This is a genomic window from Aromatoleum anaerobium, assembly GCF_012910705.2.
In the GTDB taxonomy this organism is placed as follows: Bacteria; Pseudomonadota; Gammaproteobacteria; order Burkholderiales; family Rhodocyclaceae; genus Aromatoleum; species Aromatoleum anaerobium.
Window position 1 is genome coordinate 115,344 of sequence record NZ_WTVG02000036.1, and the last position, 201,260, is coordinate 316,603.

Annotated in this window: 195 protein-coding genes, 3 tRNA genes, 2 pseudogenes and 1 riboswitch (1 of these 201 only partly in view); of the genes and pseudogenes, 78 read left to right on the forward strand and 122 right to left on the reverse strand. The window is 64.6% G+C overall.

Annotated elements, in window-relative coordinates; all coding sequences use genetic code 11:
- Together GO606_RS04985 and rsgA are read left to right on the forward strand one after the other, a co-directional pair.
- Positions 1-467 carry the 3' end of a M48 family metallopeptidase gene (locus tag GO606_RS04985; RefSeq protein ID WP_169117258.1) on the forward strand. Its footprint begins 790 nt before the window's first position, so the window shows 467 of its 1,257 coding nt (coding positions 791-1,257); its start codon lies off the left edge, out of view; the stop codon is at positions 465-467.
- 15 nt (positions 468-482) lie between these two features.
- Positions 483-1,433, forward strand: a complete 951-nt coding sequence (rsgA, locus tag GO606_RS04990) for a ribosome small subunit-dependent GTPase A (protein WP_246979378.1) — start codon at positions 483-485, stop codon at positions 1,431-1,433.
- Positions 1,434-1,732: 299 nt separating this feature from the next.
- On the opposite strand, the gene GO606_RS04995 is transcribed toward rsgA, so the two are convergent.
- From GO606_RS04995 to GO606_RS05010, 4 genes are all read right to left on the reverse strand, one after another.
- Positions 1,733-1,900: a group II intron maturase-specific domain-containing protein gene (locus GO606_RS04995; protein ID WP_246979381.1), complete on the reverse strand. Its 168-nt coding sequence runs from the start codon at positions 1,898-1,900 to the stop codon at positions 1,733-1,735.
- The gene (locus GO606_RS05000; protein WP_211166488.1) at positions 1,897-2,382 is read right to left on the reverse strand and encodes a reverse transcriptase family protein; all 486 of its coding nucleotides are present in this window, start codon (positions 2,380-2,382) and stop codon (positions 1,897-1,899) included. Before GO606_RS05000 ends, GO606_RS04995 begins: the two co-directional genes overlap by 4 nt.
- 428 nt (positions 2,383-2,810) lie before the next feature.
- Positions 2,811-3,992 carry an acetyl-CoA C-acyltransferase family protein gene (locus tag GO606_RS05005; RefSeq protein ID WP_169117259.1) on the reverse strand — a complete coding sequence of 394 codons (1,182 nt, stop codon included), beginning with the start codon at positions 3,990-3,992 and terminating at the stop codon, positions 2,811-2,813.
- Between the two features lie 22 nt (positions 3,993-4,014).
- A complete protein-coding gene (locus GO606_RS05010) occupies positions 4,015-4,941 on the reverse strand; it encodes a CobD/CbiB family protein (protein ID WP_169117260.1) in 927 nt (308 codons plus the stop codon).
- A 293-nt stretch (positions 4,942-5,234) separates the two neighbouring features.
- Between GO606_RS05010 and GO606_RS05015 the strand changes: the two genes are divergently transcribed.
- The gene (locus GO606_RS05015) at positions 5,235-5,831 is read left to right on the forward strand and encodes a Tll0287-like domain-containing protein (RefSeq protein ID WP_246979383.1); all 597 of its coding nucleotides are present in this window, start codon (positions 5,235-5,237) and stop codon (positions 5,829-5,831) included.
- Positions 5,832-5,868: 37 nt separating this feature from the next.
- Here GO606_RS05015 and GO606_RS05020 read toward each other — a convergent pair whose 3' ends face one another.
- The 16 genes from GO606_RS05020 to GO606_RS05095 form a co-directional block, all read right to left on the reverse strand.
- On the reverse strand, positions 5,869-7,800 hold the full coding sequence (locus GO606_RS05020; RefSeq protein ID WP_169120576.1) for an ATP-dependent metallopeptidase FtsH/Yme1/Tma family protein: 1,932 nt from the start codon (positions 7,798-7,800) through the stop codon (positions 5,869-5,871).
- Positions 7,801-8,206: 406 nt separating this feature from the next.
- The gene (locus tag GO606_RS05025; RefSeq protein WP_169120578.1) at positions 8,207-8,449 is read right to left on the reverse strand and encodes a thioredoxin family protein; all 243 of its coding nucleotides are present in this window, start codon (positions 8,447-8,449) and stop codon (positions 8,207-8,209) included.
- A 2-nt stretch (positions 8,450-8,451) separates the two neighbouring features.
- Positions 8,452-9,924, reverse strand: a complete 1,473-nt coding sequence (locus GO606_RS05030) for a permease (protein ID WP_169120580.1) — start codon at positions 9,922-9,924, stop codon at positions 8,452-8,454.
- A gap of 79 nt (positions 9,925-10,003) precedes the next feature.
- A complete protein-coding gene (locus GO606_RS05035; protein WP_169120584.1) occupies positions 10,004-11,038 on the reverse strand; it encodes a U32 family peptidase in 1,035 nt (344 codons plus the stop codon).
- A 19-nt stretch (positions 11,039-11,057) separates the two neighbouring features.
- Positions 11,058-12,029, reverse strand: coding sequence for a hypothetical protein (locus tag GO606_RS05040; protein WP_246979385.1), 972 nt, complete (start codon positions 12,027-12,029; stop codon positions 11,058-11,060).
- A complete protein-coding gene (qhpE, locus tag GO606_RS05045; protein ID WP_169119815.1) occupies positions 11,977-12,705 on the reverse strand; it encodes a subtilisin-like serine protease QhpE in 729 nt (242 codons plus the stop codon). Before qhpE ends, GO606_RS05040 begins: the two co-directional genes overlap by 53 nt.
- Positions 12,702-14,420, reverse strand: a complete 1,719-nt coding sequence (locus GO606_RS05050; RefSeq protein ID WP_169119814.1) for an ABC transporter ATP-binding protein — start codon at positions 14,418-14,420, stop codon at positions 12,702-12,704. The genes qhpE and GO606_RS05050 overlap by 4 nt, the downstream gene beginning before the upstream one ends.
- Positions 14,421-14,433: 13 nt before the next feature.
- A complete protein-coding gene (gene peaD / locus GO606_RS05055; protein ID WP_169119813.1) occupies positions 14,434-15,507 on the reverse strand; it encodes a quinohemoprotein amine dehydrogenase subunit beta in 1,074 nt (357 codons plus the stop codon).
- Positions 15,508-15,512: 5 nt separating this feature from the next.
- The gene (qhpC, locus tag GO606_RS05060; protein ID WP_169119812.1) at positions 15,513-15,833 is read right to left on the reverse strand and encodes a quinohemoprotein amine dehydrogenase subunit gamma; all 321 of its coding nucleotides are present in this window, start codon (positions 15,831-15,833) and stop codon (positions 15,513-15,515) included.
- A complete protein-coding gene (gene peaB / locus GO606_RS05065) occupies positions 15,830-17,263 on the reverse strand; it encodes a quinohemoprotein amine dehydrogenase maturation protein (protein ID WP_169119811.1) in 1,434 nt (477 codons plus the stop codon). Before peaB ends, qhpC begins: the two co-directional genes overlap by 4 nt.
- A 12-nt stretch (positions 17,264-17,275) precedes the next feature.
- A complete protein-coding gene (gene peaA, locus GO606_RS05070; protein ID WP_246979387.1) occupies positions 17,276-18,910 on the reverse strand; it encodes a quinohemoprotein amine dehydrogenase subunit alpha in 1,635 nt (544 codons plus the stop codon).
- Positions 18,911-18,992: 82 nt separating this feature from the next.
- Complete coding sequence (locus GO606_RS05075) at positions 18,993-19,475, reverse strand: tellurite resistance TerB family protein (RefSeq protein ID WP_169119809.1); 483 nt, start codon at positions 19,473-19,475, stop codon at positions 18,993-18,995.
- Positions 19,476-19,516: 41 nt separating this feature from the next.
- Entirely contained in the window at positions 19,517-20,503 is a 987-nt protein-coding gene (locus GO606_RS05080; protein WP_211166765.1) for a WD40/YVTN/BNR-like repeat-containing protein, read from the reverse strand.
- Positions 20,504-20,507: 4 nt separating this feature from the next.
- On the reverse strand, positions 20,508-22,871 hold the full coding sequence (locus GO606_RS05085) for an efflux RND transporter permease subunit (RefSeq protein ID WP_169119807.1): 2,364 nt from the start codon (positions 22,869-22,871) through the stop codon (positions 20,508-20,510).
- 58 nt (positions 22,872-22,929) lie between these two features.
- Positions 22,930-24,711: a DUF1302 domain-containing protein gene (locus GO606_RS05090; RefSeq protein ID WP_169119806.1), complete on the reverse strand. Its 1,782-nt coding sequence runs from the start codon at positions 24,709-24,711 to the stop codon at positions 22,930-22,932.
- Between the two features lie 27 nt (positions 24,712-24,738).
- Positions 24,739-26,118 carry a DUF1329 domain-containing protein gene (locus tag GO606_RS05095; protein WP_169119805.1) on the reverse strand — a complete coding sequence of 460 codons (1,380 nt, stop codon included), beginning with the start codon at positions 26,116-26,118 and terminating at the stop codon, positions 24,739-24,741.
- A gap of 345 nt (positions 26,119-26,463) precedes the next feature.
- Between GO606_RS05095 and GO606_RS05100 the strand changes: the two genes are divergently transcribed.
- A complete protein-coding gene (locus tag GO606_RS05100; protein ID WP_169119804.1) occupies positions 26,464-27,513 on the forward strand; it encodes a helix-turn-helix domain-containing protein in 1,050 nt (349 codons plus the stop codon).
- Between the two features lie 62 nt (positions 27,514-27,575).
- Here the strand turns inward: GO606_RS05100 and GO606_RS05105 are convergent, their stop codons facing one another.
- Together GO606_RS05105 and GO606_RS05110 are read right to left on the reverse strand one after the other, a co-directional pair.
- Positions 27,576-29,594 carry a methyl-accepting chemotaxis protein gene (locus GO606_RS05105; protein WP_169119803.1) on the reverse strand — a complete coding sequence of 673 codons (2,019 nt, stop codon included), beginning with the start codon at positions 29,592-29,594 and terminating at the stop codon, positions 27,576-27,578.
- 157 nt (positions 29,595-29,751) lie between these two features.
- Positions 29,752-30,966 (reverse strand): RNA-guided endonuclease InsQ/TnpB family protein, encoded by a 1,215-nt coding sequence (locus tag GO606_RS05110; RefSeq protein ID WP_169119802.1) that lies wholly within the window; start codon positions 30,964-30,966, stop codon positions 29,752-29,754.
- Positions 30,967-31,159: 193 nt separating this feature from the next.
- Positions 31,160-31,299: riboswitch (cobalamin riboswitch) on the forward strand.
- Positions 31,300-31,917: 618 nt separating this feature from the next.
- Between GO606_RS05110 and GO606_RS05115 the strand changes: the two genes are divergently transcribed.
- On the forward strand, positions 31,918-32,202 hold the full coding sequence (locus tag GO606_RS05115; RefSeq protein ID WP_169119034.1) for an energy transducer TonB: 285 nt from the start codon (positions 31,918-31,920) through the stop codon (positions 32,200-32,202).
- Between the two features lie 31 nt (positions 32,203-32,233).
- On the opposite strand, the gene GO606_RS05120 is transcribed toward GO606_RS05115, so the two are convergent.
- A complete protein-coding gene (locus GO606_RS05120; protein WP_169119028.1) occupies positions 32,234-32,443 on the reverse strand; it encodes a heavy-metal-associated domain-containing protein in 210 nt (69 codons plus the stop codon).
- Positions 32,444-32,468: 25 nt separating this feature from the next.
- Entirely contained in the window at positions 32,469-34,880 is a 2,412-nt protein-coding gene (locus GO606_RS05125) for a heavy metal translocating P-type ATPase (RefSeq protein WP_169119027.1), read from the reverse strand.
- A gap of 109 nt (positions 34,881-34,989) precedes the next feature.
- Here GO606_RS05125 and GO606_RS05130 point away from each other — a divergent pair, with 109 nt between their 5' ends.
- A complete protein-coding gene (locus GO606_RS05130) occupies positions 34,990-35,394 on the forward strand; it encodes a MerR family DNA-binding protein (protein WP_169119026.1) in 405 nt (134 codons plus the stop codon).
- Between the two features lie 40 nt (positions 35,395-35,434).
- Here GO606_RS05130 and GO606_RS05135 read toward each other — a convergent pair whose 3' ends face one another.
- Entirely contained in the window at positions 35,435-36,145 is a 711-nt protein-coding gene (locus GO606_RS05135; RefSeq protein WP_169119025.1) for a sulfite exporter TauE/SafE family protein, read from the reverse strand.
- 100 nt (positions 36,146-36,245) lie between these two features.
- Positions 36,246-37,637, reverse strand: coding sequence for an oxygen-independent coproporphyrinogen III oxidase (hemN, locus tag GO606_RS05140; protein WP_169119024.1), 1,392 nt, complete (start codon positions 37,635-37,637; stop codon positions 36,246-36,248).
- Positions 37,638-37,762: 125 nt separating this feature from the next.
- Here hemN and fnr point away from each other — a divergent pair, with 125 nt between their 5' ends.
- Positions 37,763-38,503: a fumarate/nitrate reduction transcriptional regulator Fnr gene (fnr, locus tag GO606_RS05145; RefSeq protein WP_169119033.1), complete on the forward strand. Its 741-nt coding sequence runs from the start codon at positions 37,763-37,765 to the stop codon at positions 38,501-38,503.
- Positions 38,504-38,509: 6 nt separating this feature from the next.
- On the opposite strand, the gene GO606_RS05150 is transcribed toward fnr, so the two are convergent.
- The 3 genes from GO606_RS05150 to GO606_RS05160 are packed head-to-tail and all read right to left on the reverse strand — an operon-like array spanning position 38,510 to position 40,686.
- On the reverse strand, positions 38,510-39,061 hold the full coding sequence (locus GO606_RS05150) for a hemerythrin domain-containing protein (protein WP_169119023.1): 552 nt from the start codon (positions 39,059-39,061) through the stop codon (positions 38,510-38,512).
- Positions 39,061-39,456, reverse strand: a complete 396-nt coding sequence (locus tag GO606_RS05155; RefSeq protein WP_169119022.1) for a SirB2 family protein — start codon at positions 39,454-39,456, stop codon at positions 39,061-39,063. The genes GO606_RS05150 and GO606_RS05155 overlap by 1 nt, the downstream gene beginning before the upstream one ends.
- Before the next feature lie 6 nt (positions 39,457-39,462).
- On the reverse strand, positions 39,463-40,686 hold the full coding sequence (locus tag GO606_RS05160; protein WP_169119021.1) for an NnrS family protein: 1,224 nt from the start codon (positions 40,684-40,686) through the stop codon (positions 39,463-39,465).
- Between the two features lie 107 nt (positions 40,687-40,793).
- Here GO606_RS05160 and GO606_RS05165 point away from each other — a divergent pair, with 107 nt between their 5' ends.
- Entirely contained in the window at positions 40,794-41,483 is a 690-nt protein-coding gene (locus tag GO606_RS05165) for a Crp/Fnr family transcriptional regulator (protein ID WP_169119020.1), read from the forward strand.
- A 136-nt stretch (positions 41,484-41,619) separates the two neighbouring features.
- On the opposite strand, the gene GO606_RS05170 is transcribed toward GO606_RS05165, so the two are convergent.
- Together GO606_RS05170 and GO606_RS05175 are read right to left on the reverse strand one after the other, a co-directional pair.
- On the reverse strand, positions 41,620-43,377 hold the full coding sequence (locus GO606_RS05170; protein ID WP_425532190.1) for a PHA/PHB synthase family protein: 1,758 nt from the start codon (positions 43,375-43,377) through the stop codon (positions 41,620-41,622).
- Positions 43,378-43,440: 63 nt separating this feature from the next.
- Positions 43,441-44,850: an MBL fold metallo-hydrolase RNA specificity domain-containing protein gene (locus GO606_RS05175; RefSeq protein ID WP_169119019.1), complete on the reverse strand. Its 1,410-nt coding sequence runs from the start codon at positions 44,848-44,850 to the stop codon at positions 43,441-43,443.
- 146 nt (positions 44,851-44,996) lie between these two features.
- Between GO606_RS05175 and GO606_RS05180 the strand changes: the two genes are divergently transcribed.
- On the forward strand, positions 44,997-45,440 hold the full coding sequence (locus GO606_RS05180; RefSeq protein ID WP_169119018.1) for a universal stress protein: 444 nt from the start codon (positions 44,997-44,999) through the stop codon (positions 45,438-45,440).
- Between the two features lie 50 nt (positions 45,441-45,490).
- On the opposite strand, the gene GO606_RS05185 is transcribed toward GO606_RS05180, so the two are convergent.
- The 10 genes from GO606_RS05185 to GO606_RS05230 all read right to left on the reverse strand — a co-directional run bounded on the left by GO606_RS05185 (position 45,491) and on the right by GO606_RS05230 (position 55,020).
- Positions 45,491-45,730, reverse strand: a complete 240-nt coding sequence (locus GO606_RS05185; RefSeq protein WP_169119017.1) for a hypothetical protein — start codon at positions 45,728-45,730, stop codon at positions 45,491-45,493.
- A gap of 23 nt (positions 45,731-45,753) precedes the next feature.
- A complete protein-coding gene (locus GO606_RS05190; RefSeq protein WP_169119016.1) occupies positions 45,754-46,266 on the reverse strand; it encodes a FixH family protein in 513 nt (170 codons plus the stop codon).
- Between the two features lie 14 nt (positions 46,267-46,280).
- Positions 46,281-47,711 (reverse strand): cytochrome c oxidase accessory protein CcoG, encoded by a 1,431-nt coding sequence (gene ccoG, locus GO606_RS05195; RefSeq protein ID WP_169119015.1) that lies wholly within the window; start codon positions 47,709-47,711, stop codon positions 46,281-46,283.
- 83 nt (positions 47,712-47,794) lie between these two features.
- Positions 47,795-48,697, reverse strand: a complete 903-nt coding sequence (gene ccoP / locus GO606_RS05200) for a cytochrome-c oxidase, cbb3-type subunit III (RefSeq protein ID WP_169119014.1) — start codon at positions 48,695-48,697, stop codon at positions 47,795-47,797.
- A gap of 3 nt (positions 48,698-48,700) precedes the next feature.
- Entirely contained in the window at positions 48,701-48,880 is a 180-nt protein-coding gene (locus GO606_RS05205; protein WP_011238721.1) for a CcoQ/FixQ family Cbb3-type cytochrome c oxidase assembly chaperone, read from the reverse strand.
- Positions 48,881-48,897: 17 nt separating this feature from the next.
- Positions 48,898-49,536 carry a cytochrome-c oxidase, cbb3-type subunit II gene (ccoO, locus tag GO606_RS05210; RefSeq protein ID WP_011238720.1) on the reverse strand — a complete coding sequence of 213 codons (639 nt, stop codon included), beginning with the start codon at positions 49,534-49,536 and terminating at the stop codon, positions 48,898-48,900.
- A 15-nt stretch (positions 49,537-49,551) separates the two neighbouring features.
- Positions 49,552-50,976, reverse strand: a complete 1,425-nt coding sequence (gene ccoN / locus GO606_RS05215; RefSeq protein WP_169119013.1) for a cytochrome-c oxidase, cbb3-type subunit I — start codon at positions 50,974-50,976, stop codon at positions 49,552-49,554.
- Positions 50,977-51,413: 437 nt separating this feature from the next.
- Complete coding sequence (gene ccoS, locus GO606_RS05220) at positions 51,414-51,611, reverse strand: cbb3-type cytochrome oxidase assembly protein CcoS (RefSeq protein WP_169119012.1); 198 nt, start codon at positions 51,609-51,611, stop codon at positions 51,414-51,416.
- Complete coding sequence (locus tag GO606_RS05225; RefSeq protein WP_169119011.1) at positions 51,611-54,100, reverse strand: heavy metal translocating P-type ATPase; 2,490 nt, start codon at positions 54,098-54,100, stop codon at positions 51,611-51,613. Before GO606_RS05225 ends, ccoS begins: the two co-directional genes overlap by 1 nt.
- Positions 54,101-54,252: 152 nt before the next feature.
- Positions 54,253-55,020 carry a 3-hydroxyacyl-CoA dehydrogenase gene (locus tag GO606_RS05230; RefSeq protein WP_169119010.1) on the reverse strand — a complete coding sequence of 256 codons (768 nt, stop codon included), beginning with the start codon at positions 55,018-55,020 and terminating at the stop codon, positions 54,253-54,255.
- A 199-nt stretch (positions 55,021-55,219) separates the two neighbouring features.
- Here GO606_RS05230 and GO606_RS05235 point away from each other — a divergent pair, with 199 nt between their 5' ends.
- Positions 55,220-55,528: a nucleotidyltransferase family protein gene (locus tag GO606_RS05235; RefSeq protein WP_085938679.1), complete on the forward strand. Its 309-nt coding sequence runs from the start codon at positions 55,220-55,222 to the stop codon at positions 55,526-55,528.
- Positions 55,518-55,859: a HepT-like ribonuclease domain-containing protein gene (locus tag GO606_RS05240; protein ID WP_169119009.1), complete on the forward strand. Its 342-nt coding sequence runs from the start codon at positions 55,518-55,520 to the stop codon at positions 55,857-55,859. Before GO606_RS05235 ends, GO606_RS05240 begins: the two co-directional genes overlap by 11 nt.
- Before the next feature lie 50 nt (positions 55,860-55,909).
- Here GO606_RS05240 and GO606_RS05245 read toward each other — a convergent pair whose 3' ends face one another.
- Entirely contained in the window at positions 55,910-56,518 is a 609-nt protein-coding gene (locus GO606_RS05245; protein WP_425532187.1) for a CoA pyrophosphatase, read from the reverse strand.
- Positions 56,519-56,844: 326 nt separating this feature from the next.
- Positions 56,845-57,891, reverse strand: coding sequence for a sensor histidine kinase (locus GO606_RS05250; RefSeq protein ID WP_169119008.1), 1,047 nt, complete (start codon positions 57,889-57,891; stop codon positions 56,845-56,847).
- Between the two features lie 175 nt (positions 57,892-58,066).
- Between GO606_RS05250 and GO606_RS05255 the strand changes: the two genes are divergently transcribed.
- The 7 genes from GO606_RS05255 to GO606_RS05290 all read left to right on the forward strand — a co-directional run bounded on the left by GO606_RS05255 (position 58,067) and on the right by GO606_RS05290 (position 64,851).
- The gene (locus tag GO606_RS05255; RefSeq protein ID WP_211166686.1) at positions 58,067-58,597 is read left to right on the forward strand and encodes a GspH/FimT family pseudopilin; all 531 of its coding nucleotides are present in this window, start codon (positions 58,067-58,069) and stop codon (positions 58,595-58,597) included.
- Positions 58,594-59,067 carry a type IV pilus modification protein PilV gene (gene pilV, locus GO606_RS05260; RefSeq protein WP_169119006.1) on the forward strand — a complete coding sequence of 158 codons (474 nt, stop codon included), beginning with the start codon at positions 58,594-58,596 and terminating at the stop codon, positions 59,065-59,067. The genes GO606_RS05255 and pilV overlap by 4 nt, the downstream gene beginning before the upstream one ends.
- Positions 59,052-60,035, forward strand: coding sequence for a PilW family protein (locus tag GO606_RS05265; RefSeq protein ID WP_169119030.1), 984 nt, complete (start codon positions 59,052-59,054; stop codon positions 60,033-60,035). The genes pilV and GO606_RS05265 overlap by 16 nt, the downstream gene beginning before the upstream one ends.
- Complete coding sequence (locus GO606_RS05270) at positions 60,032-60,625, forward strand: pilus assembly PilX family protein (protein ID WP_169119005.1); 594 nt, start codon at positions 60,032-60,034, stop codon at positions 60,623-60,625. Before GO606_RS05265 ends, GO606_RS05270 begins: the two co-directional genes overlap by 4 nt.
- Positions 60,626-60,639: 14 nt before the next feature.
- Positions 60,640-63,930, forward strand: coding sequence for a pilus assembly protein (locus GO606_RS05275; protein ID WP_169119004.1), 3,291 nt, complete (start codon positions 60,640-60,642; stop codon positions 63,928-63,930).
- A gap of 18 nt (positions 63,931-63,948) precedes the next feature.
- Positions 63,949-64,290: a hypothetical protein gene (locus tag GO606_RS05280; protein WP_169119003.1), complete on the forward strand. Its 342-nt coding sequence runs from the start codon at positions 63,949-63,951 to the stop codon at positions 64,288-64,290.
- Between the two features lie 138 nt (positions 64,291-64,428).
- Positions 64,429-64,851, forward strand: a complete 423-nt coding sequence (locus tag GO606_RS05290) for a type IV pilin protein (RefSeq protein WP_169119002.1) — start codon at positions 64,429-64,431, stop codon at positions 64,849-64,851.
- 47 nt (positions 64,852-64,898) lie between these two features.
- Here GO606_RS05290 and GO606_RS05295 read toward each other — a convergent pair whose 3' ends face one another.
- From GO606_RS05295 to GO606_RS05340, 10 genes are all read right to left on the reverse strand, one after another.
- Positions 64,899-65,510 (reverse strand): GspH/FimT family pseudopilin, encoded by a 612-nt coding sequence (locus GO606_RS05295; protein WP_169119029.1) that lies wholly within the window; start codon positions 65,508-65,510, stop codon positions 64,899-64,901.
- 215 nt (positions 65,511-65,725) lie between these two features.
- Positions 65,726-66,016, reverse strand: a complete 291-nt coding sequence (locus GO606_RS05300) for a hypothetical protein (protein WP_169119001.1) — start codon at positions 66,014-66,016, stop codon at positions 65,726-65,728.
- Positions 66,017-66,219: 203 nt separating this feature from the next.
- Positions 66,220-67,764 (reverse strand): cytochrome B6, encoded by a 1,545-nt coding sequence (locus GO606_RS05305; RefSeq protein ID WP_246979388.1) that lies wholly within the window; start codon positions 67,762-67,764, stop codon positions 66,220-66,222.
- A gap of 253 nt (positions 67,765-68,017) precedes the next feature.
- Positions 68,018-68,218 (reverse strand): putative motility protein, encoded by a 201-nt coding sequence (locus GO606_RS05310; RefSeq protein ID WP_169119470.1) that lies wholly within the window; start codon positions 68,216-68,218, stop codon positions 68,018-68,020.
- An 11-nt stretch (positions 68,219-68,229) separates the two neighbouring features.
- Complete coding sequence (locus GO606_RS05315; protein ID WP_053422177.1) at positions 68,230-68,715, reverse strand: YajQ family cyclic di-GMP-binding protein; 486 nt, start codon at positions 68,713-68,715, stop codon at positions 68,230-68,232.
- A 13-nt stretch (positions 68,716-68,728) separates the two neighbouring features.
- Positions 68,729-69,052 carry a pyrimidine/purine nucleoside phosphorylase gene (ppnP, locus tag GO606_RS05320; RefSeq protein WP_169119469.1) on the reverse strand — a complete coding sequence of 108 codons (324 nt, stop codon included), beginning with the start codon at positions 69,050-69,052 and terminating at the stop codon, positions 68,729-68,731.
- 13 nt (positions 69,053-69,065) lie between these two features.
- Positions 69,066-69,296 carry a DUF2788 domain-containing protein gene (locus GO606_RS05325; RefSeq protein WP_169119468.1) on the reverse strand — a complete coding sequence of 77 codons (231 nt, stop codon included), beginning with the start codon at positions 69,294-69,296 and terminating at the stop codon, positions 69,066-69,068.
- A gap of 12 nt (positions 69,297-69,308) precedes the next feature.
- Positions 69,309-70,538, reverse strand: coding sequence for an argininosuccinate synthase (locus GO606_RS05330; protein WP_169119467.1), 1,230 nt, complete (start codon positions 70,536-70,538; stop codon positions 69,309-69,311).
- An 83-nt stretch (positions 70,539-70,621) separates the two neighbouring features.
- Positions 70,622-71,545 (reverse strand): ornithine carbamoyltransferase, encoded by a 924-nt coding sequence (gene argF / locus GO606_RS05335; RefSeq protein ID WP_169119466.1) that lies wholly within the window; start codon positions 71,543-71,545, stop codon positions 70,622-70,624.
- 11 nt (positions 71,546-71,556) lie between these two features.
- On the reverse strand, positions 71,557-72,726 hold the full coding sequence (locus GO606_RS05340) for an aspartate aminotransferase family protein (protein ID WP_169119465.1): 1,170 nt from the start codon (positions 72,724-72,726) through the stop codon (positions 71,557-71,559).
- On the opposite strand from GO606_RS05340, the gene GO606_RS05345 reads away from it, so the two are divergent.
- Positions 72,725-73,000, forward strand: a complete 276-nt coding sequence (locus tag GO606_RS05345; RefSeq protein WP_169119464.1) for a hypothetical protein — start codon at positions 72,725-72,727, stop codon at positions 72,998-73,000. The genes GO606_RS05340 and GO606_RS05345 overlap by 2 nt on opposite strands.
- Positions 73,001-73,028: 28 nt before the next feature.
- The gene (locus GO606_RS05350) at positions 73,029-73,325 is read left to right on the forward strand and encodes a DUF3579 domain-containing protein (RefSeq protein ID WP_169119463.1); all 297 of its coding nucleotides are present in this window, start codon (positions 73,029-73,031) and stop codon (positions 73,323-73,325) included.
- A 135-nt stretch (positions 73,326-73,460) separates the two neighbouring features.
- Here GO606_RS05350 and rpsT read toward each other — a convergent pair whose 3' ends face one another.
- Positions 73,461-73,727, reverse strand: a complete 267-nt coding sequence (rpsT, locus tag GO606_RS05355; protein ID WP_053422183.1) for a 30S ribosomal protein S20 — start codon at positions 73,725-73,727, stop codon at positions 73,461-73,463.
- A gap of 117 nt (positions 73,728-73,844) precedes the next feature.
- Here rpsT and murJ point away from each other — a divergent pair, with 117 nt between their 5' ends.
- The gene (gene murJ / locus GO606_RS05360) at positions 73,845-75,380 is read left to right on the forward strand and encodes a murein biosynthesis integral membrane protein MurJ (RefSeq protein WP_169119462.1); all 1,536 of its coding nucleotides are present in this window, start codon (positions 73,845-73,847) and stop codon (positions 75,378-75,380) included.
- A 104-nt stretch (positions 75,381-75,484) separates the two neighbouring features.
- Positions 75,485-76,120, forward strand: a complete 636-nt coding sequence (locus tag GO606_RS05365; protein WP_169119461.1) for a YbhB/YbcL family Raf kinase inhibitor-like protein — start codon at positions 75,485-75,487, stop codon at positions 76,118-76,120.
- A 25-nt stretch (positions 76,121-76,145) separates the two neighbouring features.
- On the opposite strand, the gene GO606_RS05370 is transcribed toward GO606_RS05365, so the two are convergent.
- The 7 genes from GO606_RS05370 to GO606_RS05400 all read right to left on the reverse strand — a co-directional run bounded on the left by GO606_RS05370 (position 76,146) and on the right by GO606_RS05400 (position 81,265).
- The gene (locus GO606_RS05370; RefSeq protein WP_169119460.1) at positions 76,146-77,402 is read right to left on the reverse strand and encodes a 6-phosphofructokinase; all 1,257 of its coding nucleotides are present in this window, start codon (positions 77,400-77,402) and stop codon (positions 76,146-76,148) included.
- A gap of 78 nt (positions 77,403-77,480) precedes the next feature.
- A complete protein-coding gene (gene adk, locus GO606_RS05375) occupies positions 77,481-78,134 on the reverse strand; it encodes an adenylate kinase (protein ID WP_169119459.1) in 654 nt (217 codons plus the stop codon).
- Between the two features lie 79 nt (positions 78,135-78,213).
- Positions 78,214-78,990 (reverse strand): 3-deoxy-manno-octulosonate cytidylyltransferase, encoded by a 777-nt coding sequence (kdsB, locus tag GO606_RS05380; protein WP_169119458.1) that lies wholly within the window; start codon positions 78,988-78,990, stop codon positions 78,214-78,216.
- The gene (locus tag GO606_RS05385) at positions 78,990-79,184 is read right to left on the reverse strand and encodes a Trm112 family protein (protein WP_053422189.1); all 195 of its coding nucleotides are present in this window, start codon (positions 79,182-79,184) and stop codon (positions 78,990-78,992) included. The genes kdsB and GO606_RS05385 overlap by 1 nt, the downstream gene beginning before the upstream one ends.
- Positions 79,165-80,175 carry a tetraacyldisaccharide 4'-kinase gene (gene lpxK / locus GO606_RS05390; protein WP_169119457.1) on the reverse strand — a complete coding sequence of 337 codons (1,011 nt, stop codon included), beginning with the start codon at positions 80,173-80,175 and terminating at the stop codon, positions 79,165-79,167. The genes GO606_RS05385 and lpxK overlap by 20 nt, the downstream gene beginning before the upstream one ends.
- A gap of 50 nt (positions 80,176-80,225) precedes the next feature.
- Entirely contained in the window at positions 80,226-80,648 is a 423-nt protein-coding gene (locus tag GO606_RS05395; protein ID WP_169119456.1) for an ExbD/TolR family protein, read from the reverse strand.
- An 8-nt stretch (positions 80,649-80,656) separates the two neighbouring features.
- Complete coding sequence (locus tag GO606_RS05400) at positions 80,657-81,265, reverse strand: MotA/TolQ/ExbB proton channel family protein (RefSeq protein ID WP_169119455.1); 609 nt, start codon at positions 81,263-81,265, stop codon at positions 80,657-80,659.
- A gap of 290 nt (positions 81,266-81,555) precedes the next feature.
- Here GO606_RS05400 and xseA point away from each other — a divergent pair, with 290 nt between their 5' ends.
- Together xseA and GO606_RS05410 are read left to right on the forward strand one after the other, a co-directional pair.
- On the forward strand, positions 81,556-82,932 hold the full coding sequence (gene xseA / locus GO606_RS05405; RefSeq protein WP_211166727.1) for an exodeoxyribonuclease VII large subunit: 1,377 nt from the start codon (positions 81,556-81,558) through the stop codon (positions 82,930-82,932).
- Positions 82,933-83,065: 133 nt separating this feature from the next.
- Positions 83,066-83,653: a superoxide dismutase gene (locus GO606_RS05410; RefSeq protein ID WP_169119454.1), complete on the forward strand. Its 588-nt coding sequence runs from the start codon at positions 83,066-83,068 to the stop codon at positions 83,651-83,653.
- 102 nt (positions 83,654-83,755) lie between these two features.
- Here GO606_RS05410 and gstA read toward each other — a convergent pair whose 3' ends face one another.
- Positions 83,756-84,364 (reverse strand): glutathione transferase GstA, encoded by a 609-nt coding sequence (gene gstA / locus GO606_RS05415; protein WP_169119453.1) that lies wholly within the window; start codon positions 84,362-84,364, stop codon positions 83,756-83,758.
- Positions 84,365-84,551: 187 nt separating this feature from the next.
- Here gstA and GO606_RS05420 point away from each other — a divergent pair, with 187 nt between their 5' ends.
- The 8 genes from GO606_RS05420 to GO606_RS05455 all read left to right on the forward strand — a co-directional run bounded on the left by GO606_RS05420 (position 84,552) and on the right by GO606_RS05455 (position 90,723).
- Entirely contained in the window at positions 84,552-86,327 is a 1,776-nt protein-coding gene (locus GO606_RS05420) for a PHA/PHB synthase family protein (RefSeq protein WP_169119473.1), read from the forward strand.
- A gap of 54 nt (positions 86,328-86,381) precedes the next feature.
- Entirely contained in the window at positions 86,382-86,852 is a 471-nt protein-coding gene (locus GO606_RS05425) for a hypothetical protein (RefSeq protein ID WP_169119452.1), read from the forward strand.
- Between the two features lie 20 nt (positions 86,853-86,872).
- Positions 86,873-88,195, forward strand: a complete 1,323-nt coding sequence (locus GO606_RS05430; protein WP_425532191.1) for a tyrosine-type recombinase/integrase — start codon at positions 86,873-86,875, stop codon at positions 88,193-88,195.
- 25 nt (positions 88,196-88,220) lie between these two features.
- Positions 88,221-88,499, forward strand: a complete 279-nt coding sequence (locus tag GO606_RS05435) for a type II toxin-antitoxin system RelE/ParE family toxin (protein ID WP_168954390.1) — start codon at positions 88,221-88,223, stop codon at positions 88,497-88,499.
- 10 nt (positions 88,500-88,509) lie between these two features.
- Positions 88,510-88,794 (forward strand): HigA family addiction module antitoxin, encoded by a 285-nt coding sequence (locus GO606_RS05440; protein WP_168954391.1) that lies wholly within the window; start codon positions 88,510-88,512, stop codon positions 88,792-88,794.
- 101 nt (positions 88,795-88,895) lie between these two features.
- On the forward strand, positions 88,896-89,948 hold the full coding sequence (locus GO606_RS05445) for a hypothetical protein (RefSeq protein ID WP_169119451.1): 1,053 nt from the start codon (positions 88,896-88,898) through the stop codon (positions 89,946-89,948).
- Between the two features lie 119 nt (positions 89,949-90,067).
- Entirely contained in the window at positions 90,068-90,289 is a 222-nt protein-coding gene (locus tag GO606_RS05450; RefSeq protein ID WP_211166726.1) for a DNA-binding protein, read from the forward strand.
- Positions 90,286-90,723 (forward strand): Rha family transcriptional regulator, encoded by a 438-nt coding sequence (locus tag GO606_RS05455; protein WP_169119450.1) that lies wholly within the window; start codon positions 90,286-90,288, stop codon positions 90,721-90,723. Before GO606_RS05450 ends, GO606_RS05455 begins: the two co-directional genes overlap by 4 nt.
- Here GO606_RS05455 and GO606_RS05460 read toward each other — a convergent pair.
- Both GO606_RS05460 and GO606_RS05465 read right to left on the reverse strand, forming a co-directional pair.
- Positions 90,659-91,456, reverse strand: a complete 798-nt coding sequence (locus GO606_RS05460) for a hypothetical protein (RefSeq protein ID WP_169119449.1) — start codon at positions 91,454-91,456, stop codon at positions 90,659-90,661. The two genes, GO606_RS05455 and GO606_RS05460, sit on opposite strands and share 65 nt — an antisense overlap.
- A 559-nt stretch (positions 91,457-92,015) precedes the next feature.
- Positions 92,016-93,138, reverse strand: a pseudogene (locus GO606_RS05465) (IS630 family transposase).
- A 366-nt stretch (positions 93,139-93,504) separates the two neighbouring features.
- On the opposite strand from GO606_RS05465, the gene GO606_RS05470 reads away from it, so the two are divergent.
- From GO606_RS05470 to GO606_RS05520, 11 genes are all read left to right on the forward strand, one after another.
- Positions 93,505-93,681 (forward strand): hypothetical protein, encoded by a 177-nt coding sequence (locus GO606_RS05470; protein ID WP_246979389.1) that lies wholly within the window; start codon positions 93,505-93,507, stop codon positions 93,679-93,681.
- A 144-nt stretch (positions 93,682-93,825) separates the two neighbouring features.
- A complete protein-coding gene (locus tag GO606_RS05475) occupies positions 93,826-94,893 on the forward strand; it encodes an IS630 family transposase (RefSeq protein WP_169200649.1) in 1,068 nt (355 codons plus the stop codon).
- Positions 94,894-95,191: 298 nt separating this feature from the next.
- On the forward strand, positions 95,192-96,553 hold the full coding sequence (locus tag GO606_RS05480; protein ID WP_211166761.1) for a tyrosine-type recombinase/integrase: 1,362 nt from the start codon (positions 95,192-95,194) through the stop codon (positions 96,551-96,553).
- Positions 96,550-97,068: a hypothetical protein gene (locus GO606_RS05485; RefSeq protein ID WP_169119764.1), complete on the forward strand. Its 519-nt coding sequence runs from the start codon at positions 96,550-96,552 to the stop codon at positions 97,066-97,068. Before GO606_RS05480 ends, GO606_RS05485 begins: the two co-directional genes overlap by 4 nt.
- 102 nt (positions 97,069-97,170) lie before the next feature.
- Complete coding sequence (locus GO606_RS05490) at positions 97,171-97,389, forward strand: helix-turn-helix domain-containing protein (protein WP_169119763.1); 219 nt, start codon at positions 97,171-97,173, stop codon at positions 97,387-97,389.
- Positions 97,386-98,351, forward strand: a complete 966-nt coding sequence (locus tag GO606_RS05495) for a hypothetical protein (RefSeq protein ID WP_169119762.1) — start codon at positions 97,386-97,388, stop codon at positions 98,349-98,351. The genes GO606_RS05490 and GO606_RS05495 overlap by 4 nt, the downstream gene beginning before the upstream one ends.
- 68 nt (positions 98,352-98,419) lie before the next feature.
- Entirely contained in the window at positions 98,420-98,575 is a 156-nt protein-coding gene (locus GO606_RS05500; protein ID WP_169119761.1) for a hypothetical protein, read from the forward strand.
- A complete protein-coding gene (locus GO606_RS05505; protein ID WP_169119760.1) occupies positions 98,572-100,542 on the forward strand; it encodes a hypothetical protein in 1,971 nt (656 codons plus the stop codon). Before GO606_RS05500 ends, GO606_RS05505 begins: the two co-directional genes overlap by 4 nt.
- Positions 100,543-100,546: 4 nt before the next feature.
- Positions 100,547-101,542, forward strand: a complete 996-nt coding sequence (locus GO606_RS05510; protein ID WP_169119759.1) for a DUF5906 domain-containing protein — start codon at positions 100,547-100,549, stop codon at positions 101,540-101,542.
- 926 nt (positions 101,543-102,468) lie between these two features.
- Complete coding sequence (locus tag GO606_RS05515) at positions 102,469-102,822, forward strand: hypothetical protein (RefSeq protein WP_169119758.1); 354 nt, start codon at positions 102,469-102,471, stop codon at positions 102,820-102,822.
- A gap of 46 nt (positions 102,823-102,868) precedes the next feature.
- Entirely contained in the window at positions 102,869-103,147 is a 279-nt protein-coding gene (locus GO606_RS05520) for a MerR family transcriptional regulator (protein ID WP_169119757.1), read from the forward strand.
- A gap of 47 nt (positions 103,148-103,194) precedes the next feature.
- Here GO606_RS05520 and GO606_RS05525 read toward each other — a convergent pair whose 3' ends face one another.
- The gene (locus GO606_RS05525) at positions 103,195-103,605 is read right to left on the reverse strand and encodes a type II toxin-antitoxin system HicB family antitoxin (RefSeq protein ID WP_169119756.1); all 411 of its coding nucleotides are present in this window, start codon (positions 103,603-103,605) and stop codon (positions 103,195-103,197) included.
- A 12-nt stretch (positions 103,606-103,617) separates the two neighbouring features.
- Positions 103,618-103,800 carry a type II toxin-antitoxin system HicA family toxin gene (locus tag GO606_RS05530; protein WP_169119755.1) on the reverse strand — a complete coding sequence of 61 codons (183 nt, stop codon included), beginning with the start codon at positions 103,798-103,800 and terminating at the stop codon, positions 103,618-103,620.
- A 237-nt stretch (positions 103,801-104,037) separates the two neighbouring features.
- Here GO606_RS05530 and GO606_RS05535 point away from each other — a divergent pair, with 237 nt between their 5' ends.
- The 6 genes from GO606_RS05535 to GO606_RS05560 are packed head-to-tail and all read left to right on the forward strand — an operon-like array spanning position 104,038 to position 114,787.
- Positions 104,038-104,262 carry a helix-turn-helix transcriptional regulator gene (locus GO606_RS05535; RefSeq protein WP_169119754.1) on the forward strand — a complete coding sequence of 75 codons (225 nt, stop codon included), beginning with the start codon at positions 104,038-104,040 and terminating at the stop codon, positions 104,260-104,262.
- The gene (locus tag GO606_RS05540; protein WP_169119753.1) at positions 104,259-104,633 is read left to right on the forward strand and encodes a hypothetical protein; all 375 of its coding nucleotides are present in this window, start codon (positions 104,259-104,261) and stop codon (positions 104,631-104,633) included. Before GO606_RS05535 ends, GO606_RS05540 begins: the two co-directional genes overlap by 4 nt.
- A 3-nt stretch (positions 104,634-104,636) precedes the next feature.
- Positions 104,637-104,822, forward strand: a complete 186-nt coding sequence (locus tag GO606_RS05545; RefSeq protein ID WP_169119752.1) for a hypothetical protein — start codon at positions 104,637-104,639, stop codon at positions 104,820-104,822.
- Positions 104,809-106,029 carry a hypothetical protein gene (locus tag GO606_RS05550; RefSeq protein WP_169119751.1) on the forward strand — a complete coding sequence of 407 codons (1,221 nt, stop codon included), beginning with the start codon at positions 104,809-104,811 and terminating at the stop codon, positions 106,027-106,029. The genes GO606_RS05545 and GO606_RS05550 overlap by 14 nt, the downstream gene beginning before the upstream one ends.
- Before the next feature lie 8 nt (positions 106,030-106,037).
- Positions 106,038-114,416 (forward strand): ADP-ribosyltransferase-containing protein, encoded by an 8,379-nt coding sequence (locus GO606_RS05555; protein ID WP_169119750.1) that lies wholly within the window; start codon positions 106,038-106,040, stop codon positions 114,414-114,416.
- A 2-nt stretch (positions 114,417-114,418) separates the two neighbouring features.
- Positions 114,419-114,787 (forward strand): hypothetical protein, encoded by a 369-nt coding sequence (locus tag GO606_RS05560; RefSeq protein ID WP_169119749.1) that lies wholly within the window; start codon positions 114,419-114,421, stop codon positions 114,785-114,787.
- Between the two features lie 157 nt (positions 114,788-114,944).
- Here GO606_RS05560 and GO606_RS05565 read toward each other — a convergent pair whose 3' ends face one another.
- From GO606_RS05565 to GO606_RS05590, 6 genes are all read right to left on the reverse strand, one after another.
- A complete protein-coding gene (locus GO606_RS05565) occupies positions 114,945-115,790 on the reverse strand; it encodes a reverse transcriptase domain-containing protein (RefSeq protein WP_246979390.1) in 846 nt (281 codons plus the stop codon).
- Positions 115,791-115,880: 90 nt separating this feature from the next.
- Entirely contained in the window at positions 115,881-117,101 is a 1,221-nt protein-coding gene (locus GO606_RS05570) for an IS110 family RNA-guided transposase (protein ID WP_246979205.1), read from the reverse strand.
- Between the two features lie 142 nt (positions 117,102-117,243).
- Positions 117,244-117,852: a reverse transcriptase domain-containing protein gene (locus GO606_RS05575; protein WP_169200636.1), complete on the reverse strand. Its 609-nt coding sequence runs from the start codon at positions 117,850-117,852 to the stop codon at positions 117,244-117,246.
- A gap of 445 nt (positions 117,853-118,297) precedes the next feature.
- Positions 118,298-118,795, reverse strand: a complete 498-nt coding sequence (locus GO606_RS05580) for a hypothetical protein (protein ID WP_169117828.1) — start codon at positions 118,793-118,795, stop codon at positions 118,298-118,300.
- 429 nt (positions 118,796-119,224) lie between these two features.
- Positions 119,225-119,300: transfer RNA gene (locus GO606_RS05585), tRNA-Thr, on the reverse strand.
- Positions 119,301-119,424: 124 nt separating this feature from the next.
- Positions 119,425-120,324 carry a LysR family transcriptional regulator gene (locus GO606_RS05590; protein ID WP_169117827.1) on the reverse strand — a complete coding sequence of 300 codons (900 nt, stop codon included), beginning with the start codon at positions 120,322-120,324 and terminating at the stop codon, positions 119,425-119,427.
- 174 nt (positions 120,325-120,498) lie between these two features.
- Here GO606_RS05590 and GO606_RS05595 point away from each other — a divergent pair, with 174 nt between their 5' ends.
- Genes GO606_RS05595 through GO606_RS05615 form a run of 5 tightly spaced genes read left to right on the forward strand, consistent with a single transcriptional unit; the run spans position 120,499 to position 125,558 of the window.
- Positions 120,499-121,206 (forward strand): haloacid dehalogenase type II, encoded by a 708-nt coding sequence (locus tag GO606_RS05595; RefSeq protein ID WP_169117826.1) that lies wholly within the window; start codon positions 120,499-120,501, stop codon positions 121,204-121,206.
- Positions 121,207-121,216: 10 nt separating this feature from the next.
- Positions 121,217-121,993, forward strand: a complete 777-nt coding sequence (locus tag GO606_RS05600) for a sulfite exporter TauE/SafE family protein (protein ID WP_169117825.1) — start codon at positions 121,217-121,219, stop codon at positions 121,991-121,993.
- A 12-nt stretch (positions 121,994-122,005) separates the two neighbouring features.
- Complete coding sequence (locus tag GO606_RS05605) at positions 122,006-124,183, forward strand: malate synthase G (RefSeq protein ID WP_169117824.1); 2,178 nt, start codon at positions 122,006-122,008, stop codon at positions 124,181-124,183.
- A 7-nt stretch (positions 124,184-124,190) separates the two neighbouring features.
- The gene (locus GO606_RS05610; protein WP_169117823.1) at positions 124,191-124,709 is read left to right on the forward strand and encodes a DUF2946 family protein; all 519 of its coding nucleotides are present in this window, start codon (positions 124,191-124,193) and stop codon (positions 124,707-124,709) included.
- 51 nt (positions 124,710-124,760) lie between these two features.
- The gene (locus tag GO606_RS05615; RefSeq protein WP_169117822.1) at positions 124,761-125,558 is read left to right on the forward strand and encodes a Mut7-C RNAse domain-containing protein; all 798 of its coding nucleotides are present in this window, start codon (positions 124,761-124,763) and stop codon (positions 125,556-125,558) included.
- Between the two features lie 23 nt (positions 125,559-125,581).
- On the opposite strand, the gene GO606_RS05620 is transcribed toward GO606_RS05615, so the two are convergent.
- On the reverse strand, positions 125,582-126,007 hold the full coding sequence (locus GO606_RS05620) for an acyl-CoA thioesterase (RefSeq protein ID WP_011236286.1): 426 nt from the start codon (positions 126,005-126,007) through the stop codon (positions 125,582-125,584).
- Between the two features lie 165 nt (positions 126,008-126,172).
- Here GO606_RS05620 and GO606_RS05625 point away from each other — a divergent pair, with 165 nt between their 5' ends.
- From GO606_RS05625 to GO606_RS05645, 5 genes are all read left to right on the forward strand, one after another.
- The gene (locus tag GO606_RS05625) at positions 126,173-126,532 is read left to right on the forward strand and encodes a CidA/LrgA family protein (protein ID WP_169117821.1); all 360 of its coding nucleotides are present in this window, start codon (positions 126,173-126,175) and stop codon (positions 126,530-126,532) included.
- Entirely contained in the window at positions 126,529-127,260 is a 732-nt protein-coding gene (locus GO606_RS05630) for an LrgB family protein (protein WP_169117820.1), read from the forward strand. The genes GO606_RS05625 and GO606_RS05630 overlap by 4 nt, the downstream gene beginning before the upstream one ends.
- 89 nt (positions 127,261-127,349) lie before the next feature.
- Complete coding sequence (locus GO606_RS05635) at positions 127,350-128,975, forward strand: MFS transporter (RefSeq protein ID WP_169117819.1); 1,626 nt, start codon at positions 127,350-127,352, stop codon at positions 128,973-128,975.
- 83 nt (positions 128,976-129,058) lie between these two features.
- Positions 129,059-131,110 carry an elongation factor G gene (gene fusA, locus GO606_RS05640; RefSeq protein WP_169117818.1) on the forward strand — a complete coding sequence of 684 codons (2,052 nt, stop codon included), beginning with the start codon at positions 129,059-129,061 and terminating at the stop codon, positions 131,108-131,110.
- Positions 131,111-131,216: 106 nt separating this feature from the next.
- Positions 131,217-131,477 carry a DUF4212 domain-containing protein gene (locus GO606_RS05645; RefSeq protein WP_169117817.1) on the forward strand — a complete coding sequence of 87 codons (261 nt, stop codon included), beginning with the start codon at positions 131,217-131,219 and terminating at the stop codon, positions 131,475-131,477.
- A gap of 85 nt (positions 131,478-131,562) precedes the next feature.
- Here the strand turns inward: GO606_RS05645 and icd are convergent, their stop codons facing one another.
- Both icd and GO606_RS05655 read right to left on the reverse strand, forming a co-directional pair.
- Complete coding sequence (icd, locus tag GO606_RS05650) at positions 131,563-132,807, reverse strand: NADP-dependent isocitrate dehydrogenase (protein ID WP_169117816.1); 1,245 nt, start codon at positions 132,805-132,807, stop codon at positions 131,563-131,565.
- A gap of 228 nt (positions 132,808-133,035) precedes the next feature.
- On the reverse strand, positions 133,036-135,273 hold the full coding sequence (locus GO606_RS05655; protein ID WP_169117815.1) for an NADP-dependent isocitrate dehydrogenase: 2,238 nt from the start codon (positions 135,271-135,273) through the stop codon (positions 133,036-133,038).
- Between the two features lie 328 nt (positions 135,274-135,601).
- On the opposite strand from GO606_RS05655, the gene aceK reads away from it, so the two are divergent.
- Positions 135,602-137,377 carry a bifunctional isocitrate dehydrogenase kinase/phosphatase gene (gene aceK / locus GO606_RS05660; RefSeq protein WP_169117814.1) on the forward strand — a complete coding sequence of 592 codons (1,776 nt, stop codon included), beginning with the start codon at positions 135,602-135,604 and terminating at the stop codon, positions 137,375-137,377.
- Positions 137,378-137,389: 12 nt separating this feature from the next.
- Here aceK and GO606_RS05665 read toward each other — a convergent pair whose 3' ends face one another.
- The 3 genes from GO606_RS05665 to coaBC form a co-directional block, all read right to left on the reverse strand.
- Positions 137,390-137,824: an NUDIX hydrolase gene (locus GO606_RS05665; protein WP_169117813.1), complete on the reverse strand. Its 435-nt coding sequence runs from the start codon at positions 137,822-137,824 to the stop codon at positions 137,390-137,392.
- A complete protein-coding gene (dut, locus tag GO606_RS05670) occupies positions 137,825-138,274 on the reverse strand; it encodes a dUTP diphosphatase (protein ID WP_053419785.1) in 450 nt (149 codons plus the stop codon).
- Between the two features lie 121 nt (positions 138,275-138,395).
- Positions 138,396-139,607 carry a bifunctional phosphopantothenoylcysteine decarboxylase/phosphopantothenate--cysteine ligase CoaBC gene (coaBC, locus tag GO606_RS05675; protein WP_169117812.1) on the reverse strand — a complete coding sequence of 404 codons (1,212 nt, stop codon included), beginning with the start codon at positions 139,605-139,607 and terminating at the stop codon, positions 138,396-138,398.
- Between the two features lie 47 nt (positions 139,608-139,654).
- On the opposite strand from coaBC, the gene radC reads away from it, so the two are divergent.
- The 6 genes from radC (at position 139,655) to GO606_RS05705 (ending at position 144,435) form a co-directional block, all read left to right on the forward strand.
- Positions 139,655-140,332: a RadC family protein gene (gene radC / locus GO606_RS05680; RefSeq protein WP_169117811.1), complete on the forward strand. Its 678-nt coding sequence runs from the start codon at positions 139,655-139,657 to the stop codon at positions 140,330-140,332.
- A gap of 205 nt (positions 140,333-140,537) precedes the next feature.
- Positions 140,538-140,849: a 50S ribosomal protein L21 gene (gene rplU / locus GO606_RS05685; protein ID WP_053419788.1), complete on the forward strand. Its 312-nt coding sequence runs from the start codon at positions 140,538-140,540 to the stop codon at positions 140,847-140,849.
- Between the two features lie 18 nt (positions 140,850-140,867).
- Positions 140,868-141,131: a 50S ribosomal protein L27 gene (gene rpmA / locus GO606_RS05690; protein WP_011236299.1), complete on the forward strand. Its 264-nt coding sequence runs from the start codon at positions 140,868-140,870 to the stop codon at positions 141,129-141,131.
- 79 nt (positions 141,132-141,210) lie between these two features.
- Positions 141,211-142,428 (forward strand): Obg family GTPase CgtA, encoded by a 1,218-nt coding sequence (gene cgtA / locus GO606_RS05695; RefSeq protein WP_169117810.1) that lies wholly within the window; start codon positions 141,211-141,213, stop codon positions 142,426-142,428.
- A gap of 18 nt (positions 142,429-142,446) precedes the next feature.
- Complete coding sequence (gene proB, locus GO606_RS05700) at positions 142,447-143,562, forward strand: glutamate 5-kinase (protein WP_169117809.1); 1,116 nt, start codon at positions 142,447-142,449, stop codon at positions 143,560-143,562.
- 36 nt (positions 143,563-143,598) lie between these two features.
- Entirely contained in the window at positions 143,599-144,435 is an 837-nt protein-coding gene (locus tag GO606_RS05705) for an HDOD domain-containing protein (protein WP_281503913.1), read from the forward strand.
- Between the two features lie 66 nt (positions 144,436-144,501).
- Here the strand turns inward: GO606_RS05705 and GO606_RS05710 are convergent, their stop codons facing one another.
- On the reverse strand, positions 144,502-145,275 hold the full coding sequence (locus GO606_RS05710; RefSeq protein WP_169117807.1) for a PEP-CTERM/exosortase system-associated acyltransferase: 774 nt from the start codon (positions 145,273-145,275) through the stop codon (positions 144,502-144,504).
- 386 nt (positions 145,276-145,661) lie between these two features.
- Between GO606_RS05710 and GO606_RS05715 the strand changes: the two genes are divergently transcribed.
- Entirely contained in the window at positions 145,662-148,454 is a 2,793-nt protein-coding gene (locus GO606_RS05715; protein WP_169117806.1) for an AMP-binding protein, read from the forward strand.
- Between the two features lie 175 nt (positions 148,455-148,629).
- Here GO606_RS05715 and puuE read toward each other — a convergent pair whose 3' ends face one another.
- From puuE to GO606_RS05735, 4 genes are all read right to left on the reverse strand, one after another.
- Positions 148,630-149,583 (reverse strand): allantoinase PuuE, encoded by a 954-nt coding sequence (puuE, locus tag GO606_RS05720; protein ID WP_425532188.1) that lies wholly within the window; start codon positions 149,581-149,583, stop codon positions 148,630-148,632.
- Positions 149,584-149,646: 63 nt separating this feature from the next.
- Complete coding sequence (locus GO606_RS05725; RefSeq protein WP_169117805.1) at positions 149,647-151,050, reverse strand: NCS1 family transporter; 1,404 nt, start codon at positions 151,048-151,050, stop codon at positions 149,647-149,649.
- Positions 151,051-151,156: 106 nt separating this feature from the next.
- Positions 151,157-151,888, reverse strand: coding sequence for an aspartate/glutamate racemase family protein (locus GO606_RS05730; RefSeq protein ID WP_169117804.1), 732 nt, complete (start codon positions 151,886-151,888; stop codon positions 151,157-151,159).
- Positions 151,889-151,931: 43 nt separating this feature from the next.
- Positions 151,932-152,687, reverse strand: a complete 756-nt coding sequence (locus tag GO606_RS05735) for a GntR family transcriptional regulator (protein WP_169117803.1) — start codon at positions 152,685-152,687, stop codon at positions 151,932-151,934.
- Positions 152,688-153,120: 433 nt separating this feature from the next.
- Here GO606_RS05735 and alc point away from each other — a divergent pair, with 433 nt between their 5' ends.
- From alc to GO606_RS05755, 4 genes and pseudogenes are all read left to right on the forward strand, one after another.
- Positions 153,121-154,158 (forward strand): allantoicase, encoded by a 1,038-nt coding sequence (gene alc, locus GO606_RS05740; protein WP_169117802.1) that lies wholly within the window; start codon positions 153,121-153,123, stop codon positions 154,156-154,158.
- Positions 154,155-154,691 carry an ureidoglycolate lyase gene (locus GO606_RS05745; protein WP_169117801.1) on the forward strand — a complete coding sequence of 179 codons (537 nt, stop codon included), beginning with the start codon at positions 154,155-154,157 and terminating at the stop codon, positions 154,689-154,691. Before alc ends, GO606_RS05745 begins: the two co-directional genes overlap by 4 nt.
- 149 nt (positions 154,692-154,840) lie before the next feature.
- Positions 154,841-155,032, forward strand: a pseudogene (locus tag GO606_RS21985) (NAD-binding protein); the annotation flags it as partial.
- On the forward strand, positions 154,980-155,219 hold the full coding sequence (locus GO606_RS05755) for a pyruvate kinase alpha/beta domain-containing protein (protein ID WP_246979394.1): 240 nt from the start codon (positions 154,980-154,982) through the stop codon (positions 155,217-155,219). The pseudogene GO606_RS21985 and the gene GO606_RS05755, both read left to right, overlap by 53 nt.
- 81 nt (positions 155,220-155,300) lie before the next feature.
- Here GO606_RS05755 and GO606_RS05760 read toward each other — a convergent pair.
- The 10 genes from GO606_RS05760 to GO606_RS05805 form a co-directional block, all read right to left on the reverse strand.
- Positions 155,301-155,377, reverse strand: a tRNA-Pro gene (locus GO606_RS05760).
- A 48-nt stretch (positions 155,378-155,425) separates the two neighbouring features.
- Complete coding sequence (locus tag GO606_RS05765) at positions 155,426-155,809, reverse strand: MerR family transcriptional regulator (protein WP_169117800.1); 384 nt, start codon at positions 155,807-155,809, stop codon at positions 155,426-155,428.
- Positions 155,790-156,101, reverse strand: coding sequence for an integration host factor subunit alpha (locus tag GO606_RS05770; protein WP_011236311.1), 312 nt, complete (start codon positions 156,099-156,101; stop codon positions 155,790-155,792). Before GO606_RS05770 ends, GO606_RS05765 begins: the two co-directional genes overlap by 20 nt.
- 4 nt (positions 156,102-156,105) lie before the next feature.
- Complete coding sequence (gene pheT, locus GO606_RS05775) at positions 156,106-158,484, reverse strand: phenylalanine--tRNA ligase subunit beta (RefSeq protein ID WP_169117799.1); 2,379 nt, start codon at positions 158,482-158,484, stop codon at positions 156,106-156,108.
- 7 nt (positions 158,485-158,491) lie between these two features.
- On the reverse strand, positions 158,492-159,523 hold the full coding sequence (locus GO606_RS05780; protein ID WP_169117798.1) for a phenylalanine--tRNA ligase subunit alpha: 1,032 nt from the start codon (positions 159,521-159,523) through the stop codon (positions 158,492-158,494).
- A 65-nt stretch (positions 159,524-159,588) separates the two neighbouring features.
- Entirely contained in the window at positions 159,589-159,948 is a 360-nt protein-coding gene (rplT, locus tag GO606_RS05785) for a 50S ribosomal protein L20 (protein ID WP_011236314.1), read from the reverse strand.
- A gap of 12 nt (positions 159,949-159,960) precedes the next feature.
- Positions 159,961-160,158: a 50S ribosomal protein L35 gene (rpmI, locus tag GO606_RS05790; protein WP_011236315.1), complete on the reverse strand. Its 198-nt coding sequence runs from the start codon at positions 160,156-160,158 to the stop codon at positions 159,961-159,963.
- Positions 160,159-160,299: 141 nt separating this feature from the next.
- Positions 160,300-160,821: a translation initiation factor IF-3 gene (infC, locus tag GO606_RS05795; protein WP_011236316.1), complete on the reverse strand. Its 522-nt coding sequence runs from the start codon at positions 160,819-160,821 to the stop codon at positions 160,300-160,302.
- 29 nt (positions 160,822-160,850) lie between these two features.
- Entirely contained in the window at positions 160,851-162,767 is a 1,917-nt protein-coding gene (gene thrS, locus GO606_RS05800; protein WP_169117797.1) for a threonine--tRNA ligase, read from the reverse strand.
- A 154-nt stretch (positions 162,768-162,921) separates the two neighbouring features.
- Positions 162,922-162,998, reverse strand: a tRNA-Val gene (locus GO606_RS05805).
- A 222-nt stretch (positions 162,999-163,220) separates the two neighbouring features.
- Here GO606_RS05805 and msrA point away from each other — a divergent pair.
- The gene (gene msrA, locus GO606_RS05810; protein ID WP_169117796.1) at positions 163,221-163,880 is read left to right on the forward strand and encodes a peptide-methionine (S)-S-oxide reductase MsrA; all 660 of its coding nucleotides are present in this window, start codon (positions 163,221-163,223) and stop codon (positions 163,878-163,880) included.
- Positions 163,877-164,368 carry a peptide-methionine (R)-S-oxide reductase MsrB gene (gene msrB / locus GO606_RS05815; protein WP_169117795.1) on the forward strand — a complete coding sequence of 164 codons (492 nt, stop codon included), beginning with the start codon at positions 163,877-163,879 and terminating at the stop codon, positions 164,366-164,368. Before msrA ends, msrB begins: the two co-directional genes overlap by 4 nt.
- A 32-nt stretch (positions 164,369-164,400) precedes the next feature.
- Here the strand turns inward: msrB and GO606_RS05820 are convergent, their stop codons facing one another.
- The 11 genes from GO606_RS05820 to GO606_RS05870 form a co-directional block, all read right to left on the reverse strand.
- Complete coding sequence (locus GO606_RS05820; protein WP_169117794.1) at positions 164,401-166,005, reverse strand: nitrite reductase; 1,605 nt, start codon at positions 166,003-166,005, stop codon at positions 164,401-164,403.
- Positions 166,006-166,022: 17 nt separating this feature from the next.
- Positions 166,023-167,228 (reverse strand): heme d1 biosynthesis radical SAM protein NirJ, encoded by a 1,206-nt coding sequence (gene nirJ, locus GO606_RS05825; RefSeq protein ID WP_169117793.1) that lies wholly within the window; start codon positions 167,226-167,228, stop codon positions 166,023-166,025.
- Positions 167,229-167,409: 181 nt separating this feature from the next.
- Positions 167,410-167,727, reverse strand: a complete 318-nt coding sequence (locus tag GO606_RS05830; protein WP_169117832.1) for a plastocyanin/azurin family copper-binding protein — start codon at positions 167,725-167,727, stop codon at positions 167,410-167,412.
- 46 nt (positions 167,728-167,773) lie between these two features.
- Positions 167,774-168,652 carry an ethylbenzene dehydrogenase-related protein gene (locus GO606_RS05835; RefSeq protein WP_169117792.1) on the reverse strand — a complete coding sequence of 293 codons (879 nt, stop codon included), beginning with the start codon at positions 168,650-168,652 and terminating at the stop codon, positions 167,774-167,776.
- Between the two features lie 46 nt (positions 168,653-168,698).
- Positions 168,699-169,262, reverse strand: a complete 564-nt coding sequence (locus GO606_RS05840; RefSeq protein ID WP_169117791.1) for a NapC/NirT family cytochrome c — start codon at positions 169,260-169,262, stop codon at positions 168,699-168,701.
- Between the two features lie 113 nt (positions 169,263-169,375).
- A complete protein-coding gene (locus tag GO606_RS05845; RefSeq protein ID WP_211166556.1) occupies positions 169,376-171,040 on the reverse strand; it encodes a nitrite reductase in 1,665 nt (554 codons plus the stop codon).
- A 266-nt stretch (positions 171,041-171,306) separates the two neighbouring features.
- Positions 171,307-171,891: a siroheme decarboxylase subunit beta gene (ahbB, locus tag GO606_RS05850; RefSeq protein WP_169117789.1), complete on the reverse strand. Its 585-nt coding sequence runs from the start codon at positions 171,889-171,891 to the stop codon at positions 171,307-171,309.
- Entirely contained in the window at positions 171,891-172,370 is a 480-nt protein-coding gene (locus GO606_RS05855; RefSeq protein ID WP_169117788.1) for an Lrp/AsnC family transcriptional regulator, read from the reverse strand. Before GO606_RS05855 ends, ahbB (GO606_RS05850) begins: the two co-directional genes overlap by 1 nt.
- Positions 172,367-173,404, reverse strand: coding sequence for a siroheme decarboxylase subunit beta (ahbB, locus tag GO606_RS05860; RefSeq protein WP_169117787.1), 1,038 nt, complete (start codon positions 173,402-173,404; stop codon positions 172,367-172,369). The genes GO606_RS05855 and ahbB (GO606_RS05860) overlap by 4 nt, the downstream gene beginning before the upstream one ends.
- Positions 173,405-173,431: 27 nt before the next feature.
- Entirely contained in the window at positions 173,432-174,625 is a 1,194-nt protein-coding gene (locus GO606_RS05865) for a cytochrome D1 domain-containing protein (protein ID WP_169117786.1), read from the reverse strand.
- A gap of 47 nt (positions 174,626-174,672) precedes the next feature.
- Positions 174,673-175,044, reverse strand: a complete 372-nt coding sequence (locus GO606_RS05870; protein WP_425532189.1) for a c-type cytochrome — start codon at positions 175,042-175,044, stop codon at positions 174,673-174,675.
- A 238-nt stretch (positions 175,045-175,282) separates the two neighbouring features.
- Here GO606_RS05870 and cobA point away from each other — a divergent pair, with 238 nt between their 5' ends.
- A complete protein-coding gene (gene cobA / locus GO606_RS05875; protein WP_169117785.1) occupies positions 175,283-176,113 on the forward strand; it encodes a uroporphyrinogen-III C-methyltransferase in 831 nt (276 codons plus the stop codon).
- A gap of 66 nt (positions 176,114-176,179) precedes the next feature.
- The gene (locus GO606_RS05880; protein ID WP_169117784.1) at positions 176,180-177,913 is read left to right on the forward strand and encodes a nitrite reductase; all 1,734 of its coding nucleotides are present in this window, start codon (positions 176,180-176,182) and stop codon (positions 177,911-177,913) included.
- An 80-nt stretch (positions 177,914-177,993) separates the two neighbouring features.
- Here the strand turns inward: GO606_RS05880 and GO606_RS05885 are convergent, their stop codons facing one another.
- The 18 genes from GO606_RS05885 to GO606_RS05970 form a co-directional block, all read right to left on the reverse strand.
- Positions 177,994-178,236: a GlsB/YeaQ/YmgE family stress response membrane protein gene (locus GO606_RS05885; protein WP_169117783.1), complete on the reverse strand. Its 243-nt coding sequence runs from the start codon at positions 178,234-178,236 to the stop codon at positions 177,994-177,996.
- Positions 178,237-178,255: 19 nt separating this feature from the next.
- Complete coding sequence (locus GO606_RS05890; RefSeq protein WP_211166554.1) at positions 178,256-179,044, reverse strand: 3'-5' exonuclease; 789 nt, start codon at positions 179,042-179,044, stop codon at positions 178,256-178,258.
- Complete coding sequence (locus GO606_RS05895; RefSeq protein WP_169117830.1) at positions 179,044-179,457, reverse strand: DUF1318 domain-containing protein; 414 nt, start codon at positions 179,455-179,457, stop codon at positions 179,044-179,046. Before GO606_RS05895 ends, GO606_RS05890 begins: the two co-directional genes overlap by 1 nt.
- Before the next feature lie 41 nt (positions 179,458-179,498).
- The gene (locus GO606_RS05900; RefSeq protein WP_169117781.1) at positions 179,499-179,690 is read right to left on the reverse strand and encodes a hypothetical protein; all 192 of its coding nucleotides are present in this window, start codon (positions 179,688-179,690) and stop codon (positions 179,499-179,501) included.
- 45 nt (positions 179,691-179,735) lie between these two features.
- Positions 179,736-181,712 carry a translocation/assembly module TamB domain-containing protein gene (locus GO606_RS05905; protein WP_169117780.1) on the reverse strand — a complete coding sequence of 659 codons (1,977 nt, stop codon included), beginning with the start codon at positions 181,710-181,712 and terminating at the stop codon, positions 179,736-179,738.
- A gap of 19 nt (positions 181,713-181,731) precedes the next feature.
- On the reverse strand, positions 181,732-182,622 hold the full coding sequence (cysM, locus tag GO606_RS05910) for a cysteine synthase CysM (RefSeq protein WP_169117779.1): 891 nt from the start codon (positions 182,620-182,622) through the stop codon (positions 181,732-181,734).
- A gap of 111 nt (positions 182,623-182,733) precedes the next feature.
- The gene (locus GO606_RS05915) at positions 182,734-184,056 is read right to left on the reverse strand and encodes a UDP-glucose dehydrogenase family protein (RefSeq protein ID WP_169117778.1); all 1,323 of its coding nucleotides are present in this window, start codon (positions 184,054-184,056) and stop codon (positions 182,734-182,736) included.
- A gap of 75 nt (positions 184,057-184,131) precedes the next feature.
- Positions 184,132-185,307, reverse strand: coding sequence for a lipopolysaccharide assembly protein LapB (lapB, locus tag GO606_RS05920; protein WP_169117777.1), 1,176 nt, complete (start codon positions 185,305-185,307; stop codon positions 184,132-184,134).
- Between the two features lie 3 nt (positions 185,308-185,310).
- Positions 185,311-185,619, reverse strand: coding sequence for a LapA family protein (locus GO606_RS05925; protein WP_169117776.1), 309 nt, complete (start codon positions 185,617-185,619; stop codon positions 185,311-185,313).
- A gap of 92 nt (positions 185,620-185,711) precedes the next feature.
- Complete coding sequence (locus GO606_RS05930) at positions 185,712-185,996, reverse strand: integration host factor subunit beta (protein WP_011236339.1); 285 nt, start codon at positions 185,994-185,996, stop codon at positions 185,712-185,714.
- Between the two features lie 12 nt (positions 185,997-186,008).
- Positions 186,009-187,718, reverse strand: coding sequence for a 30S ribosomal protein S1 (gene rpsA, locus GO606_RS05935; RefSeq protein ID WP_169117775.1), 1,710 nt, complete (start codon positions 187,716-187,718; stop codon positions 186,009-186,011).
- A 102-nt stretch (positions 187,719-187,820) separates the two neighbouring features.
- Positions 187,821-189,755: a bifunctional 3-phosphoshikimate 1-carboxyvinyltransferase/cytidylate kinase gene (locus tag GO606_RS05940; RefSeq protein ID WP_169117829.1), complete on the reverse strand. Its 1,935-nt coding sequence runs from the start codon at positions 189,753-189,755 to the stop codon at positions 187,821-187,823.
- A 2-nt stretch (positions 189,756-189,757) separates the two neighbouring features.
- Positions 189,758-190,660: a prephenate dehydrogenase gene (locus GO606_RS05945; RefSeq protein WP_169117774.1), complete on the reverse strand. Its 903-nt coding sequence runs from the start codon at positions 190,658-190,660 to the stop codon at positions 189,758-189,760.
- A 19-nt stretch (positions 190,661-190,679) separates the two neighbouring features.
- The gene (gene hisC, locus GO606_RS05950) at positions 190,680-191,777 is read right to left on the reverse strand and encodes a histidinol-phosphate transaminase (RefSeq protein ID WP_169117773.1); all 1,098 of its coding nucleotides are present in this window, start codon (positions 191,775-191,777) and stop codon (positions 190,680-190,682) included.
- Positions 191,778-191,808: 31 nt separating this feature from the next.
- Positions 191,809-192,873, reverse strand: a complete 1,065-nt coding sequence (gene pheA, locus GO606_RS05955; protein ID WP_169117772.1) for a prephenate dehydratase — start codon at positions 192,871-192,873, stop codon at positions 191,809-191,811.
- A 24-nt stretch (positions 192,874-192,897) separates the two neighbouring features.
- Entirely contained in the window at positions 192,898-193,998 is a 1,101-nt protein-coding gene (serC, locus tag GO606_RS05960) for a 3-phosphoserine/phosphohydroxythreonine transaminase (protein WP_169117771.1), read from the reverse strand.
- Between the two features lie 25 nt (positions 193,999-194,023).
- Entirely contained in the window at positions 194,024-196,654 is a 2,631-nt protein-coding gene (gene gyrA, locus GO606_RS05965; protein WP_169117770.1) for a DNA gyrase subunit A, read from the reverse strand.
- Positions 196,655-196,754: 100 nt separating this feature from the next.
- A complete protein-coding gene (locus tag GO606_RS05970) occupies positions 196,755-197,906 on the reverse strand; it encodes an ISAs1 family transposase (RefSeq protein WP_246979353.1) in 1,152 nt (383 codons plus the stop codon).
- 263 nt (positions 197,907-198,169) lie between these two features.
- On the opposite strand from GO606_RS05970, the gene GO606_RS05975 reads away from it, so the two are divergent.
- The 3 genes from GO606_RS05975 (at position 198,170) to ubiG (ending at position 201,125) form a co-directional block, all read left to right on the forward strand.
- Positions 198,170-199,489, forward strand: a complete 1,320-nt coding sequence (locus GO606_RS05975) for a TRZ/ATZ family hydrolase (RefSeq protein WP_169120792.1) — start codon at positions 198,170-198,172, stop codon at positions 199,487-199,489.
- A 103-nt stretch (positions 199,490-199,592) separates the two neighbouring features.
- Positions 199,593-200,309 carry an OmpA family protein gene (locus tag GO606_RS05980; protein WP_169120794.1) on the forward strand — a complete coding sequence of 239 codons (717 nt, stop codon included), beginning with the start codon at positions 199,593-199,595 and terminating at the stop codon, positions 200,307-200,309.
- A gap of 114 nt (positions 200,310-200,423) precedes the next feature.
- On the forward strand, positions 200,424-201,125 hold the full coding sequence (gene ubiG, locus GO606_RS05985) for a bifunctional 2-polyprenyl-6-hydroxyphenol methylase/3-demethylubiquinol 3-O-methyltransferase UbiG (RefSeq protein WP_169120796.1): 702 nt from the start codon (positions 200,424-200,426) through the stop codon (positions 201,123-201,125).
- Positions 201,126-201,260 lie beyond the last annotated feature (135 nt).

The following is a 201,260-nucleotide window of genomic DNA, read 5'->3' on the forward strand; positions in this document are numbered from 1 at the left end:
CGCTGCTCGACAAACTCAGCCCCGCGGAGGTCGAGGCCGTTCTCGCGCATGAGCTCGGACACTTCCATCACCGGCACATCTGGAAGCGGCTCGCGGTGATCGCGGCCACGAGCCTCGCGCTGCTCTGGCTGCTCGCCTGGCTGATGGAACAGTCCTGGTTCTTCGCCGGGCTCGGCATCGACGACGGGGCCGGCAGCACCGCCGTCGCCCTGGCGCTGTTCGCGCTCGTGCTGCCGGTGTTCGCGTTTCCGTTCGGACCGCTGATGAGCCACTGGTCGCGGGTGCACGAGTTCCAGGCCGACGCGTACGCGGCCCGGCAAGCGAGCGCGGCCGATCTCGCCGCGGCGCTGGTCAAGCTGTATCGCGACAACGCCTCGACGCTGACGCCCGATCCGCTGTATTCACGCTTTTTCGATTCCCACCCACCCGCGTCGCTGCGGGTTTCGCGCCTGCGCGTGGGTAGCTGAGCCTTGCGAACCCAATTGACCGCATCCCATTCGCACGACAGCGGCGCAAGCCTGAACGGCGTCATCACCGCCGCGTTCGGCCGTCACTATGAAGTTGATCTCGCCGGACATCACGCTGCAAGCGCTTCCGATCCGGCCCAGCCGCGGCTGAAGTGTTATCCGCGCGGCAAGAAAAGCGTCTTTGCGTGCGGCGACGAAGTCGAGGTCAGCCCTACCGGCGGCGGACAGGGTGTCATCAACCGCTTGCACCCGCGCCGTAACCTGTTGTGGCGTTCGGACGCGTTCCGCGAAAAGCTCATCGCCGCGAACCTCACGCAGGTCGTGGTCGTCGTCGCGACCGAACCGGGTTTCTCGGACCTGTTGATCTCGCGCTGCATCGCCGCCGCGGAAAGCCAGCAGATCAGCACCCTGATCGTGCTGAACAAGGCCGACCTGCGCGATCAGTTGCCGGCCGCCCGGCGAATCCTCGCGCCGTTCGAGAAACTGGACTTCCGCATCGTCGAACTCAGTGCGCGCGAAGGCGCCGGGCCGCTGCGCCCTTTCCTCGCTGGCGAACGGAGCATCCTGGTGGGTCAGTCCGGCATGGGCAAATCGACGCTGACGAACGCCCTGATACCCGAGGCGCGGGCGGCGACGCGGGAGATTTCGGAAGCGCTGAACAGCGGCAAGCACACGACGACGTTCGCGCGCCTCTATGCGCTCGACGGAGGCTGGCTGATCGACAGCCCCGGCCTGCAGGCCTTCGGCCTCGCGCACCTGACCGCCGATGAACTGGCGGCAAGCTTCGTCGAGTTCGCGCCGCACCTCGGAAAATGCCGCTTCCGCGACTGCCTGCACGAGTCCGAACCGGGCTGCGCGCTGCGGGCGGCGATTGCAGCGGGCACGATCGATGCGCGACGCTTCGAGCATTTTCGCGTCATCCGCGAAGAGATCACCCACGCAAAACGGCAAACGCAGGGCTGGTGATTCATTCCGCCATCGCTTGGTTTGTGCGGAATTACAGGATCGGGATAGGGGCGGCCAGAGTACCTGACCGTTCCCCTCCCACACCACCCGGCATGCGGGTCCGCACCGGGCGGTTCGAGCAGTTGAGGTCATGAGAGCCGGGGTACGCCGAGCCGGTCGAAGTAGGCAATCGGCATCACACGATTGAGCGCGAGGCGGCTGTTATGCCACCATCGGCGACTGTTTGCGGCGATCCGCTGAGCGTCCGTCTTCGAGGCGCCCAGCGCCAACAACTCCCGATACATCGTTGTCCCCCGACGTCAGTGCTTGAGCTGCAGCGCACGCAGCCGATGACGTAACCACTCGTCGAGTTCGCGGAACACCTTGGGCGTCTGCGCAAGCTGGAAGTATGTCTTCCAGCCCGGCATGTAAGTCCGCAGTCGTTCGGCGACCTCCGGCAGGCTGCGCCCGCCCGAGCGTCGCGTCATTTCTCGGATGCGTTGCTTGAAGGTTTCCAAAGCCTTTCTTGCGACGGCGCATTTGATTCGATCACCCGCACTGCGCCACAGCTCGTAGCCCAGAAACTTGCGATCGTCGGTATCCCCAACTCACGCACCCCGCTACCGGGCTTCGGGATCTGGACGCGCCGCACGGCTTGAGGCCGGTAACTGCCGTCCAGTAACGCTTCCCGAAGCCGGGGCCAGTGCGTCTTCAGGTACGCCGCCGTCTCGGCGATCGACAACCCATCCACCCCGGCACTGCCGCGATTGGCTTTGACGCGTTTCCACGCCAGCACCATGTTCTCTCTCGCGAGCGCCTGCGCGAGCAGGTCGTCTCGCCCTGAGCCTTCGGTTTCATGCCGCGCCGGACGTGCTTCATCACGCATCGCTTCGGGTCTGGCTTCACCTCGCCCTCCCGCGTTGCGCCCCGGTTGCCCGGGCTTCTGATGCACTGCACTTCCGAGCGACATGGCCTTCGGCCCTCCTACTCGTTCGGCCCTTCGCCCCGTACCGGCAGCTAATACGGCCTTTGCTGACTTCTCGCTCCGGCTTGTCACCGTCGGCCTTTCAGCCACAAGGCGAGATCTCCCCAGGTAAGAACGCACTCCTTCGCTGCACAACCGCCGGATCTACGCCACTTCGCCTTGATCACGAGAGCTTCGCGGTTTTCGGCCCGCTCGCCCTGCTCGGCAGCGCCTTTTATCCGATTCTTGTCCATCGGCTCGCAGCTTCGATCCACGCTTCCTTCCCACACTCGGTCGCCCTCATGCAGTTGCGCTTCACTTCGTTCGCTGTGATCAACTTACGGCGGGACTTGCACCCGCAAGAGTGCGCCCATGCTGGGCGCACCGAAAAAAACCCCGCCGCAGCGGGGTTTCGTACCGGTCGCGAGACGCGGTCAGACGCGTTCCCAGATCGTCGTGATGCCCTGGCCGCCGCCGATGCACATCGTCGCCATGCCGTAGCGGCCATTGACGCGGATCAGCTCGTGCAGCAGCTTGGTGATGATCACCCCGCCGGTCGCACCGACCGGATGGCCGAGCGCGATCGCGCCGCCGTTCGGGTTGGTCTTCTTCGGGTCGAGATCGAGGCCCCGATTGACAGCGATCGACTGAGCGGCAAACGCTTCGTTCGATTCGATCACGTCGATCTTGTCCAGCGTCAGCCCGGCACGCTGCAGCGCGAGCTTCGAAGCGGGGATCGGGCCTTCACCCATCACGTCGTTCGGCACGCCGGCGATCGCGTAAGCGACCAGGCGCGCGATCGGCTTGTGGCCTGCGGCCGCAGCCTTGCCCGCCTCGGCCAGCACCAGGAAGCTCGCTGCGTCGTTGATGCCCGAAGCGTTGCCGGCGGTCACCGAGCCGTCCTTCTTGAAGGCCGGCTTCATCTTCGCCAGCGCTTCCATCGTCGTCATGCGCGGATGCTCGTCGGTGTCGAACACGACCGGTCCCTTGCGCGTCTCGAACGTGATGGGCACGATCTGGCTCTTGAAACGACCATCGGCGATCGCCGCCGCGGCACGGTTCTGCGATTCCAGCGCGAACGCGTCCTGCTCCTCGCGGCTGATGTTCCACTTCGTCGTCAGGTTTTCTGCGGTCACACCCATGTGTCCAACACCGAACGGATCGGTCAGGACTGCAACCATCGCGTCGATCGACTTGGTGTCTCCCATGCGCGCGCCACTGCGCAGCGCCGGCAGCAGGTACGCGCCGCGCGACATCACTTCGACGCCGCCGCCGATCGCGAAATCCGCGTCGCCGAGCATGATTGCCTGGGCCGAATTGACGATTGCCTGCTGCGCCGATCCGCACAGGCGGTTGACCGCGAAGGCGACCGAATCCATCGACATGCCGCCCTGGATCGTCGCCAGGCGCGCGACGTAAGCGTAGCGCGACTCGGTCGGAATGCAGTTGCCGACCGCGGCGAAGCTGATCTGCTTCGGGTCCACGCCGGAGCGGGCAATCGCTTCCTTGACGACCACAGCGCCGAGTTCAGCCGGTTCCATGTCCTTCAGCGAACCGCCGAAACCGCCGACCGCCGAACGTACCGCACTCAAAACCACTACTTCACGATTCGCCATCTCAGTGCTCCCTCCTCAAAAATCAACGACCAACCCAACCGGCTATCACAACCAAAGCGAGCATTAACAAGCAAAGCACCAACGCCCGCCATACCAGCCCCACGGTACTCTGCATGTAGTCGGCATCGGCTTCCGCGCCGACGCCCATTTCCGGCCGCTCGACGATCTCGCCGGATTCGTGAACGGGCATGCCGAGGCGCACTCCCAGCGCTCCCGCACCCGCGGCAATCAGTATACCGGACGCCCTTTCGCCCCAGAGCATCGCCTGGGTGCGCCAGCAGAACACCGCGTCCTCGAAGTCGCCCACGACCGAAAACGACGCTGCGGTCAGGCGTGCCGGCAGCCAGTCGATAACCTCGAACGCCTTTCTCGCGAAGCGGCCGAACTCGCCGAATTCGGCATCGCGGCGCTGCCCCCATTCCTCGGCGAGGAAGCGCGCCAGGCGGTAGAAAATCGCGCCCGTCGGCCCCGGCAGGACGATGAACCAGAACACGACACCGAAAACGTTGCGGTGCGCCGCGACAAGAGCTTTCTCGATTGCGAGCCGCGCAACCTCGCTCGAACTCGCCTCGGGATACTGTCCGCCGCGCCATTCGCCGAGGAGTATGCGGGCGCGGGCAGGCTCTTCCATGCGCAGCGCGAGGTGGATGTCGGTGAAGTAATGGCTCTCCTGGCGAAAACCCATCGTCAGATACAGCACGGCGACATTGAACGCGAACGCGAGCGCCGGGTGGATCAGCCACAGCAGGACGAAAACCAGTCCGCCTCCCAGGACCGCGAGAAGCATCAGCAACCACCACGCGATCGTTCCGTTCCGCGCCCGGCCGTCGTTGAAGCGGTCAACGAATACGCAGGAAAACCGTCTGAGGGGATCCAGAACAACCTGCCGGACCGGCAGCGGGCGCATCTGCTCGATAAGCAATGCAACGATCAGCGAGAAAAGCGTCATTCAGGTGGGGGTCGGGGTAAAAAAGCCTGCAAACCATTCATTTTTGGCCAAGATACCACAAAAGGCCCGGCATATTGTGCACCACGGAATAGCCATGGCGGTGCATCGTGGATGGTTGGCGGGGCGCTTTCCGGCATCCGAGCTGATTTGCGGAACGGTGCCGAACGGTGCTTTATCCCATGCGGACCGTCAGGGTCGCTGCCGGACATGAAGTATCGTCGTGCCGATCGCGCCAAAAGGAAATCGCGCGTAATATTAGCGTTCTCTTTTATACGACAACCAAGGAGACTCCGATGAAGCTCATGCCCGCCCTCAAGTGCATCCCCACCCCCGTGGCTGTCGCGCTCGGCTGTGCCTGCCTGTCGTTTTCCGCACTCGCTGCCGACGACGCAAGGATCACGGAAGCGCGCGCAGCGGCGTCCACACTGCCGCCGAGGCTGCTGGCCGCGCTGAACGAGAAAATCGCCGAGGTGGGTCCCGAAGGGGCGATCCCGGTGTGCAAGGACATGGCGCCGGCAATGGCGAAAGAAGTCGCGGCGAGCACCGGGTGGCAGCTCAAGCGCGTGAGCCTGAAGCCGCGCAACGCACAGCGCGCCACGCCGGACGCGTGGGAAAAAACCGCGCTGGAAGAATTCGACCGCCGCGCCGCCGCGGGCGAGAACCCCGCGACGCTCGAGAAAGGGGAAGTGGTCGAGACCGCCGGCGGGCCCGTCTATCGCTACGCGAAGGCCCTGCCGACCCAGGCGCTATGCCTGAGCTGCCACGGCCCGCGCGACCAGCTCAAGCCCGAAGTCAGGGCCGTTATCGACGAGCATTATCCCGACGACCGCGCTACCGGCTACAAGGAAGGGGACATCCGCGGCGCGATCGTCGCGACGAAGCGTCTCTGACGCTGCCACAACACAGCGCCGGCTCCGGAACCGCCTTTTACACCGGCGCCGGAGCCGTTTCCATCGCGACACGCAGTGCCGCCGCGTCGTTCGCCGCGTCGGCATGGAAATCATGCACTGGCAGCATCTCGCGCAGCAACGCGCCGGAAACCGTATCGTCCTTCAGCAGCGCCACGGTTACAGCGTGCAGCACATGGCGATGGCGTTCGAGCGTCTCGCGGCATGCACGCTGGGCCGCCTCGAGCATCGCCCGCGCTTCGCCGAGCGCCCTCTCCTGGATATGCGGCCCGACCAGGGCTTCGGGCACGCCGGCGAGGCTCAGCAGACCGAAATGGCTTGAAAACCCCATCGAGCTGACCATTTCGATCGCCAGTTCCGAGGCCCGCTTGAGGTCATCGGCCGCGCCCGACGTCGTGTTGCCGTAGCTCATCAGTTCGGCCTCACGGCCGGCCAGCAGCATCGACAGCCGCGCCTTCAGTTCGCGCTCGCCGTACAGCGGCACTTCGTCCTCGCGGCTGACGAAGGTCACGCCGAGCGCTTGGCCGCGCGGTTCGATGCTGATGCGCTCGACGCGGCCCGCTTTCAACGCGTGGGCGACCAGCGCGTGGCCTGCCTCGTGCACCGCAATGCGCTCGCGGTGCGTTTCGGTGAACGCGGCTTTCAGGCTCGAGACTTCGCCGCCGAGCTGGTGCGTTTCGAGCGCGCGATGCAGGTGAGCCTGGGTCACCGAGGCACTTTCCGACTCCGCCGCCAGCACCGTCGCGCGATTGACGACGTTGGTGATGTCGGCGTGCGACAAGCCGCTGCTCGCGCGGGCGAGCGCCTCCGCGTCGATCCGCCCGGGCTCGGCCCTGACGCGTGCGAGACACAGTTCGAACAGTTCGCGGCGATCGTGCACGGTGGGCAGGTTGACGCGCGCAACGAGGTCGAAACGACCGGGGCGGCGCAGCGCGTCGTCGACGTTGCCGACGTGGTTCGTCGCACCGATGACGATGATGTTGTCGGACGTCGAGAAACCGTCCATCTCGACGAGCAGCTTGTTGATGATGCGATTCTCTTCGGACTGCCCGCCCTCGACTTTCGCACCGCTCGCGCGCTTGCCGATGCCGTCGAACTCGTCGATGAAAATGATGCAGGGCGCATTCTTGCGGGCGATCGCGAAGAGCTCGCGGACCTTCGCAATGCCCTGGCCGTAGAACATGCTCGAAAAATGCGAACCATCGACGGCGATGAAATTGGCCTTGCATTCGCCGGCGAGGGCGCGTGCCAGCAACGTCTTGCCGGTTCCCGGCGGGCCTTCGAGAAGCACGCCGCGCGGCGGCTTCGCCCCGAGCGCGAGATATTTCTGCGGGTCGCGCATGAAGGCAGTCACCTGCTGAAGCGAGGTCTTCGCATCCGACGCGCCGACCACGTCGGCGAAACTCGTCTGCGGCTTCTCGGCAAGCCTGGCCTTCGCGCCACCGCCCATTGCACCTTGCCGCAACAGATAGATGCCGAGCACCACCATCGCGGCGACCGTCAACAGCGTGAAGAGCCGTTCGAGCACGCTGCCCGTGCTGGCGACGATGCGTTCACCGACCGTGCGCGGGTCGACGCTGATGCGGGTCAGCGCGAAACCCTGCTCCCGGCTCGCAGTTTCAAGGCCGGCCAGCAGTCCTTCCTCGCCCGCGACGAGCTCGGTGCTGAATTGCTCGCCGCTGCGGGTCGTCGCGAGCACGCGCTGGCCATCGACCCCGATCGCGGCGATCTCGCCCTGTCGAAGCTTGTCCGCGAAGACCGAGGCGTCGAGCGGGTGATCCAGCCACAGGCGGGGGCCGGACTCGAACTGGCGAGCGAGTTCAGTCTTGCCGGCCGCGCCCGGCGCGTGGCTGTGGTAATCGAACGCGACCCAGCCGGCGACGACGGCGATAAAGACGGCAACGGAAAAAAGGATTTGGACCCAGCGGGGCCAGGCAGAGAAGAGCTTCATCGACGATCCGGGAGTCAGCCCCGAATAGGACCGTCGGAGGGTCCGGGCAGGGCCTGCTATGTGGCGGCGCAAACCGCCGGGTTCAGCTTCGAGTGCAGCGCGCGGTTGTGACCGTCCCGCTGCACCCTCGATCATTGCTACCGCACAGGCAGTATATTTTTGTGCGGTGAAGCATTCTTTCCCAGCAGCCATCCGCGAGCAACTTTCGCGCGCCCGGCCAGCACGATGACGTTCGCGCAGGGGACTTTGTGCGGCGGCTCCGGCCGCCAGACTTCAGCCGGCATTACGCCTACGCGTTATGCAGTCTGTTTCGCGACACTAAACAGGCAGCGAAACACATCGTTACATAATCGGCCATCCGACGGCTAATCGCCCGGATCGCTCGAGAGCCGCCGTCCCTCTGTGCTCAACTGCTCGTCCTGATCCACTCGGCGATCGTCGCCGCAGCCGGAATCCGGCCGGACGAAACGAGCTTTTCATTGATGACGAGGCCCGGCGTCTGGATGACGTCGTAGTCGATGATCGTGGCCATGTCGGTGATCTTGACGATGTCCGCTTCGACGCCGAGCGACGTGACCGCCTGTCGCGCGACCTCCTCCAGCTTGCGGCAATTCGCGCAGCCGGGCCCCAGAACCTTGATGGTGATCATGATCAGACTCCCCCGAGAGCTTTGGCTTTGGTATTGCGGCTCATGAAATTGACCGACGTCACGAGCAAGCCGATAAACGCCGCGAGCCACAGCGTGATGATCAGCAGCGGCATTCCGTCGATCCACGCGCCGTAGGTCAGGCCGGCCGCGGCACTGAACAGCGCAACGAGGCCGACATAGACCGCGGTTTTCTTCCTGCCGAGGATCGCCGAGATGATCAGGATGCTCTGCAGCGACAATTCGGGATCGGACATCAGGTACGCAAGCAGCGGCCCGCGATGCATGCCGAGATCGAGGAACATCTTCGCGATGGGAACTTCGACGAGCGTCGGGAAGTACATGAACACGCCGAAGGCGACGCCTGCGAGGTTGCCGGAAAGCGAATTGCTGCCGGCGATCGCTTCGATCCATTCCGGGCGGATCAGCACGCGGATGACGCCGACGAGGAAGACGCCGATCACCAGCAACGGGAAGATCTGCTTGACGAAGCGCCACGACTCCCACAGCCAGTCCTGAATGTTTTCCGCTGCGAGCCGGCGCGAGCCGAGGTGATACAGGACGGCGAGTGCAGCCGCCACGCCGAAGAACTTGCCGGTCAGGCCGATGCGCAGGCCCTCCGGGGTCGCCTGCAGCGACAGCGCCGCAAACAGCAGGGTCACGCCGATCAGCGCGAGGCTCGTCCGTGTCCAGGCGGTGATGCCGTCCTGGATGTTTTCGAAGCCCCGCCACGCGGCGAAACCGATCGCAGCGAGCAGCGCGATCAGCACGACGCCCTGCACCGACACCCCTTCTTCGCCTCTGGCCGCATCGTAGGGCACGAGGCGATCGAGCGCAGCCTGCCAGCCGGCGGCGTTCGTCGCGGGAAGATCGAACGAAACCGCCGTACCCGTCAGGACGCTCAGCTTGAGCGTGCCTGCCAGCAGCAGCGCAATCCAGACGAGCAGGAACAGCAGGGCTGCGCGTTGCATGCCCGCCGCCCGTTGCGCCGAAAACAGCGTGTCGGTCGCCTTGTCGTGCGCGGCGTCGTCGGCACGGAAGACGAGCGCCATGATCAGCCCGATGCCGATGCCGAACGTCAGCGACAGGATGAAGCGGGCCGCTGCGAGATCGGGGCCGATGATGCCGCCCGTATAGACCAGGGCGAGGATGTTCGCCGCCGGGGCAAAGAACAGGAACGTGATCGCAGGGCCGAGGCCGGCACCTTTCCGGTAGATCCCCGCAAACAGCGGAACGATCGTGCACGAACAGACCGCCAGCAGCGAGCCCGCCGCAGCCGCGGCGGGATACGACACGGCCTTGCTCGAATTGCGTCCGAGAAAGCGCGTGATCGTTTCCTTCGGGATCAGCGCCGCCATCGCGCCGGCGATGAAAAAGGCCGGCAGCAGGCAAAGAAGCACGTGGGCCGCGAGATACGCCGCGAGATTGCCGAGCCCGCCATAAAGCAGCGGGACAAAGGCAGCGGAAAGGGCATCCATGAAACCTCCCGGAGGAGACGGTCACGATGTAAGGAGTATGCCGGAAAAGGCTGATGCCGGAGGCGATCCGGCCGCGACTTCAGGCGGGTTGTGCGTGAACGGGGATCTCCGGCCGGCTGCGCTTCTCCGGGTAATAGCACATGTAACCGCTCGCGCAGTGGCTCGGCGCGTCGCGCAGTCCGACCGCGCATTCGCGGACTTTCGGCTCCGGTTCGCCGTCCTCGATACGGCGCAATACCTCATGGACGAGTTCGACGCTCTTCACCTTGCGTTCGCTCGCCCCTTCGCGCCCGGCGATCTTCACCGAATGCACGCCCGCCGCGTGCATCGCCGGCATCGCGCACAGGCCGCACGGGCCCCACGGGTAGCCGTTCGGCGCAACCGAAAAACCGTTGCCGAAGCGATACCACAGCCAGCGCTTGTAGTCCTGGTCGTTCTTTTCCAGCCGCCGCAGCGCCCGTTCCGCAGGCGCTTCGCCGCTCGCGGCGCGGTATTCGAACTGGTAGTTGTCGATGCAGATCGGGCCGCCCTTGTTCATCGGCAGATGCACGGTATGGCACGTGCCCTCCTCGAACACGCAGCCGTCGTTGAGGACGAAGGCTTCGATGTCGAGTTCGGGGAGTTCGGTCGCGATCGCGGAGATTTCCGCAACGGTGACGTCGCGCGGCAGGATGATGCGGCGCGCGCCGAGCTGCGCGAAAAAGCGCGCCGATTCGACGTTGCGGCAGGTGGCCACCGAACTGACGTGGATCGGGAGCTCCGGCACGTTCGCCGCGAGCGAGGCGATCAGCGAGATGTCGGCGACGATCGCGGCGTTGCCGCCGATGCTGCGAAAGCGCGCGCCGATTTCGGTCAGCGCGTCCAGATGCTGCTCGCCGTATTGCTGCGCGTTGAGGACGAGGAACACTTCGGCATCGAGCGTGTGCGCCTTGTCGATGACGCGTTCGAGGTCGGCATAGCCGTTGAGGTTGCCGAATACGCGGCGATTGACGCCCGAGGTGTTGAAGCGCCGGACCCAGTCCGGCGGCACGACGCCGCAATAGAGCTCGCGCGCGCCGGCCCGCACCAGCGGTTCGACTTCGGCAGGCGTGCTGATCGGGGCGGTGATTTTCATGCGTGGGGGTTGTTTCACTCTAGGCTCCCGACAGGACAATACGGCTGACCCAGCCCTTCGCTACCGCCTCGGCGATTGCCGCGGTCATGCCCGGCGCGTGCCGGTAATACATCGTGTTGCCGCGCTGCGACGTCTCCAGCTCACGCGTGCCGGGGCGCGCCCCGACTTCGGAGAAGCCGAGGCATTCGCGGCGGCACCGGTGGCCGGGCGAGAATTTTTCCGGCACATCAAGCGCGAGCGAACCGAGCTTGCAGATGCGACCTTTGGCGATGTAGCCGTAGGGCGCGCGCACGCCGACCGGGAAGTCGATGCCGGCATACATGTCGGCTGCGCCGAACGGCGGGAAGTCGAGTTCCAGGCGGCCGATGCCCAAATTGTCGAGGATCTCGCGGAACGGACCGGCGCGCAGGCCGTTCGGGTACATGCGCGCCCACGTCGCGGACGGCAGCCGCGGGTCCTTCAGCATCTTCCCGAGCAGCCGCCCGGCGACCGGCCGCAGACCCGGGAATTCGCGCTGCACGACGCGCGCGACGCCCCAGTCGTTGACGGTCACTTCGGCGCCCGCGGGCAGGCGCGCGAGCGCGGCGCGAAGCGGCTCGAACAGGCTGTCGCAGGCGATCGGCGTGACGAGGCCGAACGTGACTCCCCAGCGCTCGCAGAGGGCCACGGCGCGATCGATCGCCTCGATGCTCGGCAGCAGGTGCTCGCAGAACTCGCTGCCGAGGAAGAAATGCGTCGGCTCGGCGTCGTCGGGCAGCGTGACGCACTGTCGGGCGTCGCCGAGCCGTTCGAGATAGTCGTCGCGCGTGACACGCTCCTGGCGCGCGAACGCGGCCAGCTCACGCTCGTCGACGAGCGCAAAGCCAAGCTCGATCGGGCCAGCCGGAGGTTTTGGCGGAATGGAAAGGTCGGGGTGGGGGTCGGGGTCGGGGTCGGTGTCATGAATCGGTCTCCGCGATTCTTCTGTTTTCGCGCCCCTGCCAGGTGGCAAAGGCCGCGAGGTGGTCGACGAGCCCGCGAAGGCCCGCGTCGGGGTGCTGCATGAGGTGATGCGCGACGATGCCGGTAAAGCGCGCCGCGGCCATGCTCGCGCCGCCCGGGGCTCCGCCGGGCGCGTCGGGACAGGTTCCCCACGCGGCGCCGGCTACGCTCGCCGGGTCAAGCCGCGACCATTGACCGGGAGCGCAGCGCGCATCACCGCTCACCGCGAGCACGCCGGGGTAACGCGCCGGATAGACCGGCGCGCCGCGCGCCGGCGCTGCGGCGACGAGCACCACGCCCTGCCCCACGGCCCGCTCGCAGGCTTCGCGCAGCACGCGGCGGTCGTCGGCAAGGCCGAGGCTCAGGTTGACGACCCGGGCCCCTTCGGCGACGCACCAGTCGATCGCGGCGGCGACGAGGCGCGGCGTCGCGGGTCGGGTAGCGGTGGCGACGCGGGCGTCGAGCAGGCAGGCGGCCGGCGCCGCATCGAGGACCAGCGCGGCGACGCATTCACCGTGCGGCAGCGCACGTCCGTGCGGCGCTTCGCAGCGCACGACCCCATCGGACTCGGCGCCATCGGACTCGGCGCCATCGAAGTCGCCGCTGGCGAACTGCGCCGCGGCGTGCAGCGCCGCCGGCGGCACGCGCTCGAAACCGCCATCGACGACGCCGACGCGCAGTTTCATACGGCCCTCAGCAGCGGCGCCAGCGGTCGCGCCGGCGGCTGCTCGACGAGCGCGCCGTCACGCAGCTCGACGACGCCGTCGAGCTCTCCGACGGATGCGAGGTTGTGCGTGATGACGATGCGGGTACGCCCGGCGAACACGCGGTCGACCGCCATGACGATCGCTTGGGCGACCGGCAGATCGAGCCCGGAGGTTGTCTCGTCGAGGATCAGCACCGCCGGGTCCTGCAGGATCGCGCGGGCGAGCGCGATGCGCAGTCGTTCGCCGCGGGACAGCGCCGACGCCGACGCGCCGACTGCCTTGTCGAGGCCGCCGGCGTGGGCGAAGCGGGCGAGACCGGCGAGATCGAGCGCGCGCAGCAGCGCCGGCTCGTCGGCATCCGGCGCGACGAAGCGCAGGTTGTCGCGCACGCTGCCGGGCATCAGCACCGGGTCCTGGTCGACGACGACGACGCGCCGGCGCAGTTCGGCGAGATCGAGCCGGTCGAGCCGCACCCCGTCGAGCAGGATGTGGCCGGCGCCCGGATCGTAATGACGCTGCAGCAGGTCGATCAGCGTCGATTTGCCGGCCCCGGACGCGCCGATCAGCGCGAGCTTGCGGCCGGCCGGAATGTCGAGCGACGCGCCGTCGAGCACGCGCGCCTCGCCGTAGCCGAAACGCACGTCGACGAGTCGGAGGTCGCCGCGCACCGGCTGCGCGAGCGCGACCGGCTGCGCCGGCGACGTGACCGTCGGCAATTCAGCGGCCAGTTCGCGGATGCGCTGCAGGCTGACTTTCGCCCGCTGCCAGCCCATGAAAACGCCCGCCGCGGTCTGCAGCGGACCGGCCGCACGGGTTGTGTAGGCGATGAACGCGACGACGACGCCGACCGTCAGCTCGCCCGCCGCCGCGAGGCTGCCGCCGACCGCGAACACCAGCAGCACGCCGAGCCCGGACAGGATGCGCTGCACGCCCCCGGCGCCGAGCGAGGCGACCTGCGAGCGGCGCAGCGCCGCGAAATAATCGCCGTGATGCGCGCGCAGCTCCGCCTCCTGCCGCGCGCCGGCATTCGTCGCCTGGATGAACTTCATTGCGCGCAGCGATTCGACGAAAAAACTCGACATCGCCGCGCTCTGCTGCCGCACCGCCTGCGCGCTGCGTTCGAGCCACGGCCGCGACCCGAGCAGCGCCGCGACATGCAGCGGCACCAGCGCGAACACCAGCGCCGTCAGCAGCGGGCTCAGCGACAGCATCAGCGCCAGCGCGACGACCAGCGAGAACGCCGCGTTGAGGAGACCCATCGGCGCGTCGATCGCAAAACGCTGCACCTCGGCGACATCGCCGTCGAGCCGCGACAGGATCTCGCCGCCGCGGGTGCGCGCGTAGTACGTCGGCGCCAGCGTCTGGAGGTGGCGGTAGATCTGCTCGCGCAGGCCGAACAGCACGTGCGCGGACAGCTTCAGATACGCGAGCCGGGAAACGGCCTCGACCGCGACGCCGGCGACAAGCAGCGCGAGGAACACGCCGCACAACTGCAGCACCACGTCCATGCGCCCGCCGACGATGCCGTCGTCGACGAGGCGCTGCGTGAGATATGGCGGCAGCAACGCGGCCCCCGACGCGAGGAAGGACAGCACGACGATGCCCGCTGCCGCGCCCGCGCGCCCGCGCACCGTCGGCCACGCCCACGCGAGCGCCTGCAGCGGCAGCGACCCCTTTTTCCGCAGCGCGATCACGCGGCGGCACTCCTCAGCGCTTCACGACCCGCAGCCATCCGATCGACTGGTCCGCGCCGCCCGGCATCATGATCTCGCCGGTCTTCTCCAGCGTCTCGGCGTCGTGGATGACGATCTTGTCGAGCGCCCCGCCGAGATAGACCTCCTTGCCGTCGCCCGAGATGTTGACCGCGTAGAACGTCTGCTCGAGGTCGACGCGCTTGATCAGCTTGCCGGTTTCGGTATCGACTTTCGACAGCTGGTTCATGACGAGGAAAGCCTCGTTGCGGGCGGCCGGATTGACCACCGACGAGAACATCGCCGTCTGCGCGTTCTCGAACTCGACCGTCTTCAGCGTCTCGGTGTCGAGGTCGAACACCGCGATGCCGGCCTTGAACGCCTCGGCGGAATCGGGCGCGGCATCGGTCTTGGCGACGAAGTACGGAGTGCTCAGCGCGCGCGCCTGCTCGAACGTTCCCCACATCGCCAGGACGTCCGGCTCACCGAGGCCGGGACGGTCCCAGTGGCGGATCGGGAAAGTCTTCTCGATCGTCCCGCTGCGCGTGTTGAACAGATACATGTCCCAGCCGAGCGCGAGCAGGTGATCCTTGTTGCCGGTCGGCGCGAGGAGGCTGATGCGGCGCGGCGCCGGGAACGTGCGGCGCGGTTTCGCGCCCACCCCGTCGGCGGTATCGAACACTGCGATGTAGGTGTCCTCGACCTTGTATTCCGAGCGTCCGAGCACGACCGGCGCCTGGTGCACGTACAGCTCGCGCCCGTCCTCGCTGACGGCGGCGGCAAAAAAGCCCTTGATGCGCTTGCCGGGACTCGAGAAATCGGCGCGGAACACCTGCTTGCCGCTGTCGAGGTCGATGCCGACGACGCTTTCCATGCGGTTGGTCAGCACATAGGCGACCTTGCCGTCCTTCGGCACGGTGATCGTGCCGGGCACGCCGTCGCCGGGGATCGTGATCGAACGCACGACTTCGCGTTTGGCCGGATCGATGACATGCAGGGTGTTCGGCCGCGTCACCGTCAGCAGGTATTCCGCGGCGATCGCGGACGCCGACGCCGCGACACAGCACAGCGCAACGAGCAGTTTCTTCATGATGCTCAATCTCCCGGGAACAGGGTCTGCAGCTCGCGCCAGTCGCGCAGCGCCGAGTTCTTGCCGTCGGTCCAGTCGCGCGCGGAGTTCAGGCCGTCGGCGAGCTGCGCCGGCCACCAGCACGGATCGGTGCAGCCGTAGAGATCCGCCTCCATCGGCTGGCACAGGCTCGCCAGTCCGCCGAACGCGTCGATTTCCCAGCCCGGATCGAAAGTCGTCGTGCAGCCGACGACGCTGCTCATCAGCTGCACTTCCTCGCCGTGGCCTTCCTGCACGGCGTGTTCGAGCAGCTGTGCCTTGTGGTTGAGGGCTCGCAAGCGTTTCATTGTCTGGCACTCCTTTGTCCGTTGGAGGCGTTGAAATACGCCGGATTGGCGATCGCAATCTCGCCGAAGGCTTCGAGGCCGAACGCGATCCAGGCGCGGATCTGCTCGCAGTACTCGAATGTCGGCAGGAACGGGTCGCCGTAGCGGGAATACGATTCGTGGTAGCAGCCGCCGGCGCACAGGCTGCGCGCAGGGCACGTGCGGCACGCAGCATGCGGGTTCTGCGCGGCGCTGACGAAACCGGACAGCGACTCGCGCGCGATGCCGCTCGTCACGTCGCCGAACCCCGAGAAGTCGGAGTCGGAGCCGGTGAAGCGGTGGCACAACGAGATCTTGCCGGTCGTGCCGACCGCGAGCAGGCCGACACCGGCGCCGCACGGCAGCACCTTGCGCGTCCCCATCCACAGGTCGGTCATCAACTGGTGCATGTTGCCGAAGCCGTGGCGCCGGCCGCGCTTGGCTTCGCTGACGTATTCGCGGCCGAGCGCCTGCATCGCCGCGAACACTTCGTCAAGCTCCTGCGGCGACAGCCCGACCGGGGAATCCGGCCCCGCTGTCGCCGGCGCGAAGCCGACCTCGAAGAAGCCGAGCTCGTCGTGCAGGTGCCGGTAAATGCCGGCGACGTCCACGTTGCCCGACGCGAGCGTGACGCGGGCGCCGACCGGGCGCGACTTGTAGCGTTGGAGCAGGCGCTGCACGCGCATCGCGACCGTCTTGTAGGTGCCGCCGCCGGCGATCGTGCGGCGATGCCGGTCGTGCTGCGCTTCGCCGCCGTCGATGCTGACGGTGATGCCGAAGCGGTGCGCGTCAAGGAAATCGATGACATCGTCGGTGAGCAGCGTCGCGTTGGTCGTCAGCGAGAACTCGACGTCCTTGCCAGCGGCCGCGCCCTTCTCTTCGGCGTATTCGACGAGGTCGCGGATCACCGCGATGCGCGTCAGCGGCTCGCCGCCGAAGAACACCACTGCGACGCGCTCGTTCTCGCTCGCTTCGGCAAGCAGCAGGTCGATCGAGCGCGTGCCGGTCTGGTAGTCCATCACCGACGAGTTCTTCGGCGAAGTCAGGTCCTCGCGGTAGCAGTAGCTGCAGCCGAGGTTGCAGCCGGTCGTCAGCGTCAGCACGAGCGTCTTCAGCGGCGAGCGCTCGACCAGCCGCGGCGGGATCTCGTAGTGCTTCGGCTGCGGCGCGACGATCCCCAGCTCGATGAAGTCGCTGAGACTGTCGCACAGCTCGCCCGGCGAATAGCGCCCGTCAAAGCGCGCCTGGATGTCCTCGGCGGCGACTGCGGGCGTCGACTCGAACAGTCCGAGCAGGTCGGTCGCGGCCGGATCGAGCTCGAAGATCGACGTCGTCGGCACGTGCAGCAGGACATGCCGGCCGCCGGAGCGGATCGAACGATAGTTGTGGGCCTGCACCTGTAATGTCGTCACGGGATGTCTCCTTCAGCGCAGCGGTGTCGGGTTCCAGCGCTGCGCAACCACCATCAGCTGGCCCTTGCCGTTCAGCGTCTGGTCGCCGTCGGCAACCGTCGCGATGACGGACAGGTTGCCGACGTTGTTGATGCCGCCGCGTCGCAGCGGATTGGGACCACCGAACGACGGCACGAACTGGCCGTGCGGCGCCATGTGACCGGCGTAGCGCGCGTCCTCGTCGTGGCGCGCCCGGTCGTCGAACGGCTCGGTCGACCACGTCGCGGGGACGCTGCCGAGGCGGATGTCGTCGTCGGTGCCCGGTTTGCCGTCCGCGCCGTTGAGGAAGGCGATGGCGTCGAACTGCGCGCTCATCGGCGCGACAGTGCCGCCGCCGAGCCGCGCGACCGCGAACGCAGGCTCGACGCGCACTGTGTCGAAGCGACGGAACACCGCCACGGTCTGCGCCGACTCGCGGCCGCCGACCACGACCTTGCGCACTCCTTCGGGCGCATCGACCGCGACGCGGACGCGCACCTTCAGCTCGCCGGGCGACTTGCCGAGCCATTCGACGACTTCGATGCCGGGACCGAGGTCGACTTTCGCATCGAGCGCGACGCCGGCGAGCGTCACGTCGGTCGTCGCCCCGTTGCGCAGCATCCGCGGCGTGACCGCGACGAGCTCGTTCTTCACCGCGTCGTCGGCGCGCACCGCTTCGAAGCGGGCCCCGATCTCGTCGGCGCCCTTGAGGAACCAACGTCCCGACATGCGCGAACCATCCGGGCTCAGCGCGAAGATCGAGCGCGTGTCCTCGTTGCCGAGCTTCGCCGAGCCGCGCCATTCATAGCCGGTGTAGACGATCGCGTCGCCCTGCCCGCGCACCGTGTTGCCGGGGCCAAAGCGCAGCTCGTAGCTCACTTCGTAGCGATCCGGCCCGGCGGCCCGGGCTTTCATCGTGCCGGTGTACGCCCCCCAGCCCGGGCGCTCGCCGGCGACGACCCAGCTCCCCGTCGCGGGGCGGTGCTTCGCGCTGCGCCATTCGCGCCAGGCCGGCGTGTCCTTCGGATACAGCGCCGCCAGCCGCGCCGGCAACTGGTCGCGGGCGATCTCCCACCAGTTGCGGTCGCGGCCCATCGCCGAGTATTCCGCGCTCGGGAACTGGCCCAGGTGCGTGTGCATCAGCTTGCGCCATTCGCCCTCGTCGCGCCGCTGCAGCGCGACGCGTCCATAGCTGTGGCAACGGCCGCACATCTGCGCCATCTCCTCGTCGGGTGCGGTGTCCTGCATGTTCGGCCGGCGCTCGGTGAGGGGACGGTAGGGCGCACTCTCCGACGGCGCGAGGCCCTGCCGGTCGGCGAGGTACTTGACGATCGTCTGCCGCTCGCCGGGCGTCAGTTCGACCTTGTGCCAGATGCCCATGCGCACGACCGTCATGTCCCAGCCTTCCGGGCTCTTGCGCATCTCGGAGATGCGCGTCAGCTTGCCGTTGTCCAGGTGACAGGCGCCGCACTTCGCCTCGATCAGCCGCTGTGCCGCGGCGTCACCGTTCGCCGCGTGCGCCGCACCAGCCATGCCCATTGCGACGGCCAGCACGCCGGCGATCCTTGCACCACACTGCATCGCGTCGCGAATCCCGTCGCGAACCCCTTCGCGAAACGCCTCGCTCATTTGCGCCTTCACATCGTCCTCCGTTTCCACCCGTGTGGTTCTTCGTGTTGAGGAATGCTCATCGTTGCGCCTTTCGTCCCTGTCAGTTTCCGCCGGCGCCATCGTCGAGCAGCCCGGCGCGGGCCACCGCGGCGGCTCGCGCCGCATCCGCGGCTTCCGGCCCGATCTCGAGCTGCTTCGCGAGCCGGTTCATCAGGCGGTCCTCCAGCCCGACGAGATCCCCGTCGGCGTAGGCCACCTCCCATAACATCGTCAACACCTCCTGGCGCTCGGCCGCGTCGAAGCCCGCGCGCACCGCTTCGCCGAACTCCCAGTCGTCGAGCACCTCGGCGAACCGTTCATCGGCGACGGCCACGAGCTGGCGTGCGACGTCCTCCGTCAAGCCGAAATGCTCGTGCAGCAGGCGTCCGACGGCCGCGTGTTCCCGCTCGGTGGCGCGGTGGTCGATGTACATCGCTTCGAGCAGCAGGACCGCGACGGCAATATGGCGTCGTTCGAACGGACCGGTTTCCAGCCCTTCGGGCTGGAGCTCGCCGGACAGCAGCGCCATCAGTTTTGTCAGCATGCGGAGGTCTCCACGGAATGTCCTGAATCCTGAATTCTGAGTCAGCGCGCCGACACGAGCCGCTCGACGCCGAGTTGTCCGGCCACGACGACGCCACCGCCGGCCGGGGCTGTCATCACTGCGGCGAGGTTCTGCCGGTCGGGTCGGATTTCCAGCTGCAGCGGGCCGCTGGCGTTGCCGCGCAGCACCACCCCGCCCGCCCCGACGACGATCACGCCGCCATCCGCGGTCGTCATGCCCGCGGTCAGCGACTGGTCGGTGCCGGTATCACGTGCCTGCCAGGTGTCGCCGCCATCCCGGCTCGTGATGACCTTGCCGCTCATGCCGAGCAGCACGACTTCGCCCCCGCTGCGCTCGAATCCGCTCCACAGCGAGCCCGAGACGCCAGTGTCGAGCTTGGTCCAGCTCGCGCCGCGATCGGTCGAGCGGAACGCCAGGCCACTTTCGGCCGCGATGAACAGCGTGCCGTCACGCACCGAGAACACATGGTTGAGGTGCAGATCGGCATCGTGGCCGCTACCCACCGCCATCGGCGCCCAGCTGCGGCCGCCGTCGGTGGTGCGGAACGCCGCGCCGTAGGCACCCGTCGCGTAACCGCGCTGGGCGTCGAGGAAATGCACCGACAGCAACACCGGGCGCTCGTCGAGCACCTCAAGCAGTTTCCAGCTCGCACCGCCGTCGTCGCTGCCGAGGATCACGCCGCCGTGGCCGACTGCCCAGCCGTGGCGTTCGTCGACGAAATGCACGGCGGTGAGCAGCGCACTGACCGGCCCTTCGGCCTGCTGCCACGTGCTGCCGTCGTCGGTCGAGCGCACGACCATGCCGTAGTCGCCGACCGCGACGAGCGCGTTGCCGGCGCGTGCGATGCCGGTCAGCGGCACCTTCGCCGCGAGCCTTGCCTTCATCGCCGGGACGGCCGTCGTGATGCTTTCCGGAGCAGCGGGAGCGGCCACGCAGGCGAGCGCGCCCATCGCCAGGCCCAGCGCCACGATGCCGCGCGCGAATCGGTTCGATCTTTTCACGGGCATCTCCTCAGTGAGCCATCAGCGGCGCGCGAACCGGGCCACGGCGCGGGATCAGCATGTCGATCGTGACTGCCAGCGCCGGCAGCAGGGTGATCGCCATGATCATGTTCATCATGAACATGAAGGTCAGCAGCATCCCCATGTCGGCCTGGAACTTGAGTGCCGAGAACGACCACGTCGCGACGCCGATCGACAGCGTCACCGCGGTGAATACCGTCGCCACGCCGATCTCGCGCAGCGCCTGCTTGAACGCCGTGACAATGTCGTCGCCATGCGCCAGATGCATCTGCAGGCGGTTGTAGATGTAGAACGCGTAGTCGACGCCGATCCCGACTGCCAGCACCATCACCGGCAAGGTCGCCACCGTGAGCCCGATGTCGAGCTCCTTCATGAACCAGTAGCCGAGGAAGGTCGCCAGCGTGAGCGGCACGCAGCACGCGACCATCGCGCGCCAGTCGCGATACACCGCGAACACCAGCACGAGGATCGTCGCATACACGTAGAGCATCATCGGCAGTTCCGAATGCTCGACGACTTCGTTCGTCGCCGCCTGCACGCCGGCGTTGCCGCTCGCCAGCCGCACGGTCACGCCGTCGAACGGCTGCATCTCGCGGAAATGCTTCACCGCGGCGACGACCTCCTTGATCGTCGAGGCCTTGTGGTCGGCGAGGTAGAGATTCACCGGCAACAGCGTGCAGTCGGCGTTGAAGAGCCGCATGCCTTCAGGCACCTGGCGCACCGCTTCGCCAAGCGTCAGTTCCTCGCGCGGCAGCGCGGCCCACTTCGGGTTGCCCTCGTTCACCCCGGACGCCGCGAGCTTCGTCATGCTCGGCAGCGACTGCGCCGACAGCACGCCGGGCACGTTCGCGAGATACCACGTCAACCGGTCGACATAGCTCATGACGTCGTGGCGGTAGCACCCGTCCGCAGGCGATTCGACGACCACCGTCAGCAAGTCGAGACCGAGCCCGTAGCGCCCGACGACCGCTTCGACGTCCTGGTTGTAGCGCGAATCGTCGTGCAGTTCCGGTGCGCCCGGCAGCACGTGGCCGACGTGGCGGCCCTGGCTCTGCCACACCGCGATGCCCATCAGCACCAGGCACACCAGCGTGCCGATCGCGGCGTTCCTCGGGTTCGCGATATGCACGCCGAGCGACGACATCATGCGGTTGCGCATCGCCTCGACCTTGCCTGCACGCAGCACGAAAGCGTCGTCGAAGCGGAAATAGCTCGCGACCACCGGCAGCATGATCAGGTTCGTGACGATCTTGTACGCGACGCCGACCGAGGCGGTGATCGCGAGCTCGCGGATCATCGGGATCGGCACCAGCACCAGTGTGGCGAAGCCGACAAAGGCGGTGATCAGCGCGAGCGTGCCGGGCACCAGCAGGCCGGTGAAGCTGCGGCTCGCGGCGGTGTAGCCGTCCGCGCCGTTGATGACTTCCTTGGCGATGTAATTGACCTGCTGGATGCCGTGCGACACGCCGATCGCGAAGACGAGGAACGGCACCAGGATCGCGAGCGGATCGAGCCCGAAGCCGAGCAGCGTGATCGTGCCGAACTGCCACACCACCGACACCAGCGAGCACACCAGCGGCAGGAAGGTCAGCAGCAGCGAGCGGGTGTACCAGTAGACCGCCGCGGCAGTGAGCAGGAACGCGAGCGCGAAGAACTCGATGACGCTGGTCGCCCCTTCCGAGATGTCTCCCATCTGCTTGGCGAAGCCGATGATGCGGATGCGGATGTCGTCGTCGCTGAAGGTGTCGCGGATTTCGCGCTCGAGGCGCTCGCTGAACTCCTGGTAATTGAGCCGTTCACCGGTCTGCGGATCGGGATCGGCCAGCTCGGCGACGACCATCGCGGACGACGAATCGTTCGCGACGAGGCTGCCGACGAAGCCGCCGACGATCGTACGCTCGCGGATCGCCGCGATGTTGTCGTCGGTCAGGGCCTTGACGGTCACGTCGCCGCCGATCACGTCCTCGGCGCGCATGCCCTCCTCGGTGATCTGCACCGCCCGCGCGTTCGGCGTCCACAGCGACGTCACCGTGCGGCGGTCGACGCCTTTCATGAAGAACACCGCCTGCGTGACGTCGTGGAGTTTCGTCAGCGCCTTCTCGTTCCAGATGTCGCCGTTCTTCGCCTCGACGGTGACGATGATGCGGTTCGCGCCGAACAGCACGTCGCGATACTGGTTGAAAGTCTGGATGTATTCGTGGTCCTGCGGCAGCTGCTTGTCGAAGCCGGCGCTCATCTCGAGGCGGGAAGCGAACACCGCCATCACCACGGTGAAGCCAAGCAGCGCGAGCAGGATGGTCAGGCGGTGCCGGAAGCACGCCTGCTGCAATGCACGCACCAGTGTCTCGATCATGTTGGGTATCCGTCAGGCCGGCACGGCGGAAAGGTTCCGCCGTGCCGGCACTCTCTGGTCAGAACGAACGCGAAATGCTCGCGGACAGGAAGTCGCGGTCGCGCATCAGGTTGTTCGCGCCGCCGCCGGAGAAGTTGACCCACTGGATCGCACCCTTCCAGTTGTCGCGGTAGTTCGCGAACAGCGACAGCGTCAGCGCCTTGCGGCCCTCGACGAACGGCAGGCCGTTCGGGGTCGTGCCATTGACGTCGTGGTACCAGTCGATCTGCGGTGTCAGCGTGACGCCGGTGCCCCAGGCGTTCGGGTAGTTCAGCGCGGCCTCGACGACGTAGCCCCACGAGGTCTTGTCCGGCAACGAATAGTCGGGCAGGAAGTACGGCGTCACACCGCTGCGGTCGAGGCCCGGGTAATGCGCGACCGCGGCCTCGGCGAGGATGAAGCCGTCGACCGCGCCGAGCGCCTTCGCGATGCCGCCGAGCGGGTCGTTGTGCGAGAAGGTGTAGAAGCCGGTGAGGTGGAACTGGTATTTCTCTTCCTCGACGAAACCGGGGTGGCTGCCGTTCTCGAAGCTGCTGAACTTGCCCGCGAATGGCACCGTCGGGTCGACGCCGACGCTGTCGTCGGGCCGGTACGACAATTCGGCGCCGACGGCGATGTTCATCAGCTTGGTGTTCGCCGAGATCGCGTACAGGTCCTTGTCCTCGCCGTATGCGAGGAAATAGCCCGTGACGGCGCCTTCCGGACTGCCGGTGAAGCCGAGGAACGGCAGCTTGTCGTGGTAGCGCTGGTACGTGAATGCGAACTCGGTGTCGATCTCCTCGGCGTTGTAGCGGAAATTCACGCCGTACTGGCCGCTCTTCTTCGGCTCGTCCTGGCCGAGATAGGGAACTGCCAGACCTTCGGCGATGAGATCGGCGTCGGGGAGGCCGGGATCGTCACCGCAGCGCCCGTTCGGCAGCCCTGCACAGGCTCCTACGCCGGCAAAGTCCTCGATGATGCTCGTCGGCACGTACGCGATGCGCCGCCCCTTGCCGAGCACGTCGACTGTCGAGAAGAACGTGCCGGACGGGTCGAACTTGAAGCCGTTCCAGCGCCACTGGTAGTACCCCTCGACGCCGAGCTGCTCGGTCAGGTCCATCGAAGCCGAAATCATCTGCGCCGGGATGAAGATTTCCTTCAGCTGCGTGCCGGGCACGTGGAACTTCTGCAGGTCGATCGCGTTGATCTGATTCACGCCGCCGACGATGAAGATGTCCTCGCCCCACGAGATCACCTGGTTGCCGACTTTCACCTTGCCGCGACGGTCGCCGAGGCTGAACGTCTTCGCGACCCACAGGTCGAGCAGCGTCGCGTCGTCGGTCGCCTCGCTCGCGACGTCGGTGCGCTGCGTGTCGTCGGCTTTCCAGTCGTGGAACCAGTTCACCCGCGCGAGCGCGCTCCAGCCACCGGGGTACTTCAGCGACAGGTCGTGCGTGCCTTTCAGCGCCGCGGAAACGATGTCCCCCTTGTCGTAGTTCAGGTTGCCATCGTCAAACTGGGTGTAGTTGAAGTCGGCGTTCGCGTAGCCCGTGCCGGCGTCGAGGTTATAGACGCGCGACAGTGCATTGTCCGTGCCGTTGTTGCAGCCGCCGCTGTCGTTGCTGATTATCGAGCAGCTCGGCGATTCGAGCCGGCTCGCGACGCCGAACGAAACCGTGCTGTCGAGGCTCCCCGACAGCCCTTCCTCGGAACCGAAGCGGAACGCCTGGCTCTCCGGCGCCCAGCAGGCCGCCGCTACCGACACGGCCAGGATCGACGGCGCGAACGCGCCCCGACGATGCGAAATCGTCTTTGTTTTCATTGATTTTCTCCCTCGAGTGGGCGGCGGTCAGCGTTCGCCGCGGCGACGCATTTCGTCCTGCGTGAAGTTCGCGGCGGTGACCCGGCCGTCCTTCGCGGCAGTCAGGTCGAGCACCTCGCCTTCCGCAGTCCAGTTGTCGACGACGTAGCGGCGCGCGACGAGGTCGTACATCTGCGTCTCGTAGGTGATGCACGCACCGACATCCGGCGCCGCCCACAGGCTGCCTTCCTGCACGCGCCACAGGTTGCCCTTGGCGTCGTACATATCGACCTGCAGCAGGGCCCACGAATCCTCGTCGAAGTGGAACACGCGCTTCGCGAACGAATGACGCTTGTCCGGCTTCACCGTCGCCTCGACGACCCACACGCGGTGCGGCTCGTAGCGCATGAGGTCGCGTTTGACATACTCCTGGCCGAGCATGTCCTTGAATTTCTGAGATTTGTCGATCAGCTTGTACGAGTTGTACGGGACCAGCATCTCCTTCTTCCCGACCAGCTTGTAGTCATAGCGGTCGAGCGCGCCGGTGAACATGTTGATCTGATCGACGAAATACAGGTTGTCGAAGCCGGCGACCTGGTTGTCGTAGGCGAAGGTCGGCGAACGGCGCACGCGGCGCTGGCCGGGGAAATAGATCCAGGCGTCCTGCGGCTTGTCGATATACGAGTGGATCAGGTAGCCCTCGCCGGCGCGCGACGGCGGCGTCAGCACGTCATACAGCAGCTTCGATTCGATGCCGGCGACGTCCGCCGGACCCGTCACCTTCGGGTCGTTGAACGGATACATCTCGTACGCCCACTGCTTGTTCTCGACGTAGGAACCGTCCTTCTCGGGCATCAAGGCCGCGATCTGCGCGCGCCGGCCGAGCCCCGTGTAGCGCAGCTTGAAGTTCCACATCGCTTCGGCGCCGGTCTTCGGAATCGGGAACGGAATGCCGGCGCCGAACACCTGTTCGAGCTGCCAGCCGTCGCCGCCGAGCTTCGCGGCCGTCGCGTTCTTCTTCGTCTGCTCCGCGACGAAATCCGGCACCGGACAGCTGCGGCGGCTCGGATACACGTCCATCCGGTAGCCCTTGTAGGCCTTGATCAGCGCAAGCTGCCCGGCCGACAGCTTGTCGGCGTATTTGTCGACGTTCGCAGCATCGATCGAATAGAGCGGCTTGTCATCCTTGAATGGGTCGAGGTGACCCGGCTTCCAGCCCGCGGGCACTTTCGTCATGCCGCCGGTCCAGGCGGGAATCGAGCCGTCCTTGTTGGCCGCGGCTTCGGCGCCGACCGGCGTCAGGTTCTTGCCGAGTGCGGCAGCCTCCGCGTCGGTGGCCGCTGCCCGCACCACCGAGCTGCCGACAAGGGCCGCCACGGCGAGACAGATAAGGCCCAGGCGGGGTGGTTTGATGGTCGTTCTGGTCACGTTCGTCTCCTCGCTTTTTGTATGTGTTGCCGGTGCTTCTGCTGCCTTCACGTTCTCGATGACGTGTTGTCCTGCTGGCTTGGCGGATTGTATGAACGGCCCTTCAGCGAGCGTTATCCGAAATCGGCAAACGCAAATTCCCTTGCTCAGCTGCCCTGCCCGGAGCCGGAACGGGCGGGTGACCTGCACGACCGGCGACGAACCCCAGCCCCGCTCCGGGCAACTCTCACAAATCGCGATACACGAAACAACGGAAAACGCTTGTTCGCCGTGTGGATTTGGGATTAGTCTGAAAAATATAAAGAAAACATCATCAGAACACTTTCCGGTCAGGAGACAGACCGAATGGAAGCTCTTGCAATGACGGCGGAAAGCGACGACCCGGCGCTCGCCGGCGACGACGCCTTTTCCGCCGTCCAGCTCGACACGCGCGACGCCGACGACCACGCATCCTGCCTTCAGCACTGGCGGCAGCGCTACGACCAGCTGTCGGCGGGTGCATTCGCCGGCAAGTTCGAGGAGTTCTGGTTCGGCAACGTCCAGGTCTTTCGCGAACGCACGAATCAGGTCGTGCACGAAATCGGCAGCGCGTGGGAAGGTTCGCGCACGGTGGGCGTGCCGGTCGCGCTGGACGGCACCGGCTGGTACTGCGGCGAAGCCTGCGGGCTGGATTCGCTGATCACGCTGCGCGGCGGCGACGATCTCGACTACCGCACCCCGCGCGTGCACGACGTCGTCGCGGTCACGACCGACACCCAGGCGTTCAGCGACTACGCGGCACAGGTCGAACACCGCGACATCGAAGCCGAAATCGGCAACCGCCGGGTCATCGCCGCGACGCCCGAACAGGCCACGACACTCCGATCCTTTCTGCTGACGGTGATCTCCAGCCTCGAAGCGACGCCGGAACTGCTCCGGCACCCACAGATGCGCAAGGGCCTCGAGCAGGCGATCTACGCGAGCCTCCTCGCGGCCATCAGCGGTGCGCCGGACGCCGCGCGGGCGCCTACGCCGGGACGCGGCCGGCAACTCATCGTCGATCGCGCGCGCGAATACATGAGCGCCCACATCGACGAGCCGATCACGGTCGCGGACCTGTGCACCGAGCTCGAGGTCTCACGGCGCACGCTGCAATACAGCTTCCAGGACATCCTCAACCTGAACCCCGTCAGCTTCCTGCGCGCCCTGCGCCTGAACGGCGTGCGCCGTGCGCTGAAGAATGCGGAGCACGGCCATGCCGCAGTCGCCGACATTGCCGCGCAGTGGGGTTTCTGGCACCTGTCGCACTTCGCGGCGGACTATCGCACGATGTTCGGCGAACTTCCGTCGGAGACGCTGCGCAGCACCGGTTCCAGTGCGAACCGGGCGAGCTGCGCCCTGGGCGGCACTGCTTAAGGTTCCGGCGATCGTCCGCTCCACGCCTGCGCCCATCGCCCGTGACGGGGCCAGCGATCACGTCATGACACCCTGAAGCGCCTCACATCCTGCAGCAGGTTTTCGGCGAGGCTCTCGAGCCGGTCCGCGGTGTGATGGCTTTCTGCTGCGGTGGCCGAGTTCTCGTCGGCCATCCGGGCGATGGTCTCGACATTCTTCGCGATCTCCGTCGACGCGGCGCTCTGCTCGCGCAGCGCGTCCGAAATCTCGCCCACGGTGTCGACGACGCGGCGCGCCGCATCGCGCAGATGCGCCATTGCCTCGCCGGCCCGCTGCGCGCGCTCGACGCCGGCATTCACCTGGCTCACGCCTTGGTGCATGCGCTGCACCGACTCGCGCGCACCGGCCTGGATCGACTGGACCATGCCGGCGATTTCCTGCGTCGACTGTGTCGTGCGCTCCGCGAGCTTGCGCACCTCGTCGGCAACGACCGCGAAGCCGCGCCCCTGCTCGCCCGCTCGGGCGGCCTCGATCGCGGCATTCAGCGCCAGCAGGTTCGTCTGGTCGGCAATCTCCTTGATGACATCGACGATGGCCGAAATCCGCTCGGAGCTGCGGCCGAGATTCTCGATCGTGCGCGCCGAAGACCCGACCGTCTCGGCGATATCGCCGATCTCGCGGACCACCTCCGCGACGATCTCGCCGCTTTCGCGCGACAGCTTGCCGGACTCCTGCGCGAGCTCGTTGGCGGCGCCGGCGTTGGTCGAGATGTGCTCGATGCCGACGGTCATCTGCTCGACCGCCGCAGCCATGCTCGACGCCGCTTCGCTCTGGCTCGCCGACGCGCGGTCGATCTGCTGCGACGACTCGACCATCCCCCTCGCGGTATCCGCAACGTGCCCGGAATTGCTCTGGATGTTCGAGATCAGCTTGCGCATCTCGACCGCCATATCGTTGAAACTGCTGGCGACCAGACACAACTCGTCGCGGGCCTTGAGCTCGATCCGGGTCGTCAGATCGCCCGCGGCGAAGTGGCGGCTGCCCTCGGCGAGGCGACGCACACTGCCCATGACTGACAGGTACGCGCCGACCGAGAAATAGGCGACGAGGGCAAGCCCCGCCAGCAGAACCGCGAGGTTGAAGTAAAGCATGCGCTGCGCTTCGGCGATCCGCTGGCGCAGCAGCTCGTCGAGCGTCGGCAGGAGGATCTCGTGCATCTGCGCATAGCCGACGCCGATCGTTTCCGTCGCCATCTCGTAAAACCGCTCCGCGGGCATGCTCGACGCATTGCCGCCGACGATGTCCGCCACGACGGCCTGGGTGCGGTCGAGCTTCTCTTTCAGTGCATCCCGTGTCGCATCGAGCTTCGGCTTGAGGTCCGGGCGACTCACCGTGATCTTGCCGATGTTCGATTCGAGATCGCGCATCGCGACGCTCACGTCGCCGGAGATCACGCCGATGTCGACGCGCGCCGCGTCGTCGGCGTCGCCCCGCGCGAGCACCCCTGCCCCCTTGGCGCGCAGCTGGCCCGTGCGCTCGAGCAGGTAAGGCATCCGGACGACCGCGGTGGACATCAGGTAGAAGCTTTCCTGCTCGGGGTCGAACGTCAGTCCGTATTCGTCCGCGAGCGAGATCTGGAACGCCAGCAACCGGCCGATCATCGCGGTATGCACAGTGACGCTTTGGGACTGCGTCCAGCTCAGGCCCTCGCTCGTGATCAGCTTCCACTGGCTCTGGACGGATTGCCATTCTCCAGAGCGGCGGTCGGTCTCCGGCAGCGCTTCCTCTAGCGCCACTATCGCCCGATTCACCTCGTCCTCTTTCGCCGCCCGCCGGGCACCCATCGCCGAAGCGCCCCCGAGCAGCGAGGAAGACAGGCCGCGATGTTGCTGCATCAGCTCGACGGCTTTCGACAAGTGCCGCGACAGGCTCGATGCGACAAGCTCACGACGGGTGCGTTCGGCTGTCTCGTTGAGTTCGTTGGCGAGCGTCAGCATCAGGCTCGCGAAGGCAACAAGGATGATGACTCCGAGCAAGCCGAATTTAAACGGATAGCTCAGGCGATTCATCATCGCTTCAGCGGGCGCAAATAATGTCTTCACGATTTCGTTCCTGGATGTTCGCCCGACCTCACGGCACGCAGGCAAACGACAAAGTATAGGACGCCGGCGCCTGCACGTGATCTGATTGACATCCTCCCCCACCTCTCGCTAACGCTCGCCGGCCTTGAGGCCGGAAAGGAGGGGGATTCCTACGGCGCTATACGCTGAACTGTATAGTCGCTTCGGTGGGTTCTTGGCCCGACGCCCTGACTTCAGGCGAAGTATCTGCACAAGCTAACCGGGCGTGTCCCGCCCTTAGCACATTGATCGCGCCGACCACATCGGCGTTCTCCTCGAAACCGCATTCGACGCACAGAAACCGCGCCTGCGTCTGGCGGTTGTCCGCCGATACATGGCCGCAGCACGGACAAGTGCGACTGGTGTTGCGTGGCGGCACGGCGATGAGGTGTCCGCCGTTCCACGCCGGCTTGTAGTCCAGTTGTCGTCGGAACTCGGCCCAGCCTTGATCGAGGATGGCTTTGTTCAGGCCGGATTTGGCCCGAACCTGTTTTCCCGGTTGCTCGCTACTGCCTGCTGCCGACCTGGACATGTTCCGTACCTGCAAATCCTCGATACACACCATCGCGTGGTTTTGGCTGATCGTGGTCGTGGCTTTGTGCAGGAAGTCGCGGCGGGCGTTGCCGATGCGGGAATGGATACGCTGGACGCGGACTTTCGCCTTCTTCCAGTTGTTGCTGAACTTGGTCTTGCGGCTCATCACCCGCTGCGCGCGACGCAAAGCGGTTTCGTGTCGCTTGAAGCTGTGGAGCGGCGCGTAGAACGTGCCGTCCGACAGCGTGGCGAAGCGGGCAATGCCCATGTCGATGCCGACCGCGCCGTCATGTGGCAGTTGGGTTTCAACGTCGCGGCGCGTCTGAATGCTGACGAACCATTTGCCGCCGCTCAGGCTGACCGTGACGTTGCGCAGCTCGCCCAGCGCTTCCCGACTGTTGCGGTAACGCAGCCAGCCCAGTTTGGGCAGAAAAATGCGGCCGTTGGCCTGATCGAGCTTGATCTGTTTCGGGTCGGGATAGCGGAAGCTGTCGCGCTGCCCCTTGCGCTTGAAGCGCGGGAAGTCGGCCCGTTTCTCGAAGAAGTTCTTGTAGGCTTTTTCGAGGTCTTTGAGGGCGTGTTGCAACGGATGGACGGGCGCATCCTTCAGCCAGAATGTCTCCAAGCTGTTGCGCCACGCCGTCAGATGCTTCGCCATCGCGACATAGCCGATGAACTTGCCGCCGGCCTCGTAGTTCTCTTTCTGCAACGCCAGCGCCTTGTTGAACACGAACCGGCACGAGCCTGCGAAGCGGCGCATCTGGTGCTGCTGCTCGCCGGTCGGCATCAGCTCGAATTTGAAGGCTTGGAGACGTTGCATGCGAAAAGACTATCTCAAAACTCCACCGCCGCAAAGGACGCCTGCGGCGTCCGCGCTATCCTTCCCCGGCCTGAAGGGCGAGGTTTGCCGCGCAACTGATCTGAATCAAGCAGCACCGCACGAAGGGCATCCGAACGAAGTCCGCCCGCCGCCGGCGCAAGCGCCCGGAGGGAAAACAGCCGGCGGAGGCGATATAATCGGACCGCTCGAAGGTGCCGCGACGATCGATGTCGCGGAGAATCGGGAAGCAGGTGAAATTCCTGCGCTGCCCCCGCAACGGTAGATGCGCGCCTTGCGCAAAGCCCGGAGACCGGCCTTCCTGATGGTGACTGCGTTGCGGGCCGGCCGCGCAGCACGCGCCTTGTGCCCGTGCCAGCCCCGCATTCGACAACCTTTGCGCGGGATTCAATGGGCTCACCAGGTTCTCAATTCCCCCGGTCCGGCAGCCGTACAGCCCGGCAGCGGTTCTCGTCGGTCCACTGGGGACCGCTGGCTTTCGTCGCCGGCGCCCATGCGGCCGGACTGCTCGCGCTGTCGGGTCTCGGCGGCCCCGCGCCGGCACAGGTTCCACCCGCTGCGCCGGCGACCCTCAGCGTGCGCCTGATTGCCCCGCCAGCGCCGGTAATGCCCACAGCGGTGATGCCCCCGTCCGTGATGCCTGCCCCCGTCGCTGCGCCGCCTGCGAAGGTCACGCCGCCCAGCCCAATCGCAAAACCGGCCATACGCTCCACGCCCGGCACACCGCCACCCAAGGCGACGCCGCCCCGCCCGGCTACGGAAATCGTCCCGCCCGCAGAGGCATCGCCACGTCACGACAACGTCCCTCCCGACAACCCGCCCCGGCCCGTCGCGCAGGCAACGCCATCGTCCACGCACCCGGGCAGCGCAGCGGTCCCCGGCATCCCATCCGCGGCAACCACCCCACCCGCCCCGCCACCGACGACCGTTGCCTTGATTCCGGCGAGCTTCGACGCCGCCTATCTGCATAATCCGGCGCCCACCTACCCGCGCGCGTCACGGCGACGCGGCGACGAAGGGAAAGTCGTGCTCAGGGTGCATGTACTCGGGGACGGGAGCGCGGACGCGGTGGAAGTGGCGGAAAGCAGCGGTCATTCGCGCCTGGACGACGCCGCGCGCGAGGCCGTGCGCAACTGGCGTTTCACGCCTGCCCAGCGGGGGGAGGCGCGGGTCGACAGCTGGCTGCGGGTTCCGATCGTGTTCCGTCTCGACGATTGAGCGCGCCAGCAGTGCCGCGCCAGCAGTGCCATTATGCCGGCGCGTCGAAACCGGCATCCTCGACCGCCTCGCGCAGTTGCTGCTCGGAAACCGTTGCCGGGTCGTACTGCACGCGCGCCTGCGCGGATTCCAGCGACACATCTGCATCCGTGACGCCGGGGAGCGACTTCAGCGCCGCCGTGACGCTGCGCACGCACCCGCCACAGCTCATTCCTTCGACCCTGATTACCGTTTCAACCATCACGAATTCTCCTGTCCACACAAAATCACCGTCCTGGCCGCCAGCGCTTGAGCAACAACGAATTAGTGACGACCGACACCGAACTCATTGCCATCGCCGCGCCCGCGATCACCGGATTGAGCAATCCGAACGCTGCGAGCGGGATGCCGAGTATGTTGTAGATGAACGCGAAAAAGAGATTCTGCCGGATCTTCGACAAGGTCGCGCGCGACAGATCGATCGCGTCGGCGACACCGTGCAGGCTGTTCCTCACCAGCGTGATGTCGGCTGCTTCGACCGCAACGTCCGCCCCGACCCCGATCGCGAACGACACCTCCGCCGCGGCGAGCGCCGGCGCATCGTTGATGCCGTCGCCGGCCATCCCGACCCGTTCGCCGCCTTGCGCGAAAGCCTGTACCACGGCCGCCTTGTCTGCCGGCATCACGCCCGCCTGCCACTCGTCGACGCCGGTTTCGCGAGCGATCGCGGCCGCCGTGGCGACGTGATCGCCGGTCAGCATCACGACCCGCAGGCCGCGCGCCTTCAAGCGCGCCACGGCGCTCGCCGAATCCTGCCGCACGCGATCGGCGACCGCGATCACGCCTGCGCACCGGCCGTCGACTGCGACCGCGACCATCGTCTTGCCGGCCGCTGCGAGGCTCTCCCAGGAGACGCCCGACATGTCGATGCCGCGCTCGGCGAGGAAAGCGGGAGTACCGAGCACGACGTCCCGTCCATCGACCCGGCCCGACAGTCCCTTGCCCGGCTCGGCGACGCTGTCCCCGGCCGACGCAATCGAGACGCCCGTCGCGCGCGCCTCGGCGACGACCGCCGCAGCGATCGGGTGCGCGCTGGCCTGCTCCAGTGCCGCGGCAATCCCGAGCAGGCCGGCGCGGTCCCAGCCGTCGGCCGGCACGACGTCGCTGACTGCCGGCGTACCTTCGGTCAGCGTGCCCGTCTTGTCGACCACCAGCACGCGGATTTTCTCGGCGAGTTCGAGCGCTTCGGCGTTCTTTACCAGCATGCCCGCGCGCGCGCCCTGCCCGGTCCCGACCATGATCGCGGTCGGCGTCGCGAGCCCCAGCGCGCACGGACATGCGATCACGAGCACGGCGACCGCGCTGATCAGCGCCTGCGCAAAGTCCCCGCCGAGCCACCACCATGAGACGAACGTGACGACGGCAATGCCGACCACCACCGGCACGAACACAGCCGCGATGCGGTCCGCGAGGCGCTGCACGGGCGCCTTCGAGCCCTGCGCCTGCTCGACCATGCGGATGATGCCGGCGAGCAACGTGTGGGCGCCGACGCCCGTCGCCCGGCAGCGCAACACCCCTTCGCCGTTGAGCGTCGCGGCGAACACCTTGTCACCGGGCCGCTTGTCGATCGGCATGCTCTCGCCGGTCAGCATCGCCTCGTTGAGTGCCGACGCTCCGGAGACGACTTCGCCATCGACCGGCACGGCATCTCCCGGCCGCACGACGAACAGATCAGCCGGCTTCAGGCTGTCGACCGGGACTGCAACCAGAACCCCGTCCCGCTCGACATGCGCGACCCGGGGCTGCAGGCGCAGCAGCGCATCGAGCGCAGCGGTGGTGCGTGCCTTTGCGCGCGCCTCCAGCAGCTTGCCGAGCAATATCAGGGTGATGATCATCGCGGACGCTTCGTAATACACGTGCAGATCGTGGCGGCCGAACAGCGTGACGATGGCGCTGTAGCTCCAGGCCATGCTCGTGCCAAGCACGACCAGCACGTCCATGTTCGCGCCGCCGCCTCGCAGCGAGGACCAGGCACCGCGGTAAAAACGCGCCCCGATCCAGAACTGCACCGGCGTCGCGAGCATCAATTGCAACCAGCGCGGCAGGAACTCGTGGTGCGCGTCGGCGGCCCAGCCCCCACCGAACATCGCAGGCATCTGGGCAGCGAGCGGCAGCGTCAGCAGCGCAGCAATCCAGAAGCGGCGCAGCTCGGCCTTCCACGCCGCGGCCTGCCGCAAACGCGCCTGCTCCCGGTCCGCAAGCCCGGTTTCCGTCGCAGCAAAACCGGCACGCTGCACGGCATCCTTCAGCGCTTCGATCGTGACCAGACCGGGCTGGTAACGCACGGTGGCGCGCTCGGTCGCGAAATTCACCACCGCCTCGGCGCCCGGCAGACGGTTGAGGACTTTTTCGAGCCGCGTGGCGCACGCCGCGCAGGTCATGCCCGAAATCGCCAGTTCCAGCGTCGCCGCCGGAACATCGAAACTCGCCTTGCGGATCGCCGCGACGACCTCCGCGGGGCCGGCCTCGGCGCCGGAGAAGTTGACGCGCGCTTTCTCGGCTGCGAGATTCACATTCGCGCTGACCCCCGGCAGGCGGTTCAGCACTTTCTCGATGCGGGCGGCGCAGGCAGCGCAAGTCATGCCCGAGACCGGCAGTTCGATTACAGCGTTGCGCGGATCCATCACGGGATTGTTCATTGGTCGACTCTGCAAAACACCGAAGGTCAGCGGTCCGCGGAAACGATGTTGCGGGCCGCAGCTGTCAGTGGCAGTCTAGACCCTGTACCAAAGTACGGAGTCAACTCCTATGAGCAGCGAAATCACAATCGGCACGCTGGCACGTTCTGCCGGCGTCGGCGTCGAGACCGTGCGCTACTACCAGCGTCGCGGCCTGCTGGCGACGGCAGGCACGAAGAAAGGGGCGTTTCGCGTCTATGGCGACTCGGAGCTCGCGCGCCTGCGTTTCATCCGCCGCGCCCAGGCGCTGGGTTTCAAGCTCGATGAAATCGCCAGCCTGCTCGCCCTCGACGAGGAAACCGACCGCGAAAGTGCCCGGGCCCTGGCAAGGGCGAAGATTGCGGATGTTGAAGAGCGCATTCGGCAACTTCAGAGCGTGCATTCCGCGTTGCAGGAGCTCGTCAGCTGCTGCGAGCACACGGAAGCACCGGCACCGTGTCCGATCCTGCGCACCCTCGGCGGCGAGGCTAATTGACAAAGTGGCATACGGAGAAAGGTTCGCTTGATGGCTGCATTCAGACTTCGCAGACCACCCCGCTCCACAGCTTGCCCCCGAGCGTCGGCGCGTTGAACAGCCCGAATACTCCGAACCCGAGCACCAGCAGACCGGCGGCGAAGCGAACCTTGCCGTTGCGCGTGACATCCCTGAACCGCTTGAAGAGCATTCCTGCCAGCATCAGGTTCGGCAGCGTCCCGAGCCCGAAGGCCAGCATCAGTCCGGCACCCCGCCCCGCCGAGCCGGTGACGAGCGCAGTGGTCAGCACGCTATAGACGAGACCGCACGGCAGGAACCCCCACAACAGGCCAAGCGGCAGGGCCTGAGCCGCCGAACGTGCCGGCAGGAAGCGCCGCGTCAGGGGCTGGACCCGCCGCCACAGCCGCAGTCCGACCCGCTCCACCGGGGTCAATAGACGCGTGAACCCGGTCAGGTACAAGCCGAGCGCGATGAGCATCAGGTTCGCCAGCACGTAGAGGCCGAGCTGGACCGGCAGCACGTCGTTGAACAGCAGCCCGACCGTGCCGAGCGCGCCGAGCACTGCGCCCAGCAGGGTGTAGGTGGCGATGCGGCCGAGATTGTAGGCGAGGTGGATCGGCCACTGCCGACGCGTGTCGCCCGGCATGCGCACCGAGGTCATCGCCCCGACGATCCCCCCGCACATGCTTACGCAATGAGTTCCGCCAAGCAGGCCGATGAGGAAAACTGCGATATAACCGGTTTCAGGCATCAGGTAGCGTCGAATACAAGCGAACGCGACGCGGTACCGCGTCGCAGAAAACGCTTCTATTCTAACACTCCCCCGTCGCCGGGCTCCGGCCGAGGCGCGGTCAGATCACCTTGGAGTAGCGAGCGCGCTCCCGATCGGCCCGCAGATACCGGTCGAACACCATCGCGATGCCCCGCACCAGAAGACGGCCTGCCGGCATGACGCTGATCCACTTGTCGGTAACCTCGACAAGCCCGGCCTCTTCCATTGCGCGCAGGTCCTGCAATTCTTCGGCGAAATATTCGTTGAACTTGACCAAGTGCGCGATTTCGATCGAATCGATCGAAAGCTCGAAATGACACATCAGCGCCTGGATGATCGAGCGGCGCAGCAGATCGTCGGCGGTCAGCTCGATGCCGCGCAGCACCGGCAGTTCGTCGCGATCGAGCGCGTCGTAATACTCGTCGAGCGACTTGTAGTTTTGCGAATATACCGGTCCGATCTTGCCGATCGCGGAGACGCCGAACGCGAGCAGGTCGCATTCGGCCTGCGTCGAATAGCCCTGGAAGTTCCGATGCAGCCGGCCCTGGCGCTGCGCGACGGTCAACTCGTCGTCGGGCTTCGCGAAGTGATCCATGCCGATATACACGTAGCCCGCGTCGGTCAGCCGGCGGATCGCCAGTTGCAGGATCTGCAGCTTCGCGTCCGAAGTGGGCATATCGACGACGGTGATGCGCCGTTGCGGCTTGAACAGACCCGGCAGATGCGCATAGCTGTAAAGCGAAATGCGGTCCGGGGACAGCGCAAGGACCTGTTCGAGCGTGCGGTTGAAGCTGATGATGTTCTGCTTCGGCAGCCCGTAGATCAGATCCAGGCTGATCGACTTGAAGCCGGTCGACCGGGCCGAGTCGATGACCAGCCTGGTTTCGTCGAAACTCTGCACGCGATTGACCGCGACCTGGACGTCCTCGTTGAAGTCCTGCACGCCGACGCTCATGCGGTTGAAACCCAGGTCGGCAAGCAGCTTGACCGTTTCGAAGTCGACTTTGCGCGGGTCCACTTCGATCGAGTATTCGCCGTTCGGCACCAGAGTGAAGCGCGAGCGGACCGAATCCATCAGCTGGCGCAACTCGTCGTGCGAAAGAAAAGTCGGCGTTCCTCCTCCGAGGTGCAACTGGGTGACCTGGTGGCTGCCGCCCAGCGCCTCGGCCTGCATCCCGATTTCTTTATCCAGATATTTCAGATACTTGGCGGAACGAGCATGATCTTTCGTGATGATCTTGTTACACGCGCAGTAGTAGCAAATCGTGTTACAAAATGGGATGTGGAAGTATAATGAAAGAGGTTTGCTTACCCCGCCCACCGCACGCTGGGCAAGCCAGTCCCGGAGGGCGCGGTCATCGAAGGCTTCGACGAAGCGATCGGCGGTCGGATAGGACGTATAGCGCGGCCCGTTGATATCAAAGCGGCGGATCAGCTGCGGGTCGAATACAAGATCGTTCTGGCTGGTCATGGTTGTATCGCTCGGGTGCGTTTCGTACGATCGCAAAAAGCAGCGCCGTGGGGGTTGACGTGGATCAACGGACTTCCTTGGCAATCGCAAGTCGGACTTGAACAGAGGGCATTATTATCGTGCAAATGAAGGCCACGGTGCCAATTACGGTAGCCAGTCTGAAAGTCGCGTGTTCCCAGTGCAACCTCGTCGAGCTGTGTCTGCCGTTCGGCATGTCGGAAAACGAGATCGACCGCCTCGACGAACTCGTCGGAGCGCGTCGCAAGATCAAGCGCCAGCATCACCTCTATCGTGCGGGCGACCCTTTCGAGGCGATCTACGCGATCCGGGCGGGTTCGTTCAAGACGGACGTGCTGCTTGAAGACGGACGCGAGCAGGTCACCGGTTTCCAGATGACCGGCGAGATGCTCGGGCTTGACGGCATCAGCACGGAATTGCACTCGTGCAACGCGATCGCGCTCGAGGATAGCGAAGTGTGCGTGATCGCTTACGGCAAGCTCGAAGAGCTGTCGCGCGTCGTCGAAGGTTTGCAGCATCAGTTCCACAAGGTGATGAGCCGCGAGATCGTGCGTGACCACGGCGTCATGACGCTGCTCGGTTCGATGCGCGCCGAAGAACGCTTGGCGGCGTTCCTGCTGAACATGTCGCAGCGATTCACCGCGCGCGGCTTTTCTGCGGCGGAATTCCACCTGCGGATGACGCGCGAGGAAATCGGCTCGTACCTGGGGCTGAAGCTGGAGACCGTGTCGCGGGCGTTCTCGAAGTTCCAGGAAGAGGGACTGATCGCTGTCCAGCAGAAGCACATCCGCATTCTCAATATCGGCGGCCTGAAAAAGCTGATCCAGCACCCGTCGCCGCGGGCCTGAGCTGCATCAGGAACCGCGCGACGGCGCATCCTGCCGCCGTCGCGCAGTCATCGTGGCTGTCAGGGCGGCAATGTCCTGCTCCGTCAACAACTCGCGCGCATAGGGCAGCAGTTCGCCCTCTTCGCGCTCCATGTGGCGCCGGTAACGAGCGGTGAATTGCTCGACCTCGGCGGCCGACAGCTCCGCCGGCTCGCCCCGCGAGATCGGATCGAGCTTCGCCCGGATTGCCGCCCACGCAGCGAACATTTCCTGGTGGTCCGCCAGGATCCAGTCGATCAGCTCGTACAGCGCTTCCCGGCGCCCGCCATCAACGCGCGCGCGCAAGACCGGGAACAGATCATCTTCCTCGTCGAGATGGTGATTCACGGCCGCGAGGTCGAAGTAACGCATCACGTTGACCGCCGCCTGTTGTGCCTGCCGGTCGGCGCCATGCTCGGGCAGCCACGCCGCGAGGCGCGACAGCGTCGCGAGCTGCGCCTGCAGACGTCCGTGGCAAGCTTCGAGCATTTCGAGCGGCGTCTCCAGGCCGGGAGCAACGGGTATCAGGGAATCAGCCATCAGAAAGCTCCGGTAAGAACAAGAAAGCCGGCCGCGTTCTTCGTCAACGCGACCGACACGATCCATGAAAAGACGAGCAATGCGCAGGCCAGCGCGAAGACGCGTATGCGCATCGTCGGGCCGCGGCGCAGCGCAACGTAACCGAGCACGACGTAGACGACCAGCCCGATCACCTTCGCCGTGACCCACGGGGCAACGAACGGGTACTGCGCGCTCAGCGCGGCGAGCGTGATCGCGCTGGCGAGAAATACGGTATCGACCACGTGCGGCAGAACGCGGGTCGCGCGATGATCGAGCAGCGGGCTGCGCCGCATCATCCAGATCCCCTGCAGCAGGAATCCCGACCCGCTCAACATGGCACACAGGATGTGCAGGTGTTTGATCGCAGCGTACACCGCACTTCACCCCGGCCGGCCGTCACTGCGCGGACGCAGATAAACAGGCAGATAGCGGGTTCCCCACAAGCCGAACACGCCTATCCAGCCCAGCGCCGCCGCGAGCATCACGCCGCTCGACCAGGAAGGCGGCACCAGTTCGCCGGCCACGCGCACGACCACGACGAGTTCGAGCCCGAGGAACAGCGACCACGTCAGCTTGTCCGCCACGAGCTTGCCCCCCGAATGTCCCAAGGTCACTCGCGACACCATGCCCAGCAGCACCGAGCCGAAGAATCCGACGCCCAGCGCGTGCAGCGGCGCGAGGCCGAGCCACGCGTGGCCGAACAGCGCAGCGACGCCTTGCAGCGTCGAGAGCAGGAAAGCGATCCCGAGCCACGCGAAACCGATGTGCAGCATCCCCAGCAGCGGCACGCGCAACGCCGGGACCAGGCGCCATTGCACCGACAGCCAGAGGGCAGTCGCCGCCGCCGGTGCATCGACGATCCAGGTCATTGCGCCGAACCCCGCCATCGTCAGCGCGCCGTGGATGACACTCGCCCCCAGCACGATGCCGAGCGCCCAGCGCGGACGGACAACCACGTAATCCTTGACGATGTTGCTGGAAAAAAACGGAATCATGCGGTGACAGACCGTAAAGAACACCGGCAGCAGGCACCACCACACACCGAGGCTGATCGCGACGCGCGCCCAGACGCCGTCACCGGTGATCGCAAAAACGAACCAGGCGAGCACTCCGAAGCCACCCGCCGCGAGCGCAGTGGTCACAAGTCGGGCGTGCAGCGAATCGGGATTGTCGTTGAACGCCACGCCCCACAGCACCCGCAGAACACCGCCCCAGCCGGCCAGCACCAGCAGCAGGCCGGCCGCAAGCAGGCCGGGAATCCACAATCCGAGGGTGGCAACTGCCCACCCGGCAACGAGCAGGCGCCACGGCAGCAGCCAGGCTGCCGCGGGCACATCCTGCGCGCCCTGCCAGCGCGGCATCGCGGTGAGGAGAAAACCGAACATGAACAACGGAAACACGCCGGCGAGGACCAGCAACGCGTGCATCCAGCCCGGCGGAAGCGTCCACGGCAGCGGCGCCACCGCGCCGACGCGGCCCGCGAGCTCGACTGCCCACAGCACGAAGGCCACGAGCAACATCACGCCACCGGAAAAGAACATCGTCCGATGCGGCGCTGCAAAGAGAATCGGCGGCGCGGGCGCGGCCTTGGTTTGAGTCTGCATGGTGCTGCGTTCCTTCAATGATCCCTGCGCGGGCCGCTGCGGCCGGGAATTCCGGGGGCAAGGGTCCGACACGGTAGAATGTCCAGTTGTTTCCGCTGGAGGCCAAGATGCCCAACCCCATTGCCGACATCCCCACCCTGCTGCGTCAGATTTCATTCTTCAGCGAACTTTCCGCCGACGACATCGACCGGGTTGCCCGCTACACCCGGGAACGCACGCTGGAAAAAGGTGAAGTCCTGTTTCAGCGCGGCGACCCGGTCCATGGTTTCTTTTTCGTCGTTTCCGGGCAGGTGAAACTCGCGGTTTCGTCGGCCCAGGGCAACGAGAAGGTTGTCGAGATCATCAGCCCGATGCACAGCTTCGGCGAAGCGGTGATGTTCCTGAACCGCCCGTATCCCGTTTTCGCCGAAGGACTCGTGCCCACCCGCCTCCTGCACATCGGGCAAGCGGTCGTCTCGGATCTGATCGACCAGGACTCCAGCTTCGCGCGCAAATTGCTGGCGGGCATGGCCATCCGGTTGCACAGCATGATCCAGGACGTCGAAATCTATTCGTTACGCTCGAGCACCCAGCGCGTGATCGGTTATCTGCTGCAGCAGGTCGAGCAGGACGGCGCCACCGGCGCTCGCGACATCCAGCTGCCGACCAGCAAGCAGGTCATTGCCTCGCGTCTGAACCTGACTCCCGAAACGCTTTCGCGAATTTTCCACGACCTCGTCAATGCAGGACTGATCACCGTCCACGGCAAACATATCGCACTGCACGATCCGGCCGGCCTCGCCCATTACCAGGGCTGATCGCAAGAGCTGGTGGGCTGGCAGGCCCGAAGCATTCTCCCCAGCGCCCGGAGTGCTCACCTTGACTCGGGTCAATTGCATAAAGAAGCCTGCGAAGAGGCCGTGACAACCGGAAAAACCGCGCCGCGAATGCTGCTCAACGCTCCAGGACATAGATTCCGGGCGCATCCGCGAGCCGGGGATATGCATCCGATGCGGCCGCCCGCGCATCGACCAGTTCTCCGCACCGCGGCGTGAGCCAGCTCATCCAGTCGGTCCACCAGCTGCCGGCCTCTTCCGCGGCTTTCGCGTACCACGCTTCCGCGGTGTCGGATCGGTGCGCGTCGGCGACACGGTACTTGCGCTTCGGCGGAGTCACGGGGGGATTGACGATGCCGAGGATGTGCCCCGAACTCGACAACACATAGCGCTTCGGTCCGGTGACGAAGTTGTTCACGCGATAGGCCTCGTGCCACGGCGCGATGTGGTCGTCCTCGGCGGCGACGGCGTACAGCGGCTGCGTGATGCGGGCGAGATCGATGGGCTCGCCCGCGATGGCCAGCGCATCCGGCTCGATCAGCCGGTTGTGCAGGTAGAGTTCGCGCAAATACCATGAGTGCATCGCGCACGGCATCCGCGTCGTATCCATGTTCCAGTACAGCACGTCGAACGGCGGCGGCGCCTCGCCATACAGCCAGCCGTGGACGACGTAGTGCCAGACGAGACTGTTGGAACGCAGCAGGCGAAAAGCGGAAGCCATCTCCTTGCCGTCGAGAAACCCCTTGCGCGCCATGCTGGCGGTCAGATAGCGAATGCTTCCCTCATCGATGAAGACTTCGATGTCGCCGGGTTTGCGGAAATCCACGAGCGTCGTCAGCAACGTCCAGTCCGCCACCGGGACGTCTTCCGGCTGGAAACGCCGATTGGCCCACGCCATGTACATCGACAGCGCCGTCCCGCCGATGCAGTAGCCCACGGCATGCACCCGCGCGGCGCCGGTAAAGCGACGGGCCGTCTCGACAATCGCGTGAACGCCGTCCTGCAGGTAACGATCGAACCCCACATCGCGCATTCCGGCGTCCGGGTTCTTCCAGCTGGTGATGAACACGTCCAGCCCCTGGTCCAGGAGGAAGCGGATCATGCTTTTCCTCGGCACCAGATCGAGAATGTAGAACTTGTTGATCCAGGGCGTGACGATCACGACCGGCTCCGCGTGCACTTTGGCCCGGGTCGGCGCGTAATGGATGATTTCCAGCAGATCGTTGCGGAAGATGACCGCGCCTGGCGTCGTTGCGAGGTTCCTGCCGACCTCGAAATCGTGCGGGTCGGTCATGCGCACGTCGCCCGCCTGCAGATCGCCGAGAAAAATGCCGTATCCGCGCAAGAGGCTCGCGCCGCGGGTCTGCATGGCCTTGCGCATCGCGACGGGGTTCGTCCAATAGAAGTTCGTCGGCGCAGCCGCATTGATCCACTGGCGCCACCAAAATGCCGCCCTGCGACGCTCCTTGCCGGACATTCCGGGAGTGTTGTACAGCATGTCCTGCATGTGGTGGGTAACTGCCAAATACCACTCCTTGACCAGATCCCAGGACGCCATATCCGTCCATACCGGGTCGGCAAAGCGTTCGTCGTCGATGTTCGGGCTGATTGGATCGGGATTCGTCAGCCCCACGGCGCGGCGCCACGAGTGCTCCTGCAGACGCCAAAGATCGGAGGACAGGCTGGCGATCCTTTCCGCAAGTTCCTGCGGATGCGCAAACCAGGCGAGTTGTGCATGCACGATCGGCGCCGCGACGCCGAGGGGATCGACGGTGCCCTCGACGTGCTCGTGGATCTCGCGCAGCGTCCGCCGCACTGCCTGCGGCGGCGTGAGCGGACTGGAGGGCTTTCCGTTTCTTGCTGTATTCACGATCATCATCCCGTCGTCTTGGGGGGCGAATCGCTGCGTGCTGCAATCGCCCCGCCGAAAGGGTCCTGCTCAATCGAGCGCGTAGACTTGCCCCGCTGCAGGAATCGTAATCCCGGGCCAGTGCAGCCGCGCGGCGAGCGCATCGGCAAACGCCGACGCGGCTTCCTGCTCGCCGTGAACAACGAACGTCCGACGCGGCGCCTCTTCGATGTGCGCGAGCCACTCCAGCAGCCCCGGCTGGTCTGCATGAGCCGAGAGTCCTCCGATGGTATGAACCTGCGCATGCACTGCGATGGGTTCACCGAACAGCGTGATCGTGCGGGCCCCGTCGACCAGCCGGCGGCCCAGCGTCCCTGCCGCCTGAAAGCCGCAGATCACGATGCTGCACTCGCTGCGGCCGACGTTGTACTTGAGGTGATGACGAATACGCCCGGCTTCGCACATGCCGCTTGCCGAGATGATGACCAGCCCTGAGGACTGTGCGTTCAATGCGATCGAGTCCTCGACGTCCTGCACGAAGCGCACGCTGATCCTTTCCGGATGGGCGCGAATCCAGGCGAGCAGGGACCGGGTTTCCTCGTCCCACAGCTCATCGTACCGCAGCGTCAGCTCCGTCACGGCCGATGCCATCGGCGAATCGACCACGACCTCGAGGCGCGGGATCTTCCCCGCCCTGGCAAGATCGGCAAGAACAAAGATCACCTCCTGCGTCCGCCCTACGGCAAAGGCAGGAATGATCACGTTGCCGCGCCTTTGCTCCAGGGTGTCGCGCAGGACGTGGACGAGTTCCGCCTCGGTAGCCTCGATCGGACGATGAGCACGATTGCCATACGTCGATTCGATGCACAGATAATCCGCCCTCGGGATCTTCACCGGATCCCGCAGCACCGGTCGCATCGGTCGCCCCAGGTCGCCGCTGAAAACCAGCCTGCGCGACGTCCCGCCCGTTTCGATATCGATTTCGATGATCGCCGAACCCAGGATGTGCCCGGCATCGCGGAACCGGCAGCGCACGCCGGGATGCGGAACGACCTCTTCATCGTAGGGAACCTTGCGCAGGCTCGCGAGGCTCTCGAGCGCCTGGTTAACCGTGTAGAGCGGCGCTGCCGACCAGCCGTGCCGCACGTTCTTCCGCCGGTTGTTGCGGACCGCCCACTCCGCCTCCTTCTCCTGTATGTGCGCCGAATCGAGCAGCATCACGCCGAGAAGGTCGACGGTGGCGGCGGTAGCATAGATTTTTCCCCGGTAACCGAGCGAAACCAGTCGCGGCACGAGCCCTGAATGATCGAGGTGGGCGTGGGTCAAGACAACGAAATCGACCTCACGAAGATCGAAATCGAGCGCCTGCAGGTTCTTTCGCATCGCATCGCGGCCACCCTGGAACATGCCGCAATCCACGAGGAACAGGCCACCCTCGTGGCGTACCTTCGCGCACGACCCGGTAACTTCGCCGGCGGCGCCCAAAAATGTCAGATCCATAGCCCCTCCCGCATTGCGGGTAGCTTGTTCTCATATCCCTTCGCGCTGGTTGACCTGGGTCAATCGTCCGCTGCTGCCCGCATCGCGCCATTGCCCCCGAGCTGGCTATAATCAACCGTCCATTCAAAAACCGAGGGAGCAGCGCGATGTTCAAGCACATTCTCGTCCCCACCGACGGCTCGCCGCTGTCGGAAGGCACTGTCGCACGTGCGGTTTCGTTCGCCAAGGATGCCGGCGCCCGGATCACCTTCTTTTATGCGCAGCCCGATTTTCCGATGCCGATCTATGGCGAAGGCGCACTGATCGATCCGACCACGCCGGAGCAGTTCGCGAAATCGGCTGAAGAGGAAGCGAGGAAGATCCTCGGCAAGGCCAAAGCGCTGGCAGACAGCGAAGGTGTCGCTGCCGACACCGACACGATCGTGAACGAAGTGCCGTACGAAGCGGTCATCGACGCGGCCAAGCGGCACGGCTGCGACCTGATCTTCATGGCTTCACATGGTCGGCGGGGAATTGCCGGCCTGCTGCTGGGTAGCGAGACACAGAAAGTGCTTACGCACAGCAATATTCCCGTACTGGTGTATCGCTGAGATTGACGACCGGCATGCGAGGCCTGCGAGGCGGGTCTCGCTGCAGTGAGCTAGGGCTGCGGCCGGTTGAGCTCTTCCGGGCTGCGCTGGAGAAACAGCGTCGCCAGGCTGGAGGCAGCACAGACGATCCAGAAACCGAAAAACCCGATCGAATAAGTGGCGGTCAGCGAATATTCGACGGGTTCGCCAAGAAAATACAGGGTCTTGGGATCGACAACCGTAAAGAAGACCGCCTCGGCAATGCCCGCGACAAGAAACGAAGGCCACAGGACCTGGATCCATTTCAGCACTTGACACCCCCTTCACCAGTCAGTTACGAATCCGCGGGGACTATCCGGATCTCCGCACCCGTCGGCACGAGGATGGTTTCACTGAGTCGCCACGTCTGCGCCTCATCCTCGAGCTGAATCAGCCACCGACCCGTCGATAGCGGCGCGACAGCACCGGTGAACACCCCGTCGCGTCCTTTGAGCAGGAGCTTCTGATCCTGCCCGGCGCGCGTCGGATGCGCGATCGTCAGCACCATCGTCGGGGGCAAGACGATTCCCTGCGCGGCGCCCAACCGAACATTGACCTCCTCCGCGCGAAGCCGGAAATCGGCGACGAGGCCCATTTCGCGTGCGCGGACCGAGCGCCCGATGGTTTTTTCGATTGTCTTGCCCTGCTGGTAGTAATCGTCCACCACCAGCCCGTCCCAGCTGGTGATCGCCAGCCACAAGGTCACCGCGCCCGCAATGACGGCGGTCGCCGGGATTGCGATCAGGAACCACGGCCAGCCCTGCTGGTACCACGGCTGAATGTCTTTCGTCAGGGCTGCTGTGCGCATTCGATTGATCCCTCTTAGCGAGGCAAATGGAAAGTCGTGTCTTCCTGCACCGACACGGACGGATCACCGCTCATGCCGACGTCGAAGACGATTTCGTGCGAACCCGGCGCGCCCGATTCAGGCGGCACCCGCACATGCACCGTCACGGATTCGGTCGACGCCGGAGCGATGCTCACCTGCCGGACACCGTCGATGCGAATCCCGTCGAGACCCGACACCGCGATGTCGAACACGCGGGGAGTCTCGAGCATGTTCATGATCTGCAACTGGTAGACATTCTCGATCAGGCCGCCTTCGACCTCGCGCGCCAGCGTCGCCCGATCGCGGATCACGTCCACCCGCAGGTCCGAACGCGTCGCCAGGCCCCACAGCAGCGCGATGCAAACGGACGTCAGGATTGCGCTATAGATCAACGTCCTCGGTCGCAACACATGCGCGATGATTTCCTTTCGTCCCCAGTGCTGCTTGAGCGCATTGTCGGTGGAATAACGGATCAGCCCGCGCGGATAGCCCATCCGGTCCATCACCTGGTCGCAGCCGTCGATACACGCCGCGCAACCGATGCATTCGTACTGCAAGCCCTGCCGGATGTCGATCCCGGTCGGGCACACCTGGACACAGATCCCGCAATCGACGCAGTCACCCAACCCGGCCGAGCGCGGTGCGACGCCCTTCCTGCGCGAACCGCGCGGCTCGCCGCGTTCCTGGTCATAGGTGACGACGAGCGTATCGGGGTCGAACATCACGCTCTGAAAGCGCGCATACGGGCACATGTACAGACAGACCTGCTCGCGCATCACTCCGGCAAAAAGATAGGTGAAGCCGCCGTAGAACAGGATCCAGAATATTTCCCAGGGTCCGAAACTCAGCATCTTCGCCGCCTGGAGCAACTCGTCGAGCGGCGTGAAATACGCCACCAGCGTGAAACCGGTCCACAGCGACAGAAGAATCCATGCGCCGTACTTTGCCGAGCGGATCGCGAGCTTTCGCGCCCCCATCGGCGCGCTGTCCAGTTTCTTGCGCTTGAGATGATCCCCTTCGATCTTCTCCTCGATCCACATGAATATTTCGGTGTAGACAGTCTGCGGACACGCGTACCCGCACCACAGCCGCCCGGCAATCGCGGTGAAGAAGAACAGCGCAAAAGCGGAGATGATCAGCAGGATCGCGAGGTAGAACACGTCCTGCGGCCAGAACACCCAGCCGAAGATGTAGAACTTGCGCTCGGTCAGGTGGAACAGCACTGCCTGTCGATCGTTCCACGTGAGCCAGGGCAGGCCGTAATAGAGGATCTGCGTAAACCACACCAGGACCCAGCGCCAGGTCGCAAAGCGGCCGCTCACCGAACGCACGTGGAGCTTCTTCCGCGCAGCATAGAGTTCGTCGGACTCGGCCGACTTGTCGCGCGGGGAAGGGAACTTCCGAAGGGGTATCGGGGCGGTCATATATCGCTATATCCGTAAGTTCTAATTTGGCGGGCTTGAATTCCCCGGGTCGCCCCCGGGGAATGACTGCTGCCCGAAACGGTTTACTGCGCCGGCTTGTTCGAGAGGCCGTACACGTACGCCGTCAGCAGGTGCACTTTCGCCTCGCCGAGGAATTCGCCGAATCCCGGCATCCGGTTCATCCGGCCCTTCGTGACCGTTTCCATGATCGTCGCCTCCGAAGACCCATAAAGCCAGGCGTCATCGGAAAGATCAGGAGCGCCCATCGCCGGCATCCCTTTCGCTTCGGCTCCGTGGCATGCCACGCAGTTCTGCTGGAACAGCTCTGCACCGCGCTGCGCACGCAGCGAGTCGTGCGCGAGGCCGGACAGCGAGCGCACGTAGTTCGCGACATCCTTCACCCCGTCGGCACCGAGCGTCGGACCGAGAGGGGGCATCACGCCGATCCGCCCGTTGGTGATGGTGGCCTTGATCGTCTCGGGATCGCCGCCCCAATGCCAGGCCTTGTCGGTGAGGTTCGGGAAGCCTTTCGCACCGCGCGCATCCGAGCCGTGGCACTGCGCGCAGTAGGTCACGAACAGCCGCTGCCCCATCCCCCGGGCCTCGGGGTCCGCGGCCACTCCCGCCACGTCCATGCCCTGGTACTTGGCGAAGATCGGCGCATAGCGCTCCTCCGCCTTCCGGGTCTCCGTTTCGTACTGCCCGACCGACGCCCAGCCGAGCACGCCCTTGGTGTTGCCGAATCCCGGATACAGGATCAGGTAGACCACCGCGAAAACCAGCGTCAGCCAGAACAGATACAACCACCAGCGCGGCAGCGGGTTGTTGTATTCGGCGAGGTTCTCGTCCCAGACGTGGCCGTGCAACTCGACCGGACCGGTCTCACGCTTGTTGTTCGACATCAGCACGAACAGGCAGAACAGCAGGCTCAGGGCCACCAGGCCCATCACATACATGTTCCAGAAGCCGCTAACAAAGTCAGCCATTTTTCATCCTTCCTTGGCTTGCCGGGCAGCATGTGGCACCGGCGCATCATCGTCGGTGAAGGGAAGCAGCGCCGCTTCATCGAATCCGGCCCGGGCACGCTTGCTGTAAGCCCAGAAACAGATACCCAGGAAGCAGGCCATGCCGAGTACGGTGATGAGGGATCGCAAATCGTTGATATCCACGGCGCTTCTCCTGCTCGTCACTTGAAGTTCGAAAGCGCGGTACCCAGCCCCTGCAGGTACGCGATCAGCGCTTCCATCTCGGTCTTGCCTTCGAGCGCTGCCCGGGCCCCCGCGATTTCCTCATCGGAATACGGATGGCCGAGGGTGCGCAGCACCTGCATCTTCTGCTCGATGTCGTCCGCCTCGACCGGGCGTTCGAGCCACGAGAACGCAGGCATGTTCGATTCCGGCACGACATCGCGCGGATTGTTTAGATGCACCCGGTGCCACTCGTCCGAGTAGCGACCGCCGACGCGCTGCAGGTCGGGGCCGGTCCGCTTCGAGCCCCACTGGAACGGCCGGTCATAGATGAATTCGCCGGCGACCGAGTAGTGGCCGTAGCGTTCGGTCTCGGCGCGGAACGGGCGAATCATCTGCGAGTGGCAGTTGTAGCAGCCTTCGCGGACGTAGATGTCGCGCCCGACGAGCCGGACCGGATCGTACGGCTTGACGTTCAGCGGGTTGCCCTGGCGATCGATCGGCATCGTCGTCGACTTCTGGAAGAACAGCGGGACGATCTCGACGAGACCACCGACGCTCACCGTCAGCAGCGTGAGCACGATCAGCCAGCCAACGCTGCGCTCGATGAAATCGTGATTCGATTTGGATTTGGCCATGTCACGTTTCTCCGATCAGGCGTGCGCAGCGGCGGGAAGCACGACGGGAGCGTCGTACGCGCGGTGGCCGGCCATCGTTTTGACCATGTTGTAGAACATGATGAGCATGCCGGTCAGGAAGAGCACTCCCCCTGCCAGGCGAATCGACCAGAACGGGTAGCTCGCCTTGACGCTCTCGACGAACGAGTACGTAAGGGTGCCGTCCGGATTCGTCGCGCGCCACATCAGCCCCTGCATCACGCCGGCAATCCACATCGACGCGATATACAGCACGATGCCGATCGTCGCGATCCAGAAGTGGGCATTGATCAGGCCCGTCGAATACATCTCGGTCCGGCCGTACATGCGCGGCAGGAGGTAATACATCGAGCCGATCGAGATCATCGCGACCCAGCCGAGCGCGCCCGAATGGACGTGACCGACAGTCCAGTCCGTGTAGTGCGACAGCGCGTTCACCGTCTTGATCGACATCATCGGGCCTTCGAAGGTCGACATGCCATAGAACGACAACGCGGTGATCAGGAACTTCAGGATCGGGTCGGTGCGCAGTTTGTGCCACGCGCCGGACAACGTCATGATGCCGTTGATCATGCCGCCCCACGACGGCGCCAGCAGGATCAGCGAGAACACCATGCCGACCGACTGGGTCCAGTCGGGCAGCGCGGTGTAGTGCAGATGGTGCGGGCCCGCCCACATGTAGGTGAAGATCAGCGCCCAGAAGTGCACCACCGACAGGCGGTACGAATACACCGGGCGCTCGGCCTGCTTCGGCACGAAGTAATACATCATGCCGAGGAAGCCGGCGGTCAGGAAGAAGCCCACCGCGTTGTGGCCGTACCACCACTGCACCATCGCGTCCTGCACGCCGGCGTACGCCGAATAGGACTTGGTGAGCGTCACCGGAAGCGCTGCGCTATTGACGATATGCAGCAGCGCGACGGTCAGGATGAACGCGCCGAAGAACCAGTTCGCGACGTAGATATGCGAGGTCTTGCGCTTGGCGATGGTGCCGAAGAACACGATCGCGTAGGACACCCACACCACCGCGATCAGGATGTCGATCGGCCATTCGAGCTCGGCGTACTCCTTGCTGCTCGTGATGCCGAGCGGCAGCGTGACCGCGGCCAGCACGATGACCAGTTGCCAGCCCCAGAACGTGAAAGCCGCGAGACCCGGCGCGAACAGCGTGGTATGACAGGTGCGCTGGACGACGAAATATGACGTCGCAAACAAGGCGCAGCCGCCGAACGCGAAAATCACCGCGTTTGTGTGAAGCGGACGCAACCTGCCGAAGTGGAACCATTCCCCGACGTTGAGTTCCGGCCATACAAGCTGTGCCGCAATGATCACGCCGACCAGCATGCCCACGATTCCCCACACCACTGTCATGATGGAGAACTGGCGCACGACTTTGTAGTTGTAAGTCGCTTGCGATTGCATGTAACTGCCCCCCTGATGAAAAACCTTTGCGTCCGGTCTGCAATCATCCACGCGCTAGCAGCCCGGACGAACACGTTGATGCACAACACCGCTGACCGGCCGTTGACTTAGGTCAACATTATATTGCACCGCGCAATCGGGCGGAAGCACATGAGGCATCAATCGCGCAAAAAACCATGTTGGTAACATGGTGAAAATCGCAGGCAAAAAAAAGGGTGCGTATCGAACGCACCCCCAACCCCAACAGAGAGACATGAATACCAGTTGCCGGAATGCCGCCCGAAACTTCGCGGCGACACCCGTGAAAACCATGGGAAAAGTATGCCCATCTCGCCCGGATGAAGTTTTGACCAGGGTCAACAAAGAGTGCCCCCGGCAGCGCTGCGATGTGCCCCGACTCACTTCGCCGACTCACTTCGCCGACTCACTTCGCCGACTTACTTCGGCGGCTCGCAGTCGGTGCCGTCCGGCTGCTTCTCGGCAGGCGGCGGGGCGTCGCGGTCGTCCATCAGCACCCGGTACGCCGGACCTTCCATATCGTCGTACTGCCCTGACTTGAGCGACCACCAGAAGATCACGCCGATCACGAAAACCAGCACGACCGAGAGCGGGATCAGGATGTAAAGGCTTTCCATCAGCGAACCCGGCTGCGCGGTTGGCGCTGCAGGCGCAGCGCGTTGAGAACGACGAGCAGCGAGCTTCCGGCCATGCCGATGCCCGCCATCCAGGGCGTGACGAGGCCCGCCATCGCAAGCGGCACCGAAGTGAAGTTGTACGCGAACGACCACCACAGGTTCTGCCGGATGATCCGCAACGTGCGGCGCGAAAGATCGAGCCCGCACCCCAACCCCGCGAGGCTCTCGCTCAACAGCACGATGTCGGCTTCGTTGCGGGCGAGCTCGGTGCCGCCGCCCATCGCCACCGACACGTGGGCCTGGGCAAGCACCGGAGCATCATTCACGCCGTCGCCGACCATCGCCACCACTGCCCCGGGAGCACGCTGCAACCTCGCCAGGAACTGCTGCTTGCCCTGCGGCGTCAGCGCGCCGTGCGCGTCGTCGATGCCGAGACCATGCGCGACCGCATCGACCGCGCCGGGCGAATCGCCGCTCAGCACCGTCAGGCGCACTTTCTCTGCGCGAAGCTTCGCCGTCAGCTGCGCGGCTTCCTCGCGGGGCACGTCCGCGAGGCGGAACAGCGCGAGCCATTCGCCCGTCCTGCCGAGCGCGATCATCGACCCGCCCCGCGCCTCGAACTCCGCGCAGCGCGCCGATTCAGGGATGCCCAGTTGCGCAGCGACGTATGCCGCCCGCCCGATCGCATGGCGCACGCCCTCGATCCGCCCCGCGATGCCTTGCCCGGTTTGCGCGACGACCTCCTCGACCGCGGGCAGAACGGCGTCTTCTGCCGCGCGGCGCAGTCCCTCGGCGACCGCATGCTCGGAGTCGCGCTCGAGCGCCGCCGCCAACGTGCGCAATTCGGCTTCACCAAGGTCGCCGAGCGGCAGAACTTCCTCGAGGCTCATCCGCCCCCGCGTCAGCGTGCCGGTCTTGTCGAAGACGAAGTGGTTCGCGCGCCCGAGCGTCTCGATCGCATGCCCGCGCGTCACCAGCACGCCCATTCGGGCCAGCGCGTCGGTCGCCACCGTCAGCGCCGTCGGCGTCGCCAGCGACAGCGCACAAGGACACGCGACCACCAGCACCGACACGAACACCCACAGCGCCCGTTCCGGCTCGATGAAGTACCACGCGAGACCCGTCGCGAACGCAAGCGCGAGCAGCGCGACGATGAACACGGCCGCAAAGCGGTCCGACTGCTGCGCGATGCGGGGCTTTTCGCTCGCGCCGCGCTCCATCAGGCGGCGGATCGCCGCGAGGCGGGTCGAGTCCCCGACCTGCTCGACGCGCACCGTCAGCGGGCTCGAAATGTTGATGCTGCCGCCGGTGACCGGACTCCCGGCAGACTTCGGCACCGGCAGGCTCTCGCCGGTCAAGAGCGCCTCGTTCGCCTCGCTGCGCCCGTCGACGACGACGCCGTCGGCGGGCATCACTTCACCGGGACGCACCCGCACGAAGTTGCCCGGCACCAGCTGCGACACCGGCACGCGCTCACCCTCCGGCGCCGGCCAGCCGGGCAGGCACTCGGCAAACGCCGGCAGCACCTTGCCAAGTTCCTCGACGCCACGCACCGCTTTCTGGCGCGCCACCATCTCCAGATAGCGCCCGCACAACAGGAAGAACACGAACATCGTCACCGAGTCGAAATACACTTCCCCGCTCCCGGCGAGCGTCGCCCAGACGCTCGCCGCGAAGGCGCTGCCAACTCCAAGCGCCACCGGCACGTCCATGCCCAGGCGGCGCAACTTCAGATCGCGCAGCGCCCGCCGGAAAAACGGCGCCGCGGAATACAGCACGACCGGAAGCGTCAACAGCAGGCTCGCCCAGCGCATCAGCTGCGCGATGTCCGGCGCGAGGTCGCCCTCCGGGGCGATGTACGCCGGGAAGGCGTACATCATCACCTGCATCATGCCGAAGCCGGCGACGAAGACGCGCCACAGCATCGAGCGGCGCTCGCGCTTGCCGATCTGCTCCGAGCGCTCGGCGTCGTACGGATACGCGCGGTAGCCGATCGCCTGGATCGCGGAGAGGATCCCGGACAGCTTGATGCGCCGCTCGTCCCAGCGCACCCGCGCCCGCCGCGTCGCATAGTTGACCTCGACCAGCGAAACACCCGGCTGGCGCGCGACATGCTGTTCGTTCAGCCACACGCACGCGGCGCAGGTGATGCCTTCGAGGATCAGCGCCGCCTCGCGCTCATGCTCGCCGATCGGCTGCACGAAGGTTTTCTGGAAATCGGGATGATCGAACAGCCCGAGTTCCTGCAGTTCGGCCGGCAGCGCCTCCTTCTGCGGCTCGGGCATCGCGTCGCGATGGCGATAGTAATCAGTGAGTCCGTTCGCGACGATCGACCCGGCGACAGCCTCACAGCCGACGCAGCACATGCGCCGCGACGCGCCGTCGATCGTCACGTAGTGGTGCGTGTCGGGCGGGACCGGCAGGCCGCAGTGATAGCAGTCCTGCTCAGGCAACGATGCTCGGACAGACTCGATTTCGGAAGCGCTCATCAGGGAAACACCGAGGGCGGCGAGTGGGCGGCCCCACCCGTCCGTTCAGGCATCGAAACGTCTTTTAGCACAGTTGACGTCCCGCCGCTATTGCAGTGCAGCAAAACTTGCGGCACGCCAGCCCCCGAAGAGCCGCAATCGTCCGCTTCAGTTTATTTCGCCGTCATGCGAATCGCGCCGTCGAGGCGGATCGTCTCGCCGTTGAGGTAGGCGTTCTCGATGATGTGGCGCACCAGCGCCGCGTATTCCGCAGGCCGTCCCATGCGCGACGGGAACGGCACCGTCTTGCCGAGGGAATCCTGCACTTCCTGCGGCATGCCCATCAGCATCGGCGTCTCCATGATCCCCGGCGCGATCGTCATCACCCGCACGCCGAAGCGTGCCAGTTCGCGCGCCACCGGCAACGTCAGCCCGACGACGCCCGCCTTCGACGCCGCATACGCGGCCTGACCGATCTGGCCGTCATAAGCCGCGACCGACGCGGTGCTGACGATCACGCCCCGCTCGCCTTCGTCGTTCGGCGCCGCCTTCGTCATCACGTCCGCCGCCAGGCGCATCATGTTGAAGCTGCCGATGAGGTTGACGGTGATCGTGCGCGCGAACGACTCGAGCCGATGCGGTCCCTCGCGACCGACGACTTTTTCGGCCGGAGCGATGCCGGCGCAATTGACCAGCCCGTGCAGTGCGCCGAAGCCGGACACCGCGCGATCGATCGCCGCTTTCGCGCTCGCCTCGTCGGTCACATCGGTCGCGACGAACGCAGCAGCGGCGCCCAGCTCCGCCGCCAGCGCCTCGCCCGCGTCACGATTCACGTCGGCCAGCACCACCTTGCCTCCGGCGCCGACCAGCATCCGCGCAGTCGCCGCCCCCAGTCCCGATCCGCCCCCGGTGACGACGAACACGCCATTTTCGATCTTCATTGCGAGACTCTCCGTGAATGCCGCCCGACGCGGGCGTACGAGGGCGCAACATAATGTCCGTTGACGTCAACGTCAACTGGCAAGCCGATACCGATGGATTTTCCACCCCTTCCCACGCAGCAGTTCGTCTATCGCGCCAGCGACTGACGCGCATAGGCTAAACTTCATTCGATCCCGACGCCCCCCCATGGAGACGACAGTGATTGCTCTCGTCGAGTCACAACGCGCACGAATCGCCGAACTTTGCCGATCGCTCGGGGTTCAGCGCTTGGATCTTTTCGGCTCAGGGGTTCGCGGCGACTATTCGCCGTCCAGCAGCGATCTCGACTTCCTGGTTGAGTTCAACGATAGTCCCCCTGCCAAGTACGCTGAGGCGTGGCTTACCCTGCACGAAGAACTGGAACTGCTGTTCGGGCGCCCGATCGATCTCGTCACGAGCAGCGCGATGACCAACCCTTATTTCCGGGATCGTGTCCTGCAGACGCGAGAAACGGTCTATGCACCCTGATTCGCCCAAGTATCTCTGGGACGTGCAAAACGCTGCGGCGCTCATAGAGCGGTTCGTATCGGGCAGATCTTACGAGGACTACGTCAGCGACCCGATGCTCAAGTCCGCAGTCGAGAGGCAACTCGAAATCATCGGAGAAGCGCTCAATGCGCTTTCGCGCCGTGACCCGGCAACAGCGAAAGTCATCCCCGATCTCGCGCGCATCGTGTCGTTTCGAAACGTGCTGATCCATGGCTATGCGTCAGTCGACGACAAGCTCGTATGGGGCGTCGTCGAAGCGAAACTATCTACCCTCCGCCATACGATCACCGACCTCTTGGCCCCTTCCTGATCTGAACCGCCACCCCCCGGCAACGGGGCGTCGATTCACGCAGTCCCCGTTCACGATCCGCCCAGGAACCGGTACAGCGACACCAGGATTCCCGCCGTCGCACCCCAGATGAAATACCCTTCGTACGGCATCGCGTAATACTGTCGCATCCGGCCCTGGTACTCCATCGTGTGGCGCTCGTGGTTCGCCGGATCGAGGAAATGCGCCAGCGGCACCTCGAACGCTTCGGCAACTTCGAACGTGTCGAGCTTCAGCTCGAACGGCGGATGCACGAGCCCGACCACCGGCGTGATCCTGAAGCCGGTCCCGGTGAAGTACTCGGGCAGCTCGCCGAGCAGCTCGATGCGTTCCGGATCGAGACCGGTCTCCTCCTCCGTCTCGCGCAACGCCGTCATCACCGCCGAGACGTCCGCCTTCTCGACCCGCCCGCCGGGAAAGCTGATCTGCCCCGGATGATGGTGCAGATGATCGGTGCGGCGCGTCAGCAGCACCGCGAGCCGTTCCGGGCGCAGGACCACCGGCACCAGCACCGCGGCCGGCCGGAACTCGCCCCGGTGGGAGCCGTCTTCGCGCACCGGCGCCATCTGCGGCGCATCGACAAACCGGCGCCGCAGCCCCTCGGCATCGAACGCCGCTTCCATGAGCCTCTTTTCGATCACTCGTCTTACCTTTTGAGAAAACCCGGCCCCCCAAGTTTTCTTGTCCCCTCGGGGGGCGGAAACGGCAAAGCCGCCTCCTGGAGGGCTCAGTAACGCTTGCGCAGCACGAGCCGGCCGCTCTCCCGCTGCATGTCCATGCGGCCCGGAAAGCGACTCCAACGGCTGATCGTGTCGTGAACGAGGACATCCCCGGCAAGCACAAGGTTACGGCCGGAACTCCGGCCGCTCCGCGCCCACATTCTCCTCACATTGGACACCGAATCCAGTATGGCGGACAAGCAAGCCCAAGGGTCGGCCCTGAATACTCATACCGGACTCCTCTTGTCTCATGCGCCCGGATTACTGGGGGAGCGGCCGGGGTGACATTCGGTGAGCGGCAATCTCACCCGCACGACAAACTGGGCGTCCTTCTCGAACGTGCGCAATTGCGCCTCGGAATCGAAGTGCAAGTCGAGACGTTCGCGGATGTTGGCGAGCGCGATGCGGTTGCCGGCGGAAGCCTCCGCGGCCGAATCGTGAATCGAGTTGCGGACCTCGATGCACAACATCCTGTCCCGCGCACCTATGCTGACCAAGACATCGCCGCCCGCCGCCGCAGGCTCGACTCCATGGCGCACCGCATTCTCGAGCAAGGGCTGCAGTAACAGAATCGGCACCGACGCATCAAGGGGCGCGCCCGCGCAATCCCATTTCACCCGTAGGCGCTCGGCGAGCCGCAACTGCTCGATCTCTAGATACGAACGCGCGAGACGGATCTCGTCCGCGAGCGGCACGAGCGAACGGGGTTCCGCCAGCAGTACGCGGAACAGATCGGATATGTCGAGCAGGACCGCTTCGGCCTGCCGTGCATCCTGCCGCACCAGCGACAAAACCGTATTGATGCTGTTGAAAAGGAAATGCGGCCGGATGCGTGATTGAAGCGCCATCAGGCGAGCTTCAGCCAGCGCCGGTGACAAGACACGCTGGCGCCAGTTGAAGTACCCGAGAATCAAACCGGCGAGCAACGCAGCCAGCACTGCCGCCTTCACGGCACTTTCCGGGGACCCCGCACCCACCAGGGTTCGCATGCCGACATCGAATCCTGCGGCAACCAGCGACACCAGTCCCGTCACCAAGACGACGCCCCGGGGATACGGAGCTTTTGCAAGCCACGGAGACAGGACGAATAGCGCCAGAACCGTGGCAAGAACCGCCGCCTCGAATATGAAACCCCAGTTCGCCGCCTCGGGCAGGACGAAAAACCCTTCCGGCGAGTGAGCAACCAGCGAACCGAGATTTGCAACCTCGGCGATGACGAGGATGCGGAGCATGACACCGAGGTTGCGAAAGTCGGGGAGAGTGATTTGCGGCTGCGGCCGCCCACTGTCGATCATGGGGTCATCCTACAAGAAACCGCCCTCCCCCCCCGGCTCGACCATTCGTAAGCGGAAAATACGCGCTCGTCGGCGGTGCCGGCACCATCGGCAGACCTTTCGCTATGCTGGGTCGAGGCACAGTCTCGGCATCAGCCGGTGCCCCGTACAACTCACCAGCACAAACGGAAACCTCGTGGCCTCCGCACACCTCAATGCCCGGTATCCGGTTCGAGGATTCACCCTGATCGAACTGATGGTCGCCATTGCCATATTGGGGATCGTTCTCGGCCTGGGGATGCCCGCGTTCAACTCCGCAATACAGAACAATCGCGCCACCTCGGCCACCAACGATCTAGTCACCGCCCTTCAACTGGCCCGCTCCGAAGCCGTCAAGCGCCGGCAGGACATCGTGGTTTGCCGGCGTAATGGGGACGGTGACGCGTGCGCGAATGGAACCGATTGGGCGGTCGGCTGGCTGGTGCAAGGCCCCCAGGAGCAAGACGACGGAACTGTCGTTCAAATTACTATTCAGGTATGGGATCCACCTCATGGGAGGGCGATCCTAACCGGCCCCAACGCGGGCATTACGTTTCAGCAGAACGGTCAGGCCAGCAGAGAGGTTGACTTTTCGGTGGTTTTCAAGGACTGCAGCGGTAATGAAAAGCGCACAATCAACGTAAAGACCACCGGTCGCGTTTCGACCACGAGGACGGCCTGCCCATGAAAGCGCCTTCCATCGTCCCGTTGGCAACGCGCGCGGTTGCCCGTGTTTGCGCGCCGCAGCGCGGCGCCACGCTTATCGAGGTACTGGTCGCGGTGGTAGTGCTTTCGATCGGCCTGCTCGGGCTCGCCGGCCTGCAAATGACCAGCCTCCAGAGCAACCACAGCGCCTACATGCGATCGCAGGCGAGTCTGCTCGCGTACGATCTTAGCGATCGCATGCGGGCGAATTGTGAAGGCGTACGCGGCGACGCCTACGCCGATGGAAGCAGTGGAGATCGCGCCGACTGGGATGCGAGCGTCGTCCAGCTTCTGGGGCCGGGCGCTCAGGGAACACTCGAATTGAACGGCCAGGACGCGACGATCGCCATCCAATGGAACGACAACCGGGGACACATCAAGACAGGCGGGGATAGCACCAGCGACAGCACCAAGACCTTCGCTTATCGGACAGAACCATGCGCAGACCGCTGACGAGCCGGCAACAGCAAGGCCTTACGATCGTCGAATTAATGATCAGCCTGACGTTGAGCCTGCTCCTGCTCGGTGGGGTATTGCAGGTCTTTATTGGCAGCAAGCAGGCTTACCGCACCAACGAAGCGCTGTCGCGAATGCAGGAAAGCGGACGCTTCGCGATCGAATTTCTCTCTAGGGATTTGCGCATGACGGGATATCAGGGCTGCGCCAACCTGGAGACGATGGTTCCGAACATCATTGCCGACCCCCCTGTCGTATTTACGAGTGGCACCGCATTGCAGGGTGCGAATAATGTGGCCGCTGGCACGATCGTAGGAGGACGAAGTGTCGCCGCCGGCACCGACACTGTCACCATGCGTTTTGCCGACCCTGCCGACGCCCAACTGAGAGGCAACCTGACCGCTGACAACGCAAACATCCAGGTAACAAGTAATCCTTCGAACTGGAAAGCTGGTGACGTATTGTTCATTACCGATTGTGAAACCGCAGACATATTCCGCGCTACAAACGTGTCAAACGGAAACGTCACGATAGCGCATGCGCAAAACAGCAATACCAGCAACAGGCTTTCGAAGGCTTATGGCGAGGATGCAATCGTGATGTCCTTCAGGGACTATACCTATTACGTTTCCGACACCGGCCGCCTCACTCCGACCGGCCATCCCATCCTGTCCCTCTACCGCGATGCGGAAGAACTCGTAGAGGGAGTCCGCAGCATGCAGGTGCTTTACGGCGTGGATCCCGACGACGACCTCGATGCCGACAACTACGTCACAGCAAACGCCGTCACCGACTGGGCCAGCGTGGTAGCCGCCCGTGTATGCGTCGTCGCCGAAAGCGTCGAGACCAACGTCGCCACCGAAGCGATCACAGTGCCCTGCAATGGTGTGAATGTCGCCATCCCGAACAACCGCCTTGGCCAGATCTTTACGACCACGATCGGCCTGCGCAACCGGCTTCAATGATCATGACCCACCCACTCAGTCCTCCCGTACCCGTTCCTCGTCAGCGTGGCGTGGTGCTCGTCATCTCCCTAATCATGCTCCTGCTGCTCACGATGCTGGGTGTAAGCGGCATGCGGGGCACCACTCTGGAAGAGCGCATGGCGGGCAACATGCGCGACCAAAACCTTGCTTTCCAGGCCGCCGAGGCAGCACTGCGGGCAGGCGAAGCTGCGATGGCCCGGTACGCTGAACGCCCGACGCCAGCCGGATACCCTTGCGCGGACGGAGCACAATGCAGTGTCTACAGCAAGATCGCCCCTGCTTCGCTGGACCTCGCCACCGTAAGCCACTGCTGGTGGACCGGCGGCGACTCATGCGCCGACAATAACGCGATCGAATATACGCCTTTGGCCGACACGGATATCCCTTGGGCTACCAACCCCCGCTACGTGATCGAAGAATACGGATCCATCAAAGACACGTTGAGAGTGGGCCACGGACACACCCCAGGCAGGGATATTTATCGCGTCACCGCCCGCGGAACCGGGCAGACAGACGACGCCGAGGCTCGCCTGCAAACCACCTACGTCCCCGAGCAGCGTTTCGACTGAGAGAACAGAATATCGTGAAGAACCATTCCGTCGCTCGTATCGTTGTCGGCATGTTGAGCTTCGGGAGTTTGATTCCGGGCGCAGCCCTGTCCTCTCCCCTTGCCCTGTCGGAAGCCCCGCTCACGGTATCCACTTCGGTTCAACCGAACGTCATGCTCATGCTCGACAATTCTGGCTCGATGCAGAACATCGTGCCGGACACGCCCTACAACCCAAATACGACGTATCTGGCCAGTTGCCCGAGCGAAAATCGTGTCTCGGCAAGCACCCAGCTAGAAACCCGCATCGTCGATGGGAGTCCCCGCATACGCATCGGCAGTGACAATTACAGATTCGGTATCGCCGCTGGAAGGCGCTGCTTTGCAAGCAATACAGACTACATGGCAAAGCTTTATGCCGATGGCTCCAATGGGGGAAGCACCAGCAGCTATCTTCCGGCGCAATACACGGGAAATTATCTCAACTGGTACTTCGATACCGCCAACGACCCCACCGGCTGTTCCAATACATGGTCATCCGGGAGGAAGCCATGTTCACAAAGCCGAATGATGATTGCAAAGAAAGCCGGGAAGAACCTGATCGATACGATGAGTGCCGGAATGCGGGTCGGGCTATCCTCATATAACAGCGGTGATGGAGGCAGTTTGAAGGAGGTCGTCGGCAATCTGACCACATCGAAAAAGACGACCCTCAAGAGCAAAATCGACGGCCTGGCCGCTTCGGGTGCCACCCCCCTGGCCGAAACGCTTTCCGACATCGGACGGTACTTCGCGACGGGCTACACCGGAGCCCTCACCCTGCATCCGGGACGCCCCAACCAGAGTACAGCGACTGTCTCGCAGGTGTTCAACAATCACAGTTTCGAGAACGACAGCGACCAGAGCATTGTGGCGCCAATCGAGTATTCATGCCAGAAGAGCTTCGCCGTGCTTCTTACCGACGGCCGGCCGCAGCAGGACCAGGACATCAGTACGTATCTGAGGGATTATGACGGGGACTGCGCTGGCGCAAGTCCGCCCTGTCAAACCCATGACCGGAAGCCAGATCAGGAGTACGAGTCGGCCGGCAGCGACTATCTCGACGATGTCGCCCAGGCACTCTACGAAATGGACTTGCGCCCCGATCTGGACGATCCGCCCGGGGCCAAAAACAACATCCGCACACATCTGATCAGCTTCGCCGACGATCAGGCGATCAACGACCCGCTGATGCAGAGCACCGCAACCCAGGGCGGGGGAAAATTTTTGGTAGCCGGCAATGAGGCGGAACTTGCCACCGCGTTCCAGGCTGCTCTCGCCTCGATTCTCGAACAATCCGGCTCCTCGTCTTCTGCCACCGCCAATGCGGGTTTCATCGGTGCTGACACGAAGGTCTACCAAGCCCGGTTCAACAGTGGGGACTGGAGCGGACAATTGCTGGCCTTTGCGATCGAGGATGATTACGCAAAAGCCAACTATGGTCGTGTGTTGACCAGTGGTTCCGGACCGGGCGGGGCGCTGTGGGATGCGGGATCGAAGCTCCCTGCGTGGTCTTCCCGCAATATCTTCACGGTGAAGAATGGCGACGGAATCCCTTTCCGGTGGAGCGAACTCAGCACGGCCGCAGAGCCGAGTACCGAAGGAAATCAGCAGGGCGCGCTCGGCAGCAGTGCCGTGCTCGAGTACCTTCGGGGCAACGATGCTCTGGAGCTGCGGAACGGCGGTACTTTCCGGAACCGGACGGTCAAACTCGGAGACATTGTCAACTCCGCCCCCGTGTTTGTCGGTGCACCCCGTTTCCGCTACCCGGACAGTCTGGAGAGCGCCGCCTATTCGACCTTTGTGACCAACAAGAAAAACCGCACCAAAATGATCTACGTGGGCGCCAACGACGGAATGCTCCACGGCTTCAATGCCGACACCGGCATCGAACAAATGGCCTACGTTCCCGGCCCTGTGTACGGCCGATTGAGCGAGCTCCCCTCCACCACTTACAGCCATCGCTACTACGTCGATGGATCGCCCACCGTGATCGATGCATTTATTGGCAGCGCATGGAAATCCGTGCTCGTCGGCGGACTCAACAGGGGAGGACAAGGAATCTACGCCCTGGACGTGACCGATCCCGCAAGTTTCAGCGAGACAGCAGCGAATGCGGCAAAACTCGTACTGTGGGAATTCACGCATCTGAATGACGCCGACCTTGGCTACACATACAGTCGTCCGGCCATTGTGCGGTTGAAGACCGGCAAGTGGGCTGCCGTATTCGGCAACGGTTACAACAACACGGAAGCCGACGGACGGGCGAGCATAACCGGCAACGCAGTGCTTTTCATCGTTGACCTTGAAACCGGGGCCCTCCTCCGCAAGATCGATACCGCAGTCGGCACCGCCCAGGACCCCAAGGGAACCGGCCGTCCCAACGGGCTTGCGACCGTGGCGCCGGCGGACGTCGACGGCGATCACATCATCGAGGCAATTTATGCCGGCGATTTCTTCGGCAATCTCTGGAAATTCGACCTCAGTAGCGACACCGCCGCCAAGTGGGACGTGGCATTCAAGCAGGGCAGCACCCCGAAGCCGCTGTTCACGGCCTGCGCCGCGAACGCCTGCACGACGGGGTCGAGTTCAAATCGTCAGCCGATTACTGTTCGTCCTGAAATCGGCAAACACCCCACGGGTTCTGGCGTGATCGTCTATTTCGGTACCGGACAATACCTGGAGACCGGTGATAACAATGGCGCAGCGGGGGGCAAGCAAACCTTCTACGCCATCTCGGACAAAGATGCCACCACCGTGGGCGGCCGCTCCAGTCTGGCTCAGCAGAGCATCCTCCAGGAGGGGGCTTATCGGGTCACCACGAAGAATGCGGTGGACTGGGAAACAAAGGGGGGGTGGTTCATCGATCTGCTGCCGCCGTCGAACACATTGCAGGGCGAGCGACAGGTCACTGACCCGTTATTGCGCAACAACCGCATCATCTTCACGACTGTCATACCTGCAAACGATCCCTGCATCCCCGGTGGCCCGAGTTGGTTAATGGAGTTCGATGCCGGCAGCGGATCGCGCCTTGCCTACTCACCGTTCGACGTGAATGCCGACAGTAAATTCTCGACGGGCGATTTCTTGTCTATCTCCGACACGCAGAAGGCTCCCCCTTCCGGAATGAAGCTTGATGGCGGTGCCGCTGCTACGCCGAGCGTCATGGCCGGCAAGGGCGGGCAGGAACGGAAGTACATTTCCAATTCCGCGGGTCTCGAGACGATTATCGAGAACTCGGGCCCGTGGGACACGGGCCGCCAGACCTGGCGCCAACTCGGCCGTTGAATCGGCAAAGGATCTGCCGTGACGACCAAATCGCTGAATTGCCTGGTTACAGCCCTTCTGGTGTCCGTCCTCGTCTGGCATCAGCCCAATGCCCATGGCGCCTCACATGCGCCCCACGGGAAAGAGGAGACCAGCACTTCAGGGGGCCGTATCCGCAGTATTCATCCGTCAGCCTCGAAGATAGTCATCGGCAACACCGAATATGCGTTGTCGCGTTCTGTTCGTGTCTCAGGCCTTGGACCGGCTCCCGTCGGCCCCGAGCGATTGGCGCGGGGCCTGCTGGTGCGCGTCACATTCCATACACCACCAGATGGCGAACAGACACCAATTATCATTGCGATCCATGTGCTTGCCGAATAATTGCTGCGGTACGTGATGCTCGGTGACTCTCACCGGCAGGACGAAAAACCACCAAGACAATCGCCTACCCTTGTCTCGCGACAAAATTTTTCAGGAAACGGGGGAGTATGCCCCCGCGACATCAAACGGATCCCTTCCATGCATTCAACAATCCGCGGCATCACCCTGATCGAACTGATGATAGTCGTCGCGATCGTCGCAATTCTCGCCTCGGTCGGCTATCCATCCTATCAGGACCATGTACGCAAGGCTCGACGCGCCGATGCGCAGACTGCGTTACTCGAATTGGCTCAGTTCATGGAGCGCTATTACACGACGAACGGAACTTATGTCTTTGACGATGACGACAACCTCCCGTTTGGTGAAGCTCCCAAGGAGGGCGCGACGAAATACTACAATCTGGATTTCAGCGACGACACGGTAACTGCAACCACTTATACCCTTGAAGCCGTCCCGAAAGGCCTAATGACCGGAGACCCCTGCGGCTCCCTCAGGATCACAAATACAGGCGCAAAATCCCGCACCGGCACGGCCGATGAATCGCTCTGCTGGCGCCGTTGAAGCCGCTCGATACGCCTCCCGCACGGGGCTTGCCGGCAGGGTTTCTGTCAGCTGGAACGCCAGTCGCAACTGGCAACACGGACGACCCTCGGCCGTCCGCTTGCACTAATCACGATCTGCCGCGCCGCGCCCCCGTCACAGAACGTTATGGTCCCCATCTGCAAGGCGCCTCCCAACCTGCGGGAGGCGCCGGAGGAAACATAAGAAACATAGTCCCGCACCGGCGTGTTACCGGTGATGACCGGACCGCCGTTCCAGCCATCACCAACCAGCAGGATGCTCTCCCCCTCCTCGCGTTCTCCGTTGGCACTGCGGTCTTCGAACACGATCCAGCCGCCATGCCAACCTGTGTTCGGCTTGCAATCGATCAAGCCTGAGCTGGTACAGATCGTCACTCGGCTTCCTCGCTTGATCGCTTCGGACCGCGCATAAAGGATCGCTCCGAGCAATTCGTTGGCGGCGGCAGTCAGGCGGTTTTCACGCATGAGAGTCGCGAAGGAGGGCACGGCAACACCAGCCAGCACCATCGCAACCGTCAGCACCGCAAGCAACTCGATTAACGAGAATCCATCGAGTCCTCGCTGCCGCGGAGATACAAGCCCGTGACTTTCCAGGCAGAAGTCCCGGCTGATCCTGCATGAACCCCGATCTCGCGTCATGGTTTCCACCGCGGCGGTCAAACAATGCGATGAATTCTAATGTCATTTTCTTGAACTTCCAAATAGCATTTTATGAGGCCTGAAAAAAGGCCGTACCCCTGCTGCAACATGACTGTCGGCAGCCCGGCCGGCAGAGCCGACCTACATTCACCATGATCGCCGTGCCGATTGGACAGTCGCCCTACTGGAACAGGTTCTTGCTCACCCGCTCCCCATCAAAAATCCATCAATTTACTGAGTCGCCGCAACTCATCCTCGAATCCCGGCGGCAGGTCGGGTTCGGGGCCGGCGGCCACGGGGCTTTCGAGATCGATCACCGGTTCCGCCGAAGGCGACTCCTGCACTCGTCTGATAGTAGCGGCGGCGGGTGCGGCAGATGCTTCCGTCCCCGATTTCACTCTCGCGATCAGCTGATCGTGCCTCAGGACTTTTTCGGCGTTCTCTCTCAGCGACCGCTTGTTGTCGTCGTGCTTCCTGCGCGTGATTCTGTTCAGGATTCCAATCACTCTTCAACGTCCCTTTGCTTGTGTATCGGAGCCTCGATCGGGCGGTGGTGCTGTCGATGAAGGGGCACAGTCTACTCGACGAGCGGCTGCGATGACCCCCGGAGGGTGAGACCGTCGCCGATCACGCCGCGGCCTCGCAGCCCCGCGTCGAGGGAGGAACGGGGCATCCTCGTGAAGCGCGCCACACCATCCCGCCCTTTTCCCTACAGCTGCCGCATGAACGCGACCAGGTCGGCCTTCTCCTGCCCGTTCAGCTTCAGCGCCAGCACGAGGTTGAAGAATTCGACCGTGTCCTCGAGCGTGAGGCAGCGCCCGTCGTGCATGTACGGCGGGCTGTCCTTGATGCCGCGCAGCGTGAACGTCTTCATCGGTCCGTCGCCCGGTTCGTTGAGGAAGCGTTCCAGGTGCAGGTCGTGCATCTGGTGGTCGAGGTAGGCCGGCGGCTCATGGCAGCCCGCGCAGCGGCCTTTGCCGAAAAAGATCGCCTCGCCGCGCAGCTCCTGCTCGGTCGCCTTGGCCGGGTCCAGCCGCCCTTCGACGTTGAGCTTGGGCGTCGGCGGAAAGTCGAGCATGTTTTGCAGCTGCGCCATGTGGCTGACGTGGATGCGGTCGAAGATCGTGAACCCTTTTTTCATCGCGTGGATCGGGTCGCCGTTGAAGTAGGCGGTGCGGAATTCGAACTCGGTGAAATCCTCGACGGACCGCAGGCTGCGCTTGGAGCCGTGGATCTGCTGGTTGAACAGCCCGCGCAGGCTGACTGTATCGAGGCGGAAGCGCCGTTCCTGCGGGCGGTCGTCCGGGTTCAGGTGGAACTGCCCGGTGGTGTGGCCGTTGACGTGGCAGTCGAAACAGGCGACCCCCAGGCTCGGCTGCGCGCTCTTGCGGTCGTCGGTCGCGTTGAACTCCTCCTGCGGGAAAGGCGTGACCAGGAGGCGCAGTCCGTCGAGCTGGACGGGCGTCAGGATGCCCTTGAACAGACGGTGGAAGTTGTTGATCGACACCACTTCGCCGCGCGACACGTCGCCGAGCTCCGGCCGGTTCTGCAGGAAAATCGCCGGCGGGAATTCCGGCAGGAAAGCTTCGGGGAGGTCGAACTCGACGTCGAAGCGCTCCAGCCGCGGGAACATGTCGATCTGCATCTGCGGAAACACCTGGCCGCCCGTGGCCTGCTTCGGATGAGGCAGCGACGGATAGGGGAAGAGGCCGCGCTCGCGGATCTGCTCCGGCGGCATTTCGGCGAGGGCATCCCAGTCCACGCCTCGCGCAAGACGCGCGGTCGGGCCGACCGGCAACGGCTTGCCGCGCGACATCCGCGCTTCCGGGTCGAGGCGCGGCGTCAGGTCGTAGCGGCTCGCCAGCAGCCCGCGCTGAGTCTGCATGACTTTTGCGCGGGCGGCGACGTCGGCACGCATCGTCTCCTCGAAAGTCTGCATCGGCTCCTTGGCGTTCAGGGGATCGCGGGCGAAATCGAAGCCCAGCACGCGGCCATTGTCGGGCTGGTTGCGGAAAGCCGGGGACAGCGGCGCTCCGTCCGGCGGGTTGAACACGTTCGACCGGTCATGTTCGGACAGGGCGCTGCTCGGGGCGGGTGACGGGGACTTGTCGCGGGGTTTGCACTTCGGCCGCTGCATCGCGGGGGCCGCGGCGGGGCGGTCGGGGCTGTCCTGGGCATGACTCGGTGCTCCACCCGCCAAGAGGGCGGCGACCACAACACTTGCACCGATAACCGGGCTACGTCGTCTGTTCATCGATCTCTCCTTTGGCTTTCCCCGGAAGCTTTGCACGCGCCCCCCCCGACCGGCTGTCCGAGGCCAAAGCCGGTCACCAGATCGAACACTAGACGCTGAACAGCAGGATTGTTATGACGAACAGGACGTACATCGACTACCAGAAACGGGTAGTGGACGTCGAAAACGCGTTCTTTGGGAGGATTTGCGGGGGAGTTTTCGGAGAATCGCCCGCCGCTTCGGCGCCGGATCGCTCGCGCCGCGACGCGCGAAGTCAGACGAAGATGTCGATCGAGCCGCCGACGGTTGCGCCGGAAACGGGCGCGACCGCGGCTTGAGGGAGCGCCTGAAGGAGCTGCGCGGCCTGGGACTGCTGCAGGTCCATCGCTTTCCTGAGGACGAGCAGCGAGGCCTGCGCCTGGACGCTGGCCGCGCTGTTCGCGGAAGCGGCAGCGGCGATCGCGGCGACGTTCATCAGCGGCGCCGTCAGTCGCGGAAGTTGCCGAACTGCAGCGGGAAGTCGGTGATCTCCTTCTTCACCAGCGCGATCGCTTCCTGCAGGATGTCGCGCTTGGCGCCCGAGACGCGGATCGCTTCGCCCTGGATCGCGGCCTGGACCTTGAGCTTGCTGTCTTTGAGCAGCTTGACGATCTTCTTCGCGAGGTCCTGCTCGACGCCGACGCGGACCTTGAGTTCCTGCTTGAGCTTGTTGCCGCCGATCTTCTGCAGGTCGCCATATTCGAGACAGCGCACATCGATTTTCTTCGCTGTCATTTCGGGCAGCAGGATCTGGCGCATCTGGTCGATCTGGAAGTCGCTGTCGCCGAACAGCGTCAGCACTTTTTCGCCCTGCTCGACCCGCGCGTCGCTGCCTTTGAAGTCGTAGCGGCCGCTGATCTTGCGATTGGCGACGTCGACCGCGTTCTTCAGCGAAGGCAGGTCGACTTCGGACATGATGTCGAAGGATGGCATGGCTCGACTCCGGTCAGCCGAAGTGGCAGACGTAGTGGTACGGTTCGCCGGCGACTTCGATGTCGAAGCTGGAATTGGCCGGCACCTTGAAGGACTCGCCGGCGCCGTACCCCTTCCACTCAGACTCGCCTTTCAGGCGCACGCGGCAGCTTCCGGCGACCCCTTCCATGATCTCCGGCGCGCCGGTGTTGAACGTCAGCGTCGCCGGCAGGATCACGCCGACGGACTTCTTCGTGCCGTCGGCCAGCACGATGCCGTGGCTCACGCATTTGCCGTCGAAATAGACGCTGGCCTTGGTGGCGACCGTGACGCCGTCGAACTTGTCGGTGAGGCTCATGATTGCTGCTTTCCTATTCGATGCCGAGAAATCTCTGGATGAAACTCTTCGCAACGAAGCCGACAAAACCCAGCCCGAGCGCGAGGAACAGCCACACGGTGCCGTATCTGCCGGCTTTCGATTGCTTCGCGAGGTTGCCGATGATGAACAGCATGTAGAGGATCAGCGCAGTCAGCAGGATCTTGAGCGACCAGTCCTCGAACTCCGCGATCGTCAGTCCGAAGATGACTGCGTCGCCGTCCATCGATCGGCCTCCTTAGCCGCGCTTCGTCTTCGCGTTCGCCGCGATGCGCATGCGCAGTGCGTTGAGGCGGATGAAGCCGTGCGCGTCCTTCTGGTTGTAGGCGCCCTGGTCGTCCTCGAATGTCGCAATCGTCGGGTCGAACAGCGAATCGGTCTTCGAGTCGCGCCCCGTTACGATGACGTTGCCCTTGTAGAGCTTGACGCGTACCCAGCCGTTGACCGATTCCTGCGTGTTGTCGATCAGCGCCTGCAGCGCGCGACGCTCCGGGCTCCACCAGTAGCCGTTGTAGATCAGGCTGGCGTAGCGCGGCATCAGGTCGTCCTTGAGATGCGCGACTTCGCGGTCGAGCGTCACGGACTCGATCGCGCGGTGTGCACGCAGCAGGATCGTGCCGCCCGGCGTCTCGTAGCAGCCGCGGCTCTTCATGCCGACATAGCGGTTCTCGACGAGGTCGAGGCGACCGATGCCGTGCTTGCCGCCGAGCTCGTTGAGCTTCGCGAGCAGTTCGTGCGCCTTCATGCGCGTGCCGTTGATCGCGACGAGGTCGCCGCGCTCGAATTCGAGGTCGACGTATTCGGCGGCATCCGGCGCCGCTTCCGGCGACACGGTCCAGCGCCACATCGACTCCTCGGCTTCCGCAGCCGGATTCTCGAGGTGGCGGCCTTCGAACGAGATGTGCAGCAGGTTCGCGTCCATCGAATACGGCGAGCCGCCCTGCTTGTGCTTCATCTCGATCGGGATGCCGTGCTTCTCGGCGTAAGCGAGCAGCTTTTCACGCGACAGCAGGTCCCATTCGCGCCACGGTGCGATGACCTTCACGCCCGGCATCAGCGCGTAGTAGCCGAGCTCGAAGCGGACCTGGTCGTTGCCCTTGCCGGTCGCGCCGTGCGACACCGCGTCGGCGCCGGTCGCGCGTGCGATCTCGATCTGGCGCTTGGCGATCAGCGGGCGGGCGATCGACGTGCCGAGCAGGTATTCGCCTTCATAGACGGTGTTGCAGCGGAACATCGGGAAGACGAAGTCGCGCACGAACTCTTCGCGCAGGTCATCGATGAAGATGTTGTCGGGCTTGATGCCGAACTTCAGCGCTTTCTGGCGCGCAGGCTCGAGCTCTTCGCCCTGGCCGAGGTCGGCCGTGAACGTCACCACTTCGCACTGATAGGTATCCTGCAGCCACTTCAGGATGACCGAGGTATCCAGCCCGCCCGAATAGGCAAGCACCGCTTTCTTGACGTCGCTCATGTCGATTTCCGCTTTTTCCGATTTCCGCTCAACAGACGGGCCGCAGCCTTGTGGTCCGTGGCCCGGACTTGCAAAGGCGCCGGCTAGTCTTCGACTTTGCCGAGCACCAGGTACTCCATCAGGGCCTTCTGCACGTGCAGGCGATTCTCCGCTTCGTCCCACACGACCGACTGCGGACCGTCGATGACATCCGCGGTGACCTCCTCACCGCGGTGGGCGGGCAGACAGTGCATGAACACCGCATCGGCGCGAGCCGCCGCCATCATTTCGGCGTCGACGCACCAGTCGGCGAAATCCTTCATCCGCTCGTCGTTTTCCGCCTCGAAGCCCATCGACGTCCACACGTCGGTGGTGACGAGGTCGGCACCCTTGCACGCCTCCATCGGGTCGGCGAACTGCTCGAAATGACCGGTGCCGTACAGTCCGGCCCGTTCCGGCTCGACTTCGTAGCCGGGCGGCGTCGACACGTGGACGTTGAAATCGAGCAGCTCGGCGGCCTGCAGCCAGGTGTTGCACATGTTGTTCGAATCACCGACCCAGGCGACCGTCTTGCCCTGGATCGAGCCGCGGTGCTCGATGAAGGTGTAGATGTCGGCGAGGATCTGGCACGGGTGGTATTCGTTCGTCAGTCCGTTGATGACCGGGACGCGCGAATGCGCGGCGAAGCGCTCGATGATGTCCTGCTCGAAGGTGCGGATCATCACGACATCGCTCATGCGCGAGATCACCTGCGCCGCGTCTTCGACCGGCTCGCCGCGACCCAGCTGCGAGTCGCGCGTGTTGAGGTAGATCGCCGAGCCGCCGAGCTGCTGCATGCCGGCCTCGAACGACAGCCGCGTGCGCGTGCTCGCCTTCTCGAAGATCATCACCAGCGTGCGGTCGAACAGCGGGTGATACGGTTCGTAGCGCTTGAACTTGTCCTTGATCCAGCGCGTGCGGTCGAACACGTGCCGGTAGTCGTCGCGCGTGAAATCCTTGAACTGCAGGTAATGCCTGGGTTTGGTCATCGCGCCTCCTCTCATTCGAGATGCTTGCGCACCAGCGGCGCGAGACGCGACACCAGCTCCTGGGCATTGGCCTCGGTGAACACCAGCGCCGGCAGCAGGCGGATCACCCGGTCGGCGGTGACGTTGATCAGCAGGCCGGCATCGAGCGCCTGGCGGACCAGGTCGCCGCAGGGACGATCGAGCTCGATGCCGATCATCAGCCCGCGCCCGCGGATATCGACGACGCCGGAAAGCCCTGCGAGCGCTTCCTGCAAGCCGACGCGGATCGCTTCGCCGACCTTGACGGCATTGGCCATCAGCCCGTCGTCCTCGATCGTCGCGAGCGTCTCGAGGCCCGCGGCGCAGGCGAGCGGATTGCCGCCGAAAGTCGAGCCGTGATTGCCTGGTCCGAACAGGCCGGCGGCGAGTCCGGTGGTGACGCACGCGCCGATCGGCACGCCGGAACCCAAGCCCTTCGCGAGCGTCATCACGTCAGGGGCCACGCCGCCCTGCTGGAAACCGAACCAGCGTCCGGTGCGTCCCATGCCGCACTGGACTTCGTCGCAAATCAGCAACCAGCCGCGCTCGTCACAGAGCGCGCGCAGGTCGCGCTGGAAGGTTTCGTCGGCGATATTGACGCCGCCCTCGCCCTGGATCATTTCGAGCATGACCGCAACGATGTTGTGATTGTGCTCGCCGACCGTGCGGATCGCGCCGATGTCCTTGTACGGCACGCGCAGGAAACCGGACACCAGCGGCTCGAAGCCGGCCTGCGTCTTGCGGTTGCCGGTCGCCGACAACGTCGCCAGCGTGCGCCCGTGGAACGCGTTTTCCATGACGACGATCGCCGGCTGGTCGATGCCTTTCCGGTGTCCGTGGAAACGCGCGAGCTTGATCGCGGCCTCGTTGGCCTCGCAGCCGGAGTTGCAGAAGAACACTTCGTCCATGCCCGACACCGCGGCGAGCCGGTCGGAGAGTTCTTCCTGCAGCGGGATGCGGTAGATGTTCGACGTATGCAGCACTTTCGCCGCCTGGCCGGCGATCGCCCGCACCAGACGCGGGTGATTGTGACCGAGCGTCGACACGGCGATCCCGGACAGGCCGTCCAGATAACGCTTGCCCGTCTCATCGAAGAGCCAGACCCCTTCGCCGTGCGTGAATGCGACCGGCAATCTGGCGTAGGTATTCATGAGATGCGACATGGAGGACCCCGATCAGGATGAAGCAGAAATGCACACGGCGGCACTGGCCGCCGTGAATAATCGAAGGGTCGATGTTAAGCGAAAAAGGCGCGCCTTGTACAGATTGCAAGCCCCGATGCAAACCCCCGGCGCGTGTCGCCTCACCGCCTCACCGCACCCACATCATGAAACCGTCAGCCACGACATGAAATCGCAAAGCCGGTTTTCTGCTAGAATCCGCCGCGTCTTTCGCGGTCCTCACAACACCGGCTCGAGCCGGGACGCCGCCTTCTGAAATTCCCTCAGCCGCCGGGTTGCGCTACATGAGCCAATTGATCGAAAGCTTTGTCATCATCGGAGTCACGCGAGAGGGAAAGACTTTCCGCCCGAGCGACTGGGCAGACCGCCTGTGCGGAATCATGTCTGCTTTCGGCGCGGATCATCGCATGATGTATTCGCCCTACGTCCGCCCGGGTTGCACGCTCAAGGGGCACAAGGCGGTGCTGGTCGATGCCAGGCTGTACGAGATCGAGCCTCTGGCCTACAAGTTCCTGACCAACTTTGCCAAAGACAACGACCTGGTCGTGGACCGGATCGACGACGACCAGATGAAGATCTGATTCCCCGCGCAGCCCTGCCTTTTTCGGCCCGACGCAGAAACGGGCGTTGAACCTTCTCAGCGACGGACGCGACGCGGGAAATGAAAACGGCGACCCGAAGTCGCCGTTTTCATTTACTGCCAGCCGGTGTGAAGCTCAGGCGGCCATCGCCTTGATCGCGGCCGACAGGCGGCTCTTGTGGCGAGCAGCCTTGTTCTTGTGGATGATCTTCTTGTCCGCGATGCTGTCGATAGTGCTCATCGAGGTGCGGAACGTGGCTTGCGCCGCCGCCTTGTCGCCACCCACGACGGCCTTTTGCACAGCCTTGATCGCGGTACGCAGACGAGAACGCAGGCTGCCGTTGTGAGCGCGGGCCACGACCGCCTGACGGGCGCGCTTGCGGGCTTGTGCCGAATTGGCCATAGATGTTCTTCCGTTGGTTGGTTCTTGAAAACGCGCGAGTCTACCGATTCGGGCTGTCCGATGCAAGTGCGCCGCGGGCCTTCAGCCGCTATCATCCCCCCCTTTTGGCTACCCGAGATGAATCTGCTGCGCGCCCTCGCCACCGTAAGCGGCATGACCCTGTTGTCGCGCATCCTGGGTTTCGTGCGCGATTTCGTCATCGCCCGGGCATTCGGCGCCGGGATCGCGACCGACGCTTTTTTCGTCGCGTTCCGGCTGCCGAACCTGCTGCGGCGCATGTTCGCCGAAGGGGCGTTCTCGCAGGCCTTCGTGCCGATCCTCGCCGAATACCGGAACCGCCAGGGGCCCGACGAAGCACACCGGCTCGTCAATCGCGTCGCCACGGCGCTCGGGCTCGCCGTGACCGCGGTGTCGGTGCTCGGCATTCTCGCGTCGCCGTGGATTATCCAGGTCACGGCGCCCGGGTTTGCGGCGAATCCGGACAAGTTCGCGCTGACCGTCGAGCTGACGCGCATCACGTTCCCGTACATCCTGTTCATGTCGCTCGTCGCGCTCGCCGGCGGCGTGCTCAACACCTGGAGCCACTTCGCGATTCCGGCTTTCACGCCGGTGCTGCTGAACCTGTCGTTCATCGGCATGGCGCTGTTCGCGGCGCCGTACTTCGACCCGCCGGTGCTCGCGCTCGGCTGGGCGGTGTTCATCGGCGGCGTGCTGCAGCTGATGTTGCAGCTGCGGCCGCTCGCGCGCGTCGGGCTGCTGCCGCGCTTCGACCTCAAGCTGTCGGACCCGGGCGTACGCCGCATCGCGAAGCTGATGGGGCCGGCGATGCTCGGCGTTTCGGTGAGCCAGGTGTCGCTGATCATCAACACCGTCTTCGCGTCGTTTCTCCCCAGCGGCAGCGTGTCATGGCTATATTACGCGGACCGCCTGATGGAATTCCCCGCCGGACTGCTCGGCGCAGCGCTCGGGACGATCCTGCTGCCGAGCCTGTCGAAGCTGCATGCCGACGAACAGCCCGAAGCTTTTTCGTCGCTGCTCGACTGGGGCCTGCGGCTGACGCTGATGCTGACGCTGCCGGCCGCGCTGGCGCTGGCGCTGCTCGCGGTGCCGCTGATCTCGACGCTGTTCCAGCACGGCGCGTTCACCCCCGCCGACGTGATGCAGACCCGTCTCGCGCTGATCGCGTACAGCGTCGGGCTTGCCGGGCTCATCCTCGTGAAGATCCTCGCACCGGGCTTCTATGCGCGCCAGGACATCCGCACACCGGTGAAGATCGCGCTGCTGACGCTCGCGGCGACGCAGCTGATGAACCTCGCGTTCATCGTGCCGCTGCAGCACGCGGGGCTCGCGCTGTCGATCGGCCTCGCGTCGCTGCTCAACGCGGGGCTGCTGTATCGCGGACTGAGGCGGCGCGACGTGTACCGGCCGCAGCCGGCGTGGGGCCGGTTCTGGCTGCGGCTCGCGGGCGGGCTGGTGGTGCTCGGCGCCGTGTTGTGGTTCGGCCGTGGCGACGACGCGTGGTGGCTCACGGAAGGCGGGCTGGCGCGCGTGCTGCGGCTGTCGGCGGTCGTCGCCGCCGGCATGGTGGCGTATTTCGCGACGCTTTTGGCACTCGGCTTTCGCCTGCGCGATTTTCGCCGCCGCGCTGCGTGAGGCCTGCGTGAGGCCAATGCCGGTCTGGAGGCGGGACGCCGATCACCCCATCGCGCTCTACAATGAATCCATCCCGATTTTCTCCACCGAAGGAGCCCATGGGCATGAAACTCATCAGCCACAGCTTCACCGACAACGCCACGATTCCCGGGGAACTCGCATTCTGCATTCCCGCGGCTGCCGGGCACGTGTGCCTCGGCAGCAACCTCAACCCGCACCTGGCCTGGACCAGCATCCCGTCCGGAACCCGCTCGTTCGCGCTGATCTGCCACGACCCCGATGTGCCGGGCAAGGGCGACGACGTCAATCAGGAAGGACGCGTCGTGCCGGCAAGTCTGCCGCGCGTGGACTTCTTCCACTGGGTGCTGGTGGATCTTCCCGCGGAGCTGCGCGAAATCGCCGCCGGCAGCTTCTCGGCGGCCGTCACGGCGGGCGGGAAACCCGGGCCGCAAGCGCCGCACGGGCGGCACGGGATCAACGATTACACCGTGTGGTGCGCCGGCGACGAGTCGATGCGCGGCGACTACTACGGTTACGACGGCCCCTGTCCGCCGTGGAACGACGAGTTGGTGCACCATTACGTCTTCACGCTCTATGCGCTGGACGTCGAATGCATCGCACTCGAAGGCCGCTTCGGCGGCGCCGAAGTGCGCAACGCGCTTGCGGGCCATGTGCTGGCCGAGGCGAAGCTGACCGGCCTCTACAGCCTGAATCCCGCGCTGGAGCGCCGCGCGGGGTGAGGCAGGCGGGCGTGGCGAGCGCGCGTCACGGGCGATACGGGACGAGGATGCGCGGCACGCCAGCCAGCGCGAAACGCGGGTAATCCGGCAGGCCGCCGGCGAAACACGCCGGCACTTCCCCTTCGATCAGCGGGCGCAGGTACGCCCGCGCGGCGTCGGTGACGTGCAGCCCGTCGGCGCGAATGAAGGCCGCAGGCACCTGGCGTTCGAGGTTCGCGATCGCCGCCACCGCGACCGGCGCGACGTCCCAGCGGTACGGGGCGTCGGCGAGACGGCGGATCGCGGCCATCACACCATCGCGCCCCGCCAGCGCGTACTCCACCGCCGCCTGCCCGACCGCGCGGGCCTGCGCATGGTCCGTCGCCGACACCAGGTGGCCGGCCGCGCGCTGCAGGTAGTCCGGGATCGCCCAGTGATGCTTGTAGCCGAGGCGCGCGTGGATCAGGCGCGCGATGCACTGCCCGGCGCCGCCGAGCTGGACATGCCCTTTCGCATCCTCGTCCTGCTCCATCAACAACGTGCCGTCGGCGCGGCGGATGCCTTCGGAGACGGTGATCGCGCAGTATCCCAGACGCGACACGGTGGAGCGGACCGCCGCGAGGAAAGCTTCCTCGTCGAACGGCACCTCGGGAATCAGGATCACATGCGGCGGCTCGTCGTCGTTGCACGCGGCAAGCGCGGTCGCCGCAGCGAGCCAGCCGGCGTTGCGCCCCATGACCTCCATGACGAAGGCACGCCCGACGGGGCTTGTCATCGCCGCCAGATCGAGCCCGGCTTCGAGCATCGAGGTCGCCGCGTATTTCGCCGCGGAGCCGAATCCGGGCGAACAGTCGGTGCCTTCGAGGTCGTTGTCGACGGTCTTCGGCACCCCGACGCAGACCAGCGGATAGCTGCGCTCGGCGGCCGCGCGCGATACTTTCGCGACCGTATCCATCGAGCCGTTGCCGCCGTTGTAGAGGAAATAACCGATGTCGTGAGCCGCGAACACCGCAAACAGGCGGTCATACTGGTCGCGGTTCGCCTCCGGCGGATCGAGGTCGAAGCGGCACGAGCCGAACGCGCCCCCCGGCGTGCCGGCGAGGCGGCGCAGATCGGCGGCCGACAGCGCCGCAGTGTCGATCAGGTCTTCGTCGAGCGCGCCAAGAATGCCGTGACGCGCAGCGAGCACCCGCCCGACCGCATCGGCGCGGGCGCGAGCGGCTTCGATGACGCTTGCCGCAGTCGCGTTGATGACCGCGGTCACGCCGCCGGACTGGGCATAGAGCAGGTTGGCTTTGTTCATCACGGTCCGGAAACGCAAACGCGGCGAGGGACGGGAAAAATTCCCGCCGCTCGCCGCGCCATGCGGGAAAACTCCGATTTACTTCAGCGCCGCGAATGCCCGCGCGGTGATTTCGTCCACCGCGCCGAGACCGCTGATCTTGCGCACTTTCGGCGCGCCCGGCTGGCCCGACGCGGCCCACTTCGAGTAGTACTCGACGAGCGGCTTGGTCTGGGAATGATAGACCTCGAGGCGCTTCGCCACCGTCTCCTCGCGGTCGTCGTCACGCTGGACCAGATCCTCGCCGGTGACGTCGTCCTTGCCGGCGACTTTCGGCGGATTGTACTTGACATGGTAGGTGCGCCCTGACGGCAGATGCGCGCGCCGCCCGCTCATACGCTCGATGATCTCGCTGTCGGGCACGTCGATTTCGAGGACGAAGTCGATCGGCACGCCGGCTTCCTTCATCGCGTCGGCCTGCGGGATCGTCCGCGGGAAGCCGTCGAACATGTAGCCGGACTTGCAGTCGTCTTCCTTCAGGCGGTCCTTCACGAGGCCGATGATGATGTCGTCGGACACCAGGCCGCCCGCATCCATGACTTTCTTCGCCTCGATGCCCAGCGGCGTGCCGGCCTTGACGGCGGCGCGCAGCATGTCACCCGTGGAAATCTGCGGAATGCCGAACTTCTCCTTGATGAAGTTCGCCTGCGTACCCTTCCCCGCACCCGGCGGTCCCAACAGAATCAGACGCATACACCTCTCTCCCAGTCAGGCGGCCGATGCTGCCGGCCGCGTCGTTATGCAAAAAAAGAACTGCCAAAAGCCGCGGAACTTAACCGACTCGTTCGTGCCGGTCAAACGCCGCCCGCACGCGCTCGAGGTCTTCGGGCGTATCGACGCCCGCTGCCGGCGCGACCGCGACGGGCATCACCCGGATCCGGTGTCCGTGCCACAGCGCGCGCAACTGTTCGAGCGCTTCCCATTGCTCGAGCGGCGACGGGGCGAGGCTCGCGTAGCAGCGCAGGAACGCGACGCGGTACGCGTACAAGCCGACGTGGCGCAGCACCGGCAGGCCGGCGGGAATCGCGTCGCGGGCAGTGGCGAACGCATCGCGCGCCCACGGGATCGGCGCGCGCGAAAAATACAGCGCGTGCTCTTGCGCGTCGCAGACGACCTTGACGACATTCGGGTTGAAGAACTCGGCCGCGGCGTGCAGCGGGTGCGCGGCCGTCGCGATCGCCGCGACCGGGTCGTCCGCGAGCGCCTGCGCGACCGCGGCGATCAGCTTCGGCTCGATCAGCGGTTCGTCGCCCTGGACGTTGACGACGATGTCGTCGGCTTTCCAGCCCAGCGCGTCGACGACTTCGGCGAGCCGGTCGGTGCCGCTCGGGTGGTCTTCGCGCGTCATCAGCGCATCGCCGCCGGCCGCCCTGACCGCGTCGAACACCGCCGGGTGATCGGTCGCGACCCACACCGAGGCGGCGCCGGCGCGGCGCGCCTGCTCGAGCACGCGCACGACCATCGGCTTGCCGGCGATGTCGGCGAGCGGCTTGCCCGGGAGCCGCGTCGACGCGTGGCGCGCCGGAATAACGACGTGGAACGCAGCCATCAGCGGCGCCGCAAGGCGTCGACTTCTTCGGCGCCGAGCTGGCGCGCTTCCTCTTCGAGCATCACCGGGATGCCGTCGCGGACCGGGAAGCCGAGGCGGTCGGCCTTGCACACCAGTTCCTGCTTGTCCTTGACGAAGTCGAGAGGGCCCTTGCAGATCGGGCACACGAGGATTTCAAGCAGTCGGGCGTCCATGCGTCAGTTTCTCCAGGATACGTTCGGCGGCGCCCGCGGCGATATGCGCTTTCACCGGGAACTCCCAAGTGTCGGCGGACGCGAAAGACGCGCATTTTACCGCATCCTTGCTGGTGAGGATTTTCGGCTCGCCGGGGGCGAAATCGAGGTCCGCGGCGGTGAAGGGATGATGATCTGGAAACGGGTGCGGCACGACATCGAGCCCCATCCCGGCCAACTGGGCGAAGAAACGCTCTGGACGGCCGATGCCGGCGAGAGCGTGCACGCGCCTGCCGCGAAACGCTTCGGCATTGCAGCATGCGCTGCCGTCAAGCCGGCGGAATTCGCCGCCTTCGAGATGCATCGCAAAGACCGGACGCCCGTCGAGAAGCGACGACAGCGCGGGCGACATTGCGCCATGGGCGACGATCATATCCACGTCGCCCAGCCGGCCCGGCCCCTCGCGCAGCGGCCCCGCCGGCAGCAGCCAGCGGTTGCCAAGCGTGCGCTCATCGACGACCGCGATCTCGACGTCGCGCGCGAGCGGGTAATGCTGCAAGCCGTCGTCGGCGACAATCACGTCACATTCGGGGTGTGCCTGCAGCAGTGCGAACGCCACGGCCGGTCGGTCGGCGCCGACGGCGACCGGACATGCGGTGAGCCGCGCGAGCAGCACCGGCTCGTCGCCGAATTGCCGGGCGTCCCCGTGTGGCGGCACGATCACGACGCCGGCGACTTCGCTGCCATAGCCGCGGCTGACGATGCCCGGCGTAAAGCCCGCCTCCCGCAGCCGGGCGACGAGCCATTCGACGACCGGCGTCTTGCCGCTGCCCCCCACCGCGATGTTGCCGACGACGACGACCGGCACCGGAAGGCGTACCGCGCGCCGGATCCGGAGCTTGAACAACTGGCGACGCGCTGTTGCAAGCAGCAGGAACAGGCCCGACAACGGCAGCAGCAGCACGGCCGCGAGCGAGCGGGTCTGCCAGAACGCCGGCGCGTTGCGCGGCATGGGTCAGAACGACCGCGCCGGTCCCTGACGGGAAGAGGCAGGGGCCGGCGTCATTGGGGCGGCGCCTGGACCGCGAACGTGATGCGCGACAGGCCCGCCCGCTGCGCCGCCTGCATCGCGTTGATGACGCTTTGATGGGCGGCTTTCGCGTCGGCGTTGATGACGACGACCGGCTGATCCTTTCCGGCTGGAACCGCCCGCCCCAGCGCCGCCGCAATCGCCTCGATACCCTTGCCTCCGACCGGCTGCCGGTTCACGAGGATGTCGCCGGTGGCGCTCACCGCGAGGTCGATCTCGTCGGGCAACGTCTCGGCCGGCTGCGCTTCACCGGTCGGCAAGTTGATCTCGAGGCCCGAGACTTTCGAAAACGTCGTCGTCAGCACGAGGAAGATGATCAGGACGAGCATGATGTCGATGAGCGGGATCAGGTTGATCTCCGGCTCTTCCTGGCGTCGGCCGCGCTGGAAGTTCATGTGCTTTCTCAGGCGCGACGCTCGCCGTGCACGACTTCGACGAGCCTGATCGCCTGCTGCTCCATCTCGATGACGAAACTGTCGACGAGGGCGCGGAAATGACGCCAGAAGATCGTCGCCGGGATCGCGATGATCAGGCCCAGGCCGGTGGAGTTGAGCGCGGTCGAGATGCCCTGCGCGAGCTGCTGCGGGTTCGTGCCGGCAGCGCTTTGCGACGCGAAGATGTCGATCATGCCGACGATGGTGCCGAAAAGCCCCATCAGCGGGCTGATCGCGGCGATCGTGCCGAGGGTCGTCAGGAACCGTTCGAGCTCGTGCGCGACCAAGCGGCCGCTTTCCTCGATCGCTTCCTTCATGACCTCGCGCGAGCTGTTGACGTTGCGCAATCCGGCGGCGAGGACTTTCCCGAGCGGCGAATGGGCCGCGATGCGGTTCGTCATTTCACCCGATACGCCTTTCTGGCGCAGATCCGCGAGCACCTTGTCGAGCAGGCCGGGAGGGGCGATCCTGGAGCGACGCAGCGTCACGAGGCGCTCGATGATGAGTGTCACGGCGATCACCGATGCCAGCAACAGCGGCCAGATCGGCCAGCCCGAGGCCTGTATGAGCGCGAACACGTGAGAAGACTCCCCCTTTGCAAAGGCGGAACTCTAGCGTTCGCATGCCTGCAGGGCAAGCTCGGACGCCCCCCGAAGAATCCACAAAAGCTGTGGATAAGTATGTGGATTTTTCGCGGATAGCGTCCCGAAACTCTGTCGCCTCAAGCCAATGGCCACTTCGATCAAAAAATGGGCAACTAAAACTTCCTTTATTATCAATATGTTGAAAATACAACCTTGAATCGAAAGGGTTTTCCGGATCGGGATTGACAAGGCGCCGGGCTTGTGGATTCCGCTACAATCCGCGCATGCAAACCGAGCTCCCGCATGGCGACGGGGATCCGCGCCCTCTCCCTTCGGCTGGCCACGTGCTGAGCGTCGCCGAACTCAACCGGCTCGCGCGCCAGACGCTCGAATCCCGTTTTCCGCTGCTGTGGGTCGGCGGCGAACTGTCCAACCTGACCCGCGCGCCTTCGGGCCACCTGTACTTCACGCTGAAAGACGCGCAGGCGCAGGTTCGCTGCACGATGTGGCGCAATCGCGCGCAATTGCTGCCGTTCCGGCCGGAAAACGGCATGCGCGTCGAAGCCCGCGCGCTGGTGACGCTGTATGAAGTGCGCGGCGACTTCCAGCTCGGCATCGAAGCGCTTCGGCAAGCCGGGGTCGGCAATCTTTTCGAAGCCTTCGTGCGCCTGAAGGACAGGCTCGCCGGCGAAGGACTGTTCGATGCCGCCTTGAAGCGCGCGCTGCCGCGCTACCCGCGACGCCTCGGCGTCGTCACGTCGCCGGCAGCGGCCGCGTGGCACGACGTTCTCGCGACGCTGCGACGACGCGCGCCGCACCTGGAAGTCGTGCTGTACCCGGCTCCGGTGCAGGGAGAGGCGGCTCGAACGCGACTGGCCGAGGCGGTGCGCGTTGCCTCGGGGCGCGCCGCAATGGATGGCATCGACCTGTTGCTGCTCGTGCGTGGTGGCGGCGGCATCGAGGATCTGTGGGCGTTCAACGACGAGAACCTCGCCCGGGCGATCCGCACGTGCCCGGTGCCGGTGGTCAGCGGAATCGGACACGAGACCGACTTCACGATCGCCGACTTTGCTGCCGACCTGCGCGCGGCAACCCCAACCGGCGCGGCCGAACTCGCGAGCGCGGGCTACCACGAAGCCTGTGCGCGCATCACTTCGCTCGGCCGGACGCTTTCGGCGGCGCTGCACTATCGTCTCGATACGCTCGCGCAGCGAATCGACCGCGCCGCCTTGCGCCTCGTTCACCCGCGCGAGTGCCTGGCGGTGGGGCACGAACGCACCGCCCGCCTCGGCGTCCGGCTCGCCGCGGCGATGAGCCGCCGCCTCGAACGCCTGCACGCCCGCAACGAGCAGCTTCGCCTTCGCCTCGAAGCGCGCCGGCCCGACATCGAGCGCGAGGCCGAACGCTGCACACGCCTTGCGAACCGCCTCGCCCTCGCCGGAGAGCGCCTGATCGACCGCCATGGCGCGCGCCTCGCCGGCCTCGCCGCCCATCTTCAGCACCTCGCGCCACACGCCGTGCTGGCGCGCGGCTACAGCATCACGCGCGACGCCGGGGGGCGCATCCTGCGCACGTCGGCGGGCGTGGGCGCCGGCGAGAGGGTATCGGTCGAACTGGCCACCGGCCGACTTCATGCTACGGTGAACAGCACGGACGCATGACGCGGAAAACGCGCGCTTCCGGTACGACCTTGCCTGCGGAGTCGCCGTTCCGGCATTGCTACCATCATCAAAGCCCGACTAGAATCGTCAGGCTTTTAGCCCAACAACCTGAATTGCAACAGGAGAGAGAAAAATGGAACATACCCTGCCTCAGCTGCCCTACGCGAAAGACGCGCTGGCCCCGCACATCTCGGCCGAGACGATGGAATTCCACTACGGCAAGCATCATCAGGCTTACGTGACGAACCTGAACAACCTGATCAAGGGCACCGAATTCGAGAACCTCGATCTCGAGGCGATCGTCAAGAAGGCGCCGGCCGGCGGCATCTACAACAACTCCGCCCAGGTGTGGAACCACACCTTCTTCTGGAACTGTATGAAGCCCAGCGGCGGCGGCGAACCGGCGGGCTCGCTGGCCGACGCGATCAAGGCCAAGTGGGGTTCGTTCGAAGACTTCAAGAAGGCCTTCACAACTTCCGCCGTCGGCAACTTCGGCTCCGGCTGGACCTGGCTGGTGAAGAAAGCCGACGGTAGCGTCGACATCGTCAACATGGGCGCGGCGGGCACCCCGCTGACGACCGGCGACAAGCCGCTGCTGTGCATCGACGTGTGGGAACACGCGTATTACATCGACTACCGCAACCGCCGCCCGGACTTTGTCGCCGCGTTCCTGAACAATCTCGCGAACTGGGACTTTGCCTCGAAGAATTTCGCCGCCTGAGCCCGCGCTGTTTCGCGGCTCTTCCACGAGCCGCGCAGAAAACGGAACGGCCCGTCGACACACGTCGACGGGCCGTTTTCCCGCATGCGGGAGCCGTCGCCGCTACGCGACCAGGCCTTCGGCCTTCATCGCCTCCTGCACCTTCGGCCGCTGCGCGACGCGGGCGATGAACGCCTGGATGTTGGGCCACTTCGCGACGTCGATCTTCAGCATCCCTGTCCAGTTGAGCACCGTGAAAAGATAGGCGTCGGCGGCCGTGAAGGCGTCACCGGTGATGAACTGCTTCCCGGCGAGGATTTTTTCCAGCGCATCGAGGCGACGCTCGATCGTGCCGAGCTGCACCTGCTTGAACTCCGGCGTCATCGCCGGATTGAACAGCGCACCGATCTGCTTGTGGATTTCGGTGGCGACGAAATTGAGCGCCTCCATCTGGTGGTAACGCTCCATCGTGCCGGGTTTCGGCACCAGCCCCGATTCGGGCTTCCGGTCCGCGAGGTACTGGCAGATGACGCCGACTTCCGTCAGCACCTCGCCATTGTCGAGGACCAGCGTCGGCACGTAGCCCTTCGGATTGATCTTCCAGTAGTCGTCGCCGCCGGCGGTCTTCTTCGTCGGGAGATCGACTTTTTCCAGTTCGACCGCAAGGCCCAGTTCACATGCGACGATATGCGGCGCGAGCGAGCAGGCTCCGGGGGAGTGATAGAGCTTCATCGACGTCTCCTTCGAGGGAATTGAATCCTGAGGTGTTGCGCGTTCCGGCTGGGACGACCTTCCTTCCGCCCCCTGCCGGGCGACGAAAACTCTAACACAGCATAAAAGAATGCCCCACACTATGCGCGAGCCCCGCTCGACGGATAATCGCCCCGCTGTTGCCCTGCAGGAGCAGACGAAGATGAACATGCGCAATCCCTCGCCCGCGACGCCCCCGACAATTCCCGCAGCGCCCTCACGCACCCGCAATCCTCTCGACATCAAGGTCCATGCCGCGCTGGCGCGGGCGACGTCGTCGGTTTCCCCGATGTCCCTGCTGCTCGCGAGCATCGACTGGGCCGGACACCTTGCCGGCTCGCCAGGCAAACGGCTGGAGCTCGTCAACCTCGCGCTCGAACAGAACCGCCGCCTGGTGCGCTACCTCCGCGAACTCGCCCTCGCGCTGCCGGGCTCGCCGGCGCGCGAATGCGTCGAGCCTCCGGCGCGCGACCGGCGCTTCATCGCCGACGAATGGCACCACTGGCCGTTCAACCTGATGCACCAGTGCTTCCTGCTCGCGGACGAATGGTGGCAGGCGGCGACGCAGAGCGTTCCCGGCGTCTCGCGACATCACGAGAACGTCGTCTCGTTCACTGCGCGGCAGTGGCTCGACGTCTTTTCGCCGGGCAATTACCTCGCGACGAATCCGCTGGTGTTGAAACGCACCACCGAGCAGGGAGGAACGAACCTGTGGCGGGGGCTGGTGAATGCGCTGGACGATCTCGAGCGCGTCGCGACCGGACATCCCCCGGCCGGCGCCGAAGACTTCGTCGTCGGCCGCGATGTCGCCGTGACGCCGGGCAAGGTGGTGCTGAAGAACCGCCTGATCGAGCTGATCCAATATTCGCCGACGACCGAAAAAGTCCATCCCGAGCCGGTCCTGATCGTTCCGGCGTGGATCATGAAGTACTACATCCTGGATCTGTCACCACCCAATTCGCTCGTGAAGTACCTCGTCGACCAGGGACACACGGTGTTCTGCATCTCGTGGAAGAACCCCGGCGCGGAAGAATCCGACCTCGACATGGAAGACTACGTGCAGTCCGGCTTCCATGCGGCGCTCGCGGCGGTCAATGCGATCGTCCCTGACCGCAAGGTGCACGCGGCGGGCTACTGTCTCGGCGGCACGCTGCTGTCGATCGCCAATGCCGCGATGGCGCGCGACGGCGACGAACGGCTCGCGTCGATGACGCTGTTCGCGGCGCAGACGGATTTCACCGAGCCGGGCGAGCTGGCGCTCTTCATCGATGAAAGCGAGGTCAGCCTGCTCGAAGCCCAGATGGCCGAGACCGGCTATCTCACCGCCGGGCAGATGGCCGGCGCGTTCCAGTTGCTGCGCTCCTACGACCTGCTGTGGTCGCGTATGGTCGGCGAATACCTGATGGGCGAGCGCGCGCCGATGAACGACCTGATGGCGTGGAATGCCGACGCGACACGCATGCCCGCGCGCATGCACACGCAGTACCTGCGGCTGCTGTTTCTCAACGACGACCTGAGCGAGGGGCGCTACCCGGTCGGGGGCAAGCCCGTCGCGCTGAGCGACATCGACACGCCGATTTTCTGTGTCGGCACGGTCACGGACCACGTCGCGCCGTGGCGGTCGGTCTACAAGCTGCATTACCTGACCCCGGCGGAAATCACCTTCGTGCTCACCAGCGGCGGCCACAATGCCGGCATCATAAGCGAGCCCGGCCGGGCGCGACGGCACTTCCAGATCCTCGAGCGACGCCGCGGGAGCAACTATGTCTCACCCGACGACTGGCTCGCGATCGCGCCCCACCACGAAGGGTCATGGTGGCCGGAGTGGGCCGCCTGGCTGAAGGCGCGTTCGGCGGCTCCGGTCGCCCCGCCGGCGCTGGGTGCACCGCGGTCCGGTTACCCCGCCCTCGACGATGCCCCCGGCCAGTACGTGCGGGAAAAATAGGCATTCGCCGTCCTCCGCGCCCGCCCCTTCGTCACTCCCGAAAAGGATGTCGCCATGCATTTCGATACTCGTGCGTCGCTGGCGCTGTATAAGACGAATCTCGAACTGTACCTGCGCCTGTGCGCACTGCTGCGGGAAAACAGCCTGCGCTGGATCGACGCGAACACTCATTCGATCGACACTTGCAGCGCTGAATTCGAGACCGTCATCGCTCGCATGCTCGCCGCCGGCGACTGGACGGCAGTGACGCTCGCGGCGGGCGAAATGCCGTGGAAAGCCGCGCAGCACCAGGTCAACGCCGTGCAGCACCTTGCCGAAACGATGATCGGCAGCCAGAGCGCCTTCGTTACTGCGGCGCAGGAAGCCTTGTCGACGTGGCAGCGGGACGCCGCCGCGGCGCTGCGGGAGACCACCGGCGCAATGCCGCTCAGCACGACCTTGCGGGACCTGATCGAGGATTATCTGCCTTCGGTGTCGCCGCCGCCGCAAGCTGCCGCAGGCAAACCTTCGGGCGCGCGCGTTTGACCCTTCCGAAGGGCGAGGGCTTGCTGCGGGACGAGGACATGCCGCGTCTCACTATGCGCGCTCGCCCGTCTGGCACAAAGTCGTTCATCTTCAAAGCGACGCTGAACTACAAGGCCATCCGCATCACCATCGGCAGCGCGGACGCATGGACCATCGAGGCCGCCCGCGACGAGGCCCGCAAGTTCCAAAGGTGGATTGACGACGGACTCGACCCGCGCGACGTGCTGCGAGAACTGGAAGAGGCCCGCGCCGCCGACGAGGCCGCCGCCAAGGTCGCACAGGAGACTGCCAAGCGCGCCGCCGACGAACGCAGCCGCTACACCCTGCGCGCCCTGTGCGACGCCTATACAGGCCACCTCGAGCGCATCGGCAAGGGCAAGAGCGCCGCCGCGACCCGCTCCGCTTTCAAGTGCCACGTCTTCACGCATGAAGCGATTGCCGCTGCCCCGGCCCGTGAAGTGACCTCGCACCAAATCGCCGCGATGGTGCGCAAGGTGCGCGAGGCCGGCAAGGAGCGCGCCGCCGGGATACTGCGCAGCTACCTGTCTGCCGCCTTCAATGCCGCCAAGCGTGCGCCCTTCGATTCCGCGATGCCTGCCGACCTCATCGCCTTCAATGTCGAGCACAACCCGGTCGACAACATCCCCGCCATCGCAGTCCAGGCCGGAAACCGCACCCTGTCCGCCGACGAACTGCGCGGCTACATCAAAGCCCTTGGCGACGAACTGCCCGGCCAAGCCTTGCGGCTGGCGCTTCTGGCCGGGGGGCAACGCATGGCGCAACTGCTGCGCGCCAAGGTGAGCGACTACGACGCCGACACGGCGACGCTTCGACTGTGGGACGGCAAGGGCAAGCGACAGAGCGCCCGCGAACACCTGCTGCCGCTGGCGCCGAAAGCCGCCGCCCTTGCTGCTGGTCTGGTGGCCCGGGCCAAGGAGCGCGAGCAGAAGCGCGCCAAGGATGCCGGCAAGGAACCCGGCGACGTAGGCGGCATGTGGCTATTCTCGACGCATGGCAAGGTGGCGATGACCTTCACGACACCGGGCAAGCGCGCGGCCGAAATCAGCGCCGGCATGAAGTGCGAGCCCTTCGACCTGCGCGACATCCGCCGCACCTGCGAGACGCTGCTCGCCGGCATGGGCATATCACGCGACACGCGGGCGCAGTTGCTTTCGCACGGCATCAGCGGAGTTCAGGCCGCGCACTACGACCGGCATGCCTACACGGACGAGAAGCGCGCCGCGCTGGTGGCATGGGAAGCGCGGCTCGACGCCATCGAGAAAGGCGAGAAACCGGCCGGGAACGTGCGCCCGCTCCGGCGCAAGAACAAGAACGCTGCCTGAATTGTAAATCTAGGCTATACAAACTATGATTGTCTCGTTCCGTCACAAGGGCTTGGAAGCGTTCTTCCGCACCGGCTCCCAAGCAGGCATCCAGCCGATGCACGCCAAGCGCCTGCGGGAGATGTTGACCGCATTGAACGCTGCCGCCGGACCGGAAGACCTTGCCCGCCCTTCCTGGCGTCTGCACGGCCTGACCGGCGATCGCGCCGGCTTCCTGTCCATGACGGTGCAAGCGAACTGGCGGCTGACGTTCAGATTCGAGGGCGGAGCCGTGGAACTGCTGGATTACCTCGACTACCACTGAGGCACGACACATGAACATGCACAACCCCGCGCCGCCCGGCGAATTGCTCGCCGGCTGGCTCGAAGACCTCGACATGAGCGTGACCGCCTTTGCCGCGCATCTGGGCATCAGCCGCGTGATGCTCTCGCGCATCCTCAACGGGCACGCCGCAGTGACCGCCGACATGGACCTGCGACTATCCGAAGCACTGGGCACGACGCCGGGCTACTGGTTGAAGCTACAGGCGCAGCGCGACCTGTGGGCGGCCGGCGAACGTGCCAAGGAACGGCCACCGGTGGCGCGCATCGGCGCCTGACCGAGCAACGCCGCGCCTACCTCGACGGAGGGAAAACCGGGACACCATCGCCCGGCTGGCGTGGCTCCTTTTCCGATGGTGCGCACGATGGAACGCAAACGATGAGCAAGCTTCTCCGGGATGATTGGCGCGACCGCAAGGCGACCAGCACTCCAGGTGATGTAGAGGCCGAAGAATGGCCCGAGACCGTGAAGAGGGATGACGAGGCATGGCTTGACCCCGACTTCGGTCTGCCGCCGCTTCATCCGTCCGAACTTGACCCGCTGCCCGACTGGAACGCGCCCCTTCGGCAAACGTGGATACACGAACATATTGCCCTTCTGCATGCAGCGGAACGGGTCGAAAGAGATGGGGCGTACGCCACTGAGTGGCGAGGGTTTGAGACTCTGCTGCGCGACGTGAGGAAACTGGATAGTCTGCGCAGAGCATCGCTTGACCCGGAGAAGGGACAGCCAGACTTGGAGAAATTCAGGGCATTTCAGCAACTGCAACAGGTGGAGCAACAGAAGCTTGCCGCCTTCGTGCAAGGGCCATCATTCCAGATTGCGCTCGACCACTACATCACCGTGATGACGCCCATTTGGGAGCGCATCGAGGCGCGGAATGATGACTCCCCCGAGCAGCAGACCATCTTCCGAGCGCATGCAAGGCATCAACGGCGCAATTTCGAATCGCTGCGGTGTGCGAAGCAGGCTGACGACACCGCGCAGTCGACCCCGGAGCCGACCGTAATCGCCGATGCCGTGCCAGCACGTGAGCAAGCCGCGCCGGCAGCGACAAAGGATGCGCAAGAGCCGAGCGGAACCTCGAGGCATGAAGCGAACGACACCCGTGAAGCCAAGGAGTATGCGACGAAGGTACGCATTTGCCAGGCATTCCCCGCGCCCAAGTCCGTGAATGCTGAACGGTGGGCAAGTGGCGGTTTTCTGGGGGACTGCCCGGGGTGGCTGAAAACCGCTCGGGAATCGAACGGCAAGCGCGGTGTATTGGCGTTATGGAACCCCGCGCAGTTTGCATTTTGCATGGTGTCGAACGGGCATATCGGAAAAGGGGCGGCCGCCGCCATTGTCCGCCGGGAGTTTCCGGATTGGTTGGATGCGTGGGAAGAAAAAGCACTTTCGCTCGACTCACTTACCGGCAGGCGACGCCGGTAATCTTACCGGCAGGCGAGGCTGAAACCCTCGCCGCTGCTGGGACTCGCTACCGGCGGTAAGCTTTTCGGATGTTGCCGGTAATCAGAGTGGCATCACCTTCATAGACGAACGGTGACGCCATGCAACAAACGACACACACGCCTACACTCCCGGAACTCCGGCGAGCCATCCAAACAGCAGCCCTTGCGCAACGCATCGGCTACAAGCCCGCCAGCATTAGAACCGCCGTCTGGCGCAACGGGCATTTCCAAGGCATCAAGCTCTTCAAGCTTCCGTCCGGCCGCCTGCTGTGGCCCGCCGATGCAGTCGAACGTCTGACCGCTGTCGAGGTGGCGCAATGAACAACGCCCGTCACCCTAAACAGATGACGAGCGTCTTGGAACCGCGCCGCCATCATATCGCCGCCCCCCTCGTCGAGCTGGACCACGCCGAGGCCCGGACAACCTCCCTGCTGGTCGCGGAGAAGTTCGGCAAGCTCTACAAGAACGTTCTGCGCGCGATCGAGAACCTGGAGTGCTCGCCGGAGTTCGCTAGGCTCAATTTTGAGCCGCGAGAATACGTCGACGATCGGGGCAAGGTTCAACCCATGTACTGCATTACGCGGGACGGCTTCGCCTTCCTGGCGATGGGCTTCACCGGTCGCAGCGCCGCGCAATGGAAGGAGAATTTCATCGCGGCCTTCAATCGGATCGAGCGCGAGCTACGCCGCATCACCACGCAGCGCGCACTGCCCGACTGGCAGGAGGCTCGCCAGCTGTCGTTTCGAGCTGAGTGATCCAGTTCGCTATGCGCGCTGCCGACTCGGGGCTTTCCTGGTGAAAGCCGGCTTGCTGGTGCGTACGGGATTGATGCGTCTTAAGCTCAGGGTAGGGGCGAAACGATTGAGGGTAGGGGATGGTCGCCCATTTGTCCGGCAGATCGAGCAGCCACGGTGGAACCATGACGTTGAAAATAGGCCGCTCCTCGTGGTTCGAGGTGATCATGGTCATGCCGTTAAGATCGGCACTCGCCATGCGGCCGAGTAGATAGTCGGCGGTATTCGCTCCAGTTGTAGCAACGCAGACCTTTCCGCCATCTCCCGCATCCACGGCCAATAGAATGTGCGCGGGCAGGTGCGGGCCGCCGGGCATCCACTTCGCCCGGAAGACAACCCCGACGATTGCCCGGTACTGTGGCTTTCGCTCAAGGGTCTTCTTGAAGTAGTCGAACCACGTCGGAGCCGGACGACGATCGAAGCAAGCGTGCTTCGGCCACGGCCACCCCAGCTCATCGACCCACACGCTACCGCCGTTGTGCGTGAAGAAGTAGACCGGCCGCTGGCATTGCGGGCATTTCCTTGCCCGACAGACATCTTCGAAGCGGCGTTCCGGGGGTGTGAATTCGACTGTCGTACGCCCACCGACACCTCGATCACCTTGGCACCATCCGCCCGAAAGATGAATCGGGGTCAGTCGGCGATCGATGTATCGAAACTCGATTTCGCCACCGCAGCGGAAACACCTCGACATCGGCTTAGCCTCGCATGAATCTCGGCTTGACGCCGATTGCCTACTTCAACACCTCGACAGGAGTACGCCCTCGTCCAATGAGAGGTGACATGCAATTAAGATACACGACTGACATCATCGGGGACTGTGAGATTTGTTACATGGAGGAATTTTTCGGCCTGAACTGCGAGAACTACCCAATATGGGTATGGCACCCCACCACCGGTCGCGGTCCTGCCCCCCGGCGGGCACCCCTAGTTGCGAGGCGTCAAGGCACCCGTGGCTACGTGCTTACACGTAAGCAAGTCTTTGATTTTCATACATATTGTTTGACGTACAAGTACCGTACACATGACAATGAATGTACCTGACCGACAGGACAGGAGCGGCGGCGCGGAGTGTTCCCGCACCCCGACCGCCTGACCGCAACGCACGACTGCTTGGAGAAGTGCATCATGGCTACCCGGAATCATACGACACCCGCTTACGATTGGATCGGTCTCACCGCAGATGCCACGGAGCGCATCGTATCGCACCTACAACGGGCGACTGTCGCCCAGCTAGTACCTCTGCACAGAGGTTATGACTGTTTGGCTGGGTGCGGGTAAGCGCGGGCCAGTTTGCTCCGGGCGCGGTCGGTGGTGAACATCCAGTGGATGCGAGCGCCGATGGCGTTGCGCTGCTGCTCCCAAGCTGCAATTTCGCTGACGAGTCGGTCGCGGTCGCCGATGCGCCGGTCGAGGCACTGGCTGCGCAGCACCCCGATTTCGATCTCGACCATGTTGAGCCAGCTGGCGTGCTTGGGGGTGTAATGGAATTCCAGACGATGCAGCAACCGATGAGCTTCGGGCGCCGGGAAGGCTTCATAGAGCGCGCCGGGCGTATGGGTCGACAGGTTGTCGAGGACGACACGGATACGCTCGGCCTGCGGATAGTGGCAGTCGACCAGTTCGCGCATGCATTCGGCGAAGTCGCGCGCGGTGCGCTGCTCGGTTACCTTGACCCGGCGCCAGGACCGGTGCGCGTCGAGGAAGACGAACAGGTTGGCGGTCCCGTTGCGGCGATACTCGTAGTCGTAGCGCTCGAGCTGTCCGGGCATCGCCGGGATGGGCTGGCGCGCCTCGCCGATGAGCTGGGTGGGACTTTCATCGAAGCAGACCACCGGGCGCTCGGGATCGGGGACTTCAGCGTAGAGGTCGAGCACGTCCTCCATCCGGGCAACGTAGTGACCGTCGACCCTGCGGGATGCACCACATCTTCTGGCGCCAAGGCTTGAGCTCGTTCTCCGCCAGGCGGCGGCGCACCGTCTCGCGTGACAGGCTCGCGTGCTCGGTGAGCTTGACTATCTCCCCGCCAGCAATTCGAGCGTCCAGCGCGACCGCCCCGTTGGCGGCTTGGGTGCATGCCGTGGCGACCAGCAGCGCCTCTTCCTTGCCGGTGAGCTTGCGCTCCGGCCCCAGGGCGCGGCTCGTCGCTGAGCGCCGCTTCGATGCTGCCCAGCACGAAGCGGCGTTTGGTCCGATAGACCGTCGAGCCGCCCACTCCGACGTTCGTGGCAATCTCCTCGTCGCCGGCTCCGGCATCGGCCGCCAGCAGGATCTGCGCGCGTTTCACCTGCGCACCGCTGCCTTGCCGCCGCCCAGCAGCATCCTCAATTCGTCGCGTTCGGCTTGGCTCAATTCGACCCGGTAGCGTACATTCATCGCGGCCCCTCCAAAATCTGGAGAGACAACAAAATGAGCCAGAACTCCGACGCGGAACTCACCCCTTCGTCACCGCGCTTCACACCGGTGCAAGAGTACCTCGCCTTCATCTATGCGTAGCACTCAGGTGCTCGGCCGGCCGCCGGCCGAAGCCGACTTGCAACGCTACTTCCATCACGCCACCCTCGGTGCATCAGATGGTGCTCACGCTCGAGCGCCTGGGACTCCTCAGCCGACAGCCTGGAGTCGCACGCAGCATCCGACTCCTCGCCCCGCCCGAAGCCCTGCCCTCCTGCGCTCGCCCGACCATCAACCTGTCAAATTCTGTGTGCAGAGGTACTAGAGCAAGCCCTCGCCCGCAAGCAAATGACCGACCTGGAGCGCGATTTGATGCGCAAAGCACACGCGATGCTCCACGGCGACGGGGAAGCCGCTGACCGCTGGATGGCGGAGGTTGTCGAGCTGTCGGGCCGCACGTTGACCGACCGGGAACGCGCGCTGCTCGGATTGGTGGATGTGCTTGCGGAAACCTGCCCCGCCTGAGCGAAGCACGTTGCGAGGGTGACAGAGAGCCGGGGCGACCCGGCTTTTTCGCCTCTTGGGGAGGGGGATAGCACCCCTAGTGTTTAGTTGCGTTAATACAAGATAGTATTATGATACCCACTTCGCTTGACACAAGGGGGTCTCATGGCGCGAGTGGCGGTTGAGTTGTCGTGTCCGGCAGAAGTGATGTCGGAGCTTGAGCGTCTGTCTCGAAGTCGGAGCGGCGAGGTTCGCCTGGTCGAGCGTGCGCGCATCGTTCTGGCGTGCCTGCATGGCAAGCGCAATGACGAGGTTGCCAGCGAGCTCGGTGTTCGACCGAATACGGTCGGGCTGTGGCGCCGACGCTTTGCCGAGCAAGGTATCGCAGGGCTTCGCGACGCGCCCCGGCCCGGCAAGCCCGCCAAGTACGGTGTCGAGTTGCGCGACCGAATCTTGGCACAGCTCGAATTGCCGCCACCGGCCGGCATGGCGAGCTGGGATGGGGGCTCGCTGGCCAAGGCGCTGAGCGTGTCCGATCACGCGGTGTGGCGCATCCTGCGCAAGGAAGGCATCCAGTTGCAGCGCCACCGTTCGTGGTGCGTCAGCACGGACCCGGAGTTTGCCGCCAAAGCGGCCGACATAATCGGGCTGTACTTGAACCCGCCCGAGAACGCCCTGGTGATCAGCGTCGACGAGAAGCCCTCGATTCAAGCCCTCGAGCGGGCGCGCGGCTACGTGCAGACCAGCAGTGGCAAGGTCGTCCAGGGAATGAAGAGCACCTACAAGCGGCACGGCACCGTCAATTTGTTCGCCGCATTGGAGGTCGCCACCGGCGTCATCCGAGGCAAGACGACGCAGACTAAAAAGCGCGCCGACTTCCAGGCCTTCATGGACGAGGTCGTTGCCGACCAGCCCGTCGACCGGCAGATCCACGTCATCCTGGACAACTTGAACACCCACAAGAAGAACGAGGACTGGCTCGCCGCACATCCGAACGTCACCTTTCACTTCACGCCTACCAGTGCGAGCTGGCTCAACCAAGTCGAAATCTGGTTCGGCATCTTCCAGCGAAAGACGCTGAACAACGCGAGCTTCCGAAGCGTCGAGCAACTCATTGAGGCCATCCATGCCTTCACTGCCGCCTACAACGAAAACGCAGCGCCATTCGTCTGGCGCAAACGAGAGGTTCGCGGGTCACAGCTTCGTAATACTATTGTTAACTTACGCAATTAAACACTAGTCCCAGCGGAACGGCAACCGAACGGCAACCGCAAGACAGAAAGCAAAACGCCAACCCCGAAGGATTGGCGTAAGTGCTTGAATCTATGGTGCTGCTGACCGGAATCGAACTGGTGACCTACTGATTACGAATCTGTGGGTTCTTATGGTTCCACTGTTTAACGTACCTTAACAATCCTTTACGTAACAAGGCTTTTAAGCGATACTCACCTTAACCGGCTAGCCTGAAATATGACGTAATTTGCTAGCCAATGCTAGCCCGGCGCTAGCCCGGATTATGAAAGGTGGGGATATGACAAAGCTACGGTTCACGAAAACTGCCCTCCAGGCCCTGCCCATCCCGGAACAGGGACAGCGTCAGACGATCTACGATACGGAAGTACCGAAGCTCGCTTTACGCCTCACGCATGCAGGCGCACGAACCTTCTATGTGGTAAGGCGTGTCGGCGCGGCAATGGCATGGATGAAACTAGGGGCGTTCCCCGAAATGACGGTGGAGCAAGCGCGTGCCGAGGCCCAGAAGCTGCTCGCCGAATTCGCAAAAGGGGCCAATCCTGCAGAGGCGAAACGCGCTTACCGTGGAGAAGCGACGTTCCAAGAGGTGTTCGACGACTACTTGGCGCACAAGCGCAAGCGCAACGGAGAGCCGCTGGCCGAGCGAACGAAAACCGAATACCAGAACCACGCCCGCCTATACCTGCCGGAGATCATGCCGCTGAAGCTGTCAGCAGTCGGTCACGAGCGGGTCGCCAAACTCCATCGCAAAATCGGCAAGACGACGCCCTTCGCAGCGAACCGCGCGAAAGCGTTGGTCTCATCGGTATTCAACTACGCACGTGATCGGCGAATGTACTCCGGTGAAAACCCGGCGGCGGGGATCCAGGGCTTCGCCGAAGAGTCGCGCGACCGGTTTGCTGGCGCCGACGAACTGCCGCGTTTGTACGAGGCCATCGCGCAGTCGCCGCAGCGCGATTACTTCCTGCTGTCCCTCTTGACAGGGGCGCGCCGCGCGAACGTTCAAGCAATGGCCTGGCGTGACGTTGATCTGACCGCAGGTGTCTGGCGCATTGGCAAGACAAAGAACGGCACTCCACAAAACGTAACGCTGTCGCCAGAAGCCAGTGCGGTCTTGAAGTCCCGCAAAGAAGGAGCGAACGGGTCACCATTCGTATTCCCGGGCAGCGGCAAGACCGGACACCTCGTCGAGCCGAAGAACTCGTGGGACACGATCAAGCGCACGGCAAGCTTGGCCCGCTTGCTTGATGCGATGGGGGTTGCGGGTGTGCTGGATGCGGACGCACGCGAGGAAGCGGACGCTCTCGCACTCACACGTCTGAGTAGAGCGGAAAAGCGATACCGTGCAGAAGCCGAATCCGCCAAGATCGACCCGGCTGATTTCAGCTTGTCCGACCTTCGCATCCACGACCTTCGCCGCACACTGGGCAGCTGGCAGGCGATGACCGGTGCAAGTCTCGCCATCATCGGCAAGAGCCTGAACCACAAGACGCACCAAGCAACCGCGATCTATGCGCGGCTCGACTTAGACCCCGTGCGGCAGTCAGTGAATACGGCAACGTCAGCGATGATGGAGGCCGCTGGGTTGAAAGACCGCGCGGACGTAGTGAAGCTGAACGGCAAGCGGAGTAAGGCATGAGCGAATACGTCACGCTGCGCGACCTGCTCGAAGGGTGTAACGTCACCATCGCCACCCTGGCGACCGCGATCGAACAGGCGGGAATCTACACCTGGGACCGCTTCGGGCGGTTCAAACAGGCGGACGAACCGGCGAAGGTGCGTGTCTTGGACCTGCTCGCCGCCCAATACCGTTGGTCGACGGGAGTCGACGGTCGAGACACGGGATCGCCCCTCACGGAGTCGGCCTACTCGCCCGACGATGTTTTCTCGGCCTTCTGCTGGCCCACAAACCAGGCACCAGACTTCGGCGCTATCCACCAAGGCCAGTGCGAGGAGGAACGGCCCCAGCGAAGAGCTGGGGACACCAAAATGCGGCGGACCTATGAGACGTTGATTGTCGCATTGGCGAAGAGAGCTGGAATCGACTGCACGGACCGCGGAGCGGCAGTTCGAATTAGCGAGATTACCGAGCTCAGCCCCGGTGGACGCATTGGTGAAGACACAATCCGGGCCATCTTGCGAGGCATGCCGTAATCCCGATTTCAGGGGTGAATCCCGAACTCGGCTTTTACCCCTTTCGCTTTCTCCAAACTTCGCTCCCATACGGCAACCATGCCGAATTCAACGGAGCGAACTATGAGCCTTCAAGAGATTATCGACACCAGTAAGGAGTTGCTGACCGACAAGGAAGCAGCGGAATTTCTGACGACAACACCGGGCACTCTGTCTGTCTGGCGCAGCACCGGCCGCTATGCCCTCCCCTTCGTCAAAATCGGCCGGATGGTCCGCTACCGCCGCGCTGACCTAATTGCCTGGCTTGAAAAGCGCTCCAGGACAACGGGGGCGACAGCATGAACGCCGCTGAACGTGAGTACATCTCGCAGAAGAGGGCCGCCTACGCGACCTTGGCGCTCTGCCAGATCGCCGAACCCTGGTCGCAGAATTTCATCCACCCGGCCATCGCTGGCGACGTCGAAGCCGCATTTAGCCTCTGTGTGGCTCTCCGCAACGCCAAGCGCGGCGATGTGGCAGTCATCCTGTGGCAGGCCCAGATCCCGCGCCGCGCGTTCCAAGCCTATTTCGGCAGTGTTTGGGAGCACGACCATCGCGAGGTGCTCGCTGCCGCCGGTACGCGCCGCCGCTTGGCCAGTATGTTCCGTTACGCCTCGTTCGACACCCCGGAAATCCCGCAGACCGTTCGCGTGTGGCGCGGCACGTCGGGGGGTCTCACTGGCGGCCGCGCGCCGGGCATCTCGTGGAGCCTCAACCGTGACGTGGCGTGTTGGTTCGCGATGCGCTTCGCGGGGCGGGTCGGGCGCCCGGTGTTGCTCGAGGCGGAGGTGCAGCGCGCCGACATTGCCTACTACACGAATGAGCGTCGGGAGCAGGAAGTCGTGATTCTTCGCTCACCAGATGCCGTAGTGCACGTCGGTGACCAAGGCGTGATCGATCTTGGGTACGAGGCGTATGCCGCAACACTCGCCGCTGGACGTGAGTCTGTCTCGCCGGCGCGAACGGCGCCGGGCAATGGGGTGAGTACATCTCGCCTACACGACGCCACCTTCGACGCTGAGCTGTACGACGCGATCTTCGGCCGCGCAGAACTGCCCCCTGAAAAAGACAACGCCCCGGCTGAGCGGCAACTCAGCGGGGGCGAATTAGTGAAGCAAGCTCACAGCATTGTAGCGCAGTCGTCAGCGATTGCAATATCAGAAAACCCTGATATTCAGACGTTCCCGGATCCACGCTCCGCTGCATTCGAGGATGAGGGAGTGCCGAGCACCATCGTGCTGATGGGCGGCGAGGTGACGCTATGAGCCGCCGCTTTACTCCGCCCCGCCCTGCTGACACTGCTGCCAGTTCCGGATTTGGCGTCCCCAAGCCCGTGACGCAGGCCGACGGCGATTGGATCCTGAAATTCGGTAGTCGCGCGCAGCGTCGCAACGGATTGCGCCAGCTGAAGGCCCAGAAGCGCGGCGGCAACCCTGAGGCCGCCGAGATGTTGGCCGAAGTGCTACAGCGCAAGCGAGGTGCCGCATGAGCCGCAATCGAGAAGCAAAAAGACAGAACGCGATCGCGAGCGGTGTCATCCCGCAGCCTGCTGCGCTGCATCCCGTTTCCTTGACGCCGGCGACCGACGATGTTGAGCCTGAATGTGGTCAAAAGTTCTGCGTCGCCGTCGGCTCGTGCATCTGCGCCGAGCCTGCCGTTGCCGAAGCACCGAAGGTCTCGGGGAATGTCGTTCCGCTGCATCCGATGGTGTCACGTGCGGCCGCCACCCCCGACCCGCTCCCTTGGGCGAACGTGTGTTTCAGCGCCTTCTACGCGCGCGACCCCGACGCCGGTCCTCATGATGTCGAGCGGCACGCCCAAGCAGCTGACCGAGTGAAGAAGGGGTATGGCCTCGACGCCGACGGTCGTGTCGTCAAGGTGCAACCGAAGGGATTCTGGCACGGCGAAGCACACCGGCACACCATCGGTTTGGACCAGTTGCACGAGGCCCTCGCGCGGAACAAGCGAAGCGACCTCGCACTGCTGACCGCCGGCGTGCATGAGCAGGACCGGATCACGCTGCCGTACGCGGCGCAGCGCGCGAAGGACGAGTTGCCTTTCCCGGTAGCGGCTGGACTACTGACCATCGACTCCGACGAACTCGAGTCCTGGCGCGGCCTCGCAACACCGGCTGATGTGGTTCAGGTGCTCGCAGCGCTCGGGCTTGACGCCGATTGCATCACTTCCCCCAGCAGCTCGAGCTACTTGCAGTGGCCTACCGGCTCGTACGGATTGCGTGGCCTCCACACGTTCTTTGCGATCGACTCGGGCGCCGAAATTCCGCGTGTGCTCGATGTGCTGTTCCGCCGTGCCTGGCTCGCCGGGTACGGTCGAATTCTGATCAGCGGAAGCGGCGTAATGCTCGAACGCTCGATCGTCGACCGAGCGCTTGCATCTGGCAACCAACCGATCTTCGAACGGGGCGCGGTGTTGAAGGATGTGCGGATCACCCAGCCGCGCCTGGTCGAGAAGCGGCGCGGCCGTCAGCGTCAGGTTCGCGCCGCCGATATCTTGCCGCTCACCGAGACTGAAGAGCGCGAGTACAACGAGAGGGTGCGGGCTGCGAAAGAGCTGCTTGCAGGGGATGCGGCGCGGGCGCGACGTGAATGGGCCGAGCGCCTGGCCGCCCATTTGCCCGAAGACAAGCGGGCCGAGCGCGTGGCGCAGCTCTCGGACCTCGCGGAAAAGAAGCACCGAGACCTCCCCCCGGATTTCCTGGTGACGCTCAACGATGGGGAGAAGATCGCCGTCGCCGAGATCGTCGCCCGCCGCGATGAGTTCGACCGCCGCGGCATCCGCGACCCCTTCGAACCTGAGTACGGGGCGAACAAAGCGACGATTTTCACGAAGGGACAGACCGACGGGCGGGTGAAGATCCTGTCACGCGCACACGGGCTTGACGTGACGTACTACCTGGAGCCGAAACCGGCCGACCTGTCAGCGTTCGACGGTGACTTTTCATACGCTGAGCCGATGGCCGTTGCGCCGGGCGCCCTCGTCTGGCGATCGCAAGACGGTAAGCGCGGTCGTGACGTCGCCAGCAAGGCGCGCGACAAGATCCTGCCATCTCTACGGGGGCGCGTAGCGTGGGCCCGCGAAGCGGCCATGTGGCATGTGTGGAACGGTACCTGCTGGACACCGCAAGGGGACGGGGCCGTCGCGCATAAACGACTCCATGATGCTGTCGAAATCGGCTGCAGCGATCTAGGGTTCAACCCTGACTACGTTATGAGCATCGAAAAGCTGTTGCGCATGGGCGACTGCCTGCCGTTGCCGGAGTGGGACGACGGGCAGCAGGTCCCGTTTCGAAACGGTGTCCTCAACCTTCACACTCGGGAACTCACCGCGTCGAATCCGCAGCACGGAAACACATGGGCCTTGCCCTACGACTACACCCCCGACGCGACTTGTCCACGAATCTCCGACTGGCTCCGTGAGGCGATGGGGGGGGGATGATGCGATGGTCACGTACGCGTATGCCGCGCTCGCTGCGATCCTCACCGGCAGATCAGATCTTCAAATCTTCTTCTACCTCTTCGGTCCCGGCGGGACGGGGAAGAGCACTTTTTTGCGATTGGCGACTGCGCTTGTGGGGCAGAGCAACACCTATACGACGACGCTCAAGGCTTTGGAGGAGGGGCAGTTCGAGACGGCCTGTCTGTACGGCATGCGCCTGGTCGTCATCAACGACGCCGGGAAATATGGCAAAGCGGTGGATAACCTCAAGGCTGCAACCGGTGAGGATTGGCTGCGGAACGAGCGAAAGCATGTCCAGCAGTCGCAACGCTCCCAGTTCATTTACCGCGGGATGGTACTGATTGCATCGAACGTCAGGTTCACATCAACCGATCAGACATCCGGCATCGAACGTCGACAGCGCAGCATCGACATGGAGAACGTCGTCAGCGAGGCACAGAAGGCCGCGTGGCGCGAGCAAGGAGGCGAGGAATCGGTCCTGCATGCCGAAATCCCCGGCCTGGTGAATCGCCTCCTCAAGATGCCGCGTGAGGAAGTCGCCCGGATCTTGAATAACCCGCCGCGGAAGGCGGCCCGCTCCGATTTTGAAGCCCTGCTGGTAAACAACCACGTCGCCCGATGGATGGTGGGGTGCTGTGCCCCTGACCCGAAGCACCATGGTGTCATCGGGCAAAGTCGGGAACTACGCGCCGAGGGTGGGCGCTTGGTCCAGGAACATAAGGAGTTGCATCTCTACCCCAGCTTTCTGATGTTCTGCGCCGAGGAGAGAATCCAGCCCTTTAGTCGCAGCCGATTCAAGGCGACGGTATTGGACATGGCACGGAGCTTAGGCCATCCAGTGGAGAACAAACCCGCGCCGGGGTTGAACGTCGATTCGTTCAGTGGCATCCGGCTGCTGGGCCAGTACGAGAGCAGGTATCGATGGCACGACTCGATTCGTGACGAGGAGATCGAGGTGCCTCCGAATCCGTTCGATTGATCCGGTACAAGCTCTCCGCGTGGAGTTGTGGGGTTAAAAGGCCTCCGCGTGGAGCGTACTCCACAGGCTGAAACCCGCGCCGTTACTGGGTCTCAGCCTCTTCTGTGGAGTTTGTGGGGGAGATAGTGCCCGAACTTCTTGGGGGGATTCTGCGGGCAGAAGCAGCGACACAGGGTGCCGACTCTGCCCGCGGGCATAGCCCGACGGCGACGCCGCCTTAGTGCGATCCCTGCAGCTTTCTAATTATCTCCACAAACTCCACAAACTCCACAAAGAAATATAAAAGGCTTGAAATCAAAGGCACTCAGCCTTGTGAGAATCTATCCAGCATCTCCACGTTTTTGTGGAGTTTGGGCAATACTCCACACACACGTACGGCAAAAACACCGATCCGCGACAAAAAAATTGCCAACGTAACGCCGACACGACACCGGCACGGCAAGGGCCGCACCGCGCTTGCGACATTTCTCGCGCGCGCGAACCCTGAGCGGCACACCAGGCACCGACCCATCGGAGAAACGGCGCAGTACGCGCGGGGGAGCACTCGCCGCGGCTCACGTCCGCCGACAACGCGTCGGGCAGTACGCGTGCAAGAGCACAGGCCGCGCCGCACCACATCGACAACGTGCCCGGCACCACCAATCCCCGGCGGAACGGCGCGCGTGAGGATGTGTATCAAAACGTGGTGGCCCACAGCCGGCGCTTCACGTTCGTGTGATGAAGAATTCCTATAGCACGATCAGGCGTCGGCCATCGCTCACCTATCGCCAGCGGCCGCAACGTCAGACGCAGCAACGTCGTGAGTACAGCGCACGGCAGATCGACCGGGACGTGAGTACATGTCGCGTATCCGAGACGCATGGGTTCTGGAAACATCCGGTTACACACATACCGTGTTTCGATTAACGACAAACAGGGAGTCTCGCTTGAGCACCGCCGCCGAAACCATCAACCAGACCCACTTCGCCAAACTCCACGACCGCATCAACGGTGTCGCCGACACCGCCCCGACCATGATGGCGCGCTGCTGCGTTACCGCGCGGGTCTGGCGCCACGTCCTGAGCACCGTCGGCGTGCCCGTGGGCACGGGCCGCAGCTGGGTTACGGAGGCGGACCGCATGCGCGTGTGCGATGTTGAGCGCGCGCTCGCCACAGTGGATGCGGTAGGAACGGCTGAAGCAGCGCCGGTGCTGTGTGCTGGGCATCCTTGCCCTGCGGCGCATCTGCGGGGCGAGCGACCCGGTTCCGGTCCGCTCCCGTGCCTTGCTCGGGCTGCCTGACTCTTCGGCGATGTCTAACGCACACATCACCTCGAAGGAGCCTGCCATGACCCCGTCTGTCAATCCCGCCCTGGCGCCTGTCACCCTCTCGCGCGAAGCCGAAGCCCAGCTCGTCTTCTGGGCCGCGCCGGAGGAATCGATTCACTCGGCCGCGACCGTTGCGGCCGTCACGGAGCTGGCCACCAACACGCTGCAGAATTTCCGCGTGTCCGGCGAAGGGCCGGACTACATCAAGCGTGGTGGCAAAATCTACTATCGGAAGACCGATGTGATCAGCTGGATGCGTGGCGAGGATCCACGCCGCCGGGCGAACGCGCCGCATTGACGCCGCGATCCGCACCACATCGAAAAGCCGGCCGAGCGCCGGCTTTTCTATTGCACGCAGCGACGGTGCGGCGCTTCGATGGCCAAGCGCGCGATGTAGCCCGAGCGTGTCTCACCCGCTGCTTTCGCTGCCCGATCGAGGCGCGACAGCACCCGCCGCGGCAGGGTGACGTTCACCCGCTCGACCTTGTCGTCGAGCATCGCAGGATCGATCGCCACAACCGCCCAGATCCACCCGACGAATTCGGGCCGCGCTTGATGGGCTGACACCGGCTGCGGGGGAGGAACGTCGCACCCATCATCGAGCAGCCCGTCAATGTGCAGCTCGATCGCTTCGCGTGCCTGCTCGATGGCCTCGTCAAGCGTGTCGCCGGCTGAGAAGCACCCTGGCAGATCCGGCACCACTACGCCCCACGCGTGGATGTCGTCGCCTGGTTCGATCGCGATCGGGTAGCGCATGTGTGTTCCCTCCTACTTCAGCCCGGCCTGCTTCAGGATCGAATGCAGTGTTCCGGGCGGCAAATCCTTCTTCGGGTGCGTCACCGTCACCCGCCCCGGCTTGGTCGGGTGTTTGAACTGGTGATGGCTGCCTCTCACGGCAACTTCTTGCCAACCGTCGGCGAGCAGCAAACGGATCACGGCGGCGCTGTTCATGATGCGCACTATACACACGCCCGCGCCAGACCGCACCCGGCACCCTCGAGCAAGCACAGCGCCGCGATTTCGTGAGCGCGCTTCACGGTTTGTGAAAACAGCTCACAGGCATATGCCGTTCTGGTCTCACGACTTCTCACGAAGCTCAAAAAGGCCTTAAGAAGCATCAGATAAGGGCACCCCTGGAGATTCCACCCCCGCAGACTTCCGGGTATGACGACTCCGGAACACACCGCCATGGATGACCTCCTGACCCTGTCCGAGGTAATGCAAAGCACACGCCGCTCAAAGGCATCGATTTATCGCGACATCGAGGCCGGGCGCCTCGACCCTCCCGTAAAAACAGGCCCCCGGTCGATCAGGTTCCGCCGCACCTCCCTGATCGCCTGGCTTAACTCCCGCCCGCCCGCCGAGATCGGCAAAGCTCAATCCCGCGCCGCCCTTACAGGAGCACCAAAATGAAAACAGTCGCCACCCCTGCCACCACCAAGCCGAATCGTCCGCCTTTTGCCGAGCTGTTTCTCGCACTCGAGCAGGCGCGTTACCTGCGCGACATTCTCGGCGACGCTGCCGAGGACACGCGCCCGGCACTGATCGACCTCGCCGAGCGTGGTCTGCCGGTCAAGGTCCGGGACGACATCGGTAGCGTTGTGACCCTGCCCGACGACTACACGAAGCACCCCATGTCGCATCAGTTCGTGCGCCTGCTTGACATCGTCGAGTACCTGATCGACGAAGCCTTCGCCGGTCACGTACCCCTTGCGACGCTCGCCCGGGCGACTCGCGATAACGAAGAACTCGCGGATGCGATCTACCGCATCGCCGAGCGCTGACCGATGACCACGCACATGCGCTGCACTGCAGCTGCCATTGAACAGGCCGCCACGCTGATTGACGCGATGGCGCGCGGCACTTACCGGCCACCGTTGCCCGAAATGCCCGGCGCCTTGGTGGGCCGAGTGCTGGCGGAGTGGTTGGCGGAACTCAACTTCGGCGAAGGAGGTTTCCATGGGCGGACTTGATCTACTTGGAGGCATCGGCAAAGGCTTGATGCAGGGCACGACGGCCATTCAGGCGACCGAAAAGCTGCGGCTGCAGGAGGCTCAACAGGCTGATCAAGCGAAATATCGCGACGGTGTGCTCGAAATCGCGCGCGAGGATCAGACCTTCCAGCGCGAAGACCGCGCACTGAAAGAAGCCGAGCGGCAGCGACTTGCCGGCTACGAGCGGCTTGTTCAAGAGACCGCCGCCGAGCTGGGCGAAGACGCGACACCGGAACAGCTTGGCGCCGAGATTCTGAAAAGAGGGCTGAAGACCGGGCGCATTCCGCAAAAAGAAGTCGAACCGCTGATGAAGCAGGCCAAAGCGTTCCGGCAAGCTGGCGCCACCAACGCGCTCCGTCGTGGCGATCTGCCCGAATTGGCACGCATTCTGAGCGGACCGCAGTTCTTCAACCGTACGGTTCAGCTGGGGATGACGCCTGGTACCGACGAAACCGGCCGGCCGGCGAATCGCTATCAGATCCTCGACGAAACCGGCGCAAAAATCCGCGATTTCTCGCAGTTCGCGCTCGGCGGCGTTTTGGGTGCCGACGACCTGATCGAGGAGCAGGAGCAGCTCGCCAAGCTCCAGAAGACCCGCAGCGAGATCGGCGAGAACGAAGCGCAGACCCGCGCCGCCGACGCACTCGCACATCAGCGCAACCAGGCACCGGCGCCGGGCACGGGGGGCCGATCGGCGGCAGCTTCGAGTCCGACAACGGGTTTCAGCGCGAAGGTCCGTGAGCAGGCAACGCGGGCGGCGCTTGCCCGCAAGGTCGCAAGCGGCACGGCCACGCCGGAAGAACTGGACCTCTTCGGCGTGCTCCAGGATCAGGCCGCGCAAGGCTCGGCGTATCAACCGCCCGAAGTGAAGAAAGCGAGCTACTGGCGCAGCGCCTCGACCGAAGCCGTCGACGCCGAAGTCGAGCGCCAACTCGCGGTGTTCCGGACACAAACACGCGGCGACGCCTTCGCGCAAATGCAGTTGGAAGATCCGGCGGTAGTCGAGGAACTGCGCCGCGACATTCGCCTGAAGCTGGGTGCAGGTGCAGGTGCAGGTGCCGGGGCAGGCAGCGGTGACGTGCCGAGCATCACGACCGGCAACCGCCCCGGCCAGGCGCCGCAAGCCACCGACCAGCGCGGCGGACCTGTCGCCGCTCCGAACAACCTCGACCGGTACTTCCGCTGAGACCCCCTATGTTCGACCTACAGCAGGCCCGCGCCGACGGCGCACAAGACACCGCGATTGCCGCCCATCTTGCCGCCAAGCACGGCTTCAACCTCGACCGTGCGCACGCGGACGGCGTAACCGACAGCGAAATTGCCGAGTTCCTCGCCGCGCGGCCGCTGCCGTCGCGTGCTGCCGCACCGGTACCGCCGAGCACTGATCAACCGATCGCGCCGCAAGAAAAGAGCCTTGGCCGGCGCGCGCTCGAACGGGTCTCCGACGTGGGGCTCGACCTGTCGAAAGGCGTGGTCGGCGCAGGCGAGGCCGTCATCGGCGTCGCGGATCTGCTGACCGGCAACGCCGCCGGGGATGCGCTGGCGCACGTCGGCTACGATCCGAAGCGGACGAAGGAAATCCTCAGCTCGGGCTACTCCGACGCGCGCAAGGTTGAGAACGCCCGTGTGCAGGCCGCTGACGGCTTCGTCGATACGGCTGGTGCGATGATCGAGAACCCGGCTACCGCCGTCGGGGCGATGGTTGAGTCCGCACCGTTGATGCTCGGCTCCGCGGCTGCCGTGCGCAGTGCCGCGACGGGGCTGCTTGCCCGCGCCGGCATCGCACCGGGCACCGCTGCTGCGGGGGAGTTTCTTAAGCGCCCGGAGATCCTGGCCCGGCTGGCAACGGTCGGCAGCGCCACGGAAGGCGCGACCGCGGCCGGATCGATCCAGGAAGGCGCACGACAGGAGGGCCGGACGTGGTCCGAGGCGGCGCCCTACGCCGTCGCCGGAGGGGTCGGGACCGCTGCGATTGGCCGGCTGGCGGCGAAGGTTCTGCCCGATGCGGACACGGCTGCCGGCACGATCGGACTCGGCGCGGGCCAGCGCATCACGGCCGCCGACGCCGGCAAGAGGGTGGTCAAAAGCGCGACACAGGAAGGCATCGTCGAGGAGCTGCCGCAGTCGGCGCAGGAGCAGGTGTTCACGAACCTTGCGACCGACCGACCGTGGACTGAGGGCGTTCCCGAAGCGGCCGCGCAAGGCATGATCGCCGGGCTCGGCATGGGAGCGGGCGCGACGACCGCGAACGTTGCCACGCAGCTGCGCGCGCCGCTGGAAGACGCCACCACCGGCATGGACTTCACGCCCGAGAGCATCGAAGCGGCCGCGCGTGCCGCCCTGAACCCGGCCGCCGCGCAGCAAGAAGCCCTCCTTCGGCAGCGCGAGACCGATGCTGCGCAGCGTGGCGACCCGCTCGACCTCGCCGTCACCCGACTCGAAAACGACGCGGCCCGCGCGCCCGGGCGGCAGGAAGCGGCGCCGATCGATCAAAACACGCTGCTCGACCAGGCACGCGCCGCCGCGCCGACGGAGCCGAGCACCGCGCCGATCGAACCGAGCATCGCACCGATCGAACCGAACACCACCACGGTCGACGGCGCCACATCCGCGCCCGCTGACGGCGCCGCACCCGTCGATATGACCACGGGCCAAACGGACCCGGCGATTCACAGCCCCCTTGATGGCACACCGGATCAAGGGACCGGAACTGAAAACCGCCCCCTCGACGAGCCGCTCGACGAGCCGCTCGAAGGGCGTACCGAAGTCACCGTCGAGAACCTGCGCGATCAGCTGAAGGCGCATCGCTGGTCCCCGACCAATGCCATCTTCACCGACCAGGCGCCCGACGCCATCGCAACCTTCCCGCGCAAAACCGGCGCCACGGTCGCACTGCGGATCCTGCAAGGCCGGCATCCCGACGCTGACCTCGCTGTCGAGCACCGCCTCACCGGCTGGGCTGTCGTCGATCGCTCCGCAGCACCGCGTGACGCTGACCTCGAGATCGAGCCGGCACAGAACGACGTCGAGACCCGCCCCGACGTCCCGCCGGCAACTGTCGGCACGGGCTACGGCTCGGCCAGCACGACACCGGGCGCGCCGCTCGACCAACCGCCGGCCGATCTGTCGAGCACGATGGCGCCGGCCCTGCGCACCGATCCGCCGACTGTGCCGCAAGAAGCTATCCCGACGGCGCCGGAGCGCACTGCGGTACCCGAGAACCTGCCCGCGGCACTTCCCGCGCTCGACCATGGCGCGCTCAACATCCCGGGCCGCACGAACGGCATCAACGCTGAGCTCGACAGCCACAAGCGCGACCAGGCGAAAGCCGCGAAGGCTCAGGCGAAGGACGACGCCGCGCAACGCAAGGCTGCAAAAGCCGAGGCACAGGCGCTCTTCACCGAGCTGTGGCCAGCGATGCGTGCGAAGCTCGGGCCGAAGTTCGGCGACAAGGAACTGCGTGCACACCTCGACCAGCTCGTGAAGTGGGAGCCGTCGAAGTTCATCGCGCTGGCACGGAAGTTCCAGGCCGAGCAGAGCGCTGCGCCGGCTGCCGATCCAGCGCCGGCTGCCGATCCCGCACCCGCTGCGACGCCATCACCCGCACCGGCGCTGATGGCGAACGGCCAGCCTTTCGCATCCGCGAGGCTCGCGGCGGCGAGCGCGAAGCAGCGCAAGCTGGACATGGTGCCCGTCGAAGTGCCCGGCGGCTGGGGGCTGGCGCAGCGCGAAACGGCTCCGCCCATCGAGGCGGCACCCGCACCAGTCGCTCCCCCGGCCCCACGCAAGCCAGCAGCGCGCCGGGCCGACGGGCGTGCCGCAATCCTCACCGCGATCGACCAGGCCCAGCAGCGGACTGGCGACCCGGCGGCAGTCGCCGAGTACCACGACCTGGTGCAGCGCGTGAGCGAGGCGCGCCGGACCGCGGCCTTGAAGAAGACCCAGCGGGCGAAGGCGCAGGAGCTGACGAGATGGGCGGATAATGCGGAACAGGACCTCGCGAAACTGCGCGAGCGCATCGGCTACGTCACGTTCAAAAGCGGCACGGCGCGCTATCGTGTGCTCAACACCGGCGCGAACCTCGATGCGTTCGCGAAGAAGGTCCGCGCTACGTCCGCGTTCAAGAACCTGGCTCCGCCGGAGACCGTGTATGACCACCGCAAAACCCGACCCGGCAGCACCGACGAGCAGCTCGACACCGGACGAAGCGCGCTCGCAGACCTTTTCCGACGGCTCGAGCATCACGTATTACCCGAACGGGGACGTGCTGCTGATCGAGGGGCGATCAGCGTACTTGGATCAAACCTCTACGACGGCTTCGCCACCGCCGGCGGAAACCGACTCGTCGGTCAAACCGTAGAGTCGCCGGCGGATCTTGCCGCGCTCGCACAGGTTTTCCGCGATCCGAGATACGAAACTTTCCGCGTTTTCTACACAGACGCCAGCGGGCGCATCATCGGTGAAGCAGGCTATTCGAGCCGGTTGCCCGCTGCGGTCTTCTTGCCGAACATCGCGCTGGACATTCAGCGCGACGCCGCGGCCTATGGCGCCGCCGGGTATTTCGTGCTGCACAACCACCCGTCTGGCCGCGCCGCCCCGTCATCGGCGGATCTGGGGCTGACGCGCACGATCGCCGCCGCGGTTCCGGGTTTTCGCGGTCACGTCGTCATCGACCACAACGAATATGCCACGATCGACGCCAACGGCAGCGCGCAGACGATCGCCGCGCCGGAGCTCAACGGCGTCGATTTCCACGCAAAACCGGAACTGGAACACGCGCTGCTCGGGACGAAGCTGAACGGGCCGCAGGACGTGGCGACGCTGGGCAAGGCGCTGCAGATCGAAGGCGGACACGCAACGCTCGCGTTCACGCGCCGCGCCGGCGAAGTGCAGCTCATCGTGGATCTGCCGGCCGCGCTCCTGACCGACACTTCGAAAGTGGGGATTGCGAAGCTCAAAGGGGTCGTGCGGCGTGCCGCTCGCGCGGTCGGTGCTGGGGGCTCGCGATTCATCGTACTGCCAGCCGACGGCGACGCTCACGCGCTGCGGCATCTGCTGCACCAAGGCATTTTCACTGACGTGGTCCAGGCCGACGGTCTGAGCCTGCGTACTGCCGGCGTCCCGTTTTCCGGCGACTTTCTCGACCAGAACTTCAAACCCGCCGCGCGCGTTGCCGAAGCGGAGCCATACTCGTACGCGAGCGAGCACGAGCAGACCGCCGAAGCGCATGGCGCGCGCCCCGCCTGGGAGCAGGCCCGTGCCGAAGGTCGCACGAAGCTCGGGTATCGGCAGTGGGTGCAGGTCCGCACCCCGGCATTCATCAACTGGTTCGGAGATTGGCAGCATGACATCGACAACAGCAGCGCAGCAGATCCGGGAATGGCTGATGGCCCAGCCGGACGACCCGAGCAGACCACTGCCGCCGCCGGCACCCGCGACGCTGGACCAGGCGCGGACAGTCGAGGAAGTCGACGCGTGGATCGAGTCACGCTCGACCCAGACACCGGAGAGCCGCGAGTCTTCTTCCACGGGACCGGCGACGACGTAGCGTCGTTCGACTTCAATCACCCACGCCGCAAAGACGCGGGCTGGTTGGGCAGGGGCGCGTACGTCAGCAGCGACGACTTTATCGCCGAAAGCTACTCGAAGATCAAACAGCCGGGCGACGCCGGGCCGAACATCCTGCCGGTGTTCGTCCGATCGGCGAACGCGTACCCGGCCGATCTGGAGCTGAAGCGCAAGCTGTCGCGTGTCTCGCAGGCGACGGTCGATGAAGCCACGCGCCGCATGCGTGCCGCCGGCTACGACGCGTCCGCGCTGGTGTTCGACGACGGCACGGTCGAGCTCGTGACTTTCGATCCGGCGTCGATCAAGAGCGCGATCGGCAACACCGGCGCCTTCGACCCGCTCGACGCGGACATCGTGCGCGAGGACGCGCCGGCCTACCGCACCCGGCAGACCCAGTCGCCGGCGTTCAAGCGCTGGTTCGGCGACAGCAAAGCCGTCGATGCCGACGGCGCGCCGCTCGTCGTCTATCACGGCACCGCAGCCGACCTGACGTTCTTCGACCCGCTCGCGCTCGGAGCGAACACCAAAGCGGGCTCGGCGCGCCGGGCGTTCTTCTTCGCTGCCAGCCCGAAAGTCGCGTCCGGCTACGCGATGCTGTCCGAGTCGCGCCCGTCGCTGGGCGTGGCGGTCCTGAAGAACGCAGCCAAGAGCGACGTGCTGCCGGAGAACCTGCGCCGGCTCATCACGCAGAAGCTCGCGGCGCCGACCGAAGCCGAGCAGGCCGAAGCTGCCGAATGGTCCGGCTACACCGGCGACGCGCTGGCCGATCCGGTCAAAGGTGCGAATGTCCTGCCGCTGTACCTGTCGCTGCAGAATCCGCTGGTGGTCGATTACCGCGGCGACGAGTACCGCGAGCAGAGCTTCGGCGCCGTGGTCGCGAAGGCGAAAGCGGCCGGCCATGACGGCGTGATCTTCCGTAACGCCGAGGATTCGATGCACAAGGACTATGCCGAGATCAGTGACATCTTCGCCGTGTTCAAGCCAGAGCAGATCAAGAGCGCGACCGGCAATTCCGGTGCGTTCGACCCGGTCGAGCGGGATATCGTGCGCGAAGACGCCGGCGACTACGGCAGCCAGAACGAGAAGCGCCCCGACCGGTCAGAGGCCGAACCCGCATGGCGTACGGGCTCGAAGGTGGCGGGTCAGGGCGCAGAGCCGAATGTGCCACGGGTCGGGCAGCAGGGGCAGCCTTACAACCCCGCGCGTCCGGCGCTGCCCGAGGAGACGCTCGCCCGTCGCACTCAACGCCGCTGGCAGGACAAGCTCGGCCGCTTCAGCGTCGTCCAGAATTGGCTGAAGGCGCAGGGCGTGACGCTCTCCGAACAAGCCGACGTGTTCCGCGCCGAAGAACGCATGCACGGCCGGACCGCGACGCAGATCGAGGACTTCCGCACCCTTCGCGTGCAACCGCTCATCCAGGCCATTCGCAAGGCCGGTTTCACGATGGCGGACGTCGCCGACTTTCTCCACGCGCAGCACGCCGAGGAGCGCAATGCGCAGATCGCGAAGCTCAACAGCGAGATGCCCGACGGCGGCAGCGGCATGACGACCGCCGAGGCGCAGGCGAAGCTCGCGCAGTACCGCCAGCGGCCGGAGCTCGTACGCCTGGCCAATGAGCTGCGGGCGGTCACCGACGACTCGCGCCGCCTGCTGCTCGACGCCGGCATCCTCACGCAGGAGATGTCTGACGCCTGGACCGCGGCCTACCAGCACTACATACCGCTGAAAGGCGGCCCCGAGGAGGATGCAGCGAACCAGGGCACCGGCCGAGGCCTGACCGTGAAGCAGAAGGTCAAGCGCGCGCTGGGCCACGGAGCGCGCGACGAATGGATCATCGAGAACATCCTGCGCGACCACGAGCGAGCGATTCTGCAGGTCGAGAAAAACCGCGTCGGGCAGCACCTGCTGCAGCTCGCGATCGAGGCCGCGAACGAAGACCTGATCACCATCGGCCAGCCGGTCCGGCGCAAGGTGCTGCGCGATGCGAAGGCCTATGCGGTGAGCTACCGCGGCGCCACCGTCGAGACGTTCCACAACCTCGCCGATGCACAGCGCTACGTCGGGCAGGAGGCGCTGAAGCGGGGCCGCAGCGCGAAGGATTTCAACATCGCCACGAGCCACGACCTGGACGTCGTGATGATGCCCAGCCCCGTGCTCGACCCGAGCGAGACGCAGGTATTTGTCGCTGGCCACGCGGTGCGCGTGCAGTTCAAGGATGAGCTGCTCGCCCGCGCCTGGAACGCGCAGGGCGCCGAGCATATGAACATGATTTTCCGCGGCGCGCGGATGATCAACACCTGGTTGTCGAAGGCTTATACGGCCTGGAACATCGAATTTCTGTCGACGAACATCATCCGCGACTTCACGACGGGCGTGATCAACCTGACCGGCGAAGAAGGCGCGGTGTTCACCGCGCGCACCATCGCGAACTACCCGAAGGCGATGGGCGAGCTGTTGCGCTACGCCTTCACCGGCAACGCGTCGAACTGGATCCGCCAGTACCGCGCCGATGGCGGATCGACCGGCGCCGCGTACCTCTCCGACCTCGAGCGCGTCGGGCGCGACGTTCAGGCAGCCTACGACGAATACGCCGGCCTCGTCGAGACGGCGCGCCACGGCGGACCGCTGCGGGCCGCGCGCGTGGCCGGCCGCAAGACCGTCGGCGCTTTCATCGGCTGGGTCGAGAAGCTCAACCAGGCCGGCGAGAACAGCATGCGCCTGGCCGCGTACCGCACTGCCGTCGAGATGGGTCATACGCGGGCGCAGGCTGCCGCGCTGGCGAAGAACAGCACGGTGAACTTCAACCGTACGGGAGAGCTGGGGCCGATGCTGGGCGCGATGTATCTGTTCTTCAACCCGGCGGTGCAGGGCTCGGCATCGATCGCGCATGCGCTGTTCAAGGGCAAGCACAAGCATCAGGCGCAGGCGCTGACCGCCGGGTTGGTCGGACTCGGCTACCTGATGGCCATGACCCGAGGCGGCGGCGACGAGGACGAATACGAGAAGCTCGGCGAATTCACCAAGGAGCGCCACGCCACGATCTGGACGGGCACGGGCTGGGCGAAAATTCCGATCGCGTACGGCTACGGCTTTGCCTTCACGCTCGGCCGCAAGCTGCACGAGCTGCAGGCTGGCGAAGATCCGGCGAAAATCGCGCTGCACCTCGCCTCGAACTTCGTTTCCGAGTTCAGCGTGTGGGGCGCCGCGGCGGATGCGGACGGCGACGAGAAGAACGTGCTCTTCCTGCTGCCGACCGTCGCGCAGATCATCGCTTCGCCGATCGCCAACCGCACCGGTTTGGGTGCGCCGATCTATCCGGAAAGCAAGTTCGACGAGAGCCGCCCGGACAACCTCAAGCTGTGGCGCGCGACGGTCGGCACGGTCTGGCACCGCAGCGCCGAGACGCTGAACGCGATCACGGGCGGCAGCGCAGTCGAAAAGGGCTGGCTCGACGTGAGCCCCGAGACCATGCGCTACCTGTGGGGCACGGCAACCGGCGGCACCGGGCGGTTCTTCGTCGATAGCGCGGCCCTGGTGAAGAACACCGTTGCCGACGGGCTCCCGCTCGCCGACGTCGAGAGCCGCGAAATCCCGATCGTGCGCAAGTTCTGGCAGCCGGCCGGCGACATCCGCGGCACCCGGGCGCGGTTCTGGAAGTACGCCGAGGAAGCGACGGACGCGGCGGACGCCTTCCACCGCGCCGCGAAGGTCGAGGACCACGCCCAGCGGCGCAGTCTGCAGTCGAAGATCCAGCACGAACAGGCCGAGCTGCTCGGGCTCGGCAAGGCTGTCGACAGTTACCGCGAAGCCATCGCCGCCAAGCGCGATGCGATCGACGCGGTCCGGGCCGACGAGTCGAAAAGCCTGGCGTACCGGCGCGGGCAGATTCGTTCGATGGAAGCCGAGGAAGCGAAGATATATGACGACTTTGTCGCACGGTTCAAGCAGCAGGATGCGAAGCGCCAGCAACGGCTCGCCGCGCCGCAACCGGCTGCCGCGCGCTGACCATGAAGGCGGAGACCGCCGCCGAGCTGCGCAGCCGTCGCACTGACCAGTACCGCCGGCAAGTCGAGATCGCGGCACTGGCGGTGCTGGTCGCGCATGAAGGGGAGTGGGTCGGCGCCCTCGCTGCGGCCGAGGCGCTGCGGGTGAAGTGGCGCCCGCTCGCTTTTGCGTTCCGCCGCATGGCCGCGCGCGGCATCGTGCAGGAGCAGATCGTCACGTACCGCGGCACCGCACGCACGAAGGAGGAGACGCGGCGCTACCGCTTCGGCGAGGGGTCGAACGGCAACCCGCTGCTGCCGGCCGTGCATACGCCGCCGCGAGGCGTGGCGCGACGGGTGAGCGGCCGGTTCTCGATCGGCGAGCGCGATTGACGCGGCGTGCGCTGGCTGAAGGAACGAACCGTCTATTCCGGAAGCCGGCACAATCTATCCTTGGACGATCGGGATAGGGGCGGCCAGAGTACCTGACCGTTCCCCTCCCACACCACCCGGCATGCGGGTCCGCACCGGGCGGTTCGAGCAGTTGAGGTCATGAGAGCCGGGGTACGCCGAGCCGGTCGAAGTAGGCAATCGGCATCACACGATTGAGCGCGAGGCGGCTGTTATGCCACCATCGGCGACTGTTTGCGGCGATCCGCTGAGCGTCCGTCTTCGAGGCGCCCAGCGCCAACAACTCCCGATACATCGTTGTCCCCCGACGCCAGTGCTTGAGCTGCAGCGCACGCAGCCGATGACGTAACCACTCGTCGAGTTCGCGGAACACCTTGGGCGTCTGCGCAAGCTGGAAGTATGTCTTCCAGCCCGGCATGTAAGTCCGCAGTCGTTCGGCGACCTCCGGCAGGCTGCGCCCGCCCGAGCGTCGCGTCATTTCTCGGATGCGTTGCTTGAAGGTTTCCAAAGCCTTTCTTGCGACGGCGCATTTGATTCGATCACCCGCACTGCGCCACAGCTCGTAGCCCAGAAACTTGCGACCGGTCGCCTGCGCGACCGCCGTCTTGGCTTCGTTGACCTTCAAGTGGAGCCGACGTAGTCCATCAAGCACCCGCTCGCCCGCGCGGCGACTGCGCACATACACGTTGCAGTCGTCGGCATAGCGCACGAACCGATGGCCACGCTTTTCCAGTTCCCGATCCACCTCGTCGAGCAGCACGTTGGCCAGCAACGGCGATAGCGGACCGCCTTGCGGCGTGCCCTCATACCGCTGCGTAACCACCCCGCCATCCATGATGCCGGCCACGAGGTAGCGACGGATCAGCCGCAGCACGGCGCGGTCCGAGACTCGCCTCGATAGCCGATCCATCAGGATGTCGTGATTGACCCGGTCGAAAAATTTCTCCAGATCCACATCGACCACCATCCGGTAGCCGTCCTGCACATAGCGCTGTGCCATTAACGTGAAAGAGCCCACATCCGAGACGAGCGCGCGCCTGACCGCTGAAGGTCATGGGGTGGAAGGGCGGGTGAATCAGGCGGCTGCGCGAATGAAGCCGAAGCGAGTCAGCGCCTTGATCCAGCGTGGAGCGTTGCGTTGAACGGAAAGCGCCTCATAGTCGGTGGCTGAATCCCGGTAGTGTTCGCCACGTTTGAGCATGAAGTAGATGGTGCGCAGAATCTTGTGTGCCAAGGCGACGATGGCGCGTTTGTGGCCGCGGCGAACGATGAGCGACTGGAACTTCGACTGCAAGGCCGATTTGGTGCGGCTGGCGGCATGAGCGAACTCGCAGAGCAGGCGTCGGACATAGAGGTTGCCCTTGCGAACGCGTCCGGATTTGCGCTTGCCCGCCGACTCATTGTTGCCCGGGCAGATGCCGACCCAGGACGTCAGCCGATCCGCGCAGCCGAATGCCTCCATATCGGTGCCAATTTCCACCAGCAGCATGGCTGCGCCGATCAGATCGACGCCGGGCAGGGTTTGCAGCAAGGCGAGCGCGTTTCGTTCGTCCTGCAGTCCATCCAGAAGTCGCGCATCGAAGCGCGCAATGCGCGCCTCGATCTCCTCGACATGGTGCATCAGTTCATCGAGCACGAAGCGATGGCTGTCGGTCAGTTCCCCCTGCAAGGCATCGAAGATTTCCTCGCGACTGGCCTTGAGTCGCCGACTGGCGAACTTCAGCACCTCGTTCGGCGAGTGCCCTTCGATGATGGCCTTGACCATGGCGCGTGCCGACTGACCATGCAGATCGCTCACCACCACGCCCAGGCGGATGCCGCCGTCGGTCAGCACCTTGTGCAGGCGGTTCTTCTCGGAGGCCAGCAGACCCACCAGTTTCTGCCGCTGCCGCGAAATCAGACGCAACTCACGCAGCCGTGCCGGCGGCACGAACGAACCGCGCAGCAATCCGGCACGCGAGAGCGTCGCCAACCATTGCGCATCGCCGACATCGGTCTTGCGTCCGGGAACATTCTTGACGTGCCGGGCATTGACCACTTGCCCACGGATGCCCACCGCTTCCAGTGCGGCATACGGGCTCTTCCAGTAGATGCCCGTGCTCTCCATCACCACCTGATCGGGAGCAAGCGATGCCGCCCAGTCGGCCAGTGCGCGCCGATCGCGTTTGAACGCACCGAATTGCCGCTGTTCGATACGCGTCGTGCCGTCGGCCTCTTCGAGGATCGCGCAGGCCGTAATTTGCGCCTGATGCACATCCAGTCCGATGACTCGTTTGTGTAGCGCTACCAGTTCCATGCCATCTCCCGTCGAATTACACTCAACAGTGGAAGGGGGCGGGTGCCAGAACTGAAAGTGCCTGAAGGCGACAAGTCGCCGACGGCCTGTTTAACGTGCGCTCTCTATGGAAGCAATCCGGGGTACGAGTCAGTTCGGCGGGTCACGTTAGCTTGCGGGGTCGAGCCGCCAAAAAATTGCGCGACCTCTTCCCGCCTCCTTCCACCCCGAATTCTCTTTCATCATCAGGGGTGGCGGCCATCGCAATCACCGTTAGCACTGCGTCATGCGCTCGGCGGTATGGCCGGAAGCCGTAGCTGTGTTCGGAGAACGTTGGATCAATCTTCGGCTGCAGGACCTGTAGCAGGGCTTGTTGAATCAGCCGATCCGTCACCGTCGGTATCCCCAACTCACGCACCCCGCCACCGGGCTTCGGGATCTGGACGCGCCGCACGGCTTGAGGCCGGTAACTGCCGTCCAGTAACGCTTCCCGAAGCCGGGGCCAGTGCGTCTTCAGGTACGCCGCCGTCTCGGCAATCGACAACCCATCCACCCCGGCACTGCCGCGATTGGCTTTGACGCGTTTCCACGCCAGCACCATGTTCTCTCTCGCGAGCGCCTGCGCGAGCAGGTCGTCTCGCCCTGAGCCTTCGGTTTCATGCCGCGCCGGACGTGCTTCATCACGCATCGCTTCGGGTCTGGCTTCACCTCGCCCTCCCGCGTTGCGCCCCGGTTGCCCGGGCTTCTGATGCACTGCACTTCCGAGCGACATGGCCTTCGGCCCTCCTACTCGTTCGGCCCTTCGCCCCGTACCGGCAGCTAATACGGCCTCTGCTGACTTCTCGCTCCGGCTTGTCACCGTCGGCCTTTCAGCCACAAGGCGAGATCTCCCCAGGTAAGAACGCACTCCTTCGCTGCACAACCGCCGGATCTACGCCACTTCGCCTTGATCACGAGAGCTTCGCGGTTTTCGGCCCGCTCGCCCTGCTCGGCAGCGCCTTTTATCCGATTCTTGTCCATCGGCTCGCAGCTTCGATCCACGCTTCCTTCCCACACTCGGTCGCCCTCATGCAGTTGCGCTTCACTTCGTTCGCTGTGATCAACTTACGGCGGGACTTGCACCCGCAAGAGTGCGCCCATGCTGGGCGCACCGGAAAAAGAAGGCCCGCCGAGAAGCGGCGGGCCTTCTGTCTGTTACTTACTACAACGGTCTCGGCTTACTGCGAAGGCGGCCCGGTCTCTCGGGCCGATCCGTTCAGGTAATTTTGCAGTGCTTCACGAAACAGGTTCTCCGGTCCCTTCGAAGCCACCCAGACGAGGCCGGCACCCGCGAGGGTGATAAACGAAGCGGCGAAGCCTGCTGCCAGGTTATGACCTACTCCGGTCCAGAATGGCGTCTTGACTGCCTTTACGATGGCGTCGTCGCGGATCTCGTTCCGCGCCTCCTCGATCTGTTCTGCGAGCGCAAAATCCAGAAAGTTGTCGAGAAGGTCTAGTGCCTGCTCGCGATACCCATCAAGCTGGGACTGCATATTGCTGAAACGGGAGAACCCAGCTTCAACTTCGTCGTCATTTGGGATCCGGAAATGGTCCTGTTCGAACCTCTTCAGCCACTCGACCTTTTGGCGCTTGTAGACGGTGTAGGCCACCATCCCGACGAAGTCCCCATCATCCTGTACAAGCTTGTCGAATATATGGTTGTAGCCGTTGGCCATCTACATCACGCCGCAGCTAGGCACTTCTTGGCTGCCGCATAGGCCTTATTGATCTCCGTACTACTAAGCTTCGTCTTAGCAGAGGGTACGGCCGCACGTGTGACACCCGAGGCAACAAGGCCACCGCTCGATGAGCTACGGACCATCGCCTCGTTGGCCTTTACAACCGTCTCGCGGGTGATCAAATTGCGCTTCATGATGGCGCTCCCGAGGTTCCTCTTGTGTAGACAAAAGCCGCTACGTCGGGCGGCTCATAGTTCGAGTGCGAGTATGCGCAAGAGTTTCACCCCCTGCAATCGCTGTTGCAACTGACAGGCTGACGCCCATACCGCGCGCTCCCGCAACGGCTGTTTCGGCCGTAATGCTAGCCCGGTGCTAGCCCACCGGAAAACAACAAGGGCTTGCATCGCTGCAAGCCCTTGATTTTATTGGTGCTGCTGACCGGAATCGAACTGGTGACCTACTGATTACGAATCAGTTGCTCTACCGACTGAGCTACAGCAGCAAGGCGGCGAAATATACATCAGGTCGGCGCAGGGTTCAACTGTTGCGTTGCATGAAATGGCTGTCCTCGTCCGCGGTAAAACGCGTTGCAGGCAGAGCGGCTGCCTCTCCGTCGACGGCCCCTCTCAGGCCTGTCGCCAGTAGTCCGGGCGGCCGTAGTGATTTTTCAGGTGATCGATGAAGAGCCGGACGCGCAGCGCGAGATGCTTGCGCTGCGGAAAGACGGCGTAGATGCCCGTGGTCGGCGCGGCGAACGTGTCCAGCACAGACACCAGACGCCCGGCGCACAGGTCGGCGTCGACCTCCCACAGCGAGCGCCATGCGAGCCCGTGACCGGCAAGTGCCCACTCGTGCAGCACCGCGCCGTCGTTGCATTCAAACCGGCCGCCGACCTTGAGCGTGATCGTCTCCCCGTCCTCGTCGCGGAACAGCCAGCCTCGCTGCTGGCCGAGCGACAGGCACTTGTGGCCGGAGAGATCCTGCGGCACCGCCGGCGTGCCGAAGCGTGCAAGATAGGCCGGGCTCGCGACGACGACGCGGCGGTTCTCGGCGAGCCGGATCGACACCAGGCTCGAATCGGGAAGCTCGCCGATGCGGATCGCGCAGTCGATGCCTTCGTTGACGAGGTCGACGACGCGGTCGCTGAGATCCAGCATGCATGACACGTCCGGGTTCATTTCGAGGAAATCGCGCATCAGCGGTGCGACGTGGATGCGGCCGAAGCCGGCCGGCGCCGACACCCGGATGTGCCCGCTGGCCTTGACTCCGCCGAGGCTGACCGACGCTTCGGCATTTGCCAGATCGTGCAGGATGCGCTGGCAATCCTCGAGGAACGCGGCGCCTTCGAACGTCAGCGCGATGCTGCGGGTCGTGCGCGTCAGCAGCTTGACCCCCAGGCGCTGTTCCAGCGCGTCCAGACGCCGTCCGATGATGGCCGGGGTGACGCCCTCCGCCCGCGCCGCGGCCGAAAGGCTGCCGCGGCTGGCAATATTGACGAAACTCTCGACCTGTTTGAACGTGTCCATTTTGTACTGAAAGTAACAGATAAATTGACTGATGCACATCTTCTATCGCGCACATGATACCAATACACTCCTCTTCGACCTGGGGGTGGAGGAGACGCTGCCCCGACAATCGGGACGGCTGCGAGCGGCAGGGTTGCCGGTCGCCAAGGCGCACGAACCGGAATTCCAACGACGATGAAACATCCTGACCAGATCCGCGCAATCGCTTTCGACGCCTACGGCACCCTCTTCGACGTCTACTCCGTGGGCGCACTCGCCGAGCAGCTGTTTCCCGGCCACGGTGAAGCGCTGACCGCGATGTGGCGGCTGAAGCAGATCGAATACTCGTTCCTGCGCACCCTGTCGGACCGCTACAAACCGTTCCTCGAAGTGACGGACGACGCGCTGCGGTTTTCGGCCAGCCGACTCGGCCTCGGCATGAACGACGCGCAGCATCGCCAGTTGATGAACCAGTATGCGTGCCTGTCGCCCTTCCCCGAAAACCTCGGCGCGCTGAAGACTTTGCGCGAGCTCGGCGTGCCGCTGGCCGTGCTGTCGAACGGCACGCCGCGGATGCTCGATGTCGCGATCAAGAGCGCCGGCATGAACGGGCTGTTCGATCACGTGCTGTCGGTGGACACGGTGCGCCAGTACAAGACGGCCGACGCCGCATATCAGCTCGGGCCCGACGCTTTCGGCTGCGCAGCGCGCGACATCCTGTTCGTCTCGTCGAACGGCTGGGACGCGGCCGGCGCGACCTGGTTCGGCTATACGACCTTCTGGATCAACCGCTCGGGCCAGCCTCTCGAAGCACTCGACGTGACGCCGTCGGCGATCGGCCAGCGGCTCACCGATGTGGTCGACTTCGTCCGCCCGCGCCTTGTCGGCGCGCCCCGCGCATGACCCTCCGCCCATGACCCCAACCGAACTCCTCGTCATCGGCGTCGCCGCGGCGATGGCCGGGGCGATGAACGCGGTCGCCGGCGGCGGGACGTTCTTCTCGTTCCCGGCGCTGCTCGCGATCGGCGTGCCGCCGGTGATCGCGAACGCCAGCAACGCGGTCGCACTGTGGCCGGCGAGCGTGTCGAGCGCCTACGCGTATCGCGGCGAACTGGCGCGCTTCGGCAAGGGCCTGCCGGCGCTCACGGCCGTCGCGTTCGTTGGCGGCATCGCCGGCGGCCTGCTGCTGCTGTCGACGCGCGACGACACGTTCTCGATGCTGATTCCGTGGCTGCTGCTGATCGCGACGGTGATGTTCGCCGGCAGCGGGCGGATTTCGGGCCTCCTCGCGCGGCTGCGCGGGCCGGCCGCAACCGGCCCCTCGCACGCAACGCCGAGCGGCCTGCTGTTCCAGTTCGCGGTGTCAATCTACGGCGGGTTCTTCGGCGCCGGCATGGGCATCGTGATGATTGCGGCGCTGGCGATCCAGGGCCACCGCGACATCCACGACATCAATGCGCTGAAGAACTGGCTGTCGGCAGTGATCTACAGCGTCGCCGTCGTGACCTTCGTCATCGCCGGCGCGGTGAGCTGGCCGCACACGCTCGTCATGCTGACGACCGCCGCGCTGGGCGGTTACTGGGGCGCGGTCGGCGCCCGCAAGGTTCCCGCCGCGTGGTTGCGGCGCTTCATCATCACGGTAGGCACTTCGCTGACCGTCTACTATTTCTACACGACGTACCTGCAATAAAGGCGAGACATCATGACCGAACGAATCCAATGTAATCAGCTCCAGGTGGACGCGGCGCTGCAGCGCTTCATCGAAACCGAAGCCCTGCCCGGCACCGGCCTCGACGCGGCGGCGTTCTGGAAAGGCTTCAGCGAACTGGCCAACGAGCTCGCGGTCAAGAACCGCGCGCTGCTCGCCGAACGCGACCGCCTGCAGGCCGAGATCGACACCTGGCACCGCGCGCATCCGGGTCCGATCCAGGACATGCCGGCGTACCGCGCCTTCCTCGAGTCGATCGGCTACCTGCAGCCGGTGCCGGCGCCGTTCAAGGTCAGCACCGCGAACGTCGACGTCGAGATCGGTGAACAGGCCGGCCCGCAGCTCGTCGTGCCGATCATGAACGCGCGCTATGCGCTCAATGCCGCGAACGCGCGCTGGGGCAGCCTGTACGACGCGCTGTACGGCACCGATGCGATTCCTTCGGACGGCGGCGCCGAGATCGGCGCGAGCTTCAACCCGGTGCGCGGCGCGCGCGTGATCGCTTTTGCGCGCGACGTGCTGAACCAGGCCGCACCGCTCGCGCAGGGCGGACACGACCAGGCCGCCTCCTACGCCGTCGCCGGCGGCAAGCTCGTCGTCACGCTCACCGACGGCGCCCAGACCGGCCTCGCCGATGCCGCGAAATTCGCCGGCTTCCTGGGTCAGGCCGACGCGCCGTCAGCCGTGCTGCTGAAGAACCACGGCCTGCACCTCGAAATCCAGATCGACCGCAACCACCCGATCGGCAAGACCGATGCGGCCGGCATCAAGGACGTCGTCGTCGAAGCCGCGGTGTCGACGATCATGGACTGCGAGGACTCGGTCGCCGCGGTCGACGCCGAGGACAAGGTCGTCGCCTACCGCAACTGGCTCGGTCTGATGAACGGCACGCTGGTCGAAACGTTCGACAAGGGCGGCAAGCTGGTCGAACGGCACATGAACGCCGACCGCGAATACACCGCGCCCGACTGTTCGGCGCTGCGCCTGCACGGCCGCTCGCTGCTGTTCATCCGCAACGTCGGCCACCTGATGACCAACCCGGCGATCCTGCTCGCCGACGGCGCCGAGATTCCCGAAGGCATCATGGACGGCGTCGTGACGACGCTGATCGCGCTGCACGACCGCACCCGCCGCGGCAATTCGCGCACCGGCAGCGTCTATATCGTCAAGCCGAAGATGCACGGTCCGGCCGAAGTCGCGTTCGCCAGCGAACTGTTCGGCCGCGTCGAGCAGCTCCTCGGGCTGCCGGCGAGCACGATCAAGATCGGCATCATGGACGAGGAGCGCCGCACTTCGGTGAACCTCGCCGCCTGCATCAAGACCGCCGAGTCGCGCGTCGCATTCATCAACACCGGCTTCCTCGACCGCACCGGCGACGAGATGCACACCGCGATGGAAGCGGGCCCGATGATCCGCAAGGGCGACATGAAGACTTCCGCCTGGATCCAGGCGTACGAGCGGCAAAACGTGCTGATCGGCCTCGACTGCGGCTTGCGCGGCAAGGCCCAGATCGGCAAGGGCATGTGGGCGATGCCGGACCTGATGGCGGAGATGCTCAAGCAGAAGATCGGCCATCCGAAGGCCGGCGCGACCACCGCGTGGGTGCCGTCGCCGACCGCCGCGGTGCTGCACGCGCTGCACTACCACCAGGTCGACGTCAAGGCGGTGCAGCAGGAGATGGAAAAGATCAGCCTCGACGCCGAGCGCGAGACGCTGATGAACAACCTGCTGACCGTGCCGGTCGCCGCGAACCCGAACTGGAGCGCCGCCGAGATCCAGCAGGAGCTCGACAACAACGCCCAGGGCATCCTCGGCTACGTCGTGCGCTGGATCGACCAGGGCGTCGGCTGCTCGAAAGTGCCGGACATCAACAACATCGGCCTGATGGAAGACCGCGCGACGCTGCGCATCTCGAGCCAGCACATCGCGAACTGGCTGCGCCACGGTGTCACCAACGAAGCCCAGGTGCTCGAGACGATGAAGCGCATGGCGGCGGTCGTCGACCAGCAGAATGCGGGCGATCCGCTGTACCGCCCGATGGCCCCGGATTTCGACCAGTCGGTCGCGTTCCAGGCGGCGAAGGACCTCGTGTTCAAGGGCTGCGCTCAGCCGAGCGGCTACACCGAACCGCTGCTGCACCGCTGGCGCCAGGTCGCGAAAGCGCGCGGCTGACGCTGAGGTGCGCTGGCCCGGAGTGCCCGCCGTCCACGGATGGCTATCGCTCGACCGGCGCGGCGGCTGGCGGCTCAAAGGAGAGCCGGTCACGCATGCCGGGCTGAACGGCTTTCTGAACGCGAATTACCGCTCGGACGGGGACGGCAACTGGTTCGTCCAGAACGGGCCGCAACGGGTCTTCGTGACGCTGGATTACACGCCTCTGGTGCTGCGGCTCGACGTCGACGGCAGCCTCACGGCGCACACTGGCGCGGCGACGGGCCCGGTCATTGCCGCGTACCTCGACGAGGACGGCAACGTGCTGCTGCATACGTCGCAGGGTGTCGGGCTGCTCGACGACCGGGATCTTTCCGCGTTCGTCGGGCAGTGCCGGGCCGACGACGGCGGGCCGGCGAGCGACGCTGCCTTCGTCGAAGTCATGGGCGGCGGCTCGGGAGTGGTGTGGTACGGCTTGCCGCTGCAGCCGATCAGGCATGCGGAGGTCGCCGCGCGTTTCGCGTTCCAGCCCCATCCGGAGCCATGAACGCACGGTTTTTCCCGGTCTCCCTCCGGCGCGCAACGCGGGAGCACATCGATGGTGACGGCGACATTTCGATTCTATGAGGAGCTGAACGACTTCCTCGCCCCGGCACGACGCCGGCGCGAGTTCGACGCGCCGTGCGCGCGCGCTGCGACCGTCAAGCACATGGTCGAGGCGCTCGGCGTGCCGCACACCGAAGTCGAGTTGGTGCTCGTCAACGGCGAATCGGTCGATTTCGGGCGCCTGTTGCGTGATGGCGACCGCGTCGCGGTGTATCCGAAGTTCGAATCGCTCGACATCACGCCGTTGCTGCGCGTGCGGCGCCACCCGCTGCGGGTGATGCGCTTCGTCGCCGACGCGCATCTCGGCGGACTCGCCCATCTGCTGCGGATGACCGGCTTCGACACGCTCTACGACAACCACTTCGACGACGGCGAAATCGAGATCATCGCCGCGCGCGACGCCCGCATCGTGCTGACGCGCGACCGCGAACTGCTCAAGCGCCGCACGCTGACGCACGGCTGCTATGTGCGGGCGCTCAAGCCGGCGCAGCAGGTGCACGAGATCTTCGACCGGCTCGACCTCGCCGGCAGCGCGAAGCCTTTCACGCTGTGCCTCGACTGCAACGCTCCGCTGCGGCCGATCGACAAGACGCAGGTCGAAGACCGCCTGCCGCCGGGAGTGCGCGCGAGCCACACGCGCTTCAGCACCTGCGACGTGTGCCGCCGCGTTTTCTGGGAAGGATCGCACTGGCGCCGGATGCGAGCCATCGTCGATGAACTTCTCGCCCGCTACCCGCCGCTCCAGCCGGAAGCCTCCGCTGCGCCAGACCCGGGTGCGGGCTCATCATGAACCTCGCCCCGCTCCCCGACGCCCTATTGCACCATCGGCAACCTGAACTCCTCGGCATGCAGCGCGACCTCCGGCGGGAACGGCTGCGAGCGGCGCGTCACCGGATTCAGGCACACGACGGTGCAGTCCGACGTCGAGCAGACTTCACCGGTTTCGGTATTGACGATTTCATGGCGGAAGCGCACCACCTTTTCCCGCATTTCGAGCACCCCGCTCCGCACGAATACCGTGTCACCCGGATACAGTTCCTTCTGGTAGCTGATGTTCTGCTGCACCATCGCCAGATTCACCGCGCCGCTGCGCAACAGCGACGCGGACAGCCCGAGCATCGCGTAGAACTGCCAGCTCGCCGCATCGTGGAACTCCATGTAGGCGCGGATGTTGATATGTCCCATGTGATCCCGTTGCCATTCATGCACCGTGCCGCGCGCCGTTTCGACCATCGTCATTGCCGTCTCCTTCTGCTGTCGCCGTTGTCATCGAGCCGCAACGATAGGGCGTTCGGGCGGGTGTCGGCAATACCGGGCAATCGCAGCGCTGCCGCGGTGCGACCCGTCGCGCGGTGCCGCTAGAATGTCGCGATCATCCCGCTCGGCCCGCCCCGGAGAGACTTCATGATCGGCGCCCTCACGCTACTCCTCGTGTTCCAGCTCGTCGGCGAAGTGCTGGTGCGCGCGCTCGATCTGCCGATCCCCGGTCCGGTCGTCGGCATGGGCCTGCTGTTCGTCACGCTGATCGTGCGCCGCGGACCCGGCGAACAATTGCGCGGTACTGCGAACGGCGTCCTGCAGCACCTGTCACTGCTGTTCGTGCCGGCAGGCACTGGCGTCATGCTGCATTTCCAGCGACTTGCCGACGAGTGGCTGCCGCTGAGCGTCGCGCTGGTGTTCAGCACCCTGCTGTCGATCGCAGTCGCCGCGCTGCTGCTGCAAAGGTTGACGCACCGCACACACGGCCGCGGAGAATCCCGATGACGCCGGTGCTCGGCGAGATCTGGGTCTATCTGTCGGCGACGCCGCTGCTCGGCCTGACGCTGACGCTGCTCGCGTATCAGGCAGCGCTGTGGCTGTACCGCCGCGCGAACCATCATCCCCTGCTGAACCCGGTGATGCTCGCGGTGATCATGCTGGTGCTGGTGCTGAGCGTGACGGACACCTCGTACGAGACCTATTTCGACGGCGCGCAGTTCGTGCATTTCCTGCTCGGCCCGGCCACCGTCGCGCTGGCGATCCCGCTGTATGCGCAGTGGGGGCGCTTGCGCAGCATGCTGGTGCCGTTGCTCGCGACGCTCGTCGCCGGGTCGCTGACCGCGGCGCTGTCGGCGGTCGGCATCGCGGCGCTGCTCGGAGCGAGCCGCGAGTCGATGATGTCGCTTGCGCCGAAGAGCGTCACGACGCCGATCGCGATGGGAGTCGCCGAGCGTCTCGGTGGCCTGCCCTCGCTCACCGCGGTACTGGTCATCTGCACCGGCATCCTCGGCGCGATCTGCGCGCGCTATGTCTACCGGATGCTGCGCATCGACGACCACGCGGTGCGCGGCTTCGCGATCGGCATCGCGTCGCATGGCATCGGCACGGCGCGCGCGTTCCAGGTCAGCGAACAGGCGGGCGCCTTCGCCGCGCTCGGCATGGGCCTCAACGGACTGCTGACCGCCGCCTCGTTGCCGTGGGTCCTGCCGTGGCTCGAGCGACTGACGGGCTGATGTGCCGCCGGTTGGCTTTCCCCTTTTCGTCTTTCCCCCTTCGTTTTCCCCTTCAACCCGATCCGCCCCTGACCACCGGAACCCCCACCTTGGGCACTGCCCTGTACCGCTGGTTCGACCGCAACATCCTGGAGCTCGGCCGCGAGATGCGGCTGTCGTACCTGCCGCCGCTGATGGTGTATGTCGCGGCCGGCGTGTCGGGCCTGACCGGAATCGTCGGCACCTTCTTCGTCAAGGACTACCTCGGCCTGTCGGCGGCTTTTCTCGCCGCGCTCGGCTTCTGGGCCGGCATTCCGTGGGCGCTGAAGATGCCGATCGGCCATCTCGTCGACCTGATGTGGCGGCACAAGGCCGGCCTCGTCTATCTCGGCGCGACCCTGATCGCGGCGAGCCTCGCGATCATGATCGGGCTGATCTCCCGGCCCGACCAGATGCGCACTGTGATGAGCGCCGAAGCCTGGTTCGTGCTGTCGGCGCTGCTCGCGCCGCTCGGCTACGTGATGCAGGACGCGGTCGCCGACGCGATGACGGTCGAGGCGGTGCCCCGGCTCGACGCCGACGGCGCCCCCTACCCGGCCGAGACGGTCAGGCTGATGCACACGACGATGCAGATGCTCGGACGCGTCGCGATCATCGGCGGCACGGTGCTGGTGTCGCTCGCGAACGTCGCGATGTTCCAGGGCGCCGAAACCCTGCCCGAGTCCGCGAAGGTCGAGATCTACGTGCGCATCTACGAGCTCGCGCTGGTGATCCCGCTGCTGTCGATCAGCGGCGTGCTGCTCGCCGGCATGCTCAAGCGGCGCGAGGCGCGGCGGCTGGCAAAGCTCGGCCACAGCCGTGCGGAAGTCGATCGCCTGGTGCACGATCCACAGGAAAAAACGGCGCCGAACTGGTGGATCCTGGGTGGCAGCGCGGTGTTCGTCGCCCTCACCCTCGGCGTCGGGTTGTCCGGCATGGCGTACGGCCAGGAGCTGATCTTCGCGTCGTCGTTCGCGATCATCGCCGTGATGATCGCGAAGCTGCTGCGCGAACTCGCCCCGGAGGCAGCGCGCACGCTGCTCGGCACCGTCATCGTGATCTTCGTCTTTCGCGCGATGCCGACGCCGGGGGCCGGCGCGAGCTGGTGGATGATCGATGTACTCGGCTTCGACCAGAGCTTCCTGTCGCGGCTCGACCTGATCACGAGCACGCTGACGCTCGCCGGCCTGTTCCTGTTCCGCCGCTTCATGGCGGAAAAGTCGATCGCGCAGATCGTCATCGTGCTGACGCTTGCCGCGACGCTGCTGTCCGGCCCGATCGTCGGCATGTTCTACGGCCTGCACGAATGGACCGCACGGCTCACGGGCGGGCTCATCGACGCGCGCTTCATCGCGATCGCGAACACCGCGCTCGAGTCGCCGCTCGGACAGGTGTCGATGGTGCCGATGCTCGCGTGGATCGCGAATTCCGCGCCTCCTCACCTGAAGGCGACGTTCTTCGCGGTGATGGCGTCGTTCACGAACCTCGCGTTGTCGGCGGCGCAGCTCGGCACGAAATACCTGAACGAGATCTTCACGGTCAGCCGCGAAGTGCGCGATCCGGCCAGTGGCGCCGTGACCATCCCGGCCGATTATTCCGAACTCGGCGTGCTGCTGATCACCGTCACACTGCTGGGATTGTCGCTGCCGCTGCTGGCGATCGCGGTGACCCGGCTGCTCGGCCTGCGCAGCGCCTGAACCGGCCTGTCGCGCCGCCGGGCGTTGCACGCGCGGCGCGACAGGCGGAAACTCTAGCCAAACGACAACGGGAGGACAGCGCCATGACACCCACCTCGGTACACGACATCCGCAACGTCGCCCTGCTCGGCCATTCCGGCGGCGGCAAGACCACTCTGCTCGAAGCCCTGCTCGTCGCATCGGGGACGATCGGCGCGGCCGGCAGCATCGAGCGCGGCGACACCGTCAGCGACTTCGATGCGCAGGAAAAGGCGATGGGCCATTCCCTTGCGATGTCGATCGCGCACTTCGAATGGGCCGGGCACTGGGTCAATATGCTCGACACTCCGGGCCTGCCGGATCTCGCCGGCCGGGCGCTGTCGGCGCTGCCCGCGGTCGAGACGGCGGCAGTCGTCGTCAGCGCACAGGCAGGCATCGAAAGCGGCACGCGCCGGATGATGGACGCCGCGGCCGACAAGTGCCGCCTGGTGGTCGTATCGAAGATCGACGCTGCGAGCACTGCCGACCTCGCTGGGCTGATGGAGAAACTGACGGCGACCTTTGGTCGCGAATGCCTGCCCGTCAACCTGCCGGCCGCCGACGGCGCACGCGTCATCGACTGCTTTTTCACGCCCGACCACGATGCCGAAACCGCGTTCTCGTCGGTCGGCGCGGCGCACGAGGCGATCATCGACCAGGTCGTCGAACTCGACGAGGCGCTGATGGCAAGTTACCTGGAGCAGGGCGAGTCGCTCGACCCCGAGCAGCTTCACGCGCCGTTCGAACAGGCACTGCGCGAAGGCCACCTGATCCCGGTGTGCTTCGTTTCTTCGCGCTCCGGCGCCGGGGTGAACGAGCTGCTCGACATTCTCGGCCGCCTGATGCCGGACCCGACGGAGGGCAATCCGCCGCGCTTCCTCAAAGGAGAAGGCAACCAGGCGCAGCCGGTCGAGGTCACGCCGGACCCCGCCCGCCACGTCATCGCGCATGTGTTCCAGGTCGCGAACGATCCGTACCGCGGCAAGCTCGGGCTGTTCCGCATCCACCAGGGCACGCTCGGCCCGAACACCCAGCTCTATATCGGCGACAGCCGCAAGAGCTTCAAGGTCGCGCACCTGCTGCGCCTGCAAGGCAAGAACCAGGTCGAAACCCCGGTCGGCGTGCCGGGCGACATCTGCGCCGTCGCGCGCGTCGACGACATCCACCCGGACGCCGTGCTGCACGACTCCCACGACGAAGACACCTACCACCTCGCCGCGCCGCGCTATCCGCAACCGGTGTTCGGTCTCGCCCTGATCACGAGGAAACACGGTGACGAACAGAAACTGGCCGAAGCGCTGGCGCGGCTCGTCGACGAGGATCCGTGCCTCGAGGTCGGGTTCGATCATCAGGCGCGCCACACGGTGATCCGGGGTCTCGGAGAGCTGCATCTCAAGATCGTGCTGGAGCAGTTGCGCACGCGCTGGAACCTGCAGCTCGACACCGCGACACCGACAGTGCCGTACCGCGAAACCATCGCCGCCACCGCCGAGGCGCGCTACCGCCACAAGAAGCAGAGCGGCGGCGCCGGACAATTCGGCGAGGTCGCGCTGCGCGTCGAGGCTCTCCCGCGCGGTTCCGGCATCGAGCTCGGCAGCGAGGTCAAAGGAGGCGCGATTCCGACGAACTTCCTGCCGGCCGTCGAGAAAGGCGTGCGGCAGGCGCTCGCCGAAGGAGCGTTGTCCGGCTTCCCGGTGCAGGACGTGCGCGTCGTGCTGACCGACGGCAAGCATCATGCGGTCGATTCGAACGAAATCTCGTTCGTCACCGCCGGGCGTCACGCGACGCTCGACGCCCTGCTTGCCGCGCGGCCGATCGTGCTTGAACCGCTGGTGACGGTCACGGTGAAAGTCGAGGACAGTCATTTTGGCGACATCACCGCCGAGTTCGCCGCGCGCCGGGGCCGGCTCACGGCCACCGAGAGCCCGGCGAGCGGGTGGACAGTGCTCACCGCGACCGTGCCGATGGCCGAGATGGAAGGCTTCGAGGCGCGGCTGAAAGCGATCTGCGCCGGCGAGAGCGAATTCGTGCTCGCCGCGAGCGGCCACGAGCCCGCCCCGCAGGAGGTGCAACAGCGCCTCGCGAAGCTCCATGCCGAGCGGAGTTCGGCCCAATAGCGCAAGACGCCTCCCGTATCAGGAGAACCGCGCGCAAGCGCCGGGGGCGCTGCTCGCCTGCCGCTTGCGCTCCCTGTTGGGCTCACCCGGACCCTCGGCTGGAACAATGAAACTGACCGAACAACAGCGGGCCTACTGGCGCCGCACCCTGCTGCTCACGATAGCGCTGCTGTCCGTCTGGTTCCTCGTCACGTTCGGAGCCGGTTACTTCGCCGACGAACTCAACCGCTACTCCTTCCTGGGCTTCCCTCTCGGCTTCTACATCTTTGCCCAGGGATCGCTGCTGACCTACCTGGTCATCATCGGCATCTACGTTCATGCCATGAATCGTCTCGACCGCTGCCACGGGGTCAGCGAACGCCGGTAGGGGGAACGTCGAGCGACGGCACGAACGTCCGCCGTAAACGGGAAAAACCCCCTTTCGGGGGCTTGTGCGTTTCAACGAACCCGAATTACATGCGCGCGATCATCGCGTCGCCGAACGCCGAGCAGGACACTTCCTGGGCGCCTTCCATCAGGCGCGCGAAGTCGTAGGTCACGACCTTGTCGCCGATGGCGGCTTCCATGCCCTTGATGACGAGATCGGCAGCTTCTGTCCACTTCATGAAACGCAACATCATCTCGGCGGACAGGATCAGCGAACCGGGGTTGACCTTGTCCAGGCCGGCGTACTTCGGCGCCGTGCCGTGGGTCGCTTCGAAGCAGGCGTACTGGTCGGAAATGTTCGCCCCCGGCGCGATGCCGATGCCGCCGACCTGCGCGGCCAGCGCGTCGGAGATGTAGTCGCCGTTCAGGTTGGTCGTCGCGATGACGTCGTACTCGGCCGGACGCAGCAGGATCTGCTGCAGGAAGGCGTCGGCGATCGAGTCCTTGACGACGATCTCGCGCCCGGTGTTCGGGTTCTTGAACTTGCACCACGGGCCGCCATCGATCGGCTGCGCGCCGAATTCCTTCTGCGCCAGCTCGTAGGCCACGTCGCGGAACAGGCCTTCGGTGAACTTCATGATGTTGCCCTTGTGCACGATGGTCAGCGACTTGCGGTCGTTGTCGATCACGTACTTGAGCGCGGCGCGCACCAGGCGCTGCGTGCCTTCGACCGAAACCGGCTTGATGCCGATGCCCGACGTCTCCGGGAAGCGGATCTTCTTGACGCCCATTTCGTTCTGCAGGAACGCGATGACCTTCTTGACCTGCTCCGAGCCTTCCTGCCACTCGATGCCGGCATAGATGTCCTCCGTGTTCTCGCGGAAGATCACCATGTTGGTCAGTTCCGGGTTCTTCAGCGGCGAAGGTACGCCCTTGAAGTACTGGATCGGACGCACGCACTGATAAAGGTCGAGTTCCTGGCGCAGCGCGACGTTCAGCGAGCGAATGCCCCCGCCGACCGGAGTCGTCATCGGGCCCTTGATCGACACCGAGTATTCCTTGAGCGCGTCGAAGGTTTCCTTCGGCAGCCACTCATCCGGGCCGTAGACCTGAGTCGATTTCTCACCGGCATAGACTTCCATCCAGTGGATTTTTCTCTTGCCGCCATAGGCTTTGTCGACTGCCGCGTCGATGACCTTGATCATCACCGGGGTGATGTCTACGCCGATGCCGTCACCTTCGATGAACGGGATGACCGGATTGTCGGGGATGGGCTGGCCGGGAATGATTTTCTGGCCGCCGGCGGGAACTGTGATGTGAGATGTGCTCATGCCTACTCCCTCTATGTGGACGCGTTTCGATTGACTCAGCTTTGCACTGAAAACCTTCGACTGGCAGCTTGGGGGATCACCTCGCAGGGCGCCCCCGGGGACGACGTATGCGGATGATGCTCCTCCCCCCCTCCGGATATCAACTGTGGCGCAAAACCCCGGCACCTTCTTCCGGCGCCAGGATTTCCGCCTGCGCGCGCCCCTTCCGCGACGCGCGCTTCGCCACCCTCAGGCCGAGGCTTCCGCCAGGATCGCATTGAACGTGGCGCTCGGGCGCATCACCGCGCGGGTCTTCGCCGGATCAGGCAGGTAGTAGCCGCCGATATCGGCCGGACGCCCCTGCGCTGCGCGCAGTTCCTCGACGATCCTCTGCTCGTTCTCGGCCAGCGCCTTCGCCACCGGTGCGAAACGGGCCTTCAGCTGCGCATCGTCGTCCTGCGCCGCCAGCGCCTGCGCCCAGTACAGGGCGAGGTAGAAGTGGCTGCCGCGGTTGTCCAGCTCACCCGTCTTGCGCGACGGCGACTTGTCGTTGTCGAGCAGTTTTCCGGTCGCCTCGTCGAGGGTCCGGGCAAGCAACTTGGCTTTGTCGTTGCCGGTCTTGATGCCCATGTCCTCGAGCGACACCGCCAGCGCGAGGAATTCTCCGAGCGAATCCCAGCGCAGGTGATTTTCCTCGACCAACTGCTGCACGTGCTTCGGCGCCGAGCCGCCCGCACCGGTTTCGTACATGCCGCCACCGGCCATCAGCGGCACGATCGACAGCATCTTCGCGCTGGTGCCCAGTTCCATGATCGGGAAGAGATCGGTCAGGTAGTCGCGCAGGATGTTGCCGGTCACCGAGATGGTGTCGAGGCCGCGGATGACGCGTTCGAGCGTGTAACGCATCGCGCGCACCTGCGACATGATCTGGATGTCGAGCCCGGTGGTGTCGTGATCCTTCAGATAGGTCTCGACCTTCTTGATCAGCTCCGCCTCGTGCGGGCGATAAGGGTCGAGCCAGAACAGCGCCGGCATGCCGGAGTTGCGGGCACGGTTGACGGCCAGCTTGACCCAGTCGCGGATCGCAGCGTCCTTGACCTGGCACATGCGCCAGATGTCGCCTTCCTCGACATTCTGCGTCAGCAGCACTTCGCCGGTGGCGATATCGACGATGCGCGCCTCGCCGGCCTCCGGAATCTCGAAAGTCTTGTCGTGCGAACCGTATTCCTCGGCCTGCTGCGCCATCAGGCCGACGTTCGGGACGGTCCCCATCGTCGTCGGATCAAAGTTGCCGTTGGTCTTGCAGAAGTTGATCATCTCCTGGTAGATCCGGGCGAAGGTGCTCTCCGGCATCACCGCCTTGGTGTCCTTCGGCTTGCCGTCGGCGCCCCACATCTTGCCGCCGATGCGGATCATCGCCGGCATCGAGGCGTCGACGATCACGTCGTTCGGGGCGTGCAGGTTGGTGATGCCCTTGGCCGAGTCGACCATCGCCAGTTCGGGGCGATGCTCATGGCAGGCGTGCAGGTCGCGAACGATCTCGTCGCGCTTCGATTCCGGCAGCGTCGCGATCTTCTCGTAGAGGTTCGACATGCCGTTGTTGACGTTGACGCCCAGTTCGTCGAAGAGCTTGCCGTGCTTCTCGAAGGCTTCCTTGTAGAAGATCTTGACCGCGTGGCCGAACACGATCGGGTGCGAGACCTTCATCATCGTCGCCTTGACGTGCAGCGAGAACATCACGCCGGTCTTGCGCGCGTCTTCCATCTGCTCTTCGTAGAACGCACACAGCGCCTTCTTGCTCATGAACATCGAGTCGATGATCTCGCCGTCGAGCAGCGCGACCTTCGGCTTGAGCACGATGGTCTCACCACGCCGGGTGACGAGATCCATCCTTACGTCGCGCGCGCGATCCAGCGTCATCGACTTCTCGCCATGGTAGAAGTCGCCGCTCTTCATGTGTGCCACATGGGTGCGCGACGCCATGCTCCACTCGCCCATCGAGTGCGGATGCTTGCGCGCATAGCGCTTGACCGCCGGCGGGGCGCGGCGGTCCGAGTTGCCTTCGCGCAGCACCGGGTTGACCGCGCTGCCGAGTGCCTTGCCGTAGCGCTGCTTGATGATCTTTTCTTCGTCGCTCTTCGGCGCTTCCGGGTAATTCGGAATCGCATAACCCTTCTGCTGCAGCTCGGCGATCGCGGTAGTGAGCTGCTGCACCGCGGCGCTGATGTTGGGAAGCTTGATGATGTTGGTGTCCGGATCCTGCGTGAGCCGGCCGAGTTCGGCCAGGTTGTCGGGCACCTTCTGCGCGTCGGTCAGGTAGTCCGAGAATTCGGCGAGGATACGAGCCGCCACCGAGATGTCGCTCTTCGCGATATTGATGCCGGCCGGCGCGGCAAACGTCTCGATGATCGGCAGCAGCGAGTAGGTCGCCAGCAGCGGCGCCTCATCGGTGAGCGTGTAGATGATGGTCGGACTCTTCGTTGTCATGCATTTCTCCCTCGTTATTTTGCCTGCGCAAAGCCTGACGGACGCAAAAACGGGACGAGATACGGCCCCTGAAGGCTCGATCGCATCCGCTCATTTTCTGACGGCGCATAATTATAGACCTGCGAGCGCGGCAGGTTGCCGCCAGCCGCACAATCTTACTCTTATATAAGACACAAGATATCCACCATCGACCCACCGGTACGAGCGGTTCTGCGATCAGCTCGGGAGCGGTGCTCCAGTCAGCCCCTATCAGGTTTCGGGATAAAATGTGCGCCATCACGCCGCTGCGCGCGCCAACGTCGCACCTCATCACCGAGACGAGGAATCCATGGACGCACCCGTCGGGGAAAACCCGGTCGCCCAATCGATCGCCCAGGCGATGATCGAAGGCTTCAACAAGCACTACCGGATCTTCCGCGAGACCTCGCGCCGCGCGAAGGAAAGCTTCGAGGCCGCCGATTGGCAGGCGCAGATCGACGCGGTGCGCGAGCGGGTGCAGTTCTACGACGAGCGCGTCGATGAGGCGGTCCGGCGGCTGCACGAGGAGTTCGACGCCGATTCGCTCGACGACAGCACCTGGCAGCAGCTCAAGCTCCAGTACATCGGCATCCTGATGCGGCACAAGCAGCCGGAACTGGCGGAGACGTTCTTCAATTCGGTGTGCTGCAAGATCCTGCACCGCACGTATTTCAACAACGACTACCTGTTCGCGCGCCCCGCCGTCTCGACCGAATACATCGAATCCTATCCGCCGGTCTACAGCAGCTATTACCCGCAGGACGAAGGCCTGCGCACCACCGTGCGGCGGATCATCGAGGATTTCGACTGGCAGCGGCCGTTCGCGGATCTGGACCGCGACATCGACAACATCCTGCGCGCCGTGCACGACCACCTCGGCGAATGGCCCGACATGGAGGTCAATTGCCAGATCCAGGTGCTGTACTCGGCGTTCTACCGCAACAAGACCGCCTATATCATCGGCAAGGCGATCAACGGCTACCAGGAATATCCGTTCGCGCTGGCGGTCCGGCACAACCCGGCCGGCCGGCTCGAGATCGACACGATCCTGCTCGATCCGTGGCGCATCTCGGTGCTGTTCTCGCTGTCGCGCGCGTATTTCCTCGTCGATATGGAAGTCCCGTCCGGCTACGTTCACTTCCTGCGCTCGATCATGCCGAACAAGCACCGTTCCGAGCTCTACACGATGCTCGGGCTCGGCAAGCAGGGCAAGACGATGTTCTTCCGCGACCTCATCGCGCACCTGCGCCACTCGAACGACCAATTCATCATTGCGCCCGGCATCCGCGGCCTCGTGATGCTGGTGTTCACGCTGCCGTCCTACCCCTACGTGTTCAAGATCATCAAGGACGTGTTCGGCGCATCGAAAAACATGGACCGCGCGACCGTCAAGCGCAAGTACCTGATGGTGAAGCAGGTTGACCGCGTCGGCCGCATGGCGGACACGCTCGAATTCTCGTACGCCGCGCTGCCGCTGTCGCGCTTCCACCCCGAACTGCTCGACGAATTGCGCGCGCTGGCGCCATCGGCGTTCGAGATCGAAGGCGATTCGGTAATCATCAAGCACCTGTACATCGAACGCCGCATGACGCCGCTGAACATCTACCTCGAGCGCGCCGACGACGCTCAGGTCGAATACGCGGTGCGGGAATACGGCAACGCGATCCGCGAGCTGGCGACGGCCAACATCTTCCCCGGCGACATGCTGTGGAAGAACTTCGGCGTGACGCGCTACGGCCGCGTGGTGTTCTACGACTACGACGAGATCGAGTTCATGACCTCCATGAACTTCCGCAGGATCCCGCCGGCACCGTATCCGGAGATGGAGATGGCCGCCGAGCCGTGGTATTCGGCGGGTCCGATGGACGTCTTTCCGGAAGAATTCGCGACCTTCCTGCTTGGCGCGCCGCGCGTGCGCAAGGCTTTCCTGAAGCACCACCGCGACCTGCTCGACGCCAAGTTCTGGCAGGACGTGCAGGCGTCGATCCGCAGGGGCTATCTCGAAGACTTCTTCCCGTACCCGACCGAGTTGCGCTTCTGCAACCTGTGGAGCAACGAGCGCGGACGCGCAGACCAGGCGGCCTGACGGGCGGCCGCCTCACGCATCGTCCTGCCACCCGAGCTCCAGCACCCACGGCGCCGGCCGCGCGTCCAGCCCAGCGCGGATGTAAGGAACGGTCGCGGCAGGAAGACCGTCACGCCCGAACCAGCCGAGTCCGTCGCACTTGTCCGGTTCGCGAATCTGCGGCTCGCCCGTGAAACGCTTCGCGCGAACAAAGAAATCGACACGATTCGTGTCGGACCGGCGATGCACGACGCCGACGTATTCGAGCGCATCCGCGTGCAAGCACAGCCCGGTTTCCTCGCACATTTCCCGCACGGCCGCTTCGAGCAGCGATTCGCCGGGTTCCACGTGGCCGCCGGGAAGGCTGTACAGCCCGTCGAAGAATCCCGTCCCGGCGCGTCTGAGCAGCAGCACTTCGCCGTTCCGCTCGACGATGACGTGGACGCCGACCGGAATCCCGTCGCGCATTCAGTGCTTGCCGGTGCTGCCGAAACCGCCCGCACCGCGATCGCTTTGCGGGAATTCATCGACGATGTTGAAGCCGACCTGCAGCACCGGCACGACCACCAGCTGGGCGATGCGCTCCATCGGCTGGACCGTGAAGGTTTCGCGCCCGCGATTCCATACCGACACGAAGATCTGCCCCTGGTAGTCCGAATCGATCAGGCCGACGAGGTTGCCGAGCACAATGCCATGTTTGTGACCGAGGCCCGAGCGCGGCAGCACCATCGCCGCGAGCCCCGGATCGGCGAGATGGATCGCGAGTCCGCTCGGAATCAGCGTGGTCTCGCCCGGATGGAGGCTCACCGGCGCGTTCAGGCAGGCGCGCAGATCGAGCCCTGCCGCACCCGGCGTCGCATACGCGGGCGCATGAGTGCGCAGGCGGTCGTCGAGAATCTTGACGTCTATTCGGTGCATTTTCCCCTCGGAACTGAAAATCGTCGCCCGCGCAGCCGACAGACCGCCGCCGCAAACGGAAATGACTTTGTTGATTATCGCGCCCGTTGGTCCCGGGTCGTAACGCGGCGGCCGGTCGCGCTCAAGTCGCGAGCTGCCGGGCGGCCTGCCTCGCCAGCAGGCCCGCCAGATGCTCGACGATCTTCTGCGCGACAACGGTTTTGGGCGCGCGCGATTGAGGATGGCGCCCGGCGTCGTCATACAGGATCACCTGGTTGTCGTCGCCGCCGAGCCCGTCCTGCACGAGGTTGCCGACCAGCATCGGCAGGTGCTTGGCGCGCCGCTTGCCTTCGGCGTACGCATCGAGCTCGCGGCTTTCGGCGGCGAAGCCGACGCAGAACGGCGCGTCCGGTCGTGCCGCGACTTCGGCGAGGATGTCCGGGTTGGGCGTCAGCGTCAAAGTGAGCTCGGCGGACGACTTCTTCACCTTGTGCTCGGCGGCCGACACCGGCCGGTAATCCGCGACCGCGGCGACGCCGATGAAGACATCGGCACCCGGCAGCGCCGCGGTGACGGCATCGCGCATCTGCAGCGCGCTGCGCACGTCGACGCGATCGACGCCGAGCGGCGCCGACAGTCCGGTCGGCCCGCTGACCAGCACGACTTCGGCGCCGGCGCGCCGGCAGGCCTGCGCGAGCGCGTAGCCCATCTTGCCGGAACTCGTGTTCGTGATGCCGCGCACCGGATCGATCGCCTCGAAGGTCGGCCCCGCGGTCATCACGACCTTGCGCCCGGCAAGCAGCTTCGGCTGGAAAAAGGCGATCAGGTGCTCGAGCAGTTCGTCGGGCTCGAGCATCCGACCCATGCCGGTCTCGCCGCAGGCCTGATCCCCGGCGCCCGGGCCGACCACCGCGACACCGTCGGCCGCGAGCTGCGCAACGTTGCGCCGTGTGGCCGGGTGCTCCCACATCTGACGGTTCATTGCCGGCGCGACGAGCAGCGGACATTCGCGCGCGAGGCACAGCGTCGTCAGCAGGTCGTCGGCGATGCCGTGGACGAGCTTCGCGATGACGTCGGCCGTCGCCGGTGCGATCAGGATCGCGTCGGCGCCGCGCGTCAGATCGATATGCGCCATGTTGTTATCGATGCGCGCATCCCACAGATCCGACCACACCGGGTTGCCCGACAGCGCCTGGAAAGTCACCGGCGTGACGAAACGCGCGCCGCCGGCGGTCAGCGCGACGTGCACGTCGGCGCCCGCTTTTCCCAGCAGCCGCACGAGTTCCGCAGCCTTGTACGCGGCAACGCCGCCGGTGACGCCAAGCACGATCCGGCGCCCGTTCAATTCGCTCATGGCATATTCCGTATAATTAGCGAACACATCCTCACACCCACCCCATCATGGCAATCACCGACTGGCCCGAAAACGAGCGTCCGCGCGAAAAACTCCTCACCCGCGGCACGTCCGCGCTGTCCGACGCCGAACTGCTCGCGCTGTTCCTGCGCGTCGGCATGCGCGGCAAAAGCGCCGTCGATCTCGCGCGCGAGCTGCTGCAACAGTTCGGCTCGCTGACCCGCCTGTGCGCCGCCTCCGCCGCGGAATTTTCCGCGATCCCGGGCATGGGCCTCGCAAAGTATGCCCAACTGCAGGCAGTCATGGAACTGGCGCGGCGCGCGCTCGCCGAGCAGATGAACGATGCCGACGTGTTCGAGTCGCCGCTTGCCGTGCGCAACTGGCTGCGCCTGCGCATCGGCTCGCTGCCGCACGAGGTGTTCCACGTGCTGCTGCTCGATGCGCGCAATCGCCTGATCGAAGCGGTCGAACTGTTCCGCGGCACGCTGACGCAGACCAGCGTCTACCCGCGCGAAGTCGTCAAGCTCGCGCTGGCGCGCAACGCGGCCGCGGTGATTCTCGCCCACAACCACCCCTCGGGCGCCGCCGAGCCGAGCCCCGCGGACGAACTGCTGACGCGCAGCCTCAAGCAGGCGCTCGAACTCGTCGATATCCGTGTCCTCGATCACTTCATCGTCACCGCCCATGCGCAGCCTTTGTCGTTCGCCGAACGCGGACTGCTGTAGCGTGACGGCCGGGCGCACGCCGCCCGGACCTGCCGAAATGGCAAGAGCACTCACCAGGCCTTCGCAGCGGTGGTCATGCCACGCTACCCCGCAAACTCTGCCGGCCTCTCCGCCACCGGCAGAAGGCCTTGAAATCCTTGACTATCATCGACTTCGCAATTAGAGTGCTCGATTCTTTTGCAAACCCATCAACTGGAGCAACACCATGTACGCGGTGATAAAAACCGGCGGCAAGCAGTATCGCGTCGCGGCCGGCGAAAAGATCAAGGTAGAACAGATACCGGCAGACGTGGGCTCCGAAATCACCATCGACCAGGTTTTCATGGTCGGCGAGGGCGAGTCGGTCAAGATCGGCACCCCGGTGGTTTCCGGCGCCGTCGTCACGGCGACCGTGGTGTCCCACGGCCGTCACGACAAGATCAAGATTTTCAAGATGCGCCGCCGCAAGCACTACCAGAAGCACCAGGGGCATCGCCAGAACTACACCGAGCTTCGCATCGAAGCGATCTCGGCCTGAGTCCGGAGGTAATTCGACATGGCACACAAAAAAGCTGGCGGCAGTTCCCGTAACGGCCGCGACTCGGAATCGAAACGCCTCGGCGTCAAGCGCTATGGCGGCCAGTTCGTGCTCGCCGGCAACATCATCGTTCGCCAGCGCGGCACCGAATACCATCCGGGCGAAAACGTCGGCATCGGCAAGGACCACACGCTGTTCGCCCTGAAGGACGGCACCGTGCAGTTCACGATCAAGGGCGCGCAGCGCCGCCGCACCGTCGTCATCGTGCCCGAAGCCGCCTGAAACCTGGCGGCGTTCCGGTTCGAAAAGCCCTATCCTTGCGGTAGGGCTTTTTTGTTTTTGCCACAGGCACCTCATCATCATGAAGTTCATTGACGAAGCACGCATCGAGGTCATGGCCGGCGACGGCGGCAACGGCTCGGCGTCGTTCCGGCGCGAGAAGTTCGTCCCGCGCGGCGGCCCGGACGGCGGCGACGGCGGCCGCGGCGGCAGCATCTATGCGCTTGCGGACCGCAACCTCAACACGCTCGTCGACTACCGCTTCACGCGCATGCACCGCGCGCAACGCGGCGAGAACGGCGGCAACAAGGACTGCTACGGCAAGGGCGGCGAAGACATCGTGCTGCGCATGCCGGTCGGCACGGTGATCACCGACCTCGACACCGGCGAACTCGTCGCCGACCTCGACGAGGACGGCAAGCAGGCGATCATCGCGCGCGGCGGCAAGGGAGGCCTGGGCAACCTCCACTTCAAGTCGAGCGTCAACCGCGCCCCGCGCAAGCGCACGATGGGCGAGGAAGGCGAGCGCCGCGCGCTGCGCCTCGAACTCAAGGTGCTGGCCGACGTCGGCCTGCTCGGCATGCCGAACGCCGGCAAGTCGACGTTCATCCGTGCAGTCTCGGCGGCCAAGCCGAAAGTCGCCGACTATCCATTCACGACGCTCGCGCCGAACCTCGGCGTCGTGCGCACCGACCAGAACCGCAGCTTCGTCATCGCCGACATTCCGGGACTGATCGAAGGGGCGGCTGAAGGGCACGGTCTCGGCCACCAGTTCCTGCGCCATTTGCAGCGCACGCGCGTGCTGCTGCATCTCGTCGACCTCGCGCCGTTCGACCCGGACGCCGACCCGGTGCGGGACGCCAAGGCGATCGTCGAGGAACTGCGCAAATACGATGAATCCCTGTACAACAAGCCGCGCTGGCTCGCGCTGAACAAGCTCGACCTGATTCCCGAAGACGAACGCGCCGCGCGTGTCGCCGCCTTCCTCGAAGCCTACGGGCCGGTCGAACGCCATTTCGAAATCTCGGCACTGACCGGCGACGGCTGCAGGAAGCTGGTCTTCGCGATCCAGGATTTCCTCGACGCCGGGCGCGCCCAGGCGGAAGCCGAGAAAGCGGCCCGCACCCATGCGGAAGCGCTCGCCGCGGCCGAAGCCGAAGCGCGCGTCGAAGCGGCCTATCAGGCGCGGCTGCAGGCGCTCCTCGCCGAGGGCGAGACTGGCACCGGCGACGACGACGACCGCGACGGGAACGAGAACGATCCCACCGATGAGCAGGACACCAACCCGCCCAATCATTAGGAACCTTCCCAACTCGTCATGAGAGACAAGATCCGTAACGCGCGCCGCATCGTCGTCAAAGTCGGCAGCGCACTCGTCACGAACAACGGCGCCGGGCTCGATAAAGCGGCGATGGGCGACTGGGCGCGCCAGATCGCCGCGCTGCGCGTAACGGGCAAGCAGGTCGTACTGGTTTCGTCGGGCGCGATCGCCGCGGGAATGCAGCGCCTCGGATGGCAAAAGCGCCCGCACGAAATGCACAAGCTGCAGGCCGCTGCGGCGGTCGGGCAGATGGGCCTCGTCGAAGCCTACGAAGATGCCTTTTCGCGTCACGGTCTGCACACCGCCCAGATCCTGCTGACCCACGACGACCTCGCCGATCGCAAGCGCTACCTCAATGCACGTTCGACGCTGACGACGCTGCTCGAACTGGGCGTCGTGCCGATCATCAACGAGAACGACACGATCGTCACCGACGAGATCAAGTTCGGTGACAACGACACGCTCGGCGCACTGGTCGCGAACCTCATCGAAGCCCATGTGCTGGTGATCCTCACCGACCAGCAGGGCCTGTATACCGCCGACCCGCGCCGCGACCCCAATGCAACACTCGTCTCCGAAGGCCGTGCCGAGGACAGGTCGTACGAGGCGATGGCGGGCGGCGCCGGCACCGGCATCAGCAGGGGCGGCATGATCACGAAGATCCGCGCCGCCCAGCGTGCGGCGCGCAGCGGCGCCCACACGTGCATCGCCAGCGGCAACGAAGCCGACGCGCTGATCCGCCTCGCGCAGGCCGAACCGCTCGGCACCCTGCTCTACGCGACCAGCTCGCCGCTGCAGGCGCGCAAGCAGTGGCTCGCCGACCACCTGCAGCTCGCCGGCGACCTGATCCTCGACGAGGGCGCGGTGTGCGCGTTGCGCAGCGGGCGCAGCCTGCTGCCCGTGGGGGTCGTCGAGGTCGGGGGCGAATTCGAGCGCGGTGCAGCGGTCGCATGCCGCAGCGCCGCCGGCGAGGAGATTGCGCGCGGTCTCGTCAACTACAGCAGTAGCGAATGCCGCCGGATCGCGCGCAAATCCAGCATACAGATCGAAAAGCTGCTCGGCTACATCGACGAACCCGAACTGGTCCACCGCGACAACATGGTGCTGCGATAAGCCGCGCGGCTTCGTGACAGCCTGCATTCATCGACGATGGCGAACGACGTTTCCGCACAGCGCTTCCTGATCCAGATCGCGGACGACCTCTCGTCCGGCGACGTGAGTTTCCCGACCTTTCTGGACGCCGCGATGAAGATCAGGATGGCGCTGGACAACCCGGACCTGACCGTCGACGCCCTCGCCAAGGTGATCGGAACCGAGCCGCTGGTGTCGGCGAAGGTCATCCGGCTCGCCAACTCGGCCGCGCTGAACTTTTCGGGAAACGACGTCCGCGATGTCAAAAGCGCGGTGATGCGCGTTGGCTTCTCGGCGATTCGCACTCTTGCCATTTCCGTCGCGATCGAACAACTGATGCTCGACAGGGAGATGGCCCCGTATGCCGGCAAAGCACGCCAACTATGGGAACACAGCCTCGACGTCGCCGCCCTGTCGTTCGTCATCGCGCGCAAGCTGACCCGCATCAACCCGCACGAGGCGATGTTCGCCGGCCTCGTGCACGACGTCGGTTACTTCTATCTGCTGTCGCGCGTTGCCCGCCATCCCGGAATCGCCCACGACGATGACGACCTGTGCCGCATTCTTTCGCAATGGCACGCGACTGTCGGCACCGCCGTGCTCGGGGCACTGGATGCGCCAGATGCCATTCTCGACGCGATCTCCGGGTGCGAGACGGCGTACGAGGGCGACTCTCCGGCCACCCTGGCAAACATTCTCCACCTGGCGAACCGGTTGACCACCCGTCCCCATCCGTTTTCGCAGCCCGGAGAAACGCCCGCCACGCCGTCAGCGGCGGTGTCCCCTGCGGTTGCGGAAATCCTTGCCGAATCGCGCGCTGAACTGAACTCGATCAGGTCCGCACTGGGACAGTAGTTCGCCGGCCGCTGTGTTGCCGGTGAGCTCAGGGCACGAGATCGGCCACGAGGTCCGGTCCGTTCGTCAGGTAGCGACCATCGCCGCCCGTCTCCCCTCGTAGCCGGCCATGACGCCGCCGCGGATCAGCTCCCACATCGGGCGAATCAGCGAACGCAGGCCTTCCTTGCTCTGCTCCACGTCCATCATCGACGGCACCCGGGTGCCGCGATGTTCGATCGGCGGCCCGACCTGCACGATACTGAACCCCAGCCGGGACAGATGCGCGGCCAGGCGCGGCTCCGTGATGACGAACACCTTTTCGATGCCGCATTGCTCGGCCAATGCCATCGTGCCCAGATACAAACCAACCGGGATGAATGGAAAACGCGGGCTGGCGCTCGAGCCGAAGTCGCGGTTTCGCAGCATCATCTCGGTATGCTTTTCACCGCGCCGGCGACGGTACATCTGCCTGACCGCGAGCCGGGAGACCTCCGCGATCTTGTGTCGCGGCAGAGCGCGCGAATCGATCGTATGCTGATCCAGGTTCGCCCGGCAAGCGCTCTCGAACGGGAAAGGATGAGCGGGGTCCTCCGGGCGTGCGAGCACCAACCGGGTGCAGCCGACTAGCGTATGCGATTCGTCTGCCGTACGGAGCAGGCAATGCACGCTGTGGCGATCGTATTCGTCGGTTTCATGCCGGTCCTCGCGCAGCGGCTCGAAGCCGAGGTCTTCGCAGTACACCTCATGCCGAATCGTGAAGACCTGGTCGCGCGTGGATTGATCCAGCGCGGGCAAAATCTCGAAGCGGCTCCCGAATCCCTTACCGAGGTCGGAATCACAAGAAAACGGTGTGCGCATAATTTTCCCCAGTGCGCTCGAATTCGCTGAACCGGCCGATTTTATGATCCGTGCCGCCCTATCCGCAGCGCAGAAAAGGAGTGGGCTCCTTTCACAATCTTGCAGCCGCGCTTGACGCGATGTACCGTCTGAATCCGCATCATTCAGCGCTCATCGTATCCAGTCGATGAGAAATCGGAAAGCCGTCGAACTGAGGGCGATTGATTTTTAGTAACCGGCCTGTCCGCAGCGGGAACCGGCAGCCGTTCATGGTATCGACAACCTCTTTGTAGTCAAGTCTCAATGCGGATTCAACGGCGCGACACGCCGGTGCTGCCGACGCCCGCCAGGGGTCGGCAGGCGCTCGGTAACGAACGGCGGCAGACCAACACACGCAGGACTTCAGCATGGATCGACCCTCGGCGGTGATAGATGCCGCAGAAGTGCTACAGATCGTGCGCGTGCTCGTCGCCGAGCTTCGTCCGGGGCAGCGGTTAACACCGGATCTGGACAGCCATCTCGAGCGTGATCTGGGGCTGGACAGCCTTGCACGCGTCGAGTTGCTCGCGCGCCTCGAGCACGCTGCCGCAGTCCGCCTGCCCGCCGGCACGCTCGCGGCCGCCGAGACTCCGCGCCAGCTGCTCGCGGCGCTGCGCGCCGCGCATCCCGAACTTGCAGGATTGCGGACCGACATCGTCCTGCCGGAAACGCCCGGCGAGGCGATCGAAGCCCCGGCGCAGGCCGCCACGCTGGTCGAGGTGCTGGAGTGGCACGCCGCGCGCTCGCCGCAGCATGTGCATATCCGCCTGCTGCGCGACGACGTCGAGATCGCGACGCTGACGCACGACGATCTGCTGCAGGGCGCCCGTCGCATTGCCGCGGGCCTGCGGCAGGGAGGACTCGCGCCGGGCGAGGCGGTCGCGATCATGCTGCCGACCGCGCTGGAGTTCTTCACGAGCTTTTTCGGCGCCTTGCTGGCCGGAGGCGTGCCCGTACCGATGTATCCGCCGACGCGCCCGTCGCAGCTCGAAGACCACCTGCGCCGCCAGGCCGGCATTCTCGACAGCTGTCGGGCGCCCGTGCTGATCACCGACGCGGACGTGCGTACCGTCGCGCGGTTGCTCGCCACGCAGTCGCCAAGCCTCAAGCGAGTCGCAACGGTGCAGGAACTGGCAGCGACCGCCGCCAGCAGCACGTCGGCCGCGGTGCGTGCAACGGACCTTGCCCTGCTGCAGTACACCTCGGGCAGCACCGGCAACCCCAAGGGTGTCATGCTCAGCCACGCCAACCTGCTCGCGAACATCCGGGCCTGGAGCCGCACGATCGGGATGAGCGCCGACGATGTCACCGTGAGCTGGCTGCCGCTGTATCACGACATGGGCCTGATCGCGGCCTGGCTCGGCAGCCTGTACAACGGCTGCCCGCTGGTGCTGATGTCGCCGCTGGACTTCCTGTCGCGGCCGGCGCGCTGGCTGTGGACGATACACCGCTACCGCGGCAGTCTCTCCGCAGGGCCTAATTTTGCCTACGAACTCGTGCTGAAGCATGTCGAAAACGCCGAGCTCGCGGGGCTGGACCTGTCGTGCTGGCGATTTGCCGTCAATGGGGCCGAGCCCGTGAGCCCGGACACGATCGAGCGCTTCAGCGAGCGTTTCGCGCCCTACGGCCTGTGCCGCGAGACCCTGACGCCGTCATACGGGCTGGCGGAGAACGCCGTCGGGCTGACGGTCCCTCTCCCCGGCCGCGGCGCTCGCATCGACCGCATCGCGCGCGAGCCGTTTTTCCGTGACCGCAAGGCGTTTGCGGCAACGGCGAGTGACACGACGACGATTCGCTTTGTCGGCTGCGGGCAGCCGCTGCCCGGGCATGAGCTGCGCGTGACGGATCCGGCCGGTACGGAACTCCCGGAGCGCCACGTCGGCCGCATCGAGTTCCGCGGCCCGTCGGCCACATCCGGCTATCTGCGCAACCCCGAGGAAACCCGCAAGCTGTGGCACGGAGCCTGGCTGGACACAGGCGACCTCGGCTACCTCGCCGACGGCGAGCTGTTCGTCACCGGCCGCGTCAAGGACATGATCATCCGCGGCGGACGCAACCTGTACCCCTACGAGCTGGAGGATGCGATCGGCACCCTGCCCGGCGTGCGCAAAGGCTGCGTCGCGGTGTTCGGCGCCGCCGACCCCACCACCGCCAGCGAACGACTCGTCGCCGTCGTCGAAACCAGGGCGAAGCAGGACGACGAGCGCGGTACGCTGCAGCACGCGGTCGAAGGCCTCGCCATTGAACTGCTCGGCGTGCCGCTCGACGAGGTCGTGCTGGCGCCGCCGCACAGCGTGCTGAAAACATCAAGCGGAAAGATCCGCCGTGTCGCGACGCGCGACCTGTACCTCAGCGGGGCGGTGGGCCGGCAGCGCAGCGTGCCCATGCAATTGCTGCGCCTCGCGGCGGCGGGACTCGCGGAGCGCGCCTCGCGAACGCTGTCTCGCGGCGCAGCGCTGCTGTGGGCGGGCTGGGCGTGGACAGCTCTCGTGCTGCTTGCAGTGCCGGTCTGGCTGGCGGTCGCGGTGCTGCGCCGCCCTGCCGTCGGCTGGCGCATCGGCAGCCACGGAGCGCGGCTGCTCGCACGGCTGGTGGGCATCCGCCTCGACGTCCGCGGCCGGGAAAATCTCCCCGTGGACACTCCCTGCATCGTCGTCGCGAACCACGCAAGCTATCTCGACGGCCTGATCGCCGTCGCCGCGCTCCCGCGAGCCTTCGCGTTCGTCGCGAAGCGCGAACTGCAGGACAACGCGATCGCCTCTCGCTTCCTGCAGGGACTGGGCGCCGAGTTCGTCGAGCGCTTCGCGGTCCAGGACAGCGTCGACGCCGCCCACCGGCTCGCCACACGGGCGCGCGCAGGAACAGCGCTGTTCTACTTCGCCGAAGGCACCTTCGTCGGACAGCCCGGGCTGCGCGAATTCCGCCTCGGTGCCTTCCTCGCCGCCTGCGAGGCCCGGCTACCCGTGGTGCCGGTAACCATTCGCGGCACACGCACCGTGTTGCCCGACGCGACGTGGCGTCCTCGTCGCGGCCCGATCACGGTATCGATCGCCCCCCCGATCCCGCCGCAGGGCACGGACTGGAGCGCGGCACTCGCGCTGCGCGATGCAACGCGCGCAACAATCCTCGCCCAGTGCGGCGAGCCCGACGCGACTGCGTAAAAGCCCGACACAGGCGGGAAAACACCCTCTCTCTCTCTCTCTCTCTCTCTCTCTCTCTCTCGCGCGCGCGCGCGCTGCTCTTCGCCGGCGCGAGATTCGCGAGGCCGAACGCGGCGGGGATGAAGTTCGCCACTGTCTTGATGCATGACGGCCGCACGCGCCCCGGCCGTCGTGATCAGGCCTCGGGCGTGTAAGGGTGTTGCTCGATCCAGTGGCGGGCGATGTCGGCGCGACGGCACACCCACACCCGGTCGTGCTTCTCGATGTGGTCGAGGAAGCGCTGCAGCGCGCGGAAGCGCCCCGGGCGGCCGAGCAGCCGGCAATGCATGCCGACGCTCATCATCGCCGGCCGTTCGTCGCCCTCGGCGTACATCACGTCGAAGGCGTCACGCAGGTATTCGAAGAACTCGTCGCCGTGCGAAAAACCCTGCGGCAGCGCAAAGCGCATGTCGTTGGTATCCAGCGTGTAGGGCACGACCAGATGCGGCACGGTCTCGCCGTCGCTCTTCTGCACTTCGGTCCAGAACGGCAAGTCGTCGCCGTAGTAGTCCGAGTCGTACAGAAAGCCGCCGTAGTCGGCGACGAGGCGCCGGGTGTTCGGCGAGTCGCGCCCGGTGTACCAGCCGAGCGCGCGCTCGCCGGTGAGCCGCTCGATGATCTCCATGCCGACGCGCATGTGCTCGCGCTCGGTCGCTTCATCGACGTGCTGGTAGTGGATCCAGCGCCAGCCGTGGCACGCGATCTCGTGGCGCAGCTCGCGAAACGCGGCCGTCACCTCCGGATGGCGCTCGAGCGCCATCGACACGCCGAAGATCGTCATCGGCAGGCCGCGTCGCTCGAACTCGCGCAGGAAGCGCCAAACACCGACGCGCGAACCGTACTCGTACACGCCTTCCATCGACAGGTGACGGTCGGGGATTGCCGGCGGATTGAACAGCTCCGACAGGAACTGCTCGCTGCCGGCATCGCCATGCAGCACGCAGTTCTCGCCGCCCTCCTCGTAGTTCAGCACGAACTGCACCGCGACACGCGCGCGGCCGGGCCAGTTCGCATACGGGGGGTTGCGACCGTAGCCGACCAGGTCGCGCGGGTAATTGGCATCCATCTTCATCATCTCTACCCAGTGCATTTGTCGCGCCTCCGGGGCATGGCCCCAACGGCGCATCCGCCCAACTTCATCGATGAGGGAAAATCAGTTCTCGCAGAAGCGCCGGCAGGCGCCCCAGTGCTTCATCAGCAGGTAATAGGTGAGGCCCGCCGGAATCAGGCTGGCGTACCACGACACCGTCGAGAACGTGAGCGCGACGGCCGCGCCGACCAGCGAGGCGATGATGCCGGCGTAGTTCACGCCGCGATACGGCCCCTCTTCGTCGTACAGCTTGGCGAGGTTCAGCGTGCGGCGACGCACGATGTAGTAGTCGACCACCAGCACCGCGAAGATCGGGCCGAGGAAGGCCGAGTAGGTCTGCACGAAGACCTGCAGGCCGGCGGCCGACTCGTCCTTGACGAGTTCCCACGGAAAAGTGCCGAAGGCGAGCAGACCGACGATGATCGCCGCAGTGCGGAAGGAGATCTTGAAGACATCCATCAGCACATAGGTCGGCGGCACGACGTTATTGAGCACGTTGGTCGTGACCTGGGCGAAGGTGATGAAGAGCAGCGTCGCGATCAGCAGCGGCTTGTTGTCGACGGCACTCGAGAAAACCTGGATCGGGTCGGCCACGCCGGTCGCGCCCGACACCATCAGGCCGATGAGCCCCATGAACAGCGTGCAAGGCAGGATCGACATCGCGTAGATCGTGGTCAGCGGACCGCGCTTGACGCCCTTCTCCAGTTCGCGTGCGTAATCGCTGACGTTGAGCATCATCGTGCTGTAGATGCCGAGGAACAGCATCGTCGCGCCCCAGAACGGCAGGCCCCAGGTGCCCTCGATGTTCACCAGGCGCTCGGTGATCACGTCGCCGTACTTGTTGATGACGCTGATGAACATGTAGGTGAGCGAGACGAGGATGAAGCCGCTGCCGATGTTCTCCAGCCACTTGATGCCCTGGAAGCCCAGCACCGACAGCGCAATCTGCAGCAGCTGGAACACCACGAACCAGACCACCAGGTTGTCGAAGCCGAACATCGACACCGACACCGCGTTCAGCGCACCTGCGCCGACCCAGCTCTGGAAGCCGTACCACACGATCGCCGGCACCGCGCGCACGAGCCCGGGAAACTTCGTGCCGGCAAAACCGAAGGCGCTGCGCGCCTGCACCACGAAGGGGATGCCGTACTTGTAGCCGGCCGCGCCGTTCACCGTAAGCGCGATGCCGATAATGAAGCAGCCGATCGCGATCGCGAGGGTTGCCTGCAGCAGGTTCAGCGTGCCGACCACGCTGGAGCCCATCGCAAAGGTGCCGATCGACACGCAGCCGCCGAACCATGCCAGCAGATACGACCACTTGCCCATGATGCGGATCTGCTGCGGCGCCAGCGACTCCTCGCCGAGCGCCTTGTGCTGTCCCGCATGCTCCACGCCTTTCGCCGTCACTGCCGCGACCGCGTCCGGCTGCCAGCCGGCCAGGCCGACATCCTGATTCACTGTTGCCATTGTCTCGCTCCTAGTTATACGGGCGCAGCTGTCGTGCCGCGCTCCGTGCTGCCTTGGTGTCGTTGTTCGGCCCCTTTCTCGGGTGGAGGCCTTCGATGCTGGGCGCTCAGGCGCTGAGGTATTCGAACTGTCCGGTGAAGCGCTTGGCGCGCGGGAAGGCGAGGTCGCCATGCTTGCTGGTGCCGAGCTTCAGGCTCGCGAGGGCCTCGACAAGCTTCACCGCAGCGGTAACGCCCTCGACGATCGGCAGCCCCACCGCCTGGCCGATCTCCTCGGTCAGGTCGGCCATGCCGCCGCAGCCCAGCACGATCGCACCGATGCCGTCCTCGTCCCGCGCACGGCGGCATTCATCAATGATCCGCGACACCGCGCAGGCGCCGTCGTCCTCGAGGTCGAGCACCGGGATCTCGGCCGCACGCACGCGCCGGCAGTGGTGCGCGAAGCCGTAGGACTGCAGCAGGTGCTCGGCGATGATGCAGGTACGCCCGAGCGTCGTGACCACCGAGAAGCGCGTGCTGATCATCGTTGCGAGATGAAAGGCGGCCTCGGCGATCCCTACCACCGGCCTGGCCGTCAGTTCGCGCGCCGCGAGCAGGCCCGGATCGCCGAAGCAGGCGATGATGTAACCGTCTGCGGCCTCGCGCTCGCCCTTGCGGATTTCCTCGGTCACGCCGAGCGCGCTGATCGCCTCGTCGAAGTGACTTTCGATCGACACCGGCCCGCTCGTCGGATTGGTGGCGGTGATGATCGTGCCGGGCGCCGCGACACGACGCGCGGCCTCGCCGATCTTCGCGGTCATGCTCGCGGTGGTGTTGGGGTTGATGACTCGAATCTGCATCGCGTGCTCCTCGCTGCTGGTGTGGGGACTGCCCCGCCGGGGCTTATCGTTCGCGCCGCTGGCGTTGCGCCACGGCGTCCAGAATCTTGCGCAGGTCCGGCTCCTCGGGCGCCTCCTCGACCAGGACGACGGTGCGCTCGACGTCGCGCAGGTGCCGGTCCATCCATTGCTGTGCGGCCGGCGCATCGCCCGCTGCGATCAACTCCAGCACGTCGTCGTGCTCGGAGTGGCGGCAGCTGCCAGCCATCGGTGCACCGTAGGTCGCGATCACCAGCGAGGAACGGGACACCAGCCGCGCGAGGAAATCCGCGATCGCCTCGTTCTCGGCAACCTTCGCCAGTTCGACGTGGAATTCGCCGGACAGGAAAATCGCCTCGCGCCGGTCGCCTCGCGCCTCGGCTGCGTGCTCGCGCTGGACGATCGCGCCCAGCCCCTCGATGCGCTCGGGCGTGGCCTTCGCGACGACTTGGGGCATCACGCCGCATTCGACAATGCGCCGCGCCGCGAACACGTCGCGCGCCTCCTTGACGGTTGGCTGGGCTACGGTCGCGCCGCGGTTGAGCCGAATATCCACCAGCCGCTCGTACGAGAGGCGCTGCAGCACCTTGCGGATGCTCGTACGACTGACGCCGAAGGCCTCGGCCAACGTGTCCTCCGGCAGCTTGGTGCCGGGTGCGAGATGATTCTCGACAATCGCCGCGTACAGGTTGCGATAGATGGCTTCGTCGCGACCATTGCCCGAGCCCCCCTCCTCGCCATGTGCTGTTCCCAGATCGATCGCCGACCGTTTCTTGCTCATCTGCTGCGCTCCATAGCCAAATGCGAGAACGCAATCCCGAACATTTGGCGACATTTGTCGGTGCGAGTGTAGAAGTTGTTTGTATCCGATTCAAGATCTTTTTGTGTTCATTTATATTTTTTCTGGCGCCCGTCACTCCACTACTCTCCGCATTGAGTTCGATCCTATACAGACTGAGCAATGCCAGGCATCTCGTGCAACCCTGGTCCTACCTCCCGCTCGCCCGAGTTCGTGCTGCATTGCAGCGTCCAGCCGAACGCCGAACGCCGAACGCCGAACGCCGAACGCCGAACAGCCAAAGGAAAACTTGACTTTTGTTTTTGTGTACACTTTTATAGCATTATGCGTACACATAATCGCCTTGCACCAAAAACGCAGTCCCGAAACGCAGGGATCGAACCCGACCCGCACAAAAATTCAGAGGAGAAGTTTCATGAGCAGTCATAACACCGGCAGCATCCGGATCGCCGAGCCCCCCGTCCTGCCCGACTGGGCGGCCCGCTCGGTCGACCTCGCCAACCCGAGGATCGGTGCCGCCGCGCTGTATGCCTCCGACGACTTCTTCGCCGACGTCTCGCGCATGCTCAACCCCGACCCCGCCCAGTTCATCCCGGGCAAGTTCGACGACAACGGCAAGTGGATGGACGGCTGGGAGACGCGCCGCAAGCGCACTACCGGTCACGACTGGTGCTTTGTCAAATTGGGCCGCAAGGGCACGATCCGCGGCTTCGACGTCGACACCAGCCACTTCACCGGAAACTACGCCCCCGCCGTTTCGATCGAGGCGACGGTCTCGGATACCGACGACGTCGCCGCGCTGAAGGACGCGAAGTGGGTCGAGATCCTGCCCTCGACCTCGCTGTCCGGAAACAGCCATCACTTGCTGCGTGCGAACGCGGACGAAGCCTTCACTCATCTGCGCGTCAACATCTACCCCGACGGCGGCATCGCGCGACTGCGTGTCTATGGCCAGCCGGTCGGCGTGTTCGAGGGGCGCGGCGATGAGCTCGTCGACCTCGTCGCGCTGGAAAACGGCGGCCGCCCGGTCGCATGGAACGACGCGCACTTCGGCTCGGCCGCGAACCTCATCCTGCCCGGGCGCGGCATCAACATGGGTGACGGCTGGGAAACCCGCCGCCGCCGCGAGCCGGGCAACGACTGGTGCATCCTGCAGCTCGGCGGCGCCGGCACGATCGAGAAGATCGAAGTCGACACTGCCCACTTCAAAGGCAACTACCCCGACCGCTGCTCGATCCAGGCTGCGTTCGTCGAGGGCGGCACCGACCAGTCGGTGATCACACAGAGCATGTTCTGGCCGGTGCTGCTGCCCGAGCAAAAGCTCTCCATGGACGCGATCCACACTTTCACTGAACAGATCGAGAAAATGGGCCCCGTCACCCACGTGCGCCTCAACATCTTCCCGGACGGCGGCGTCTCCCGCCTGCGCTTGTGGGGCAAAGTGCAGCGATGAACACGAAGCCCGCACCGGCACCGACCGCGCCCTCACCGAGAACGATCGTCGCCGAACCCCTGACGCGGGAAGCGTTTGCGCCTTTCGGCGATGTCATCGAAGCCGACGATGCGGTACGCCACTTCCCGATCAACGGCGGCAACACCGTGCGCTATCACGACCTCGCGAACATCGATCCGGGACCGGACGGGCACGCGATCCTGTCGATTTTCCGCGGCGAACCGCGCGCGCTGCCGTTCGCAGTGGAGATGATGGAGCGGCACCCGCTCGGCAGTCAGGCTTTCGTGCCGGTATCGGGACGTCCATACCTCGTCGTCGTCGCCGCCGCCGGCGAGGCGCCGGGCGTCGAATCCCTGCGCGTCTTCAGGGCGCGCGGCGACCAGGGCGTCAATTACGCGCGCGGCGTCTGGCACCACCCGCTGCTTGCGCTCGGCGCGGTCTCCGACTTCATCGTCATCGACCGCGCCGGGCCCGGCCACAACTGCGACGAGGTAACGGTCGCCGACACCGTCCTGATCGACATCCCCCGCTGAACAGCCCACGTCCGGCCCCGCGGCCGGACGTCGCCGGCGCAACCGGACACTCACGCCTCCATGCTTACCGGCCTCGCCCTGTTCTACGTCGCGCCGTCCTCATCCTCAACGGGCTGTGGATGCTCGGACGGATCAGCGACCGCGAAATCGCGGGCTTCCGCATCGAACTGCACCAGAAGGACCTGAACCTCGGGTTGACCGTTGCGCGCCAGATCGGCATGTCGCTGCCCAACACCGCGACCGCACAGGAACTGTTCAACGCCTGCGCCGCGCACGGCGGTGCCAGCCGTGACCACTCGGCAACGGTGCAGGCGCTGGAGAAGATGGCCAACGTCGAAGTGTGGGGCGGGCGTGCACCCGGTACCCTTCGAGAATGCGCAGGGCGTGACCGGGATGGTCGAGCACGCATGCACGGCTGTCGTCATCCACGGCTTCGCCGAGCCCGGCGACGACATCGTCGTGGTCGCCGGTTTGCCCTTCGGCCTTAGCGGCAGCACCAACCTGCTGCACATCGCGCACATCAGCTGAGGCCCCCCGGCGCCCAGCCGCCCGTGAGGGCTGTAAAGCAAAATGGCCAGTCTTTTGACTGGCCATTTTGCTTGATTCCATTGGTCGGGGCGGCGGGATTCGAACTCGCGACCCCTTGCACCCCATGCAAGTGCGCTACCAGGCTGCGCTACGCCCCGACACAAGCGAGCATTATAGCGATATTCTCGACATTTGCCAGTACTGCCTCAGGCCTTGAGGTGCTCCAGCGTGGTGACGATTTCCGACCGCACGTGCGCGATCAAGGATCGCAGACGCGAGACTTCCTCGGCCTCTTCATGCTGGTGGATCGCCGTCTCCCCGAGCTTGTTGCGGGCGCCCGAAATGGTGAAGCCCTCCTCGTAGAGCAGTTCCCGGATCCGGCGGACGAGCAGTACTTCATGATGTTGATAGTAGCGTCGGTTACCCCGCCGCTTCACCGGCTTGAGCTGGGTGAATTCCTGTTCCCAGTATCGGAGCACGTGTGGTTTGACAGCGCACAGTTCGCTGACCTCGCCGATCGTGAAATACCGCTTTGCCGGGATCGGCGGCAGTTGAGTGGCCGGAGTCTCGTTATGGCTGCTTGCTTGCATCGCTCAGCTGCTCCACGGCGGCCTTGAGTTTCTGACTGGCGTGAAAGGTCACGACCCGGCGCGCAGTGATCGGAATTTCCTCGCCGGTCTTCGGATTGCGACCCGGCCGCTGGGGCTTGTCGCGGAGCTGGAAGTTGCCGAAGCCCGAAAGCTTCACGCACTCCCCGCGCTCCAGCGCTTGGCGGATCTCCTCGAAAAAGCCTTCCACCATGTCCTTGGCTTCGCGCTTGTTGAGACCGACCCGCTCGAACAGCAGGTCAGCCAGTTCCGCTTTGGTCAGGGTCACGTTCATTACACTATCCACGCAGCCGCGCACCCAAAGAAATTTCCGCATGGCGGACGATTGCTCCGACCGCCGCATCCACCTCGGCATCTTCGAGCGTTCGCTGAGTATCTTGCATCAACACCCTGAACGCAAGGCTCTTTTTCTCTGGGTCGATGCCTTTGCCATAGTAGACATCGAACAACTCTATCCCCATGACAATCGCCGGCGCCGCCTCGCGCATGACCTCGATCACCCGCGCAGCGGTCAGCGCCTGCTCGACGACCAGGGCGACATCGCGCGTGACTGCAGGCTGGCGGGAAATCTCGCGGTAGGCGGGAAGATCCGCCAGGAGCGCGGCGTCCAGTTCGATCTCGAACACGACTGGCGCCGTTCCCATTTCATAGCGCTGCACCCATACCGGGTGGATCTCGCCGAGGAGTCCGATACGCCGGCCGTCGAGCAGGATGCTGGCCGCGCGTCCGGGGTGCAGCGCGGGATCGGACAGGCGTTCGAATCCGAGCACGCGCGGCGCGAAAAGTGCTTCCACGTCGCTCTTCACGTCATAGAAATCGACCTGGCGGCTCGCAACGCCCCACTGTTCAGGCAACGCAAGACCGGCCGCCAGCCCCGCGACGCGCAGCGGCTGATGAAAGCCGGCGACCGGCTCGCCGTCCGCCTTGCGTTCGAAGCAGCGCCCGATTTCGAACACGCGCACCCTGGCCTGCTGGCGCTTGCGGTTTGCGACGAGGTTCGCGGCAAGCCCCGGGACCAGGCTGGAGCGCATCACGCTCATCTGGCTTGCGATCGGATTCGCCAGGCGGATCGGTTCGGCGTTCGCGCAGAAATCCCGCTCCCAGGCTTCCTCGACGAACGCGTAGTTGACGACCTCCTGGAAGTCACGCGCTGCCAGAAGATGGCGGACATCCCACACGGAGCGGCTCGACTCGGAACGGTCGAGCATCATCAGGGAACCCTGCGGCGCGCAGGCCGGAATGGCATCGTAGCCGTGCAGGCGCGCGATCTCCTCGATCAGGTCTTCCTCGATCTCGATGTCGAAGCGGAACGACGGCGGCGTGACGAGCAGCGCCTCGCCCTCGCGTTCGACCGACAGATGCACGCCCTCCAGCAGCCTCACGATCGCATCGTCGCCGAGATTGATACCAAGCAGGCGGCGGGCCCGCGCAGGACGCAACCGGACTGCCGGACGCGCCGGCAGGTGGTCCTTGGCGACCGCTTCATCGACCGGCCCCGCGGCGCCGCCGCAGATGTCGAGAATGAGCCGGGTTGCACGCTCTATCGCCCATCCCGCGAGTTCGAAATCGACACCGCGCTCGAAACGATGGGACGCGTCCGAGATGAAGCCGTAGCTGCGCGCGCGCCCGGCGATGGCCGCCGGCGCGAAGAATGCGCTCTCGAGGAACACGTCGACAGTGTCGAGCGTGATGCCGCTGTCTTCGCCGCCCATGATCCCGGCGAGCGCCAGCGCACGCGCCTCGTCGGCGATCAGCAGCGTGTCGGCGGCCGGGACGACGGTCTGCTCGTTGAGCAGCAGCACTTTTTCGCCTTCGCGCGGATAGCGGACGTGGATCGCGCCGACGAGTTTTGCATTGTCGAATGCGTGCAGCGGCTGTCCCAGTTCGAGCATCACGTAGTTGGTCACGTCGACCAGGGCGCTGATCGAGCGCACGCCGCTGCGCTGCAAGCGTTGCTTCATCCAGTCCGGCGTCGGCGCCTTCGCATCGACGCCCCGCACGATGCGCCCGCAATAGCGCGGACAACCGTCGGGGGCGTCGAGGACGATCGCTCGCCGATCATCGATGGCCGGCGCAACCGCCTCGATCTGCGGCAGCGCGAGCGGCCGGCCGGTCAACGCCGCGACTTCGCGCGCGACTCCGACAAGGCTGAGACAGTCCGAGCGGTTCGGGGTGAGCTTGATCGTGAAGAGCGTATCGTCGAGCGCGAGGAATTTCCGGATGTCCTGGCCGATTGGCGCATTGTCCGGCAACTCCAGCAAACCCGCGTGATCATCGGACAATCCGAGTTCGCGCGACGAGCAAAGCATACCGAAGGACTCGACGCCGCGCAGCTTTGCCGCCTTGATATCGAAGCCCGGCAGTTTTGCGCCCACCATCGCGCAGGGAACGCGCAAACCTGCTGCCGCGTTCGGGGCGCCGCAGACGATCTGTAATAACTCGTCCTGTCCCACGTCCACCTTGCAGAGCTTCAGCTTGTCGGCGTTCGGATGCTTTTCCGCCTCGATGATGCGACCGACGACGACGCCTGAAAATACAGCGGCGGCGGGCACGGCCTCCTCGACTTCGAGACCCGCCATCGTCAGCAGGTGGCCGAGCGATTCGCTGTCGAGCGGCGGATTGACGAGACTCCGCAACCAGTGTTCCGAAAATTGCATGGTTCGATTACCTGAATTGGCTCAAGAAGCGCAGATCGCCTTCGAAGAAGAGGCGCAGATCATTGACCCCGTAGCGCAGCATCGTCAGCCGGTCCGGGCCCATGCCGAACGCGAAGCCAGTGTAGCGTTCGGGATCGATCCCGCCAAAGCGCAACACGTTCGGATGAACCATGCCGCAGCCGGCGATTTCGAGCCAGCGGCCTTTCAGTGCACCGCTCATGAACGCGACGTCGATCTCGGCGCTCGGCTCGGTGAACGGGAAGAACGACGGCCGGAAACGGACCTGCAGGTCTTCGGTTTCGAAGAACTTGCGCAGGAAATCGGCGATCACGCCCTTGAGATCGGCGAAGCTGACCGACTCTCCGACCCACAGGCCTTCGACCTGATGAAACATCGGCGAATGCGTCGCATCGGAGTCGACGCGATACACGCGTCCCGGGACGATCACGCGAATCTCCGGCATCGACTCGCGATCGCCGTAGCGCGCGACGTGGTCGAGCATCGTGCGGATCTGCACCGGGCTGGTGTGCGTCCGCAACAGCACGTCGTCGTGTCCTTCGAGGTAGAAGGTGTCGTGCATCGAGCGCGCCGGATGGTTTTCGGGCGTGTTCAGCGCAGTGAAGTTGTGCCAGTCGGTCTCGATTTCCGGACCATCGGCGACGACGAAGCCGATCGAGCGAAACAGCGTCTCGATGCGCTCCAGCGTCCGACTGACAGGATGCAGACCGCCTTGCTCAGCCCCTCGCCCCGGCAGTGTCACGTCGAGCGCTTCGGCGGCGAGCTGGGCGACCAGCACCGCTTCGCGCAGGGCTTGGCGCCGGGCTTCGAGGGCCGCCTCGATCGCATCTTTTGCGCGGTTGATCTCGGCGCCGGCGACGCGGCGCTCCTCTGCGGCGAGCTTGCCCAGGCCCTTCAGCCGCTCGGTCAGCGCTCCGGTCTTGCCGAGGTAGCGCGCCTTGACCTGTTCGAGCTGGACGCCGTCCGTTGCCGCGGCGAACTCTGCCGCCGCCTGTTGAACGAGTTGATCGAGCTTATCCATTTGCGTGCCGTGGAAAATTCAGGAAAAAAAAGGAGGCTAGGCCTCCTTTTTCATGCCGCATGCTCTTACGCAGCGAGTTTGGCCCGGGCTTGGTCGGCGAGCGCCGCGAAGGCGGGTTTGTCGAATACCGCCAGATCGGCCAGGACTTTGCGATCCACTTCGATCGCCGCCTTCTTCAGGCCGTTCATGAAAGTGCTGTACGTCAGCCCGACTTCACGCGCAGCGGCGTTGATACGCGCAATCCACAGCGCGCGGAACTGGCGCTTGCGCTGACGGCGGTCGCGGTAGGCGTATTGCCCCGCCTTCATCACCGCCTGCTTGGCGATACGGTAGACGTTCTTGCGGCGGCCGCGGTAACCCTTGGCTTGATCGAGAACTTTCTTGTGACGCGCGCGGGCCGTTACACCACGTTTAACTCTGGACATGGCGGTCTCCTATCAAGCGTAAGGCAGCATTGCGCGGATCAGCTTTTCGTCGGCGGCGTGAACTCCCGTCATGCCGCGCAGCTGACGCTTGCTCTTGGTGGTTTTCTTGGTAAGGATGTGGCGCTTGAACGCTTGTGACCGCTTGATCCCGCCACTAGCGCGAACCTTGAACCGCTTCGCGGCTCCGCTCTTGGTCTTCATCTTGGGCATTGCTGACTCCAGGTTTATGAATGCCGTCAGGTAGCGTCGCCGCGCGGCGCGTTTTCAACCTGACACCACTTGTATTCCGGCAGATCCTCTGCCGGCAGTTGCCTCCCGCCGGAGAGCAGGAGACAAATTCTGTATCGCGGATCAGCGGTTCTTCTTCGGTGAGATCACCATGATCATCTGACGCCCTTCCATCTTGGGCATCTGCTCGACCTGTCCGATCTCTTCAAGATCCGCCTTCACACGCTCAAGCTGTCGCAGCCCGAATTCCTGGTGGGCCATCTCGCGTCCGCGAAAGCGCAAGGTGACCTTGCACTTGTCACCTTCTTCGAGAAAACGCTTCAAGTTCCGCAGCTTGATCTGGTAGTCGTTCTCATCCGTCGCCGGACGGAGTTTGACTTCCTTGATCTGTACCTGCTTTTGCTTGAGCCGGGCTTCATGCGCCTTTTTTTGCTCCTGGTATTTGAACTTGCCGAAATCCATCACCCGGCACACCGGGGGTTGCGCCATCGGCGCAATCTCGACCAGATCCAGACCAGCCTCTTCGGCCGCATTCAGGGCTGCATTCAGCGAAACAATGCCGAGCGGCTCGCCGTCCTCGCCGACCAGACGGACTTCAGGCGCGCTGATCTCTTCATTGACGCGCTGCTTTTTTTCTTGAGCGATGGTTCAATTCTCCACGAATGCCAAAAAAATCAGATCGAGCCCGACCGCGCCTCAATTTCGCGCTGCCAACGCTCGATCAGTGTATCGAGGGGCATCTGGCCAAGATCCTGACCTCCCCGCACGCGCACTGCGACGACTCCTGCTGCCTTTTCCTTTTCGCCGATGACAATCTGGTAAGGCAGCTTGTGCACGCTATGTTCGCGGATTTTATAGTTAATCTTTTCGTTACGCAAATCCGCCTCGACCCGGAAACCCGCCTGCTTCAGCCGCTTGGCGACTTCAGTTGCGTAGTCCGCCTGCCCTTCGGAAATGTTCAGCACGACCGCGTGGACCGGAGCCAGCCATAACGGCAGGGCCCCGGCGTAGTGTTCGATCAGGATGCCGATGAAACGCTCGAGCGAGCCGAGGATCGCGCGATGCAGCATTACCGGATAGTGCTTGGCGTTGTCCTCGGCGACGTACTCGGCTCCCAGCCGCACCGGAAGGTTGAAGTCGAGCTGCAGGGTTCCGCACTGCCACACGCGGTTGAGACAGTCTTTCAGCGAGAACTCGATCTTTGGCCCGTAGAAAGCGCCCTCGCCCGGCTGCAGGTCGTACGCCAGCCCCTGGACATCGAGCGCGGCAGCGAGCGCGGCTTCGGCGGCGTCCCATTGGTCATCGGTGCCGACGCGCTTGTCAGGACGCGTCGACAGCTTGATCAGGATCTCGGTAAAGCCGAAGTCGGCATAGACTTTCTGCAGCAGCGCGATGAAGGCCGCCGATTCGGCCTGCACCTGATCGTCAGCGCAGAAGATGTGCGCGTCGTCCTGGACGAAGTTGCGGACGCGCATGATGCCGTGCAGCGCGCCCGACGGCTCGTTGCGGTGGCAGGAGCCGAACTCGGCCATGCGCAGCGGCAGGTCGCGGTAGCTCTTCAGCCCCTGGTTGAAGATCTGGATGTGGCACGGGCAGTTCATCGGCTTGACCGCGTAGTCGCGCTTCTCCGACTGCGTCGTGAACATCAGCTCAGAGTACATGTCCCAGTGGCCGGACTTTTCCCACAGCGAGCGGTCGACAATCTGCGGCGTTTTGACTTCCTGGTAGCCATTGTCGAGAATCGTGTGGCGCATGTACTGCTCGACCTGCTGCCACAGGGTCCAGCCCTTCGCGTGCCAGAACACCATGCCCGGCGCCTCTTCCTGGATGTGGAAGAGATCGAGCAGCCGGCCGAGCTTGCGGTGATCGCGCTTTTCGGCCTCCTCGAGCATGTGCAGGTAGCTGTCGAGATCCTCCTTCTTCGCCCACGCGGTGCCGTAGATCCGCTGCAACATCTCGTTTTTCGAGTCGCCGCGCCAATAGGCGCCCGCGACCTTCGTCAGCTTGAAGACCTTGAGCTTGCCGGTCGATGGAACGTGCGGCCCGCGACACAGATCGATGAAATCCCCCTGGCGATACAGCGACACGTCCTCGGCCTGCGGGATCGAGGCGATGATTTCGGCTTTGTAGTGCTCGCCCTGGGCCTTGAAGAACTCGACCGCCTTGTCGCGCGGCCAGACCTCGCGCGAGACCGGAATCTCGCGCCGGGCAAGCTCGGCCATGCGCTTTTCGATCTTCTCGAGGTCCTCCGGCGTGAACGGACGCTTGTAGGCGAAATCGTAATAGAAGCCGTTCTCGATCACCGGGCCGATTGTCACCTGAGCTTCGGGAAACAGTTCCTTGACCGCATGCGCAAGCAGGTGCGCGGTCGAATGACGGATCACATCGAGACCTTCGTCGCCTTTTTCGGTGACGATCGCGAGCGGCGTGTCGGTCTCGATGCGATACGAGAGGTCGACGAGCCGTCCATCCACTTTGCCGGCGAGCGCCGCTTTCGCCAGACCTGCACCGATCGATGAGGCGACTTCGGATACCGTGACGGGATGATCGAAGCTGCGTACAGAACCGTCGGGAAGCGTGATATTCGGCATGATCTCGAGGCCTCGGACAAATGTTTCGGCGAATTGTGGACGAAAAAAAAGTGCGGGCGAACCGCACTTTTTTCCTGGAGCACTACAGCGGAGCCCGATCTTCAGTTTCCGGCTTCGGTAGTAGTTCGGAACATTACTGCCCAACTCCATATGTTGGTAGGCGCGATTGGACTCGAACCAACGACCCCCACCATGTCAAGGTGGTGCTCTAACCAGCTGAGCTACGCGCCTGCTAAGAGCTGCGCATTATAGGTACGCCCGCTATGCAACGCAACAGTCCGCGCAAAACTTTTTTCAACATGGGCTCTTTCGCAAGGATTTCGTCCAACCCCTCACTGCCCGATGTACCCGGTTTCGTGCGGCACGGGCCGGAGCGGGAACGAGAAGCCGCATCGACGTGGAAATGAAACGCGCACTTGTCGGTCCAATTGCGGTGAAACAGGAGGTCCCTCGATGACGACGCAAGACGGTGGTTTCGTTTCACGATTGTCAGGCAGGTTGGCGTGCCTGCTAGGGCTTGCCCTGATAGTGGCCGGGGCCGGCGCGGGACATGCGGCTCCGGCGTCATCGCCCGCCACGGCGATCTTCGCTGGTGGGTGCTTCTGGTGCATGGAACCGCCGTTCGACCGGCTCGACGGCGTCGTGTCGACAACCTCCGGCTACACGGGCGGGCACGTGCCGAATCCCGGCTACGAGGCGGTCTCGTCGGGACGCACGGGGCATGCCGAGGCGGTGCAGATCGAGTACGACCCGACGAAAGTCAGCTATGAACAGCTGCTTGACGTGTTCTGGCGCAATATCGACCCCACCGATCCCGGCGGACAGTTCTGCGATCGGGGCAGCCAGTACCGGGCGCAGATTTTCTATCAGGGCGATGAGCAACGAGCCGCCGCAGAGCGCTCGCGCGCAGCGCTCATTGCGAACAAACCGTTCGCCCAGCAGGTTGTCACTGAAATCGTTCCGGCGATGAAGTTCTATCCAGCCGAGGAATACCACCAGGACTACTACCAGAAAAATCCGCTGCGCTACAAGTTCTACCGCCATGGCTGCGGGCGCGACCAGCGCCTCGAAGCGCTGTGGGGCGCGGCGGGCAACAAGGAGACGAAGGAATGAATCGGCGACTATTTCTGGGCGGGCTGCTGGGCGTGGCGGCCACGCCCCTCGTTCGTGGCACGGGACCGGCGAGTCCTGTGCGGAATGCGGGCATCGGCAGAATCGAACGTTCCGCTGCCGAGTGGCGCAAGCTGCTGACACCTGAGCAGTTCGAGGTGTTGCGTCGCGACGGCACCGAGCCCGCCGGCAGCAGTCCGCTGAACGATGAGAAGCGCGCGGGTGAGTACGTATGCGCCGGCTGCGAGCTCGCGCTCTTCACGTCGGACATGAAATATGACAGCGGCACTGGCTGGCCGAGTTTCTTCACGACGATTCCCGGCCATGTCGAGACCAAGCGGGACTTCAAGCTGATCCTGCCGCGCACCGAATATCACTGCGCGCGCTGCGGGGGGCACCAGGGCCATGTGTTCGACGACGGGCCGCCGCCGACCGGCAAGCGCTGGTGCAACAACGGGGTCGCCCTGAAATTCGTGCCGGCGGCCGGCTAGCGACTGCGGCGCGCGGGAACCCCGCGCGCGCTTCAGTGACTCGTGCCTTCCTCGCGCATGGTCTTGTTCCAGACGTTGTATTTGCCGACCGGCTTCTTCATCGGGAGGCGCTTCACCTCTTCGAGCGTCTGCGCATCATAGACAACCAGCGCTCCGTCCATTTCCCACAGGCTCGCGAGCGCGTAACGGCCATCGCGCGTGAACTCGACGTGCGCGAGCGTCTGGCCGGGAGCGGCTTTGAGTTCCCTGACGATCTCGAGCGTCTGCTTGTCGATGACCTGGAGGATGTTCTTCGCATCGCGGCTCATCATCGAATCGACAAAAGCGTAGCGACTGTTCTCGTGACTGCGCAAGAAGAACCCCGGACCGCGCGTCGGGATGCGCTTAACGACACTCCAGTCCTGGAGATCGATCACCGTGACTTCGGCCGCCTTGAGGTTCGTGCTCGCCATCACCCGTCGCCCCTGCCACTCCCAAGTGATGCCGGAACCGAGATGCGGCATGCCGTCGAGCGGCAGATCGGCGATCTTGCGGCGAACGTCGAGATTGACGACCTGGCCGACGCCCTCGCGCGATGCGCCGAGCACCGTCGAGTAGTCCTGGGTGAAGAAGAAGTCGTCGAGCACCTGCGCGAGCTCGGTACGGCGCGGGTTCAGGTAGCCGCGAACGAACGCCCCTTCGCGCAGCTTGTAGTCGTGGACGTGGCCGATCGGAATTTCCTCCGCCGCCGGGTCGTAGCTGATCTCCCACACCTCGGGCACGTCCTTCAGCGCGGCGACGAAGGCATTGCGCGGCGTCGCTTCATAAACCGCGGAGACGCGCGAGCTGCGCTTGCCTTCGCGGTCGGTGACGTCGATCGATTTCAGCAGATTGAGATCACCGTCGAGCAGCACCAGCGTATGCGGCAGATAGTTCGCGACCGCGACGTGCCGGCCGTCCGGCGATACGGCGACGTTGCGGGTATTGATGCCGGCCCGGACTTCGGCGACGACCTTGAGATTCCACAGGTCGTACTTCGTCACCCAGCCGTCGCGCGAGCCGAAAAACACGAACCGGCCGTCCTTCGTGAACTTCGGCCCGCCATGCAGCGCAAGCCGCGACGCAAAACGGTGAATCGGTTCGAGCTTGTCGCCGTCGAGCACCGACACGTGGTGGTCGCCCCCTTCAACGACGACGAAGAGGTTCATCGGGTCGGCATCGAACACCGGCTTTGCCGCCAGCGTCGTCGGGTCGACGTGCTGGATGCGCGACGCGCGGATGTCGGCTTCGCTCCATTTCGGCGCCGGGACGACCGGCGTGTAGATCAACGCCCCGAGCGCCGCGATCTCGTCCGCTTTCAGCGTGGCGCCGAACGCCGCCATCTGGGTCGCGGCGCGGCCATCGCGGATGACCTCCAAGGCCTCTTCCTTGCGCAGGCGCACGAGATTCTCCGGCAACAGCGCCGGCCCGCTACCGCCGAGGCGGTCGGCGCCATGACAGGAGGCGCAGTATTGCTGGTAATGACGGCTCGGCGCGTCGCTGTCGGCAGCGCGCGCCGACGGGTTGAAAGTGACGAAGGCCGCCGCAAGCAGCAAGGGGGCAGCGAAAAGACGGGCTGATGGTCGGAGCGCCGCCAGCCGGGGGCGAAGAAAGTTCATTGCGTGTCTCGGTGGGGTCAGGCAGGACGGCGGCGGGGCACGAAAGGAGTGGTCTTGACCCGCTCGCTGCCGTAGTCGGCCGCCGTCACGCCGATCTCCTCGTCGCTGAGGTAACAGGCCGGGTCCTCGACCCACGGGTCGCCTGTGATCTGCTGCGCGCGCACGCGCGAGCTGCCGTTGCACACCGCGAGGAACCTGCATTTGCCGCAGCGCCCGCCGAGGAGCCGGGGATGGCGCTTGAGGCCCGCCATCAGCGGATTCGACAGGTCGCTCCAGATCTCGGAGAACGGCCGCTCGCGCACATTGCCGAGAGGCACATGCCACCACATCGTGTCGGGATGCACGACACCAAGGTTGTCGATGTTCGCGACGTTGACGCCGCTCGCATTGCCGCCCCACTGCAGCAGCTTTGCACGGATATGCTCGGCCCGCTCGGGGAACCGGCGCGCCACCCAGTGGTACATGTAAACGCCGTCGGCATCGTTGTTGCCGGTGACGAATTCCTTGTCGATGCCGCGCCGATGCAGATCCAGGCAGGTATCGAACAGCAGGTCCATTGCCTCGCGCGTCGTGCGGTGGTGCGCATCGTCGCCGCGGTGCTTGTTGCCGCGGCCGGCGTAGTTCAGGTGCGAGAAGTAGAACTTGTCGATGCCCTCGTCCTCGACGAGGCGCAGCAGTGCGGGCAGATCGGCGGCGTTGTCCTCGGTCATCGTGTAGCGCACGCCGACCTTGATGCCGCGGGCCGCACACAGCCGGATGCCGCGCATCGAGGCATCGAAGGCACCCTCGAGACGGCGGAACCTGTCGTGCGTGCCGCCGATGCCGTCAAGGCTCACGCCAACGTAATCGAAGCCGATCTCGTCGATCCGGTCGATGTTGGATTCGTCGATCAGCGTGCCGTTGCTCGACAGGCCGACATAGAAGCCCATTTTTTTCGCGTGGCGGCCGATCTCGAAGATGTCCGGGCGCAGCAGCGGCTCCCCGCCCGAGAGGATCAGAACCGGCACGCGGAATGCCTTGAGATCGTCCATCACCCGGAACACTTCCCCGGTCGACAACTCGCCGGGAAAGTCGGTGTCGGCCGAGATCGAGTAGCAATGCTTGCAGGTGAGGTTGCAGCGCCGGATCAGGTTCCAGATCACCACTGGTCCGGGGGGGTTGCGGTGCGGCCCGGCAGGCGTGGGATGATCGAGTTCGCGGATGAAGTTCGAGATACGAAACATGACGGGCTCTCCTGAGTCCAGCCATTACAGCGGACTGCAACATACAGGGAAATGACCGCGGTCAAGGGCATAGCGGACCGGAACGCAGTCGCGCGGGCGAGGAGGACAGCAATATGCGAAAACTGCTTCGGCCGCAATGGCCACCCCGCACGTCGTCACGTGGCGGAGCAGATTCCCCGGATCAATCCCCGACGATGACGACGCCCTTCATTTCGGGATGGGGACCGCAGTGATACTCGAAACGTCCTGCCTGCGGAAAGGCGCGCGACCATTTCTCGTCCGGGAAGAACCGCTCGGACTCTTCGCCCGTCCCCTCCAGCAGCACCGAATGGCTGGTCCGCTTCTCGCGGTTCAGCCAAGTGACCGTGTCACCCGGCCTGATTCGCACTTCGGCCGGCTTGAAGCGGTAGTCCGAGATTTCCACGATCACGTCGGCTGCCTGCAGGGGCGCGGAAAGACCCAGTACCAAGAGGCCACCCGCGAGGGTGGCCTGGAACATCGCACGCACGATTGTCACTCCTGCGGCAGATGGAGGGGTAGCGAAGTTACTGCTTGGCAGCGGTAATGTCGGCCTTCGCATCGATACCGAGCTTGTGGCCGAGCGATACGTGGTGGAAGCGTCCGGCCGCGTTGTCGTCGTGGATCGCGAAACCGAAGTTATAGACCTTGCCGGGCTCGAGGTTTACGTCACCCTCGCCCCCGCCTGACAGCTTGCGCGTAAACACGACGGACCAGTTATTGCCCTCGAGCTTGCCATCGGCTTTGACGAGCCCTTTGCCGCCTTCCATCACGCGCTTGTCAGCAACGTGCCCGTCGAAGCCCTTCTTCTCCCCACTGCGCCACTGGATCAGATCGTAGAACTTGCCTTCGGCCAGCGAGCCGCCCTTGACGTACTTCGTCTTGGTATCGGCTGCGCCCGGCATCGTGCGCGAATCCGCGTGACAGGTTGCCCAGCAACCGGCTTGGTCCGCGAGTTCGACCTTGCCGCCGGATTCGAGCATGAACGCAACCTTCACCGGGTTCTTGTCGTCCATCTTCGGCGCGCCCGATGCCTTCGGTTGCGCCCACGTGAAGCGCAAATAAAGGTTCTCGCCGTCGTGTGCCGCCTGCACCTTGACGGGGATCGCCGGCGCCTTGCCGGCGATCGGACTGGGTTCGATCTTCTGCCCGCTCACGATCTTCGCGCCCATGTCCTTGGCTTCTTCATCGTGGCAGTCGGCGCAGCGCTCGCCCTTCTTGAGCGCCCGCGCGCCGCCGTGCTCGGTTCCCTTCGTGATCCATTCGACCGGCGACACGCCGGGATAGAGCAGTGTGATGTCCTTCGCGGGAATCTTGCTCCAGTCGGCCGGTGCCGCAGCAAGTGCGCTCCCCGCGCCCAGCGTCAGGAGAGCGGTCATCGCACTCGCGATCAACGTCTTTCTCATTTTCGGTTCCTCTCGGTGGATGCTCGAAATTCGCGGCTGCCTGCCCTCACAGGTCATCTTCCTCGGTCATGCCTTCGGGTTTGTGATGCGCGATGCCCTTGTGGCAGTCGATGCAGGTCATGCTGTCTTCGCGTGCCATCTCGTGCTGCTTGCGCGCACGCTGTTTCTGGAACTCGGTATTCATGCTGTCGAGGCTGTGGCAGTTGCGGCATTCGCGGGAATCGGACGCCTTCATCCTCTTCCACTCGTTCCTCGCCAGCTCCAGACGCTTCGCCTGGAACTTCTCGCGCGTATCGATGCTCCCCGTAAGCTTGCCCCACACCTCCTTGGACGCCTGCACCTTGCGGATCATCTTGTGCGTCCAGTCCTTCGGCACGTGGCAATCCGGGCACGTCGCGCGCACGCCCGTACGGTTCGTGTAGTGGATCGTTTCCTTGTATTCCACGTACACGTTGTCATTCATCTCGTGGCACGAGATGCAGAACTTTTCGGTGTTGGTCGCTTCGAGCACAGTATTGAAACCGCCCCAGAAGAATATGCCGACGAAAAATCCCACGACCAACAGGCCGCCGAGCGAGTACTTCACGCTCGGGCGGCGAAGACGGGCCATGAAGCCGCTGGAAGTATCTTGTTTGGAGTTGCTGTCTCGATCTGTCATGGAAATCACCCTCGTCCCCCCCGCGCCGCGGCCCGGGGGGTGTCAGCTCACGATCGACGAGGCGATCAATAAACGTCGTGCATCGTATTGAAGACGTTGAACTTCCCGGTCGGCGTGACGATCGACGGATCGGTGATGACTTTCTTCAGCTTGAGCGTCTTGTCGTCATAGACGACGATGGCCGACTGATTCGTCTTGCCGCCCCACAGCGAGATCCACACTTCGTTGCCCGCTTCGTTGTACTCCGGATGGGTCGCGCGGCGAATCGCCTTGCTTTCGGGCAATCCGGAATCCTTCGCGACGTCCAGGCGCGTTGGCGCCTTCGACAGATCGCCCATGTCAAAGACATAAACCGACTCGGCGACCTCGCGTTCCGGGTTCATCGGCGCATCGGCCCACAGGTGCGTCGACTTCGGATGCGTCTTGACAAACAGGTTGCCTGCGCCCGGCATCTTCAGTTCCTGCACGACCTTCCAGTTCTGGCCCTTGTGCTTGGCATACTTGGCTTCGTCGGACGCGGTCGAAATCACCGAAATCACGTCGGCCCCGAGGTGGCCGGTCGTCCATACCGGACCGAACTGCGGATGCACGAAGTTCGCGCCACGACCCGGGTGCGGAATCTTCGCCGTGTCGATGAGCGCTGCGAGCTTGCCGGTCTTCGTATCGACCGCGGCGACCTTGTTCGACGCGTTCGCCGCGACCATGAAGTAGCGCTTGGACGCATCCCAGCCCCCGTCGTGCAGGAACTTCGCGGACTCGATCGTCGTGGTCTTCAGGTTCTTGATGTCGGTGTAGTCGACGAGCATGATCTGGCCCGTTTCCTTGACGTTCACCACCCACTCCGGCTTGATGTGCGAGGCGACGATCGACGCGACGCGCGGCTCCGGGTGGTACTCGCCGTCGACCGTCTGGCCACGTGTCGAGACGACCTTGATCGGCTCGAGCGTCTCGCCGTCCATGATCGAGTACTGGGGCGGCCAGTACGTACCGCCGATCAGGTACTTGTCCTCATAGCCCTTGAACTTCGACGTATCGACCGAACGCGCATCGGAGCCGAGGCGCACCGTGGCAACCGTCTTCGGCTCCTCGTACCACATGTCGATGATCGTCGTCAGGCCGTCGCGACCGACCGTATAGACGTAGCGCCCGGATGCCGACAGCCTCGAGATATGCACCGCATAGCCGGTATCGAGCACCTTCCAGATCTTGTGCGTGTCGCCGTCGATGAGGGCGAGTTTGCCGGCATCGCGCAGCGTAACCGCGAAGACGTTCTTCAGATTGATGTTGTTCATCTGCTTCTTCGGACGCTCGGCAACCGGAACGATCAGCTTCCAGCTGTCCTTCATGTCCTTCAGCGAGAACTCGGGCGGCACATCCGGCGTGTTCTGGATGTAGCGCGCCATCAGGTTGATCTCTTCCTTCGTCAGGATGTCGTCGTAGTTCACCATCCCGCCTTCAGTGCCGTAGGCGATGATCTTCTCCAGACGCTCCGTGCCGAGCCTGAGCGTGCCGCCTTCGGTCTTCGTGCCGTCGGCCGCGGTCTTCGCCCAGTGCGGCTCGAGGTTCTTGCCGGTCGCGCCCTTGCGCAGCACGCCGTGGCAGCCGGCGCAGCGCTCGAAGTAGATCTGCTTCGCCTTGTCCTTTTCCTCCTGGGTCAATTCGGGGGCGGATTGCGCCCAAACCGTGCTTACTGCCAGCGGCAGCAGCGCCAGTGCGAACGCCTTGCCCATCCAACTCTTGTTTTGCACGTCTTTCTCCTTAAGCAGCTCGGGATGTGAAACAACAATGCAGCCAGTATCGATCTGATAACCGCGGGCGATCCTTGATATGCGTTAAATTTCCCTATCCCCTCTGTGGATAAAATTGCTTGACATAACAATTTCTTATCACAACGTAAAACGCATAAGCAATTTGCAATATTCGGAGCCGCCCTCCGAGGCGAAACATCACGGTTTTTCCCGGGCCGCGCAGGAAGCTCCTGCCCGCAAGGGGAAACTCACTCGCGCTGCTGTACATTTCCGGCTGCGCCACCGATCCGCAGTCCCGTTTTCTTCAGGATTGCCGACGAGAACAACACCTCGCGGCTGCGGCAGGCGCCGGGAAAGCGAGCCGCGATGCGGTCTGCGATGTCGCTGATTTGCTGCCGCACCTCGTCATGACTGCGCCCATGAACCATTGCGAACAGGTTGTACGGCCAGTCCGGCAGACGGCGCGGACGTCGATAGCAGTGGGTGACGGCATCGAGGGCGCCGATGAACTCGCCGACAGCATCGACACACTCGTCCGCGACATCCCACACGCTCATGCCGTTCGCGGTGTAGCCGATCGCATAATGGTTCGGCACCACACCGATGCGACGGATGACGCCGCGCTCGAGCATGACGCGGATGCGGCAAAACAGTTCATCGACCGGGAGGCCGACTTCCCGGGCCACTTCGTCCCACGGCTCGGGGACCAGCGGCAGCCCGCCCTGGGTCGCGACGATGATGCGTCGCTCGATCGCCTCATCGCAGCTGACGCCGGGCGTGGCACTAACGTTGCTCGCGTCCTGCGAGGCCGGATTTTCCCGGTGCGCTGCCATCACGCCTCCAGTTTCATTTCGACGAAGTACTCCCGTTCCTTCGGAAACAGGAATACCGGCAGCCCGGTCGCGATTTCGATCTGTCTTGCCGTCGCGGCGATGCCCTGCGGGGCTTCGGTCGCCAGAACGAACCACATGTTGAGGGCGTGGTCGCGACGGTAGTTGTGCGCCACTTCGGCAAAGGCATTCACTTCGGCCGCGACGCGCTCGAAATCGGCTTCAGGCACGCCGATCGCCGCGAGGCAGAACGCGCCGCCGATCCGTTCGATCTGGAACATCGGACCGAACCGGGTCAGTACACGCTGATCGAGCAGGCGCTGCAGCCGGTCGATGACCTCCTCCTGCTCGATTCCGAGCCGGACGGCGACGTCGGCAAACGGGTTGCGTAGCAGCGGAAAATCCCCTTGCAGCATGTTGATCAGCGCCCGGTCGGTCTCGTCGAGCACCGGCGCCCGCCCCTTCGCTGTCGCCCGGTTCATGCGTCACCGTCCGCCAGATAACGCGCGCCCTGCTGCTTGAAGCGCCGGGTGCTGAACAGCACTGCGCCGGGCCAGTGATTCATGTGGTGGCGCGCAGCGATGGCTTCGCGCACCTCGAGCACCGCTTGGCGCGATTTGCCATGGATCATGCAGAACAGGTTGTACGGCCAGTCCGGCAGGACGCGGCTGCGCCGGTAGCAAAGCGTCACCGCAGGCTCGGCTGCGAGACCGCGACCCAGTTCGCTCACCTGGTCGTCGGGGACATCCCACACGCACATCGCGTTCGCGCAAAAGCCGAGCTCATGGTGGCGCACGACGATCCCGAAACGCTTGATCAGGCCGTTTTCGAGCCAGGAAGCGATCAGCTCGATGACCATCGCTTCGCTGAGCCCGACGCTGCGCCCGAGCGCGTCGAACGGCCGCGGCAGCAACGGCAGTCCGGACTGCAAAGCGACCATCAACCGGCGCTCGATGCCGGGCAGCGCACAGGCCGTCTCGCCGAGGGCCGGCAAATCGCCCGTCGCAACGTTGGCAGCGCCGCGCACGGCACCGCCGAGATCGAAGCCGAGATCGATGTGGAATTCCTCCTCGAGGGGCAGCACGACGACCCTGCAGCCGGTGTCCCGCTCGATTCCCGCGACGATCTGCCGCAATCGCTCCCCCGACGCAGCCGTGATGACGAACCACAGGTTGAGCGAATGTTCGCGCTGGTAGTTGTGATTCACTTCCGGCACCGCGCTGACGCGGGCAGCGATCGACTCGAGCCGGGATGCAGGTGCTGCAAGCGCCGCCAACGCGCTGGCGCCGACGCGCCGCGGCGCGAATACCGCTCCCACCCGGCTGACGACGCCGCAGCCCAGCCAGTCCTGCAGCGCGGCGAGAACAGTCGGCTCGCTCAATCCGCATTCCGCCCCGATCGTGGCGAACGGTTCGGAAACAAGCGGAAACCCGCGCTGGTAGTCGTTCAGCAGGCGAAACGTGGCCGCCTCGGGCTGATGAACCGCTTCGCGCCCGACCCTTGTCGTGGTGCACATCTGCGTGGCGCTCGTGCAGGCCATGTCCTAGAACCCTGTCCGGAAGGCGCGGCTGGTGAAGAAAATGCCGCTCGGGCTGGCGGCGGGAAGCTCGGCGCGCTTGTCGCGCTTCGCGGTGCCGTAGATCACAACCTTGTTGTCGTCGCGCGCAGACACCCAAACCTCCTCGCCTTTCGGCGCGAATTCCATGTGGAGAATCGCGCGGCCGGGCTGCAGCGTATCGACGATTGCGTTTCCGACCGTATCGATCACCTGGACCCAGCCGTTGTCGGGGAAGGCAAAATTGACCCACACTTCGCGGCCGTCGGGCCTCGCCATCACGAACACCGGCTGGCTCTTGACCGGAATCCGCGCGATCTCCTTCCAACTGCCGAGCTCGACGACCAGGACTTCGTGACGGCCGATCGTCGGCAGATATGCGCGTCCCGCGGCAACGGCCCAGCCGCGCAGGTGCGGCATCTTGTACACCGGCAACGCCTGCTCGCCCCGGCCGTAGCCCGGCAGGATCGTGCGCACGCCCAATTCGGGATGCCACAGGTCGAGCATCGACAGACCGTCCTCGCCGAACAGCCCGGCGATGTAGTAGCGCCCGTCGGGCGTCACCAGCGCATCGTACGGTTGCTTGCCGGACGGGTAACGTTCGGTCTTCGGATGCCGCGGATCGGACAGGTCGGTGACGCGGATTTCGTTGGCGTCGAACAGCGAATAGACGAAACGGTTGCCCGGCAGATCGGCCAGCCCGACGACTTTCGAGCGCTTGCCATCCGGGCCGTAAGTGGCCGGCACATCGGCGAGCAGTTCGAGCGTGTCGGCGTCGAAGGCCTTGATTCCGCCCGGTTCGTAGTTCTGTGCGACGAGGATGCGGCCGTCCTGGGAAATCCCGCCGCCGATCGCGTTGCCAGCCTGTACCACTCGGTTCGCGATCGTCGCGGTGAGGAGATCGACCTTCGTCAGCCCGCCGTCGCGACCGAACACGTAGGCGTAACGACTGTCGCGCGAAAACACGACCGACGCGTGGGACAGATCGCCGAGGCCGGAAACCTGCGCCAGCGCCCGACGATGCGTGGTTTCAATGACCTGCAACTGTCCGGTCGCGCGCTCGACGACGACGCCGAGGTCGCCGGTGCCACGCAAGGCAACCGGCTGTTGGGACGCGCACGCCGACAGCAGGAGCATCGAGACTGTCAATACTGCACGCTTCACTTTGCTTCCGGGAATCATGCGTCTCTCTTTTTCGGGTGCCGATGTGCAAGCCGGCGAAGATGTCATCACCGCACGCCCGCCGTCTGTTGGGCGGACGCCGGGCCGCCATCCGCAGGGAAGCCTTCGACGAGCCGTTCCACGACCCATGCAGCCTCCGATTCATCGAGGAGGCCGCGAAACGGCGGCATCGGCGTGCCGGGCCGACCATGGACAATCGTCGCCACCAGCCCCTCCGGAGGCTTGCCGCGCAGCGCCGCCGGGGTGAGGGCCGGGCCGAGGCCGCCCTGCAAGGTCAGGCCGTGACACGATCCGCAGTCCTGGCGAACCATATGCACCAGCTCGCGCTGCCGCGTGTCGTCGGGCGCAGTGTTCTGGGCGTGAACCGGGAAAACCAGCGCCGGAAGGAAAGCCGCGATCAGGATGCTTCGACAGAACACGCTCGGGTCCTCGTCAGTCCGCACTGGAAAGATTGGCCATCACGGACGGGAGGCGGGACGCCGACCTGGATCCGCTCAGCTACGGCCCGAGTATCGTACCGACATAGCCCGGGCCTCCTTGATATCGGTTAATTTCCCGGACGGCAAGTAGGGATAAAGTGGCGGCGCCCGAACCTCCTGTTCGCGCCATTCGAACCGCCGCGAAGCACAGATTCGCGGCACACGCGGAGAGCCATTCATGAGCAAGCATATCGGCGGCTTCGATCCTTCGGGAGACAGTCCCGATGCCCCTGCAGCAGGCAGACGGCCCGGCAAGGTGTACCTGGTCGGGGCGGGCCCCGGCGATGCAGAGCTTCTCACGCTGAAAGCGGCACGCCTGCTGTCGAAGGCGCAGGCGGTCGTCTATGATCACCTTGTCGGCGAGGGAATCCTCAACTTGGCCAATCCGGCGGCAAGGATGATCTATGCAGGCAAAGAGGCGGGATACCATTCATTGCCGCAGGACCGAATCAACGGCCTCCTGGTCGATCTCGCCCGCAGCGGGCTGGAAGTCGTGCGGTTGAAAGGGGGCGATCCGTTCATGTTCGGCCGCGGCGGCGAAGAGATGGAAGAGCTGCTCGAATCCGGAATCGAATGCGAAGTCGTACCCGGGATCACCGCGGCATGCGGCGTATCCGCTTGTACGGGCATACCCCTGACGCATCGCGACCACGCCCGCTCGGTGATCTTCACGACCGGGCATCTCAAGGACGACACAGTCAATCTCGACTGGCCCGCGCTGGTCCGGCCGCACCAGACAGTCGTCATCTACATGGGGCTTGGGGCGCTCGACATCATCTGCCGCCAGCTGGTGGTGCACGGGCTTCCGGGCGACACGCCGGCGGCGGTTGTCCATGCAGGCACCACAAACAGGCAAGTCACCGTGACCGACCGGCTCGACCAGCTCTCGGCGACCGTGAAACGGGCACAGCTCAAGTCTCCGGCGTTGATCGTGATCGGGTCGGTGGTGTCGCTGCATGCCCTGCTTGGGAATGGAACGTCAGTCGAAGAGCTCGCGCTGACGGGTTGAGTTCCTCGACAACCAGTACCCGGCAGAGTCGTTGCGCCACCAGTTCATCCCTGAAGGAGATCGACGATGGGTATCAAGAGGAATCGGATCAGCGGCGTCTTCCTGCTGGCGAGCCTGCCGCTCGCAATGTCGCAGGTGTTCGCCCAGGCGAACACCGAGGAGCATGTCGGCGAGGCGGAGGCGAAGTACCAGGCCGGCGGTTCTCCGCTGGCCGATGTCGAGATGTACCAGGACATCAATCCCGACGCGCCGAAGATCACCAAGGCCGAATTCGCGAAAGCCCAGAACATCTACTTCCAGCGCTGCGCCGGCTGCCACGGCGTGCTGCGCAAGGGGGCGACCGGCAAGCCACTGACGCCCGACATAACGCTCGGCAAGGGCAGCGAATACCTCAAGGTCTTCATCAAGTACGGTTCGCCCGCCGGCATGCCGAACTGGGGCACATCGGGCGAACTGACCGACGAAGAAGTCGACCTGATGGCGCGCTACATCCAGCAGTCGCCTCCGCAACCGCCCGAGTTCGGCCTGGCGCAAATGAAGGAGACGTGGAAAGTCATCGTCCCGCCCGAGCAGCGGCCGAAGAAGAAGATGAACGACTACAACATCTCGAACATCTTCTCGACGACGCTGCGCGACACCGGCGAGATCGCGCTGATCGACGGCGACACGAAGAAGATCATCAATATCGTCAAGACCGGCTACGCCGTGCACATCTCCCGCATCTCGGCCTCAGGCCGTTACCTGTTCGTGATCGGACGGGATGCGAAGATCAATATGATCGACCTGTGGATGGAGAAGCCGGACAACGTCGCCGAGATCCGCATCGGCCTCGAGGCCCGCTCGGTCGACACCTCGAAGTACAAGGGCTACGAGGATAAATACGCGATCGCCGGTGCGTACTGGCCGCCGCAGTTCGTCATCATGAACGGCGACACGCTCGAGCCGCAGAAGATCGTCTCGACCCGCGGCCTCACCGTCGATACGCAGGAATACCACCCCGAGCCGCGCGTCGCCGCGATCGTCGCATCGCACTTCAAGCCGGAGTTCGTCGTCAACGTCAAGGAAACCGGCAAGACGCTGATGGTCGACTACTCCGACCTCCAGAACCTGAAGACAACCGAGATCGGTTCGGCCCCCTACCTGCACGACGGGGGCTGGGACGCGTCGAAGCGCTACTTCATGGTCGCCGCGAACCAGTCGAACAAGGTCGCGGCGATCGATGCGAAGGACGGCAAACTCGCGGGGCTCATCGACGTCGGCAAGATCCCGCACCCGGGACGCGGCGCAAACTTCACGCATCCGAAGTACGGCCCGGTATGGGCGACGGGCCACCTGGGCGACGACACGATCGCGCTGATTGGTACCGATCCGAAGAACCACAGACAGTACGCGTGGAAGATGGTCGACACGCTGAAGAGCCAGGGCGGAGGGTCGCTGTTCATCAAGACGCATCCGAAGTCGAAACATTTGTACGTCGACAACCCGCTTCATCCGGATGCGAAAGTCAGCCAGACGGTCGCGGTATACGACCTCACGAACCTGCAGGCCGGTTCGAAGGTGCTGCCGATTGCCGAATGGGCCGAGCTGAAGGACGACGGCGCGAAGCGGGTCGTGCAGCCGGAGTACAACAAGGACGGCAACGAAGTGTGGTTCTCGGTGTGGTCGGCGAAAGACAAGGAGTCCGCGCTCGTCGTCGTCGACGACAGGACGCTCGAACTGAAGACCGTGATCAAGGATCCGAAGCTGATCACACCGACCGGGCACTTCAACATCTATAACACTCAGCACGACGTGTACTGATTGCGCGGCAGCGGGCGCCACCGAGCGTGAAACACAAACGGCCAGCTTCACGCTGGCCGTTTTTCAGCTCTCCGCGCCGATCATTTGCGCAGGCGCCTGACGATGAACAGAATGATGATTGCGCCGACGACCGCGCCGATGAAACCGGCGGGCTCCCCCGGCCGGTACAGGCCGAAGAACTGCCCGCCGTACGTCGCAAGCATCGCCCCCGCGACGCCAAGCAGCGTCGTCATGATGATCCCGAGGCCATCCTTGCCAGGATGCAGCAGGCGTGCAAGGAGTCCGACGATGAAGCCGATGATGATGGTCCCGATGATCGACATTAGCGTATTTCCGTGATGTTCAGACTTCGGGCCAGGCGGCAAGGAACTGCTTCCAGTGCGGCGCGTCGATGCGCGCAAGCGCTTCGCGCACGACTGCGAGTTCGGCGGCGTGCGACGCCGCATCGAGCTGACCGCGCATGCGCTGAAAACCCAGGTACACCAGGTAAGTGTTGACGACATCGGTTTCGCAGTAATCGCGGATTTCCGCGGCGCGCCCGTCCTGCCACGCGGACCACACCGCGGAACCGTCCATGCCGAGCTTGCCGGGAAAACCCATCAGCTTCGCCATCTCGTCGAGCGGTGCGTTCGCGCGCGGCTGGTACAGCGCGAGCAGGTCCATCAGGTCGAGGTGCCGGCTGTGATAGCGGCCGATGTAATTGTTCCACTTGAAATCGCGCGAATCCTGGTAATCCCCTTCGCCCTGGTCCCAGTACCGCGGCGCCGACACGCCGTGTTTCAGGCCGCGGTAATGCAGCACCGGCAGATCGAAACCGCCGCCGTTCCACGACACGATCTGCGGCGTGAAGCGTTCGATGCCGTCGTAGAAGCGCTGGATGATCTCGCCTTCCGTGCACTCCGGTGCGGACAGCGAGAACACCCGGAACTGGGAGGCGTCCCGCAGCACGCACGAAATCGTCACGACGCGCTGCAGGTGATGCTGCAGGAAGTCGCTGCCATTGGCCGCGCGCCGCTGCTGGAAAGCAAACTCGGCGACTTCGTAGTCGTCGAGATCGTCGGGCAGATCGTTGAGCACGCGGATGCCTTCGACATCCGGGATGGTCTCGATATCGAAGACGAGGACCGGCATCACTTGCGCACCCAGTTGCCATCGCGCTGGATCCACCAGCCCGGCTGGGCGCGGTCGATCCAGCGCCGCGCGAACGTGGCGCGCACATCCGCCTCCCATTCGGGATGACCATTGGCGCGCGCAATCTCGCGGTAGAGAGCCGCGCGATCGGCGTTTTCAGCGGCGACCAGTGCATTCGCCTGGCCCCGCTGCGCCAACGGGACGCCGGAGGCATCGCGCAGGGCGACATTGCCGTCGGCCGCCAGCCCGACGGCGCCCGACGCATACAACGGCGCGAGCTTCGCATGACGCTGCTGCATCGACTGCTTGAGCGCCGCGATCGCCGGCGTGTCGATTTCGATGTTCCCCTGCGCGAGCACCAGTCCGGCAAAGCCGAGCAGCAACACGGCGATCCAGCCGCGAAATTTGGTCATCGCATTCGTCATCGCATTCGTCATCGCATTCGTCATCGCATTCATTTCGCCTCACCGTCCGGCTGCGGCCGGATCGTCGGCGTCTCGCCTTCGCCCAGCTGCCAGACGTCCTCGATGATGCGATCGGCGGCTTTTTCCGCGGCCGCAGCGGGAAAATAGATATTGATCGTCACGCAGGCGCTGGCGGTCGCCATCACGGCACCGAGCACAGCGACTCTGGGGAATGCGGACATCCGGCCTCCTGTTCCTGCCCGCGGCGAAGCCGCGAATTCCGACTGCTACTGGATGACGAGAGGCGCGTTCGACGCGATCACCCGCTGCAGACGGTCGATCAGCTCGTTCCAATCGACGCGCCGATTGTAGCCGATGACATTCAACGCGGGGATGCCGCCGCCACGCACGATGTAGTAGCCGTCACCGGGCGCGATGCGGTCATCCAGACCGTCCATGCGACATACGCCGTCGCGCAGGACACATGAGATGCCGATCTCGCGATAGCCGAATGTCTCGAACAGGCCGAGCAGCCCGCGCTGCAGCGCGGCCACCGCACCTGGCCCGCCGAGCGCGCTGATGTTCTGCACCGCACGCTGGCTGATCCGCCGCGGATAGTTTCCGGGGCTGCTGATGACACGCGCATCGAAGCGCACCGGCCGCCAGCGCGCAAGTTCCAGCCCGAGCACGTCGGCATCGACAAAGCCGGACACGCTGCCGAACGAGAAGGCTTCGGTCAGTTGCGCGAGGTCGAGGTGGCGCGCCTGGACGTCGGCGTAGAGATGCGACGCGACGCCGAACGGTTCGAACAGTTGCAGCCGCGTCGCCTGCAGGTAGCCGTCGAACACCGAAATCACCAGAGCGCCGTCGAGCGAGACTTCACCGGGCGCGACGCGCAGCCCCGGCAACGACGCGGTCAGCACGCCGGACATCGCAGGCAGGCCGACCGCCTCGGCGAGCAGCGCCATCGATATCGGCTCGACGACCGCGGCGCCGCTGCCATGCCAGCCCGCCGCATCGCGCGCGAGCGCCAGCCGCTCGAGCACCAGCGCTCCGTCGAGCACCGGGATCGCGACGTGGTCGACGTCGACGCCTTGCCCGTCGAGCCGTGCGACAAGTTCGAAGGCACCCAGCGCGAGCTTCTGCCAGCGGCCGCCGCCGACCGCCAGTCGCGCTTCGGTGCGAGCCTTGGCGCGCCAGGGCATCACGCCGGTCAGCGGACCGAAACTCAGTTCCTTGTTACTCAGGCTGAAGCCGGCCTCGTCGAATGCAAGGTCCACCGCGGTCGGCACCCCCTCTTCGAGTGTCGCCGCGGCGCTAACGTGACCCGAGAACCGTAGCTGGTCCGTTACGGCCGGCGCAAACGCCGGTGCGAGATAGCGCGGACCGACCACCGCGAGATCGGCGTCGGCGACCGAAAACGCCAGGCTTCTCACCACCAGGGGTTGCAGACCAATTTCGGCGTTCGCGGCGATCGTGCGCACGCCTTCGAGTTCGAGCCGCGCGCGCGCCACCGTGAGCACCTCCGCTTCGAGCCGCCCCGCCGCCTCGACAGCCGGACCGGCCACGAGGTACAGCGGATGCAGATATGCCTCGCCTGCGTTCCACGCCACGCGCCCCTGCCAATCCCATCCGGTGGGCCCGCGCCGCGCCCCCAGATCGATATCCAGGCCCAGTCCTTCCGCCGCCCGCAGCCCATCCGCCTGCGTAAATCCGCCGCCTTCGAGCTTGCCCGACACACGGATGCGGGCGCCGTCGCGCGTCGGGGAATATTCGATGCGACCGACGAGCCGCCCCGCCGCATTCCAGCTTGCCAGATCGAGAAGCTCCCCCAGCCGCGCGACGGCAAACCCTGCAAGCGATGCGACGATTCGGCCATCCGGGCGCATCACGATGTTGATCGCTTCGCGGCCGGGCATGCGGAGATTGAGTTCGCCGCTCTTGTTCCGCGTGTCGAAGTGCAGGTCGATGGTCGCACGCTCGAACAGGCCCGGCACGGTCAACATGCCTCTCCGGCAGCGGACCACGGCACGTTCGAAGCGAAAGGCGGGGCAACGGATCGTGACGTTCTGCCAGTCGCGCTTGCCGATCGCGAAGCGTTCGATTGCCAGTTCGGCCGCCTCGCCTTCGTCACCGAGACGGACGCGCAGGCCATCGATGACGAAAACAGGATGCGTGAGGCGGCCCAGGTCGAGTTGCAGGGCCCGCGCTCCGGCAAACCCTGACCACGCCAGGATCAAAAGAAGAAAAGCCAGCCGCGCCATGCCCCGGCCGGAACGGAGTTCAGCCCGGAAACACGCCGGTCGACAGGTACCGGTCGCCACGATCACAGATGATGGACACGATCACCGCATTTTCCAATTCGGCAGCAATGCGGACCGCGACGTGCATCGCGCCACCAGAGGAGATCCCGGCAAAAATACCTTCCTCGCGCGCCAGACGCCGCGTCATTTCCTCGGCATCGGCCTGGCTCACGTTTTCGAGCGCATCGACCCGCGGTTTTTCGTAGATTTTCGGCAGATAGGCCTCGGGCCACTTGCGGATGCCCGGGATCTGCGAGCCCTCGTCGGGCTGGCAGCCGATGATCCGGACCGCCGGATTCCTTTCCTTCAGAAAGCGGGAGCAGCCCATGATCGTCCCGGTCGTGCCCATGCTGCTGACGAAATGCGTGATCCGGCCGCCCGTCTGCTCCCAGATTTCGGGACCGGTCGCTTCGTAATGAGAGAGCGGATTGTCGGGATTCGCGAACTGGTCGAGAATGATCCCCCTGCCTTCGTCGCGCATCCGCTCGGCGACGTCCCGGGCCATTTCCATGCCGCCGTCGCGTGGTGTCAGCACGAGCTCGGCGCCGAACGCCCGCATTGTCTGACGCCGCTCGACGCTCTGGTTTTCCGGCATCACGAGAATCATCCGGTAGCCGCGCATCGCTGCCGCCATCGCCAGCGCGATCCCGGTGTTGCCACTGGTCGCCTCGATCAGCGTGTCGCCGGGGCGAATGTCGCCGCGCGCTTCCGCATGCACGATCATCGACAGCGCCGGCCGGTCCTTTACCGACCCGGCGGGGTTGTTGCCTTCGAGCTTCGCCAGAATGACGTTGTTGCGGCCCGCGCCGATGCGCTTGAGGCGCACCAGCGGCGTGTGGCCCACATAGTCTTCAAGCGTTTTGTAGTCCATATCCCTGTGGTCCGGTCTGATTTCGATGGGCCGATAGTAAGCGTGGAGCCCGTCCGCGCAAACCCGCGGGGCGGCATAAGCTTATATCGGCAATCGTTCTGGAACGGGGACTTAGCGCCGTCCGATGCCGTAGTATTCGAGGCCGACCCGTGCCATGACCGACGGCTCGTACATGTTGCGCCCGTCGAAGACCACCGCGTGCCGCAGCATCTGCTTGATCCGGATGAAATCGGGGCTGCGGAACTCCTTCCATTCGGTGACGATGATCAGCGCATCAGCACCTTCGAGGACCTCCATCGGCCGCTCGGCATACGCCAGCCGCGGTTCGTCGCCGAAGATGCGCCGCGCCTCGTCCATCGCGACCGGATCGTAGGCAACGACCGTAGCGCCACGGCGCAGCAACTCGGCGACGATTATCCGGCTCGGGGCGTCCCGCATGTCATCGGTGTTGGGCTTGAAGGCGAGTCCCCACAGTCCGAAATGGCGACCTGACAGGTCCTCGCCGAACCGGGCGACGACCTTGTCGACGAGACGCAGCTTCTGCGCCTCGTTGGCCGCCTCGACGGCGTTCAGGATCAGCAGATCATGTCCGCGCTCGTTGCCGGTGTTGATCAGCGCCTTCACATCCTTCGGGAAGCACGAACCGCCGTAGCCGCATCCGGCGTAGAGAAAGTGCCAGCCAATGCGCGGGTCCGAGCCGATGCCCTGGCGCACCAGTTCAATGTCCGCACCGAGCGTCTCGGCGAGATTCGCCAGTTCGTTCATGAAGCTGATGCGGGTCGCAAGCATCGCGTTGGCGGCATATTTCGTCAACTCGGCGCTCCTGACATCCATCACCAGCATCTTTTCGCGATTGCGCTGAAACGGGCCGTACAGTTCGCGCATCAGATCGATCGCGCGCTCGTCGCCCGCACCGACGATGATCCGGTCCGGGCGCATGAAGTCATCGACCGCCGCGCCTTCCTTCAGGAACTCCGGGTTCGACACGACACTGAACGGGAAACCGGCTTCGCGCGCCGCCAATTCCGCGACGATCGCCTCGCGAACGCGGTCACCTGTACCGACCGGGACCGTCGACTTGTTGACGACGACGCGATAGTCGTCCATGTGCTTGCCGATGTTTCGCGCCGCCGCAAGCACGTACTTCAGATCCGCCGACCCATCCTCGTCCGGCGGCGTCCCGACCGCGATGAACTGCACCGTTCCGTGGCGCGCCGCATATTCGGCGTCGGTGGTAAAAAACAGCCGTCCGGCATCGACATTGCGGCGCACGATCTCCAGCAGCCCCGGTTCGTGGATCGGGATTCCGCCGTCCTCGAGTATGCGGATCTTGGCCGGATCTACATCCAGACACAGCACATCGTTGCCGACGTCCGCGAGGCAGGCGCCACTGACGAGTCCGACATACCCGGTACCCACGACGGTGATTTTCATGAATCGTCCTCAATCGGAAGAAACAACAAACCGGCGGGCGATCCGCGCGCGACCGGCGACACATGTCATCGGCGCTTACGGCGCGAGATCGTATTCTTCCGTGCGGCGCGGAGGATACGTTTCCCAGCCGCCGCACGCCGGGCAACGCCACTGGAACTGGCGCGCCTTGAACCCGCATTCGGCGCAACGATAACGCGCGACCCGGCGGGTGTGGCCATGGATTAACTGTTTTACAAGTTCGATGTCGCTGCGCTGCTCGGCCGGGGCATTCAGCAATGCGGCTTCGAGCAACTTGTCGAGCCCGAGCAGGGTCGGATTGCGGCGCAGCTCTTCCCTGACGAGGTCATAGGCCGCGCGCGACCCCTCCTTTTCGAGCTCCCAGTGGAACACCTCGTCGAGGAGATCGAGCGAGGAATGACGCTCGAGCCACGAGCGCAGCAACGTCTGCCCCTGCTCGACCCGGTCGAGCCGCCGGTGGGCGTCCATGATGCGTTCGGCGACCAGCGCCAGGTAGACCGGGTCCTGGCTCTCGACGCGCTTCCACACTTCGATGGCCTCGTCGTAGCGCTTCTCCGCCACCATCAGATCGCCGAGGACGATACTCGCGCGGACACACCGCCGGTTGATCGCGAACGCCTGGTCGAGATGGCGCCGCGCTTCGTCGTTCCGCGAGCTTGCAAGGGCGAGGGTCGCCAGCTCGCAATAAAAATTCGCGACCTCCTTGCGCCACAGGACGCTCTCGTGATCCGGCAAGGCCTTTGCCGCCTCGATCGCCTTTGCCCAGTCCTTTTCCTGCTGGTAGATCTCGAGCAGAAAACGCACCGCAGTGTCATTGAGGCGAGTGTCCCGAAGCTTCAGGAACACCGCCTCGGCGCGGTCCAGCAACCCGGCCTTCAGATGATCCTGGCCTAACTCGGCGAGCGCCTGAAGGCGTTGCTCATCGGAGAGGTCCTCACGGTCGACGAGGCTCTGGTGCATGCGAATGGCGCGATCAGTCTCGCCGCGGCGTCGAAACAGGCTTCCCAGCGCGAAATGCAGCTCGATCGTTTGCGGATCGATCTTCACCGCTTCGATGAATGCATCGATCGCCTTGTCCTGCTGTTCATTGAGCAGAAAGTTCAGGCCCGACAGGTACGAACGCGGCAGCGCGCGCGATTCATGCACCACCTGACGTATGTCGATGCGGGCTGCCAGCCAGCCCAGCGCAAAAAAAAGCGGTAGCGCCAGAAACCACCAGAATTCGATTTCCATCGCTCAAAAAGTCTCGGGCGCCTGCACTTCGGCGGCGCTCGGAACCGGGGTGGCCGGACGATCGCGCGTGGCGCGATCGAGCTGGCGCCGCAAACGGCCGATCTCGCGGCGCTGACGCAGCAGCGAGCCGAAAGTCGCGGTCACGCCGAGCAGGGCACCCGCGGTGAATGCGACGAGAATGACGAACACCAGCGGCGTTTGCCAGCTGCTGCCGAAAAAGAAATGCAGGCTCACGAGGTGGTCGTTCTTGACTGCGAAACCGAACAGCAGGAAGAACAGCAGGAGCCGGATGATCCACATTACGACGCGCATGGGATGAATTATCTCCGAGCGAAGGGCAAAAAAGAAGGCGGCTCGCGCCGCCTTCCCGGACATTCATGATGCAGACCCGATCGCCGCGCAGCTCATCCGGCGATATCGACGCGCTCGCGTAGCTCTTTGCCGGCCTTGAAGTGGGGCACGTACTTTTCCGGAACCAGAACCTTGTCCCCGGATTTCGGATTACGCCCCACCCTCGGCGGTCGATAGTTCAATGCAAAGCTGCCAAATCCCCGGATCTCGATGCGGTCCCCGCGCGCAAGCGCTTCGGACATCGCATCGATCACCATCTTGACCGCGTAATCGGCGTCTTTTGCGACCAGCTGTGGAAAACGCGCAGCCAGCCTCGCAATCAGCTCCGATTTGGTCATATCCAACCGGATTTACTGCTTCTGCTCGTTGAGCTTGGCCTTCAGCAGCGCACCAAGGTTCGTGGTACCGCTGGCTGCGGAACTGTCCGATGCGAACTTCTGCATCGCGTCGCTCTGCTCGGCCTGGTCCTTGGCACGGATCGACAGGTTGATCGAACGCGTCTTGCGATCGACGTTGATGATCATGACCTCGACTTCCTGGCCTTCCTTCAGCACGGTCGTCAAGTCATCTACACGATGCGCAGCCGCTTCCGAAGCCCGCAGGTAGCCTTCGACATCCTCGTTCAGCGCGATCACCGCACCGCGCGCGTCGACCGATTTCACGGTGCCGCCGACGATGCTGTTTTTCTCGTGCGTCGCGATGAAGTTCGTGAACGGGTCGCCTTCGAGTTGCTTCACGCCGAGCGAGATGCGCTCGCGCTCGACGTCGATCGCCAAGACGACAGCCTCGACTTCGTCGCCCTTCTTGAAGCGGCGCACAGCCTCTTCGCCAGTGTCGCTCCATGACAGGTCGGACAGGTGCACCAGGCCGTCGATGCCGCCGTCCAGACCGATGAACACACCGAAATCGGTGATCGACTTGATCTGGCCGCGGACCTTGTCGCCCTTCTTGTGATTGATCGCGAAATCATCCCACGGGTTGGACATGCACTGCTTCATGCCGAGCGAGATGCGGCGGCGGTCCTCGTCAATCTCGAGAATCATCACTTCGACTTCGTCGCCCAGCTGGACAACCTTCGTCGGATGGATGTTCTTGTTGGTCCAGTCCATCTCGGAGACGTGCACCAGGCCCTCGATGCCCTGCTCGACTTCGACGAACGCGCCGTAGTCGGTGATGTTCGTAACCTTGCCGAACAGGCGGGTGCCCTGCGGGTAGCGGCGAGCGATGCCGACCCACGGATCTTCGCCCAGTTGCTTGAGGCCCAGCGAGACGCGGTTCTTTTCCTGGTCGAACTTCAGCACCTTGGCGTCGATCTCGTCGCCGACGTTGAGCACTTCGGACGGATGACGCACGCGGCGCCACGCCAGATCGGTGATGTGCAGCAGGCCGTCGATGCCGCCGAGGTCCACGAACGCACCGTAGTCGGTGATGTTCTTGACGATACCCTTGACGACCGTGCCTTCCTTGAGGTTCGCCAGCAGCTTTTCACGCTCTTCGCCCATTGTCTCTTCGAGCACCGCGCGGCGGGACACGACGACGTTGTTGCGCTTGCGGTCGAGCTTGATGACCTTGAACTCGAATTCCTTGCCTTCGTACGGCGACGTGTCCTTGACCGGACGCATGTCGACCAGCGAGCCCGGCAGGAACGCACGGATGCTGTTGGTCATGACCGTCAGGCCACCCTTGACGCGACCCGAAATCAGGCCCTTCACCAGGGAGCCTTCGTTGAGCGCCTTTTCCAGATCGTTCCAGGCTGCGATCCGCTTCGCCTTCTCGCGCGACAGACGGGTTTCACCATAGCCGTCTTCCAACGCGTCGATGGCGACGTGGACGAAGTCACCGACCTTGACTTCGAGTTCGCCGCGGTCATCACGGAACTCTTCGATCGGCACATAGCTCTCGGACTTCAGGCCGGCATTCACGACGACAAAGTTGTGGTCGATGCTCACGACCTCGGCGGTGATTACCTCGCCGGAGCGCATCTCCTGACGCGCAAGACTTTCTTCGAACAGGTCGGCAAAACTTTCCTGGAAATCGGAAACGGGGGTGGCAGTGGTCATAAAGAGTGAAGGTCCAAAAACCGCCCGAAAGCGGCTACCAGTAGAGGATTGAAAATCAGAAAACAAACTCTTGCGAGTCTGTTTCCCGCCTGCGGGAACGATCTAAGAGCGGACCCGGTCGAGCACGAAACCGACCGCCTGCTCCACATTGACTTCCGTCGTATCCAGGAGCACCGCATCCGGCAATTTCTTCAAAGGAGCGACAGTGCGGGCGGCATCGCGCGCATCCCGTTCGTGAAGATCCTTTAAAAGACTTTCCATGCTAGCACCCATTCCTTTCTCCATCAACTGCTTATAGCGCCGCTGCGCGCGTGCCTCGACAGTCGCGGTGAGGAATATCTTGACTGTCGCGTCCGGGAAAACGACCGAACCCATGTCGCGCCCTTCCGCAACGAGTCCGGGCGCACGACGGTAATCGCGCTGGCGATCGAGCAGGGCAGCACGCACCGCAGGCAATGCCGCCACCTGCGAGGCGCCGACCGAACATCTTTCGGTGCGGATAGCGTCGGTGACGTCCTCGTCGTCGAGCATCACTTGCGCTGCGCTGAAGCGGGCCGGCAACCGGGCAGCGAGCGCCGCGAGCGCCGGTTCATCGTCTAATGAAAGCTCCGAACGCATTGCCGCGAGCGCGACCAGGCGGTACAGCGAACCGCTGTCGAGGTAGTGGTAGCCCAGCGCGGCGGCGACGCGCGCTGCGACCGTGCCCTTGCCGGAGGCCGACGGTCCATCGATCGCGACGACCGGGACAGGCCGGGTGATGCTGGCGAAACACTCGAAATAGGTCGGGAAAGTCTTATTCACGCATTTCGGATCATTGATGCGTACGCGGCAGCCGCCCAGGCTCACCAGCGAGAAGCACATCGCCATGCGGTGGTCATCGTAGGTGTCGATCGCGGCCGGCACGAGCTTCGCAGGCGGCGTGACGCGCAGGAAATCCGCGCCCTCCTCCACTATGGCGCCGACTTTGCGCAATTCTTTCGCCATCGCGGCGATGCGGTCAGTTTCCTTGACCCGCCAGCTTGCAATATTGCGCAGCGTGCACGAACCGTCGGCAAACAGCGCCGCGACGGCGAGCGTCATCGCAGCGTCGGGAATATGGTTCAGGTCGAGGTCGAACGCCTTCAGCCGCCCGCTCTCCGGCGCGCGCGCTTCGATCCAGTTATCGCCGATGTCGACCCGCGCGCCGAGTTCGGCGAGCGCCTCAGCGAAGCGCACGTCGCCTTGGATGCTGCTGCGGCCCACGCCTTCGACGCGAACCGGCCCGCCCCCGATCGCACCCGCGGCAAGAAAGTACGAAGCCGACGAGGCGTCCCCTTCGACGAACACCCTGCCGGGGCTGCGGTAGCGGGCACCGCTGGGAACGATAAAACGTGTCCACCCCTCACGCTGCACCTCGACGCCGAAGCGGGCCATCAGATCGAGCGTGATCGAGATGTACGGCTTCGAGATCAGTTCGCCGACGACTTCGATCGTGGTCCGGGTTCCGGTGAGCGGCAAGGCCATCAGCAGCGCGGTGAGGAACTGGCTCGAAACGTCGCCGCGCACGCGCAGCACACCGCCAGGACGAATCGTGGCGGGCAGGATATGCAGCGGCGGGAAGCCTTCGATACCGAGATAGCGCACATCCGCACCGATCTGCCGCAGGCCGTCGACGAGATCGCCGATCGGCCGCTCATGCATCCGCGGCACCCCCGTCAGGCGGTATTCGCCGCCCGACAGCGCGAGCGCGGCAGTCAGAGGACGGAACGCCGTGCCGGCATTGCCCAGGAACAGGTCCGCGGCCTTGACCGGAAAGGGCCCGGCGACGCCGTCGACCCGATAGTGGTCGCTGTCGCCCTCGCGTGCCCACGAGACGCCCAGCGTGCGCAGCGCGTCGAGCATCCGCTCGACGTCGTCGGAGGCGAGCAGGTCGCGGATTTCCGTGCGTCCCTCGGCCAGGGCGGCAAGCAGCAAAGTGCGGTTCGAGATGCTCTTCGAGCCCGGCAGACGCACCCGCCCCGTGGCATCGAGCATCGGCGGAAGGTCGAGAAAGTCTATGGTCATTCAGGCGTCGGAACAGCGTTGGGGGCGGTGGAGAATTGCTCGGCCCACGCGTTGCGGGCGTGGCGCGCCTCGGCGAACAGTTGCTCGAGCCGGTCGCCGTCAGCGGACAAGAGCAGCGCCCGAAGGTATGCTAGCTCGGCAAGATACTGGTCCAGTTCGCCCAGCAGCGCCTGCCTGTTTGCGATGCAGATATCCCGCCACATCTCCGGATGGCTGCCCGCAATGCGCGTGAAGTCGCGGAAGCCGCTCGCGGCGTACCCGAACAGCTGTTCGGCGTTCGGCCGTCCGGCAAGGTCGTGCACCAGCCCGAACGCCAGCAGATGTGGCAGGTGACTGACCGCGGCGAACACCCGATCGTGCTCTTGCGGTGGCATCTCGTACATCAGCGCCCCGCACGCCTCCCACGCCTCGCGCACGCGCAGCACCGCGCCCGGCTCGTTTTCCGGCAGCGGCGTGACGACGACTTTCCTGCCGTCGTACAGGCCGGCGAATGCCGCCTCGACACCACTGCACTCGGCGCCGGCGATCGGGTGCGCCGGGACAACGTACGGCAGATGGCCGGGAAGATGGCGGTAGATCGCCTCGATGACATCGCGCTTGGTACTGCCCGCGTCCGTGACTACCGTTCCCGGCACCAGATGTGGCGCCATCGCCGCCATCACCGCATCCATCTGCCCGACCGGGGTGGCCAGCAGGACGAAATCGGCGCCGTCCAGCGCGTCGGCCCAGCCGGCGGCCGCCTTGTCGACGACTCCCAACGCCACTGCGCGGGCAAGCGATGCCGGCCTGCGGCCGATCCCGACGATACGCCTGACAAGTCCGGCCCGGCGCAGCGCCAGCGCGAACGAACCGCCAATCAGGCCGACGCCGCAGACGACCAGCTTGTCGATCATGACCATTGCCTGCACCTTGCCTGTTTCATGCGAGCGCCTGCCGGAGGGCGGTGATGAAGCGGGCGTTTTCTTCGGGCAGGCCGATCGAAACACGCAGCCATTCGGGCATGCCGTAGCCGCCGATCGGCCGCACGATGACGCCTTGTTTCAGCAGCGCCAGATTCACCGCCGCTGCATTGCCGACCCTGAACGTGACGAAATTGCCCGCCGACGGAATCCATTCCAGCGCGAGTTCGGCCAGCGCCTCGATAATCTGCGCCATGCCGCGCCGATTGACGTCGGCACTGCGGGCGAGAAATTCCTCGTCGGCGAGCGCAGCCGTCGCCGCCGCGAGCGCCACGCTGTTGACGTTGAACGGCTGGCGGACGCGGTTCATCAGGTCGACGACATCGGGGTGCCCGATGCCGTAGCCGACGCGCAGGCCCGCCATGCCGTATGCTTTCGACATGGTTCGGGAAACGAGCAGGTTCGGAAAGCGCGGCAACCACGAGAGACTGTCGTAACGCTGCTGTTCGGACAGGTATTCGGTGTAGGCCTCGTCCAGCACGACGAGCACATCGGACGGCACCCGGGCGAGGAAAGCCTCGAGCTCGCTGCCGTCGACGAAGGTGCCGGTCGGATTGTTCGGATTCGCAATGAACACGATCCGCGTGTCGGTCGCGACCGCGGCTGCCATTGCGGCCAGATCGTGTCCGTAAGCCCGCGCCGGCACCTCGATGCCACGCGCGCCCATTGCGTTGGTCGCGAGCGGATAGACGGCGAATGCGTGCTGCGAGAACACTGCAGAACTGCCGGGGGCGAGGTACGCATGCGCGGCGAGCTCGAGGACGTCGTTCGAACCGTTGCCGAGCACGATCTGGTCGGGCTGCACGCCGAAGCGCGCACACAGCGCCGCCTTCAGTTCGAAACCATTGCCGTCCGGGTAACGCTCGATGTCGACGAGCGCCGCCACCGCGGCTTCCTTGGCCCGCACGCTCATGCCGAGCGGATTCTCGTTGGACGCCAGCTTGACGATGCTGGCCTCGGGAATCCCCATTTCCCGCGCCAGTTCCCCGATCGGCTTGCCGGGCGGATAGGGCGTGATTGCATGGATGTAATCGGGGGCCTTGCTGGCTACGCTCATTGCGATCTCCTGATTGTCGTTGCCGCGCCGGTCAGATCACCGCCACCGGATAGGATCCCAACACCTTGACGAACCCTGCACGTTCGTTGAGTTCCTTCAAGGCCGCGGCCACCTCCGGGTCTTCGCGGTGCCCTTCGATGTCCATGTAGAACACGTACTCCCACAATCCGCCGCGCGCCGGACGGGATTGCAGCTTGCTCATGCTGACACCGTGCTTCGCCAGCGGTTCGAGCAATGCATGCATCGCGCCCGGCCGGTTCGGCGCCGAGCACACCAGCGAGGTCTTGTCCTGGCCGGAGCGGTCCGCGTCGTGGTGCGCGATAACGAGAAAGCACGTGGTGTTGTTCGGATCGTCCTCGATGTTCGCGGCCAGCACGTCGAGGCCGTACAGTTCGGCGGCCGCCTCGCCTGCGATCGCGCACGATTCGGCATCTTCAGATGCCAAGCGCGCCGCCTCGGCGTTGCTCGCGACCGGTACGCGCGAAAGCGACGGCAAATTGCGGTTCAGCCACTCGTGGCACTGGGCGAGCGATTGGGCGTGTGAATACAGCCGCTTGGCCGCGCCGATGCCGGCGGCTTTCGACAGCAGGTGTTGATGGATCCGCAGTTTGACTTCACCGCAGATCTGCAACGGATTCTCGAGCAGCAGGTCGAGCGTGCCGCCGACCACCCCTTCGGTCGAGTTCTCGACCGGCACGACGCCGTAGTCCACATTGCCGGCTTCGACCGCGCGAAAGACCTCATCAATCGTAGACGTCGGCACGAAGTTTGGCGCCGAGCCGAAATGCTTGCGCGACGCGCTCTCCGAAAAGGTCCCCGCCGGCCCGAGGTAGGCGACCCTGAGCGGCCGTTCGAGCGCGAGGCACGCCGACATGATTTCGCGGAAGATCCGCTGCACCGCCAGATCCGGCAACGGCCCGGGATTGGCAGCGCCGAGGCGGCGCAGCACCTGCGCCTCGCGCTCGGGGCGATATACGTTGCCCTGCTTGATCTCGCCGACGCGCTGCGCGTTGCGGGCGCGTTCTGCAAGGCGGACGAGGATTTCCTCGTCGAGGCGGTCGATGTTCTTCCTGAGGTTCAGCAGTTCGTCACTCATGCTCGCCCTTTCAGCCGTCCGTGTTCAACCGTTTCGCGCGGAAAAATCCCGCATGTAATCAACCAGCGCCTGCACTCCGGCGAACGGCATCGCGTTATAGATCGATGCGCGCATCCCGCCGACCGACTTGTGCCCCTTGAGCTGGGTCAGTCCAGCGGCCTTCGCCCCGGCGAGGAAAGGGTCGTTGAGCGCGTCGTCGCGCAGCAGGAACGGGATGTTCATCCGCGAGCGGCTGTCGTGCTCGACGCGGTTCTCGTAAAAGTCGCTGGCGTCGAGAAAATCGTAGAGCAGGTCCGACTTCGCGATGTTGTTCGCCTCGACCGCCGCGAGGCCGCCCTGCGCCTTGAGCCAGCGGAATACAAGTCCGGCGATGTAGATCGCGTAGGTCGGCGGAGTGTTGAGCATCGATCCGTTCTCCGCCATCACGCGATAATCCATGATCGTCGGTGTCACCGGCGAAGCATGGCCGAGCAGGTCCTCGCGCACGATGACGACGACCAGCCCGGAAGGACCGATGTTTTTTTGTGCCCCGGCATAGATCAGGCCGTAGCGGCCGATGTCGAGCGGGCGCGACAGAATATGCGACGACATGTCGGCGACCAGCGGCACGCCGGTGTCCGGCAACCGGCTGACTTCGCGCAGCTCAACGCCGTGGATCGTCTCGTTGGTGCATAGATGCAGATAGCGCGCCCGCGGGTCGAGGTCGAGTTCTTCCGTGCGCAGCAGGCGCGTGAATCCGGCAGTCTCCGTGGAGCCGGCGAGCCGGACTGCGCCGCCGAGCGCGCCGACCAGATGCTTCGCTTCGCCGTAAGCCTTCTTCGACCAGGTCCCAGTCACGAGATAGTCGGCCGACCCTCCGGCGAGCAGATTCATGGGGATCTGCGCGAACTGCTGCGTCGCACCACCCTGCAGGAACAGCACGCGGTAGTTGTCCGGAATCGCCAGCAGCTCGCGCAAATCCGCTTCGGCCTGTGCGACGATCGACGTGAACTCCTTGCCGCGATGGCTCATTTCCATCACGCCGCAACCCACGCCATGCCAGTCGAGCATCTCTTCGGCGGCCTGGCGCAGCACCGGCTCGGGCAGCGCCGCGGGTCCGGCGCTGAAGTTGTATATACGTGTCATCGTCTGGAACTCCCCCTTCGCGGTCTTACTCCAGCAGACCATCCGTTTGCGTGCCATCCACCGCAGACGCGGAGTCGGCCCCCGGGACGCCGTCGTCGGGAACGTCGGCCGCAGGCTCGTCGACTTCGGACTCCGCCACTTTCTCGATCCCCGCCAGCGAGGTGCCCTCGTCGAGGTTGATCAGCGTCACACCCTGCGTCGCCCGGCCCAGCTCACGGATGTCCTGCACCCTGGTCCGGATCAGCACTCCGCCGGTCGAGATCAGCATCACCTCGTCGCTTTCCTCGACGAGGCAGGCGCCGACAAGTTTGCCGTTGCGGTCCGACGTCTGGATCGCGATCATGCCTTTGGTGCCGCGCCCGTGGCGGGTGTATTCGGCGACCGGCGTGCGCTTGCCATAGCCGTTTTCGGTCGCTGTCAGCACCGACAGCTCCTCGTCCTTCGCGACCAGCATCGCGATCACGCGCTGGCCTTCCTCGAGATTCATGCCGCGTACCCCGCGCGCCTCGCGGCCCATCGGGCGCACGTCGCCTTCGGGGAAGCGCACCGCCTTGCCGGCATCGGAAAACAGCATGACGTCGCTGTTGCCGTCGGTGATCGCGACGCCGATCAGGCGGTCGCCGTCGTCGAGGTTCGCCGCAATGATGCCGGCCTTGCGCGGATTGGAAAACGCAGTCAGCGCGGTCTTCTTCACCGTGCCCTCGGCGGTCGCCATGAAGACGAAATGATCGTCGTCGAAAGCCTGCACCGGCAGCACCGCGTTGATCTTCTCTCCGTCCATCAGCGGGAAAAGATTCACGATCGGACGGCCGCGCGAGTTGCGCGTGCCTTCGGGGACCTCATACACCTTGAGCCAATAGACTCGGCCGCGGCTGGAGAAGCACAGGATGTAATCATGCGTATTGGCAACGAAGAGGCGGTCGATGAAATCGTCGTCCTTCATCCCGGTCGCCTGCTTGCCGCGACCGCCGCGGCGCTGCGCGCGGTAGTCGGTCAGCGGCTGGCGCTTGAAGTAGCCGGCGTGCGACAGCGTCACGACCATGTCTTCGGGCGCGATCAGGTCCTCGATGTTGATCTCGGCCGTGTTCAGCACGATCTCGGAACGGCGCGGGTCGTCGAACTGGTTACGGATCGCGCCCAGTTCATCGACGATGATCGCCGTGATGCGCGGCGGATTCGCGAGAATGTCGAGCAGGTCGGTAATGACCTCCATCACTTCGCGGTATTCGGTAACGATCTTGTCCTGCTCGAGTCCGGTCAGGCGCTGCAGGCGCAGCTCCAGGATCGCCTGCGCCTGCGCGTCCGACAGCCGGTAGCCCTGCGCCGAGAGCCCGAACTCAGGCGGCAAGCCGTCGGGCCGGTAGCTGTCGGCGAGCGCGCGCGCGAGCATCTCCTCGACCAGCGCGGAATGCCACGTGCGCGCCATCAGCCCGCGCTTGGCGTCGGCGGGGGTCGGCGCCGCCTTGATCAGCGCAATGATCTCGTCGACATTCGACAACGCGACCGCCAGCCCTTCGAGGATATGCCCGCGCTCGCGCGCCTTGCGCAGCTCGAACACGGTGCGGCGCGTGATGACTTCGCGCCGGTGCGACAGGAAGCAGTCGAGCATCTGCTTCAGGTTCAGCGTGCGCGGCTTGCCATCGACCAGCGCCACCATGTTCATGCCGAACGTGTCCTGCAGCTGGGTCTGCTTGAACAGGTTGTTCAGCACGACTTCGGGCACTTCGTTGCGCTTGAGCTCGATGACGACGCGCATGCCGGACTTGTCCGACTCGTCGCGAATCTCGCTGATACCCTCGATCTTCTTTTCGTTCACCAGCTCGGCGATGCGCTCGAGCAGCGTGCGCTTGTTCACCTGGTACGGCAGCTCATCGACGATGATCGCCTGGCGGTTGCCCTTTTCCATATCCTCGAAGTGCGTGCGCGCGCGCATCACGACGCGGCCGCGGCCCGTACGGTAGCCGTCGTGCACCCCTGAGAGCCCGTAGATCAACGCGGCAGTCGGAAAGTCCGGCGCCTTGACGAGGGCGATCAGCTCTTCGATATCGGTGTCCGGATTCTCCAGCAGCTTCAGGCAGGCATCGAGCACTTCGCCGAGGTTGTGCGGCGGGATGTTCGTCGCCATGCCCACGGCGATGCCCGACGAACCATTGATCAGCAGGTTCGGGATCTTTGCCGGCAGGATCAGCGGCTCCCTCTCCGAACCGTCGTAGTTCGGGCCGAAATCGACCGTTTCCTTGTCGATGTCGGCGAGCAGTTCGTGGCCGATGCGCGCCATACGGATTTCGGTGTATCGCATTGCTGCGGCGTTGTCGCCATCGACCGAACCGAAGTTTCCCTGCCCGTCGACGAGCATGTAGCGCAGCGAGAAGTCCTGCGCCATGCGCACGATCGTGTCGTAGACCGCGGAGTCTCCATGGGGGTGATACTTGCCGATGACGTCGCCGACGATCCGCGCGGACTTCTTGTAAGCCTTGTTCCAGTCATTCGACAGCTCGTGCATCGCGAACAGCACGCGCCGGTGAACCGGCTTGAGGCCATCGCGTGCATCGGGCAGCGCGCGACCGACGATCACGCTCATCGCGTAATCGAGATAGGAGTGCCGCATCTCGTCTTCGAGACTGATCGGCAGCGTTTCCTTGGCAAACGGGGTCATTTAGCGGCGGCGGCGAAAACCGCTCGGTCAAAAGCGTGCAATCTTACCATGCGGCCAGTACCGGACGGTCCGCATTGCCGGTGTGCCCAGGGCAATCGCATCAAATCCCCTGTAGTCCCAAGATAGTTTCGCGGTAGGAGTCGGAAGAGGCGGCGATGATGCGTCGAGTGTGGATGCCGGTTTTTCGAGAAGAGTCGAGGCGAAAGAGATTGAGGACAAGACGACGAATGATGGCGAGGTTGGCGCCGGCGTTCTTTACGCGGGCACGCATCTGGTCGTCGTTCAAGGCGACATCGAGGCACCAATGAACACGATTTTCTATGCCCCAATGACTGCGAACCGCATTCGCCAGCGTTGCGGCATCGGCGGCAATGCTGCCGATATAGAGGCGACGCTCGCAGCTGGTCTTGCCGTTGATCGTCCGTTCTGCCTCAATCACCCCGAACATCATGAGGTCCGGCCATTGCTGCGGATTGGCCAAACACGCCAGTTGATCGAAGGCCCAGCAGCGGCGCACTTCCAGACGGCCGTGATCCTTCTCGACCGACTCGACGTAGGTGTGCCTGGTCGCTTTCCAGCCCTCGGACTGGCCGATCTCGAAGAAGGTCGTGATCGATTCAGCCAGGGTCGGCTGGTTGTCCTTCACGGACAGGACGTAATCGGCTTCCTTGTCCCGAATCGATTGGGCGATGTTGGCGTGGGTACCCATGGCATCGATGGTGACGATGACACCCTTGAGCATCAGGGCTTCCAGCAGGACGGGAATCGCGGTCAGTTCGTTGGACTTCTCGGCACAGGCTTCCTGCCCCAACACCAATCCGGCCTCGGCGGCGAACGCACTGACCATGTGCAATGCCTGCTTGCCCGCCTGACGACTGCGCCGACTCGCTTTGCCGTCGATCGCCACGACCGTGCCTTCGGCCAGCGCCGGCAGCACGCCGCCGACCCAGCGGCGGAACCCTGCCTCCAGCGCTTTCTTGTCCAGCAGCCCGAACAGACGGCCAATAGTGTCGTGCGACGGAATCCCGTTCTCCAGCTTCAAGAAGCGCCGCAACCAGTCAAGGCGCTCCTTGGACCAGTCTTCAACGCCGACAAAGTCGTCGATCCCGCACACCAGGGCGCAGACCGTGATCACCAGTATCTCCACCAAGTCGTGTTTCGACCGTCCCGCCACACGCGGATCAGGAAGGCCAGAAAACGCCTCCACCAGCGACAACTTCTCGCTTCCAGTTCCCCGATTTCCCGTCTCCATGAGTCACCCCAAAAAGACAGAAAACTACACAAATCAAGATCCTGTGAACAGCCCCGGCGTAATCCATTGACTGTTAACGGTTTTTTCAGTGGGTCAACGACAATGGCATCCGCATTTTGATGCGATTGCCCTGCCGGTGTGCCGGACGGTACGCATCATGGACGCACCGATGGCGGGACAAACGGACGTATGCTTAAATCGTCGAAAAACCGAGATGCAAAGCTTTCGCACATGCGCAGCGTCCGCATCTTCTGGAGCAAGAGTTGAGCCAGCCTGCAGACCTGCTGATCCACGCCCGCTGGATCGTTCCCGTCGAGCCCGCGAACGTCGTACTCGAGCGCCATGCCGTCGTGGTGCGCAACGGGCGCATCCTGGCGATACTGCCGCAGGACGAAGCACGCTCGCGCTATCACGCACCCGAATCGTTCGAACTTGCCGATCACGTCCTGATTCCGGGGCTGATCAATCTTCATGCGCATTCAGCGATGACGCTGATGCGCGGCATCGCCGACGACCTGCCTTTGATGCGCTGGCTGCAAGAGGCGATCTGGCCGGCTGAAAGCAGGCACGTGTCCTACGCTTTCGTCCGCGACGGGACCTTGCTGGCGGCGGCTGAAATGCTGCAGGGCGGAATCACTACCTGCAACGATATGTATTTCTACCCCGACGCGGCCGCTGAAGCGTTCGACCAGGCGGGAATGCGCGCCGTCCTCGGCATTACCGTGCTCGAATTTCCCACGCCCTACGCCAGCGACGCCGACGACTATCTCCGCAAGGGACTGGCGGCGCGGGGTCAGTGGCACACTCATCCGCGGATCGGTTTTTCGCTCGCACCGCACGCGCCGTATACCGTTTCGGATGAAACCCTGGTGCGCGTCGCCAGCCTCGCGGCCGAACTCGACACGACGATCCACATCCACCTCCACGAGACGCTCCAGGAGATTCAGGACTCCCATTCCCGGCACGGCGTCCGTCCGCTCACCCGACTCGCGCGACTCGGGCTGCTTGGCAGCAATTTGCTCGGGGTCCATGCGGTTCATCTCGACCAATCCGATTTCGACCTGCTCGCCCTGCATGGTTGCAGCATTGCGCACTGCCCCACTTCGAACATGAAGCTGGCAAGCGGTATCGCCCCGGCAGCCCGGTTGCTGAACGACGGCATCACGGTGGGCCTGGGCACCGACGGTGCGGCCAGCAACAACCGTCTTGACCTCTTCCAGGAAATCCGCCACACCTGTCTTCTTGCGAAGGTGTCCACCCTCGACGCAACCGTGATTCCTGCCCATGCCGCGATTCGGATGGCGACGCTCAATTCCGCCCGCGCTCTGGGAATGGGAGACCTGATCGGGTCAATCGAACCGGGCAAGGCAGCCGATCTTTGCGCCGTCGCGCTGGACCGGATCGAAACGCGCCCCTGCTTCAATCCTGCCTCGCATTTGGTCTATGTGGCAGGACGGGAGCACGTCTCCCACGTGTGGGTCGGCGGAGAAATCCGTGTAAATAAAGGGAATTTGATGTTGCAATTAAACGACAGCGAATTGCTCGCGCTTACTGCACTGTGGCAAACTAAGTCTGGTAGCTGAACTGGATATGTTTGGCTCTTACTCTTGGCGGGTACTGCAGAATTCGATTCGCCCGGTTAATCAGTCATCCCCACCCATCCTCCTGCCCATCGACGAGGAAATCATGATCAAACAGACTAAAAAGCAGATGTTCATACTGGCCGCAATCGCCTCGATCGGCCTCTCCGCACCGGCCGCCTTTGCGCAGACAAAGGATGTCGTGGTCGATGGCAAGGGCGAGATTCCCTACGTTATCGACTCGCGCAACGTCGTCGCGCGTAGCGGCACCGGCCTGTGCTGGCGCACCGGCTACTGGAGTCCGGCCGCTGCCGGTACCGCCATGGCCGGTCAGTTCCCGGCGGGTTGTGAATGCGACAGCGATATCGTGCCGAAAGAAAAGTGTACGCCGGCAGTGATCCCGGCGGCAGTTCCCGCCCCCGCCGCTCCTGCACCGAAGCCCACCGCTGAAAAGATCAAACTCTCGGCCGACACCCTGTTCGACTTCGACAAGGCCGTCCTCAAGCCCGAAGGCAGGACCAAGCTGGATCAGCTTGCCCAGCAGGCGAAGAGCGTCAAGCTGGAAGTGATTCTCGCGGTCGGCCATACCGACCGCCTTGGCTCCGATGCCTACAACCAGAAGCTGTCCGAGCGCCGCGCCAACGCCGTGAAGGCCTACCTCGTGGGCAAGGGCGTCGAAGCAAACCGCATCTATACCGAAGGCAAGGGCGAGCGCCAACCGGTCACGGGCACGACCTGCTCGGACAAACTCGGTCGCAAGGCTCTTATCGAATGCCTGCAACCAGATCGTCGCGTCGAAGTTGAGGTGATCGGCACGAAGTAAGCGATCCTTCCGAGTGCCCGTGAAGGCCCTGCCCCGGCAGGGCTTTTTCATTTGGCAACCGAAAGGAACACGGCTGCGCCGCATTGGTCCCATCGTGATGAAAGGCTTCAGGCAATGAACATGAATGCAGACCCTGCAGAACTGCAGAAATTCAGCGAACTCGCCCACCGCTGGTGGGACACCACGTCCGAATTCAAACCCCTCCACGAAATCAACCCGTTGCGCCTCGACTGGATAGACAGGAACGCGGGGCTTGCAGGCAAGCGTGTCTTGGATATTGGGTGTGGCGGAGGAATCCTGTCCGAGAGTATGGCGGCCGCAGGTGCGCAGGTTATCGGCATCGACCTGTCGGAAAAGGCTCTCGGCGTGGCTCGCCTTCATCTGTTCGAGAGCGGCCAGAAAGTCGACTATCATCATGCAAGCGCCGAGGAATTCGCCGCGCAACATGCAGGTGAATTCGACATTGTGACATGCATGGAAATGCTCGAGCATGTTCCTGATCCGGCGAGCACAGTGGCCGCGTGCGCCCAACTGGTCCGACCCGGCGGCCACGTATTTTTCTCCACGATCAACCGGAATTTCAAGGCGTATCTATTTGCAGTCCTCGGGGCAGAATACATCCTGAAGCTATTGCCGCGCGGCACACACGATTATGTTAGATTCATCAAGCCATCCGAACTCGCGCGGCATTGCCGCCAAGCCGGCTTGGAAATCGCCGAATTGCTCGGCATGAGCTACAGTCCATTGACAAGCGTGTATTCCCTTGGAAATGATACCGATGTGAATTATCTCATTCACGCCAAACGCGCAGCCTGAGTATCGTAGAACTCGCCAAGGAAGTTCTGATCTATTCAGAACTCGGAATACTGGAGCCATAAAAACGCATTGTCCACAGGAAGATTGCCTGCGTTTTCTTTCCGGCCCGGCTGCGCGGGGCGTGATTGCGGGAGT

Coding starts and splice junctions, on each gene's coding strand:
- GO606_RS04995 (WP_246979381.1), bottom strand. CDS start 1,900: ATGACGCGACGCTCGGGCGGGCGCAGCCTGCCGGAGGTCGCCGAACGA.
- GO606_RS05000 (WP_211166488.1), bottom strand. CDS start 2,382: ATGTCGCTCGGAAGTGCAGTGCATCAGAAGCCCGGGCAACCGGGGCGC.
- GO606_RS05005 (WP_169117259.1), bottom strand. CDS start 3,992: ATGGCGAATCGTGAAGTAGTGGTTTTGAGTGCGGTACGTTCGGCGGTC.
- GO606_RS05010 (WP_169117260.1), bottom strand. CDS start 4,941: ATGACGCTTTTCTCGCTGATCGTTGCATTGCTTATCGAGCAGATGCGC.
- GO606_RS05015 (WP_246979383.1), top strand. CDS start 5,235: ATGAAGCTCATGCCCGCCCTCAAGTGCATCCCCACCCCCGTGGCTGTC.
- GO606_RS05020 (WP_169120576.1), bottom strand. CDS start 7,800: ATGAAGCTCTTCTCTGCCTGGCCCCGCTGGGTCCAAATCCTTTTTTCC.
- GO606_RS05025 (WP_169120578.1), bottom strand. CDS start 8,449: ATGATCACCATCAAGGTTCTGGGGCCCGGCTGCGCGAATTGCCGCAAG.
- GO606_RS05030 (WP_169120580.1), bottom strand. CDS start 9,924: ATGGATGCCCTTTCCGCTGCCTTTGTCCCGCTGCTTTATGGCGGGCTC.
- GO606_RS05035 (WP_169120584.1), bottom strand. CDS start 11,038: ATGAAAATCACCGCCCCGATCAGCACGCCTGCCGAAGTCGAACCGCTG.
- qhpE (WP_169119815.1), bottom strand. CDS start 12,705: ATGAAACTGCGCGTCGGCGTCGTCGATGGCGGTTTCGAGCGCGTGCCG.
- peaD (WP_169119813.1), bottom strand. CDS start 15,507: ATGAAGAAACTGCTCGTTGCGCTGTGCTGTGTCGCGGCGTCGGCGTCC.
- qhpC (WP_169119812.1), bottom strand. CDS start 15,833: ATGAAACGCTTGCGAGCCCTCAACCACAAGGCACAGCTGCTCGAACAC.
- peaA (WP_246979387.1), bottom strand. CDS start 18,910: ATGAGCGAGGCGTTTCGCGAAGGGGTTCGCGACGGGATTCGCGACGCG.
- GO606_RS05075 (WP_169119809.1), bottom strand. CDS start 19,475: ATGCTGACAAAACTGATGGCGCTGCTGTCCGGCGAGCTCCAGCCCGAA.
- GO606_RS05080 (WP_211166765.1), bottom strand. CDS start 20,503: ATGCCCGTGAAAAGATCGAACCGATTCGCGCGCGGCATCGTGGCGCTG.
- GO606_RS05085 (WP_169119807.1), bottom strand. CDS start 22,871: ATGATCGAGACACTGGTGCGTGCATTGCAGCAGGCGTGCTTCCGGCAC.
- GO606_RS05090 (WP_169119806.1), bottom strand. CDS start 24,711: ATGAAAACAAAGACGATTTCGCATCGTCGGGGCGCGTTCGCGCCGTCG.
- GO606_RS05100 (WP_169119804.1), top strand. CDS start 26,464: ATGGAAGCTCTTGCAATGACGGCGGAAAGCGACGACCCGGCGCTCGCC.
- GO606_RS05110 (WP_169119802.1), bottom strand. CDS start 30,966: ATGCAACGTCTCCAAGCCTTCAAATTCGAGCTGATGCCGACCGGCGAG.
- GO606_RS05120 (WP_169119028.1), bottom strand. CDS start 32,443: ATGGTTGAAACGGTAATCAGGGTCGAAGGAATGAGCTGTGGCGGGTGC.
- GO606_RS05125 (WP_169119027.1), bottom strand. CDS start 34,880: ATGAACAATCCCGTGATGGATCCGCGCAACGCTGTAATCGAACTGCCG.
- GO606_RS05130 (WP_169119026.1), top strand. CDS start 34,990: ATGAGCAGCGAAATCACAATCGGCACGCTGGCACGTTCTGCCGGCGTC.
- GO606_RS05135 (WP_169119025.1), bottom strand. CDS start 36,145: ATGCCTGAAACCGGTTATATCGCAGTTTTCCTCATCGGCCTGCTTGGC.
- hemN (WP_169119024.1), bottom strand. CDS start 37,637: ATGACCAGCCAGAACGATCTTGTATTCGACCCGCAGCTGATCCGCCGC.
- fnr (WP_169119033.1), top strand. CDS start 37,763: ATGAAGGCCACGGTGCCAATTACGGTAGCCAGTCTGAAAGTCGCGTGT.
- GO606_RS05150 (WP_169119023.1), bottom strand. CDS start 39,061: ATGGCTGATTCCCTGATACCCGTTGCTCCCGGCCTGGAGACGCCGCTC.
- GO606_RS05160 (WP_169119021.1), bottom strand. CDS start 40,686: ATGCAGACTCAAACCAAGGCCGCGCCCGCGCCGCCGATTCTCTTTGCA.
- GO606_RS05165 (WP_169119020.1), top strand. CDS start 40,794: ATGCCCAACCCCATTGCCGACATCCCCACCCTGCTGCGTCAGATTTCA.
- GO606_RS05170 (WP_425532190.1), bottom strand. CDS start 43,377: ATGATCGTGAATACAGCAAGAAACGGAAAGCCCTCCAGTCCGCTCACG.
- GO606_RS05175 (WP_169119019.1), bottom strand. CDS start 44,850: ATGGATCTGACATTTTTGGGCGCCGCCGGCGAAGTTACCGGGTCGTGC.
- GO606_RS05180 (WP_169119018.1), top strand. CDS start 44,997: ATGTTCAAGCACATTCTCGTCCCCACCGACGGCTCGCCGCTGTCGGAA.
- GO606_RS05190 (WP_169119016.1), bottom strand. CDS start 46,266: ATGCGCACAGCAGCCCTGACGAAAGACATTCAGCCGTGGTACCAGCAG.
- ccoG (WP_169119015.1), bottom strand. CDS start 47,711: ATGACCGCCCCGATACCCCTTCGGAAGTTCCCTTCCCCGCGCGACAAG.
- ccoP (WP_169119014.1), bottom strand. CDS start 48,697: ATGGCTGACTTTGTTAGCGGCTTCTGGAACATGTATGTGATGGGCCTG.
- ccoO (WP_011238720.1), bottom strand. CDS start 49,536: ATGGCCAAATCCAAATCGAATCACGATTTCATCGAGCGCAGCGTTGGC.
- ccoN (WP_169119013.1), bottom strand. CDS start 50,976: ATGCAATCGCAAGCGACTTACAACTACAAAGTCGTGCGCCAGTTCTCC.
- ccoS (WP_169119012.1), bottom strand. CDS start 51,611: ATGGAAAGCCTTTACATCCTGATCCCGCTCTCGGTCGTGCTGGTTTTC.
- GO606_RS05225 (WP_169119011.1), bottom strand. CDS start 54,100: ATGAGCGCTTCCGAAATCGAGTCTGTCCGAGCATCGTTGCCTGAGCAG.
- GO606_RS05230 (WP_169119010.1), bottom strand. CDS start 55,020: ATGAAGATCGAAAATGGCGTGTTCGTCGTCACCGGGGGCGGATCGGGA.
- GO606_RS05240 (WP_169119009.1), top strand. CDS start 55,518: ATGCACCCTGATTCGCCCAAGTATCTCTGGGACGTGCAAAACGCTGCG.
- GO606_RS05250 (WP_169119008.1), bottom strand. CDS start 57,891: ATGATCGACAGTGGGCGGCCGCAGCCGCAAATCACTCTCCCCGACTTT.
- pilV (WP_169119006.1), top strand. CDS start 58,594: ATGAAAGCGCCTTCCATCGTCCCGTTGGCAACGCGCGCGGTTGCCCGT.
- GO606_RS05265 (WP_169119030.1), top strand. CDS start 59,052: ATGCGCAGACCGCTGACGAGCCGGCAACAGCAAGGCCTTACGATCGTC.
- GO606_RS05270 (WP_169119005.1), top strand. CDS start 60,032: ATGATCATGACCCACCCACTCAGTCCTCCCGTACCCGTTCCTCGTCAG.
- GO606_RS05290 (WP_169119002.1), top strand. CDS start 64,429: ATGCATTCAACAATCCGCGGCATCACCCTGATCGAACTGATGATAGTC.
- GO606_RS05295 (WP_169119029.1), bottom strand. CDS start 65,510: ATGACGCGAGATCGGGGTTCATGCAGGATCAGCCGGGACTTCTGCCTG.
- GO606_RS05305 (WP_246979388.1), bottom strand. CDS start 67,764: ATGAACAGACGACGTAGCCCGGTTATCGGTGCAAGTGTTGTGGTCGCC.
- GO606_RS05310 (WP_169119470.1), bottom strand. CDS start 68,218: ATGAACGTCGCCGCGATCGCCGCTGCCGCTTCCGCGAACAGCGCGGCC.
- GO606_RS05315 (WP_053422177.1), bottom strand. CDS start 68,715: ATGCCATCCTTCGACATCATGTCCGAAGTCGACCTGCCTTCGCTGAAG.
- ppnP (WP_169119469.1), bottom strand. CDS start 69,052: ATGAGCCTCACCGACAAGTTCGACGGCGTCACGGTCGCCACCAAGGCC.
- GO606_RS05325 (WP_169119468.1), bottom strand. CDS start 69,296: ATGGACGGCGACGCAGTCATCTTCGGACTGACGATCGCGGAGTTCGAG.
- GO606_RS05330 (WP_169119467.1), bottom strand. CDS start 70,538: ATGAGCGACGTCAAGAAAGCGGTGCTTGCCTATTCGGGCGGGCTGGAT.
- argF (WP_169119466.1), bottom strand. CDS start 71,545: ATGACCAAACCCAGGCATTACCTGCAGTTCAAGGATTTCACGCGCGAC.
- GO606_RS05345 (WP_169119464.1), top strand. CDS start 72,725: ATGGAGGACCCCGATCAGGATGAAGCAGAAATGCACACGGCGGCACTG.
- GO606_RS05340 (WP_169119465.1), bottom strand. CDS start 72,726: ATGTCGCATCTCATGAATACCTACGCCAGATTGCCGGTCGCATTCACG.
- GO606_RS05350 (WP_169119463.1), top strand. CDS start 73,029: ATGAGCCAATTGATCGAAAGCTTTGTCATCATCGGAGTCACGCGAGAG.
- rpsT (WP_053422183.1), bottom strand. CDS start 73,727: ATGGCCAATTCGGCACAAGCCCGCAAGCGCGCCCGTCAGGCGGTCGTG.
- murJ (WP_169119462.1), top strand. CDS start 73,845: ATGAATCTGCTGCGCGCCCTCGCCACCGTAAGCGGCATGACCCTGTTG.
- GO606_RS05365 (WP_169119461.1), top strand. CDS start 75,485: ATGAAACTCATCAGCCACAGCTTCACCGACAACGCCACGATTCCCGGG.
- GO606_RS05370 (WP_169119460.1), bottom strand. CDS start 77,402: ATGAACAAAGCCAACCTGCTCTATGCCCAGTCCGGCGGCGTGACCGCG.
- adk (WP_169119459.1), bottom strand. CDS start 78,134: ATGCGTCTGATTCTGTTGGGACCGCCGGGTGCGGGGAAGGGTACGCAG.
- kdsB (WP_169119458.1), bottom strand. CDS start 78,990: ATGGCTGCGTTCCACGTCGTTATTCCGGCGCGCCACGCGTCGACGCGG.
- GO606_RS05385 (WP_053422189.1), bottom strand. CDS start 79,184: ATGGACGCCCGACTGCTTGAAATCCTCGTGTGCCCGATCTGCAAGGGC.
- lpxK (WP_169119457.1), bottom strand. CDS start 80,175: ATGCCGCGCAACGCGCCGGCGTTCTGGCAGACCCGCTCGCTCGCGGCC.
- GO606_RS05395 (WP_169119456.1), bottom strand. CDS start 80,648: ATGAACTTCCAGCGCGGCCGACGCCAGGAAGAGCCGGAGATCAACCTG.
- xseA (WP_211166727.1), top strand. CDS start 81,556: ATGCAAACCGAGCTCCCGCATGGCGACGGGGATCCGCGCCCTCTCCCT.
- GO606_RS05410 (WP_169119454.1), top strand. CDS start 83,066: ATGGAACATACCCTGCCTCAGCTGCCCTACGCGAAAGACGCGCTGGCC.
- gstA (WP_169119453.1), bottom strand. CDS start 84,364: ATGAAGCTCTATCACTCCCCCGGAGCCTGCTCGCTCGCGCCGCATATC.
- GO606_RS05420 (WP_169119473.1), top strand. CDS start 84,552: ATGCGCAATCCCTCGCCCGCGACGCCCCCGACAATTCCCGCAGCGCCC.
- GO606_RS05425 (WP_169119452.1), top strand. CDS start 86,382: ATGCATTTCGATACTCGTGCGTCGCTGGCGCTGTATAAGACGAATCTC.
- GO606_RS05435 (WP_168954390.1), top strand. CDS start 88,221: ATGATTGTCTCGTTCCGTCACAAGGGCTTGGAAGCGTTCTTCCGCACC.
- GO606_RS05440 (WP_168954391.1), top strand. CDS start 88,510: ATGAACATGCACAACCCCGCGCCGCCCGGCGAATTGCTCGCCGGCTGG.
- GO606_RS05445 (WP_169119451.1), top strand. CDS start 88,896: ATGAGCAAGCTTCTCCGGGATGATTGGCGCGACCGCAAGGCGACCAGC.
- GO606_RS05450 (WP_211166726.1), top strand. CDS start 90,068: ATGCAACAAACGACACACACGCCTACACTCCCGGAACTCCGGCGAGCC.
- GO606_RS05455 (WP_169119450.1), top strand. CDS start 90,286: ATGAACAACGCCCGTCACCCTAAACAGATGACGAGCGTCTTGGAACCG.
- GO606_RS05460 (WP_169119449.1), bottom strand. CDS start 91,456: ATGTCGAGGTGTTTCCGCTGCGGTGGCGAAATCGAGTTTCGATACATC.
- GO606_RS05470 (WP_246979389.1), top strand. CDS start 93,505: ATGACCGACCTGGAGCGCGATTTGATGCGCAAAGCACACGCGATGCTC.
- GO606_RS05475 (WP_169200649.1), top strand. CDS start 93,826: ATGGCGCGAGTGGCGGTTGAGTTGTCGTGTCCGGCAGAAGTGATGTCG.
- GO606_RS05480 (WP_211166761.1), top strand. CDS start 95,192: ATGACAAAGCTACGGTTCACGAAAACTGCCCTCCAGGCCCTGCCCATC.
- GO606_RS05485 (WP_169119764.1), top strand. CDS start 96,550: ATGAGCGAATACGTCACGCTGCGCGACCTGCTCGAAGGGTGTAACGTC.
- GO606_RS05490 (WP_169119763.1), top strand. CDS start 97,171: ATGAGCCTTCAAGAGATTATCGACACCAGTAAGGAGTTGCTGACCGAC.
- GO606_RS05495 (WP_169119762.1), top strand. CDS start 97,386: ATGAACGCCGCTGAACGTGAGTACATCTCGCAGAAGAGGGCCGCCTAC.
- GO606_RS05505 (WP_169119760.1), top strand. CDS start 98,572: ATGAGCCGCAATCGAGAAGCAAAAAGACAGAACGCGATCGCGAGCGGT.
- GO606_RS05510 (WP_169119759.1), top strand. CDS start 100,547: ATGGTCACGTACGCGTATGCCGCGCTCGCTGCGATCCTCACCGGCAGA.
- GO606_RS05520 (WP_169119757.1), top strand. CDS start 102,869: ATGACCCCGTCTGTCAATCCCGCCCTGGCGCCTGTCACCCTCTCGCGC.
- GO606_RS05525 (WP_169119756.1), bottom strand. CDS start 103,605: ATGCGCTACCCGATCGCGATCGAACCAGGCGACGACATCCACGCGTGG.
- GO606_RS05530 (WP_169119755.1), bottom strand. CDS start 103,800: ATGAACAGCGCCGCCGTGATCCGTTTGCTGCTCGCCGACGGTTGGCAA.
- GO606_RS05535 (WP_169119754.1), top strand. CDS start 104,038: ATGGATGACCTCCTGACCCTGTCCGAGGTAATGCAAAGCACACGCCGC.
- GO606_RS05540 (WP_169119753.1), top strand. CDS start 104,259: ATGAAAACAGTCGCCACCCCTGCCACCACCAAGCCGAATCGTCCGCCT.
- GO606_RS05545 (WP_169119752.1), top strand. CDS start 104,637: ATGACCACGCACATGCGCTGCACTGCAGCTGCCATTGAACAGGCCGCC.
- GO606_RS05550 (WP_169119751.1), top strand. CDS start 104,809: ATGGGCGGACTTGATCTACTTGGAGGCATCGGCAAAGGCTTGATGCAG.
- GO606_RS05555 (WP_169119750.1), top strand. CDS start 106,038: ATGTTCGACCTACAGCAGGCCCGCGCCGACGGCGCACAAGACACCGCG.
- GO606_RS05560 (WP_169119749.1), top strand. CDS start 114,419: ATGAAGGCGGAGACCGCCGCCGAGCTGCGCAGCCGTCGCACTGACCAG.
- GO606_RS05570 (WP_246979205.1), bottom strand. CDS start 117,101: ATGGAACTGGTAGCGCTACACAAACGAGTCATCGGACTGGATGTGCAT.
- GO606_RS05575 (WP_169200636.1), bottom strand. CDS start 117,852: ATGTCGCTCGGAAGTGCAGTGCATCAGAAGCCCGGGCAACCGGGGCGC.
- GO606_RS05580 (WP_169117828.1), bottom strand. CDS start 118,795: ATGGCCAACGGCTACAACCATATATTCGACAAGCTTGTACAGGATGAT.
- GO606_RS05590 (WP_169117827.1), bottom strand. CDS start 120,324: ATGGACACGTTCAAACAGGTCGAGAGTTTCGTCAATATTGCCAGCCGC.
- GO606_RS05595 (WP_169117826.1), top strand. CDS start 120,499: ATGAAACATCCTGACCAGATCCGCGCAATCGCTTTCGACGCCTACGGC.
- GO606_RS05600 (WP_169117825.1), top strand. CDS start 121,217: ATGACCCCAACCGAACTCCTCGTCATCGGCGTCGCCGCGGCGATGGCC.
- GO606_RS05605 (WP_169117824.1), top strand. CDS start 122,006: ATGACCGAACGAATCCAATGTAATCAGCTCCAGGTGGACGCGGCGCTG.
- GO606_RS05615 (WP_169117822.1), top strand. CDS start 124,761: ATGGTGACGGCGACATTTCGATTCTATGAGGAGCTGAACGACTTCCTC.
- GO606_RS05620 (WP_011236286.1), bottom strand. CDS start 126,007: ATGACGATGGTCGAAACGGCGCGCGGCACGGTGCATGAATGGCAACGG.
- GO606_RS05625 (WP_169117821.1), top strand. CDS start 126,173: ATGATCGGCGCCCTCACGCTACTCCTCGTGTTCCAGCTCGTCGGCGAA.
- GO606_RS05630 (WP_169117820.1), top strand. CDS start 126,529: ATGACGCCGGTGCTCGGCGAGATCTGGGTCTATCTGTCGGCGACGCCG.
- fusA (WP_169117818.1), top strand. CDS start 129,059: ATGACACCCACCTCGGTACACGACATCCGCAACGTCGCCCTGCTCGGC.
- GO606_RS05645 (WP_169117817.1), top strand. CDS start 131,217: ATGAAACTGACCGAACAACAGCGGGCCTACTGGCGCCGCACCCTGCTG.
- icd (WP_169117816.1), bottom strand. CDS start 132,807: ATGAGCACATCTCACATCACAGTTCCCGCCGGCGGCCAGAAAATCATT.
- GO606_RS05655 (WP_169117815.1), bottom strand. CDS start 135,273: ATGACAACGAAGAGTCCGACCATCATCTACACGCTCACCGATGAGGCG.
- aceK (WP_169117814.1), top strand. CDS start 135,602: ATGGACGCACCCGTCGGGGAAAACCCGGTCGCCCAATCGATCGCCCAG.
- GO606_RS05665 (WP_169117813.1), bottom strand. CDS start 137,824: ATGCGCGACGGGATTCCGGTCGGCGTCCACGTCATCGTCGAGCGGAAC.
- dut (WP_053419785.1), bottom strand. CDS start 138,274: ATGCACCGAATAGACGTCAAGATTCTCGACGACCGCCTGCGCACTCAT.
- coaBC (WP_169117812.1), bottom strand. CDS start 139,607: ATGAGCGAATTGAACGGGCGCCGGATCGTGCTTGGCGTCACCGGCGGC.
- radC (WP_169117811.1), top strand. CDS start 139,655: ATGGCAATCACCGACTGGCCCGAAAACGAGCGTCCGCGCGAAAAACTC.
- rplU (WP_053419788.1), top strand. CDS start 140,538: ATGTACGCGGTGATAAAAACCGGCGGCAAGCAGTATCGCGTCGCGGCC.
- rpmA (WP_011236299.1), top strand. CDS start 140,868: ATGGCACACAAAAAAGCTGGCGGCAGTTCCCGTAACGGCCGCGACTCG.
- cgtA (WP_169117810.1), top strand. CDS start 141,211: ATGAAGTTCATTGACGAAGCACGCATCGAGGTCATGGCCGGCGACGGC.
- proB (WP_169117809.1), top strand. CDS start 142,447: ATGAGAGACAAGATCCGTAACGCGCGCCGCATCGTCGTCAAAGTCGGC.
- GO606_RS05705 (WP_281503913.1), top strand. CDS start 143,599: ATGGCGAACGACGTTTCCGCACAGCGCTTCCTGATCCAGATCGCGGAC.
- GO606_RS05710 (WP_169117807.1), bottom strand. CDS start 145,275: ATGCGCACACCGTTTTCTTGTGATTCCGACCTCGGTAAGGGATTCGGG.
- GO606_RS05715 (WP_169117806.1), top strand. CDS start 145,662: ATGGATCGACCCTCGGCGGTGATAGATGCCGCAGAAGTGCTACAGATC.
- puuE (WP_425532188.1), bottom strand. CDS start 149,583: ATGCACTGGGTAGAGATGATGAAGATGGATGCCAATTACCCGCGCGAC.
- GO606_RS05725 (WP_169117805.1), bottom strand. CDS start 151,050: ATGGCAACAGTGAATCAGGATGTCGGCCTGGCCGGCTGGCAGCCGGAC.
- GO606_RS05730 (WP_169117804.1), bottom strand. CDS start 151,888: ATGCAGATTCGAGTCATCAACCCCAACACCACCGCGAGCATGACCGCG.
- GO606_RS05735 (WP_169117803.1), bottom strand. CDS start 152,687: ATGAGCAAGAAACGGTCGGCGATCGATCTGGGAACAGCACATGGCGAG.
- alc (WP_169117802.1), top strand. CDS start 153,121: ATGAGCAGTCATAACACCGGCAGCATCCGGATCGCCGAGCCCCCCGTC.
- GO606_RS05745 (WP_169117801.1), top strand. CDS start 154,155: ATGAACACGAAGCCCGCACCGGCACCGACCGCGCCCTCACCGAGAACG.
- GO606_RS05765 (WP_169117800.1), bottom strand. CDS start 155,809: ATGCAAGCAAGCAGCCATAACGAGACTCCGGCCACTCAACTGCCGCCG.
- GO606_RS05770 (WP_011236311.1), bottom strand. CDS start 156,101: ATGAACGTGACCCTGACCAAAGCGGAACTGGCTGACCTGCTGTTCGAG.
- pheT (WP_169117799.1), bottom strand. CDS start 158,484: ATGCAATTTTCGGAACACTGGTTGCGGAGTCTCGTCAATCCGCCGCTC.
- GO606_RS05780 (WP_169117798.1), bottom strand. CDS start 159,523: ATGGATAAGCTCGATCAACTCGTTCAACAGGCGGCGGCAGAGTTCGCC.
- rplT (WP_011236314.1), bottom strand. CDS start 159,948: ATGTCCAGAGTTAAACGTGGTGTAACGGCCCGCGCGCGTCACAAGAAA.
- rpmI (WP_011236315.1), bottom strand. CDS start 160,158: ATGCCCAAGATGAAGACCAAGAGCGGAGCCGCGAAGCGGTTCAAGGTT.
- thrS (WP_169117797.1), bottom strand. CDS start 162,767: ATGCCGAATATCACGCTTCCCGACGGTTCTGTACGCAGCTTCGATCAT.
- msrA (WP_169117796.1), top strand. CDS start 163,221: ATGACGACGCAAGACGGTGGTTTCGTTTCACGATTGTCAGGCAGGTTG.
- msrB (WP_169117795.1), top strand. CDS start 163,877: ATGAATCGGCGACTATTTCTGGGCGGGCTGCTGGGCGTGGCGGCCACG.
- GO606_RS05820 (WP_169117794.1), bottom strand. CDS start 166,005: ATGAACTTTCTTCGCCCCCGGCTGGCGGCGCTCCGACCATCAGCCCGT.
- nirJ (WP_169117793.1), bottom strand. CDS start 167,228: ATGTTTCGTATCTCGAACTTCATCCGCGAACTCGATCATCCCACGCCT.
- GO606_RS05830 (WP_169117832.1), bottom strand. CDS start 167,727: ATGTTCCAGGCCACCCTCGCGGGTGGCCTCTTGGTACTGGGTCTTTCC.
- GO606_RS05835 (WP_169117792.1), bottom strand. CDS start 168,652: ATGAGAAAGACGTTGATCGCGAGTGCGATGACCGCTCTCCTGACGCTG.
- GO606_RS05840 (WP_169117791.1), bottom strand. CDS start 169,262: ATGGCCCGTCTTCGCCGCCCGAGCGTGAAGTACTCGCTCGGCGGCCTG.
- GO606_RS05845 (WP_211166556.1), bottom strand. CDS start 171,040: ATGGGCAAGGCGTTCGCACTGGCGCTGCTGCCGCTGGCAGTAAGCACG.
- ahbB (WP_169117789.1), bottom strand. CDS start 171,891: ATGGCAGCGCACCGGGAAAATCCGGCCTCGCAGGACGCGAGCAACGTT.
- GO606_RS05855 (WP_169117788.1), bottom strand. CDS start 172,370: ATGAACCGGGCGACAGCGAAGGGGCGGGCGCCGGTGCTCGACGAGACC.
- ahbB (WP_169117787.1), bottom strand. CDS start 173,404: ATGTGCACCACGACAAGGGTCGGGCGCGAAGCGGTTCATCAGCCCGAG.
- GO606_RS05865 (WP_169117786.1), bottom strand. CDS start 174,625: ATGATTCCCGGAAGCAAAGTGAAGCGTGCAGTATTGACAGTCTCGATG.
- cobA (WP_169117785.1), top strand. CDS start 175,283: ATGAGCAAGCATATCGGCGGCTTCGATCCTTCGGGAGACAGTCCCGAT.
- GO606_RS05880 (WP_169117784.1), top strand. CDS start 176,180: ATGGGTATCAAGAGGAATCGGATCAGCGGCGTCTTCCTGCTGGCGAGC.
- GO606_RS05885 (WP_169117783.1), bottom strand. CDS start 178,236: ATGTCGATCATCGGGACCATCATCATCGGCTTCATCGTCGGACTCCTT.
- GO606_RS05890 (WP_211166554.1), bottom strand. CDS start 179,044: ATGCCGGTCCTCGTCTTCGATATCGAGACCATCCCGGATGTCGAAGGC.
- GO606_RS05895 (WP_169117830.1), bottom strand. CDS start 179,457: ATGACCAAATTTCGCGGCTGGATCGCCGTGTTGCTGCTCGGCTTTGCC.
- GO606_RS05900 (WP_169117781.1), bottom strand. CDS start 179,690: ATGTCCGCATTCCCCAGAGTCGCTGTGCTCGGTGCCGTGATGGCGACC.
- GO606_RS05905 (WP_169117780.1), bottom strand. CDS start 181,712: ATGGCGCGGCTGGCTTTTCTTCTTTTGATCCTGGCGTGGTCAGGGTTT.
- cysM (WP_169117779.1), bottom strand. CDS start 182,622: ATGGACTACAAAACGCTTGAAGACTATGTGGGCCACACGCCGCTGGTG.
- GO606_RS05915 (WP_169117778.1), bottom strand. CDS start 184,056: ATGAAAATCACCGTCGTGGGTACCGGGTATGTCGGACTCGTCAGTGGC.
- lapB (WP_169117777.1), bottom strand. CDS start 185,307: ATGGAAATCGAATTCTGGTGGTTTCTGGCGCTACCGCTTTTTTTTGCG.
- GO606_RS05925 (WP_169117776.1), bottom strand. CDS start 185,619: ATGCGCGTCGTAATGTGGATCATCCGGCTCCTGCTGTTCTTCCTGCTG.
- GO606_RS05930 (WP_011236339.1), bottom strand. CDS start 185,996: ATGACCAAATCGGAGCTGATTGCGAGGCTGGCTGCGCGTTTTCCACAG.
- rpsA (WP_169117775.1), bottom strand. CDS start 187,718: ATGACCACTGCCACCCCCGTTTCCGATTTCCAGGAAAGTTTTGCCGAC.
- GO606_RS05945 (WP_169117774.1), bottom strand. CDS start 190,660: ATGGTCATGATCGACAAGCTGGTCGTCTGCGGCGTCGGCCTGATTGGC.
- hisC (WP_169117773.1), bottom strand. CDS start 191,777: ATGAGCGTAGCCAGCAAGGCCCCCGATTACATCCATGCAATCACGCCC.
- pheA (WP_169117772.1), bottom strand. CDS start 192,873: ATGAGTGACGAACTGCTGAACCTCAGGAAGAACATCGACCGCCTCGAC.
- serC (WP_169117771.1), bottom strand. CDS start 193,998: ATGACACGTATATACAACTTCAGCGCCGGACCCGCGGCGCTGCCCGAG.
- gyrA (WP_169117770.1), bottom strand. CDS start 196,654: ATGACCCCGTTTGCCAAGGAAACGCTGCCGATCAGTCTCGAAGACGAG.
- GO606_RS05970 (WP_246979353.1), bottom strand. CDS start 197,906: ATGGAGACGGGAAATCGGGGAACTGGAAGCGAGAAGTTGTCGCTGGTG.
- GO606_RS05980 (WP_169120794.1), top strand. CDS start 199,593: ATGATCAAACAGACTAAAAAGCAGATGTTCATACTGGCCGCAATCGCC.
- ubiG (WP_169120796.1), top strand. CDS start 200,424: ATGAACATGAATGCAGACCCTGCAGAACTGCAGAAATTCAGCGAACTC.